Annotated in this window: 217 protein-coding genes, 1 tRNA gene, 1 rRNA gene, 1 pseudogene and 1 CRISPR repeat array (1 of these 221 cut by a window edge); of the genes and pseudogenes, 129 read left to right on the top strand and 91 right to left on the bottom strand. The window is 30.6% G+C overall.

The annotated features are described in order from the left end of the window. The 18 genes from cas3 to GCL60_RS11615 all read left to right on the top strand — a co-directional run. A protein-coding gene (cas3, locus tag GCL60_RS11700; RefSeq protein WP_153420844.1) for a CRISPR-associated helicase Cas3' crosses the window boundary here: on the top strand, positions 1-2,937 show its 3' portion. The gene continues 39 nt to the left of window position 1, outside the view; only the last 2,937 of its 2,976 coding nucleotides appear in the window; its start codon lies beyond the left edge, outside the window; its stop codon occupies positions 2,935-2,937. Position 2,938: 1 nt separating this feature from the next. After that, positions 2,939-4,456 carry a type I-E CRISPR-associated protein Cse1/CasA gene (locus GCL60_RS11695; RefSeq protein ID WP_153420843.1) on the top strand — a complete coding sequence of 506 codons (1,518 nt, stop codon included), beginning with the start codon at positions 2,939-2,941 and terminating at the stop codon, positions 4,454-4,456. Then, complete coding sequence (locus GCL60_RS11690) at positions 4,446-5,060, top strand: type I-E CRISPR-associated protein Cse2/CasB (protein WP_161998182.1); 615 nt, start codon at positions 4,446-4,448, stop codon at positions 5,058-5,060. Before GCL60_RS11695 ends, GCL60_RS11690 begins: the two co-directional genes overlap by 11 nt. A gap of 14 nt (positions 5,061-5,074) precedes the next feature. Beyond that, positions 5,075-6,250, top strand: coding sequence for a type I-E CRISPR-associated protein Cas7/Cse4/CasC (gene cas7e, locus GCL60_RS11685; RefSeq protein ID WP_153420841.1), 1,176 nt, complete (start codon positions 5,075-5,077; stop codon positions 6,248-6,250). After that, positions 6,247-6,924: a type I-E CRISPR-associated protein Cas5/CasD gene (gene cas5e, locus GCL60_RS11680; protein WP_153420840.1), complete on the top strand. Its 678-nt coding sequence runs from the start codon at positions 6,247-6,249 to the stop codon at positions 6,922-6,924. Before cas7e ends, cas5e begins: the two co-directional genes overlap by 4 nt. Then, positions 6,925-7,578, top strand: coding sequence for a type I-E CRISPR-associated protein Cas6/Cse3/CasE (cas6e, locus tag GCL60_RS11675; protein WP_153420839.1), 654 nt, complete (start codon positions 6,925-6,927; stop codon positions 7,576-7,578). A gap of 2 nt (positions 7,579-7,580) precedes the next feature. Continuing rightward, positions 7,581-8,507 (top strand): type I-E CRISPR-associated endonuclease Cas1e, encoded by a 927-nt coding sequence (gene cas1e / locus GCL60_RS11670; RefSeq protein ID WP_153420838.1) that lies wholly within the window; start codon positions 7,581-7,583, stop codon positions 8,505-8,507. Next, positions 8,488-8,766 carry a type I-E CRISPR-associated endoribonuclease Cas2e gene (gene cas2e, locus GCL60_RS11665; protein WP_153420837.1) on the top strand — a complete coding sequence of 93 codons (279 nt, stop codon included), beginning with the start codon at positions 8,488-8,490 and terminating at the stop codon, positions 8,764-8,766. Before cas1e ends, cas2e begins: the two co-directional genes overlap by 20 nt. Before the next feature lie 95 nt (positions 8,767-8,861). Beyond that, positions 8,862-13,774: a CRISPR direct-repeat array (repeat unit 29 nt; unit sequence AGTTTCCCTACGCACGTAGGGATGATCCG). 207 nt (positions 13,775-13,981) lie between these two features. Beyond that, positions 13,982-14,173: a hypothetical protein gene (locus GCL60_RS11660; RefSeq protein ID WP_153420836.1), complete on the top strand. Its 192-nt coding sequence runs from the start codon at positions 13,982-13,984 to the stop codon at positions 14,171-14,173. Between the two features lie 1,303 nt (positions 14,174-15,476). Next, positions 15,477-15,731, top strand: coding sequence for a hypothetical protein (locus GCL60_RS11655; protein ID WP_153420835.1), 255 nt, complete (start codon positions 15,477-15,479; stop codon positions 15,729-15,731). Between the two features lie 63 nt (positions 15,732-15,794). Beyond that, on the top strand, positions 15,795-16,847 hold the full coding sequence (locus tag GCL60_RS11650) for a cysteine synthase family protein (protein ID WP_153420834.1): 1,053 nt from the start codon (positions 15,795-15,797) through the stop codon (positions 16,845-16,847). Beyond that, positions 16,844-18,169: a hypothetical protein gene (locus GCL60_RS11645; RefSeq protein ID WP_153420833.1), complete on the top strand. Its 1,326-nt coding sequence runs from the start codon at positions 16,844-16,846 to the stop codon at positions 18,167-18,169. Before GCL60_RS11650 ends, GCL60_RS11645 begins: the two co-directional genes overlap by 4 nt. A gap of 4 nt (positions 18,170-18,173) precedes the next feature. Then, positions 18,174-19,055, top strand: coding sequence for a GHMP family kinase ATP-binding protein (locus tag GCL60_RS11640; RefSeq protein WP_153420832.1), 882 nt, complete (start codon positions 18,174-18,176; stop codon positions 19,053-19,055). A gap of 281 nt (positions 19,056-19,336) precedes the next feature. Beyond that, the gene (locus GCL60_RS11635) at positions 19,337-20,317 is read left to right on the top strand and encodes a hypothetical protein (protein WP_153420831.1); all 981 of its coding nucleotides are present in this window, start codon (positions 19,337-19,339) and stop codon (positions 20,315-20,317) included. A gap of 48 nt (positions 20,318-20,365) precedes the next feature. After that, positions 20,366-20,809, top strand: a complete 444-nt coding sequence (locus GCL60_RS11630) for a hypothetical protein (RefSeq protein WP_153420830.1) — start codon at positions 20,366-20,368, stop codon at positions 20,807-20,809. Between the two features lie 54 nt (positions 20,810-20,863). After that, complete coding sequence (locus GCL60_RS11625) at positions 20,864-21,427, top strand: ZrgA family zinc uptake protein (RefSeq protein WP_153420829.1); 564 nt, start codon at positions 20,864-20,866, stop codon at positions 21,425-21,427. A gap of 179 nt (positions 21,428-21,606) precedes the next feature. Then, positions 21,607-22,014 (top strand): hypothetical protein, encoded by a 408-nt coding sequence (locus tag GCL60_RS11620; RefSeq protein WP_153420828.1) that lies wholly within the window; start codon positions 21,607-21,609, stop codon positions 22,012-22,014. A gap of 141 nt (positions 22,015-22,155) precedes the next feature. Continuing rightward, on the top strand, positions 22,156-22,914 hold the full coding sequence (locus GCL60_RS11615; protein WP_153420827.1) for a substrate-binding periplasmic protein: 759 nt from the start codon (positions 22,156-22,158) through the stop codon (positions 22,912-22,914). 10 nt (positions 22,915-22,924) lie between these two features. On the opposite strand, the gene GCL60_RS11610 is transcribed toward GCL60_RS11615, so the two are convergent. The 6 genes from GCL60_RS11610 to GCL60_RS11585 all read right to left on the bottom strand — a co-directional run bounded on the left by GCL60_RS11610 (position 22,925) and on the right by GCL60_RS11585 (position 26,565). Beyond that, positions 22,925-23,347, bottom strand: a complete 423-nt coding sequence (locus GCL60_RS11610) for a thiol-disulfide oxidoreductase DCC family protein (protein ID WP_153420826.1) — start codon at positions 23,345-23,347, stop codon at positions 22,925-22,927. A gap of 76 nt (positions 23,348-23,423) precedes the next feature. After that, a complete protein-coding gene (locus GCL60_RS11605; protein WP_153420825.1) occupies positions 23,424-24,248 on the bottom strand; it encodes a DinB/UmuC family translesion DNA polymerase in 825 nt (274 codons plus the stop codon). After that, positions 24,249-24,677: a Y-family DNA polymerase gene (locus tag GCL60_RS11600; RefSeq protein WP_153420824.1), complete on the bottom strand. Its 429-nt coding sequence runs from the start codon at positions 24,675-24,677 to the stop codon at positions 24,249-24,251. It abuts the gene before it with no gap. Positions 24,678-24,684: 7 nt separating this feature from the next. Beyond that, positions 24,685-25,299 carry a glutathione binding-like protein gene (locus GCL60_RS11595; RefSeq protein ID WP_153420823.1) on the bottom strand — a complete coding sequence of 205 codons (615 nt, stop codon included), beginning with the start codon at positions 25,297-25,299 and terminating at the stop codon, positions 24,685-24,687. A gap of 151 nt (positions 25,300-25,450) precedes the next feature. Continuing rightward, positions 25,451-25,864: a LexA family protein gene (locus tag GCL60_RS11590; protein ID WP_153420822.1), complete on the bottom strand. Its 414-nt coding sequence runs from the start codon at positions 25,862-25,864 to the stop codon at positions 25,451-25,453. 50 nt (positions 25,865-25,914) lie between these two features. Beyond that, positions 25,915-26,565 carry an SOS response-associated peptidase family protein gene (locus GCL60_RS11585; protein WP_153420821.1) on the bottom strand — a complete coding sequence of 217 codons (651 nt, stop codon included), beginning with the start codon at positions 26,563-26,565 and terminating at the stop codon, positions 25,915-25,917. Positions 26,566-26,752: 187 nt separating this feature from the next. On the opposite strand from GCL60_RS11585, the gene GCL60_RS11580 reads away from it, so the two are divergent. The 3 genes from GCL60_RS11580 (at position 26,753) to GCL60_RS11570 (ending at position 28,125) form a co-directional block, all read left to right on the top strand. Further along, on the top strand, positions 26,753-27,199 hold the full coding sequence (locus GCL60_RS11580) for a GyrI-like domain-containing protein (RefSeq protein ID WP_153420820.1): 447 nt from the start codon (positions 26,753-26,755) through the stop codon (positions 27,197-27,199). A 95-nt stretch (positions 27,200-27,294) separates the two neighbouring features. After that, positions 27,295-27,732 (top strand): hypothetical protein, encoded by a 438-nt coding sequence (locus tag GCL60_RS11575; protein ID WP_153420819.1) that lies wholly within the window; start codon positions 27,295-27,297, stop codon positions 27,730-27,732. A 195-nt stretch (positions 27,733-27,927) separates the two neighbouring features. Continuing rightward, positions 27,928-28,125, top strand: a complete 198-nt coding sequence (locus tag GCL60_RS11570; protein WP_153420818.1) for a hypothetical protein — start codon at positions 27,928-27,930, stop codon at positions 28,123-28,125. A gap of 27 nt (positions 28,126-28,152) precedes the next feature. Here GCL60_RS11570 and GCL60_RS11565 read toward each other — a convergent pair whose 3' ends face one another. From GCL60_RS11565 to GCL60_RS11510, 12 genes are all read right to left on the bottom strand, one after another. Beyond that, positions 28,153-28,548, bottom strand: coding sequence for a hypothetical protein (locus GCL60_RS11565; protein WP_153420817.1), 396 nt, complete (start codon positions 28,546-28,548; stop codon positions 28,153-28,155). Further along, positions 28,541-29,500, bottom strand: a complete 960-nt coding sequence (locus tag GCL60_RS11560; RefSeq protein ID WP_153420816.1) for a hypothetical protein — start codon at positions 29,498-29,500, stop codon at positions 28,541-28,543. Before GCL60_RS11560 ends, GCL60_RS11565 begins: the two co-directional genes overlap by 8 nt. Before the next feature lie 63 nt (positions 29,501-29,563). Next, on the bottom strand, positions 29,564-31,273 hold the full coding sequence (locus GCL60_RS11555; protein ID WP_153420815.1) for a hypothetical protein: 1,710 nt from the start codon (positions 31,271-31,273) through the stop codon (positions 29,564-29,566). A 349-nt stretch (positions 31,274-31,622) separates the two neighbouring features. Continuing rightward, positions 31,623-31,868, bottom strand: coding sequence for a hypothetical protein (locus GCL60_RS11550; RefSeq protein WP_153420814.1), 246 nt, complete (start codon positions 31,866-31,868; stop codon positions 31,623-31,625). Between the two features lie 143 nt (positions 31,869-32,011). After that, complete coding sequence (locus tag GCL60_RS11545) at positions 32,012-34,156, bottom strand: COG1361 family protein (protein ID WP_153420813.1); 2,145 nt, start codon at positions 34,154-34,156, stop codon at positions 32,012-32,014. 27 nt (positions 34,157-34,183) lie between these two features. Beyond that, positions 34,184-34,366, bottom strand: a complete 183-nt coding sequence (locus GCL60_RS11540; RefSeq protein WP_153420812.1) for a hypothetical protein — start codon at positions 34,364-34,366, stop codon at positions 34,184-34,186. Positions 34,367-34,688: 322 nt separating this feature from the next. After that, entirely contained in the window at positions 34,689-35,615 is a 927-nt protein-coding gene (locus tag GCL60_RS11535) for an NHL repeat-containing protein (protein ID WP_153420811.1), read from the bottom strand. After that, positions 35,612-36,238 (bottom strand): hypothetical protein, encoded by a 627-nt coding sequence (locus GCL60_RS11530; RefSeq protein WP_153420810.1) that lies wholly within the window; start codon positions 36,236-36,238, stop codon positions 35,612-35,614. The genes GCL60_RS11535 and GCL60_RS11530 overlap by 4 nt, the downstream gene beginning before the upstream one ends. A gap of 265 nt (positions 36,239-36,503) precedes the next feature. Continuing rightward, positions 36,504-37,556, bottom strand: coding sequence for a pyridine nucleotide-disulfide oxidoreductase (locus tag GCL60_RS11525; RefSeq protein WP_153420809.1), 1,053 nt, complete (start codon positions 37,554-37,556; stop codon positions 36,504-36,506). Between the two features lie 240 nt (positions 37,557-37,796). Then, on the bottom strand, positions 37,797-39,218 hold the full coding sequence (locus GCL60_RS11520; protein WP_153420808.1) for an amidohydrolase family protein: 1,422 nt from the start codon (positions 39,216-39,218) through the stop codon (positions 37,797-37,799). Between the two features lie 221 nt (positions 39,219-39,439). Further along, positions 39,440-40,864, bottom strand: a complete 1,425-nt coding sequence (locus tag GCL60_RS11515) for an amidohydrolase family protein (RefSeq protein ID WP_153420807.1) — start codon at positions 40,862-40,864, stop codon at positions 39,440-39,442. A 407-nt stretch (positions 40,865-41,271) separates the two neighbouring features. Then, complete coding sequence (locus GCL60_RS11510; RefSeq protein WP_161998181.1) at positions 41,272-42,447, bottom strand: pyridoxal phosphate-dependent aminotransferase; 1,176 nt, start codon at positions 42,445-42,447, stop codon at positions 41,272-41,274. 407 nt (positions 42,448-42,854) lie between these two features. Here GCL60_RS11510 and GCL60_RS11505 point away from each other — a divergent pair, with 407 nt between their 5' ends. From GCL60_RS11505 to GCL60_RS11470, 8 genes are all read left to right on the top strand, one after another. Further along, on the top strand, positions 42,855-43,703 hold the full coding sequence (locus GCL60_RS11505) for a flagellin N-terminal helical domain-containing protein (RefSeq protein ID WP_153420805.1): 849 nt from the start codon (positions 42,855-42,857) through the stop codon (positions 43,701-43,703). Between the two features lie 22 nt (positions 43,704-43,725). Next, positions 43,726-44,607, top strand: coding sequence for a flagellin N-terminal helical domain-containing protein (locus GCL60_RS11500; protein ID WP_153420804.1), 882 nt, complete (start codon positions 43,726-43,728; stop codon positions 44,605-44,607). A gap of 16 nt (positions 44,608-44,623) precedes the next feature. Further along, the gene (gene rpoN / locus GCL60_RS11495) at positions 44,624-46,036 is read left to right on the top strand and encodes an RNA polymerase factor sigma-54 (RefSeq protein ID WP_153420803.1); all 1,413 of its coding nucleotides are present in this window, start codon (positions 44,624-44,626) and stop codon (positions 46,034-46,036) included. A gap of 155 nt (positions 46,037-46,191) precedes the next feature. Beyond that, positions 46,192-46,635, top strand: a complete 444-nt coding sequence (locus tag GCL60_RS11490; RefSeq protein WP_153420802.1) for an HPF/RaiA family ribosome-associated protein — start codon at positions 46,192-46,194, stop codon at positions 46,633-46,635. A gap of 186 nt (positions 46,636-46,821) precedes the next feature. Further along, complete coding sequence (locus tag GCL60_RS11485; protein ID WP_153420801.1) at positions 46,822-47,289, top strand: PTS sugar transporter subunit IIA; 468 nt, start codon at positions 46,822-46,824, stop codon at positions 47,287-47,289. Further along, positions 47,286-48,185, top strand: coding sequence for an RNase adapter RapZ (gene rapZ, locus GCL60_RS11480; protein ID WP_153420800.1), 900 nt, complete (start codon positions 47,286-47,288; stop codon positions 48,183-48,185). Before GCL60_RS11485 ends, rapZ begins: the two co-directional genes overlap by 4 nt. A gap of 106 nt (positions 48,186-48,291) precedes the next feature. Next, the gene (trxA, locus tag GCL60_RS11475) at positions 48,292-48,618 is read left to right on the top strand and encodes a thioredoxin (protein WP_153420799.1); all 327 of its coding nucleotides are present in this window, start codon (positions 48,292-48,294) and stop codon (positions 48,616-48,618) included. Between the two features lie 12 nt (positions 48,619-48,630). Further along, positions 48,631-49,506 (top strand): ribonuclease HII, encoded by an 876-nt coding sequence (locus tag GCL60_RS11470; RefSeq protein ID WP_153420798.1) that lies wholly within the window; start codon positions 48,631-48,633, stop codon positions 49,504-49,506. On the opposite strand, the gene GCL60_RS11465 is transcribed toward GCL60_RS11470, so the two are convergent. Then, positions 49,503-50,183, bottom strand: coding sequence for a response regulator transcription factor (locus tag GCL60_RS11465; RefSeq protein WP_153420797.1), 681 nt, complete (start codon positions 50,181-50,183; stop codon positions 49,503-49,505). The genes GCL60_RS11470 and GCL60_RS11465 overlap by 4 nt on opposite strands. Positions 50,184-50,520: 337 nt before the next feature. Between GCL60_RS11465 and GCL60_RS11460 the strand changes: the two genes are divergently transcribed. The 5 genes from GCL60_RS11460 to greA all read left to right on the top strand — a co-directional run bounded on the left by GCL60_RS11460 (position 50,521) and on the right by greA (position 53,334). Continuing rightward, complete coding sequence (locus GCL60_RS11460; RefSeq protein ID WP_153420796.1) at positions 50,521-50,880, top strand: hypothetical protein; 360 nt, start codon at positions 50,521-50,523, stop codon at positions 50,878-50,880. Next, positions 50,852-51,337 (top strand): hypothetical protein, encoded by a 486-nt coding sequence (locus tag GCL60_RS11455; RefSeq protein ID WP_153420795.1) that lies wholly within the window; start codon positions 50,852-50,854, stop codon positions 51,335-51,337. Before GCL60_RS11460 ends, GCL60_RS11455 begins: the two co-directional genes overlap by 29 nt. An 8-nt stretch (positions 51,338-51,345) precedes the next feature. Beyond that, positions 51,346-52,230 (top strand): N-acetylmuramic acid 6-phosphate etherase, encoded by an 885-nt coding sequence (locus GCL60_RS11450; protein WP_153420794.1) that lies wholly within the window; start codon positions 51,346-51,348, stop codon positions 52,228-52,230. 75 nt (positions 52,231-52,305) lie between these two features. Continuing rightward, on the top strand, positions 52,306-52,560 hold the full coding sequence (locus tag GCL60_RS11445) for a DUF1844 domain-containing protein (protein ID WP_153420793.1): 255 nt from the start codon (positions 52,306-52,308) through the stop codon (positions 52,558-52,560). A 273-nt stretch (positions 52,561-52,833) separates the two neighbouring features. Continuing rightward, positions 52,834-53,334 carry a transcription elongation factor GreA gene (gene greA, locus GCL60_RS11440; protein WP_153420792.1) on the top strand — a complete coding sequence of 167 codons (501 nt, stop codon included), beginning with the start codon at positions 52,834-52,836 and terminating at the stop codon, positions 53,332-53,334. On the opposite strand, the gene GCL60_RS11435 is transcribed toward greA, so the two are convergent. After that, positions 53,335-54,000 (bottom strand): hypothetical protein, encoded by a 666-nt coding sequence (locus GCL60_RS11435; RefSeq protein WP_153420791.1) that lies wholly within the window; start codon positions 53,998-54,000, stop codon positions 53,335-53,337. Positions 54,001-54,093: 93 nt separating this feature from the next. Here GCL60_RS11435 and GCL60_RS11430 point away from each other — a divergent pair, with 93 nt between their 5' ends. From GCL60_RS11430 to GCL60_RS11395, 8 genes are all read left to right on the top strand, one after another. Further along, entirely contained in the window at positions 54,094-54,627 is a 534-nt protein-coding gene (locus GCL60_RS11430) for a hypothetical protein (protein ID WP_153420790.1), read from the top strand. A 9-nt stretch (positions 54,628-54,636) separates the two neighbouring features. Continuing rightward, complete coding sequence (locus tag GCL60_RS11425) at positions 54,637-54,948, top strand: hypothetical protein (RefSeq protein WP_153420789.1); 312 nt, start codon at positions 54,637-54,639, stop codon at positions 54,946-54,948. Between the two features lies 1 nt (position 54,949). Then, positions 54,950-56,014, top strand: a complete 1,065-nt coding sequence (locus tag GCL60_RS11420) for an AI-2E family transporter (RefSeq protein ID WP_153420788.1) — start codon at positions 54,950-54,952, stop codon at positions 56,012-56,014. After that, entirely contained in the window at positions 56,007-56,645 is a 639-nt protein-coding gene (locus GCL60_RS11415) for an RNA polymerase sigma factor (protein ID WP_161998180.1), read from the top strand. Before GCL60_RS11420 ends, GCL60_RS11415 begins: the two co-directional genes overlap by 8 nt. Before the next feature lie 76 nt (positions 56,646-56,721). After that, positions 56,722-57,504 carry a hypothetical protein gene (locus GCL60_RS11410; protein WP_153420786.1) on the top strand — a complete coding sequence of 261 codons (783 nt, stop codon included), beginning with the start codon at positions 56,722-56,724 and terminating at the stop codon, positions 57,502-57,504. A gap of 133 nt (positions 57,505-57,637) precedes the next feature. Continuing rightward, positions 57,638-58,900: a tetratricopeptide repeat protein gene (locus tag GCL60_RS11405; RefSeq protein WP_153420785.1), complete on the top strand. Its 1,263-nt coding sequence runs from the start codon at positions 57,638-57,640 to the stop codon at positions 58,898-58,900. Between the two features lie 86 nt (positions 58,901-58,986). Continuing rightward, positions 58,987-60,255 carry a tetratricopeptide repeat protein gene (locus GCL60_RS11400; RefSeq protein ID WP_153420784.1) on the top strand — a complete coding sequence of 423 codons (1,269 nt, stop codon included), beginning with the start codon at positions 58,987-58,989 and terminating at the stop codon, positions 60,253-60,255. 40 nt (positions 60,256-60,295) lie between these two features. Continuing rightward, entirely contained in the window at positions 60,296-61,624 is a 1,329-nt protein-coding gene (locus tag GCL60_RS11395; RefSeq protein WP_153420783.1) for a tetratricopeptide repeat protein, read from the top strand. Here the strand turns inward: GCL60_RS11395 and GCL60_RS11390 are convergent. Then, positions 61,591-62,577 (bottom strand): sensor domain-containing diguanylate cyclase, encoded by a 987-nt coding sequence (locus GCL60_RS11390; RefSeq protein ID WP_153420782.1) that lies wholly within the window; start codon positions 62,575-62,577, stop codon positions 61,591-61,593. The two genes, GCL60_RS11395 and GCL60_RS11390, sit on opposite strands and share 34 nt — an antisense overlap. 9 nt (positions 62,578-62,586) lie before the next feature. Continuing rightward, a complete protein-coding gene (locus GCL60_RS11385; RefSeq protein WP_153420781.1) occupies positions 62,587-63,054 on the bottom strand; it encodes an STAS domain-containing protein in 468 nt (155 codons plus the stop codon). 124 nt (positions 63,055-63,178) lie between these two features. Here GCL60_RS11385 and GCL60_RS11380 point away from each other — a divergent pair. The 7 genes from GCL60_RS11380 (at position 63,179) to GCL60_RS11350 (ending at position 70,973) form a co-directional block, all read left to right on the top strand. Then, positions 63,179-63,264, top strand: a tRNA-Leu gene (locus GCL60_RS11380). Between the two features lie 222 nt (positions 63,265-63,486). Beyond that, entirely contained in the window at positions 63,487-65,067 is a 1,581-nt protein-coding gene (locus GCL60_RS11375; RefSeq protein WP_161998179.1) for a S10 family peptidase, read from the top strand. A gap of 217 nt (positions 65,068-65,284) precedes the next feature. Beyond that, complete coding sequence (locus GCL60_RS11370) at positions 65,285-65,434, top strand: hypothetical protein (protein ID WP_153420779.1); 150 nt, start codon at positions 65,285-65,287, stop codon at positions 65,432-65,434. Positions 65,435-65,633: 199 nt separating this feature from the next. Next, positions 65,634-66,188 carry a translation initiation factor IF-3 gene (gene infC, locus GCL60_RS11365; RefSeq protein WP_202614024.1) on the top strand — a complete coding sequence of 185 codons (555 nt, stop codon included), beginning with the start codon at positions 65,634-65,636 and terminating at the stop codon, positions 66,186-66,188. Next, the gene (locus tag GCL60_RS11360; protein WP_153420778.1) at positions 66,185-68,011 is read left to right on the top strand and encodes a bifunctional 2',3'-cyclic-nucleotide 2'-phosphodiesterase/3'-nucleotidase; all 1,827 of its coding nucleotides are present in this window, start codon (positions 66,185-66,187) and stop codon (positions 68,009-68,011) included. Before infC ends, GCL60_RS11360 begins: the two co-directional genes overlap by 4 nt. An 81-nt stretch (positions 68,012-68,092) precedes the next feature. Further along, entirely contained in the window at positions 68,093-69,577 is a 1,485-nt protein-coding gene (locus tag GCL60_RS11355) for a methyl-accepting chemotaxis protein (RefSeq protein WP_153420777.1), read from the top strand. Continuing rightward, positions 69,570-70,973, top strand: coding sequence for a FecR family protein (locus GCL60_RS11350; protein ID WP_161998178.1), 1,404 nt, complete (start codon positions 69,570-69,572; stop codon positions 70,971-70,973). The genes GCL60_RS11355 and GCL60_RS11350 overlap by 8 nt, the downstream gene beginning before the upstream one ends. Here GCL60_RS11350 and tatC read toward each other — a convergent pair. Further along, positions 70,970-71,824 (bottom strand): twin-arginine translocase subunit TatC, encoded by an 855-nt coding sequence (gene tatC / locus GCL60_RS11345; protein ID WP_153420775.1) that lies wholly within the window; start codon positions 71,822-71,824, stop codon positions 70,970-70,972. The genes GCL60_RS11350 and tatC overlap by 4 nt on opposite strands. 497 nt (positions 71,825-72,321) lie before the next feature. On the opposite strand from tatC, the gene GCL60_RS11340 reads away from it, so the two are divergent. From GCL60_RS11340 to GCL60_RS11325, 3 genes are all read left to right on the top strand, one after another. Beyond that, on the top strand, positions 72,322-72,516 hold the full coding sequence (locus GCL60_RS11340; protein ID WP_153420774.1) for a Sec-independent protein translocase subunit TatA/TatB: 195 nt from the start codon (positions 72,322-72,324) through the stop codon (positions 72,514-72,516). Between the two features lie 54 nt (positions 72,517-72,570). Next, complete coding sequence (locus GCL60_RS11335; protein WP_153420773.1) at positions 72,571-74,232, top strand: insecticidal delta-endotoxin Cry8Ea1 family protein; 1,662 nt, start codon at positions 72,571-72,573, stop codon at positions 74,230-74,232. 317 nt (positions 74,233-74,549) lie between these two features. Beyond that, positions 74,550-74,960: a hypothetical protein gene (locus GCL60_RS11325; RefSeq protein ID WP_153420771.1), complete on the top strand. Its 411-nt coding sequence runs from the start codon at positions 74,550-74,552 to the stop codon at positions 74,958-74,960. 10 nt (positions 74,961-74,970) lie between these two features. Here GCL60_RS11325 and GCL60_RS11320 read toward each other — a convergent pair whose 3' ends face one another. The 7 genes from GCL60_RS11320 to GCL60_RS11290 form a co-directional block, all read right to left on the bottom strand. After that, entirely contained in the window at positions 74,971-75,753 is a 783-nt protein-coding gene (locus GCL60_RS11320) for an MnmC family methyltransferase (protein WP_153420770.1), read from the bottom strand. Between the two features lie 9 nt (positions 75,754-75,762). Then, positions 75,763-76,758, bottom strand: a complete 996-nt coding sequence (locus tag GCL60_RS11315) for a Bug family tripartite tricarboxylate transporter substrate binding protein (RefSeq protein ID WP_153420769.1) — start codon at positions 76,756-76,758, stop codon at positions 75,763-75,765. A gap of 15 nt (positions 76,759-76,773) precedes the next feature. Next, the gene (locus GCL60_RS11310; RefSeq protein WP_153420768.1) at positions 76,774-77,826 is read right to left on the bottom strand and encodes an ABC transporter permease subunit; all 1,053 of its coding nucleotides are present in this window, start codon (positions 77,824-77,826) and stop codon (positions 76,774-76,776) included. 12 nt (positions 77,827-77,838) lie between these two features. After that, positions 77,839-78,873, bottom strand: coding sequence for an ABC transporter permease (locus GCL60_RS11305; RefSeq protein WP_153420767.1), 1,035 nt, complete (start codon positions 78,871-78,873; stop codon positions 77,839-77,841). Between the two features lie 10 nt (positions 78,874-78,883). After that, positions 78,884-80,596 (bottom strand): ABC transporter substrate-binding protein, encoded by a 1,713-nt coding sequence (locus tag GCL60_RS11300; RefSeq protein ID WP_153420766.1) that lies wholly within the window; start codon positions 80,594-80,596, stop codon positions 78,884-78,886. Positions 80,597-80,742: 146 nt separating this feature from the next. Beyond that, the gene (locus GCL60_RS11295) at positions 80,743-81,621 is read right to left on the bottom strand and encodes a M23 family metallopeptidase (RefSeq protein ID WP_153420765.1); all 879 of its coding nucleotides are present in this window, start codon (positions 81,619-81,621) and stop codon (positions 80,743-80,745) included. Positions 81,622-81,739: 118 nt separating this feature from the next. Continuing rightward, positions 81,740-82,348 (bottom strand): hypothetical protein, encoded by a 609-nt coding sequence (locus GCL60_RS11290; protein ID WP_153420764.1) that lies wholly within the window; start codon positions 82,346-82,348, stop codon positions 81,740-81,742. Between the two features lie 104 nt (positions 82,349-82,452). Here GCL60_RS11290 and GCL60_RS11285 point away from each other — a divergent pair, with 104 nt between their 5' ends. The 3 genes from GCL60_RS11285 to GCL60_RS11275 all read left to right on the top strand — a co-directional run bounded on the left by GCL60_RS11285 (position 82,453) and on the right by GCL60_RS11275 (position 88,098). Then, entirely contained in the window at positions 82,453-83,724 is a 1,272-nt protein-coding gene (locus tag GCL60_RS11285; protein WP_153420763.1) for a TIGR04552 family protein, read from the top strand. Positions 83,725-83,740: 16 nt separating this feature from the next. Then, positions 83,741-87,349 (top strand): FAD-binding and (Fe-S)-binding domain-containing protein, encoded by a 3,609-nt coding sequence (locus GCL60_RS11280; protein WP_153420762.1) that lies wholly within the window; start codon positions 83,741-83,743, stop codon positions 87,347-87,349. A 134-nt stretch (positions 87,350-87,483) separates the two neighbouring features. Beyond that, complete coding sequence (locus GCL60_RS11275; protein ID WP_153420761.1) at positions 87,484-88,098, top strand: lytic polysaccharide monooxygenase auxiliary activity family 9 protein; 615 nt, start codon at positions 87,484-87,486, stop codon at positions 88,096-88,098. A gap of 5 nt (positions 88,099-88,103) precedes the next feature. On the opposite strand, the gene GCL60_RS11270 is transcribed toward GCL60_RS11275, so the two are convergent. Next, positions 88,104-88,949, bottom strand: coding sequence for a c-type cytochrome (locus GCL60_RS11270; protein ID WP_153420760.1), 846 nt, complete (start codon positions 88,947-88,949; stop codon positions 88,104-88,106). 171 nt (positions 88,950-89,120) lie between these two features. Here GCL60_RS11270 and GCL60_RS11265 point away from each other — a divergent pair, with 171 nt between their 5' ends. Next, positions 89,121-89,534, top strand: a complete 414-nt coding sequence (locus GCL60_RS11265; RefSeq protein WP_153420759.1) for a GFA family protein — start codon at positions 89,121-89,123, stop codon at positions 89,532-89,534. A gap of 586 nt (positions 89,535-90,120) precedes the next feature. Here GCL60_RS11265 and GCL60_RS11260 read toward each other — a convergent pair. The 13 genes from GCL60_RS11260 to GCL60_RS11200 all read right to left on the bottom strand — a co-directional run bounded on the left by GCL60_RS11260 (position 90,121) and on the right by GCL60_RS11200 (position 102,799). Next, the gene (locus tag GCL60_RS11260; protein ID WP_153420758.1) at positions 90,121-90,822 is read right to left on the bottom strand and encodes a substrate-binding periplasmic protein; all 702 of its coding nucleotides are present in this window, start codon (positions 90,820-90,822) and stop codon (positions 90,121-90,123) included. Positions 90,823-90,939: 117 nt separating this feature from the next. Beyond that, positions 90,940-91,743 carry a hypothetical protein gene (locus tag GCL60_RS11255; RefSeq protein WP_153420757.1) on the bottom strand — a complete coding sequence of 268 codons (804 nt, stop codon included), beginning with the start codon at positions 91,741-91,743 and terminating at the stop codon, positions 90,940-90,942. After that, positions 91,724-92,515: a hypothetical protein gene (locus tag GCL60_RS11250; protein ID WP_153420756.1), complete on the bottom strand. Its 792-nt coding sequence runs from the start codon at positions 92,513-92,515 to the stop codon at positions 91,724-91,726. Before GCL60_RS11250 ends, GCL60_RS11255 begins: the two co-directional genes overlap by 20 nt. Beyond that, positions 92,496-93,227: an ATP-binding cassette domain-containing protein gene (locus tag GCL60_RS11245; protein ID WP_161998177.1), complete on the bottom strand. Its 732-nt coding sequence runs from the start codon at positions 93,225-93,227 to the stop codon at positions 92,496-92,498. The genes GCL60_RS11250 and GCL60_RS11245 overlap by 20 nt, the downstream gene beginning before the upstream one ends. A gap of 1 nt (position 93,228) precedes the next feature. Next, entirely contained in the window at positions 93,229-94,221 is a 993-nt protein-coding gene (locus GCL60_RS11240) for a formylglycine-generating enzyme family protein (protein WP_161998176.1), read from the bottom strand. After that, positions 94,205-95,881: a WD40 repeat domain-containing protein gene (locus GCL60_RS11235; RefSeq protein ID WP_153420753.1), complete on the bottom strand. Its 1,677-nt coding sequence runs from the start codon at positions 95,879-95,881 to the stop codon at positions 94,205-94,207. Before GCL60_RS11235 ends, GCL60_RS11240 begins: the two co-directional genes overlap by 17 nt. A gap of 29 nt (positions 95,882-95,910) precedes the next feature. After that, positions 95,911-96,531, bottom strand: coding sequence for a class I SAM-dependent methyltransferase (locus GCL60_RS11230; protein ID WP_153420752.1), 621 nt, complete (start codon positions 96,529-96,531; stop codon positions 95,911-95,913). After that, the gene (locus GCL60_RS11225) at positions 96,524-97,759 is read right to left on the bottom strand and encodes a hypothetical protein (protein WP_153420751.1); all 1,236 of its coding nucleotides are present in this window, start codon (positions 97,757-97,759) and stop codon (positions 96,524-96,526) included. The genes GCL60_RS11230 and GCL60_RS11225 overlap by 8 nt, the downstream gene beginning before the upstream one ends. Before the next feature lie 14 nt (positions 97,760-97,773). Further along, on the bottom strand, positions 97,774-99,594 hold the full coding sequence (locus GCL60_RS11220) for a PQQ-binding-like beta-propeller repeat protein (RefSeq protein WP_153420750.1): 1,821 nt from the start codon (positions 99,592-99,594) through the stop codon (positions 97,774-97,776). Between the two features lie 200 nt (positions 99,595-99,794). Further along, complete coding sequence (locus tag GCL60_RS11215; protein ID WP_153420749.1) at positions 99,795-100,391, bottom strand: GTP cyclohydrolase II; 597 nt, start codon at positions 100,389-100,391, stop codon at positions 99,795-99,797. A 343-nt stretch (positions 100,392-100,734) separates the two neighbouring features. Then, complete coding sequence (ribA, locus tag GCL60_RS11210; RefSeq protein ID WP_153420748.1) at positions 100,735-101,331, bottom strand: GTP cyclohydrolase II RibA; 597 nt, start codon at positions 101,329-101,331, stop codon at positions 100,735-100,737. 167 nt (positions 101,332-101,498) lie between these two features. Next, a complete protein-coding gene (locus tag GCL60_RS11205) occupies positions 101,499-101,807 on the bottom strand; it encodes a Dabb family protein (RefSeq protein WP_153420747.1) in 309 nt (102 codons plus the stop codon). 92 nt (positions 101,808-101,899) lie between these two features. Beyond that, a complete protein-coding gene (locus GCL60_RS11200; protein WP_153421174.1) occupies positions 101,900-102,799 on the bottom strand; it encodes a hypothetical protein in 900 nt (299 codons plus the stop codon). Positions 102,800-103,198: 399 nt separating this feature from the next. On the opposite strand from GCL60_RS11200, the gene GCL60_RS11195 reads away from it, so the two are divergent. After that, the gene (locus tag GCL60_RS11195; protein ID WP_153420746.1) at positions 103,199-103,867 is read left to right on the top strand and encodes a M15 family metallopeptidase; all 669 of its coding nucleotides are present in this window, start codon (positions 103,199-103,201) and stop codon (positions 103,865-103,867) included. An 86-nt stretch (positions 103,868-103,953) separates the two neighbouring features. Here GCL60_RS11195 and GCL60_RS11190 read toward each other — a convergent pair whose 3' ends face one another. Then, complete coding sequence (locus GCL60_RS11190; protein WP_153420745.1) at positions 103,954-104,385, bottom strand: hypothetical protein; 432 nt, start codon at positions 104,383-104,385, stop codon at positions 103,954-103,956. A gap of 629 nt (positions 104,386-105,014) precedes the next feature. Here GCL60_RS11190 and GCL60_RS11185 point away from each other — a divergent pair. After that, complete coding sequence (locus tag GCL60_RS11185) at positions 105,015-105,530, top strand: hypothetical protein (RefSeq protein ID WP_153420744.1); 516 nt, start codon at positions 105,015-105,017, stop codon at positions 105,528-105,530. A 31-nt stretch (positions 105,531-105,561) separates the two neighbouring features. Here the strand turns inward: GCL60_RS11185 and GCL60_RS11180 are convergent, their stop codons facing one another. From GCL60_RS11180 to GCL60_RS11170, 3 genes are all read right to left on the bottom strand, one after another. After that, entirely contained in the window at positions 105,562-106,950 is a 1,389-nt protein-coding gene (locus tag GCL60_RS11180; protein WP_153420743.1) for a hypothetical protein, read from the bottom strand. Between the two features lie 214 nt (positions 106,951-107,164). Continuing rightward, positions 107,165-107,581: a hypothetical protein gene (locus GCL60_RS11175; protein WP_153420742.1), complete on the bottom strand. Its 417-nt coding sequence runs from the start codon at positions 107,579-107,581 to the stop codon at positions 107,165-107,167. 141 nt (positions 107,582-107,722) lie between these two features. Further along, positions 107,723-109,408 carry a serine hydrolase domain-containing protein gene (locus tag GCL60_RS11170; protein ID WP_161998175.1) on the bottom strand — a complete coding sequence of 562 codons (1,686 nt, stop codon included), beginning with the start codon at positions 109,406-109,408 and terminating at the stop codon, positions 107,723-107,725. Positions 109,409-109,895: 487 nt separating this feature from the next. Between GCL60_RS11170 and GCL60_RS11165 the strand changes: the two genes are divergently transcribed. Continuing rightward, positions 109,896-110,474 carry a hypothetical protein gene (locus GCL60_RS11165; protein ID WP_153420740.1) on the top strand — a complete coding sequence of 193 codons (579 nt, stop codon included), beginning with the start codon at positions 109,896-109,898 and terminating at the stop codon, positions 110,472-110,474. A 156-nt stretch (positions 110,475-110,630) separates the two neighbouring features. Beyond that, positions 110,631-111,404 (top strand): hypothetical protein, encoded by a 774-nt coding sequence (locus tag GCL60_RS11160; RefSeq protein WP_153420739.1) that lies wholly within the window; start codon positions 110,631-110,633, stop codon positions 111,402-111,404. Positions 111,405-111,464: 60 nt separating this feature from the next. Here the strand turns inward: GCL60_RS11160 and GCL60_RS11155 are convergent, their stop codons facing one another. Together GCL60_RS11155 and GCL60_RS11150 are read right to left on the bottom strand one after the other, a co-directional pair. Beyond that, the gene (locus GCL60_RS11155; protein WP_153420738.1) at positions 111,465-112,055 is read right to left on the bottom strand and encodes a ribonuclease domain-containing protein; all 591 of its coding nucleotides are present in this window, start codon (positions 112,053-112,055) and stop codon (positions 111,465-111,467) included. A 54-nt stretch (positions 112,056-112,109) separates the two neighbouring features. Beyond that, positions 112,110-112,595 carry a hypothetical protein gene (locus tag GCL60_RS11150; protein WP_153420737.1) on the bottom strand — a complete coding sequence of 162 codons (486 nt, stop codon included), beginning with the start codon at positions 112,593-112,595 and terminating at the stop codon, positions 112,110-112,112. A gap of 379 nt (positions 112,596-112,974) precedes the next feature. Between GCL60_RS11150 and GCL60_RS11145 the strand changes: the two genes are divergently transcribed. The 3 genes from GCL60_RS11145 (at position 112,975) to GCL60_RS11135 (ending at position 116,386) form a co-directional block, all read left to right on the top strand. Then, entirely contained in the window at positions 112,975-114,213 is a 1,239-nt protein-coding gene (locus GCL60_RS11145) for a multidrug effflux MFS transporter (RefSeq protein WP_153420736.1), read from the top strand. Positions 114,214-114,288: 75 nt separating this feature from the next. Beyond that, entirely contained in the window at positions 114,289-115,464 is a 1,176-nt protein-coding gene (locus tag GCL60_RS11140; RefSeq protein WP_153420735.1) for a 3-dehydroquinate synthase family protein, read from the top strand. 34 nt (positions 115,465-115,498) lie between these two features. Beyond that, entirely contained in the window at positions 115,499-116,386 is an 888-nt protein-coding gene (locus GCL60_RS11135) for a sugar phosphate isomerase/epimerase family protein (protein WP_153420734.1), read from the top strand. 52 nt (positions 116,387-116,438) lie between these two features. Here the strand turns inward: GCL60_RS11135 and GCL60_RS11130 are convergent, their stop codons facing one another. The 6 genes from GCL60_RS11130 to GCL60_RS11105 form a co-directional block, all read right to left on the bottom strand. Then, a complete protein-coding gene (locus GCL60_RS11130) occupies positions 116,439-116,879 on the bottom strand; it encodes a hypothetical protein (RefSeq protein ID WP_153420733.1) in 441 nt (146 codons plus the stop codon). A 61-nt stretch (positions 116,880-116,940) separates the two neighbouring features. Beyond that, positions 116,941-117,876, bottom strand: a complete 936-nt coding sequence (locus tag GCL60_RS11125) for an SPFH domain-containing protein (protein ID WP_153420732.1) — start codon at positions 117,874-117,876, stop codon at positions 116,941-116,943. Continuing rightward, entirely contained in the window at positions 117,873-118,763 is an 891-nt protein-coding gene (locus GCL60_RS11120) for an SPFH domain-containing protein (protein WP_153420731.1), read from the bottom strand. Before GCL60_RS11120 ends, GCL60_RS11125 begins: the two co-directional genes overlap by 4 nt. A gap of 14 nt (positions 118,764-118,777) precedes the next feature. Next, positions 118,778-120,832, bottom strand: a complete 2,055-nt coding sequence (locus GCL60_RS11115) for a SulP family inorganic anion transporter (protein ID WP_161998174.1) — start codon at positions 120,830-120,832, stop codon at positions 118,778-118,780. A 57-nt stretch (positions 120,833-120,889) separates the two neighbouring features. After that, a complete protein-coding gene (locus GCL60_RS11110; RefSeq protein WP_153420729.1) occupies positions 120,890-121,318 on the bottom strand; it encodes a hypothetical protein in 429 nt (142 codons plus the stop codon). Positions 121,319-121,607: 289 nt separating this feature from the next. Beyond that, on the bottom strand, positions 121,608-121,994 hold the full coding sequence (locus tag GCL60_RS11105) for a hypothetical protein (protein WP_153420728.1): 387 nt from the start codon (positions 121,992-121,994) through the stop codon (positions 121,608-121,610). Between the two features lie 482 nt (positions 121,995-122,476). On the opposite strand from GCL60_RS11105, the gene GCL60_RS11100 reads away from it, so the two are divergent. Then, positions 122,477-123,244 carry a substrate-binding periplasmic protein gene (locus GCL60_RS11100; protein ID WP_153420727.1) on the top strand — a complete coding sequence of 256 codons (768 nt, stop codon included), beginning with the start codon at positions 122,477-122,479 and terminating at the stop codon, positions 123,242-123,244. Position 123,245: 1 nt separating this feature from the next. On the opposite strand, the gene GCL60_RS11095 is transcribed toward GCL60_RS11100, so the two are convergent. Further along, positions 123,246-123,746 carry a hypothetical protein gene (locus GCL60_RS11095; protein WP_153420726.1) on the bottom strand — a complete coding sequence of 167 codons (501 nt, stop codon included), beginning with the start codon at positions 123,744-123,746 and terminating at the stop codon, positions 123,246-123,248. A gap of 24 nt (positions 123,747-123,770) precedes the next feature. After that, positions 123,771-124,271 carry a hypothetical protein gene (locus GCL60_RS11090; RefSeq protein ID WP_153420725.1) on the bottom strand — a complete coding sequence of 167 codons (501 nt, stop codon included), beginning with the start codon at positions 124,269-124,271 and terminating at the stop codon, positions 123,771-123,773. 352 nt (positions 124,272-124,623) lie between these two features. Between GCL60_RS11090 and bla the strand changes: the two genes are divergently transcribed. Further along, complete coding sequence (gene bla / locus GCL60_RS11085; protein ID WP_153420724.1) at positions 124,624-125,388, top strand: subclass B2 metallo-beta-lactamase; 765 nt, start codon at positions 124,624-124,626, stop codon at positions 125,386-125,388. Between the two features lie 35 nt (positions 125,389-125,423). On the opposite strand, the gene pckA is transcribed toward bla, so the two are convergent. From pckA to fusA, 3 genes are all read right to left on the bottom strand, one after another. Next, positions 125,424-126,992, bottom strand: coding sequence for a phosphoenolpyruvate carboxykinase (ATP) (gene pckA / locus GCL60_RS11080; protein WP_153420723.1), 1,569 nt, complete (start codon positions 126,990-126,992; stop codon positions 125,424-125,426). A gap of 310 nt (positions 126,993-127,302) precedes the next feature. After that, positions 127,303-127,629, bottom strand: a complete 327-nt coding sequence (locus GCL60_RS11075; protein WP_153420722.1) for a c-type cytochrome — start codon at positions 127,627-127,629, stop codon at positions 127,303-127,305. A 29-nt stretch (positions 127,630-127,658) separates the two neighbouring features. After that, positions 127,659-129,728 (bottom strand): elongation factor G, encoded by a 2,070-nt coding sequence (fusA, locus tag GCL60_RS11070; protein WP_153420721.1) that lies wholly within the window; start codon positions 129,726-129,728, stop codon positions 127,659-127,661. Between the two features lie 329 nt (positions 129,729-130,057). On the opposite strand from fusA, the gene GCL60_RS11065 reads away from it, so the two are divergent. Both GCL60_RS11065 and GCL60_RS11060 read left to right on the top strand, forming a co-directional pair. Next, the gene (locus GCL60_RS11065) at positions 130,058-130,408 is read left to right on the top strand and encodes a hypothetical protein (protein WP_153420720.1); all 351 of its coding nucleotides are present in this window, start codon (positions 130,058-130,060) and stop codon (positions 130,406-130,408) included. Positions 130,409-130,449: 41 nt separating this feature from the next. Continuing rightward, the gene (locus tag GCL60_RS11060; RefSeq protein WP_153420719.1) at positions 130,450-131,955 is read left to right on the top strand and encodes a methyl-accepting chemotaxis protein; all 1,506 of its coding nucleotides are present in this window, start codon (positions 130,450-130,452) and stop codon (positions 131,953-131,955) included. Here GCL60_RS11060 and GCL60_RS11055 read toward each other — a convergent pair. Continuing rightward, positions 131,952-132,689, bottom strand: a complete 738-nt coding sequence (locus GCL60_RS11055; RefSeq protein ID WP_153420718.1) for an SCO family protein — start codon at positions 132,687-132,689, stop codon at positions 131,952-131,954. The two genes, GCL60_RS11060 and GCL60_RS11055, sit on opposite strands and share 4 nt — an antisense overlap. 198 nt (positions 132,690-132,887) lie before the next feature. Here GCL60_RS11055 and proC point away from each other — a divergent pair, with 198 nt between their 5' ends. Continuing rightward, positions 132,888-133,772 carry a pyrroline-5-carboxylate reductase gene (proC, locus tag GCL60_RS11050; RefSeq protein ID WP_161998173.1) on the top strand — a complete coding sequence of 295 codons (885 nt, stop codon included), beginning with the start codon at positions 132,888-132,890 and terminating at the stop codon, positions 133,770-133,772. 200 nt (positions 133,773-133,972) lie between these two features. Beyond that, positions 133,973-135,217, top strand: a complete 1,245-nt coding sequence (locus tag GCL60_RS11045) for an acetate/propionate family kinase (protein ID WP_153420716.1) — start codon at positions 133,973-133,975, stop codon at positions 135,215-135,217. 30 nt (positions 135,218-135,247) lie between these two features. Here the strand turns inward: GCL60_RS11045 and GCL60_RS11040 are convergent, their stop codons facing one another. Together GCL60_RS11040 and GCL60_RS11035 are read right to left on the bottom strand one after the other, a co-directional pair. Next, positions 135,248-135,952 (bottom strand): hypothetical protein, encoded by a 705-nt coding sequence (locus GCL60_RS11040; RefSeq protein WP_153420715.1) that lies wholly within the window; start codon positions 135,950-135,952, stop codon positions 135,248-135,250. Positions 135,953-136,095: 143 nt separating this feature from the next. Beyond that, the gene (locus tag GCL60_RS11035; RefSeq protein ID WP_153420714.1) at positions 136,096-137,037 is read right to left on the bottom strand and encodes a phosphate acyltransferase; all 942 of its coding nucleotides are present in this window, start codon (positions 137,035-137,037) and stop codon (positions 136,096-136,098) included. Between the two features lie 198 nt (positions 137,038-137,235). On the opposite strand from GCL60_RS11035, the gene GCL60_RS11030 reads away from it, so the two are divergent. Then, positions 137,236-137,934, top strand: a complete 699-nt coding sequence (locus GCL60_RS11030; RefSeq protein ID WP_153420713.1) for a substrate-binding periplasmic protein — start codon at positions 137,236-137,238, stop codon at positions 137,932-137,934. Here GCL60_RS11030 and GCL60_RS11025 read toward each other — a convergent pair whose 3' ends face one another. The 3 genes from GCL60_RS11025 to GCL60_RS11015 all read right to left on the bottom strand — a co-directional run bounded on the left by GCL60_RS11025 (position 137,935) and on the right by GCL60_RS11015 (position 141,710). Further along, a complete protein-coding gene (locus tag GCL60_RS11025) occupies positions 137,935-138,885 on the bottom strand; it encodes a hypothetical protein (RefSeq protein ID WP_153420712.1) in 951 nt (316 codons plus the stop codon). Positions 138,886-138,991: 106 nt separating this feature from the next. After that, positions 138,992-140,362, bottom strand: a complete 1,371-nt coding sequence (gene rsmB / locus GCL60_RS11020) for a 16S rRNA (cytosine(967)-C(5))-methyltransferase RsmB (protein ID WP_153420711.1) — start codon at positions 140,360-140,362, stop codon at positions 138,992-138,994. A 43-nt stretch (positions 140,363-140,405) separates the two neighbouring features. Then, positions 140,406-141,710: a tetratricopeptide repeat protein gene (locus GCL60_RS11015; RefSeq protein WP_153420710.1), complete on the bottom strand. Its 1,305-nt coding sequence runs from the start codon at positions 141,708-141,710 to the stop codon at positions 140,406-140,408. A gap of 164 nt (positions 141,711-141,874) precedes the next feature. Between GCL60_RS11015 and kdsB the strand changes: the two genes are divergently transcribed. The 3 genes from kdsB to GCL60_RS11000 all read left to right on the top strand — a co-directional run bounded on the left by kdsB (position 141,875) and on the right by GCL60_RS11000 (position 147,330). Then, positions 141,875-142,741 (top strand): 3-deoxy-manno-octulosonate cytidylyltransferase, encoded by an 867-nt coding sequence (gene kdsB / locus GCL60_RS11010; protein ID WP_153420709.1) that lies wholly within the window; start codon positions 141,875-141,877, stop codon positions 142,739-142,741. Further along, positions 142,738-145,905, top strand: coding sequence for a hypothetical protein (locus GCL60_RS11005; protein ID WP_153420708.1), 3,168 nt, complete (start codon positions 142,738-142,740; stop codon positions 145,903-145,905). The genes kdsB and GCL60_RS11005 overlap by 4 nt, the downstream gene beginning before the upstream one ends. Positions 145,906-146,103: 198 nt before the next feature. Next, complete coding sequence (locus GCL60_RS11000; RefSeq protein ID WP_153420707.1) at positions 146,104-147,330, top strand: Ppx/GppA phosphatase family protein; 1,227 nt, start codon at positions 146,104-146,106, stop codon at positions 147,328-147,330. A gap of 32 nt (positions 147,331-147,362) precedes the next feature. On the opposite strand, the gene GCL60_RS10995 is transcribed toward GCL60_RS11000, so the two are convergent. The 4 genes from GCL60_RS10995 to rpsO form a co-directional block, all read right to left on the bottom strand. Beyond that, complete coding sequence (locus GCL60_RS10995) at positions 147,363-148,892, bottom strand: phospholipase D-like domain-containing protein (protein ID WP_161998172.1); 1,530 nt, start codon at positions 148,890-148,892, stop codon at positions 147,363-147,365. A gap of 276 nt (positions 148,893-149,168) precedes the next feature. Next, complete coding sequence (locus GCL60_RS10990; RefSeq protein ID WP_153420705.1) at positions 149,169-151,031, bottom strand: NHL repeat-containing protein; 1,863 nt, start codon at positions 151,029-151,031, stop codon at positions 149,169-149,171. 210 nt (positions 151,032-151,241) lie between these two features. Beyond that, positions 151,242-153,137: a Vir family protein gene (locus GCL60_RS10985; protein WP_153420704.1), complete on the bottom strand. Its 1,896-nt coding sequence runs from the start codon at positions 153,135-153,137 to the stop codon at positions 151,242-151,244. Positions 153,138-153,349: 212 nt separating this feature from the next. After that, entirely contained in the window at positions 153,350-153,619 is a 270-nt protein-coding gene (gene rpsO / locus GCL60_RS10980; RefSeq protein WP_153420703.1) for a 30S ribosomal protein S15, read from the bottom strand. A gap of 157 nt (positions 153,620-153,776) precedes the next feature. Between rpsO and ribD the strand changes: the two genes are divergently transcribed. Further along, on the top strand, positions 153,777-155,078 hold the full coding sequence (gene ribD, locus GCL60_RS10975) for a bifunctional diaminohydroxyphosphoribosylaminopyrimidine deaminase/5-amino-6-(5-phosphoribosylamino)uracil reductase RibD (protein ID WP_161998171.1): 1,302 nt from the start codon (positions 153,777-153,779) through the stop codon (positions 155,076-155,078). A gap of 8 nt (positions 155,079-155,086) precedes the next feature. Here the strand turns inward: ribD and GCL60_RS10970 are convergent, their stop codons facing one another. Together GCL60_RS10970 and GCL60_RS10965 are read right to left on the bottom strand one after the other, a co-directional pair. Beyond that, positions 155,087-155,737, bottom strand: coding sequence for a hypothetical protein (locus GCL60_RS10970; RefSeq protein ID WP_153420701.1), 651 nt, complete (start codon positions 155,735-155,737; stop codon positions 155,087-155,089). After that, positions 155,713-156,297 carry a hypothetical protein gene (locus GCL60_RS10965; RefSeq protein WP_153420700.1) on the bottom strand — a complete coding sequence of 195 codons (585 nt, stop codon included), beginning with the start codon at positions 156,295-156,297 and terminating at the stop codon, positions 155,713-155,715. The genes GCL60_RS10970 and GCL60_RS10965 overlap by 25 nt, the downstream gene beginning before the upstream one ends. Positions 156,298-157,067: 770 nt before the next feature. Here GCL60_RS10965 and GCL60_RS10960 point away from each other — a divergent pair. The 5 genes from GCL60_RS10960 (at position 157,068) to GCL60_RS10940 (ending at position 161,370) form a co-directional block, all read left to right on the top strand. After that, a complete protein-coding gene (locus GCL60_RS10960) occupies positions 157,068-158,093 on the top strand; it encodes a tyrosine-type recombinase/integrase (protein WP_161998170.1) in 1,026 nt (341 codons plus the stop codon). 100 nt (positions 158,094-158,193) lie between these two features. Continuing rightward, positions 158,194-158,985, top strand: coding sequence for a helical backbone metal receptor (locus tag GCL60_RS10955; RefSeq protein WP_153420698.1), 792 nt, complete (start codon positions 158,194-158,196; stop codon positions 158,983-158,985). Between the two features lie 17 nt (positions 158,986-159,002). Then, positions 159,003-159,533, top strand: coding sequence for a thermonuclease family protein (locus GCL60_RS10950; RefSeq protein ID WP_153420697.1), 531 nt, complete (start codon positions 159,003-159,005; stop codon positions 159,531-159,533). A 22-nt stretch (positions 159,534-159,555) separates the two neighbouring features. Further along, positions 159,556-160,659, top strand: coding sequence for a serine hydrolase domain-containing protein (locus tag GCL60_RS10945; RefSeq protein ID WP_153420696.1), 1,104 nt, complete (start codon positions 159,556-159,558; stop codon positions 160,657-160,659). Between the two features lie 168 nt (positions 160,660-160,827). Then, entirely contained in the window at positions 160,828-161,370 is a 543-nt protein-coding gene (locus GCL60_RS10940) for a globin family protein (RefSeq protein WP_153420695.1), read from the top strand. A 475-nt stretch (positions 161,371-161,845) separates the two neighbouring features. On the opposite strand, the gene uvrC is transcribed toward GCL60_RS10940, so the two are convergent. Further along, positions 161,846-163,870, bottom strand: coding sequence for an excinuclease ABC subunit UvrC (gene uvrC, locus GCL60_RS10935; RefSeq protein WP_153420694.1), 2,025 nt, complete (start codon positions 163,868-163,870; stop codon positions 161,846-161,848). A 132-nt stretch (positions 163,871-164,002) separates the two neighbouring features. Here uvrC and GCL60_RS10930 point away from each other — a divergent pair, with 132 nt between their 5' ends. From GCL60_RS10930 to GCL60_RS10745, 38 genes and pseudogenes are all read left to right on the top strand, one after another. Beyond that, on the top strand, positions 164,003-165,181 hold the full coding sequence (locus GCL60_RS10930) for a R3H domain-containing nucleic acid-binding protein (protein WP_153420693.1): 1,179 nt from the start codon (positions 164,003-164,005) through the stop codon (positions 165,179-165,181). 141 nt (positions 165,182-165,322) lie between these two features. Next, complete coding sequence (locus tag GCL60_RS10925) at positions 165,323-166,102, top strand: electron transfer flavoprotein subunit beta/FixA family protein (protein ID WP_153420692.1); 780 nt, start codon at positions 165,323-165,325, stop codon at positions 166,100-166,102. Positions 166,103-166,122: 20 nt separating this feature from the next. After that, positions 166,123-167,106 (top strand): electron transfer flavoprotein subunit alpha/FixB family protein, encoded by a 984-nt coding sequence (locus tag GCL60_RS17425; protein ID WP_153420691.1) that lies wholly within the window; start codon positions 166,123-166,125, stop codon positions 167,104-167,106. Between the two features lie 124 nt (positions 167,107-167,230). Continuing rightward, positions 167,231-167,656 (top strand): 50S ribosomal protein L11, encoded by a 426-nt coding sequence (gene rplK, locus GCL60_RS10915; RefSeq protein WP_153420690.1) that lies wholly within the window; start codon positions 167,231-167,233, stop codon positions 167,654-167,656. A gap of 52 nt (positions 167,657-167,708) precedes the next feature. Next, positions 167,709-168,407, top strand: coding sequence for a 50S ribosomal protein L1 (gene rplA, locus GCL60_RS10910; RefSeq protein ID WP_153420689.1), 699 nt, complete (start codon positions 167,709-167,711; stop codon positions 168,405-168,407). A gap of 147 nt (positions 168,408-168,554) precedes the next feature. Continuing rightward, a complete protein-coding gene (rplJ, locus tag GCL60_RS10905; RefSeq protein ID WP_153420688.1) occupies positions 168,555-169,073 on the top strand; it encodes a 50S ribosomal protein L10 in 519 nt (172 codons plus the stop codon). Positions 169,074-169,154: 81 nt separating this feature from the next. Beyond that, a complete protein-coding gene (rplL, locus tag GCL60_RS10900; protein WP_153420687.1) occupies positions 169,155-169,526 on the top strand; it encodes a 50S ribosomal protein L7/L12 in 372 nt (123 codons plus the stop codon). Between the two features lie 192 nt (positions 169,527-169,718). Beyond that, the gene (gene rpoB / locus GCL60_RS10895) at positions 169,719-173,891 is read left to right on the top strand and encodes a DNA-directed RNA polymerase subunit beta (protein WP_153420686.1); all 4,173 of its coding nucleotides are present in this window, start codon (positions 169,719-169,721) and stop codon (positions 173,889-173,891) included. 24 nt (positions 173,892-173,915) lie between these two features. Next, positions 173,916-178,010: pseudogene (gene rpoC / locus GCL60_RS10890) on the top strand (DNA-directed RNA polymerase subunit beta'); the annotation flags it as partial. A 206-nt stretch (positions 178,011-178,216) separates the two neighbouring features. Beyond that, positions 178,217-178,528, top strand: a complete 312-nt coding sequence (gene rpsJ / locus GCL60_RS10885; protein ID WP_130610705.1) for a 30S ribosomal protein S10 — start codon at positions 178,217-178,219, stop codon at positions 178,526-178,528. 104 nt (positions 178,529-178,632) lie between these two features. Further along, the gene (gene rplC / locus GCL60_RS10880; RefSeq protein WP_148698244.1) at positions 178,633-179,184 is read left to right on the top strand and encodes a 50S ribosomal protein L3; all 552 of its coding nucleotides are present in this window, start codon (positions 178,633-178,635) and stop codon (positions 179,182-179,184) included. A gap of 59 nt (positions 179,185-179,243) precedes the next feature. Then, positions 179,244-179,807 carry a 50S ribosomal protein L4 gene (rplD, locus tag GCL60_RS10875; protein WP_161998169.1) on the top strand — a complete coding sequence of 188 codons (564 nt, stop codon included), beginning with the start codon at positions 179,244-179,246 and terminating at the stop codon, positions 179,805-179,807. A gap of 16 nt (positions 179,808-179,823) precedes the next feature. Further along, on the top strand, positions 179,824-180,156 hold the full coding sequence (locus tag GCL60_RS10870; protein ID WP_153420684.1) for a 50S ribosomal protein L23: 333 nt from the start codon (positions 179,824-179,826) through the stop codon (positions 180,154-180,156). Between the two features lie 65 nt (positions 180,157-180,221). Continuing rightward, positions 180,222-181,058, top strand: a complete 837-nt coding sequence (gene rplB / locus GCL60_RS10865) for a 50S ribosomal protein L2 (RefSeq protein WP_337189403.1) — start codon at positions 180,222-180,224, stop codon at positions 181,056-181,058. A 25-nt stretch (positions 181,059-181,083) separates the two neighbouring features. Further along, positions 181,084-181,359 carry a 30S ribosomal protein S19 gene (gene rpsS / locus GCL60_RS10860; protein ID WP_148698248.1) on the top strand — a complete coding sequence of 92 codons (276 nt, stop codon included), beginning with the start codon at positions 181,084-181,086 and terminating at the stop codon, positions 181,357-181,359. A gap of 10 nt (positions 181,360-181,369) precedes the next feature. After that, a complete protein-coding gene (locus GCL60_RS10855; RefSeq protein WP_153420682.1) occupies positions 181,370-181,693 on the top strand; it encodes a large ribosomal subunit protein uL22 in 324 nt (107 codons plus the stop codon). 14 nt (positions 181,694-181,707) lie between these two features. Further along, entirely contained in the window at positions 181,708-182,394 is a 687-nt protein-coding gene (gene rpsC / locus GCL60_RS10850) for a 30S ribosomal protein S3 (protein ID WP_153420681.1), read from the top strand. 7 nt (positions 182,395-182,401) lie between these two features. Continuing rightward, the gene (rplP, locus tag GCL60_RS10845; protein ID WP_153420680.1) at positions 182,402-182,830 is read left to right on the top strand and encodes a 50S ribosomal protein L16; all 429 of its coding nucleotides are present in this window, start codon (positions 182,402-182,404) and stop codon (positions 182,828-182,830) included. Further along, a complete protein-coding gene (locus tag GCL60_RS10840; RefSeq protein WP_153420679.1) occupies positions 182,815-183,018 on the top strand; it encodes a hypothetical protein in 204 nt (67 codons plus the stop codon). The genes rplP and GCL60_RS10840 overlap by 16 nt, the downstream gene beginning before the upstream one ends. Positions 183,019-183,034: 16 nt before the next feature. Further along, positions 183,035-183,295, top strand: coding sequence for a 30S ribosomal protein S17 (rpsQ, locus tag GCL60_RS10835; protein ID WP_153420678.1), 261 nt, complete (start codon positions 183,035-183,037; stop codon positions 183,293-183,295). A gap of 55 nt (positions 183,296-183,350) precedes the next feature. After that, positions 183,351-183,728: a 50S ribosomal protein L14 gene (gene rplN, locus GCL60_RS10830; RefSeq protein WP_153420677.1), complete on the top strand. Its 378-nt coding sequence runs from the start codon at positions 183,351-183,353 to the stop codon at positions 183,726-183,728. Positions 183,729-183,842: 114 nt separating this feature from the next. Continuing rightward, on the top strand, positions 183,843-184,370 hold the full coding sequence (rplE, locus tag GCL60_RS10825) for a 50S ribosomal protein L5 (protein ID WP_153421172.1): 528 nt from the start codon (positions 183,843-183,845) through the stop codon (positions 184,368-184,370). Positions 184,371-184,381: 11 nt separating this feature from the next. Continuing rightward, positions 184,382-184,567, top strand: a complete 186-nt coding sequence (locus GCL60_RS10820; protein ID WP_130610668.1) for a type Z 30S ribosomal protein S14 — start codon at positions 184,382-184,384, stop codon at positions 184,565-184,567. A gap of 11 nt (positions 184,568-184,578) precedes the next feature. After that, entirely contained in the window at positions 184,579-184,977 is a 399-nt protein-coding gene (rpsH, locus tag GCL60_RS10815) for a 30S ribosomal protein S8 (RefSeq protein ID WP_153420676.1), read from the top strand. 25 nt (positions 184,978-185,002) lie between these two features. Further along, positions 185,003-185,542 carry a 50S ribosomal protein L6 gene (gene rplF, locus GCL60_RS10810; RefSeq protein WP_153420675.1) on the top strand — a complete coding sequence of 180 codons (540 nt, stop codon included), beginning with the start codon at positions 185,003-185,005 and terminating at the stop codon, positions 185,540-185,542. 60 nt (positions 185,543-185,602) lie between these two features. Further along, positions 185,603-185,965, top strand: coding sequence for a 50S ribosomal protein L18 (gene rplR, locus GCL60_RS10805; RefSeq protein WP_153420674.1), 363 nt, complete (start codon positions 185,603-185,605; stop codon positions 185,963-185,965). A 36-nt stretch (positions 185,966-186,001) separates the two neighbouring features. After that, positions 186,002-186,478: a 30S ribosomal protein S5 gene (gene rpsE / locus GCL60_RS10800; RefSeq protein ID WP_153421171.1), complete on the top strand. Its 477-nt coding sequence runs from the start codon at positions 186,002-186,004 to the stop codon at positions 186,476-186,478. Between the two features lie 17 nt (positions 186,479-186,495). Continuing rightward, on the top strand, positions 186,496-186,693 hold the full coding sequence (rpmD, locus tag GCL60_RS10795) for a 50S ribosomal protein L30 (protein ID WP_153420673.1): 198 nt from the start codon (positions 186,496-186,498) through the stop codon (positions 186,691-186,693). Between the two features lie 12 nt (positions 186,694-186,705). After that, a complete protein-coding gene (rplO, locus tag GCL60_RS10790) occupies positions 186,706-187,125 on the top strand; it encodes a 50S ribosomal protein L15 (RefSeq protein ID WP_153420672.1) in 420 nt (139 codons plus the stop codon). A 7-nt stretch (positions 187,126-187,132) separates the two neighbouring features. Beyond that, the gene (gene secY / locus GCL60_RS10785; RefSeq protein ID WP_153420671.1) at positions 187,133-188,455 is read left to right on the top strand and encodes a preprotein translocase subunit SecY; all 1,323 of its coding nucleotides are present in this window, start codon (positions 187,133-187,135) and stop codon (positions 188,453-188,455) included. A gap of 13 nt (positions 188,456-188,468) precedes the next feature. Then, on the top strand, positions 188,469-189,131 hold the full coding sequence (locus GCL60_RS10780) for an adenylate kinase family protein (RefSeq protein ID WP_153420670.1): 663 nt from the start codon (positions 188,469-188,471) through the stop codon (positions 189,129-189,131). A gap of 104 nt (positions 189,132-189,235) precedes the next feature. Then, on the top strand, positions 189,236-189,517 hold the full coding sequence (gene infA, locus GCL60_RS10775) for a translation initiation factor IF-1 (protein ID WP_397602260.1): 282 nt from the start codon (positions 189,236-189,238) through the stop codon (positions 189,515-189,517). 37 nt (positions 189,518-189,554) lie between these two features. Further along, positions 189,555-189,668 carry a 50S ribosomal protein L36 gene (rpmJ, locus tag GCL60_RS10770; RefSeq protein WP_130610638.1) on the top strand — a complete coding sequence of 38 codons (114 nt, stop codon included), beginning with the start codon at positions 189,555-189,557 and terminating at the stop codon, positions 189,666-189,668. Positions 189,669-189,691: 23 nt separating this feature from the next. Further along, positions 189,692-190,060, top strand: coding sequence for a 30S ribosomal protein S13 (rpsM, locus tag GCL60_RS10765; protein ID WP_153420668.1), 369 nt, complete (start codon positions 189,692-189,694; stop codon positions 190,058-190,060). A gap of 26 nt (positions 190,061-190,086) precedes the next feature. Then, complete coding sequence (gene rpsK / locus GCL60_RS10760) at positions 190,087-190,473, top strand: 30S ribosomal protein S11 (RefSeq protein WP_148698264.1); 387 nt, start codon at positions 190,087-190,089, stop codon at positions 190,471-190,473. Between the two features lie 439 nt (positions 190,474-190,912). Then, positions 190,913-191,902 (top strand): DNA-directed RNA polymerase subunit alpha, encoded by a 990-nt coding sequence (locus GCL60_RS10755; RefSeq protein ID WP_202614021.1) that lies wholly within the window; start codon positions 190,913-190,915, stop codon positions 191,900-191,902. Positions 191,903-191,923: 21 nt separating this feature from the next. Continuing rightward, positions 191,924-192,316, top strand: a complete 393-nt coding sequence (rplQ, locus tag GCL60_RS10750; protein ID WP_153420666.1) for a 50S ribosomal protein L17 — start codon at positions 191,924-191,926, stop codon at positions 192,314-192,316. 118 nt (positions 192,317-192,434) lie between these two features. Beyond that, the gene (locus GCL60_RS10745) at positions 192,435-192,785 is read left to right on the top strand and encodes a zinc ribbon domain-containing protein YjdM (protein ID WP_153420665.1); all 351 of its coding nucleotides are present in this window, start codon (positions 192,435-192,437) and stop codon (positions 192,783-192,785) included. Positions 192,786-192,828: 43 nt separating this feature from the next. Here GCL60_RS10745 and GCL60_RS10740 read toward each other — a convergent pair whose 3' ends face one another. From GCL60_RS10740 to GCL60_RS10730, 3 genes are read right to left on the bottom strand one after another with little or no spacing between them, the layout of a single operon-like run. Continuing rightward, positions 192,829-193,989, bottom strand: a complete 1,161-nt coding sequence (locus GCL60_RS10740) for a sensor histidine kinase (protein WP_153420664.1) — start codon at positions 193,987-193,989, stop codon at positions 192,829-192,831. Continuing rightward, on the bottom strand, positions 193,986-194,591 hold the full coding sequence (locus GCL60_RS10735; RefSeq protein ID WP_153420663.1) for a hypothetical protein: 606 nt from the start codon (positions 194,589-194,591) through the stop codon (positions 193,986-193,988). The genes GCL60_RS10740 and GCL60_RS10735 overlap by 4 nt, the downstream gene beginning before the upstream one ends. Beyond that, the gene (locus GCL60_RS10730; RefSeq protein ID WP_153420662.1) at positions 194,588-194,962 is read right to left on the bottom strand and encodes a response regulator; all 375 of its coding nucleotides are present in this window, start codon (positions 194,960-194,962) and stop codon (positions 194,588-194,590) included. The genes GCL60_RS10735 and GCL60_RS10730 overlap by 4 nt, the downstream gene beginning before the upstream one ends. Positions 194,963-195,225: 263 nt before the next feature. Between GCL60_RS10730 and GCL60_RS10725 the strand changes: the two genes are divergently transcribed. From GCL60_RS10725 to GCL60_RS10715, 3 genes are all read left to right on the top strand, one after another. Beyond that, on the top strand, positions 195,226-195,657 hold the full coding sequence (locus tag GCL60_RS10725) for a MarR family winged helix-turn-helix transcriptional regulator (RefSeq protein ID WP_153420661.1): 432 nt from the start codon (positions 195,226-195,228) through the stop codon (positions 195,655-195,657). Positions 195,658-195,716: 59 nt separating this feature from the next. Next, positions 195,717-196,139 (top strand): organic hydroperoxide resistance protein, encoded by a 423-nt coding sequence (locus GCL60_RS10720; RefSeq protein ID WP_153420660.1) that lies wholly within the window; start codon positions 195,717-195,719, stop codon positions 196,137-196,139. Positions 196,140-196,369: 230 nt separating this feature from the next. Then, positions 196,370-196,783 carry a DOPA 4,5-dioxygenase family protein gene (locus GCL60_RS10715; protein WP_153420659.1) on the top strand — a complete coding sequence of 138 codons (414 nt, stop codon included), beginning with the start codon at positions 196,370-196,372 and terminating at the stop codon, positions 196,781-196,783. Between the two features lie 195 nt (positions 196,784-196,978). Here GCL60_RS10715 and katG read toward each other — a convergent pair whose 3' ends face one another. Continuing rightward, complete coding sequence (katG, locus tag GCL60_RS10710; RefSeq protein WP_153420658.1) at positions 196,979-199,222, bottom strand: catalase/peroxidase HPI; 2,244 nt, start codon at positions 199,220-199,222, stop codon at positions 196,979-196,981. A gap of 598 nt (positions 199,223-199,820) precedes the next feature. Between katG and GCL60_RS10705 the strand changes: the two genes are divergently transcribed. Together GCL60_RS10705 and GCL60_RS10700 are read left to right on the top strand one after the other, a co-directional pair. Continuing rightward, entirely contained in the window at positions 199,821-200,759 is a 939-nt protein-coding gene (locus tag GCL60_RS10705) for a hypothetical protein (protein WP_153420657.1), read from the top strand. 37 nt (positions 200,760-200,796) lie between these two features. Further along, positions 200,797-201,729, top strand: coding sequence for a hypothetical protein (locus GCL60_RS10700; protein WP_153420656.1), 933 nt, complete (start codon positions 200,797-200,799; stop codon positions 201,727-201,729). A 299-nt stretch (positions 201,730-202,028) separates the two neighbouring features. Here the strand turns inward: GCL60_RS10700 and rho are convergent, their stop codons facing one another. Together rho and rocD are read right to left on the bottom strand one after the other, a co-directional pair. After that, positions 202,029-203,480 carry a transcription termination factor Rho gene (rho, locus tag GCL60_RS10695; RefSeq protein ID WP_419964831.1) on the bottom strand — a complete coding sequence of 484 codons (1,452 nt, stop codon included), beginning with the start codon at positions 203,478-203,480 and terminating at the stop codon, positions 202,029-202,031. Positions 203,481-204,036: 556 nt separating this feature from the next. Further along, positions 204,037-205,284, bottom strand: coding sequence for an ornithine--oxo-acid transaminase (gene rocD, locus GCL60_RS10690; RefSeq protein WP_153420655.1), 1,248 nt, complete (start codon positions 205,282-205,284; stop codon positions 204,037-204,039). A gap of 104 nt (positions 205,285-205,388) precedes the next feature. Here rocD and GCL60_RS10685 point away from each other — a divergent pair, with 104 nt between their 5' ends. Next, complete coding sequence (locus tag GCL60_RS10685) at positions 205,389-205,793, top strand: dihydroneopterin aldolase (RefSeq protein ID WP_153420654.1); 405 nt, start codon at positions 205,389-205,391, stop codon at positions 205,791-205,793. Positions 205,794-206,014: 221 nt separating this feature from the next. Further along, positions 206,015-206,812: a cobalamin B12-binding domain-containing protein gene (locus GCL60_RS10680; protein ID WP_153420653.1), complete on the top strand. Its 798-nt coding sequence runs from the start codon at positions 206,015-206,017 to the stop codon at positions 206,810-206,812. Positions 206,813-206,937: 125 nt separating this feature from the next. On the opposite strand, the gene rpoD is transcribed toward GCL60_RS10680, so the two are convergent. The 3 genes from rpoD to rpsU all read right to left on the bottom strand — a co-directional run bounded on the left by rpoD (position 206,938) and on the right by rpsU (position 213,071). Next, positions 206,938-209,088: an RNA polymerase sigma factor RpoD gene (gene rpoD / locus GCL60_RS10675; protein ID WP_237639063.1), complete on the bottom strand. Its 2,151-nt coding sequence runs from the start codon at positions 209,086-209,088 to the stop codon at positions 206,938-206,940. 563 nt (positions 209,089-209,651) lie between these two features. Beyond that, complete coding sequence (locus tag GCL60_RS10670; RefSeq protein WP_161998168.1) at positions 209,652-212,735, bottom strand: toprim domain-containing protein; 3,084 nt, start codon at positions 212,733-212,735, stop codon at positions 209,652-209,654. Positions 212,736-212,873: 138 nt separating this feature from the next. Beyond that, positions 212,874-213,071, bottom strand: coding sequence for a 30S ribosomal protein S21 (gene rpsU, locus GCL60_RS10665; protein ID WP_148698276.1), 198 nt, complete (start codon positions 213,069-213,071; stop codon positions 212,874-212,876). A 377-nt stretch (positions 213,072-213,448) separates the two neighbouring features. Here rpsU and GCL60_RS10660 point away from each other — a divergent pair, with 377 nt between their 5' ends. From GCL60_RS10660 to GCL60_RS10645, 4 genes are read left to right on the top strand one after another with little or no spacing between them, the layout of a single operon-like run. After that, complete coding sequence (locus GCL60_RS10660; protein ID WP_153420650.1) at positions 213,449-215,443, top strand: FAD-binding and (Fe-S)-binding domain-containing protein; 1,995 nt, start codon at positions 213,449-213,451, stop codon at positions 215,441-215,443. Further along, complete coding sequence (locus GCL60_RS10655; protein ID WP_153420649.1) at positions 215,436-216,134, top strand: heterodisulfide reductase-related iron-sulfur binding cluster; 699 nt, start codon at positions 215,436-215,438, stop codon at positions 216,132-216,134. Before GCL60_RS10660 ends, GCL60_RS10655 begins: the two co-directional genes overlap by 8 nt. 43 nt (positions 216,135-216,177) lie before the next feature. Next, a complete protein-coding gene (locus GCL60_RS10650; RefSeq protein WP_153420648.1) occupies positions 216,178-216,654 on the top strand; it encodes a DMT family transporter in 477 nt (158 codons plus the stop codon). Between the two features lie 7 nt (positions 216,655-216,661). Beyond that, complete coding sequence (locus GCL60_RS10645; RefSeq protein WP_153420647.1) at positions 216,662-217,129, top strand: DMT family transporter; 468 nt, start codon at positions 216,662-216,664, stop codon at positions 217,127-217,129. A gap of 41 nt (positions 217,130-217,170) precedes the next feature. On the opposite strand, the gene GCL60_RS10640 is transcribed toward GCL60_RS10645, so the two are convergent. The 7 genes from GCL60_RS10640 to GCL60_RS10610 all read right to left on the bottom strand — a co-directional run bounded on the left by GCL60_RS10640 (position 217,171) and on the right by GCL60_RS10610 (position 229,590). Then, positions 217,171-217,872: a M48 family metallopeptidase gene (locus tag GCL60_RS10640; RefSeq protein ID WP_153420646.1), complete on the bottom strand. Its 702-nt coding sequence runs from the start codon at positions 217,870-217,872 to the stop codon at positions 217,171-217,173. Then, positions 217,866-220,931 (bottom strand): type I restriction endonuclease subunit R, encoded by a 3,066-nt coding sequence (locus GCL60_RS10635; RefSeq protein ID WP_153420645.1) that lies wholly within the window; start codon positions 220,929-220,931, stop codon positions 217,866-217,868. The genes GCL60_RS10640 and GCL60_RS10635 overlap by 7 nt, the downstream gene beginning before the upstream one ends. Further along, positions 220,928-222,133 carry a restriction endonuclease subunit S gene (locus tag GCL60_RS10630; protein ID WP_153420644.1) on the bottom strand — a complete coding sequence of 402 codons (1,206 nt, stop codon included), beginning with the start codon at positions 222,131-222,133 and terminating at the stop codon, positions 220,928-220,930. The genes GCL60_RS10635 and GCL60_RS10630 overlap by 4 nt, the downstream gene beginning before the upstream one ends. Further along, positions 222,124-224,529 (bottom strand): type I restriction-modification system subunit M, encoded by a 2,406-nt coding sequence (locus GCL60_RS10625; protein ID WP_153420643.1) that lies wholly within the window; start codon positions 224,527-224,529, stop codon positions 222,124-222,126. The genes GCL60_RS10630 and GCL60_RS10625 overlap by 10 nt, the downstream gene beginning before the upstream one ends. Before the next feature lie 220 nt (positions 224,530-224,749). Next, positions 224,750-227,107, bottom strand: coding sequence for an ATP-binding response regulator (locus GCL60_RS10620; protein ID WP_153420642.1), 2,358 nt, complete (start codon positions 227,105-227,107; stop codon positions 224,750-224,752). A 33-nt stretch (positions 227,108-227,140) separates the two neighbouring features. Continuing rightward, positions 227,141-228,661 (bottom strand): ABC transporter substrate-binding protein, encoded by a 1,521-nt coding sequence (locus tag GCL60_RS10615; RefSeq protein WP_161998167.1) that lies wholly within the window; start codon positions 228,659-228,661, stop codon positions 227,141-227,143. Positions 228,662-228,918: 257 nt separating this feature from the next. Beyond that, positions 228,919-229,590 (bottom strand): hypothetical protein, encoded by a 672-nt coding sequence (locus GCL60_RS10610; protein ID WP_153420640.1) that lies wholly within the window; start codon positions 229,588-229,590, stop codon positions 228,919-228,921. A 271-nt stretch (positions 229,591-229,861) separates the two neighbouring features. Between GCL60_RS10610 and GCL60_RS10605 the strand changes: the two genes are divergently transcribed. Then, a complete protein-coding gene (locus GCL60_RS10605) occupies positions 229,862-230,338 on the top strand; it encodes a GNAT family N-acetyltransferase (protein WP_153420639.1) in 477 nt (158 codons plus the stop codon). A 200-nt stretch (positions 230,339-230,538) separates the two neighbouring features. On the opposite strand, the gene rrf is transcribed toward GCL60_RS10605, so the two are convergent. Further along, a 5S ribosomal RNA gene (gene rrf / locus GCL60_RS10600) occupies positions 230,539-230,653 on the bottom strand. Between the last annotated feature and the right edge of the window lie 33 nt (positions 230,654-230,686).

Below are 230,686 nucleotides of genomic sequence, written 5' to 3'. Positions count from 1 at the left end.
TTTTTAGGCTGGGCCAAAGTAAATAATAACAGCATTCATAGTACATTTCATTCCATTATTTATCATTTACTTGATTCCGCTGCATGTGCAAATGAAATTATCCAAAGAGAACCTATTTTAAGAAAAATAATTGCTCCTTTTTTAAATGAAATTTATTCAGATTCCATCATAAATAAAATATTTTCATTTTTTGTAGCTATGCATGACCTTGGAAAAATGTCTCCAGGGTTTCAATCCTCTCTAGGATTAAAGAATAGCCATCTGACTCCCATGCAACAATGGAAATCACATGAAAAATATTGGAAGGGAATAAATAGAGCCTTTCATGAAAAATTTAATATCAATCATGGCTTTGTGAGCGCCGATTCGTTGATAAAATATTTTTATAGCAAAAATCAAAATTTAAATAAAAATTCTTTCTTAGTTCATTTTGCAATTGCTGTTGGTCATCATCATGATAAAAATCAAAAGTTAAGCCCTGAAGAACTTTTTAATAAAATTGAATATTATTATATCCAAAATAGCTATAATGGCGACTCCTCTTGGCAAGAGCTAAGAGAAGTATTGATCGAATCTATATGGGAAATTATTTTTGAAAATGAACTCAAAATAGAAAATTTTATAAATCAATTTTCATTTCAAGAAATGGAATTGAGTCCCCATTACGAAGTTTTATTTGCTGGATTAGCCTGTGCCGCGGATTGGATTGCTTCAAATGAAAAGTTTTTTAAGTACGAATTTTCTGTTAAAAATAATTTAGAATTAATCAATTATTATCAAGAAAAAAGACAACAGGCAAAAAGAATTTTAGAGGGCAATATTTTTTGGGGAAATCAAAATTCTCAATATTTTGTAGATCAAAATTTTAAAAATATCTTTAAATTTTTTCCAAGATCTTTTCAAAATGATGTTTTAAGTATTGTTACCCAAAACGATTCCGCAAGTTTGACTATTTTAGAAGCTCCAATGGGTATGGGAAAAACGGAGGCTGCTCTTTCCTTTTTAATGTCGCCTTTTGCAAAAAAAAGCAGAGGGCTCTATTTTGCATTACCAACCCAAGCAACAAGCAATCAAATGTTTGAAAGAGTGAATCACGTTTTAAATTCCTTTTTTCAAGAAAGAGGTTCCACGGTTCAATTACAAATTTTACATGGAAATAAAAAATGGAATGAGCTGAACCTTGAACTCCTCATAAATTCAGAAGCATCACCTTATTTGTCTTCCTTAAATGATGATGTTGAAGAGGTCTACGATGAAGAAATACAAAGCTATTTATTTAATGGAACAAACAAAGGAACATTAGCGAGCTCATGGCATGAAACATCACGTACAGGGTTACTAGCTGAGTTTGGAGTTGGGACAATTGATCAAGTTCTTCGTTCTGTTTTATTAAATGAAAAACATTACTTTGTAAAACTGTTTGGTCTCGCTGGTAAAACTATTATATTAGACGAAATTCATGCTTATGACGCTTACATGGATGAAATGATATCTAGATTACTAGAATGGCTTGGTCACAATGGATGCCAAGTGATACTCATGTCCGCTACCTTACCTAAAAATAAACGTGAAAATTTTTTAAGCGCCTTTGCGCAAACCAATATAGAAACAGCAAAGGAAGGTTTTCCAAGAATTTCATCTGTTGCTTTTCAACAACCAAATTCATTTCATGAAAAAATATCAGAAACAAAAGACCTTCAGTCTAAAAAAACCCCCCTTAAATTTATTGAAATTGAAGATTATTCCTATTTAGTTTCAAGCATTTTAAATGATATCGAAACTACAAATTTTGATGGCCAATCACGAGTCATTGGCATTGTTTGCAATACGGTAAAAACGTCTCAAGAAGTATATAAAGCATTTGAAAATCATGGCATTCATAAAGAGTTTTTAATTCTTTTTAATGCGCGTTTTTCTATGGAAATAAGACAAGAAAAAGAAAATGATATTAAAAATAATTTAGGCAAATCTGAATTTAAAAAATTTTTAAATAACGAAGAACATCTAAGGCCAAAATTCAAAATTATTATTGCTACACAAGTGATTGAACAGAGTTTAGATATCGACTTTGATTTTATGTATTCCTTTTTATGCCCTGTAGATCTTTTACTTCAAAGAATGGGAAGACATTTTAGAAGATGTCGCTGGGAATTAAATACGAATATGGAATTTAAACCAACGCACTTTGGGGTCATACATGAAAAATGCGATGAAAATGATTTACCTACTTTCAATCTTTGTAAGGGAACAAAAAAAGTATACTTTGAGTCGCTTTTATTAAAGACATATAAAGTATTAAAAGAATTTTTATCTAAAAATAATAATCTTATTGATGATATTTTTGATTTAGAAGCCCTCATTCAAAATGTTTATAATGAAAACAGCGAATATAATGAGATTCAAAGAATTGCAAAGCTCGAATCTGAAATGGAAAGAAATAATTCTCATAATATCAAAAAAGCAGAAGCAGGGCTTCATTATTCTCCAAAACAATATAATAAAATAAGTAACTTATTAAAATCAAATTGGTTTTTAGACACAAATAAAGAAAGAAATAGACCCTATTCAATAAATGCCAATACCCGTTTATTTGACAATAGCAAACAAATTTTAATCTTTATTTATTTAGAAAATAAAAAATACCTATTAAACAATAAAAACGAATTAGAACTGTTACCTCATTTATTGAGCACCGAACATTCTGATCTAAAAAAAATAGTGGGTATGCTAGTTACTTTTCCAGGTTATTTAATAAATAATGACATTATAAATTCTTTTAAAGAAAACCAAAAAGATCTTCAAAACTCAAAGTTTCTTAAATATTATGATTCGCTAAACTTCAAATGGAATGGTCAATACGCTTCTATTAAATATGATAAAATTGAAATTCGTTATTGTGCACATTATGGTTTACAAGTCTTAAAAAAAGAGGAATAAAATGAATATTAATTTTAATAGTAATATTTATGATCATATAAAATGGATCCCTGTGACAGATTTTAATGACAACAAAGTTTTTTTAACTTTAAAAGAGTTATTTTTACAAAGTCATTTATATAAAGATTATTGTTTAGACAGTATACCTGAAAAAATATCTATCCAGCATTTTATTAATTTTATTGGAAAAGCTTTTTTTAGGAAAAATCCGGATTATGAATTGCTAGATAATATCAAAAATACGAATGAATATAGTTTAAAATTAAGAAAAGATATCACAGTATATTTAGATAATTATGCGGAACATTTTCAACTTACTGGGCCAAAATTCTTTTTTGCACAAAGACCATTTTATGCAAAATTAACAGACAAAGACTCCGTTACACCAATTGCAAAGCTCATACCTGAAATTGAGTCAGGAAACAATGGTAGTTTTTTTACAAGAGCATCTGAAAATCCTCCCCCTAAAAAATCAATTAATGAAACTATTTTCGCATTACTTCAAGGTCATTTACTAAATTATGGAGGAACTGGAGGCGGTTTTAAAAATGAGAAAACAAGTTTTACTGATACAGTAACTGCAAGATCAATTTCTACATTCATAAAAGAAGAAACATTGTCCGATACTATATTTAAAAATATTTATTTATATCACTTATACAATTTAAAATTTAATAATTCAAAAACAAATGAAATAAATCAAATTCCTACTATTTGGGAATGCTCTGATCATGGAGATTCTATTTTCCAAAGTTTAAAGAGTCTTTCTGGCTGTGAAGCTTTTGAGAAGTTTGGTTATGAAAGAATGTATAAAATTGATTGGCAATATGACGATGAGACAAATAAACCCTATGCACAATATGTAAAAATGGCTCAAGGTATAGAAAAATCTGAAGAAATTGAACTATTTTATCCCGCATTAATTACTTCGAAAGATAAAAAAGAAGAGGAAAATATTTATATCAAAGCTAAAAAAGAAAAAGTAATTTGGCGTGATATTGACTCCATTGCTCAAAAATTTTCACCTCTTTTTTCTGATTTTAAAAACTTTTTAGGAACAAACTTTAATATAGAAATTCTTGCTTTATATACGGATAAAGCAAAAATTGAAGGTTCTATTCGTTCCTATTTTTCTTTACCTTTAAATATTCTTTCACCTGAAAAATTAATCACTTTGAAAGATTGTCTTAAAATCATTGAAAACAATTCCATCTATTTAAAAATATTATTTAAAAAAGCAATTCAATTTTCTCTAAATGACGATAAATCTTCAATTGATGAATCCAACTCTTTGGAAAGTTATTGGAACCACATTGGTTTGTATTTTACTAAAAATGCAACGCTAAAAAGAATAGCAGATAATGAAGATGATTTAGAGTTAAAAAAAGATCTCTCTAAACAAATTTATTTTGCAAAAGAAAAAGCGATTGAAAAATTTATTCAAAATTTTCCAGATAAAAAAGCTAAATTTAAAATGATGGGATATTTGTATAAGGAGTTAAAATATGATGGAAAATAAACGAGATCTGTCAGACTCAATTCAAAGTTATTTTTATGGTGTTTCATCCTCAATACACAAATTGCTCGAAGAAAGGGAGCTTAAAAATACTTCAATATCTAAAGAGCTTGTATCAAAATTAAAATCAGCAAGAAAAAAACCAGAGCGTGAATATTTAATTTATTATGTTCTTTCAAAGTATCCTGTCTCTTCCTATTTATCCTCTAAGCATTTTCCGACCTACATAGAAAATGATATAGATGAAACTATTCGACTTATTGCACCCATGCAAGCAGAACTTGGATATTCAAAAGAAGAGAAATCCGACACCTTAACTTATAAAAATTTTGGATGCTCATTGGCTCATTTTTTATCAAATAATGATAATAAGTCATACGAAAATATTGAAAAAAAGTTTTTAGATATATTAGCCTCTCCAAAATCACAGTTATCGACGCGTCTCTATTCATTGATATCAATCCTGCAAGGCTCTTCCATAAATTTAAATATCAATTGGCCTCATTTATATTATGATATTTTTAATTGGGAAAATAATAGAAATGTTCAAAATAAGTGGGCAATCGAGTTTTATAAAAATTTGCGTAAAGATAGTGACCATATTTAATTAAGGAGAATTTTATGTTTTTTGAAATTAGTATTCTTCAACCATTTTGCTCTGTTAATTTAAATCGAGATGACACCAACTCTATTAAAACGATAGATTTTGGTGGATACAAAAGACAACGCGTTTCCTCGCAATGCTGGAAAAATGCGGTAAGAAAAAACGAATATTTTTTTACGGAAATAAATAAAGATCAAGGTATTCGTACTAAAAAAATTGCTTCTGAAATTTTTCAACAAGCTGGTATTCAAAATATAGATGAAAAAATTTCAAAAAATATGGGAGAGTTTTTAAAATCCATTGGCATGGGCGAACTTGAAGCACAGAAAAAATCAAAGAAAAAAGGGAATGATCTTTCTAGCGATGAAGAAATGAGTGTAGAAAAACTAAAAACACTTTTTTTTACAAGTAAAAATGAAATTAAAATAGCTGCAGAAATATTAAAGAAACATCAGTTCGATCCCAAAATTTCTGCTGATGAATTCAATAAGGAACGTAAAAAACTTCCTTTATCTGCAGATATTAGCCTCTTTGGTAGAATGGCTGCATCCGATCCAAAATTAAATGTAGATGCTGCGGTTCAATTTGCTCATGCAATTTCAACAAATGAAATTTATATTGAAGACGATTTTTTTACCGCTCTAGATGATCTTGCTAACAAAGAAGAAAACTCCGATGCGGGAGCGAGCATGATGGGTTCAACCCAACTTGCAAGCCCATGTTTTTATCGTTACGCATGTATTTCATGGGAAATATTAATGCAAAATTTAAATCAAAATAAAGAACTTGCCATTCAAACAATGGAAGCCTTTTTTAAATCCTTTATTTATTCGGTACCGAGTGGAAAAAATAATTCAACAGCACCCGCAACAGTACCTGAATTTATATTATTAAGTTCATCTAAAAAACAACCTTTAAGTTTAGTAAATGCATTTATCAAACCAATTCATATGGGTAAAAATTCTAAAAAATCATTAATAGAAGAATCCGCAGAAAGTTTAGTAAACTATTTACAAAGACACAATGAAATGTATCACTGGAAAAAAGAAAGAGAAGCTCTTTGCATTCATCAACTTAACAAAGAACTTGAAATTTCAGATAAATTAAAATCAATAGGTATTGCAACAACAAATTCAGACTTAAATCATAGCATTAATTTATTTTTAAAAGATACAGCTTGGAGTCATAAATGAAAAAATGGAGTCTTTGTATTAATTTACAAGGCGCTATGCAATCGTGGGGCACAGAAAGCAAGCTGTCCTTCCGCAGTACTTCATTAAATCCAAGCCGTTCTGGAGTAACAGGTATTATTGCAAGTGCCCTCGGTATAGAAAGAGATGATGAAATCGCATTAAATGAATTAAATAAATTACGTTTTGCTTCTCTGCAATTAAATAAACAAATAAAATCGGTTGAAAAAGATTATCACACCATTCTTAATGTTCCTAAATTGAGTGGTGGGATTAAAGAAACAGAACTTTCAACAAGAATTTATTTAGCAGATTGGCACTTTTTAGCTTTGTTTGAAGGCGAAAAAGAATGCTTAGAAAAAATCAAGCATGCCCTTGAATACCCACGCTGGCATATTTATTTAGGGAGAAAATCTTTTCCGCCAGCTTCTCCTTTCATTTATGGCAACGCTTTAAAAGAAGGATGTTTTGAAGATATTTTATCGCAAAACGGAGAATATCAATTATATAAAGAAATGATTGATACAGAAAAAACGGAAAATTTATGTAAAAAAATAGAATATGATATTCCCTTTTCTTTTGCCGACAGGAAGTTCAACCAACGATCTTATTATGAAGATTGGGTCGATATTGCAAATATTCAAGACTCCATTTTTCCTGTAAAAGGAGAAATATAAATGATTTATTATACTAAAATTGAATTTAAACCCAATATGGATGGATTTAAATTTTTAGGCAAAAAAAACCTAAATTATGAAATTCATCAACTTGTTGAAAATCTTCAACCAAATATGACTGCAAACGACCGCATTTTATGGCGCTTCGAAGAATTAAAAGATCGTATGCCTTTTGTTTTAGTACAAACTAATTTTTTGCCTAATATTGAAAGAATGAAAAGTCATTTAAATTATAATAAATTTTTAAAAGATGAAATATTATTTAAATCTTTAAATTTAAACTCAATAAAAGGTGAAAAATTCTTTTTTAAGCTAAGAGCAAACCCAACTAAGACAAAAAATAAAAAAAGAATTCCTATTGGAATACCATCTAAAGAAAAGCTATTTGAAACACAAAATAACGAAATTTCAACTTGGTTAAAAAACAAAGAAACGCTGCATGGTTTTTCAATCTTAAATTATGATTTTTATAATGAAAATATTATAGAAATGAATATTTCTAAAAATAAAGAAATTTCTGCCGTTTTCAATTCCATTCTATTTTCTGGTACTTTAATGGTTCATGATCCCGAAAAATTTAAAAAAACAATTGAAAATGGGATAGGTTCGGCAAAAGGATTTGGATTTGGTCTTCTCTCTATTAAGAAATTATAAATATGAAAGACCTCCGAATCCTACCTAAAATAAGAGATAGTTTAAGCTATTTATATATCGAACAAGGTATTATTGAACAAGATGACAAAAGTATTTCTGTTTTTGATGAAACAGGAAAAGTACAAATACCTGTTGCCTCTCTCACTTTGTTACTTTTAGGACCTGGTACAAAAATATCTCACGCTGCTGTTAAAACAACTGCGGATGCAGGTTGTTTAATTGCTTGGTCAGGAGAAGAAAGTGTTCGGTTTTATGCTTGTGGCATGGGTGAAACAAGATCTTCTGCCGCAATAATAAGACAGGCTTTATTATTTGCAAACAAAGAAACAAGAATTGATATTGCTAAAAAAATGTATCGAAAAAGATTTACCGATCCTCTACCTGAAAATTTATCTATTGAACAACTCAGAGGTAAGGAAGGAGTTCGAGTTCGTTCCATTTATGATCAGTCCTCAATAAAATATGGAGCAAGCTGGAAAGGGAGATCCTACGACAGAAAAGACTGGAAAAACTCAGACGATTTTAATCGAGCATTAAGCGCAGCAAACTCTTGCTTATATGGCGTATGTCATTCCGCAATTGTTGCTTTAGGATATTCTCCTGCTTTGGGTTTTATTCATGTCGGAAAACAGCTTTCATTTGTCTACGATATTGCAGACCTTTACAAAGCTTCATTAACAATTCCTTTAGCATTTGAAGTGGCTTCTCAAAAACCAACTGAATTAGAAAGAACCGTTCGTCTCAAATTACGTGATGAATTTAAAAGCCAAAAAATTCTTTCTCGGATTGCTGATGATATTCAAGATATTATAGGTGAAGAGAATGATAACAAATTTCAATTTGATTCAGATCCTGCTGCACCAGGGTATTTAGCTGGCGAAGATTCCCTAATGCCCGGAGGAAAAAACCATGGTGGTAATCATTCTTGAATCTGTACCTCAAAGCCTTAGAGGTGAACTTAGTAGGTGGTTAATTGAGCCCCAAGCTGGAGTATTTGTTGGTAACGTGTCAGCTATGGTAAGAGAAAAAATTTGGGCTAAATGCCAAGAAGATTCTCAAGGTGGAAAAGGAACGTTAATTTATAACTACAATAATGAACAAGGATTTGAAATGGTTTCATTTGGGGATTCACGAAGGCAAATAACCCTATTTGACGGCCTTTTTTTAATAAGGATGAACAAAAACTGACTCAAACATGTAATTTGATAACCAAATATCTTATTTTTAGATGTTTAGTTGACATAACTAACATCTTTTGGAACATTCTTGAATAATGTTCTGCTAGTTTCCCTACGCACGTAGGGATGATCCGGTGTTATTTTTAAAAAAAATATTTCTCTTACAAGTTTCCCTACGCACGTAGGGATGATCCGCTAAATGCTGAGGAACTTCTATTATTTCTGGCAGTTTCCCTACGCACGTAGGGATGATCCGAACATCAAAAACAGCGTCAATGATATCTGTTTCAGTTTCCCTACGCACGTAGGGATGATCCGTATTTACAGTAAAAAAGATAATATTTTCCAATAGTTTCCCTACGCACGTAGGGATGATCCGTAGAAATGAAACGAATAATATTAATTACAGTATAGTTTCCCTACGCACGTAGGGATGATCCGATGTTTAGTTAAAAAAAATATATTTAATTCAAAGTTTCCCTACGCACGTAGGGATGATCCGAAATATTGGAGTAAATAAATGAGATCAAACCTAGTTTCCCTACGCACGTAGGGATGATCCGTAATGCTTAAACGTATTGCTTTGGGAAAAATTAGTTTCCCTACGCACGTAGGGATGATCCGTATTTAAAAGCCGACAATGAATTGATGGACTCAGTTTCCCTACGCACGTAGGGATGATCCGGCTTCTATCTTATTGTCTAGTGCTTCAATGAGAGTTTCCCTACGCACGTAGGGATGATCCGCTTTGGCCTCTGGAATTTGTTCGCCTCTGTAAAGTTTCCCTACGCACGTAGGGATGATCCGAACATTCGTCAAGTAGTAGTCGGACAAGAGAAAGTTTCCCTACGCACGTAGGGATGATCCGCTACTTCGATAGGGCATTTTACAAATGGCATTAGTTTCCCTACGCACGTAGGGATGATCCGTTGAAAAAGATGTAAAGGTTTATTTTGAGTCTAGTTTCCCTACGCACGTAGGGATGATCCGTTAAGTTAATCCGTTACCATTCGGGTAAAGAGAGTTTCCCTACGCACGTAGGGATGATCCGTATCTCCAGTGTGGTAAATGTTCTCATAAACAAGTTTCCCTACGCACGTAGGGATGATCCGAACCCATCTAATGAAAAAACAACTAATTGCCCAGTTTCCCTACGCACGTAGGGATGATCCGAGTCTGATAGTATTTAAATATGGAAGGGCAAGAGTTTCCCTACGCACGTAGGGATGATCCGTTGAAAATCTAACTTCAAACGTTGATAATATTAGTTTCCCTACGCACGTAGGGATGATCCGTTATATAGGCGTGGCAATGGTTTGTCATGCTAAGTTTCCCTACGCACGTAGGGATGATCCGAAAGTTGACACGGCTCTTGACAATGAGTTAGGAGTTTCCCTACGCACGTAGGGATGATCCGTAGATAATTGTATTAATTTTACAGCTAAAATAAGTTTCCCTACGCACGTAGGGATGATCCGCTAGTACGCTACCATTCGGGTAAAGAGCTAACAGTTTCCCTACGCACGTAGGGATGATCCGTCTATGCAGAATGGGCACCGTTTGCAAAATTGAGTTTCCCTACGCACGTAGGGATGATCCTTGCCCAGGGGTAAATATTTTAGTTGATGAAGGAGTTTCCCTACGCACGTAGGGATGATCCGGTGCTTAATTCCTATAGAAATGGAACATTAGAAGTTTCCCTACGCACGTAGGGATGATCCGTAGGTGAAACTAAGGTACAGGTTAAAACACTGAGTTTCCCTACGCACGTAGGGATGATCCGATTGGGTCAATGAAAACTTCGGTATCTGGGTTAGTTTCCCTACGCACGTAGGGATGATCCGCTTGCAAGTCAAAAAGTTTCAACCAAGAGTTTAGTTTCCCTACGCACGTAGGGATGATCCGCTCTCTGTTAAGTGATACGTCGGTAGAATCTCAGTTTCCCTACGCACGTAGGGATGATCCGAAACAGGTAGAGGGATAATCGAAGTAAGATTAAGTTTCCCTACGCACGTAGGGATGATCCGTCACTAAACGCAACACTAAAAGAAGACTTGTAAGTTTCCCTACGCACGTAGGGATGATCCGATAGTTGACGGTAACAAAATACCAACTTTTGAAGTTTCCCTACGCACGTAGGGATGATCCGCTGTTGTTGCTGCATTAAATGATGTAAGAGATAGTTTCCCTACGCACGTAGGGATGATCCGGAATCATTTTTTAACTCTTGCCTTATGCCTGCAGTTTCCCTACGCACGTAGGGATGATCCGCTCCAGTATTTGACGATCTTTGAAATCGACTGAGTTTCCCTACGCACGTAGGGATGATCCGTTAAGGAGGCAGAAACAGCAGAGAATGGTAAAAGTTTCCCTACGCACGTAGGGATGATCCGATATTGTTATTAAGCCTTTTACTAATAATATCAGTTTCCCTACGCACGTAGGGATGATCCGATTTGATGCTTGGAAGAATTAAAGATGAAAATTAGTTTCCCTACGCACGTAGGGATGATCCGACAAGCAATAGAGAATTTAACAAAAAAAGGAAAGTTTCCCTACGCACGTAGGGATGATCCGAATTAGCGGCTAGTCCTGATAACGCATATGTGAGTTTCCCTACGCACGTAGGGATGATCCGACGGGTGTTTCTCTTGTGTCCGAGTTTCAAGAAGTTTCCCTACGCACGTAGGGATGATCCGTTATTTGATAAACATCCCAGGACGATAGCTGAAGTTTCCCTACGCACGTAGGGATGATCCGTCAACTTGACGATCGGTAGCGGAGCGTCTGTCAGTTTCCCTACGCACGTAGGGATGATCCGTACGAGAGCAGTAAATTCTATTTCTAAAAATTAGTTTCCCTACGCACGTAGGGATGATCCGATAATATTAATAATGAAACTTCATTAGACAGTAGTTTCCCTACGCACGTAGGGATGATCCGATAGAAGCAAGAGAGGGACAACCAACATGATCAGTTTCCCTACGCACGTAGGGATGATCCGTATGTAAAAACAATAATGCTCATGAAAGATCAAGTTTCCCTACGCACGTAGGGATGATCCGGTTCGTTTCAAAACCCGTATTTTGTTAGTTCCAGTTTCCCTACGCACGTAGGGATGATCCGTTATTATTACTGGTGGCGGTATAAATCATCCTAGTTTCCCTACGCACGTAGGGATGATCCGTATCAAAAAGTGTTTCTTTAAGTAAGAAAAAGAGTTTCCCTACGCACGTAGGGATGATCCGAACAAATCCATTCCAAAGGCAGATTATTTTTGAGTTTCCCTACGCACGTAGGGATGATCCGGTTTCCTCTATCTCTATATTCAACAATTATACAGTTTCCCTACGCACGTAGGGATGATCCGTATTTCCAATGGTCAACAGTCTCGATGTAACCAGTTTCCCTACGCACGTAGGGATGATCCGAAGGTTAAAAAGGAAAAAGAAGAAAAGCCTAAAGTTTCCCTACGCACGTAGGGATGATCCGGTAACGTCAGATTCTTTCAGTTGATTGCCATTAGTTTCCCTACGCACGTAGGGATGATCCGTTTAATGTTATTGTACCACGACAATTCCTGAAAGTTTCCCTACGCACGTAGGGATGATCCGATGATCCTAGAAACCGCTCAAATTCTATCCACAGTTTCCCTACGCACGTAGGGATGATCCGTTTAAAGCATGAGAGTATATAAATAAGGAAGGAGTTTCCCTACGCACGTAGGGATGATCCGTGCTATTCAAGTGGCAGAATTTTTTCAAAGCCAGTTTCCCTACGCACGTAGGGATGATCCGTTGGAGTTGCCTTTAAATCATCAAATGAGGCAAGTTTCCCTACGCACGTAGGGATGATCCAGCTGATAATTAATTTGTGCTTTAACTGCATGGAAGTTTCCCTACGCACGTAGGGATGATCCGTAGCTATTGATCTTGAAACATGAGATTTTTGCAGTTTCCCTACGCACGTAGGGATGATCCGTGATCGCTATCAACTTCTACTTCTATGGTGGCAGTTTCCCTACGCACGTAGGGATGATCCGTGATTAAGCTCTTGGATTCTCTCTTGTGTTTCAGTTTCCCTACGCACGTAGGTATGATCCGGAGGCTGTAGAGGGAGGACAATTCTTTAACCTAGTTTCCCTACGCACGTAGGGATGATCCGATGTTGTGAATTGCTAACACCGCCGACAGCATAGTTTCCCTACGCACGTAGGGATGATCCGTGAGTGAGCTTGTTAGTCCTAAAGATCAGCTAAGTTTCCCTACGCACGTAGGGATGATCCGAAACTTAAAAAGGGAGCAAAACAAAATGAAGAAGTTTCCCTACGCACGTAGGGATGATCCGATTGTAACGACTATCAAATCATTTTCTTGTAGAGTTTCCCTACGCACGTAGGGATGATCCGCTGTCAGGATTAAAATCATTAATAAAGATTCTAGTTTCCCTACGCACGTAGGGATGATCCGTCATCATCTGCTTTTTCACCGAGCAACGATTCAGTTTCCCTACGCACGTAGGGATGATCCGACTGCTTTCTAACCAATATTCTTTAGGGTGAAAGTTTCCCTACGCACGTAGGGATGATCCGAGGGAACTTAGAGAAATAGAAGACATAAATTCAGTTTCCCTACGCACGTAGGGATGATCCGTATTTGTCCCACCCAAGCCACCAGAGCCAGACAGTTTCCCTACGCACGTAGGGATGATCCGTTCTCCGTTTAGTGATATATCGGTAGAATCTCAGTTTCCCTACGCACGTAGGGATGATCCGTGGTAAACGATGCCGTAGTTGAATATTACAGCAGTTTCCCTACGCACGTAGGGATGATCCGAGATTTTCTTAAAAGAAATTATGGAACTTCACAGTTTCCCTACGCACGTAGGGATGATCCGTGCAATTGAAGTGGCAGAATTTTTTCAAAGGTAGTTTCCCTACGCACGTAGGGATGATCCGATTTAGGCACACAGAATCTAAACGTCAATTAGAGTTTCCCTACGCACGTAGGGATGATCCGGAATTCTTGGACGAAAACTACCGGATTATGCAGTTGTAATTAATGAAACTTTTTTATTCTTGAATTTTAAAAATTTGTTGCAAATAAAATTTTTTGCAGATATTATTAATCAATACTATTCCTTATTTATCGTTGACAAATAAGGATTAAAATTAAGGAAAATAAATTTTTTATTCCTATTTGTAAAAATAAAAAAGCGAGATTACGATGTTTGTTTCTGACATTGATTTACAAAATAAAGAAATATCTCGATTAAAAACTTTGAATACTTCGAATTTTATTCAATTAAATCAAGATAGTATTATTGATAGTGCCGTTTGTACAACATTATGTGTATTACTAGATGTTTATTTAAGAAAAAACGTACCATATTTTAATTGTGTACCTGTTTTTTTTTAATAATATTAAAAAAAACTTAGCCTTTATTAAAAATGCTCTTAAAAATCAAAAAATGTTATTATGGAAATACATAAAAAACAACAATCATCAACTTATTCGATTGACATCTCAGATATTGCAAATAATGAGGATTATTTTTGTAGAAAAACCTCTAATCTAATATCATTGTTTATAAAAAATATATACAATGATATCACAAAAAAACAAATAGAATTACTGGACTCTTATTACATTATATATCCACATAATAAATCTTTGAAAAATGTTTTTAATTATTTAAAAACTAACTCTAAAAAACCTAGATTTTTGTTTTTTCATTTACAAATAATATATCTGTTACTTCTAGAAGAACAAAAGATTATTTCATTCATGATGGAAAAACATGTTATATTGGAAATAAAAATTTATCGATAGATACTATATTTTCTTATTCTGAAATTAAGAATTCATGCTATTTAATCATTGATGAATTTGATTATCTTTTTTATGATCCAAACTATGGTATATTACAAGACAAAAAAAATAATATAGAAGATCTTTTCAGGTATTTAATATTAAGATATGACATGAATTTCTCTGATAACATTGCATTTATTTTTAATGAAATTAAATTATAAAATAGAGTGCAAAATGAGAGCATGCCCAATTTATCTTGATAGCAATCCCAACCCTCGGGTATACACAAGACTCTATACCCACCCCCCCCTTTTTTTCATTCATAATCAAAAAAATCGAATCATAAATACTTTAAAATAATTTAAGATAACCCAAAATCCTACCCAAATTATAATTTGCTATAATTTTAATCATTATAACAAAAATATCTTTTTGCAAATTTTTTGCTTTAAATCCATGTGAAGGTATCAAAATTATTTATAAATACTTTTAACCTTTCTTTTTCTATACCTAACCAAAAAATACACGATGTAATTCTTAATATCATTTTATATTCAATATTTTAAAGTGTTTTCGTTTTATATTAAGGACACTAAAAATATAATTAGAAAAATAATAGCTGAAAAAAAAAGTTAAAATAAAAGTCTTCCAACAGTTGTCCCATCAAAATTTTTTATGTAGTATTTTTGAAAGAGCCACTGAAGAGGGCTATGCGATTTTTTTAACATGCAGTTTAGTGAATGCTAGACATAGAAAGACTTAAGTTTACATGAACATTTTGCGACGTTTCGCTAAAAAAAGCATACTCTTCTTATTCCATAAAATAAAACAAATTAAAATTTTTTTATTTTCATTTGTTTTTCTAATTTTAAGCACGAATCATCCTTGTTTTAATTTAAATGAACAAATGTATTACATTGAATCTAATGAAACAGAAAAATCGAGTTCAAGCAAAACAACAAAAATAGAAAGAGCAAGTTCAAATTATTTTCCCATTTGCGGAACGAGCATAGATAACGAGCAATGCTGCAAAAATTTTATGAATGAATCGGCTCAATTTACTGTTCGAAATAGAAAAGAGCTGCAAAAAAATCAATATGTTCGACGAATAAATATCACCGCTCAATTTCATAATGATTTATTAAGACCGCCCATTACTTAATCCCATTATTTAAAATCAAATAACAATTCAATATCTAATATTCATCTTTAATAGGATTAAGACATGAAAAAACTTTATCAAAATGTAATGCATGCTGTTGGAAATGTACCTACTGTTCGCTTAAATAATATGAATGAAATATGTAAATTTCATAAATTATATTTAAAATTAGAGTCCTGTAATCCTGGTGGAAGCATTAAAGAAAAAAATGCTGTTTATTTAATTGAACAAGCAGAAAAAAAAGGTTTGCTTTCTAAAGACGGGATCATTGTTGAATCGAGCTCCGGAAATTTTGGAATTGGCCTTGCTATTGTTGGAGCTGCTAAAAATTACAAAGTATTTATCGTTGTAGATGCAAAAACGCCTTCAGCAACAAGAAGAATGCTTGAAGCCTATGGAGCAACTTTAATTGATGTTCCTTTATCCGAAGCAGATGCAAATGGATCTATGCAAGTTGCTCGAATGAAAAAAGCGGAAGAAATTGCAAATTCAACTTTAGGTGCATGGTATCCATGCCAACACAAAAACTCAGAAAATCCTACAGCACACAGCATTTATACAGCTCAAGAAATTTCAAATGATTTTGAAGGAGCTCCCGATGCGATTGTTATAGGGCTAAGTACTTCTGGACAACTAACAGGAATTGGATCTTTTTTTAAAAAGTTTTATCCAAATACAAAAATCATTGGAGTCGATGTTGCTGGTTCCTGTATTTTAGGAACACCTCCGCATCCTTATAAAATGACGGGACTAGGACTTTCTTTTATCCCACCACAATTTAATGAAAATTTGATAGATATTGCTTACAGTGTAAATGATAATTTAGCCTTTTCTGTTTGTCGTACTTTAGCTAAAAAAGAAGGTTTATTATTAGGAGGATCAACGGGTGCTATTGTTGCCGCTGGTCTTTCATACGCGCTCGATACAAAAAAAGAACAATCCATTTTAATGATAAATCCTGACAGAGGAGATCGTTACTTAGATACGATTTACAATAATGAATGGATTGAAAAACAAAATATAAAATTAAAATCAGATGAACTTCTTCATACTGAAATTACTAATTTAAAACCTGTTGAAAATTTTTATTATAGAAAACAAAGTAAAATATCATGAAAAATTTATTTATAAAAAAAATGTATACCTTATGGAAAGAGTTTTTACCGCTTTCTATTAGCGATGTTACCATGGCGATGGGTGATCCCATGGTTAATACGGCATTAGCGCATATGCCTAGGACTCAAGAAAATTTTGCGGCATTAGGTTTTATTAAATCAATTGTTGTTTTATTTGAAAGTCCTATTATTTCCATGCTTCATGCTTCTAATGCTTTATCTGGCAAAAAAGAATCACGTGAAGCTTTATGGCGTTTTTTATTCATTTCATGCGGTATTTTAACAACATGTTTATTGATTCTTGCAATACCAACTGTTTTTTATTGGTTATCTGTTAATTTATTTGGAATTTCAAATGAAATTTCTTCTATCGCCCATAAAATGTTTTTATGCCTTTTATTATGGCCATCCTCAATTGCAATTCGAAGATATTTCCAAGGCATTTTAATTATCAATGGAAAACAGAAGACATTAGCACACGCGGGTTTTTTTCGTTTTTTTGTCTTACTTATATCTCTATTTATTGGATTTTTATTAAATATCAATAGCGGTATTTTAGCTGGCGGATCTATGATGATTGGGGTTTTAGCAGAAACCATCTTTGTCATTTTTGCGGCTCAAAAATATAGAAATACATTTAAAGAAACAAAATCACAAAAAGAAGACATTCATCATTTAAACCCGAAAAGTGTAAAAGAGATTTGGATCTATTATTGGCCATTAGCTCATTCTATGGTTCTTGTTTGGGGTGGTAGAGCTCTCTTAATTTTATTTTTGGCACGCGCAGCAGATAGCTCAATCTCTCTAGCTATTTGGCCCGTTACTTGGGCTCTCGTTCTTGTTTTTGCAAATACAACAAGAATGATTCAACAAGTTATTATTCGCAACAAAGAAAAATATCATCCTTATGATTTTATTATTTTTGCTCTAAGTGTTGGATCCATTCTATCTTTCTTTATTTTATTTTTGGTTACAAGCACCTTAGGAAAAAATACTCTCATTTTATTTATTGGACAAAATGAAAATTTATTAAATGGGGTTCAAAAAATATTAACTATTTGTTTTTGTATTCCCATATTTGTAGCGATGCAAAATGTATTGCAAGGACTTTTAATGGGAGTGGGAAAAACAAAAGAAATTAATTTTGCGACCTTATCAGGAACCGCAATTCTTTTAATGATTTCTTTTTTGGGAATTTATTTAAATTTTTCAGGAGCTGTTGTTGCCGCTTATTCTATGATTATTTCATTTATTATAGAAATTTTAATTTTAAGCATAAAAGTTCCTTGGAATTATTACATTAATAAATATTTAAAAAGGTAAAAATATGAAATATACTGCTGTAGCGCCTGGTACATGTGGCGAACTTCTTCAAGGTTTTATCGACGACCAAGATTTTTTAATAAATAGTCCTATCCCATTTTTTGCAAAAGCAATTGTTACCATTAATAATAACTCTAATTTAATGGAACCATTAGAAGAATCAAAATATTCTAAAATTAATAATATTATTAAAAAAATTTTTTCTCACTTTAACATAGATGAAAAGGTATCATTAAATCTTGAGATTGATTCTAACATCCCTAGAGGAAAAGGACTTGCATCTAGCACTGCGGAACTCACTGCCGTATTATTAGCATTAAGCAAGGCTTTAAATAAAAATTTAAGCGATAATGAAATCACAAATTTATTGATTTCTGTAGATCACTCCTCTGATGGTGTTTTTTTACCAGGAATATCTTATATTAATCATTTAAAAGGAAATATTTATAAAAAATTTAAATATATTCCATCATTATCTTTTATTATTATAGACTCTGGTGGTGAAGTATCTACTCAAAAATTTGATAGAAATCTTGCAAGATATATTTCCATAAAAAATGAAAATTCTTTAAGAAGCGCTCTAAAAATGATAATAGATGGATTCAAAACAAAAAATCTCCATCTCATAGCTAAAGCAGCAACATTAAGTGCTAAAATAAACCAGAATGTATTATATAAAGATCCATTAGATACCTTAATTAATGGAACAAAAGATTTTGGTGGGCTTGGTGTCAATTGTGCACATACCGGAACCGTTTTGGGAGTCATGTTTGATCATAATACAACAGATCAAAATCGTTTACTTGATCGTGTACACTCTCTTATTCACCCCCTTCCTATCCTTGGTGTTTATCCATTAATTTCGGGTTCAAGAGTAATAAATTAATATACTATTTATATATTATATATTTTATTTTTTATTATTTTTTTAATTTATTTAAATACTTTTTCATTAAATTTAATATTGTTTCAACACATTTAATAAAAATATACTTATCAATTTCTTGTTTTTAAAACAAAAAAAGATATATTAAAAATAGGATTGAAAGATCTCAACTCCTACTGAGGATAGCTAGTTGATAGAGCAAGCTTTACTCTATAAAATTTAAATTTATTTGCCGTAATAAATAATCCAAAAAAAATTAAATAAAAAGATGGAGTTCAAAAATGGGAACGAAATTAATTAAAATTGGTACATTATTTTGTTTTGTTACTTTTCCAATATCAATATATGCATCAGAAGAATTCAATTGTATAATTGAATTTGAAAACAATTCATCTGTAAATTTTATCAATAAAAACAATTTAGATGAATGTTTTGATAAGTTAAATAACAAAGACATAAAAGCAGCAACTATCATTAGCTCTGCTAGTTTAACTGGAACAAAAAATCATAATTTCATTTTATCTAAAGAAAGATCAATAACCCTTGAAAGAATAGTTAAATTAAAGTATCCAGATATTTTAATTAAAAAAATTTCTATGGGAGAAAACAAAGATTTAGGAAGAAAAAATGAAATCGTTTTTATTATAAATGATGAATCTGATAAAAAAAGAATTTCAGAACTCAGTCAATCTTTGGAAGATTTAAAATTAAAAAATCAGCAATATGAAATAAATAAAGAAATTAATGAAAAACAAAGACTAGCATCTATTGATAATGAAATAGAGCAAAATAAAAAAAATGAGAAAAAAAATGCCTTTTTCAATGAAAATCCAAATTTTCGTGTCGCTATAAGAACTGGAATGGATACAGTCGTTGATGGAAGATATTTAAATTATTTATCTGGAGGTGCTGAATTTGCATGGATAAATAGAAATACATTTATTCGACCAGAAGTTGGTGTTAAATTTATGTCTTCCATAAGTGGCGTTAAAATAAATGAACAAGAAGTAACAAATATTATGAATGCTTATGGATTTTTAGGCGGCGGCATAGGCTTAAAAGGATTTGTAACTGGAGCTCGACTTCTCTTAGGTAATGAATGGATTGATATTAATAATAAAACAGAAAAAATAAATGAATTTGCTATTGGCGGTGAAGGCCGTGTTGGATATGAATGGGAAAAAGGAATATCCTTATTTGCAAGTTATGCCTTAACAAAAAGAATCCAAATGATCGGTGCTGATATTGGATATAGTTTTTAAACACATTCATTCTTTATATAAATATATTACAATTAAAGGAAAATTTTTATGACAAATTTATCTTCAACATTTATTGAAAAATTAAAAAATTCTACTAATGATCTTATTTCAATTCAAAAAGATATTGAAATTAAAATAATAGAAAAAAGAGAAATTGAAACAGAAAACTTAAATGACTTAAAAAAATCATTAGATAATATTCAAATTCAATTGCAAGAAAGTATAAAAAAACATGAAGCTTTTAGTGAAAACATACACTCAGAGAATTTTTTAGATTCTCTATTAAAAAAACTAGATGAAATTAAACCATTTTTTGAAGATGTACTTAATAAAATTAAAATGTATTCACATAATTTAAGTAGCGCTATAGATATTACAGCGTTAGAGCTTAAGTTATCTTATATCTATAAAGTAATTTTTCTCCGTGAAAAAAAAGAGCAAATCATAAATAAAGCGGAAGAAATAAAAGAAAAAATATTACCAAAAAATTGATTTGTTTTTAAATTTAAAAATATTTATAATTAAAAAATAAGGAATAAATTTATTATGAAGTGTAAAATTTTCATGTCTTTTATATTAATTTCATCAATATTTCATTTACAAGCCAAAGCAAAAATAGAAAATAATATGGAAGAATTACATAATAAAACCGCCGAAATAGATATTGGCCTCTCTTTTTTTAATAAGAAAAAAGCGAATATACATCTTCGTATTCCATCTCAACAGGCTTATGGTTTTGAAGGCAAATCCACAACCCCTGAACAAGAAGAGATAGTAAATCGTGTAATTGATCAATTTAAATCAGATATTTCAAATATTATTTTATTGGGTGAAAATTGCACTTACGAAGTTGGTGGTATAGAAAAATTTGCGAATGCAAGTGAAAGCTCTTATCAGTATAAAAAAGGAGAAACTAAAAAAATGAAAACGGATTATTTTGTTTTTGAATCCGATATACATATTACATGTAACAGAGATCTAAAAAATGAAAAAATTGGACTCAATTTTGAAAAATCATTTAAAGGCATAAGTAGAATATCGATAAGACTAAATGCAACTCATAAGAGAAATTTTGTAATTAATAATTCAAATGGCAATTTTAATTTTTGATAATTCATGTTCATTCTATTTCATAAAAAATAATTTTATATAAATTTTATGAAATTCTTATTCATTTCTTTTTAATACCTTTCTAAATAAAATAGTGCTTTCCTTAATTTGACATTTATTTTTTTTAAAATTATTATTTTAATCTTAAGTCCCATAACAATTTAATAGAAAGGTATTTTATGCTGCGTAGTTTAGCTTTATCCTTGGTATTTGCTATTCCTGTTTTAGCAAATGCAAAATCTATTTTAGAACCAGGTGAAACTCTTACTTCCGAAAGAGTTTTACAATCTCCTAACCTATGCTTTACTCTAAGTTTTAAAGACAAAGGAAATTTAGTTCTTTCCAATAGATCAGGTAAAATGATTTGGAGCACTGGCACATATAATACGAATGCAACACAACTTTATATTGATTATGGCAGCAATTTAAGGTTACAAACCTCACCAAATACTCCCATTGGTTGGCAGACAAATTCAAAAGGAGCTTTTGGATTTCTAAGGTTACAAAATGATGGAAATCTAGTTATTTACAGTGATTCTTTTGTTCCGCTATGGCACATAGGTACCGCTGGCGCTCCATGCGGCTAATCAAGCATTTTTATCTTGGGTAACAATATTTTAATTTATTGTTGTTACCCAAATTTTTTAAATATTTTAATTCCTTTTTCTTAAATACGATAGAATTCCGCCGATAAGCGCATGTATTCCTAAATTTATAAGGAGCATGAAATGACTAAAAGACTTTTAAGACCGTTTATTATACTAGCTTGTTTCTTTAATTTATCCTCTTATGCTGAAGACATTACTTTATTTTCTGATGATTTCCCTGGCGAAATAGAAAAAAGAGGTGAAAATGATCTTGGAGGCATTGGTGGTGATATTGTTATTCAAGCTCTTAAAGCAAAAAAGATCTCCTATAAATTAGAGATAAAACCTTGGAAAAGAGCGTTTACAGAAGCTTTAACAAATGAAGATAAAAAGTCTTTTATTATCCCTTTGACAAGAAATAAAGAAAGAGAAGAAAAATTTGTATGGGCTTCCAAAATTTATGAAGCAAAAACCATTTTTCTTACTATGTCAGGAGGCAAAAATATAGACAGTATGGCTGATGCGAAAGGCTCCAAAATTGGGGTCTTGGCTGGGTCATCTTACGAAAATATTTTATCAAACTCCGATAGTAAAATAGAAAAAAGCAGCATTGACGCCGTACCAAACGATATAACAAATTTTAAAAAACTAATCGGTAAAAAAATTGATGCTTGGTTTACAATAAATATAGTTGCTCTTACTATGATTAAGGCAAATTTAAAGGCCGAAAATTTAAATGAAAGTAACTTTCGCATAGGAAAAGCGATTGCCGTTCAAGAAAAATATATTGCAACGACATCAGCAACTTCTCCAGAGTTAATAAAAAAAGTAACAGACGCAATAGAAGCTTTTAAGAAAACTCCTGATTATAAAAAACTAACAGATAAAATTGGTAAATAAAATCTTTATTTTATTCAAGTTTATTTAGTTCTATCCTTTTTTTAATTTCTTGAACCTCATTTGAGGATTCCACTAATATCCTTTTTTTTAAAGTAGAATCAATTAATAAACAAGATTCTACTTTATTAAAAAATTGATAGCGGTATTTTGCAAATAAATTATAGAAAAAGTTTAAAATAAATTTAGGAATAATATTCAATATATAAAATAAATTCCAAGGAAACTTTAATAATTGAAAAATTTTTAAAACAGCGACAGAACGTGTGTATACTTTATTTTGAAAAATTAAAATTACTGTATTTGGCGTATCATTAAAAAAATAACGAAATGCCGAAAATAAAAAAACTTCTTTTTTGTCTTGTCTGATAACAAATTGTATAAATTTATTACAAATGAGACATTGATCATCAATAATTATTACAGGTTTATCCATGACTTAACCTCACCAATGAGGTAGGATACCATTATTTTAGAATTTATTAAAGACAAATTTCAGATATAGAATAGGCTTATTTAACCTCAATCAACTCATTTAAATTTGTTGAAAATTTTTTAGACACAAACCCTCTTTTTGCAATCCATGCTTTTTTATCAAAAGAATCTGCAAAATTAATTGTAAACATTCCATTTAAGTCATTGATTTTATCTACAACACTCGTTATCGAATTTTCTTTTTGTATTTCTCTAAAATCAAATAAATTGGAAGGCAATATACTTCTTTTTTTTAAATCAAAAAGAACAATACCACATTTTTTGTAATCTTTATTTTCTTTAAATATTTTTATTAATGCTAATTTGGCATATTTTAAATAGTCTGGTGTGTAGCAAGAATAATAAGGCAAACGAATATTTATAGATTCACTATAAAAATCACCTTTATGATAACTTGTACTTAAGTAAACAGTAAAGTACTGCGCTTCTAATTGCTCTTGCCTTAATTTTTTACAGGCAATCACAATATGGTTGGCAAGGGCTCCAAAAATATCTTCTCTATTTCTTACTGAATTACCAAAACTTCTAGAGACTGTAATGCTTTTTTTAGGTTCACTAAACAGTTGCAACTCAATACAAGGCACTCCTTTTAACTCTCTAGCAATGTTTAAACCTTGAATTGTAAAATGCTTTCTTAAAAATAATTCATCAAGCTCAATAAATTGATTTGCAAAAGAAACACCAAATTCATTTAATTTTTTAGAATACTGATAGCCAATTCCCCAAATATCTTTTACTTCCGTTCTTTTTAAGGCTTCTTCAATATGTTTTTGCTCATATAAAGCCAATACTCCATTTGCTTTTAAAGATTTTTTAGCTATTTTATTTGCAACTTTTGCCAATTATTTTGTAAATGAAATGCCTACTCCACATTGAATTCCAGTATTTTGATATACAGTATTTTTTATTTTCCAACCTATTTCATTTAATTTTTGCTTAGGGATATGAGATAAATCAATAAAAGCTTCATCAATAGAATAAACTTCAACCTCTGGAGAAAAGGTTTCTAAACATTTCATAAGCCTTGCAGACATATCTCCATAAAGTTCGTAGTTAGAAGAAAAGTATTGAATATCATACTTTTTAATGAGATCTTTTATTTCAAAAAAAGCTTGCCCCATTTTAATTCCAAGAGCTTTTGCTTCATTACTACGACTAACGATAGCACCATCATTATTGGAAAGAACAACAACAGGCTTGTTACGTAATTTTGGATTAAATACACGTTCACAAGATACATAAAAATTATTTCCATCAATGAGGGCTATCATATTTCAACTAATTTAAATTATTTTCTTCTGCCAAACTTTTTGCAATAGCAGGGCGGTTTTTAAGATTTTCAAAATAAGCATTTATTTTAGGCCAAGCTTTACGTTCAACACCAATATGATCAAACCAAGTTAAAATAACAAACAAATAAGAATCTGCAAAAGTGTAATGATCCCCTACAAAAAAAGAATGTTGTGTTAGTTCTTTCTCAATATAATTGGTTAATTTATCAAGCCTTGGTCTTAATACAGAGTTTTTAATTTCTTTTGAAATTTCCGGGCTAAAAAAAATACCTACTGTTTTATGAAAATCAGAAGAAATAAAATTTAGCTTTTCGAGTACACGATAACGTGGCAAAGCCATTTCTCTTGGTATAAAATTTCCACCTTGTGAGTGGTTATCTGCTAAATATTGTAAAATAACAGATCCCTCTGTAAGAATTTCACCACTAGAAAGTTGCAATACAGGCACAGATCCCTTTGCATTTATTTTTGTGAAATCCATTCCACTTTCTGTAAGAGATGTTTTAAAATCTACTTTTTCATACTGGCAATCCAGACCAAGTTCATTAATAGCAATACGTGAAGCTAGAGAACAGGAACCTTTTGAAAAATAAAGTTTCATACATTACTCCTTTAAAAAAATATAAACAGCAGCATTGAGAGCAAAAAGAAATTAAACTGAATTGAGTTTACGATCAACACGATCTGTTTTATTATTTTTTTAAATAAAATATAGCTCACCAAATTTAATATAAATAAATATGATATTATTTTTATACGGAATGAATTACAGTTGTCACAACGCCCCAAATTTCAAAGTCCATTCCTTCTTTTATAAAAATATTTTCATAGGAATCATTCTCAGCTGCTAAAATAATTTTATGATGACGAATTAAAAATCGTTTTACCGTAAACTCACCATCAAGTATAGCAACTACAATATTTCCACTAATTACTTTTAATGATCTATCAACAACAAGAATATCTCCACTATGAATACCAGCACCGATCATAGAGTCTCCTTGACTTCGTACATAAAATGTTGATTCAGGATGTTTTACAATATAATCGTTTAAATCTATTTTTTTATCTATGTAGTCTGTTGCAGGAGAGGGAAATCCAGCACAAACAGTACTAAAAGCAAAAGGAATATAAATTTTTGTTTCAAAAGATGGTTTAAAATACATCACAACCTCCTTACCATATATTTGTATGGTGTTATGACATTTGTCAAAGGCTATTTTCGTTTTTCCCAACCTTTTTTTAATGGTCTATCAATTTCAATTGACATTTTAGGCTCCTGCCTATTACTGAGTAACTGAATAAAATTCTTTCCATCATTATTTTCACAATCAAACCAATTTTCAAAAGTTTTTAATTTTTGTTTTAAAAATATTGGGGATCTTTCATGCCCTATTTTCCTGACAAACTCACCAGGCTCTGATGTTAAAATAGAAAACGACGAAATCACTTCACCCGTCTCCTTATTCATCCAATAGTCAAAAATAGCAGGAACAAAAATACATTCCTCTAAGTTAAATTTAACCATATTTCCTGCAAATTTTCCTTCATAGATAGGCTCAATAAACGTAGTTATGGGAACAAGACAATGATTTTTTAAAAAAGGTTTTTTCCATGTTGGCTTTTCCAATACCGTTTCGAGGCGGGCATTATGTGTGGCAAACTTTGGTTTACGATCATGAGACCAAGAGGGAACTAAAGAAAAATAAAATAACTCAATAAAATATTCATTATTCTTATACTCAATAATAGGAGATTGTGAATGTGGTAAAATTCTATCTTTCCATTCTATCGTGTTTAAATGCAAACTAAATATAGACAATGATTTTTGAAAAAGAATTTTATCTACAAGAAATTGTGCACACATAAAAGAATCTCCGTTAGTTTAAAAATATAAAATAAGTTATTTCCTGAAAGGTATTATTTGTATAATAATTTAAAATTTAAAAAATAAATCTTTGATAAAAAACTCCTACTAAAATGATACAAAATATCAAGATACTCTTTTTTAGTTATCATATCATTCCTTAACCATTTTATATAAAGGAGAAAAAATGGAAAATAAGCAAATCTCTAATGAAATATTAATTGCAGGCATTGAAATAAGAACAACTTTTATAAATGGAAAACATTTTAAAGACATTGGAAAACTATGGCAAAAAGTCATGAGCCATAATGAGTTACAAAAAATACCCTGTACAAAAGACAAATCCTTATACTGTATTTATTATGACTATGAAAATGAAGATAAAGGAGAATACTCTGTCATGATTGGAATGGAGGTATCTAATATACAAGAAATGCCTCAAAATTTTAAAATTATGAGAATTATACCTGGAAAATACAGGACTTATCAGACAAAAACCCAAGACCCTACAGAAGTCCAAAAGATATGGCAAAATGTATGGAATACCCCAAAGACAGAATTACATAGAACCTTTAAAACCGATTTTGATCACTACACAGATAAACAAGTATTCGTTTTTATTGGTAATTTATAGGGATATTAAGGTTACAATAATTTAATTTTACACGTCATTAAAAATAAACTATATTAAAAATTATTTTATAATCCTTTTTTATTTGGGGATTTTTTATGGGTGCAAAAAATTTCTTACTAACCGCTGACATAGCGAAGGGAACCACAATACAAGGTGGAACCCTCATCCCTTTTGCCATGGGAATCATTAATGGTTCCTCTAATTGCTCAGATACGATGAGAACCGTTTGTGTTGAGGGAGATGAAAAAAATATTATATTTGCCCCTTGTGGCTATATGACCCCAGCATACCCCATCCCTGGAATGGTATTATGCAAAATCACAAAATTGCACTCAAGCCATATTTCCGAAATTGCTACAGATGATGGTAAAAAAATATTATATGTAGGTTCTGGATCCTTTGAAACAGAATATCAGGTTATAGCTCCAGCTCAGCAGCCTACCCCAACAGGACCTATTCCAGACACTAAACCTAAATACACAGGAACAGGCTCATTTACGGAAACAGGCCCTCATACATGTGAAGAAAAATAAATATTAAACCAGTAAATACATACAATTACATAAAAAATAACTAAAATAAAAATAAAATAAATAAATATTATTTTTACTTAACCGAATAAAAATAAATGTTCGTATTTATTAAGTTAAATCATAATTATAAAAGTAACTATTTTTTAATTTAAAAATAAATGCATCAATAAAAGATCATAAAGAATGAGGTTTTTTATGCAAAATTTTAATTATGATGAAGAAAATGATATATGGATCATTAAACACCCCATTAATGAAGGTGATATAATAGAAAAATATAATGATAAAACAGAACTCTGGGAAAGATATAAAGTCCAAAGAGATTCTAATGGCAACTGGCATTTACCCAATGGGGAAACATTTAGTAAAAGCTGGATTGTAAGACATCCTTAACTAAAACAAATTTTAAATCCCATAAAATTAAAATTCATCTGGCAAATATATTTCTTCCCCATTAGGCATAACGGTAATAGTTACGTTACCTTTTCTAAATACAGTTGTTCCTTCAGGCTTTATCTCAAGAAGAACCCTGTCTTGAGGGTCTTTTAACCACGCTACATACTCTTGTGGAGACATTTCTTTTATTTTTTTATTTGCTTCATTTTTTTCTTCATTTTCATTTACATTTTTGTCTGATTTAGTTGACTCTGTTTTTTCAGGAATTGATTTAGAATTTGGAATCTCATTTTTATTTTCTTCAGGATTTGATATTTTTGAAGCGTTTAAATCTGTGTCGTTTTTTCTTGTAATATAAAAAGAGATAAAAACTAAAACAAAAATAATTGAAAATATATAAAAAATTTGTTTTCTACTCATATCCCACCCACACCAAATGATTTAAAGTTTTATTTTTTCTTTTTAATTTTACTACCACAAAATTATTTGCAATATTATCTTGACTACATTTTTCATCTAAAAACAATAAATTATGAAAACATTTTTCATAAATTAATCTAGTAGATTTCATATAAGGAATCATTTTATAATGATCACTTAAACTTTCTTTAAAAGTATCAACATTACTATTTATAGACTCAATTAATAAATAAGATGTCTCTGTCTCATTAAAATATTTTTGTTTTGTCTTTGATAAGTTCATAAGGAAGGTATTTATAATTTCACTTGTTAAATAAGGATATCTAATTTGAGTCGAATCAAACCAATTCAAAAATTCATTAATGGACTCATTGCCCAATTTTTTTGACAGAGATTCAAACGATTTATCTAAAATATCACTATATTTAGGGTAGGAAATTCTATTATTTGCTTTATCAATTAAATACTGCTCTAAGTCATTTATAATAAAAGCGGTTGTAATATCTCCTAAAAAATTATCATTTTTACATGTCTCTATGTTACTATATGTAAAATTAGATAAATCATTAGATAAAAAATTAATTTCATCTTGAGTTAAATTATAAATACCATTTGGTTTTAAATGTTCAATTAAGTTTAGTCTTGTATTTGAATCTATTTTTTTAAACCAACTAAAAAAACATCCTTTAACAATTTTTGTTACCTCAGGCATAACATTAAAACTAATTGATAAATTATTATAATTATATTTAGAACCTTTTAATCTTTGTTTTAACCAAATATCAGCATAAGTCATTTCTTGTGGAGTTAAAATTTGCTCTTCAGAAGATACAAAAAATATTTTATCCATTTGTTTTGAAGCTCTTAAACTTCCTTTAATATTAATGATTGGTAAAGAATAAGAGCTAAAACTAAAAAATAATGTGAAAATAAAAACAAAATTTTTAAACATAAAAAACGCCTCAAAATAAAATCAGAAAGAACTTCTTAAAAAGAAGCTCTTTCTTTTTTTTTATTAAAGATCTTCAGGAAGAATGTTTCCTTCTTGAGAAACAGGAGCTCCTGTATTGCGATTTATTCCGCATTGAAGAGCGTCTTGAGTTACTTGGCAAGATTGGGATTGTTTAGCTGATTGAGTTGCATCTGCTAAAGGAACAGATTTTTCTTGCTCTCCTTCATTACATGCTCTATAGGCTCTTGATTTTACGTTCCAAACAAAACAAATTGCAGTAGGAACAGAAATTTCAATTTTACTTGAAACAGTTCCTGTTAATTCTTTATGAATTTTTAAACCAGTTAATGTTGTTAAATCTGTAGCACTTGTTTGCCAAAATGGGTTTGGACGTTTTGCTAAAGATTGTGCTGCCGTATTAGTCCAACCAGATTGCTGATATGCTTGGAATACATTTTGATAACCGTTATTTTGAGCTGTTCTATCTACAGTTTGATTTTGCTGCACTTGTTGCCAATATTGTCCTTTATTTATAGTAGACAAATTAGATTTTTGAACCTGAAGAGCCGCAATTTCTTTTTCAATTGCTTGGACTCCAGCCATTTGAGCCGCATTTGAGTCACCAGATAATACAGTTATGCGACAAGGACTTTGTTGTGCACCTTGTTGCTGAGCAATTAAATTACTAATTGAGTTATCATTAAATACAGCTACCTGTTTGTTAATAATTGAACGATCTTTAATAACTAATCCTGGGCCAAAATCACAATCTAAAGTAGCTCTGTATGCTGGTACTTGTTGTGTGATAACACCTTTTACAGCAATTGGTGGAATAAAGGGTGCTAAGTTTCTTGCAAAAGAAACTGCCCCATTTGTTGTTAAATCGAAGTTAAATGTTGCGCCTGTAAGAGTACCACCGCCTTTAAGAGAGGAGAAAATAGGAATGCCTGCTCTTTGGCTTTTTACTCCATTTGCATCATATTGAAGTTCAGTTAATGACTCAAAAGAAAGACTTGATAAAGGAATTACAGAAATTTTAACATTTTGTGCATAGTTTCCTTTATATGTTTTTATTTTAACTAATTCTTCTGCAGTAAATCCTGCATAAATATTTCCAGTAATTAATCCACCATTAGATGAATTCAAATCCACTAACTTTTGATTCAAACGGTTTTGTCTATCAGAAATGCTTTCATTGTTATAAATTGGAAAAACAACACCAGCACTAGAAAAAAATGTGGCTATATTATTATATAAAGAAGTTAAAACACCACCAGGAATACTTTTTTCAAAACTAGATGCATTTGTCTCAGCTAATTTTTTTCTTTCAAGAGCTTTATTTAAATAACTTTGATAAACTGGGATATTTGGATCATTTGGATTCCATTTTATAGCATTATCAATAATTGCTTGAAGATCTGTTACTACTTTTCTAATATTAAAATATTCTTCGGCTGTTAAGTTAGAAAGTTTTAAACTTAAATCTGCAATTTGAGAAGAACTTGAAACAGCGACTTCATTTTTTGTAAAAGTTGCAGAAACTCCATCAGCATTTACGGCTGCCTTTAATTTTGGAACATAATAATATTGCGTAGAATCAACATGATCCTGATAAACAGGCATACTTACAACAAAATCAATAGCAGATTTGTCACCTTGTTGCATTGATTGATTAACAGGTAAAGGTAGAGTTGTTGTTTGTGTTTTTGGGTAAGCAAACACAACAGCTGGCATCATACCAGCAACAATTGTTAACAAAGATTTGCATTGCATAAATAAACTCCTTAATTATAAAATTTTATAACAATGGGACCAGGGACAGAACGCTATTAAATTTAGATCATTAAAATATTAAAATTTGAATTTGTTTTTTAGATAACAAAATACCCAAACAAAATCAATAGTTATATTGAGAATTTTTGTTTGAATTTTAAATAAAGTTTATTTTATAATTCGTCATATATAAAAATTTAGAAAATGAATTCATTAAAAATTTAAATAAATTTTAAAGTTCAATACCAATTTTTACTTTTGTTAAAGCTTCCATATAAAAATCATAGTATTCATCAAATGTAAGTGATTTATCAAAAATTTCCATAAATTTATTATATAAGGGATCTGACTATTGAAGACCAGAACTTTTAATATGTTTCGCTTGGTCTATTTTAGAAGCTTTAAAAAATGCGACTGCACTATATTCTCCTACTTCCTCATCAGTACCTATAGTATAAGCCCTCATGTAATATAAAATTCTTTGTGCATCAAAAGTTTTTCCTCTAAAAGGAGTGTCAGCTATATCTTGTAATTTGCTTACTTTATCGTAAAAAACTTTTCCATATCTATCGGAAGCTTCACCAAAAGGAATCACTTTAGTTTGTGCCTAAGCATAACTATTTTCTAGATTCAAATTTATTTTATCTGATTTTAAAGAATTGTAATTTTATATAAAAAAATCTTTTTATTCATTCCCATTCCAATCAAATTTTAAATAAAGAATAAATATATATTTGTCTAAAACTCTGAATTATTTATTGACTTAAATGGATTTCCAAATGAATCTAGTCCAAATATTTCAAAAGTGAATGGAGTAGACCATTGATAATTTCCAACCCAACCAGGCAGACAGCTATCTGTTATAGAAGCAAATGCAAAATCATTTTTACCAATGGCTGCAAGGGATAAATTAGCATCACTTGCGTAAGAACCTATCTTTTTAACATTAATAATATCAATATTATTTGACTTAAGTTTACCTGAAACAAAGTAACCAGTATAATATCTTCTCATACAATCACCTTTTATAGCTCCAATAAAACCATGAATGGGCATCATATAATTTGTTGCATTTGGAACTTGTGATTCTGTATATTCTACTTTTAATAGACCAGATGATTTATTATAAGTTAATGAAGTTACACGAACTTGAGTTAAGTCAGATAAACCATCTAAAGTAGGAAAGTTTTTTGTATCAGGAGAAATTTTAAATAAACGGTAATTATCTCTTGTTATTAAAGAACCAATATATTTATCAGAAACAATTCCCATACTGAAATAAGAGTCTCCAGATGCTTTTGTTAATGGATTATCTAATGAATTAATATTCACACGTCCTGCTTGATAATTATCAGTACTAACAGATATTGTTTTGCCAGATTTATCTATGTAAGTAATGTTGGCTCCAATATCTAATTTTTGTCCTGATAAACTTGTTGTGAAAAAGAGTGCTTTTAATTCAGAATTTACGCTTGTACCATCCATACATTTTGAATATTTATCTGCTGTATATTTAACGGTATTAATATCTGTACTAATACCACCGTTAACAACTTGAACTTGTGTAGCAGCTATAATTTCATCCAATGATAAAGAAATAGTTCTTCCATTTTCATCCGTCGCACTAAATGTAGGAACCAAGGGAATATTATGAACACCATTACCGTAAATTTCTTTTTTATTGCATGGCGTATCTATTTGTATACTTGCAGAACTTACATTATATTGTGTTAAATTTAAAATATTATTAGAAATAGATTTAAAGCTTATTTTGGAAACTACTTTTTTGATATCAATTCCATCCATAAAAGAGATTTCAAAAAAATAATCTTTTTGATCTATTTTATTATCGCCCATTGGGTTAAAAATAACTTTAAATGTGCAAGAGTCCCCCGAGTCTAAGTCTTTAGTACAAGTGGTTCCTCCATTTGATAATGGTTTTATAAATGTTGGTAAAATAATATTCGTTGCTTTTGCTGAACCACTATTTTTAATTGTATAAATACGCTCAGACGTTTTATTTGCACTTGATAATAAAGCATCAGGTATGTTACTTATACTAATATCTGATTTTCCTATTGTAACATAAGATATTGGAACAATAACTGTTATTGGTGATACGTTGCTATTTTGATCTAAATCGTCATAGGTAATCATCAAATTTTTTACACCATTTATGACTGCAGTAGATGCAAAATTTATATCAATATTACAAGTACTACCTGGTTGTAATGAAGTTGAGCATTTTGAATCTGAAACTAAGGGAGCTTCTAGCTTTGAAATCTTTAACCCTGTAATTTCTTCTTCCCCTAAATTTTTAATTGTTAACGTTTTTGAGACTGGCTCTGTTAAAGATGTTTTCAACTGATCTACAGATGGAATAAAAAGATTTACTGAACCCTTTGATAAATAGTTAATATCAAATAGAATTGAAACATTTTTATTATCATTATCATTTGTGTAACTTAACGAAATACTTTTTTTTCCATTCATTATTTTTTTTGGTGAAAAAACAATTTTAAGTTCACATGATTCGTTATTATTTAAAACTTTATTTTCACAGCTATTGGTGTCATTTGAATTTGATAAGGAAATAGGTTCTTCAAATCCGCTAAAAACAATATGGCTTGCCGATTTAAAACCCTCGTTTTTAACTAATATCGTATATTCTTTATTTGTACCTGATAAAGCTAAAATTTGAGGAACAGGAATGATTACTTTCAAATTTGCTTGATTTTCATTTGGATTTTGTGCATTGGCATTTGAATTAGCAGAATCTGAGGAAGATGATGAAGAACCGCTTTTGCTACAAGAGTTAATTAACATTATTGAAAATAAAAAGAAAAACATAGATATAATTATTATATTTTTTTTAACTGCCATTTCTGTTACCTCTTAATTTTTCATAACTTATTCACACTCAGTAGGTAAATCAATACCTATTTCGTTTAATACATTGCTTGAATTTGTATTATTTTCAGACAAATTTGATGAGCCTTTATTATCACAAGATATTAAAAATATTGGAATAATTACTAGTGAAAAGTATCTTAATATTTTAAATAACCATAATTTATTTATAAATAGTAACATATACATCCCTTATTCATTTTAAAAACTTAATATAAATCGGATTTTATTATAAAAAATAAACGAAATTATTATATATAATGAATTCGTTTATTTTTTTATAGTGTGTTTATTTAAAATAAACCAACAATATCAAATGTATATAAAAATAAATTTTGAACTTTTCTGAAATAATTTGCAAAATGGACTAGTTAAGTAACATTAAAATAAGCTTTTTTATTTAAAACCAATAGAAAATCTTTTTATATTTAAAAATAATTGATAAAAAAACCAAGAAAAACAAACATATTATACAAATAAATGATTAAATTTGATAAAATTTAATCTACATTCCTAAAAAAGATGGACCATTTAAGTTTGAAAGACCTAGATCAGTACATCCAGATATATTTACTCCATTCAAAGAACAAGTATAAAGAGTATTTGTTCCAAAATTTGATATATAAATCTTTTGATTATAAATGAATGTAGAATATGGATTATTAAGATTTGATGCACCTGAACTTACACAGCCACTTAGAGAAGCTCCTGAAACAGAACAAACCGATACAGAGTTTCCAGAGTAATTCGTTATATAAGCATAGCCATTACTTATAATTATTCCTTTTGGAGCACTTAGACCCAAAGCACCAGAATTTACACAACCACTAAAGGTCGTTCCAGAAACCGTACAAGTGCTCACAGAATTTCCAGTTGCGTTTGTAATATAAGCTATATTATTAATTATTTTAATATCTAAAGGCCCGCTTAAACCTGACGCCCCCGTATTCACACATCCTGTCAAACTTTGTCCGCTTATACTGCATGAGTAAATTAAACCAGTATAGTTACTTGTTATATAAGCTAAATTATTTTGAATAATAATTTGAGCAGGCCCCGTATAGCCCGTTCCACCTGTATCAACACATCCTTGTAAATTTGGACCATTAATTTTGCATGAAATAATTTGGCTTGTTCCAAAATTAGTTATGAAAGCGATTCCATTATAAATAGCTATACCATTTGGATTATTTAATCCTGTTGCACCTGAATTTATACATTGATTTTTATTAATTTCGCTTGAAACATAACAACTTAAAATTGAATTATTATTTGTATTAACAATATAAATTAAAGAAGTAGAATTACCATTACTACTACTAAGTGAACCATCATTTAAATCCAATAATTTTGAACAAGATATTATTTGAAATGTTATAAAAAAAGCTAATAATTTATTTACAATTTCTATAAAAATTTTTCTTTTTCTCACAAAAACATTCCTATTGTAATATTGTAATTTAATATTTCATAAACTCCAGAATTAAATGAAGAACTATATTGAAATGAATCTGTATAATTTTGAGCTTCGATATATCCTCTTGAATAATAAAAAGATGGGCCAAAATAAAATGAATCATAATTAAATAAAGCTGAACAACCAATTCCATAAATAATATTTGTATTTATAGAAGCTGTTCCTGTAATACTAATACTACTATTAGAAAATGAAGTTGTTCTTTGCCAATTGTCGTAAATACTATAGTAACTATAAGGATTTATTTGAAAATCAACAAACTCTATTGAAAACTTATAGGCTAAGTCAATTCCTATAAAAATACTGGTTAAATTTTCTGAAATAGTACCTGCTGAACTTATATTTGATTGTTTTGAATTTGAAACAGATTCAAACTTACTTCCTAATCCAAAATATAAATCAGAGATAATAGGAAGAAAAAGTTTAATTGAAGCATTGTATCCCTTATAGTAATTATCATCGATTATTACATTTGAATAACCACCACTTGCTAAAATATTTACCTTCATATCTGAATCATTTGCATAAGAAAATGTACTAAAAAAAAATAAAAAAAGAATGCTAAAAAGTCTTTCCATGCTTAATACCTGATAAAGTTCCAATTTATTAACGTAAATCTAATTTCAATCGGGTTTTATTCAATTCGTTAAAGGCAAAAAAATGCTTATGTCATTAAAATTACAAAATCCAACCTACATTTTAAACATTTGTTATTTTTTTTGTTACTTCATAGGATTTATTCAAGTAAGAACAAAATATTATTGATCCACCGATAGATTAGAAACATTGGCATATGCTTTGTAAGAAGTATTTTTATATTTAAATAGAGATTAGTAAACAAAATTATATGGAGTATCTAAGCCAAATGGGAAGAACATTATTAATATAATTCATAAATTTCCATAATCCAACTCTGTGTTCTTCATTTCCAAAACTATCACATTTAAGCTCTGGAAAAGCTATTCCAAAACCAAATAAACCTGGCGCAATAATTCCCGTTTTTGGATTGTATTCAAAATCAGAAACACCTTCTAATATGATTTTTCTTCTTTGAAAACCTATTGCATAAACAACATGAGTACATTTATACAATTCATTTTTTAAATTTTCTTCATTTGCAAGAAAACGATTTAAATTTTCTGGTAAGTTTCCATGTAAATTTTCTTTAGCCCAATGTGCAGTTGTTCCTTTTAATCCTGTATTGTCATTTAAAATCGTATTACCACAATTTAAAGCGTAACAAAGAGGGGATTTATAAAAATTCAATATTTTTGTTTTAGGGCAATTTTCAAGTATATTTCGTATTACTAAAATTGCCGAATGAGATGAACCAAAAACAGATATAATATCATCAGAATGACAATACTCTTTTAATTTATGTTTATTTAACGCAATTTCTAAAGGAATTGTTTTTAAATCTGGGTAGGAAAGTATTTTTTCTTCAGCACCAATAGCCATGATTACATTTTTTGAAATAATGGCATTCTGATTATTAAATTCAAGCAACCAATAGCGATTTTTCATTTTCAAACTGCTAACAATATCTATATTAGAAACAACTTTTGACTTTAAAGTATTTGTAATACATTGCAAAGGCTGCACCATAAGATCAAGCTCACAGGTTTCATCTGCTGAAATTTTTTGAATATCAAATAATACATTTGATTTCAAAAATTCAAATGAATTGCAAGAATTTAAAAAATTTATAAATAAACTTACTTTTGTATTGCTTGGTACTTTACTCCATTTTTTACCAAAATCTCCGACTTTAAATTCAGGATCAATCCAAAGAATTTTTTTAGGATCAATATGATTGTCTATAAGTTTACCAACAGCTGCAATTCCAGCAGGTCCAGCTCCAATCACGGTCCACTCATATTCATTTTCAAAAGTCATTCCGCACTCCTTTTTGATATCCTCATAAAATACTGATTTTAACAAAATAGGCAAACATTTATATTTATTCATAAAATATTTTATAAATGAAGAAGGTGTTCGAGACAGAATTCTAAATTTAAGTGGATCAGAAGTATTGTTAAGCTTTACTATAAAAGTAAAAATAATTTTGCTTTAATGATTTGCATAGAGGGTAACAACATTTAGAAAAAAATATTGTTACCCTAACAAATATAAACTTTATTGATCTTGAAGTTGTTTTAATGTTTTTTCTATATCATTTTTATTAAATAGAATCCCATTAATCATAACAGAATCTATTTTTTTAGTATTTTCAATATGAATCAACGGATTTTCTGTTAATAAAACAAGATCAGCAGTTTTACCAATTTCAATACTACCATAATCTTTATCTATTCCTAAAAACTTGGCAGGATTTATTGTTGCCGTTTGTAATGCTTCTATTGGATTAAGTCCTGCTTTTACAAATAATTCCATTTCATCATGAATACTAAAACCATAAAAAACATTTGGAAGTGCTTCTAAAGTTGAGATATTAGCGTCTGTACCTGCTAAAAAGGGAACTTTTGCTTTATTCATTTTATTTGTAAGAATAAGGAATTTATCAAATACTTCACTACTCATTTTTTGCAATCTTTCAGAAGATTTTCTTTCAGCAATAGTATCTTCCCAGAACTTTTTAATATTTTTTGGAATATATTTGGATCTTTCATCTGTTGATGTTGCAAAATAACCACGCTGGACGGATAATGTTGGAGTCTGCCAGGTTTTATTTTTTGCAAAAGCATTTATAATATTATTTTCTTTATCATAATCAATACTATTTGCTGCTTTTAAATCTAAATAAAAAAGTTCCTCAATATTATTAGTTTTAGCTATATTGTTCCATACTTCATCTGCTAATTTTGAAGCTGCAACAAAGAATTCTGCAAAATGCTCAATGCTACTTTGGCCTAAATTGGATGCTTCCATTGGACTCATTTCGAATGGAACATGACCCGCAAATGGGATTTTTCTTATTTTGCACTCATCAACTAATGCATAATATATATTTTTTTCTAACCATGTGTATGGTTTTATAAAATCAACGCCTTTTTCTTGAAATAATCTTACTGCCTTTCTGGCTTCTTCTTCTGTTTTAATATTAAAGTGTGATTTTATTTTATTATCGAGAGCTGGTCCTGAATAAAATATTCTAGGAGTATAAATACTTTTTGAAGCTTCTTCTTTCCACATTTCAATTTGTTCGAATGAAGCTGACATGTCACGAACACCAACAACCCCATTGGCTATGAAACTTGGAAATGCTATTTTTTGACTATCTAAAATATGCACATGCATATCCCATAAACCAGGAATTAAATATTTTCCTTTCGTGTTTATTATTTTAGATTTTTTAGGAATTACAAGATTATTTTTTGAGCCTATATTAATTATTTTATTATCTTTAATTAAAACCCATGAGTTCGGTTTTAACTTTCCAGATTCTACATCAACTATAGTAACATCCAAAAAAATAGTAAAATGATCATTTGACTTTAATTTTGGCATGATTGCTGAATAAGAGGAAGTGTAAAAAGATAAGTTTAAAATAAAAACTAATAAATATAATATTATAAAAATGGGATTCTTATTTTGCATAAATACTCCAATTAATTGCAAAATTACTTAAAATTATTATTATTATTTATTTATTTTAAAGTCAATAAAATATTTCTTTATCTTACTTCATAGAAAACAATAATTAAAATAGTTTTAATTAACATTATAATATTATTTAAATTAAGAAAAATCATGATAAAATTAATAAAAAAATTAACCTAAAATTATTGCTACTAATTGAAATAAAATTAAAAAATAACTTATTGATCTTGAAGCTGTTTTAATATTTTTTCTATATCATTTTTATTAAAAAGGATTCCATTTATCATCACAGAATCTATTTTTTTTGTATTTTCAATATGAATTAATGGATTTTCATTTAATAAAACAAGGTCAGCTGTTTTACCAATTGCAATACTACCATAATCTTTTTCTATTCCTAAAAACTTGGCAGGATTTATTGTTGCCGATTGTAATGCTTCTATTGGCTTAAGCCCTGCTTTTACAAATAATTCCATTTCATCATGAATACTAAAACCAAAAAAAATATTAGGAAGTGCTATAGTAGCTTCTAAATTAGCGTCTGTTCCAGCTAAAAATGGAACTTTTGCTTTATTCATTTTATCTATAATATCAAGATTTTTTTCAAATAATTGACTTAATGTTTTTTGAAATATTTTAGAAGAATTCATTTCAATAATAAAATTTTCCCAGAACTTTTTTATATCTTTAGGAATATATTTGGATCTTTCATCTATTGATGTTGCAAATAATCCTCGCTGAACAGCCAATGTCGGTGTCTGCCAAGTTTTATTTTTTGAATATGTATTTATTATTTTATTTTCTTTATCATAGTCAATATTGTTTGCTGCTTTTAAATCTAAGAGAAAAAGTTCCTCAAGATTATTAGTTTTAGATTGATCGCTCCTAATTTCATCTTCTAATTTTGATGCTGCAACAAAGAATTCAAGATGCTCAACGCTACTTTGACCTAAATTAGATGCTTCTATTGGACTTAATTCTACAGGAAGATGACCTGCAAAAGGAATTTTTCTTATTTTACATTCATCAACTAATGCATTAAAAATATTCTTTTCAAGATCTGAGTATGTTTTTATAAAATCAACCCCTTTTTCTTGAAATAATCTTACTGCCTGCCTAGCTTCTTCTTCTGTTTTAACACTAAAGCTATAGTTTAATTTTAATTTATTATCAAAATATGGTCCTGAATAAAATATTCTAGGAGTATAAATACTTTTTGAAGCTTCTTCTTTCCACTTTTCAATTTGTTCAAATGAAGCTCCCATGTCACGAACACCAACAACTCCATTGGCAATTAAACTTGGAAATGCTATTTTTTGACTATCAAAAATATGCACATGCATATCCCATAAACCAGGAATTAAATATTTTCCTTTTGTGTTGATTATCTTAGCTTTTTTAGGAATTACAAGATTATTCTTTGAGCCTATATTAATTATTTTATTATCTTTAATTAAAACCCATGAGTTCGGTTTTAACTTTCCAGATTCTACATCAACTATAGTAACATCCAAAAAAATAGTAATATGATCATTTGAATTTAATTTTGGCATGATTGCTGAATAAGAAGAAGTGTAAAAAGATAAGTTTAAAATAAAAACTAATAAATATAATATTATAAAAATGGGATTCTTATTTTGCATAAATACTCCTTAATTAATTGCAAAAATTATATAGACTTATTTAATTTTATAAAATACAAACAAATTATATATAAAGTTTGTATAATTTAAAAAATTATTATTTATTTTTTTTAAAGTCAATAAATTAAATTTTTTTAATTTATTTAATAATTATAAAAATTTATTACCTATGGTAAAAAATAAGATAAAAATTAACTATTTTTCTCAAAAAAAAAATCTATTTATTAAATAAATATTTTTTAATGAATTCAAATAAAATGAGATCGTTTAATAGAAATTTTGTTTATAAAATTAAAATTATTTGAAAGCACTGCTAAAATTACAATAAATATAAAAATAACATTGCTTCAATGATTTAATAGGTAGGATCTAACTTTATTAAAGAAAAGTGTTAATAAAAATTTTAATTATTTATCTTGCATTAAAATTTCTTTTAAAGCTTTGGAACCTTCAGTTACTTGTTGAGTGCTGCAACTAAAAGCAAAACGAATCGCATTTGCACAGCTTATTCCAAAACTATCACCAGGAGCACTACCAATACCACGTTCTGCTAAAAAGTCAGAAAGTTGAGAAACAGATTTAATTTGCAATTTTTGCAATAATTGAGGTTCTACTTCACACCATAAGTAAAACGCACCCTGTGGTTTAAAAGGGATAATGCCAGGAATTTCTGAAGCAGCATTAAAAATAATTTCACGGCGAATTCTGTATTCAGATAACATATAATTTAAATGATCGCGAGGTCCTGTTACTGCGGCTAATGCACCCCATTGCGCGATACTATTAATTCCATTTACTGTACAACGTAACAACTTTGGAATTCTTTCTTTTAAAGATTTATTTGTTGTTACAATATAACCTACTCTTAATCCACTCATCGCATGTGATTTTGAAAATGAATATAAAGAAATTGCTTTATCATATCCTTCTAAACCACTTGCTGGTGAATAATGCTCTCCTTCATATACTAGATCTTCATAGGCTTCATCACAAACAAGCCATAATCCACGCTCTGCTGCTAAATTTGCAATACGTTGTAATTCTTCTTTTGGAACAATTGCACCTGATGGATTTTGAGGTGAATTTACAAAGATTGCCTTGGTACGAGAGGTGATTTTTTTAACTATATCTTCATATGAATATTGATAATTATTTTGTCTTGTTAAAGGAACAGATACAGTAACACCACCTGCTAAACGAATGTTTTCTCCAATTTCAGTCCATAGCGGTTCGGGAACTATAACTTCATCGCCTTGCTCTAGCATACATTGGAAAACAACATATAAAGCATGCATTGCACCATTAGTTACAAAAATATCATTTTCTGTTACTTTAATTTTATTTTGATTATAAAGTTTTTGGGAAAGAGCTTTTAAAAGTTCTGGTATTCCATTATTTGGAATATAATGAGTTTTTCCATCATGAAGTGCTTTTTCTATTGCTGCAGTAATGTGCGGTGCAATTGAAAAACTTGGATCACCTGACTCTAGGCGATAAACCTTTTTTCCTGTAGCTTGCAGCTTCAATAACTGCTCTCTAATTTGCACAATTTTGCCAAAACTAATCGAGTCAAGACGATTCATTACGATACCCCTAGTTTTTATGTAAAAAAACATTTTATAACCTATGAAAGAGAACCAGAAGTCGCCCTAAAAGTCAAGAAAATTGTGAGATATTTGTAAGTTATTGTAAAAATGGTTCTTTCTAAACCTCAATAATTTCGTATTAAAAGTAACAAATAGCCTAAAAAACAGATAAAATAACACTTTTATACAACATTATGATTTTATTAATTTAATTAATTATTTTTATATTTTCTATAATTTTTTCTAATTTACCAATTTATTTCCTCGATAAGAAAACATGGGTCACGGAAACACCATGGAACACAGGTGAATGACTCATAAGTTCGCAAAGTATCAAGGTTGGTACTGCGAACAGCCCCGCATTCCACTTATGCGGTTATCAGGCAATCAAGGAGGAAAAAGTTATGGGTCTTCGCATAAAAACCAACGTAGAATCTCTTACAGCCCAAAGGTTTTTATCAAATAATAATTCAGATTTAACCTCAAGCATGGAAAAATTATCTTCTGGACTTAGAATAAATAAATCTGCAGATGACGCTGCAGGACTTGCTATTTCTGAAGGTTTAAGAGCAAAAACAAGAAGCTTAATGCAAGCAAAACGAAATGCAAATGATGGTGTTTCTTTAGTCCAAGTAGCAGAAGGTGGGCTTAACGAAACAACAAATATTCTAATAAGAATGCGTGAATTAACTATGCAATCTGCTAGTGATACAGTTGGATCTCAAGAACGCCAATATATTGATAAAGAGTATCAACAATTAACACAAGAAATTGATCGTATTTCTGAAACAACAGAATTTAATGGTAGAAAATTATTATCAGGACAGACTTCTGAAAACCCAATAACGTTACAAGTTGGTTATAACGGAACAGAAAATGATATTTTAACGTTACAATTTGGAGAAGAGTCAACAGGAATTAACTCTGAATCTTTAGGATTAAAGGACACTTCTCTCGCTGGAGAAGACAGAGAACAAATTGCATCAAATTTAAATACGATTGATGAAAGTTTAAATATGATTGCATCAACAAGAGCAACTTTAGGTGCAACTCAATCCAGATTAAATTCAGCGATAAGTAATATTTCCATAAACACAGAAAATATGATGGCAGCAAATAGCCGTATTCGTGACACAGATTTTGCAGAAGAAACTGCAAAGTTATCACAAAGCAGAATTTTATCTCAAGGTGGACTTGCCATTCTATCACAAGCAAATCAACGACCAGAAATGGCTTTATCTTTGTTACGTTAAAAAAATTTAAGGAATATTTTTTATGGGAATTAGAATTAAATCTAATATTGATAGTTTAATGGCTCAAAGACAGTTAAGTGAAAGCCAAACAGAATTAACAGATAGTTTGCAAAGATTATCTTCTGGACTAAGAATTAATAAATCTTCAGATGATGCCGCTGGTCTTGCTATTTCAGAAACAATGAGAGCAAAAATTAGAAGCTTTGCTCAAGCAAAACGAAATGCTTCGGATGGTATTTCATTTTTACAAACCGGTGAAGGTGGTTTAAGTGAATTAAATAATATAGTAATTAGAATGAGAGAACTGACAACACAAGCGGCTAGCGATACGGTTGGTGAAACAGAAAGATCATTTTTGAATAAAGAATTTCAAGAACTTGGAAAAGAAGTGAATCGCATAAAAGACCAAACAGAATTTAATGGAAGAAAACTTCTATCTCCTGAAGAACAAACTGATATTAATATTCAAGTTGGAGTAAATTTTAGAAAATCAGATGGTGAAACAAATGAAGATAATGAAATAATTACTCTTAAATTTGATGATTTAACTGAGTTAAATGATTCTCTTACAAAACTTTCTGAATTGAGTATCGAAGGAGAAAATGGAAGAGAGCTTGGAGGAGGTCAAACAGAAGATATTTTTTCGGCACTTGATGACTCTATGCTTAAAGTGACTAAAACAAGAGCAGCACTTGGAGCATTGCAAAGCAGATTGAACTCAACTATCACCTCCATTGATATCGGAAGTGAGAATTTGAGTGCTGCTCAGTCTAGAATTCGGGACGCAGACTACGGAGCTGAATCTGCTAAATTTGCACAAAGTAAAATACTTGTTACCGCAGGGACATCTGTTTTAGCACAAGCAAATCAAATCCCAGAAACCGTTTTACATTTAATAAGATAGCTTGGAGAAACTTTGAATGGCTTTGGAAATAAAGCAAGGACTGAAAACTACCCAAAAAATTTCGCTTTCAGCTGAGCTAAAACATTCCATTACTATATTAACCCTAGGTCGTTTTGAACTAGAAAAGTTAATCATAGATGAGCTTGAAAAAAATCCTTGCCTTGTTGGTGTTGCAAAACAAGAAGAAAATAATCAGTTACATTATGAAGAATTAAAAAGAGCTCTTCAAAATTCTTATAATCAAAATGATTATACGGAAAGATACAATGACATAAAAAGCAATGAAGAAATATCTTCAAATGATCAAAAAAGAGAATTTGCAGATACTTCTTCAACCAACTCTATACATTCTCATATTGAAAATCAAATTGCTGTAATGAGACTTAGCTCCTATGAAAAAGAATGTATCTATACTATTTTGCAATACATAGATGATACTGGATTTTTAAATACAGATATAAAAACCATTTCAGAAAATCATGACATTCATTATGATGATGTAAAATTTGCAATTGAAACCATTCAAAAATGTGAACCAACAGGAATTGGTGCATGCAGCTTGCAAGAGTGTTTATTATTGCAATTTCATAAATTAAAGAAAAAGCCTAAATATATTGAAAAACTATTAACTGAATATTGGACAGAATTTCAAAAACAGAACTTTATTAAGGTAGCAAAATTAGAAAAAACCTCAGTAGAAGAAATAAAAAATGCTTTTCGTTTTATTAAATCAAATTTCGACCCAAGACCAGCAAGACAATTTGGACAGCAATCAAATCAAGTTATAATTCCTGATGTTTATGTTTTTAAAAGAGATGGTAAATGGATATGTAGTACAAATGATAATGGCTTACCTCGGTTAAAATTATCAAAAAAATATTCAAATTTAATTAAAAGCATTAAAAGCGATTTGAATGAAATTCATTCTAAAGAAACTTTTAAATATATTAATGAAAATATTAAATCTGCAAAATGGCTTGTAAAATCATTAAAAGATAGAGATAAAACAATTATTAAAGTTGTTGAATCAATTATTAAACATCAAGAAAATTTTTTTGAAAATGGTGTGGAACACTTAAATCCTTTAACATTAAAAATTGTTGCACAAGAACTCGATTTACATGAAAGCACAATTTCACGAGCAACAGCAGACAAGTATCTTTATTCACCAAGAGGAATATTTGAATTAAGGTATTTCTTTAATACTGCTGTAGAAAGTAACTCAGGAAAAGAACTTGCAAATGAGTCCATAAAACAATTTGTAGCTGAAATCATAAAATCAGAAAACAAAGAAAATCCATTATCGGATCAAGAAATATCAGAAAAAATCGAATCAAATAAAGGGATTAAAATAGCTCGAAGAACTGTTGCTAAATATAGAGAATCACTAGGCATAATGTCCTCATCAAAAAGAATACAACGCTTCTAATCATTTACCTAATTCAAGTTGACTCTTTAGCCAATTGGTGGTATTTTGAACTAAATATTGTATATTATTATACAATATTTAGTTTCATTTGTCCCCTTAATACAAATGAAAATCTTTGATTTGCTTTAGTTCTGTTACCTTTCTCAGGAGGCTACATGCAAGTAGAAGTACAATTCATTAATTTCCCAAAATCCAAACAAGTACGTGAACTTATTGAAAATAAAATAAGTGATTGTGTAGAGAAATTTTCAACTAATTCATCTGTTGTTAAGGCTTTTTTTAGTTTAGATGGTATTGAGCATCATGTTAAACTTGCGGTTAACTCTGGTAAAATAAACATTTGTGTAAATGCAAGTGCTAATGATGTAGCTCATTCTGTTGACAAAGCTGTAAATAAACTTGAGTCAGCACTTAGAAAAAATGTGAAACGCCGTATTCATAAAAGAATAGAGTTTTCATCTGTAAACAATGATTCCGATTATAACGTTATTAATTTAAGAAGAAACAAACGTTTTGCTAAGAATGATGAAAACATTTTTGATAAATATGAATCACACTACATTTCAAACTTTGAAGACCGTACTCGTAAAGTAAGTTAAAGTAACTTCTTATTTGCAAAGAGAGAGGTAGATATGAATTATCTACCTCTTTTTTTGATCTTCTTTTTCTCCTGGAATGAGAATGGTATAGTAATGATTGACAGAAAGTTTTTTTTTACCTATTAGAATACAGGTAAATAAACTTTTTACCATATAACGTTACTATTATAAAAGCGGCCAAATATAATGACAATTCAAATCATCCGCAATTTAATTAAAAACCAGTCAGCTAGCTTATTTCTAGAATCAGATTCAAAAGAAAACATTTTAAAAGAAATTGCTGAAAAAATTTCAGTTTCAAAAAAAAATCATGATAAAGTTGAAATCTTTACTGGTTTAAAAGAACGTGAGACAAAAGCGAGCACTGGTGTTGAATTTGGCATTGCGATACCGCATACATTTATTTCAAAAATTAATGAAACGGAGCTCTTTTTGTTTCTTTCCAAAAAGGGGGTAGAATTTGACTCTTTTGACCATGAACCAACAAAGTTATTTTTTGTTATCTTATCTCCAAAATATCCTAAAACCCCTAAAATTTCAAAATTAAATATTATGGCAAATATTTGCAGATCAATGCGAATAGAAACGTTACGTAAAAGAATTTTATCTGCAAATAATTTAGAAGAAATATTATTATATTTGGAGAATTCATGAAAAAATCCACTGAAAATAGTATCACTAATAAAAAAAATGTAATTATCGTATCTGGACTTGCGGGATCAGGAAAAACAATTGCAATACATGCCCTAGAGGACTTAGGTTACTATTGCATTGATAATTTGCCAGCTGTTTTATTAAAATCTTTTGCTGAGTCTGTAGAATCTAATAATTTAAAAGCAACTCATATTGCGCTTGCCCTAGATTCAAGAGATCCAGACAATCCTGTTACTTTTGAAAGCATCTATCCTGGATTAATGAAGTCATGTAATTTACAAATAATTTATATTAAAGCATCTAATGACGTTATTTTAAGGCGTTTTAGAGAAACAAGGAGGCAACATCCTTTAAGCGTTTTGCACCCATTATCAAGCTTACAGGATATCATCAAAATTGATGAAAGCACTTTAGAACCTATTAAAAATTTAGCACACCGCTCATTAGATACGTCACATATGCCAACTCAATATTTGAAAAGATTTATTCATAAACATTTTTCTATATCCGATTCAAACAGCCATTTTTTATTAAATATCACTTCCTTTGGATTTAAACATGGAACACCATCCGATCTTGACACCCTTTTTGACGTACGCTGCTTTAAAAACCCCCACTATGAGCCGCATTTAAAAGATTTGACGGGTCTTACTCAACATGTCAAAGATTATGTATTTAGCGATCCAAATGTCCCTATTTTTATCAAAAAAGTTAAGGATTTAATTGAGTTTTTCTACCCCCTATATCTTGAAGAAGGAAAACATTATTTTTCAATAGGGATTGGCTGCACGGGAGGAAAACACAGAAGTGTTGCCATTGCAGAAGAGCTCGCTAAAATCTTTAGAGAGAGTTTTCCATTAGTTACGGTTGAGCATAGGAACATTGAGGTAGATTAATCAAGAAGAACCTCTTGACCGATGCACATACCCGATACATCTTATAGCTTGGTTGAGATTCTCTTATGCATGAGAACTCACATTTTTATTTATGAAAGGGTAACTCATGTCAGATTTAGTATTTAAAATTACAGATCATAACTTTCAAACTGAAGTTTTAGAAAGTAAAATTCCTGTTTTAGTTGATTTTTGGGCAGATTGGTGCGGACCATGTAAATCTTTAGAACCTGTTCTTGAACAAATTGCAAAAGAACAAACAGGTAAAATCAAAGTTTGTAAAGTTAATGTGGAAGACAATCCTCAACTTGCAGCAAGCTTTAACATTCGTAATATTCCATTTTTAGCTTTTGTTAAAGATGGACAAAAAGTAGCTGAACTTGTTGGTAACCAACCAAAACAAGTGATATTAAATCAAATTAACGCTCTTCAATAAAGTTCATTTTAAATGAACTTAAAAAAAAATGCCTTTCAGAATGAGCAATTTCTTTTAGATACCATTACAAAGGAACAAAAGTTAAAAACCGATGTTCCTTTGATTATTTCTATTGATGAAGTTGGCAGAGGATGTGTTGCTGGTCCTGTGCTAAGTTGTGTTAGCCTTTGGACGCTCAAAGGTTATGATCCAAACTTTAAAACCAAAAATCAAAATTGGGTTTCTTTTATTGATGATAGTAAAAAACTTTCAGAAAAAAAAAGGGCTCAATGTTTCGATCTTATACTTAGCGATTATAATTTTAATTTATCAAGTATCCCATTTTCAAACATAAATCCAAATAACTTAAATCAGCTCGTCTCTTCTAAAACTAAATTACATTATAAATCTGATTTATTTATTAATAAAAAGCATTCAGATTATTCAAATGAATATGAGTGTATTTATTTTTCATTGGGTGAAGCATCTTCGCAAGAAGTAGATGAATTTAACATTTGGAATGCGGTTCAACTTGCTATTGCCAGAGCATTAAATAATCTCTATTATACATTTCAGTCTTCATCAAATTCGAATATTTATCCTAATTTAAATCAGGCTATTATTTTAATGGATGGCAAACATTTTATTAAAGTACCAATAGAATTTGAAAAAAATATTCAAGCAACAGTTACCCAAGCAGATGGATTATTTATTAGTGTAGGTTTTTCAAGTATTATTGCAAAAGTCTACCGTGATACTTTCATGATTAACCAAGACACTTTATACCCCTCTTTTGGTTTTTCAGGGCATAAGGGCTATGGCACTCCAAAACATTTAAATATCATTCAAAATATTGGAATTTGCCCATTACATCGTAAAAGTTTTTTAACAAATTATTATTCTAATTAATCTATTCCATCATCAAACATATAGCCACCGCCTCTTACCGTTTTAATAAATTTTTTATCAAATCCTTCGTCTAATTTTGATCTCAAACGATTAATTTGTACTTCAATAATATTTTTATCTGTAAGTTCAGTCATATTCCATATGCTTTCTAATAACTCATTTCTGGATACAGTAATTTTATTATTTCTTGCTAATAATTCTAATATTTGAAATTCTTTTTTTGATAAAAACAATTCTTTTCCTTCTCTAATTACTAATTGCTTATTTAGATCAATTTCAAGATCATCAAAAATTAAACTTTCTTTAACATTTACAGGTGATCTTCTTAACAATGCCTTAATTCTGGCAACTAATTCTGGAAATGTTATTGGTTTAACTAAATAATCATCTGCACCTAATTGAAGGCAATGAACAATTTCTGAAGTACTATCTTTTGCAGTTACCATAATTATAAAAGTATTATAATCTTTAATTTTTTTCAATTTTTCTAAAATTTCATGACCATCCATAGATGGAAGCATTACATCTAAAATAATGAGATCATAAATATTTGTTTGAGCTGTTATATATCCTTTCATTCCATCATTTTCAACATCAACAATATATCCTTTTTCTTTCAAACCTTTTTTTAAAAAGGAAGCGGTTTTTTCTGAATCTTCTATAATTAATATTCTCATTAAATTCTCCAAATTATAAAATATTTATATTCTTAAAAACAAAAAAGAAATATTTTTGTTACTTAATAGTTATTATTTAACGAATAATATTTAATTTAAAAGTTAATATTAAATTACAAAAAAGATATAATTAATAATTTATGAAATTAAATAACAGAAATTATTTTTAATTTTAATTATTTTGATATTTTATTTTTTATCAAATCTGTCATTTTTATACCCAAAAACAACTCTAAAGAAATTTATAGGAACTCCGATGATGTTTTCAGTGAATGGTTATGTTTCATACCCATTCCAGGTTCTGTCACAACATACTGATATAATTAAAGGATATTAGATGGTGCAGAGAAATCAAGCAAATCCATTGAAAGTAGATGTCTCTTACGAGCTTTATAAAGAGCTTGCTGGAGAAATTTGCTCTCCTCTTGATGATGCTGATTTAAATATAGATTTGAGATATGAGTTATATACTAGTAAACTAATTTATCTGTATAATATCCAAGAACAATGTTTTAAATGTATTAATACTGAAGTAACAGAAAATTCTTATACGCCTGAAGACCTCGTTGTCATTCAAAACGCCATTGAAGTAACAAAGGAGTTCATTCGTCAGACAATTCGTGAAGCACTCTTAAAAGGCTTAACAATAGCAGAAAAGAAGGCTCTAGATGCTTCCCGAAATCAATACAATACTTGAATTATTTGAACGTATGACACTTGATGAAAAGGTATATTTTAGCTTCAATAATGAAGAAGATATACAAATCTGCATTATGTTTACAAAAAAACCAGACAAAAGAAATTGGAGTATTTGGCTTGCTTTAAATGAACAAGCTTCAAAACAAACAGTAACAATTAATCATTTGCGTCAAGTATTAAAAGCATTTAAAATTAGTGAAAAGGTATTTATAAAAGAAATTGCCGATGTATTATTACTTCAAACAGCCTATGCAGATGAGTTTATTAGACAAATCACCGAAGTATTAGGAAAAGAAGCTGTGCAAAAATCAATTTTACAAACTCAAAATTTTATGGATGAACTCGCTTCAAAAATTAAAAATCTGATTCATGAAAATGAGATGCAAGATCAAGAAAAGATCAAGGCAACAAAAGAAAAAGCAAAAAATAAACAAAAATTTAAAATTATAAAGTAAAAAAAATTATGGATACAGAAAACAAGTCTGATAAATATAATAAAATTGATCTATGGGAAACCAAAGATATTTTGGAATCTATTTTAGAATCACAATTAAATGCCGTTGCTTCTATAAAAAAATTAATAGAAGAATTAAATACGGCTGTTAGCAAATGTCTGCCTTTACTAGAAAACGGAGGAAGAATTATTTTTGCTGGAGCAGGAACTTCCGGAAGAATGGCTGCTCAAGAAAGCTCGGAACTTTACCCAACCTTTTCATGGCCCAAAAATAAATCTCTTTTTTTAATTGCGGGTGGTCACAAGACTTTAACGGAAGCTGTAGAAAATGCGGAAGATAATTTATCGCAAGGTGAATTAGACGCTAAAAAATTAAAACCAACACAAAAGGACATTTTTATTTGTATTGCTGCTAGCGGAAGAACTCCTTATACTTTAGGGGTCTTAAGAACTGCTAATTTAGCCGGATCACTTACTATTGGAATTTCATCCTCTTCAAATTCCCCTTTATTAAATGAATCTAAAATCAAGTTATTTTCTAATACAGGTGCCGAAGTTATTGCGGGTTCCACAAGAATGAAAGCGGGAACAGCTCAAAAAGTGATTTTGAATATGCTAACGACCACCTTGATGATTCGTTTAAATAGAACATATGACTCTTATATGGTTGACTTAGTTGCAACAAATGAAAAATTGAATAAAAGAGCAGCATATATTGTCTCGGGTATTAGCAATGTTAATTTAGAAACAGCGCATGAAGCCTTAAATTTTTGTCAAGGCAAAGTGAAATTGGCTTGTGTTTATTTAAAATACCAAGATTTAAAAAAAGCTGAAGAAATATTAATCGAAAATAATGGAAATTTAAGACTTTGTCTGGATTCTAATAAATCATAAAAAGCCTAACCCCAAAAAATGTATCCAAAGCCTTCAATAATATGATAAGCCTATATTGGGCGTTTTTAGGAGAAAATGACAATGCAAGAACATTCTTTATTTGATCTTTTAGTGCTTTCTTTAGGGAACGCAGCTCTAGTTGGTCTTGGAATTGTTCCAGAACCAGGGAGCAATGCACATCACAAAGATATTGAATCTGCTAAGTACAATATTGAACTGCTCGAAACCCTTCAAAAGAAAACAAAGGGAAATCTTTCTCAATCTGAAGAAGAAATGCTTTCAAGTTTGCTTTACGACCTAAGATTAAAGTATGTTGAAGCGAGAAAGTAACCATGCTATCCTATTGATGTGTCATTGAACACATGTAATGATACGGGCATGTAATAAGAGAATGCGGGCTGAAGGTTCAACTTTCAGCCCGCAGGCTAATTTTACAAGCTTCTTCCTTTGAAGGAAAAGGGAGGTTCACAACACAGTGAACTAAAACTAGTTTGTAGGCATTTTGCCTAAAAAACTTCTGGCGAATCGATCTTTGTTATCAAGATAATTGGTGAAAAGTTCGGTTTGTTTCTTTTTTTATCCAAATTATAAAAGGTAATTTTTATGTCAATTGAATCTAATTCTCCAATTCCAATAACCTCGGTTGGACATGAAAAACTGAAAGAAGAGCTAAAAAGACTAAAAACAATTGATAGACCTAAAGTGATTTCTGAAATAGCAGAAGCCCGCGCTCTTGGTGATTTATCTGAAAATGCAGAATATCACGCAGCACGTGAAAAACAGGGATTTATTGAAGGTCGTATTATGGAACTCGAAGACAAATTGGGTCGAGTTCAAATTATTAATGTAGGCAAAGGCAAAACAGATAGAGTTGTATTTGGAGCTATGGTTTCCTTGGTTGACGTTAGCGACGATACAAAAGGCGAAGAAAAGTCTTATAGAATTGTTGGTGATCTTGAAGCAGATATTAAAAATAATGCTATTTCTATTTCAAGCCCCCTTGCAAAATCATTAATTAATAAAGCAGTTGGTGATATCGTAACAGTTAACTTACCTCGCGGCGAAAAATACTACGAAGTAAAAGATATTCAATTTACTGAATAATTAAAAACTTGTATTTGGTAATACTGAATTAATTGCTTGATTAATATCACCAATTTGAAATACAACACCAATTTGTGCAAAGTAACTATTATTTTCAATAGATAAAGTATTTAAATATGTATTAGATGAACCATTATTTAAGTTCATCACATTTTGCCTTCTCCATCCCATTTGAAATAATAGCGATTTATCTCTAGCAATAAAATAATCAAATCCACCGTAAACGGAATACATATCTGGAACGGGTGCAATCACTTTTGCAACTCCCATATCCGTAGTAATTGACATTTCTGGATACCAAATTGCTCCGTATTCAGCCCCAGAAAAAATACGAAATTTCTGTCCTATATTTAATGCTAAACCTGCCATAATTGTAGGAAAAGCCACTCCATATCCTTGCCTTAATTGCCCATACGAGGTCATATCAATTAACAAGCCAGCAGTTGTTCCTACAAAAAAACCAAAGTTTGAAATAATATTTATATGATAAGAGTATCTTATAAATAATCCTGAATTCACTGCTGTTTGGGATAATGCTTTTATTTTTTCCGTTTCAACTGAAGTTGAGTTTTGATTCAAAGTCCAATTAGAATATTCCGCAGAATAGAATAAAGCTAAATTATGCCCAGCTCGAAAGTCAGGAACATATGTATTTTCAGAGACCACATCTTCTTGAGCAAGAAGAACATTAGTAAAAAAAATAGATTGTGTTATAATAGAAAAGTATATGATTATTTTTAAAAAAGGACTTCGTAAAAAATGTCTCTCTTTAGCCAGAAAAATATGATTTCTATTTTTATTTTTTTGTTTCTTATTATAATTATAAACTGTGCGTCGCATCCTTTATATGTTTCCTTAATTGGCTGCTTTGTTTCTTTAGGATTTTTAATTCTTACTTACATAATTCAAAAATACCATATTCAAAAACTATATTTTGTAGCATTTCATCTTATTTCAATTATATTTGCGCTCATTTTTCAAACTCCAGAAGTTTTTGCACTTGCCTTACTTACCCTTCTTTTAAGAGAATCTATTTTACTTGCTAAAAATAGAGCTGAAAAAGGCTCTCGCATACGCCTATTAATGGATCTTGGAATGATAAAACCAAAAAGGCAACTTTCTTTGGTTTTCAAATACACCATGCCATTTGTTATAGCTTCTTTTGCCTGTTCCTTCCTTTCAAATTTATTTACCTTTCCTCCAATAGCTCTTGCTTACTTCGCTCTTTTCCTATTTGCTATAGGTTTTGGAAGCCTTATTGTAGAAGAGCTTTCCTTTGCCGCAACAGAATAGGAGCAAAACATGAGTAATCATAATTTTTCTTTTGATTGGAAAAAAATTCAAGAAACATTATCTGATGCTGCAAAAATTAGTACTAGAGAGATAAAACGCGGTGTCGATGAAGCTAAAAAACAAATTGGAAAAGTACAATTAGTTCAAAAAAGAAAAGAGCTTTTCGCAGAATTAGGAAGAAATTTATACGAAGCATATGAAGATGGACTTCCTGAAGAACTTGAAAAATTATTGAAAGACACAGAGTTATACGAAATCATTCAAGACATTCAGAATACAGATAAAGAACTTATAAAACTTAGAGGCGTAGATAAGGGATAAAATGAAAAGTTACAGAGGAAAAATATTTTTTTTATGTTTCTTTTTAATCACACTCTGTCTTTTTTTATTTTTAAATATTGTCATTGGACCATTAATTATATCATTTGTGGCTGCCTATCTTATTAATCCATTGTTTGAATTTTTAGAAAATAAAGGGATTAAAAGGTCTTTCATTTCCTTTGCAACACTTATTATTCTTACTGTTTTATCCTTACTTGCCATCTGGATATTTTTACCTATTTTATTTGAACAGCTTCAAGGTTTAATTAAACTTCTACCTGGATTTAAAACTTACTTAGAAGGTTCTCTTTTCCCAAAAATTCAAGGATTAATTGCAGAATTAACAGGACAAAAATCGTACAACGTAATTCATTTATATGATTTGTTACCTATTAATGTTGAAAAAGTAAGTGAAACATTAATATCTCGCATAGGAGCGAGTACAAGATTTATTGCATCAATTTTAATTATGGTTATTTTCACACCGTTTTTTTCTTATTTTTTAATGCGTGATTTCAATAAAATTCATAATAAAATATTTGAATTAGTTCCCATTGATATCAAACCTGTTTTTATAGAGTTTATTGAAGAAGTAGATAAAAAATTAAGATCTGTTTTACGTGGTCAGTCTATTGTCATTCTAACATTATGTGTCCTTTATCCAAGTGCATTACTTATAGCTGGTTTACCAACAGCAATTGCCGTTGGCGTTTTAACCGGCTGCGCCCGATTAGTACCCTATATGGATATTCTTGTTGGAAGTTTTCTATGTTTTTTTGTATTAGTTACAAACTCAGCGGATGGACATCTTATTTTAACTGTATCTCTGGCTTTTTTAACGGTACAATGTTTAGATGGATTATTCATCACTCCAAGGATCATGGGAAGATTCTCAGGATTACACCCTTCTCTGGTAATTCTGTCTGTGCTTTGTTTTGGTGATTGGTTTGGGTTTTATGGTATTTTATTAGCTGTGCCTTTAGCAGCAGTTGGAAAAGTATCATTTACTATGATTATAAAGTCATACAAGGAGTCCCAGTTTTACAAAAATGGCAACAATGGATAATACTAAATACGTTGAATCAGTTGTAGAAATTGAATTAAACTGGAACACACAATTTGTATCCCAATCAAAGAAATATTGGGATGCTATGTTTCGTTTTAGTTTCAGTCTTTGTAACAATAAAACCAAAGCGGAAGACATACATCAGACATCATTGCTTAAGTCTTTAAAAGCATTTCAAAAGTTTGTATTAAATTACAATGCTCAAGCAAACTCGAATGAAGAAGTCGATTCCCTGTTTCAAAGTCCTGATATTCAGTATCATTTTAAAAATTGGCTTTTTAGAATTGTCAAAAACACATATATTGATGATAGAGAAGTAAATAAAAAATGGAAGTTTGACTCTTCGGAAGATACTTTAAATACAATTTCTATTGAGTATGCCGAGCCTCTCCAAAATGATTTGTATAATAATACAGATGACTTAAAAAAATCTGAAAAAGAATTTTATCGCCTTGCCCTAGATGACAATTGGAAAAAACGGCTTGATCAGCTCAATGATAGGCAAAGAAGTATCTTATTTCTTGCGGCTGAAGACTATTCCTATAAAGATATCTCAGCTATTCTTGGCATCCCAATAGGTACCGTCATGAGTACGCTATCTCGCACTCTCCAAAAACTAAAGTCAAACTGACAAGATTTGGAATAAAAAAACCTTTTTAATCGTATATACTAAAGAAGGAAGAATTATACTTTGAGGTGTTTTTAAAATGTTACCAAATGATCCAAAATTTGAAAATTTAAAAGAAAATTGGAAGGATCAGGTTAAAAACCATTACAATCAAGTTTCTTTATCTTCAGATCAAAAGCGTATGCTAGAACATTTGCTTTCAAATAAAGCTCAAAAAGAAAAAAATCAGTATTTCAGTAATTTAATTCAAAAATTTAAGAATGTATATCATAAAAACGAAAAAAAAGTATTTTCGCATTTTATCACAGCAGCCGTAGCAGCATCTGTTACATTTGGCCTTTTACATGTTTTTGAAAATTCAAATTATGACTTTATTTCTGAAATGGTTTCTTCCATGCAAGACGCAAATGCAATGCCACCTGACTTTGATCTTGTTGGAGACTCTAATGCTCTCCCACAACTTTCTATGGACTCATTACCAGATCAATCTTTTGAGCCTGTTATTCCAAAACAACTCGCTCAAAGTTATTCGGCTTATGAAGGACGTTTCTTTTTATACAAAGGCCAACAAGGCGTTAGTATTACAATGGAACCCAACCAAAATATACAAAAAACAAAGTTACAACAGTCTAAACCAAGCGTACTTTATATTGTAAAATTAACCAAAAAAAATGAAAACTCATTTCCTAAACAAAAAATACTGAAAAAAATTCAAGCTGCTTCTAGTAAAATTAAGCGCGTTTATGCTTGGCGAGATGGAGCCTACGGCTATGCTATGGTCCAACCACAAGGCATTCAAGAAAATAATTTAGAAGAAAACGTCTTATCCAATGAAGAACAACCTAACGTTACAGCAAATTAAAATTATCATTTATTTATAAAAATCAAATTTAAAAACTTATCTTAAAAATGTCGCTTATCTTTTAAATCTAACTTAAATTATAATATAATTTTAAAAAGTTTAATTTTATTTGCTGATTTCAAGGATTCAGAAAATGGAGCCTATCAAAGAAACCATTTCAGAAAAGAAAACAGTTATATTACTTGTGGAAAGTGAACCCAATGCCCGAAATTATTTAAGTACTGCTATAAAATCTAGTGAAAACTTTGAAGTATTAAACAGTGGATCTATTAGAGATACCATGGAAATACTAAAAGAAAACTATGAAAAAATAGATTTCATATTATTTAATTGGAATTCAATTGAAATACCAGGAAGTACGTTTTCACAAAACATAAGAAAAATATTTAACTATGATCATATTGAACTGATTGCAATTTCACATAATTTAACTCCTGATGATACTTTTTTAATTGCTGAACTTGATATTCATTACACTCTTCCTAAAGTAATAAATAGAGCAGATTTAATTAAAAAACTTGAAGAAGTCAGAAAAGACTATCATTTCACAAAACCTGAATTACAAAAAATAAATGAATTAAAGCATTTTATAAATATAGAAAACCTAGAAAAATGTGAAGAAATTGTTAAAGATGAAAAAGTACTTTATAAGATAAAAAATAATCATAAATTTTTATATTTAAAAGGCGAGCTTCTTATTTTACGCAGACATTACGAAGAAGCAATTCAGTTTTTTAATTCAATGCTAAAAGACAAATCTAAATTGAACACATTTGAAACTCTAAAAACCATGAATACTCTAGGAAAAGCATACTGTTTAGCTGGAAAAAATAAAGAAGCATTAATGATTTTTGAAAAGTTAGAGGCAAAAAGTCCAAAAAATTTAAATCATAAAGTGATGGTTGGAGAAGCTCTTTTAGGATTAGATAAAACATACGAAGCAGAAACTAAATTTCATGAAGTGCTTGAAAAAAATAAAAAAGATAAATCTGCATTAACAGGTCTCATAAAATCAAAATCAATTTCGGGAAATTACGAAGAGGCAAAGTTATTCTATCATCAAATTGAAGGAGATTTTGAAAGTAAATCACTTGCAAGTTATTTTAATAACAGAGGTGTTGTCCTTGTTAAAAGTGATAAGTTTGATGAAGCAATTTCATTTTATAAAAATGCTTTATATTTTTTCAAAAAATATAAAGATCACATTAATTTTAACTTAGGAATGGCATATTATAGATCAAATAGAATTGAAGAAGCAGTAGATTATTTTCAAGAAGTATTAAAGTCTGATGAATTTGAGTCTTTCTCAGATAAAACTTTATTAAAGCTTTTAAAAGAAGAAGGAGCTGATAAATTTATTGAAAAATTCAAAAAATCGACTACACAAATCCCATAATGAATATTTCTTTGAAATTGGTTTTTAATAAATAATTATTTTAAATTTTTAAATAATTATTCTTTTTATGAATTGAAGGAATAAAAATGAAGCCTCACAAAGAGCCCATTTTAGAAAAAAAACTTGTAATATTACTAATAGAAAATTCAGTAGAATTAAGGGCATTTTTTTCTGGGGCTATTAAAAAAAGTCTCAATTTTAATGTTTTAACAGCGGGCACAGCAAACGATGCAAGACAAATATTAATGGATAATTATGAAAGCATAAATTTTATTCTATTTAATTGGATTTCACCTAATATTGCAGGCTCTATTTTTGCTCAAAATATTAGAAAAAATTTTAAATATGATCACATTGAATTAATTACATTTTCCCAGAACTTAAGCGATGAAGATTCTTTTTTATTTTCTGAGCTTGACATTCATTATACAATACCAAAAATTATTAATGGCGCCCAGTTAATAAAAAAACTTGAAGAAATTCGTTCAGACTATCATTTACTAAATCCGGTTTTAAAAAAAATAAATGAACTAAAGCATTATGTAAACGTTGAGGATCTTGAAAATTGTGAAGAAATAATAAAAGATGAAAAAATTCTTCACAAGATACAAAACAATCATAAATACCTATATATATATGGAGAAATATTAATACTAAGAAAAGATTATGATAATGCTATTAAATATTTTGAAGATCTTCTAAAAGATAGATCAAAACTAAACGGAATAGAAACTCTTAAAACGATGAGTACTTTAGGCAAAGCTTACTGCCTAGCTGGACGAAATAAAGAAGCATTAATGATATTTGAAAAACTTGAGTCAAAAAGCCCTAAAAATTTAAATCATAAATTAATGGCTGGAGAAGCACTATTAGGGCTTAATGAACATTATAAAGCCGAATCAAAATTTCATGAAATCCTAGAAAAAAATCCAAAAGATAAGGGAGCTTTGACTGGAATGGTAAAATCAAATTCTATTTCAGGTAAATACGATGTTGCTAAATCTTTTTTTCACCAGATTGAGGGTGAGTTTGAAAGCAAGTCTCTTGCTAGTTACTTTAATAATAGAGGGGTAATGCTAGTAAAGGAAACTAAATTATCTGAAGCAATTTCATTTTACAAAAATGCTCTTTATTTTTTTAAAAAATATAAGGGACATATTAGTTTTAACTTAGGTATGGCTTATTATAGATCTAATAAAATTGAAGAAGCGGCTGAATATTTTAACGAAACATTAAACTCCTCTGATTATGAACTATTATCCGATAAAACTTTGCTTAAAATATTTAAAACAGAAGGCATGCAAAAATTTATTGAAAAATTTAAAAAATCCAATACAGATAAAATTGATGAATAGCATTTAAAATATTAATATTTTTCTTAATTGAAGGATATAAATGAAGCTCCAAAAAGAAACGAAATTAGAAAAAAAACTTGCTGTCTTACTAATAGAAAGTACTGTAGAGCAAAGAACTTTTTTTGCTGCCGCAATAAGATCTAGCGAAAATTTTAGTGTCATAACATGCGGTAATTTTAAAGATGCATTTGAAATTCTTATAAATGATCATGAAAATATAAATTTTATATTATTTAATTGGTCATCATCAGGTATTTCAGGGAATATCTTTGCACAAAAAATAAGAAGTAATTATAAATATGATCATATAGAACTTATTACTTTTGCTCAGAACATGAGCGATGAAGATGCTTATTTATTATCAGAGTTAGATATTCATTATAAAATCCCAAAAATTATCAATGGCAATCAACTCATTAAAAAACTAGAAGAAATTCGTTCTGATTATCATTTAATCAACCCTATTTTAAAAAAAATAAATGAACTTAAACATTATATTCATATGGAAAATCTTGAAAAATGTGAAGAAATTCTAAAAGATGAAAAAATATTACATAAAATAAAAACAAATCACAAGTATCTTTATTTAAAGGGTGAAATTTTAATTTTAAGAGAAAAATATAATGAAGCTATAAATTATTTTCATGAACTTTTAAAAGAAAATCACAAAATGAATAATATAGAGACATTAAAGACTCTAAGTACTATGGGAAAAGCTTACTGTTTAGCAGGAAGGCATAAAGAAGCATTAATGATTTTTCAAAAATTAGAAGCAAAAAGTCCTAAAAATCTCAATCATAAGTTAATGACAGGTGATGCTTATTTAGGGCTTGAAGAAAGTTATGAAGCAGAAACAAAGTATCATGAAGTTTTGGATAAAAGTCCAAAACACAAAGGTGCTCTAACAGGAATGGTTAAAGCTAATGCAATTGCTGGTAAATTTGATGTTGCAAAATCATTTTTTGATCAAATAGAAGGTGAGTTTGAAAGTAGATCTTTAGCAAGTTACTTTAATAATAGAGGTGTTATTCTAATAAAAGAAAACAAAGTAACTGAAGCGATTGCTTTTTATAAAAATGCATTACCTTTTTTTAAAAAATATAGAGGCCAAATACATTTTAATATTGGAATGGCTTTTGCTAGATGTAATAAAATGAATGAAGCGGCAAAATACTTCAATGAAGCTCTAAATTCAGACGGAAGTGAGTTCATTGAAGATAAAACGTTAATTAAGATTTTTAAAGAATATGGGGTTGAGAAGTTTATTGAAAATTTTAAAATATTAAATCCTATCGCTATGGAAAATTTAAATAGGGATGAATGCGAAAATGGATTTCAAACTTCTGGATTCGATGCTAAAAAAGATTGAACTGGAATTTGTCCCGAACCAAAATCAACATAAACTATATTTCTTCCATTTTCTTTGGCATGATACAAACATTCATCCGCTCTCTTTACAGCACTCTCTTTAGAATCTTCAACGGATTTTATCAAAGTAACACCAACGCTTGTCGTAACAGGAATTCGTGTTCCATTAAATACATATTCATTATTTTGTATCGCAAGTCTAAACTTTTCTGCTGCAACAGCAGCCCCTCTTTCAGAGGTTTCAAAAATTAAAACGAGCAACTCTTCACCACCGTAACGCCCTAAAACATCAGAACGCCGACTGTGTGTCTTAAGAATACGTGCCGTCTCAGCAAGAACAAAGTCACCAGCTTGGTGACCATAAGTATCATTCACCGTTTTAAATTTATCTAAGTCAAACATAATAACGGAAAGCCTAGGCGGTACATTTCCTGTCTTACAACGCTCAAATTCTTTATCAATTTGCTCTTCAAAGTAACGGCGCGTATATAAACCCGTTAACGGATCTGTAATAGACTGAATAGATTTGTCTTTATACTTAGACTGTAAGTTTGTTTCTGCAGTAACATCTCTTAATAACAAACAAGCACCAAGCATTTTTCCATCCGATTCATAATACGGATAACTGCTAATAATTAGAGTCAGATTTTTTCTATTTGTTACATTAACTGCTGGCACTTCGTCGATACGAGTAGGTGAGTTCGATTCAAGCAATTGATCTATGGCGCTTTTATCACTACCCGGTAACGAGGTTAAAAGCATTTCTTTTAAATTATCAATTCTTCTTATATCTATCGATCTCAATTCAACAATTTGACAAAAAGCCGCATTAAATTTTAAAACTTTATGCTCTTTGTTAATTAAAACAAACGCATCTAGAAATACACGTGTAAAATCACGATGTATTTCAAATTTTTCAATTAATCTTGAGTCGAGTACGTTTTGATTCTCCAAAATGGCACCTCAACGCATTAAAAATACAAAATATTCATCCTCAAGTTCTTCAGTCTGCATAGCACAATCATCGTTATCGCATTTCGGTGCTGGAGGATATGTCTTTGGAGGAAGACTTGCTGTTTCAAATAATTTTTTGTCTTCTTTATTACAGACTTCACAAATATAATTTACATAAAAACTAGAAACAGACGCTTTTCCTAAAAAACTAGGAATCATGTTAATTTGCATAATTATATCTGTTGTACATTCACTAAATAATATTTTTTTGCCTTCCTCTAATGACCTCAAAAAACTTACCCAAGCCCTCACTCCAAGAGAGTTAATGCTTTTTACCTGTGAAAAGTTAAAAACGATCTTTTTCGTATCTTTTAATTCCGAAAACAGATTTTTAAATGAGATCTCAGAATCCTCATTAATAACCCCTACCAGGCTTACGTTTTTTCCATCATCTTGTTGTACGATGGAGTATTCCACTGTTTCCCCTCCGCTAAAAGTCTATATGTAAGTTCTCGTATTATCTTACCAAGATTTTAACACAATAAGATTTTATAGAGAAATTCTTGACATTCGAGGCAACGATTACTAAGCAAGTAGGGTTGCTCTTGTGGCGGAACTGGTAGACGCGCGCGACTCAAAATCGCGTTTCCTCCGGAAGTGGGAGTTCGATTCTCCCCGGGAGCACCATAATAATAAGACCTGTATCCACTTATTTAATATCTTTAAATTTCCAGTTTCTTATTTTTTCCAAACTAAACAAATAAAAGTTTAAGCTTTTTAATAAAAATTTTCTATCCTAAATCTTATTTTACATATCGTAAAATAAATACAACAAATTGATTATTTTTTATATAGTCTCTCATGAAAACTGTTACCATAAATATACTAAAAATAATTCAAGGAGAAATAATGTTTCTTTTTTATAATCTAAAAAAAATACTCCTATTTATAACAATTTTTCTAAATTTTTTCTTTTTAACAACTGCATGTAGTAAGAACAAAGATAAAAAAAATTCAGATAATATTTTAAATACAAAAATAGAATCTGGATATATTGAAGTATCAAAAGGAAATAATTTATTTTATTATTTAGTAAAATCAAAAAAAGAAAAAGCACCATTAATTATTCACTTTTCTGGCGGCCCGGGCGCATCTTCCATGGCCCCTGCTTTTAACTCTTATGGGCCATTTCTTATAAATGAACCATTTAGTCATGATTTAGATTATAAACTAAAAATAAATCCTTATTCTTGGAATCAGTTTTCAAATGTTGTTTTTTTAGAACAAACTCGTTATGTGGGTTATTCCTATGGAACGGGTAGTTATGTTACTTCATTAAATACTTCTGGAAAAGAATTTATTTCTTGGATAATAGAGTTTTATAAAAAATATCCTGAATTTCAAAGTCGCCCTCTTTATTTATCAGGAGAATCTGCAGGTGGTGAGTTTATTGCGCAATTTTCTCATCAAATAATAGAATATAATAAATTAAATAAAGATAATAAAATTCCTCTAACAGGTCTTTTTGCACAATCAGCTGTCATTGGAAACGCGGATGAAACTCCAGCAACATCTAAATTGTTTTTTCTTTGTAATGAAGGCTTTTTATCAAAAGAATCGTGCACGATAGACAAAGCTGGAAGTGTAAAAAATATTATGAATGATTGTATTCAAAAAATTTCAAAAAAACAGGGAATCCCAATTGAAAAAGTTAAAATTAAAGATATTTCCAATGAAGTTGATTCAGAAAAAGGAGATCTTAAAAAGGTTTGTTCACAATATGAAAATGAAATAAAATTTCATGCATTAAAAACCAAAAAGTTTATAGTTCCAAATGATCCTATTTACCCTATTGAATTAAGAAATCAATTAATCCATATGCCCATTTTATCTTTTATATTTACTGCAAATTCACAGATAAGTAAACATTTTAATTATTCTCCAAATCCTTATAATATGAAAAAAAATTGCCAACAAAGCAATTTCTTTCCTCCGTGGTGTTACGATGGTTATAAATTATCTCACTTTTTTAATGACCCAGAAATTAAAAATTGGATAGGAAATGGAAAGATTCCAAAAAACTTAGAGTGGAAATTTGCTAGTTTTCCAATAAATCTTGTCCTATCTTCCTTTGATGAAGAGTATAGAAATACCGATTTATATTATTCAGAAGCTTTAAAAAATAATATTAAAGTATTTATAGTAAATGCCAAAAATGATTATGATGTGAATTACGTTTCTGCTCAGGCAATTGTAAGCAAAATTTCTTTAAATGCCTTCGGAAAAGATATTTTTAACTCATTTCCTGCAAGTTCTAATGAATTCGAAAAACAATATGTGATATCAAATGACAAGAAACAAGAAGTGGCTGAATTTAAAACTTTTAAAAATTTGATGTTTATTCAAATAAACAATTCGGGTCATATGGTTGGATTTGACCAACCTGAATCCGTATTTCAAATTACTAAAAATATTTTAGGTGTAAAATGAATAAAGTACAGCGAATCATTAAACTAGTTCAATATTTATGTCTACTTCTTTCACTTTATCGAACATCAAAACCCTTTTTTTAGTTTTAAGCTGTAGACAAGGTCTCTAAATTTCCTTGTCAAACGGAAAAAAATGAGGCATGGTTGCAATTTCTATGGATGATCTTTAATTTAGTTTCATTCGTTTTTAATTTAATCAATATTATTAAGAGGTTAAAATGACTTCACCTACGGACAAAACAAATCGCTGCCGCGATGCGAAAAAAGTAAAAATGGGTAAAAAAGCGAAGAACAAGCTTCGTAAAACAGGAACAACTCCAAAGTTGTTTACTCTTAACAAACCAACTCAAAATGAGCTTAAAAATTAATTTTCCTACAAATGCTTATTTTATAAGAGAAGAAAATCCATACCCATTCGTGCATATGAAGTTAAATTTTGCACGCTACAGTTGAGAATTTTCTTCTCTTTTTTTATTTTTTATAGAAGACATGGTAAATTCTGAATGTTCATCAAAAGAAGACTATTCTTCACTGTTTATACCACTTTCAAAGGAGATTGCACACAATATGCGTCCAATGGGAAACCAACAAACTCGTAACCCCGCACAAGATGGTCCAAGAATTAATGATCGCATCAAAGCAACTGAGGTTCGTCTTATTTCCGATACTGGCGAACAAGTAGGAGTATTACCCATCCGTGAAGCTCTTTCTAGAGCAGAAGAGTTAGGGCTCGACTTAGTTGAAGTTTCACCTGACGCAAAACCTCCTGTGTGTCGTCTTATTGACTACGGCAAGTTCAAATATCAGCAAAGCAAAAAAGCTCAAGAAGCTAAGAAAAAACAAGTTGTTATTGAAGTTAAAGAAATCAATTTAACCCCAAATACAGACAAACATGACATTGAGACAAAACAAAATCATATTAAAAGATGGATTGCCGAAAAAGCTCGTGTTCGTGTTGGAGTTAAATTTAGAGGGCGTGAAATGTCGCACATTGATTTAGGGTACAAAGCACTTCAAGAACTTATGACTGGTTTAGAAGAAATTGTTATTCAGGAGTCATCACCACGCATGGAAGGACGTAGATTGGTCGTCACCCTTCTTCCAAAAAGCGAAAAAGTATGACATCTCCCCCCAATTGTTATCAATTGGCGATTTTGGAAACTTCTGACTTGCATTGTTATATCGTTCCTTACGATTACTACAATGACAAAAAGTCAGAGGTTTTTGGGTTAGCTAAAACAGCTACCTTAATAAAAAAATTTCAAAAAATTTATAAAAATAATATTTTGGTTGATAATGGGGATTTAATCCAAGGCAATGCCTTATCAGATTATGTTAGCAGATATAAGCCGCTCGAAAAAGATAAAAATCATCCCATATTTAAAGTTATGAATTATTTAAATTATGATATCGCAACGGTTGGAAATCATGATTTTAATTATGGGCTCGAATTTTTAAAAAGAGTAACAAATCAAGCAAAGTTTCCATATATTTGTTCAAATATTTATTTATTTGATGAAAACAAAGAAAATAATATGGGAGAGTCATTATATCCTGAAAGTTATATCATTGAAAAAAAATTTGAGGATAATGCATCCATTAAAATTGGATTTATTGGAGTTGCACCACCTCAAATTTTAATTTGGGATAAACATATTCTCGATAATAAAATCATTATAAAAGATATTGTTGAATCTTCAAAAAAACAAGCTATTCAATTAAAAAAAAATGGCGCCGATCTTGTTATAGCTCTTGCACATAGTGGAATTTTGCCGCTTAAATATATAAAAAACACTGAGAATGCCGTTTATGAATTAACAAAAATCAAACAAATTGATGCTGTTTTTTCTGGTCATGCTCATAATATTTTCCCAGGCGGAAAAGTTTTTCAAAATCTTGATAAATATAAAATAGATAATACTATTGGAAAAATAAATAATATTCCTGTCGTTATGCCTGGCGCTCTTGGAAGCCATTTAGGAATAATACGTTTTAATTTAGAAAAGAAAAAAAATGTTTGGAAAATCAATCAAAGTTTTTCTGAAATACATAGCGTCAAAGATGTTGAACCCGATTCAAAAGTAATTTCACTAGTTGAAGAAGAAAATAAAAATGTTTTAAATTACATACGCTCTTACGTTGGCAAAAGTAATATTCATTTTTATTCTTGGTTTTCTTCATTAGGAAACTCTTATACTTCGCAATTTATTCAAAAGACAGCCATAGAATTTGCCTCAAATAAATTTAAGAATACTAAATGGGAAAACCTCCCATTTTTATGCTCCTTTGCACCTTTAAATACCGGAACACATGGAAGTTCTTTTATTAATATTCCTAAAGGCCCATTAGCAATTAAAGATATCTCAAATTTATACCCCTATGATAATGAAATAAAAGTTTTACTTGTTAATGGTGAACAAATAAAAGACTGGCTTGAATTTTCTGCTCAAACTTTTAACCAAATTAATGTTACCTCTAGCGAAGAAATTTTTTTATTAAATCCTTTATTTCCAACATTTAACTTTGACTGTATTTTTGGAATTACTTATGAGATAGATTTAACAAAACCATTGGGTAATCGTATTTTAAATATTCAATTTAATAAAAGAAAAATCAAACCAAAACAATTATTTGGTGTTGTAACAAATAACTATCGTGCAGCTGGTGGTGGCAACTTTCCCAATATAAATAAATTTAAAACAATTTTAGATAGCACTGAATTATATAGAAATATTTTAATTGAAAAAGTAAAAAATACAAAAGTAATCGATTTCACACTCGAAGAAAATTGGAAAATTTTACCAATAATTACTCCAAATAAACAAACCGTTTATTTTGAAAGTTCTTTAGATTCAATTCCATATCATCCTCCCTTTTTAGTTTTACACTCCAAAGATGAATCTCTTAAAAAAGCAAAATACCGTATCGATGTGACAAAATTTTGATAGTACTCTCAAAATCCCAATAATATAATATTAATAAATAGATTCTATTCTAGATTTCGATCTCAGCTGAAAGAAAACATTATGATTTCAAGACTTAGTATTAAACAAAAAATGATTTTTTGGAATATATTATTAGTCATTATATTTACGTTAACATTGATCTATCTTGGAAATGAATCTATGGATAGATTAATGGAAGAAAAAAAAACACAAATAAGAAATTTAACAGACTCTGCTGCTGGCATTGTTTATAGATATATAAATCTTGAAAAAGATGGAAAAATATCACACGAAGAAGCTGTCGATGGAATTAAGATAGCAATAAACGCTGCTCGTTATGATGGTGATAATTACTTTTTTATTGGTGACCATGAAAGAAAACAAATTGTAAACCCTAAGCGCCCTAAAGATGACAATGTCATTCAAAATTCAACACAATATAAAAAGTTTGTTGAAATATTAGAAAGAAACAAAGGGCCAGATTATTTAACCTATTTTACAACAAAACCAGGAACTACAGATGAATTTCCTAAGTTAACTTATTTAAAACCTATACCTGAATGGAAATGGTATATAGGCACTGGAATTTATATTGATGACCTTGATAGGCAAAAACGAAAAAATATTTATGTAGAAGGTAGTATTTGTATTTTTTTAAGTATTTTTCTAATTTCTGGCGGCCTTATTTTAGCAAATTACATTGCAGTTCCTTTATCAAAATTAACAAATCTTCTAAAAACATCTTCAAAAAATATGGAAGAAAAATGCGATTATTTGACTAAAATGAGTGAAAATGTAGGAAGCTCTTCAAAAAGCCAAGCAAACTCAATTCAAGAAACCGCTGCTGCCATTGAAGAAGTAACAAGTATGATTGCAAGGACATCTACTTTGACAAATAATTCAGAGAATTTATCTAAAACAATTAGCGAACAAACTGTTGCAGGAAATGAAGCCGTTAAAGAAATGGTTGCTTCAATGGCAGCTATCCAGGAAGCAAGTCAAAAGCTATCCGAAATTGAAGAAATTATCATTCAAATTGAAAATAAAGCTATGGTAATTAATGATATTGTTTCAAAAACCGAATTGCTTTCATTAAATGCCTCCATTGAATCCGCAAGGGCGGGTGAATATGGAAAAGGGTTTGCAGTGGTAGCAGAAGAAGTTGGAAACCTAGCAAAAACGAGTGGAAAATCTTCAAATGAAATAAGAGAATTATTGGATAAAAGTAGAGTAAATGTAAAAAACATTTTGGAATTAACTGTTTCACGAGTTTCTGAAGGACAAAATAAAACACATGAAGTTTCAAATATATTTAGTAAAATTATTACAGATGTAAATGAAATTCAAACTCAAATGACACAAATTACAGAAGCTACAAAAGAACAAGAAATCGGTGTAAAACATATTTCAAATGCTATGTCTAAAATAGATGTTTCAGCAATAAAAAACTTAGAAAGCGCAGAAAAATCAATTGAAGCTTCAAAAGATATTCTTGATATTAGCAAAGATTTAAAAGAAATCACATTTAAAACAGAAAATATCGTTTATGGAGTTAAAATTGCTTAAAAATAAAAGCATAATTAAAATAATTTTAATTTTTATTTTAACGTCTTTTAATATATTAAAGGCTTTTTCCCAAGAGGAAGAAGTTGGAAAAATTGACAATATTATTGGAAAAGCAGAAGTTTTTAAAGGTAAAGAAACAGTAGAATTAAAAAAAGGAGATCTTGTTCATCCTTCTGATACAATAAGAACAAAAGAAAATGCCCTTGTCAAAATTATATTTTTTGATGGAGCAGATATCATTTTATATGAAAATTCAGAATTAAATATAAAAGAATATAAAGTTGATTTAGAATCGGATCAAAAAAGTTTAAAAAGTATTTTTGAAAATATAAAAGGAAAAATTAGATTTTTTGTAAAACCAGATAAAAATATCAATAATGATGTTAAATATAAAACTTCAAATGCCGTAATGGGTGTTCGAGGTACAGGCGGATTTATTGTAGCCCCAGAAAATGCAACAGAAACTCAATTGGTAGTAACTACTGGAAAAGTAGAACTGAGCAATCCTTCAACCCCCGAAGTTGTGCAAGAAGTAAAAGAGAATCAATGGGGAAAAATAGAAGGTGACAAACCGCCTCCACCACCTGAACCTGTTACTCCTGAATTAATAGCAGCCTTAAAAGTTACTTTACCAGAAGGTTTTGATAATCCTCAACCAGCAGTTGATGAGGAAAAAGAAGAAGAAAATGAATCTAAATCATCTACTCCAGATCCTATTGTTCCTGTTGAAGGAAAAAATGAAGAAAGCGAATATTTTCGAATAGGCCCCATGGCTAGTTTTGGATTTTTTCAGTTTTTTTCAATTGGAGCAGAAGCACGTCTCTTTCATTTTTTAGGAATAAGTGCAAGTTATGGTGGAATTAGCAATTTTAATTTAAAAAATTATCCCAGTTTAGAGGATAGAATAAATCACAATAATAATAACACTCCAATTCAAGACACTTCTGGAAATATCCAACATTTAGAAGGGAGAGTCGTTATTTATCCCTTTTTCGGTTCACTATTTATAGGCACAGCATTTGGCTTTAGACATTTACAAGCAACTGTTGATGGATGTGAATATATTAGCCAGTTTGGTAATGACAACTCTTGTGTTCCTTTAAGAGCACATTTAACAGTAGATACTGTTTATTTTGCGCCTCAAATTGGTTGGATGGCTGTTTTTGACAACGGCTTTACACTAGGAACGGAACTTGGAGTTCAAATCCCTGTGACTTCAGGAAATGAAAATTTTTGGAGTGAAATTTTAACGACAGACCAAAAACAATATTCTCTTGTAGCAAACTCTTATGCTTACCAAGACTTTCAAAGACAAATAAGAGATAATTTTGGTGATTATTTTAGATCTAAAACACTTCCATTTTGGAATATTATAAAAATTGGCTGGATGTTTTAAGACTTACTAATTTCAATTAGCATTCTTTTTTCTTCTATTTTTTTAATAAAATATATAGATATTTCAGTCATAAAATACATCGGTAAAGCAATTAAACATAAACTTAAAACTTCAGGAGGGGATAGAATAGCACCAATGATAAAACATAATATAAAAGTTATTTTTCTATTCTTTTTTAATAAGTCAGATGAAATAAGTCCTGCCATTCCTAATAAAGACAAAATGACTGGAATTTCAAAAACAATTCCAAATATAAATATTAATATTATTAATGAATTGAAGTAATTCTCATAAGTAATCATAACATGAGCATATTGACTTGACCAAGTAAGAGCATTAGAAAAGAAATAGGGAATTACCAAATAAAAACCAAATGCAATACCCGTGTAAAATAAAATGACACTTGCTACAATAAATACTTGTGCGATCTTTTTTTCATTTTCATAAAGAGCCGGAACTATAAATTTCCAAAGTTCTCTTAAAATAAAAGGTAAACTGATGGAAAGTCCGATTAAAAAACAAATTTTAAAGTTAACCGTAATTACTTCGAAAATACTTATAGAAGATAAATTTTGTGTTAACAGATTATTTTTATATAATTTAATAGAATTATTGTATGGTTTTTCTAAGAAATTTATAATAGGATTCATAAAAACAAAAGAAATTGAAGAAAAAAAAGCAAGCCAAATTATAGAGTAAATGCAATGTTTTCTGAGCTCTTGAATATGCCAAAACAAAGATAATTCATCTTCATTATTATTAACTTCAGACTTTCTTTTAGAAAATTTTTTTATATTATTATGAAAAATAGTTGAAATATATAATACTGGATTAAATTTTAAGCGTTTCATTTTAAAAATCCCTAATAAAAAATAACTTTTATGTTACTCTTTAAGTTTTGAATTAATTTCTTTAACATTTCTATTAATAATAGAAAAATCATCATTTAAAGAGATTTTATGAATATCTTTTTGAACTTCTTTCCATGAAATTTCAATATCTGAAATAACTTTTTTTGACTTATTTATTCCACGAGCTGCTTTTTTTAAATTTTCAGGAGTTTTTCATTACCAAATAAAATAAGCATTAAAAATGAAATAAATATAATTTCACCGATACTTAAACCAAACATGAAAGCACTCCTAAATTTTAAAATTAATAATAAAGATATAAAAATCCAATTAATACCTCTTCAAACATAAAGATATTAATTTTTATTTAAAATGTCCACTTTTATTACATATAAATTCGCGTTGACTTATTTTATTAACTAACTTACCAATTATTTTGTAAGCATATTTTATTTAAGATGTTATCATTGTAAAAACTGAATATATTGAGGTTAATTATGCATTCTTTTAGCTTTGGAGAACTTGCTCTAATTTTTGGAATTGTAATTGTTCTTTTTGGAGGAAATCGCCTTTCTTCCATTGGAAAATCATTAGGAGAAGGAATTTCTAATTTTAAAAAAGGCTTAAATAGCCATAATGAAAATGAAGAAAATTCAATAATTTCAGCTAAATTAACAGATAATAAAAAATAATTTTTTTGTTTAAATTTTTATATTTAATTAATTTCTAATATAAGAGATAAAAAAATGACAAATTTTCCTGAAACAAACAAATTGTTACCTAATGATTTTAACAAGACATCAAACTCATCAAAAAAACGCCGATTATTATTAAAAAGCTCTGCAATTGCTATAGCTAGTTGTATGATAATTCATAAAAGAACATTCGCTAACTCATTTATAAATTCTAATCAAATTTCAAAAAATACATATCTAGATATAGATCAAAATGATCTTTTAAATGATCTTAGAGCAACAATTCTTTTTGGTATTGGCGAGATTCCTGAAATTGGTGGTTTTATATCACTTTTAATAGGTTTCTTTTGGCCAGAATCATCAAAAGATGTTTGGGATGAAATAAAGGAAAAAGTTGAAAAATTAGTGGATCAAAAAATTGATGAAGAGGTATATCAGCTTGTAAAAGAGGATCTAACAGGTCTTGGAAATATATTAAAGGCATATAACAATGCTATTAAAATTAGTGATGACCCTGCATTTATTTCTGAAAATTTTGTATCTTGTGATATCCAATTTAGAGCTCAACTTCCTCATTTTTCAAGTAAGGGTCACGAAGAATCACTCCTCCCTCTTTATTCAATTTATGCTATATTACACTTAACATTATTAAGAGATGGCATTCTAAACTCAGATAAAATGGCCTGGAAACCTAATACAAAACAATTATACATTGATGACATATCAAATTTTATAAAAGAATATTGTGATTATATTGATTCAACTTATAAAGCAATTCAAGCCAAAGCGAATGCTCAAGCTGAAACCGAAGCTCAAAATGACTTTTATGGTGTTAAATATTTTCGCATCAAGAATGATTGTTATCGTAAATATCAGCTAGCAGCTCTCGATTTCCGAGAAATTTATCCCTATTTTGATCCTATAAAATACCCAAGTAAAGTTACTGTTAACTTAACTCGAGTTCTTTATTGTGGTCCTTTTGGAGGGAATGATAATGGATTTAAAATTGAAGAAATTCCTCAAGGCAGAAGTGATCATTTGGTACCACCTTCAAGTTTTAGTCTTTATTCAGGTGGAAACAAATGGAGTGATGATGATGGTTATGACGGCGGTGTAACTGGTTATACAAGACGTACTCCTGGTTTTGACGACGATTATTTCGGTACTTATAATCCAGCTGGTGGAAATATTTACATTGATTGCTCAATAGAAAATGGAGGCCCTATTACAGAGTTTTGGGCACGTAATGACACATCTATTTATTCTTTGCGTTTAGTTCATAAGAGTGGCAAAAAAGAGCCTTTAGCTGGCGGCTGCAGTGCAACAAGACCAATTAATGCGATGTGTAGTATTCCCGGACATTTGCTTGTCGATATGTATGGCACTTCAATGAGTAATGATAATCGTGGAATGGTAGGATGCATCGTACCAGGTTTTCAATTAGAAAATATGGGACATTCAAATGACCCTTCCTTTCTTTTGCCTAAAATTTATTTAAGTTCAATTAAAGAACCCTCTGTAGATGATTTAATACAAGCAGTGAGCCATATTCCTTTGAAAGAACAACAATATTCATTAGCTCTTAAAAATCATTCCACAGATATTTATAATTTTATTTCTTCAAATATTTCTATTTGGCAACAAAATAGATCTCAATTTTGGAAAAGCTGTGAGCAAGCTTATATAAGAAAAAATTTAAATAATTCGCAATAAAATAAATCAATCTATTTAAGGCATTCACTATTTCATTGACATTTTTATAATTTCGTATTAGAAAAAAGAGTCAATTAAAAATAATGAATTAAAAATAAATAGAGGTTAATATGAAAAAAACAATTTGCTTTATTCTATTAGCATTAAATTTAGTAGGCTTTACTAGTTATGCATCTAATGTATATACTAAATGCAAAAATAAAAATATTAAAGTCTGCAGCATTTATCAACCACCTCCTTATCTTTCCATTCATAATTATTATCATTTTTTTTGATATTGGAAAAATAAATATATTTATATATTGAGGTATTAAAATATGAATATACTAAAAATATTTTCATTAGTATCTTTAATTTCTTATACAAATATTTCTTATTCGCAAACAAAAACAAATGTTGCCTGTACAAGTTCACAAAATTATAAAATATGGCGCTGGGCAAAAGATCCTTCTGGAAAAAGAGTTGAAGTAACTGGTTATTGGAAATTACATAAAGAAAAAAAAATTGATTACGCTCCAAAGTATTTTTTTATAACAACAGAAGAAGAAATTGAAAGAATAAAACAGTTTTGTGGACCTAATGATTATATTCAAGCAGCAGATTCTTGGTATTCTAATTGGTATCGTTTCGCATATGTCATAAACGATAAACCGTTTGAAATTGAGATTGAGCCAGGATTTTGGGGTTGGCATGATAAAGGGATATTACAAGAAAAATATTTTGATTAATTTAAATTTTTTATATTAAATTTCTTTCTGCATAAATACACTCTCTTTTTCCAGAAAATCCCTTTTTTTTATGAATAAGAAACTTATTTAATTTTAGGATTTTTTTTAATATATTTTTAGATGCATAAGTTGCAAATATACATTTATTTTCTGCGTTTTTTGTACTCAAAATATTCTGAATTAAATTTTCTTCCCAAAGTTCAGGAGATGAATTTGAACTAAAGGCATCAAAAAAAATTCCATAGACTGGTATTTTAAGAATTGTTGAATTTAAAAACTTTTGATTGAAATTAATTTTGTTTGCCATAATAAGATTTTTAATTTCCAACTTTAATATATTTTTATCAAGCTCAAAATAATTACTGCTCAATTCAAGAATATTTTCATAACAATTTTTGAATGGTAAAGGAATTTCTTTTTCTAAAAAATAAGACCTAAAAAAATGAATTAATCTGGCTTCACCCTCAAAAGATTCTATGCAAAATTCATTTATATTATTTTTTAAATATAAATTTTTCATTAAATAAGCAACAATCATAATTTCTATATAACCAGCACCAAGTCCTATAGATAAAAAAATGGGCTTTAAGTTATTTTTTACTATGCTTTCAAGAACTGGTAGGTAAATATATATGGTCTCTGAAAAAGCCCCACTTTCACTGTGCATCAACTCAGATTGATTTTCATTTTTACCTATTTTAATACTTATAGAATTATCTAAGGTTTTTATAAAATCTGCAGAAAAATCTTTACCCTCATTATAATGAGAAATTAAATTAATTACTTTTTTCAATACAACAACTCACTTTTCATTTAAAGAAAATATTATTTTTTGAATATTATCTCTTTTTTGTTCTATAAAATTTTGGATATCTTTACTCTTAACATTTATATTTATAATATGATTATCTTTTGAAAAATATAACCAATTTAAATTGGTAAATAATTTATCTATAATATTATTATAAAACTTTATTTTTTCGGGAGATGATTTTGAATTAATATAAATAATTCGATAATTCATTAAACAATTAGAAATACCTAATTCTTTAAATGTAGGAGCATTAGGACATTCTTTTAAGCGTTTATCAGAACAAATTGCTAAAATTTTAATTTTTTTATCTACAATATTTTTTATATTTTCAGAAAAACTTGTACTTAATATCCCGTTTTCATCTTGCAAAAATTTATCGAACGCCTTTCCCCCTCCATTAGATTCAACATATTGAACTTCAGAAGATTTCAAATCATACTTTTTTGCCGTTAACAAAAAATTTATATGATCGATTCCTTTTTCTTTAGACCCCCCGTAGACTTTAAACTTGTCTTTATTTTTTTTAAATTCTTGCATTAATTCTTCTTCATTTTTAAATGAACTACTTCTATTTACTGCTATAATGGGATAATCTTCAGATATGATTGCAAGTGGAGTCAATTTTTTTAACAAATCTTTATCCTGAGACAAATTTCCTTGAAGATCATTTACATGAGCACCCAAAGAAGCAATTAAAAAACCATTTTCATTCGCATTCATTTTTAAAAATTCTTCAATACCTTTACTAGCTCCTATGCCTGAAATATTTTCATACTGAATTTTTTTTATTATTTTTTCATCGTTTAAAAACTCTCCTATCTTTCTTGCTATATAGTCATTTCCTCCATTTTTTTCAGCAGGAATTATTATTTTTAAGTTATTTTCAATAGCAAAAGAATTTAAAGAATAAACTCCAAAAACAGGATATCCAATATAGCAAATAAATAATTTATAAAAATTTTTTATCTTAAATTTTTTTATCATTTTATTATCCCCTTTTTATCCATTTACTTTTGGATCAAATGTTTTTCTCAAAGCCTGACCAATTAAACTAACTGAAATTAAAATAAGAAGAATTGTAACTACAGGTGAAATTAAAAGCCATGGAGCATTTTGAATATTATCCCTTCCTTGAGACATAAGCTCCCCTAAACTTGGTGTTGGAGGCGGTAATCCAAAACCTAAATAATCTAAGGCAGCGAGTAAAGAAACGCCTCCCTCAATTGCAAATGGGCTTAATGTTATTAAAGGAGTTAATGAATTGGGCAAAATATGTTTTAATAAAACTCGAAAGTGTGAACCGCCTAAAGCAATTGATGCCTCACAAAATTCACGTTTACGAATAGATAAAACATTTGCTCTAATTTGACTTGCAATTCCCATCCATCCAAATATCAAAACTAAAAAAAGAATAATCCAAAAAGATTGGCTTTTTGTAATTGCTGTTACCAGAATTACTAATGTTAACATAGGAATAATTGCTGTTAACTCTTTAAATCGCTCTAAAACAAAATCAAAAATTCCCAAAAAATATCCTTGTAAAGCGCCAATACATGTTCCTAAAAAATAAGAAATAATCCATAAAACAATAGAAAATCCTAATGAAATTCGAACTCCATAAATTAGTCTTGCAAAAATATCCCTACCCAAATTATCTGTGCCAAGCCAATGAATAGCTGATGGAGGACTTAAACTTGAATCGGATTGTTCTTCTGCATCCCATTTATTCAAAGGATAAATAGAAAATGTTTTTATATTATTTTTTTTATCATTATCCTCTAAAATTTTGTAATCAACAATAAAGGAATCTAAAATATGAAAGTCCTGAGGCTGATAATTTATGAAAACAGGAAAATATAATTTGCTTCTAAAAATATTTATTTTATGATTTTCATTATTTATTTCAGACCGAATTAATAATATAGGTTTATTATTTGATATAAAATTTGCAAAAATAGCTGCAAATAATATAATTATAAAGACAATCAATCCAAGAATTGCTTTTTTTTGAGAGAAAAATGTTTTCCATTTTCTTTTCATAATTGATGTCATAAAATTCCATTTTTATTTATATTCAATACGTGGATCAACTATTACATATACAATATCATTTAATATTTGACCAAATAAAATAGCCAAAGATTGCAATACAACTATAGCCATAACAACATTAAAATCTCGTGAAGCGAGAGATTGCAGACTTAAAACTCCAATGCCGGGAAGTCCAAATATAGGTTCTATAATAATAGAACCACCTAAAAAAGTACCCAAAACAGCGCCAAAACCAACCATAAGAGGCAATAAAGCATTACGTAATGCGTGTTTAAATACAATCACATTATCGCTTAAACCTTTTGCTTTTGCAGTTCGAATATAATCCGATCGAATAACTTCAAGCATACTATCTTTTTGCAACATCGCAAAAATTGTAAAATTACCAATGACAGATGCCAGAACAGGAAGAAACATATGTTTTATTAAATCAACAAATTTTAATATAAAAGATAAATCTTCATAATTATCTGATCTCCATCCCCCCAGAGGAAACAGAGCTCCAAATGGTAAAAATCGGTCTGTACAAAATATAAGTAAAAAAATTACAGCAAAAACAAGAGCTGGAATACTATAAGTAATAAATAAAATAAAAGATGAAATGGTGTCAAATTTAGAGCCTTCTTTTAAGGCCATAACGACGCCCAATGGAATTGCAATTAAATAAGTTAAAAAAAATCCCGGTATTCCAAATGACAAAGAAATAGGAAGTCGTTCGATAATTTGATCTATTGCGGGAGCTCTTGTAGTAAGTGAATCACCAAAATTTAAAGATAAAATATTTTTAACCCAAATAAAGTAACGTGTTAATGCTGGTTTATCTAACCCATATTGTACTTCTAATTCATGAGTGAGTTTTTTAATATCTTCTGGTCCCATACTTGTACTTTTTGTAGAACCTCCTTCACCACCCATTCCTCGAATACGTGCTATTGCCTCTTGAACAGGACCCCCAGGTAAATAATTTTGAATACAAAAATACGATGCTGTCATTAAAAAAAACATAGGAATAATTGCAAGAAATCTTCGAATAAAGTATTTTCTCATATTTCCCAACTTATTTAACTAAATAAAACAAATCACTAGCAGCACCTGATTCATAGGTAGATATCCATCTTGGAGAATTAATTTTACTATTTAATCCTTCTAAAATAAAGTTTACTTCTGACAAAAAAGTATAAGGTTGATCTTGATAAATTATTCTATTTATTTCTTGCATAATTTTATTTCTTTTACTTTGATTAAATTCAATATTTGATTTTTTAATTAATTCATCAACTTTTGGATTATTGTAACTAATAAAGTTTGAACCCTCATTTTTTTCTGAACTAGAATCCCAAATTTGTTTTGCGTTTGGAAATAAGGTTCCAGACCATCCTAGAATAAGGGATTCAAAATTACGTTTATTTAAATTATCTAAAAAAGAATTCCATTCAGTTGTTCGAATATTGACTTTAATTCCTGCTGTTTTATAAGTTTCTTTTACAATTTGTGCAATTTTAAGCCGCGCAGGATTATTTGCATTGGTATCTAAAGTAAATTCAAAATTCACTTTTTTACCGTTTATTTCTTTAAATAAAACCCCTGATCCATCATTCATCCAGCCATCTTCTTTTAATAATGATAAAGCTTTAGTTTTATCAAAAGTTATAATTTTATCTTTTTTTCTTAATTCAGGATCTGAATTGTCAGTAAAGGAACCAAATGGAGAAGTACTTTGAGTATATAAATTATAATAAACTGTATCATTTATTTTTTTGTAATCAACTAAGTAAGACAAAGCAGTTCTTGTTTTTACATTTTGAAACAAAGGGTTTTTTAAATTCCAAGCTATAAACGTGTAAGGTTTAGGAAACTTATTTTTTTCTTTTAACGACCACACTTTCTTTTGTTGAGGAGTGGTGCCGAATTTTTCTTTATCTATTCCAGTTACTTTATTGTTCCATTGTTCCGCATTGAATGAAATTTGATCAATATCACCTTTTAAAAATTTCTCATATGCTAAATTTGGATCAGGAATAATGTCTAAAATAATTTCATCTATATTAAATCTGTTTTTATAGTCTGGCAAATCCTTTGCCCACCAATTTTTATTTCTCTTAAAAATAATCTTTTGACTTCTTAAGTATTTTTCCATTACATAAGCAGAATTTCCAATTGGATTCATAATTCCTTTATCATTATTAAAATCTTTTGAAAGCTCGAATTGTTTTTTTTGTATTGGGATAAAAGCGGTAAGAAAATTCAATGTATCAAACTTTGGTTCCTCAACGTGAAAGGTAAAATGAAGATTATCTATCACCTTTAAAGAAACACCCTCAAAAAAACTCCTCAGCGCTGCCGCATGAGTTTTAGGATTCATAAGGGTATCAAAGGTAAATTTTATATCCTCCGATGTCACAGGAGTACCATCTTGCCATTTTGCAAGTTCATTTAATTTAAAAGTGTAACTTTTTTTATCGCCAGATATCACGTACTCTGTTGCTAATGCAGGTATAAAATTTAGTGTTTCGGGATCTAAATTAAATAATGACATCCATAAATAGCCTTCAACTGAATTAGATTCTGAATCTTCACTTAATAAAGGATTCATTACTTTAGGATCATTTGATAATTGAAAATGTAATACTCCTCCCTTATTTAATTTTGGCATTCTTTCGTAGTATGTCTGCTTTTTTTCAAATTTAACCTGATCTGTGCTAGATGCAAAACTGAATGAACAAAAGAAAATATTAAAAATGCTTAAAATAATATTCTTTTTGATGAACATAGATTTTCCGCCTTTTAAGAGAGATTATAATGAATATATTATAACCCCCTTAAATGGCTGTTCTCAACTAATTTTAATATTTTTTAATTATAAAAAAAGGTACCTGTATTTAAACAAGTACCTCATTCGGTAAAAATATACGTTTTCTAGTTGGAAACACTTTTTGATTTATCTGAAACAAATGCCATTTTAGATAGATTTTGATAAAAAGCGATTTGACTAGCTAAAGATGGCGTTTGCATTCCCACCTTCATTTTATTATTGCCACTTGCAGGCAAATACGCAAGAGGATTATAAGCTACACCTGAAATACGTGTCTCATAATGTAAATTAGCTCCTGTGACCCTACCTGATTTACCAACAAAGCCTATAAGCTGGCCACTTCGCACAAATTGACCATCATTAACTACAATTTTACTCATGTGTGCATAAAGTGTTTCGTGCTCTGCATTGTGACCAATAATAACAGATTCTCCGTAGCCATTTTTATTTCCAGAAAACAAGACAACACCATCATAAGAAGAGTGAATTGGCGTTCCTACGGGAGCGCTAATATCAATTCCTGAGTGCATTCGAGTTTTTGAAACTAACTTACTGCTACTCTTTCGAGTTTTTTTAGAGCGAAATCCTAAGGTGCGCATTCCAAAAAGACTGGATAATTTACCATTTACAGGCCAAAGGATCTCAAGTCCTCCAAACTTACCCACTTTTGAGTCTAATGAAACCTTAGTATCTTCGCTAATATATTCATCAATTTCATCTTCATTCATTACTATATGATCATTATTAAGATGATTGTGTTGTGCTCCGGAAAAACCAAAAAAACTCCGCTCAGCCAATTCTTGGCGGTGAATAAAAGCGGGGTCAAGCACGACAGTTTCCTTTAATTCAGCAACGGAACCTTTTAAAACTAAGTTTTGATTTGCACTGTTGTTATTTGAATTAAGGCATCCTGTTAAAGCAATAGTAAGTGGAATGATGATAGAAAAAGATAATTTGTTCTTTAATCTTTCCATATTCAGCATTCAACTCTCTCCTAGGTTTAAAAGAAGCGGTCTAAACAGTATATTAAATATGTAACTATGACAAGCTCTCAGAAATTTTGTGCTAATTTCTATGTTATCGCTTATTCCATTTTATTTTTTAGAAAGCCGTCAAAATCATGACCTTTTCTACACTTTTTTGCATTTCTTCCTTTGTAGGAAGCTCTAAACGCTGTAAAACTTCGCCAAGATTTCCTATTACCCAAACTGTTGGAATTTTAGGATTTTTTAAAGCATCTAAAAAATTTCGGGAAGCAAATTCATTCATAAACAAGGGATTATTTTTTTTTCTCCAATTGGCAACAGACTCCTTTGTGTCATTGGAGTACAAAGCAATAACTCCAACATTTCTTTGGGTAAAAACTTTATAATTTTTATTAAGAATATCTGCGATTTCATTCGACTTTACATTCCATGAAGCCAGGATAGCAACATACCAAAATCTCATTTTTGTAATATTCAATTCGGTTTCACCTTCAATGGAAGCCTCTTTCCCATAGGTGATAGGTGGAAATTCTACATGACGTGGCAAGGGGGGAATATAAATAGGAACAGGAGGACCTGCTGGGGTTGCGGCGGGTTTATCATCTTTTTTTTTGTCATCCGCCGCAAGTACATGATTAAAAATGAATAAACTAATTAAAAGACCAAATAAGGCAAAAAGAAAATGGTGCGTCTTTTCTCTTTTCATATTTTTTTTACGAATCAAATGCGCCTCCTTTCCTTTTTCTTAAATAACTGACAAATATAGAATAGCCATTCTAGACCAAGAGTTGTAAACGTCTGGATTTTGTCGGTTTTGGGGGTTTATAATTGAAAGAAATCCAAAGGCATCATGAAAATAAGAACCATTCTGAGCCATTTATGTCGTCATTTCATTCCCCATGGAATATTCCTTGGCAAGAATTTGAAGTTATCCTTGGCATTAAAAATTCATTTTCTCAAAGAAATTTAAATTTTAAAACAGAAGCTCAAGCAGAGATTTTTTTAAAAAACTGCGGCTTCGATTTAACAAACCAAATGCACATTAAACAATTTGAGCAATTTTTTGGTGAAGCTCTATTTTTTATCAGACACATATTATTTACACATACAGAAAGAGATAAATTCATTGTTCCTTCCCAATTACTTCATATGACAAATCCATGTGATTTATTAATTCACGCAAGTTCTTTTCACCCCCGTAAACGTTACCTTAGATTATGGTGTTGTTCTATTTTAAAGGTAATGTATGCTATTTCAAATTTACAATATAGTGGAAGACTTCATATCATTGATGATGCTCGCGAGCAGATATTTTCACGCATTCGAAATATTTTACATCAAAATAATAACGAAACTCTAGATTGCCGATTTAAAGATCTTATTATTAGACTTAATAAAGTGGAATGGAAAGAAGCAAAAACAAGGACTAGTATTGTTTTAAAACTTTTGCATAAACCAGATAGTATTGTTGATGAAGTATTTGATTATTTAGGTGTGCGTTTTGTAGTTCAAAATCCAAATGAAATTCCGTTACTTTTAAAATTATTAATAGAAGCGGACATTATTATACCTCATCAAGTAGTTTCTATAAGAACCCGTAATTCATTATTAAATATAAAACATCCCAAAAAAGTTTATAATTTTCTTAAAGAGCTAAACTCTTGTGGTACTTTAACAGATAAAGAATTTGAAGAAATGTGTAAAAACATGAGCTGGTCAGGTGCAAACCTAGATGAAATACCTAAAAGAGCAAATTCATTTACAAGTCAGCACTATAAATCCCTTCAATTTACCGTCAGGCATTTAGTTCGTACACCAAATCCGGCTTTTCTTGTGCTAGAATCTATGACAAATCAACTTCGAAGATATACAGGAATTTTAAGACAAGAACCTTGGATGGAAAGTGTGATACCACAATATTTTGCCCATTATTTTCCAATTGAAATACAAATGATGGATCAAGAAAGTTATGAAATGGCTAAATTTGGACCTGCTTCTCATGAACAATACAAAGCAAATCAATTAAAGGCTGTTAGAGAAAGAGTTCTCGGTAACCTTATGACGTTTCATGAAGAAAAATTAACTACACAAGAACTATAAGATAAAGGATCTCAAAATGAATACGGCGGAACTTGATAATTGGCTAGACCTTGCTGGACTGATGCCTCCTATGCCGAGTGATGCTGCAAAAAAAGTTTATGATAAATTAGGAATTGATACTTCAGGAAAACATACATTTCTTCCCAGCATTATTACAAGAGATGAATTTGATAATCATATATTTCCTATCTTAAATAAAGAACTCGAACCTGACTTATGTCAATTTATAACAAAACGTGTACAAAAAACGTTTGAAATTCGAAATAAATTAAAAAATTTAAAAAATAGAATAATAGACATTGTAGGTGAAGGAAACTTTTCAGCTCTTTGGCTAGATCGTGAAGCTTTTTCTGCAGACAGCATGGAACACCGTGCTTTAATAACAGAAGCTGTAATTCATGTTTATTCTTGTAAAGCACTTCAATCAATTGTTACTTTATTATATAAAAATGATATTCCTATGATCCCATACGGCGAAGGTGGCGGCTACAATATGGGTGTAACTCCCATGGCACCTGCTGTTACGATAAGTGTTCGAGGAATTGATCATATTTCAGAAATAAAACCAAGTAGAAGATCTCAAGATAAATTTGAAATTTCTGTTGGCTCTGGTGTTCCCTTTAAAGATCTTGTTTCCTATTTAGCAAAAAGAGGCTTTGTCTTAAGGTGTGACCCAAATACCCCTAGAGCTGCGACAGGTGGAATTGCTGCGACAGGAAGTAATGGAGGCCGAAAAGCTTTTGAAGTTATATTACATGGCAGAGCCGTTACCTTAGATGGTACCGCATTGTGCTTTTCTGCAGATAAAGAAGAATCCGATTGTATTAATAATGAACCCTTTTTATTGGCAAGAAAATTTTTTAGCATTGAAAATACAAATAAATTTAAATCAAATTTAGATGAAATAAAAAATAAAAGATTATTAGCTTGTATAACACCTAACTCGCAAGGCATTGTTGTTCCCTTACAAGGAATGAAAGCGGCAGCAAACATGATTGCGCAACGCGCTGAACAATTGCAAAAAGGCGAATTAAATATTGATACCATGAAAAACGCTCCCACTTTACCAATATCTGCATTTGTTGGAGCTGAAGGATCAACTGGTTTTATTTATGAAGTCACTTTTGAAATTGAAAAACCTTTGGAGTGGCTTCAAGCTTCGCGTTGGCACTTTAATAATGTCGACGCTGCTATGGCCGCAACACGCGCTATAAAAAAATTATCTAAAACAGTACAACCTGAATATTTTGAATTTATTTCAGGCCAAAGTATTCGCCGTTACTTAATGCAAGATTTTCCAAGTGTTTTTTCAAAAGATGATGAAGCTGTTATTATTTTAGCAGTAGAAGGAAACAGCAAAGAAAACTGCCTTGAAAAGCATTTATTAAATGAACAAACAGCTCATAAAGCAATTCAAGAATTAAATTTAAAAATTGAAGATGTCGTTTTAAAAGTAGATAAAACAAATCCTTTACTACAAAGTAACAATATTGAAGAATTTGAGATCCTTAGAAAACCAAGAGAAGAACTTCCTAAAAAACTTCGCACAAAATGTAAAACAGATATGGAAATTCGTACTGAATATTTAGGTGAAGTTTTAAAAATTGTTGCAAATACAAAGCCCAGAGAGAATTCAGAACAAAAACAAGACGTACTATTTGGACATTTAACCCCAAATCATACAGCAATTATCCATTGGAATATTGGTGGTTTTGATTTATATGACGAAGAACAAGCCGATATCGCATGGGATTATCTTGAAAATGTAATTGGAAAAGCGCAAAATTTAGCGCCATCTTCAGATAAAAATGGGAGCGCTCGTTTTACAGGAGAACATGGTGTTGCTGGAAAAGCACCTTTTTTATGGTTAAATTATATTCCTCAAGATGATTTTAAGCGTATGTGCGCAATTAAAGATATTTTAGACCCAAAAGATTTATTTAATCCAGATACTTTATTTTTAAGAACAAGTCACGCACGCTCTTTAAGAGCTCGTTTACTAAATACAAGTGCTAAATGTATAAAAGATTCCTTAATAAAATCAAAGTTAATTGCCAAACGACCAGATGAAATATTAAGCGCTGAAACTCAAATTACAATAGCTGAAAATTTTGCAATACAAGAAGGACAGCGTTGTACACGTTGCAATAGTTGTAAAATTTGTCCAGTCATAGATGCAGAACACGAACTTGAAAGAGAAAAAAAACGTAACAGCAAAACTTCAGTGTTACCTAGCAAAAGAAATGTTCTTATGTTTATGGAACGTATTTCACATTTAAGAAGAGGCGCAGAACAAACAGGGGATACTCATTTAGTAGAAAAAATATTAACAACGACATCACTCATGATGAAAGAAAGCGCAGCTCTTCTTTCAAAATGTTTTTACTGCCGTAAGTGCGATAAAGCCTGCCCTGTTGATATTGAAATTCACCCATTAATGAGAGCTTATCACAAAATGGGGAAACTCCCTTCTATGGGATCTAAAATATGGGGATTTATTTATGAACGCCTTATGGGTGAAGATTTTTTTAAATCTTTAACATATAAATTAGTCGCTTTTTTTATTTTATTAGGTGCACCTTTTTTAACTTTTTTTCGTAAACTAAAATCAGTTCCAGATTGGATTAAATCTTATACTGTTCCACCAACACTTTCATTAACTCATTATCAAGCAATTCAAAACGGAACAAAAATAGTTCCAAATGATAATTTTGTTCTTATTAAAAAAGAAGATAGTAACGAAAAATTCGTTGCTCATGATAAACTTGAAAATAATACCGTATTTATTCGATATCGCGGTTGCATGGATACTTATGGCAATCCAAATGCAACTACAAGTGTAGATGAATATTTTAAAAATATTTTAAATGCTCGTATTGTTGATCTAGAAAAAAAAATGTGTTGCGGTTTTCCTTTTGAAGCAGATGGTCTTCATGAACGTGCAAAACAAAGTCAAATTTTAAGTTTAATCGAAATTACAAAATGTATTTATCGCTTAGTAGAAGAGTGCCATTCTAGTTTGATTGAAATTCCAAAATTTATTGTATTTTCAAATTGTCCAACTTGTTGTGAAGCAATTAAAGAAATGCGATTATTAATGAAAGATGATGTTATTCGAGAGCAAGTTCGTTTGAAAGCAAAACTTCCCGAAGATTTTGATATTTTAAAAATAGATTTTGAAGTAAAAGATACTGCTGAATTAGCAATGAATTTATTAAAAAAATCACAACAAAATAAGGAATTAAGTAACACACAGTCTTATTCTCTTAAAAAATCAAATAAAACTGTGGGCCTTAAAGTACCATGCCATAATACAAAGTTGGCAACTCAAGCTCAAATTGAACTTTTAAAAATGTATTTTACTGGAGTTGCAGCCTACGATAAATGTTGTGGCCTTTCAGGTACAGGAAGATTAAAACACCCTAAAATAGGCACAAAAATTTCAGAAAAATTATTCGAACAAATTCGTGAAGAACCACCGCAAGCTGTTGTAAGCGGTTGTCCAAGCTGTCGTGATGGCGTAAAAATGCAACGAGATATTTTAGCTGCAAAAAAAGATTCCATTGCTGAATTTGAAATTTCTGGCATATTTGAACAAATTCTTAAAGACTGTAAAGTTAATTAATTTATTTTAAATACCCCTCTATTACAGCACTAAACTATTACAAATTCGTCAAAAATTGAACGTTTGCTCAAATAAAATATTAAGCATATATAAAAAAAAGTTTATATGCCTAATATTTTATTTGGGAGAATCTCATGAATAAATTAACTGTTATTTTATTTTCAAACCTTATATCTTACAGTTGTTTTGCACATGGAACAATGGAATATCCAAAAAGCCGAGTCTACAATTGTTTTTTAGAAAATCCTGAACATCCAAAATCAGATGCTTGCAAAAACCTAGTAAATACTTATGGCAGTGAAGCATTATACAATTGGAATGGAATCAATCAGGCAAATGCAAATGATAATCATAGAATTGTAATACCTGATGGAAAATTATGTAGTGGCAATAATTTAAAATTTATTGGCTTAGATATACCAAGAAATGATTGGATAGCGACAGACTTAAAAAATACAAATAATGAAATAAATTTTATATTTTTTGCCTCTGCAAAACATTCTACAAAATACTTTGAATTTTATATCACAAATAAAAATTATGATTCTTTAAATTTATTAAAATGGTCAGATTTAGAATTAAAACCATTTTGTAAGATTACGAAGCCAAATACAAATGGAAACAGATATCAAATGAATTGCCCTTTTCCTAAGGTAAATCCTGGTAAATATGTAATTTATAATATTTGGCAAAGAGATGATAGTCCAGAGGCTTTTTACACTTGTATTGATGTAAATATTCTAAAATAAAAAATTTATTTTTTTAATGTTATTTTTTGGCAACTATCATCTGTATTGCAAATTTTATTAAACTTCATTGCCTCTAAATAAGATATTACTAAATTAATTTCATTTACGGTTAAAAAATGCTGTGGAGGCATTTTTGCATTTGCTCTATATGATGATGGTGATTTTGAGTAACTTATAATAAATTTTTTTGATAAATATTCAGTAAAGTTTTTAGGAACATTCATTTCAAGACCTAATGTTCCTCCCACTAAATTAACAGAATGGCACCCTGAACAACTTGATTGATATATTTGAAAACCTTGCATTATTTTTTTATTACTTGTATTTTCAGGAATACTTTCTCCATATGTTTCTTTAAATGATTGAAATAATATTTTAACAACACCAAAAGCCCAATAATTCTCAGGAACTTTATATTTTTTTAAATCCCACATTAAATAATAAGGTCCCCCATCTATGATACGGCCTCCATCTTTGACTTCTTCCCAATTTTTACCATTTGCTAATGAAGTATCTCGAATAGATAAAAAAGGATTATTTTCATTTATAAAAGAAGCGGGTATAGATATTTTAAAGCCATCTTTTGCTTCAAAAGTGACAACATCTAATTTTAAAATATCAATATTTTTAAATTTAAAAATATCTTTTAAATAATAACCATCATAATTTTTCTTTATTTTATAAAGAGGTGAAATGGCTTCAAATCGCTCTATTTTTAACTTTTTACTATTTTCGGTAAAGTAAGAATCTTCTAATATAATACTGTCTCTTGTGAGAGCTGAAATGTGGCTTGTAAAAAATAAAAAAATAATAATACATAGAAGTTTATTAAAATTTTTAAGTAATAACATTTTTTCCCCCTAAATTTCCATTTTAAAATGTCTATAAATTAAATTTTAGCGAAATTAGAAAAATTCTCAATTTTTATTTAGTTTATTACAATAAATAATTTGCAAAAATAAGAATTTAAGCTACCAATAACTATGTTCGTTTTCTTGATTTTAATTTCTAAGGAAGACAAAATGCAAATAGAGATTCAGAGAGAAGGTAAATGCCACTGCGGCGCGATTTCTTACATAACAGAAGGAAAAGAAGTCTATCATTCACTCTGCCACTGCACAGATTGTAGGCGCTGGTCAGGTGCTCCAATGGTCGGTTGGATTGCGTTTAAAAAAAATCAAATCAAAATTTCGGGAAAACCTCTATCTTATGCTTCTTCCAAAAATGGAACAAGAGAGTTTTGTGGTAACTGCGGAACAGGGTTATTTTATAGAAATGAAGTTCTTTTACCAGGTCTTATCGATGTGCATTCTGGAACCTTAAATGATCTTTCTTCAAATCCACCCGATTCCCAAGTTATGGTCAAAGAACGAGTTTCTTGGCTTGACCATTTTGAAAAACTCCCAAAATTTAATTCCTATCCAGGAAAAGATTAATTTTTTAAAATATTATTATATATTTCTTAGATTCTTTTATTTATTTTTCAATTGAATTTAATTTACCTAAACTTCTTAATTTTCGAATAGCAATATCCATTTTATTTAAAAAATCTTTCTTTTTTAAAAACTTCGAATAAGCAAAATAATTTGGGTCATAACTGAAAGGTTTTTTTTAAATTCTGAAGTTATTTTTATTTTTTATAAGATTTTGATTTTTACTATTTTATATCACATTTTCTAAAGCTGCTTTAGTAGAAATATTTTCACCAGAACTATAAATAATAGCATCAATTTTTTTTGCTAAAAGCATTTCTAATTCGATTTCAAGATTATAATTTTCAATTCGGGTAAAATGATTTTCTTTTTCATTTCATTTGCCACCAAATTCATTGCATCAATAAGAGGTCCTTTTGGTTGTTTACTTGTATCTAGATAAATTTTTGGATATCGAGATTCATTTCCTGTAATGGGTATAACATTATCATTTGAAAATGCTAAGCGGAAAGGAATGACAAGAATACAAAAAAAATGAAGTGTTTTTTAAGCATTTTTATTACAACCATTTGAAACAGTTTGAAAATCATTATTTTAGTGAATCACCAGCTAATTTAATTTTATCTTTTATTTCTTTTGAAGTATTTTTATTAATTGCCGCATATAAAGCACTATCTAAGTTTTTTAATGAAAAAACATTTTCAATTAAATTGAACTCATATTTAAGATTTTTCAATTTATTTTGAATTCCAATTTCGGTAGAAATAATCAAATCACAACGACCTTCAATAAATTTTTTAACATTTAGTGTCGAGTTAGTTGCTAATTCAATATATTCAAATTTATTTAATTTTAAGTAATCAGCACGATAGTCATCACGAACAGCGCAAACTCGATACTTTTTAGCCTCATTTAAATTTTTTACTTTTATATCAGCTCTACTTTTTAATTTATATAAAAAAACAGTTGAATCGAGCAATTTAATTATAAAATCAAGATTTTCTTGTCTCTCCTTTGTCTTGACAATTGGATAAATAATCACATTTGGTTTTGTCGTCGCATTAAAATAGGCTCGTGCCCAAGGTACACTTTCAATTGTTGATTTTGGAAGATTGAGTTTATTTAAAATTTTATAAATGACTTCTGTTGCTATTCCACCATCTATAATACCCTCTTTGTTTATTGTGACGTATGGGATATCTTCATCTGAATAAATAACTATATTTTTTAAATCATCAGAATAAGCTTTGAAGCAAAGAAATAATATTAAGCACACTATTATTGATTTCATAATTAGGTTCTCTTATAAAATATCTTTAAAATTTAATAAATACAAAATTCATATGAATTATATTATAAAAATTCAAAGAAGAAAAGAATATCAATTGACAGTTTTAAAAATTTGATATCAATATTTAGCGATTGATTTTTTTACAATAGTATTTATTATTAAAAACCAAATTAATACAGATAAAATTCCTGAAAGTGAAAATGTAATTAAATTTTTTATAAAAATATGGTTTTCATTTAAAAAAAATGAATTACTAGCAGCTGTGACAAAATAAACAGGATATATACATGTAAAAACGATTATTCCATAGATATTATTAATAATTATTTGAAGAGGTTTTATATAAAGTCTTGCAGCTATATTACCATATGAAATTGGTGTTGCTGAATTAAAATAAGCTTGAATAATAAAAAAAGCGCTGCTTAATATACAGTGGCAAATAATACCAAAAATTGTAAATATACTATAATAAATAATTAGAATTGGATTATAAAATGTATTTATCATATTAATTGCAATAAAAAAACTAGTTAATCCAAAAATAACCATAGGAAAATCAAATCTAAATAACAAAACTTTTAAAGCAGATATTCCTGGTAAGGAATATAAATGTATACAGTTTCCTTTTCTCAAATGAAATAAATACTCTCCTAATCCTTTGAAGATAATTGCATCTCCTATTGCATCAGCAGTAATCATACTAAGAGTAAATAGAATTAAGTCTGTATTTGAAATTTTGTGTCCATTTATATCTTTAAATAATGTAATAATAATAAAATAATTTCCCAAATAAAATATCGTTTGAGGTATAAGCTCTAATAAGCTTAATTTAAATCTTTTTCTTGAGCCATAAAAACTTACTATAATAAAAGCTTTAAATTGTCTTCTTGCAATTATAAAATTATCTATAAAATGACTCACGTCTTTTTCCCTCAATAATAATAGCAAAAATAAATAGTATCAATGACCAGCATAACGAATAAATAATATTTACAATAAAATTATTTAATAATTTATCTTGAATATTATCTTGAAAAATTAAATTTACTAAGTTTTCAACTGGTAATGATACTGCAATATAAGTTGGATTAAATAAAGATAAATTATTAATATCAAAAAAGAATCCAAGAGGAAAAAAAGCTCCTGATAAAAAAGATAATAAACTATATAATATTGAGCTAAAAATAAATATATATGCTTTTGGAGAAAGGTATTTTCCTAATATTTGAATTAAATTAATGTTTACACAACCTATAAAAAAGCATGAAAGCCCTAAAAATGAAATTATAATATTTTTTGAAAAATAATAAATTGTTATAAAATATATACATAGACAAATTTTTAATGAAAAACTTTTAAAAGTAATTCCTAGTGAATTAAATAAAATGAATACTGTAGTATTTATAGGTAGAGTATTTATAACAAACCATCTTCCGCTTGTAATTAAATCGCCTTGCTCTACTGATAACCCTTTAATACCTATTTGCATCCAAATTGGATAAGAAAATATTGAATAAACAATTAACTTTTTCCAGCTTATACCTGCAAGATGATTTGAAGAATACCAAATTAAACAATCTGTAAGAATAATATAAACAATCATATAAATAAGTATAAAAAGGCCAAAATTAAATTTGGGTGATTGATTATATATTTTTAAATATTTTTTTACATCATGAATATAATTCAACATATTTTTTCTCAATTTCTGACAGACTCATTTCATTTTTATTGAAGAAATTTATAATGTTTCCGTTTTTTAAATAACCAAAAAAATTAGTCATTTCATTTATATCTTTTAAATTATGAGAAGTTAATATCCCACAAGCCTTATACTGCTGAACATAATTAGTTAATATTTCTCGAACCTGCTGAATTGCGATTGTATCTAAGCCAACTGTAGGTTCATCTAGTATTAAAATTTTTGGAAAATAGGATAATGTTAATGCAATTTCATATTTTATTCTTTCACCAAAAGAAATACTGGCAGCTCTCTTATTTAGGATGTGCCTAATATTGAAAAAATCTATATAATTATTAAAAGAATCAATACAAAATTTTGCATAAAGTATTTCAAAATATTTTACTTGCTCAAATAAGAACATTGAGTTAAAAATTTTAGAGGTGGCTCCTGATATAATTCCGATAGATTCTTTCCAATTATTTTTACCATTATATGGATCGCCGAAGTAATCTATAGTAACACTTCCTTGTTCAGGTTTGAAAACGCCCATTAATATTTTTGTTAATGTTGTTTTTCCGCTTCCATTTTCTCCAATGAGGCCAAATAAACAAGATTCAGGAATTTCTAAAGAAAAATTATTTAGAATATTTTTCCGAGTCGGTTTTGAAAAAAGACCTCTCTTTTCAAAATATGAAAAATGTAAATCTTTTATCCTAATCAATTTAAACTCCATCTTTAGCTAAACGAAACCCAATGACATATATTTCACCTGGAAAATAGCCGTGTCTTCTTTTACTGCGGGCTAAATCACAACTCCTCGTAAAACTTCCACCTCGTGTCATTGGGTAAGGCGAATTTGTTATTTTATAGAGATCATCAAGAATTAGTTTTCCATTTGGATAGACAAAATAAGAATTAGAGACATATTCCTCAACATTACCAGCTAAATCACATATTCCAAATTCATTATTTCCTTCGGTAAAAACACCTACAGGTGTGGTAGAATAATATTTAGCTTCTAAAGTGTTACAGTAATTTTTATTAAATTGATTACCCCATGGAAATTCAAACATTTTTCCATTTGACGCTAAATATTCCCATTCATATTCCGATAGAAGTCTATACTTTTCATTTGTTTTTGTGTTAAGCCATTTTATATATTCATATGCGCTATTTAATGAAATTGTATACACAGGATGGTTGCTTTTATGTATAGGATATAATCCTAAATCCCATGATGTGGGTAATTCAGCTAATGGATTTTCTTTTAAAAAACAAAGATACTCAAAGTTTGTTACTAAGTATTTCCCGGCAAAAAATGTATCTATTTCAATACTATGTTTAGGACACTCCTTTTCAATCCATTCTTTTTCAACTCCCAAATATTTATAATTTTCATATACATCATTTAAACTCTCATAATTTAATCCAATGTTGATTGTTGCACTTGGTATTTTTTCCATTTTTGGATTCATTGTTTGAATTCTTGGATCTCCAAGCAAAGATAAAATGGAAGCAAATTTTATTCTTTCATTTAAAGAAATTTCTATATTCTCTGAATATTCTAAAAATATTTGAATTTTATTTGGAAAAAATTCTTTATAGTTTTCATAGCATTCTAAATATTTATCACTGACAAATATATTTTCAATATCCATATTTTTTCTAGCAGAATTTAAATTAATTTTTGATAATTCATTATTGTTTAATTTCATATAAATTTCCATCATACGAACTTGCTATAAAAGTATTTGATGAGTCTCTAAAAGTCAGGGAAGAAATTCCATATTTAGTAGGATTATATTTCCTAATTAATTCATTATTAATTATATTATAAATTTGAATTTCTCCAGAATAACTCCCTATTGCAATAGTCTCATTATTTGAACTTTTTGCAATACACTTAAGTGAATTTTTTTGCTGTGTTAAATGACTAGAAAGAAGATTAATACCATCCCATATTTTATATTTTAAGTCTCTTCCAATCGTAATAAATAAATTATCTTTTAAATGGATACATGCATTTATAATTTTATCATGCGCATTTGATATTTTTTGAATCGTTTTAAATTGTGTGTAATCAGATAAGGCTATTTCTTTATTTGCTGAAGCAGAGAAAAGGTAATTTCCATTATTACATATTCCTTTTATTGCATTGCTATGAATTTTTAAAATTTCTAAAATTGAAATATGATTGTCTTTTTCTTTCAATAAAATAGCTTCACCAGTATAAGCTCCAACTGCAATTAAATTATATTCATTGCCTTTAATAAAGGTAGCACAGTTTAATGGTGAGTGATGTTTATAAATGATATCACCACTAATTGCATTGTAAACTTCTCCTAATTGCCCACCTGTAAGAATAAAAAATTCTGTTTTTACAATAAAATTACACAAACTATGCATAGACTTTATAAATTGACCATCCTGGTAAAATTCACCAGCATCACCAATATGAAATAATTGATTATTACTCTCTATTACAGAATTAATTCCAAATGTTTTCACAATGTTTGAAGTATTCCATTCATTTGTTTCAATTTTAAAAGTTGCATATGAGGAACCAAAAGTTGAAAAAACAATTACATTTTTATTGGACATGGAAATACTTCTTGGCCAAATAATGGAAGGAAATTCAGATTCTCTATATAGCTCTAATATATTTTCTTCATTTAGTTTCCAAACCTTTAATTTGCGATCATAACTAGTACTAATTAATATATTTCCATCTTTATTATAATACAATCTTTTTATTCCTGACTGATGTGCTCTTGTATAAGTAATATTATTATTTATTGTTATTATGTCCCCATTATCATTTCCAGCAAAAAACAAATTCTCATTCACTAGAGCAATGGTGTCAGTTTCAATAGATTCAAAATTATAAATAGAGTGGCTACCGTTGCTTATATTCCATACCCTTACTGTTCCATCATCACTACTAGAAATCAAGGATTCATCATTTAACCAAGATATAGAAATAACATCCGCATTGTGACCGCTGAGTTTAGAGAGATAATTCCCATCCATATCATATAAATTTATGCTGTGGTCACGAGATGCTGTCGCAATGCATGTATTACTGTTATTAATTGCCGCCATTTCTATATCATCTGTATGCCCTAATAGAGTTGCTATTTTTTCCATGGAAGGAATTTTCCATACCATAGCACTATAATCACTGCTTGCAGAAACAAGAAAATTTCCGCATTCACTAAATTTACACGCATTTGCTAAGTGATTATGCTCCCCACTTGCGATCGCTTTTTTATTTTTTGAGTCCCAAAGAATTACTTTATTATCGTAACCTGCTGTAGCTATATATTTATCTTTAAAACAATCAACTCCGCTAATAGGACTTGTATGAAGGTTCATCTTTTCTTCCTGACTTTAATTAAAAATGTTTACTCCATTATCTGACTCATTATGTGTAATTGCATAATATCATTTTTTGCTTTTATATTTTTTATATCAATTACTTTTAGAAAATTTTCGAATAATAAAGATGATATTTCTTGAGATGAAAAAAAATGATGATATCTACCTTCATGATCAATATTATATTCACAAAATTGCTCATTCCAAACAACAAGACTATAAATAGAATGTTTGTCATTCATTAAATTTCTAACTTTTTTTAGATAATTATTAAAATACAATGGTGACTGGTGATGTAAGCAACCATTATCTAAAATAAGATCATATTTATAATTATCTTTAGCATTGAACTCTAAAAAAGATGTCATTATAAAATTAATTTTTTTATTTTTACTAAGTATACTCCAGTTATCATTATATACTAAGTCTATTCCTGTGTAATTTAAATTATTAAAATATTTAGCATGTCTTCCATTACCACAACCAATATCTAGAATGTTAATATTTTTATTTTTTAAATTATTTGTCAATTTATTAAAGGCAAATACAGTTGTATAGTCTAATGACTCATCATGAGTCCATGGAGTATGCTGACTATTGTACCTATTTGTAAATATTTCTTTGAGCTTTTCTGTATAATTATTCATTTTTTTCTACTAAATTTTTAAAGTTTTTAAACCACAAATTTTTTTGTTCCCTTGGATCTTCTTTTAATATTGAATTAATTTTTATTATAATATCTTTATTTCCATTTATCAAGTACTCAATAGCACAAATAGAAGACCAAAATGCTCCTATTAAATAAGAATTGAATAAGTTATCTTCTAAAAAAATAGTTTTTTCTAAATACCAAAATGATTTTTTGTTATTTAATTTCCTCCATAATTTATTTGCCTGTTTTAGAGAATTACATTTTTTTACCTTATTTTTAAAAAGAAAAAACTTCAAATAGACCTTTAATTGTTTATGAATAAAAGTGAAAAAATATTCTTTATCTAAATGAAAAATAAAAACAAGTTCCATAAACATGGGAAAAACTTCTACACTGGTATAATTTGGAATCTCTATTGCATTGTTTTTGTCTTTATAAGAATAAAAATGTATACAATGAGATATTTCATGAATACAACCTCTTAATGAATTAAAATTTTTAACAGAATGAATGAAACATAGAGGAGTATGATTTTTACCCATAGGAATGGCATAGGCAGCTTGTAGTCTAAATTCAGAGCTGTCAGTGTTTATGTCCATAAAGTTTTTTTCTTTTAATTGCAAATATATTAAATGCCATTCTTCATACATTTTCTTTAATATATTTTCATAAATATTTATATAAATATATATATTTTTATTAATATTTGGTGGGTTTTTTAACAATTTTTTAGGAATTATTTTGTTTAAATTATTATAAATAAAATCAATTTCAATATCTTTAAAAATAATATTATCTTTTAATTCATTGAAAATTATTTTTTTGTCATACCTAAATACTTTTTTAGCCTCATTAATTACTAGCTTTTTTAATTTTAAACTTTTTGAATTCATAGCATTAAATAATGTCTGATTCTTAAACTTTTTACTTACCAATAAATCATAGCAATGATTCCACGTTGGATTTGCATCATTCTCTATTTCATCTGTAAAAGTATTCATATCTTGGTGATCATTCAGCAAGTCATCAACTTTTTCTAATACTTCAGACCAAATTGATTTTGTATTTAATGAATAAATAGCATAGCTATAATTCCATATAAATTTTAGCAAATTATAACTAAATAAGCTTTTATTTTTTTCTATTCTATAAAGAATTGATTTAAAATCACTCTGATATAAGTTTAGAATTTTTTTTTCTAACTGATCGTTAACTTTCCACATGAATATATCCAATATTATAAATAAAATTCATTAATTTTGACTAGCTCATTATTACTAAATATTCTAAAAAAAGTAACATAATTTCCACGCCCAGCAACAATTAAATAGGATGATTGCTTCCCTTTAAATATTTGTAATGATTTTGGAAAATCGATTAGTAAGTTGTCTAAGGTTTCATGATCACAGAATTGATGACTATAATTCTTAATATCCATATTATATGTAACTATATTAAGACGATCATTTTCTTCATCAAGAATAACGTCTTCACAAGTCGTATTTAATCCTTCTTTCCATTTTCTTACTTCTTTGAGACGATCTTGATTGATTTCAAATTCTTTAATATATCCATTGCCATTTAGCAGAATATTATTATTGTGAAGAACTTTTAGGCCTTTTTGATTGCCAAAATGTTCAAGACAATCTAAATAATCATTCTTTAAATCTTTAAATAAATAAAGATAATTTCTTCTTGTTCCTGCTATTAAATAACCAGCAGGATGATATGCAAGCGCCCAAACAGGATGATCAAATTTTCTTTGATGAATAATTTCTCCTGATTGTGAAGATATTTCATAAATAAAATTTGCTTCAGTAGCTACGTATATACTTCCATTCTCTGTATTAATAGATACGTCTCGACAAATTCCCTCTAGTTTGGATTTCCAAACGATTTCATTTGTTTCCTTCTGAAGAGCTATTAAATATCCTTCTGTTGTAATTCCATAATATTGATATTTATCTGTAGAAACTCTTCTTACTCTTCCACTCTTTAAATTAATTTTATTTTCCAATGAAAGATGGATAGAATTAAATTCAGATTCATGAATATTATAAATAGCAAGATCGCCGCTTTCATGACCACAGTATAGTTTTTTATTTTCTTCTAAAAAGGTGTCCCAAATACAGTCGCCTTCAAAATTTAGTTTATTTAGTATGTAACCTTGTTCATCTAGTCTGTAAATTTCGCCAGACTCTAACACAACATATATTTTGTCATCTATGACTTTTACAAAGTTAAGCTGGAATTTAAATGGGCCGAATTTATTAATAAACTCTGGAATTATTTCATTATTAAAACAATATAAATAGTGATCAAAACATGCTACGTAAGATTTATTAAAATCTTGTGAGAAATCAATCCATTCAATGTCATCGTTGGTAAATGCGTTAGTTTCTAAAATTTCTTTATTGTCATTAAATATCTTTATCTTAAAAGAATCATCCGTAGTCGCCCAGTAGCGATTATATTTTTTATCATAAATTGTACAATGAACTGTGCCTGTATCTAATTTTAAAAAATGTTGAAAATTCTTTTGTTCTAGGTTTCCTTGCCAAATATTCCCGCTGAAGTCTGAAAGATAATGTAAGTTTCCTTTTGTATTTATACATTCAACATAAGAATTTTCAACATAATTATTTATACTTTCTACATTCATTGATGTAGGATCAATAGTAATAAAATTGCCCGTACCTGAAACTAAATAAATTTTATTATTAAATACTTCTATTCCATGAGAAGAGGATTTTACATTTTCTTCTATCCCTTCTTCTAAGTCACTACATATCTCAGATGAATTTAAATATGAAATTAATTTTAAACTTGCAATGTCATATTTTAAAAGATCTCCATTTATATTTCTTGCAAATATATCATTTTTATAGCATAATAAATTTATAATTGGTGAATTATAAAATTGGCTTTCAGAATAGTCTAAGACATCAAGTTCTTTAGAAATCTTATAAATACCGCCTGTAACTCCACCTGCAAATAAACAATCAAACTTATCGCTATAAGTTATACACTTAATTCTTTCATTTATTTTTTTATGCATGTTTTGCCCTTTTAAATGAAGCTAGCTATTTTTTAAATAGCTAGCCATTATAACGTATTGTTATTGAGGTCCACTTTTACCAGAAATACGAGTATTCTTTCTTTTTACTCTTTTCATAATTTCCTCCTTTCTCATGTTACAATTATGTAGTTTCTGGTTCACAAAATTAAGTACTTACTTTTTTTTAATTCTGTAAACAATTAATCCAAATTTAAACGATGTTTAGTTATATTCTTTTTTGCTGTTAAGTATTTTACATTGAGCGGATTTACATAAGTTTGGGTTTGAATTGTTTCTTTAATTTCAATTTCATTGTTTTTTAATTGTTTTATTTTTTCAGGATTGTTAGTAATAAGTTTTATATTTTTTACGTTTATTTGTTTTAAAATATCTGCAGCGATTTTGAAATCTCTATTTTCTTCAGGGAAACCTAAATGAGCATTTGCCTTGTAGGTATCGTACCCTTGTTCTTTTTGTAAATGATAGGCGTCTAGCTTATTATAGAGCCCAATTCCTCTTCCTTCTTGACGCAAATAGAGCAAAATACCACCATTTTTATCAAGTAAATGGATAGTCTCATTAAGTTGTTCTCCACAATCGCATAATAAAGAATAAAATAAATCTCCAGTTAAGCATTCAGAATGAATTCTAACCAAAGGAATTTCAATTTGTCTCCAATTACCAAAGCATAAAGCAATATGCTCTTTTTTATCTGGTAAATTGTTAAATGTTAAAAATTCTATCGATTTAATACAATTTTTTAAAGGAATATTTACCTTTTTTCTTATGCTGATCATAAAATTCCATTTTATTTAATATGTTTTATATTCCATAACGATAGTGTGGTTATTTTTAAATGTCAACCTTGTGTGAGTAATTCATCCAAAACCGACTACTCATATCAGATGAATTCGACGGTTCTTTTGCAAAAAAAAATGCTTGTTTAACTCTTTTAAATGAAGCTAGCTATTTTTAAAATAACTAGCCATCATACCAAAATTTATCCTGGTATATCTTTACCTGAAATACGAGTATTCTTTCTTTTTACTCTTTTCATGATTTCCTCCTTTCTCATTTTACAATTATGTAGTTTTTGGTTTACAAAATTAAGTAATTAATTTTTTTTAATTCTGCAAACAATTAATCCAAATTTAAACGATGTTTAGTTATATTTTTTTTTGCTGTTAAGTATTTTATATTGTGTTGATTTACATAAGTTTGGGTTTGAATTGTTTCTTTAATTTCAATATCATTATCTTTTAATTGTTTTACTTTTTCAGGATTATTTGTAATTAGTTTTATATTTGTTACGTTTATTTGTTTTAAAATATCTGCAGCGATTTTGAAATTTCTGTTTTCTTCAGGGAAACCTAAATGAGCATTAGCCTTATAAGTATCGTATCCTTGTTCTTTTTGTAAATGATAGGCGTCTAACTTATTATAGAGCCCAATTCCTCTGCCTTCTTGACGCATGTAGAGCAAAATACCACCATTTTTATCAAGTAAATTAATACTCTCATGAAGTTGTTCTCCGCAATCGCATAATAAAGAATAAAATAAATCCCCAGTTAAACATTCAGAATGAATTCTAACTAAAGGAATTTCAATTTGTCTCCAATTACCAAAGCATAAAGCAATATGCTCTTTTTTATCTGGTAAATTGTTAAATGTTAAAAATTCTATCGAATTAATACAATTTTTTAAAGGAATATATACCTTGTTTCTTATGCTGATCATAAAATTCCATTTTATTTAATATGTTTTATATTTCATAACGATAGTGTTACTATTTTTAATTGTCAATCTGGTTTTTAAATTTTTAAATTGGATTGCAAAAAAATTTTTGTTTTGAAGGAGGGCTACATTTGCTAATCTTATTTTTTTAATTTTGTATAAAAAATTCTTTAAAAATCAAATACAATAACCGATTCTATTCCATTTTTTAATATAGGTAGGATATACTCTGCCGATACTTTTTTATGATCTTCATGATTAATATATATATCTCTTTCAGAGACATTTTCAAATTCCATTACAAAAGCATAATTAAATCCACGTTCCAGTCCTTCTATGCTACAGCTTTTACCATAGGATATTTTTTTAATTTCTGGAATACTGGTATTTTTTAATTCAATAAGTTTATTTACCATCTTTTCAATTTCGTTTGGTTTTATATGGTCTGCAATTTCTAGAAGGACAAAATGTTTTATCATAATAATTTATCTTTCAAAAATAGATTATAGTTTTTAGCAAAATTTTATTATATGACGCAAATTAAAGTTTCTATAGAAAATATTTTTATTCTCTATTTTGAAAGCCATGGTGTTTCTGTTGCCCAAAATATTATATTTGTTCCCAAATACTCTTCTGCAAATTTAATAAACTCTTCTTTTGCAAATGGCTTTTTCGTATTTGGATTTATATAAGTCAAAGTGGGTTCTTGGACAGCCATAGCGACTAATGGAAGCTTACCTTTATATTTATTAAAAAATGGATATGAGTTTTTCATTTGTGCTTTTTTATAAGGAACAATATCGGGCCCACCAAGACCGATTCTTTCTTTTTGAGCAATTGCAAATAATCTCGACATATATTTATGATCATTGTTCCATTCGCATGGCCAAAAGTTAATATATTGAACAACAAATGATTTTTTGAAAGCTTTTTTTGCAAAAATCATATTATTTACTGTAGAAGAAAAATATTTATCACATGAAAATCCTTTTTTTTCAGCATTTTTCTTATTGATATCAATTGAAGTTTCAGGAAGATTTATACCAGCAACTCTCCCATCAAATTTTTTAGCCAATTCTTGTATAAGATTCTGATATCTTTTTTGTAAAGAAACATTCCATTGCATAGCAACCCATCCCTGAGCAGGCGCTTTCCCTTCCCCTGGATTATCAGTTTGAGCAATAAGACCACCTTTATACTCAGGTTCTTCTTGCAAATATAGGGGTATATTTTTTTGATTTGGTTCAAAAAATCTATCTTGAATTTGAATAAATAATTTTTTGTTCTTTTTTTGAAGTTTTGCAAGGTCACTTTCTATTTCCGAGAAATCATAAACTCCTTTTGATTTTTCAAGTTGTTTCCACGAATAAACAATTTGAACACCTTCGATATCCTCTCGATTAAGTATAGAATTTAATTTTTCAAGATCAGAAGAAGATGTATAAAGATAATGAACTGGCGGAGCTGCCATTGCCTCATAAAAAGTGAGTGATGAAAAAACCGTAACAACGCTTAATAATTTTGCTTTTAAGAATTTTATTTTATTTTGTGTTTTCAAATTTATATATTTCCTAATATTGATAATTATTAATAAAAATCCTTATAACAAAGGAAGAATAACTTAAAAATATTCTTAAATCAATAAAATAAATATATTTATAATGAATTAAATATTTAATTACATGAGGAAAAAAGATATAAATAATTTAATTAAATTTTACATTTAGAAAATACTTTTCATAAGCAAATTATAATGCTAATAAGATTTTGCTGAATCTTTTTGATTTATTGCGTAAAGAAAAAATAGGACAAATCATATAAAAATGATTCATTTTAATTTTTATAACATCTAATTAAAGGAATAAAAACTGTGAAATTTTTAAATTTTATATTGTTTGGTTCATTCTTAGCTAATTTTTACAATAGTGCTTATTCACAAGTACGACCTACCCTTAATTTTGAATCAAAAATTAATGACATTCCTGAAGATATTCAAAAAATAATGCAAAAATACACTTGGAAACCAGAATGTCCTGTTCCGTTAAACGATTTAAAATATTTAAGCCTATCTTTTTATGGTTTTGATAATAATATTCATACAGGACATTTAATTGTTCACAAAGATGTAGCCACTGAAGTTGTTAACATATTTGAAGAACTATTTGAAAAAAAATTCTTAATCGAAAAAATGCAGTTAATAGATGATTTTAAAGGTGATGATGATTTGTCTATGACAGAAAACAATACTTCTGCCTTTAATTGCCGTTCTGTTACAGGAAAGCCAGGTATTTTTTCTGTTCATAGTTATGGAAGAGCGATAGACATTAACCCCAAAATAAATCCCTATATAAAAGGAAATTTAGTTTTACCTGAAAATGGAAGACCATATACTGATCGTACTTTGACTTCACCTGGAATAATAAAATTAAATGATTTTACTTATAATTCATTTATCAAAAAGGGCTGGAAGTGGGGAGGCTCTTGGGTATCTTTAAAGGATTATCAACACTTTGAAAAACCAATCCCTAAAAATAATTAAAATGAATAAAAAACTTTCTGTTTATATAAATTAAGTATCTAATATTTTACTCATCTATTTAAATTTTTAAAATAAATAAAAGATTTCTAATTCAACTTGCCAAAATTATAAGAGTCCAATATCAAATTTGATCTATTTTCACGAAAATAGCAGGAATAATGATTCAAACAATATTTAAAAAATCCAGAATATAAAATACCTCCCTTTACACCAAAAACATACCATTGATCTGCAAAACTATTTGCTGGTTGAGCATAAATATAAGAATCTCCAAATCGATCTTTACATTTTTCCTGTAATATTTCGGCTGAAGCAACATTATCTAATTCAAAGTATTGATATACAAAACCTTTTAAGGCCATAATTTTCCACTCACCACTTACAGATACATATTCAGAATCACTATTTAACCAACGCCACTGCTTATTTCGATTGGCACAAAAAACATATGTGGTAGCTCCATAAGTACTGTTAATAATAAATCCGCTTAAAAAGATATAAATTAATTTTTTAAACATTCCTATATTTTAACCTCAATAATAATTTGAATACTTTTAATTGCCTAAAGGAACTTCCGATTTATCAGAATCTTTGATAACTAAATCTAAAAAATTTCTTGCCTTGAAATTATCTAAATCAAAAATCAATTTCAATTAAAACTTACTACTATCCATTTTATTTGTAAAATGGACTTACTAGGATGGCACGAAAGCAAAATTGAATCTTTGATTTCTTAAAATACTTTGCATTTAAATTAATTATAAAAATCAATAAAATATCTATTTAATATAACTAAAATAGATATTTGCTTTATTGAAATATTTACGTATTATATAAAAGTGTTTTATGTTAATTAAGATGTTTTGAATTTATAATTATTTATTAAAAATATAATTAAAGGGAATCAAATTATGTATAAATATAATTATTTAACTTTTGGTATTTATTTTACATTTTTATCATTACAAGCTCATGCACAGAAAGGAGAACTTAATTATTTAGAACAAGTTGAATTTGTCTCGAAAAAGAAACTGGATTTGAATTTAAAGTTATTGCTTCTTATTCAAGCGACTCTCTATCATATGAAATACAAGATAAAATATATCCAATAAACCGCAATGAATTCATAAATTATAAATTATTTTATATGACTCGCTCACCAGATCCAAAAAAAGGGATAATAAAATTTGCTAATGAACACTTAAATAAATGCAGACAAGCTAAATACCATTATCTTCAAGTAAACGTGAAAAGTTCATTAAATAAACAAGACAACTATGAGTTTCTTCTTTTAAATGCAGCGCAAGAAATACAAGGTATTGCCACATCAGAGAAAGAATATGGAATTAATATAGTAAAGAATAAACCTACTTTTTATTTTGAAAGTAGTAAGTATCTAAAGTATTCAAAATATTTTAATAGTGGTATGGTTACTCAAATTAAAACAGATAATACAACACAAATTGATTTTCTTTATAATAAAGCACCGCATGATTCCGTTTATCAATATGAAATTACAACTGGAAAACCTTTACTCCTAAATTACAGAATTAATGGAATGGATTACAAATTTTATAATATAGGTTTTGTAAATTTCGAGAAAGATGAATTTGGCAATGATAGAGTATATAGACAATTCTACCATTACATTGAAGAGTTTTAAGATTAATAATTATTCATAAAAAAATATATTTTTAAAAATATACCTCTAAATGATTGCTTCTTTGAGAGTCCAACCTACTAAGGAGTAAGAATATATTTTGAGATGTAGTCAAAAGTTCTGCGCGATTTAGACTTATTTTTTTTGTGATATTTATATATATATTTTCAATTGTCTGATAATTAAAAGAAAGATTATATTTATTTGCTATAAAAATAAGATCATTTAATAAATTTTTGTCTGCAAGAAATCCATTTGAATTGATTTGACTGGACTGAACTAAAGCTTGTTGAATAATTGAAAGGTTTTTAATCATTAAATTTTCAGATTTTATTATTATCTCTCTACAAAATTCAGGAAAAAATAATTTTTTACTTCTTGTAACCTGAGCCGATTTTATAAATGCAGCTTTAATCTGTTCATCCCTAAGTTTTGCATGATGTATTATGTATATTTTAAATGCTGTTTCTTTATCTATTTTTTGTTCTTCATGAATATTTCTTACTAAATTGTGACTAGATAATTGATAGTTTGAATTTAGTCCAAATGAAATATCAAATATTTCTTGTATTTCTTTAGATGATAAATTATCAAATAGATTTTCATCCAATATTTTTTTAATATTAATTGAATTTAATAAATTTAAATTTCTTTTATTTGATTCAGCAATTAATAAATTTTTAAGGGTTTCAAATAAATTTCTTTTATGCAATACTTTAGCTAGAGGTATTTCAGTTGGTAATTTTTCATTTTCAGTTTTTAGCATAATAACAGAATAATCTACTCTTTCATCAAAAGGTGATTCTGAAAAAGCAGAAGATATAAAAGTTTTTTCAATTTGATCTTTACTAAGTTTATTTAATAATATTTTGTCTTTAAGAATACTATAAACTATTAAATTATCTATTGGAGAACTTTTTATTAAGTTGTGTACATTAGAAAAAGGAACAATATAATTATAACCTTCTTGTATTTGTTGAGCAGGAATAACAGTACCTTTTTTTTGTAAAACAGCGCTTGCTGCCCCAGGATCAAAAGAATTTGATTCTATATCAAAAGCATCATTTTCGTATTGAATAGAATTAATATATTCACTTGGTCTTATAAGAGCAAGAAATAAATATCCAGCTTTTTCATTTGGAATTTGATCGACGCCTTTTGATATTTTATCATCTAGATCAATAATTTGACTTCTTATTTTACGCTTTTGCTTAGGGTTATTATCTAATGTCTTTAATTTTTCATTTAACATTTGAACATATACAATTGAGTTCAAGTATATAGTAATTATATCATTTTTATTATTAGGATCATATCCTAATTTTTTTATAATTTCATTGCGATTACTTCCATAAGGATTGGAATAAAAAATGCTCTTATTTTTATTTTCAATATAATTTGTTTTAATATTTGACTTAATCATTTTTGTCTTTTTCTTTCTTGAATTTTAATAATAAAAAGTTAAAAAATAAATCTATCTTTTTATAAGAGACCACGATAATGATTTCATCATCATAAACATATTCAGCATAAAAATATAATTTTTAAAAGAAAAGTATAATATAAAATCAGAACTGTAATGAATTTTTATTTTTATGACAATTTTTCAAAATAATTAATATATTTATATAAATAATTTATCTATAAAGACTATAAAAACAGTATGCTCTTGAAAAAATCAAGGATTGGGAAGTACTTGTCGAACAATACCTTATGACACCTGAAGATAAATTTATCTCATCGGATCCAAACAAATTCCAATCTGTCGATGTATCATCTGCTGGTTGTGCAAAGATATAAGACTCACCAAATTGTTTCACACATTTTTTTTGTAAGTTGCTAATATTTGTATTATCTGTAATTTTAAAATAATTAAATCGATAAGATCCTATTTGCCCACTTTTCCACTCACCACTTACAAAAACATAATCTCCCATCTCTTTTAACCAATTCCAATTCATATTTGGAGTTGCACAATATATATAAGCTATATCTGCATGTGTATTAGTCGCAATAAATATACTGCCAATAATAAAAAATAATTTTTTAAACATTTAATTATCCTCCTTAAAATTTCATTTATTTTGTAATTTAATTCATTAGAAGAAGCAATTTATTTTTAATATTATTCAAAATTAAGATTTTATTGCTTATTGAAAAAACATGAATGTTGAATAATTCCATTATTTAAAAATTTAGTCTTCTTTCTCCATCATTAAATTTGCAAAATATAATTTTTTATCTTGAATTTCTACTATTTTTCCATTTGGTGAGATAAATGTATTTAAATTTATTTTTCTTAATGAATAATCTTCAAAAAAAGGGCATCCTTCTTTAATATAAAATCGATAATTTCTATTTTGACCATAACCTTTTAAAACATAAACGCCTTCATAAGAATTTGAATTTATAGAGTCCTTTGAATTGCATGTTTTTATAGACGAATTTAAAAACCAAATAAAACCATCAGTTTCTCTTTGTAACGAAGGAACACCTGTAGGACCTTTTGCTTCAAATATAAAATAATCTCTTAGTTCATTAGAATAAAATTTATTTTTACCTATATAATTTAAAATTAAATCTACTTTTTTAATACTATTTCCAAAAGAACCATAGTTTATATCCCCAATTAAATGAATTGAATTTTTTTCTACCGATTTTTGAATTTTTAAATTTGACATAGAAGAAATATAATCACCATAAACCATTTTTTGGATCTCTTGAAATTCATTATTTTTTCTTTTCTCTAAAATTTTATCTATTATTTTATGTGAAATTTCAAAATCAATATTTTTTTGATCATATTTATTAGTAAAAACAATAATTCCTATATTACTTTCAGGATACCATTCTAAATTATTAACAAAGCCAAATCCTCTTCCAGTATGAGAAAAATAGAGATCATGATTCCGAATACCTCTCCATAATCCAAGAGCATAACCTTCTTTTTGATTTTGAATAGGAAATGGAATTGTTTCCATTTCATTTAATATGTTTTCATTTAATATCTTTTTATTTTTAAAAACCCCTTTATTCAGTACAAATTGTAAAAAATGCGCCATGTCATGAACACTTGAATACATTCCTCCCGATGGAATAAAAGAATAATTTATGATTGGTTCTTTTATTCCATCAATAAGTCCTTCAGCATGATTTTTGTTTTGCAAATATTGTTTAACACTAAATGTTGAATTTGTCATTTCTAATGGAATAAAGAGTTTTTGTTTTACAGCATCATCAAAATTCATTTTACTTTTTAACTGTAAAATATATCCTGCTAAATCGATACCTACGTTAGAATAACTTACAGAACTTTCTGGTTTAAACTGAAGCCATGTTCCCTTTAAAATACTTTCCATATGTTCGCTAAAAGAAAAATTGCTATTATTATTGTTTCCAACAGGAGCATCATGTGCAAAACCGGAGGTGTGGCTTAATAAATGTTTTAAAGTAATTATTTTTAAAGGCTCTCCTCCATTGGGATCTGAAATTTTCATATCTGGTAAATAGCTTATGATAGGAAGATTTAGCGACAACTTTTCTTCTTGAACTAAACTTAAAACAGCCAAAGTTGTAAATATTTTAGATTGAGACTGGTTGCTAAATAGGGTTTGTATGTTTACTTTTTTTCTTGAATGTTGAGAAGTAAACCCAAATCCCTGTGCCCAAATTGTTCCATTTTTATCTACTAAAGCAACAGCGGCTCCTGGAATTTTATTTTCTTTTAAAATTTTATTTATTTCATTTTGAAAGGAAGTAATATCTTCAGAGAAATTTTTCTTATAATCTTCTCTTAAAATAAAATTCTCATTTGAGTATGATTTATCAAAGGAATATAGGATCAGAGTTAGAATGCCCAATTTTAAAAGTAATATTTTCAAAATAATTTACCTTATGATAGATGATTCATGAAAGTTGAAAATCTTGATAAACAGTCAATTTTTTAAATGAATGAAAATATAAAATCAATAAATATATTTTAATTTTTTATTAAAAATAGGGTGGTTTATATCTATAAAAAATGTTTTTGAATTTAAAATTTAATAAATAGAATATTTTTCTTAACTAATGCAGTTACTATGAAATTCAGAATAAATGGTTCAATCAGAAAAATCTCTTGAATTCCTATAATTAGGATCTAATTATAAGAATATAAAAGCAAAATTATTAATTATTTGAAAAAGAAAAATTCTAAAGTAATACAAAAATGTCTGAGCAATAACTAAGATTCATAAACAATGGCTACAACTCCTCTAAATAACTTACCAATAAACATTTTTTGTATAATTTTATGACATCCCTGCTGATTTTAATCCTCGGAAAGCCGAAAAAGAAAAATGAATGCAATTTATTTAAAAAGGAGATGAAATGATTCGAATGAATCTAAAAACAATTTTAATATTTATAATATTTAATTTTAACAGTACAGCAAATGCATTTACATCAACTGGCATAGTATTTAGCCCTATGATTGGATACTATAACTATAACGATGATTATAAAGAAACAAATGTTAGTCCAGCACAAGACCAAAGATCTCATTTTCTTTATGATATAAGATTAGGCTATCTTTTTAACACTAAAGTAAAATTTTACTTAGGATTAATTTATTCCGCAATGAAAAGAGACTACACTCCTGGAACGATTCAAAGAGTATCAGCAGGAGCATCAGCAGGTTTTGCAGCAAATAATTTTGCAATTTTGCTACACTTCTTCCCATGGTCACAATATAATCATCCAAATTTTAGAGCCTCAGATGGTGTAGGTTTTCAACTTGATGCGGGATATTATGCTCCATTATCTAAAACATTCTCTTTAGGAATGCAATTTACTTATCGCAATATTACTTACAATAGTTTTACTCCAGTAGGAACAACAACAGGACAATCTAAAATAATTACTGAAGAAGAGTACCTTCCAATGATTGGATGCGCAGTTGTTTTTTAAGAAGGCTTTTTAAATACGCTTGCATCATATAAATTAAATATAGTAAATAGAATCAAAGAAGGATGACCTATCGAGTCAAATAAGAAGATATATTGCTTAAAATTATTGCTTTAATGATTAACCCTTAATTATAATTATTTTTAAAAGGTAACAAAAATGCTTAAAATTAAATATATGTCTGCGTTATCTTCATTTTTTATATTGACAGCAAATTCACAAGAAAAATCTTATGTCGTATGTTCTCGTAAGAATGATTCTCTTATTTGGAAGTGGGCAACTCATAAAAGTGGAAAATATATTGAAGTAACAGGTTACCATCTTTATGGACGATGCGATGACCCTAATTATAGTTTAAAAAGCATGAAAATAAACGATCAGATTATGTTTTTTGTACTAGATACACAAAGTGTTTCTTTAGCCAAAAATGCTTGCCCTTCTGGTTATCATTTTCAACCAGCTCAATCCATAAGAGATGGATGGTATCGTTTTGCGGAAGGTTATCAAAATAAAATTGAAAAAGTATATGATGGACATATGAAATGCCTCACAAAAACAGGAGAATATGAAAAAGAAGTAAACATTTATTGTACTAACAGTGCAAATCGATCTGATTGGCATTGGGCTATTAGAAAAGATAAATTTGGATTTTTTAACGTACGTGTTTTAGGTGAATGGCTCAATACCAAAGATGAATTAAATATTTTTCCTTCAACAGCAAATTGTAAGAATGAAAATATTTTTGTCATTCATGAAAAAGATTATGTAAAAATACTTGAAGCCTGTCCCGATAATTTTTATCCGCAGCCTGCAAGTTATACAAATAGCCCCCGCTGGTACAGGTTTGGATTAAAAAACAATATGGGAATTTCAATTTTACCTGGTTATTCAGATACTACTTGTAAGGCAACACCTGTACTCAGAATAGGATGAGTGATAAATAAACGATTTTATTTAAAGGTAATAAATAACTTCTTTTTCTAAATTAAAATATTAAGGAACAATTTCCATTTTTACAAAACTATTATAATGATCTTTTGTATACCACCAATTTTTAGTATATTTTTGTATTACTATTCTCTTTCTATCACGAACTTCTTGCCCTGGAAATGGAACGTCATATTCTAAAAGATCCCCGTAGATTATGTTTCCATTTGTATCTTTTATAAGTCCTTCTCTATTTTGAAATACACGAGGAGAAGGATAGTATTTATTTCTCTGATAAAAATCTTGAATTTCATTATATCTTGTTTTAACTCTATCTGGAATTCCAGTTCTTTTTGTTACAGTGATCCATTCATTACTACTTTCTAATTCCGATTGACTATTTTCAATTTCTGTAATGACAGGAGTTTCTGTAGTTTGTGGATGAAGATTATGATTTACATTATTATTTTGAGTTTGAATTAAATTATTATTGATTTCATTTGTACTGTTAGAGATTTTTTTAGGAAGTTCGTTACTAGAAATTGAAATATGAGAATTATTGAAAGGCTTTGTAGATGAAATAGATATTTTATCCAAAGCATTTATTTTTTCTTCTGGACCACCTGCCACAATATCAACAGCTATTTGTCCAATCATTCCTTGAAGGGAATAACCGGATTCGGAGTGTAATACTAAACCCTTTGGAATATTCTAATTTGGGCATACTTGATTATCTGCAACAATATATCCCCAATCAGTCCTTGCAAGTGCGTGGCCTGCTGCTCCTACATGTGTATAATTTTCTCCAAATTCTTTAACACAAGTCTGAACTAATGTCTGACAAACAGAATTGAGCACAAATGGTGTTTGGATTTTATTATCTTCACTTATGGCATGTCTTTTTACACGATTTGAATTTGAATGAAGAGGCATTCCTTCTAAGTTAACAGAAAGCGTACTATGTTCATTAAATTCTGAGGTATTTAATACCCATACAGATCCTTTAATCCAAAAACCTTCATTATCAGCAGGTGCCCATAAAATATTTTGAAGTTTATTAGAATTAGCCCATTTCCAATCCCAAGAATTATTTTGATTGACACAAAATAAATAGGATCCTAATGCTTGTGCATCTAATTTAACAAAAATTAAGGTTACATAGAAAGTTAGTAAAAAGACACGGAAAAATAATTTCATTATAAACATCCTTATTAAATAATGAATAGGTTAAAGATTGTCTAATTTATATTTAATAAATATAACTATAATTAAACAAGAAAATTTTTTTATTGATTATATTTTATATCAATTTTAAATTATTTAAAAATTTAACAACTGATAAATTTCATTCTTTTGATAATATGCACTTTAAATTTAAGCAAGGATCTAATTTTCATAGTTATAAGACAAATTAAAATATTATTTTTAAAATTATTACATATTATAATATTTATATAGTCTTTTTGTTTATTATAAAATATTGAGAGTCAAAAAAATTTTTTAGAGATCCCCTTGAATTTTTTTATTGAATTTGAGAAACATTATCAATAGAAAAATTAAACAAGAAAGAATCAAAATGTACCAAACAAATGGAAATCAGAATTCTGTTTTGATGCCTAAAAGTAAAACTCTATGGCTAGTTATTCTTTTAGGAGTATTAACAGCATTTGATCCCTTAACAATTGATATGTATTTACCTGCATTTAATTCTATTCAAAAAGATATGAATACTCATATTTCATTTGTTGAGTTGTCTGTTTCTACATTTTTCATAGGTATGGCATTAGGACAACTTATTTATGGTCCTTTGTCAGATAGATTTGGAAGAAAAAAACCATTACTCGGAGGAATGTTACTTTATTTCTTAGCTTCTATTGGATGTGCATTTTCACAGAACATATTTTTATTTATACTTTTTAGAGTTTTACAAGCATTTGGTGGCTCTGCAAGTATGGTAATTAGTAGAGCTATCGTCCGTGATCTTTTTGATAAAAAACATGTTGCACTATTTTTATCTAATATTGCTCTAGTATTAGGAATAGCACCTATTATTGCGCCTTCTATTGGAGCTTTTTTAAATGCCCTATTAGGCTGGAGATATATATTTCTTACTTTAGCATTATCATGTTTAATTTGTATATTTATTGTCTCAATATTTCTTCCTGAAACAAATACAAAAAAACATGAGTCTATAAAAATAAAATCAGTCCTTCATTCTTATCAAGATTTACTTAAAGATAAGCATTTTATAGGATATCTAATACCAGACATTGCTATTCGAGCAGGAATGTTTGCTTATATTGCTGGTTCCCCATTTGTTTTTATAGAACTTTTTAAAATGACACCGCAACAGTATGGACTTGTTTTTGGCATGAATGGTCTTGGAATTTTAATTGCTTCTCAAATTAATAAAAAACTTCTGCAAAAATGGAAGCCCGAAACAATTTGCTCAACTTCTGTCATAGTTTCATTTTTGGCTGCTGTATTTATTTTCGCATTTTCATTTTATTCAAACTTGGTTTTCCCATTTCTAATTTCAATTTTCTTTTTTCTAGGAATGTTGAACTTAATTAGTCCAAACTCAATCGCTATTGCTTTATCACCTTATGGAGAAAAAGCGGGAACAGCTTCTGCTTTATATGGCTCTTTACAGTGGAGTATGGCTTTTTTCTCATCTCTATTTGTAAGCTTTTTCCATAATGGCTCTGCACTGCCAATGGCAGGTTCTATGTTTATCTGTGGGATTATCTCATTATTAGGATATATTTTATTAATAAGACCACAATTAAATTTAAGAAAAACAAACACAAGTTAATAAAACTCTAAACTCAATAAATTTAATATTTCATTTACAATAATTGAATAACTTTTCATAAAGGTGGATTTTGATATGAAAAATTTTGGACAGTCTGAATTAAATATGTATTTAAATAATGAATTATTCCCAGGAAAAACAATTCAATTTTCAACCGAATTAGAAAAACCAACACCTTATTATTTTGGGTACAAAATTGAAGATACTATTATAAAAGAGCTAGAAAATATTGAATTTGACAAATTATTCTTTTTAACTGAAAATTCCATATTTAAAATTTATGGGGAATCTTTATATAATAAAATAAAAGAAATTTTTCCAAATACATATTTAAATATCCTACAATCTGGTGAACAAAATAAATATTTTAAAAACCTTGAAGAATTATGCGAACAATTAATTGAACAAAATATTTCAAAAAAATCAATATTAATTGCATTTGGAGGAGGTGGAGTTGGAAACTTAGTTGGTTTAACTGCAGGACTCATATATAGAGGCGTTCGCTTCATTGAAATTCCAACTACATTTACGGGTCAAACAGATAGCACGCTAAGTAATAAACAAGCTGTAAATGGAAAAAAAGGGAAAAATCATTTTGGCCTTTATCATGCTCCCATATTTATATTTGGAGATACACACTATCTTCATACAGAACCCAAAAATGCAAGAAGAGCAGGAATTATTGAAGGAATAAAAAATGGATTTATTTCAAATAAAAACTTTTTTGAATATTTATATGAAAATTTACCATACGATAATCCTGAAAATTCATATAAAACAAACGAGCTTGCATTAAAAATAATTCAATCAAAACTTGATATATTAAGAGAAGATCCCTCTGAAAAACATTATGGAATTATATTAGAATATGGACATACTTTTGGCCATGGCATTGAATGGCTCATGAAAGGAAAAATCTTACATGGTGATGCTGTTTCTTTTGGAATGAGGATTGCAGCAGAATTATCAAAAGAAATAGGGCTACTATCACATGAAGAAGTTAAATTACATTATGATATAATAGAAAACAAATTAGGCTATAAAGAACCTTTTCCTCATGAAATTACATCGGATATCTTAATTGATGCTATGATTAATGACAATAAAAAAACAGGAAGAGAATTACGATTTGTTTTATTAGAAAAAATTGGAAAATGCTATAATCCAGAAGGTGATTATCTTGTTACAGTAGAGTTAAATATTGTTAAAAAAGTGTTAGATAATTATATTATAAGAAACAAAACCATTTAAATCAAATATACTTATTAAATAAAAGAGAAAAAACATGTATTCCGTACTTAATATTACAAAAGATTATGATGCTAATAACAGTAAAATGAGTTCCACAATAGGACATGAGGAAGAAGATTTTTTAGAGTCCTGTAAACTTGCTTATAAATATAAATATAAAGGAATTAATTTAGATTTAGAAAAGCCTAAATATTCAATTTTAGAAATAAAAGATATTTTAAATGATTATGGTCTAATTGCAACTTCATTTCATTTTACAGTCAAACTTTCAGGAAACGATGATGAATTTAAGAATAGTTTAAAAATATTTTCAAAACAAGCTGAAGATGCATCCAAAATTGGTTGTAAAATTGCTTTAAATTATCTACCACCATTTTCAAATAACTTAAATTTTGATTCCTTATTTAAATTATATGTAAAAAGATTAAATTTAACAAAAAATATTTTAATAGAGAATAATATAAAAATTGCGTTTGAATTTATTGGTCCAACTGAAACAAGAGTTCACTCAAAATATGATTTTATTCATACAATTGATGGAGTAAGATGCTTAATTAGCGCTGCTGATTTATATCAAAATGCTGGATTTAAATTGGATATACATCATTGGCAACATAGCGGAGCATCGATTCTAGACCTTAAACATTTGGATTTAGAAAATATTATTTATTTAGAATTAAACGATGGTCTTATTGGTTATAATCAATTTACGATGCCAGAATTTAAAAGAACCTTGCCATTAAAAACAGGTGTGAATCAAGTAAAAGAATTTTTAACAACTCTTTATGATAAAGGTTTTAGAGGCCCAGTAGCAGTAGAACCCTGGAATGAAGAACTGGCCTCAATGCCTTTGGAAGAAGCAATAAGAGAGTCAAAACAATCTTTAGATGACTGCTTTAAATTAATAAATTTGATTTCATAAATTTAAAATTATTTTTGTAGAAATAAGAAAGAAACATAGAATATTCTAAGATTTATTCAATACTATTTTCTTTATTATTTTCTTTTTTCACAGCTATAGAAGCGTCTTTTTTCTCAACCTTAGTTAACTTAAGTTTTCCGTCAATTGCATTAACAACCAAGGAAACAGATTCGCCCCATTCTGTTGAAAAATTTTCAAATTCTGCTGGAAGCTTTGTTGTATTTTTTGTAGTACAATTCCAGTTTCCTGCATTTAACCACAAACCATCATTATAATAATTATCACCCCAATCAAAAACCTCAGTTTTACTTGGTTTAATTGATCTTGATACCATTGCTATATTTGAATCTTTTTCAGATATATTTTTACAACTTAGAATTAATGATTCTTTTGAATTATTTTTAATTGTCCATTTTGTTGATAGATCAGAAGCAAATGCTATCATGCTAGTACTAAATAACCCAACTGCAAAAACTTTAACTGAAAATTTCATAAAATCTCCTAAATTAAAAAGATATTCAATAAAGTTCAAAATGATATTACTAACACTATTATCAAGAATGACTATGAGATTGATTCACATATTCTGGAGTTTTAGTTAAATTCCCTAAATATGGCTCATCAATAGCTGGTAACATTGTCATTGCAGCTTCTATTGAAGTCAATTCATCTGTGCCAAATCCTTGAAAAACAACAGTTCGATGAGGCTTTACTAAGGAAAGCTCATAAAGTTTTTTGTATGAATTAAAAAGTTCAGGATTATGTGATAAATTTTCATATGCTCTGCTAATACATAAACTATATTGTCCTTTAGCCTCAGCTATTAATGAAGCTACTTTAGAAGAGGTTTCCGCTTCTAATAATTGTGCATCAAGTCTGCCTTTTTCCTCAATATCTGCTTTTGTCTTTTCTAATTTTGCTGCTACCGTTTCAAAAAGTTGTTTAGAAACTTCAGGCAAAAGACTTAATCTGCTAATGAAAATAAGTTCAATATGAATACCCCAGCGTTCTAATTCTTTAGCTATATCAGTCTTTAATACTTCATTTAATTCATGGCGATTGGCTAAAATATAATTAAACTCATATGTCCCTAATACGGATGTAGCTGAACTTGAAAGAATGCTTTCTAAAAATTTTTCTAAATTTTCAACCTGAAAAACAGCTTTGATAGGGTCATGAATATGAAACTCAAACCATATATCTATAATTAAAGTGGTACCTCTACAATCATTAATATGTATTTCTTCAAAACATCTAAAATCTTTTTTTAAAGAAACAATAATTACTTGTGTCCATGGCATTACTTTATCTAGCCAAAAATGAAATCCAGGTTTTTTAATTATTTTTTTTAATTTACCAAATCTACAAATTAAAGCATTATTTTCATTTTCCAATTGAATAACTATAGATTTAAAAATTAAATAAATCGTTGGAATTAAAAGAACTCCAGCAATAATTCCTAAAAAATAATTTAATATATATGTATTCATAATGGCCTCTTAATATATGAAAATTTTGAATCTGAAAATACTTCACAGCTTCTTCTTTCTAAATATAAACCTAAAGTCCCATTCATCTGTAGTGTTTCTAAAATCTCTGTAATTTTCTTAATATCTTCTTCAGTTGCTTTTGCTTTAGCTTTGGCAATTGATATTCCTTTTTGTGCAGAAAGAATTTTTTGTTCGCACTCTGCTTCTGTTAAAGCAAATAATCTTTGCGCTTCACTTTGAGCATTAATCACTGCATTTAAGGCGTCAGCTAGTTCATCAGGAGGAAGAATATCTGTGATATCTACTCCATTAAATTGAATTCCATAATTATCTGTTATTTTATTTTTACAATAATCAAGAATTTGTTTGTTAAGAACTCCTCTATCACTTCTAATTGAAGCGTATGAACTTATTTGATTATTTAATTTTATAGTATTGATTTCAGTTTTTGGCTTACTGCTTTCAAAAGAACCAATTTCTTTATGTAATAAGCATACAAATAAGCCTTTAATATGTTCTAATGGTTTTTCCAATGAAAATAAAAACGAATAAATATTTGATTTAAGTGGTGTAAATCTTAATTTTGAATCAATTCTAAGTAAAGTACCATCTGAAGCCATAGTCATGGTACCACCTTCTTCACCAGATAATTCAATCATTTGTTCCATTGTTGAAATCATCTTAATTTTGTGCCAAGGAAATTTTAAATGTAAACCTGGTTCATAGATTTTTATATTTTCAGAAGCATTTTTATATAATAATGCTTTTCCAAAACTAGTTAATATCGCAATAGATCCTTCATTCACTTGAAAAAAGCTATTTTTAATCATAAATATAAAATAAATAATTAGACCTATAGAAAAACCAATAAAAATTTGTAAAATCATAAGTATTCTCCATTTTAAAATTTATCATTGACCGTGATTAATTTTCTTAATCCACCATAAGTGAATTTTTTTGAATTTATATTTTGTCCATTATGAGTTTTATAGGCAGCAACAAGACCTTTATTGACATCAACAACGTCTTCATTAAAATTTAAATGAGCATCTGTTACTAAAGGAAGTTTTTCAACTTTATCTAAACTATCGACAACAATTCCATGAGGAACATAACGTCCATCGGGAATTTCTACTCCTACAACTATAGCTCCAATACCAATGTAACAATGAGAACCTATAACGGAATCATGTACAATTGCTTGAAATCCAATAAATGATTTATTTCCAATAAAACAGGGGCCATGAACCAATGCCTGATGTGCTACAGAAACATTTTCTCCGATGTACACAGCCCAGTCATTGCCACCGACAGAAACCCATTTTTCCTTTAAGGCATGAATAACAACACCATCTTGAATATTAGAATTTGAGCCAATATAAAAAGGAGAGCCTTCATCTGCCCTAATTGAACTTTCTGCCGCAATATGCACATGGTCACCTAAAACAACTTTTCCAATAATAGAAGCTTTATGATGAACAAATGAAGAAGCTGCTATAGAAGCTTTATCGCGAATTTGACTGAGCCAACTTGTTTTTTCGCTTTCTAATTCAAAATGGGTTGGTCTTTTTAATTTACTTTCTTTATAAATATTAGGTAAAATCGCTCTTCGATTTATTTTGTTTGGAACCTTAATTTCTGGTACTTTTTCTTTTTTATTTATCCATTTTTCAATGAAATAAATAATACAACCTATAGTAAGTCCAGACAATAAATGTCCTGTTACAGTTCCAATTCCAGCAGATAAAAATGCAAGTGTTTCAAATTTACTTGTTTTTAAGAAGTGAATAAAAACTTTTACTTCAATTAATCTTAATCCTACAACACACAATAAACCAGCTAAAGCCGCTAAGGGAACAGAAGACATGATTTCACTAAAATATAGAATTGATAATATAAGTAAAACAGCATGTAATAAGGCTGATAATCTTGTTTTTGCACCACTTTGTACATTGACTGTGGAACGCACAATCACTCCTGAAACAGGCATCCCACCAACAAAACCAGCTCCTATATTTCCTAATCCTTGTCCAAAAAGCTCTAAATTTGAATTGTGAGGTTTTTTTGCATTTGAAATTTTATCGACAGCTTGTGCAGATAATAATGATTCAATGGATGCTAAAAATGCTAATGGTAAAGTAGCAATAAATAAGCTTAATATTTTATCAGAAGAAATCATTGGAAAACTAGGATAAGGTAACACTGATGGCACTGATCCTACTCTTTCAATATTCCAATTTAAATGAATGGAAAGAGCAGTAACAATTACAATTCCTATAAAAGATGCAGGAAATCTTTTAAATTGTTTACATGAAGTAACTAATAAAGCAACAAAGAGACCACAAACAACTGCGAGCCATGAAACTTCAGTTAGCCATGTTGGATGATTTAGCATTTTAATAAGCTGCAAAACAGTATAATCAAATCCAAACATTTCTGGGATTTGGTTATCCAATAATTTAATTCCAACGCCTGTAGTAAAACCAGCTAATACTGCTTCAGGTACATATTTTATAAACTTACCTGCTGAAATAAAAGATAATAAAAGCTGAATTAAACCTATTATTATACAGGCAAAACATATTCCTACGGGTCCATAATCTTTTGTTATGACAAGAACCATTACATTTAATGCCGCAGCTGGTCCTGTTACTTGTAAAGAAGATCCGCCAAAAATAGCGGCCAAACCTCCTCCAATTGCTCCGGCAAGGAGTCCTGCACTTGCTGGCAATCCACAAGCTACAGCTAAAGCAATATTTAATGGTAAAGCAACAGATGCAACTGTTATAGCTGACAATGTATCTTGTAATATATTTTTACTTTTTATAACTCCAAACCAATTTTCTTTTAATTCAGTAGCAAACCCTTTTAATTGATTTTCTGAAGTTTTTTTATCTAATTTTTTTTGGGAAAATAAAACCTGGCTATTTTTCTTATATATATTTAATTTATTCATAGAAATTTTTTTTCTTTCTTGATTTAATATATTTAAATAAACCATTTATTTATAAAATTAATTTAATATTTTGACATAATTTGAACATCTTGAAGAATCCCAGCATAAAATCATATTATTTTGTTTGACTTTTATTTTGAAAAATAACAAATAATTTAAGTGATTTAATTTTACCTCGAGATCATAAATAACCCAGTCATTTTGGAAAGAAGTATTTTTTAATTTGTAGCTACCTTGTGTTTGAATATCATTATAACCTGTCCTTGTTTTGCAAGATAAATCTGTATAATACTCAATATAAGATTCTAATTTGCCATTTCCCTTAAATCGGTAATTATATGTTCCCTGAAATAATCCATCGCCATAACTGCTGCAATAGGTTCCACGCCAATCATTATTCTCAAATAAATTTACACTACTATCTAAAGCTTGAACTGGTAATGTTAATGACAGGAATGCAATCATTCCCATAAATTTAAATTTCATATGTTCCCTCATTTTTTTTTAAATAAACGCTTGAAAAAAAATAATCACATTTTTTAAATATGTCAATACATTAATTATATTTAATATTTAACAATTTATTTTAATTTTTTCATTATTTTTAAAAAATAGTATAATATAATTTTTTTTGAAAAAATAATATTTAATATATTTATGGGAAGAATACTAAATATGATAAAAAAAATCGAAGACAAAAATGACTTCGATTTATAAAAAATAAATATTTAAAAGGGCTTTAAATGCTCAAATATTTTAAAATTTTTACTATGTACTATTTCGCTAATTTAATTAACTTTAGTTTGCCAGAAGCTTCATTTACATCTAAGGAAAGAGACTCACCCCATTCTGTTGAAAAGTTTTCAAATTCAGAAGGAAGTTTTGTTTTATTTTTAATGGTACAATTCCAAATACCGCTATTTAGCTCTAAGCCATCATTATAATAATTATCACCCCAATCAAAAACTTCAGACTGATTTGGCTTAATTGTTGCCGTTTTCATAACAATATTCATATCTTTATAAGTTATGTTTTTGCATAAAAGAGCCAATTCTTCAGAAGTATTATTTTTTATAGTCCATTTTGTTGATGACTCAGAAGCTAAAACGATCAAGTGAGTACTAAATAAACCTAACACAAATGATTTCAATAAAAATCTCATAAAATCTCCTAAAATTTAAATTATCTAATTAAAATATTAACTTAAATAGCAATATCATAGAGATTGATAATGGTATTAAATTAGATATTTGAAAATTTTATTGACATTAACCAAATATGGCCGATCAATAACTGTCAATATAGTTATTACATATTCTATATAAGTCAATTCATTTTTATCGATATATTGAAAAATTTTGCTCTAATTGAGTTTTTAAAGGAATAAATTAACGTATTTATAAAAGTGAAGTAAAAAATTGCTTTGTAACCATTTTTACCAAAATCTTTTATAACATATGATAAATTAAAGAAATTAATCTTAAATTTAAGAAGATTATAAAATTTAATAAAATATTATATAATAAAATCAGTCTATCCCTTTTAAGCTACTTGCTTATCCCTGTTTTATGTGAAAAAATAAAATATATCACTTTTAAATAATTTTAAGAAAACAATGAATAATTCATTTTTTAAAGGGTATTTATGTCAATTTTTAATAAAATTTATATATTATTTATTCTATTATTTATTAATATTAATAATTCAGCATATGCTATAGAAGACAAACTTATTGTCGTAACAAGACTTTATCCTCCTTATATTTATCCAGAAGGGGATGATGTAAAAGGAATTTCAGCTGAATTAGTAAAATACGTGTTTAATAAAATGAATCAAAAATATCAAATTATCATTCAACCATGGAATCGTTCACATGGCGAAATTGAATCAGGAAAAGCAGATATTATTTTTACAGTAAATAGATCTCCCGAAAGAGATAAAATTATGACTTATAATAATGAACCTCTTGTTCATCAAAATATGTCCTTTTATAAAAAAAAGACAAATGATGCTATATTTAATGGTGACTATAAAAACTTAAAAAATAAAACAATTGGATATGTAAGAGCTGCTTACTATGGTGATACGTTTATGAAAGGAATTAAAGACAACAATATTGTAACAGAAGAAAGCTGGGATTATGAAAAATGCATATTAAAACTTCAATCAGACAGGTATGATGTAATTGTAGGAAGTGAAAAGGTAGTTGAATATTTAATGAAAAATTTAAATATAGACCGAAAGGAATATGTAAAGTTACAACCAAAAGTGGAAACAATTACAAGTTTTCTAGGATTTAGTAAAAAGAAAGACTATACAAAAATAAAGGCAAAATTTGATGAAATTTTATTAAAAATAAAAAATTCTGGTGAATATGAAAAAATCGTAAAAAGAAGTGTTAATTTAGAATAAATTAATCTAATTTTAAATTGATAAAAGTAGGATATATATTACTATCTTCACCCCAACCAACATTTGAGAATTTAATATATACTTGGTTTTTTGAATCTTTGAAATATTCTAATTGAGCATGTAGAGCTGGATCAAGCATGGTTTTTTTAAATGCACAAATAGTTCCCATTTCTTTTCCATTTACTTTTATTGTTAAACCAGATCCTTTTATAAAAATTGTTCCTAAAATATTCATTTCAGAACAAGATTTAAAATTTTCAATAAAAGAAAATTTTTTATTATCAATTAAAATCTCTTCATTATCGCAAATATCCATTTTCTTTTTATTGTCTAAGTTATATTTGTTTCCTAAAGAATAATCAGAATTTTGAGAAGTAAAAAGGGAATATGAAATTGTTTGACCTGTTGCGTTAATAACATCAACTTGAAAGTAGGCATATGTTTGAAAACTATAAAATAATAGTGGGACAGAAATTATTAATTTTTTAAAAAAGAAGCTCATAAGCACCTCAGAATATAATAGACTTTAATAGTCAAGTTTAAAGTCTATTGAATTTGGTAATAATTCACTATTTTGCCACCATCCTATATTATAAAATTTACCTTCTATTTTATTATCATCTCCTCTATAAAACTCAATTTTAGAATTTGTACTTTTATCAATTAAAAATTTTTTATTTGCGCAAATGGTACCAATTTCAATATCATTGATAATCAAAGACAAGCCCCATCCATGAGGATACTTTCCTCCAAAAATTTGTACCCAAGAACAGGGAGTGTTCGTATCTATAAAATTTATTTTATGCTTAAATTGAAGCAATAAATAATCATAGTCACTAAAACTATTTACTTCACCTTGATTCAATATAAATGCAGAAGTTTTATTTTTATCTGCTAAATTTACTTTCTGAATTACAACGATATTATTATCATAATTATTTAAAAATTGAACATAATATGATGAAAAGCAATTTAACGGATAGAAAAAAAACGAAGAATAAATTAATTTTTTTAATACTAATTTCATAAAATCTCCAAAATTATTAAATTTTAAAAACTATTATTAAACTTTAATTTGAATTCAAACACTTTTTTTTTTAAATATTTATCCTTAGCAAGAGTATAAAAATATTTATAATATTATACTTTAATTCCTGATTTATCAAGAGTTTTTATATTTATTTAAATAAAATTAAAGCACTAAAAAAAAGCAAACAAATCTTATTAAATTTTATATTTATTTTTCTATTTATGTCAAATTTTAATTCATTCAATTTCTTCAAAATATTTAAGAAATTTGATATTTAAAAATAAATATCATAAGAACAATGCGCGGATGAAAAAGGTTCGCTTTTCACTTCTAAAAAAAGGATATTATTATGATTTATAAAAATATTAAAGTTTATTTCTCTTCTTTATGCTGTATTTTTTTTACATCTGAGTCATTTTCTGCTGAACTTTCCCTCAAACATTTAAAGGGCCCTTTATATGTTGTTGAGGATGATTATTTTTATAAAGAAAACTCAATGGTCTATGTTGGAGAAAAATATATAACTATCATAGGTGCTACATGGACATCGGATACAGCCTTACTTTTGGACAAAGAATTAAAAAAAATAAGTAAAAAACCTATTAAAGAAGTGATTAATACAAATTATCATCCAGACCGCGCTGGTGGTAATGATTATTGGAAAAAAATAGGTGCTAAAATTATTTCAACCCAAATGACATATGATTTAATGAAATCAGATTGGGATAATTCGGTTGAATTTACCAAAAAATCGATCCCAGATTATCCAAGAATGCCTTTAAGTTTACCCGATAAAGTCTATAAAAATGATATTGTTTTGCAAAATGGTGCTATAAAATCAATTTACACGGGACCATCTCATACACATGATGGTATTTTTGTTTATTTTCCTAAAGAAGAGGTACTTTATGGAAATTGCATCATAAAAGAAAAACTTGGGAACTTATCTTTTGCTGATGTAAAAGAGTATCCTAAAACTATTGAGAAATTGAAAAATTTAAATCTTAAAATAACCCAAGTTATTGGTGGTCATGATGGAGCAATTCATGGACCTGAATTGATTGATAGTTATAAAAAACTAATTGACGATCATAATAAAAATAACAAAGAGTAGCGCAAAACTCATTTGCGCTACTCTTTAAATAATTTCTAAACTTGAGGTCCTGCCTGAGAAATAGAAGAGTTATTTTGTATTTTTTTAAAGTTATCAATAAACATTTGAGCAATTTTTTTACGCGAAATATCAAATTGTTCTTTGTTACTCCAGCAATTTCTTGGATCTAAAATTTCACTAGGTACCTGATTTATTTTCAAAGGTATCATTAAATTAAAAATATCAAAGTTTTTAAATGTTTCATCTTTTAAAGAACCATCATGAATCGCATCAATAATAGATCTTGTATGTTTTAACGAAATTCTTTGGCCAACTCCATAAGAACCTCCAGTCCATCCTGTATTGACAAGCCAAGTTTTTATTTTGGGATTCTTTTTAAGTTTTTCATGAAGTAATTCAGCATATTTTAAAGGTGGAAAAACCATAAAAGGGGCTCCAAAACAAGCTGAAAAAGTAGCCACAGGTTCTTTAATACCAACTTCCGTTCCAGAAACTTTTGCAGTATAACCACTCATAAAATAATACAAAGCTTGTTCCGAGGTTAATAAACTCACAGGCGGAAAAACACCAAAGGCATCACAAGTTAAAAATATAATGTTAGATGCATGAGATGTAACACAAGGAACTTTTGCATTTTTAATATAATTTATTTTATATGAAGCTCTCGTATTTTCTGTAATAGTTAAATCATTATAATCAGGTTCTCTAGTTAATGGATCTAAAACAACGTTTTCTAACAAACTTCCAAAACGAATTGCTTCAAATATTTCTGGTTCTTTTTCAGCGGATAAATGATCACATTTAGCGTAGCAACCACCTTCAATATTAAAAATACCATCATCATGCCAACAATGTTCATCATCACCAATTAGCTTGCGATTTGGATCTGCAGATAGCGTTGTTTTACCAGTACCAGATAACCCTAATAAAACAGTTACATCTCCTTTAGCGCCTTCATTAACGGAACAATGCATGGAAAGAACATTCTTCTTAGGCATTAAATAATTCATTATCGTAAAAATACCTTTTTTCATTTCACCAGCATATTCAGTACCTAAAATAACTATTTCTTTTGCTTCTAAATTTAAACAGACACTCGCTTTTGAGGTGACTCCAAATACAGAATCATCTGCAGATTGCGCACCTGCATTAAAAATAATGCAATCGGGTTCACCAAAATTTTCAAGTTCCATTTTAGTTGGTAAAATAAACATATTTGAAACAAATAACGCGTGATAAGGTCTTGAACAAATGACTCTAACTTTAAGTTGACAGGATTTTTCCCATCCAGCAAATACATCTAAAACATAAAGTTGTTTTTGTTTTTTAAAATATTCAAGAGCAATTTTTTTATTTTCCTGAAATGCTTCATCTGTCAGAGGAATGTTTACATCACCCCAATTTACATCTTTTTCGCTTTCAGGATGCTTAACAATACGTTTATCTTTAGGGCTTCTTCCGGTTTTTTCACCAGAACTAGCAGAAAGAGCGCCCGTTGAAGTAATTACAGAACCTTTTTCAAATTTAATCGCATGTTCATACAAAACAGCAGGCAACGCATTGTGAAATATTTCTGCATTATTAATTCCAAACTCATTAAGCATTTAATCACCATCCTTATAAAATTATTATATTTTGGTATTTAAAATAAACTCGAAATTATTAAAAAAACACCATTAAATTTTAATAATCTAATGTAAAAAACATGTTTTAGTTTTTTATATTTTAATTATTATCAAAATTTATATAATGCATATAAATTTTAATAATAAGTTCCTCTAAAATAAAATGAAGAAAACCAAAACAATAGTCAAAATTACAATACGAATAAATTAGAGCTAACACTTCGAGATGTCAAGTTAGAATAATGATTGATAAATTAACAGGAGAGTTACTTTAATATCTATATTATATTTATTTTTTATCGAGAGCTTCCATAATATATTTTGCTACTGCCTGTTTTTGTTCAGAAGAAAGACTCGATCTATAATCAGGCATCATATCCTTTTTACCTGCATTTAATACATCAATAATTTGCTTTTCAGAAGATTTTTTTAAAGGCTGTAGTTTTTTTGATAAATTTTCCCCAACAGGCCCATCTCCTTTTCCAGTACTACCATGACATGATAAACATTTATCATTATAAACTGTTTTTCCTTGAGAAAGGATTTGATCATTTTTATCTGCATTTGCATTTAAATTCATAAAAAAGGAAAAGATGATTATAATTCCAACTCTCATTTTATTTCCTTTCTAAATTCATTAAAATTTTAAAAACCCAGTATCTTATCCTGTAAGTTTTTAGGTAACACTTCATAATGCGAAAAGTGCATAGAGCTACTCGCGCGCCCTTGAGATAAAGAGCGTATATCCGTTTCATAACCAAATAAACCAGATAATGGAATATTTGCGTGGACAACTTGCAAATGCCCTCTTGTGTCTAATCCTAAAACTTGTCCACGACGGCTATTAATATCTGAAACGATAGTTCCACTATAGTCCGATGGAACAACAACTTCAACCTTCATAACAGGTTCCATCATGACAGGTTTTGCTAATGTCAAAGCATTTCGAAGGGCATTACTTGCAGCTACTTTATAAACAACATCATCAATAGCCTGAGCATCAAAAGAATAATCCGTTACAGTAACTTTTAAGTTCACTAAGGGGTAACCACATAATGTACCGCTTCCTACAGAGCCTACCAAAGCTTCTTTTATTGCTGCAACAATATTTGCAGGAACCATAGATTTATTTGGTACATTCACTTCAACATTTGTTTTATCATTTGGTTCTATGGATAAAGATACTTTTGCGGTAAATGTTTTATTTTGAACTGTTCTTGAAAAACTATCACTTGCTTTAGCAGGAACAGATATGCATTCACGATAAGACACTTGAGGATTTCCAACATTCGCATTTACTTTAAATTCCCGAAGAAGTCTGTCTGCTATAATTTGAAGATGTAATTCACCCATACCTGAAATAAGGACCTGACCTGTTTCTTCACTTGTAGATACTTTTAAAGAAGGATCTTCTTGTGCCAATTTATTTAAACTCTGTTGAAGTTTATCTAAATCACCACTACTTTTAGGTTCTATAGCTAAAGAAATAACAGGATCTGGAAATTTCATAGATTCATAAGCGATAGGATCTTTAATATCACAAAGAGTATCTCCTGTGGTTGCAAATTTTAAACCGACCACAGCAACTATTTCACCTGCAGATGCAAACTGTAATTCTTCTCTATCATTTGCATGCATACGAAGAATTTTTGTAATTCTCTCTTTTTTATTTTTAAGCGTATTTAAAACCGCATCACCTGTTTTAATTGTCCCTGAATAGATACGCATAAAGAAAAGTGCTCCAACAAAAGGATCACTCATAATTTTAAATACAATTCCTGAAAAAGACTCTTCTGGTGTTGGTGAACGTTTTCCAGCGGCAACAATTCCTTCAACCTCAGTTCCTTCCACTGGAGGAATATCTAGGGGAGAAGGTAAAAAATGGATAACAGCATCAAGTAAAGGCTGAATACCTTTATTTCGAAAAGACGAACCTAAAAATATAGGAATAATTTTAATTTCTATGACCGATTTACGAAGAGCATTTTTAATTTGATCTGCAGTTACTTTAGAATCTGATAATACGGCTTCTGCTAAAGTATCATCAAAATCGGCTAAATTTTCGATAAGTTCTTGCCTATAAATATGAGCATCATCGAGATATTGTTTTGGAATTTCTGTAACCTTTGGAGCAGCGTCTTTGTCTTCAGTTAACCAGACGTAAGCCTGCATTTCGATCAGATCAATAACTCCTGTAAAAGCACTTTCCACACCCATGGGTATTTGTGCAAAAGCAACATTTGCATTTAATTTTTCACGCATTGAATTGATGCACATTTCGGGATCGGCACCAACTTTATCCATTTTATTTAAAAAAGCGATTCTTGGGACATGGTATCTGTCTGCTTGTCGCCAAACAGTTTCAGACTGAGGCTCTACTCCATTTGCAGCATCAAAAACAGCAATAGCTCCATCAAGAACACGAAGAGACCTTTCAACTTCAACTGTAAAATCCACATGGCCAGGAGTATCAATTAAATTTATCCGATAATCCTTCCAAAAAGTTGTTGTTGCTGCTGAAGTTATTGTGATCCCACGCTCTTGTTCTTGAACCATCCAGTCCATTGTGGCTGTTCCTTCGTGAACTTCGCCAAGCTTATGACTTCGTCCTGTGTAATATAGGATTCTTTCTGAAGTTGTTGTTTTACCTGCATCAATATGAGCCATAATCCCAATATTACGATATTTACTAAGATCTTGTGGAGCTGATGACATAGCTTATGGTCTTTCAAATAAAATTTTAAACTTAGATTTAATGAATATAGAAAGCAATTTCAATATTCTTGCATGGGATTAGGTATACAATTTATCAATAAAAATCAATAACTCTGTTTTAAGGGTATGTATTTCAAAATGTGAAATTATGTTAAATTTTAATATATAATATAGCCATAAAAAATAATGAATTTAAATTTTATTAATTTATAAAAATAAGGTTTAAATTCTTAAAAAACATATATTGAAATCTAAATTTTTGACATTGTAGTCACAAGACAACAAAAAATGGATACAATTAGTTTAGTTAATAAAACAGGAGTCAAAATATGCTATATAAATCTAAACGCCATTATTCTATGCTTTTTCTTGTTCCGTATTTTTTTATAAGCTTAAATTCATATGCTGGCACATGCACGTTGCATATAACAAGGACAGCATGTCCAGGCATGGAAAAAGATAGTTATGCAAAATGTGGTGGCAATGCAAGCTGTGATGAAAATAAAAAAACAGGAAGTGCGGATTCCTGTGCAAAAGCGGCTCTTGAAGCATGTGATAATGTGGCTGCAAGGCAAAAACAAACAAAATCAAAAGAAATTAAAGCCGATTTTGATGGCAAACCGCTAGAAGGTGGCAAAAATTTTTGTGATCCAAATCGCCCCGATTTTAACAAATGCTAAACTAATAAAATAAAATTTGTTTATTTTAAATTGGAAAAAAAATGAAATTATTTAACAAGCTTTCCCTTAAAGCAAAGCTCTTCTTTTTTAATGGAATATTAGTCTTTTTTCTAATAACAGTAAGTATTGTTGCTCAAGTTGGAATACATTCTAGTAATATCACTATTGAAGAATTGGCATCAAATGAATCATCACATTGGTTAAATCAATCATTAATTGTGAAATCGGATATTCAAGCTTTATTAAGACTTGCGTTTGAACCCTATGCTATTTCAAAAGGAGTAACAGGTGCACCAATTAAAGATGTTACAGATTCCTTAAACACTTTTAATCAAAATTTAAATAAATTTGCAGCAGAAAGTAAATTCACACCTGAAGAACAAGAAAAATATAAAAAGTTAGTAACAAGCTGGCAAGCACTGCGTGAAGAAGCAAATAAAACTTTAGAAAATATGCAAAAAGGAATTTTAAAAAGAGAAGAAATAAATGCCCAAATTATTAAAATTGAAGATGCTTTTTTAAATATAAATGATATTTTGAGCGATATTTTGGCAGGATTACGAAAAAAAACATTAACATTACATACTTCAGCTCAAATTAAAGAAAAAATATATCTTGTTGGGCTTATTTTATTATTTGTTTTGACATTATTAATTTCTGCATTTAGTTTTATTTTTTCAATAAGACTAAATAAAAAATTTAAAAATATAAGCAAAGAACTGTTTGAGAGATCAAATGAAATTACAACAGTAGTTACTTCTTTAAAAAAAAGCTCTGATTCCCTTGGTCATGCAATCACTGAGCAATCTCATTCTATTCACGACACAACAGCAGCAATTAATCAAATGACCTCTACAGTTAATAACACCACAGGAAATACGAAAGAACTATATGAGGTTTCAAAATCATCTTCTGAAAAAGCAGAAAATGGAAAAATGATCATGACTCATCTTGTTACTTCTGTGGAAACAATTCAAAAATCAAACGAACAATTACAAGATATAAGTGAAATTATTGTACAGATAAACTCAAAAACAACTGTAATAAATGATATAGTTGCAAAAACAGAATTACTCTCTTTAAATGCTTCAATTGAATCGGCACGGGCAGGAGAGCAAGGAAAAGGTTTCGCCGTAGTTGCTGAAGAAGTAGGTAATTTAGCAAAGATTAGTGGTAAATCGGCTAAAGACATTCAAGATCTAATAACTAAAAGTGAAGAACAAGTAAATAAAATATTAGAAATTACAAAAACAAGAGTAATTGAAGTTAAAGGTGTGACAAATAATGCTCAAAAATCTTTTGATGACATATCACAAAATGTAGATTCTTTATCCTCTTTTATTGAAAAAATTACCATGGCAACACAAGAACAAGAAATTGGAATTAAACAAATTTCTTCAGCAATGGAACAAATTGAAAAATCAACTCAAAATATTCAGTCTTCGATTCAAGTTACTTCAGAATGCACAGAAAGTTTAGTTAAACAAGGAATTAAATTAGATTCTTCTTCAAAAGAAATTGAAATTTTAATTAATGGAACTCATTAAAATAACGATGCATATTTTCCAGTTTGTATTTGAAATTTTTTGAATTTTGTATAAATTCTTTCAAAAAAAGAACCTAATTTCCCATTTGAAGATTCTACTAAAGCATTTTTTATATCTTGTGGTTCATAAACAATACCATATAAATATCTATAAAAAGTTCCATCATTTTTTATAAAAAATAAAGCGGCACCGTGAGAATACTCACCTGTATGAGGATCTAATTCATAGTAAAAATTAAGATCTTTTAAAAACACATTAATGTTTTTACTATCGCCAACAAGAAAGTCCCATTTTGCATCTTTTTGACCTGTTTTAGGAACCCAAACTTTTTGTTTTTCTTTTGCTATTTCATAAGTATCGTAAGGATCAAAACTTATTGTTGCAATCCTAAAACCACTACCAATAGGCCAATCCATTTTTTTTAATGTAGTTGCTAAGTTTACAAATTGAAATGCGCACATTGTTGTGCATTTAAAATAATTCAAAGTAAAAATAACAACCTCTTCGTTTACAAATAAATCTTTTAATTTTATTTTTTTGCCATCTTGATTTGTAAAAGTAAGATTTAAATCAATCTTTTGGTTTAATTTTTCAAAAATTTCACCATTAGGTATATTTTTATTTATCGTAACTTCTTTAGAAAAAGCAGAAACACCTAAAATCAATTGAAAAAACGAAATTAATATAACCTTTAAAAATTTATATTTAAAATCATCCTTTTTAATTATATTCATTTACTTTGTTTCCTTTTATGATTTATAGAATCAATATGCAAACCAATTAAGCATTGCCAGAAAAATACAATTTATCGAATCCTTAATTTATTACAAGGGAATATATATAATTCATTCTTATTTATATGCAACAATATGTTGCTCTAAGCTGTTTCAAAAGATAGAATCTTCAAGTATTTGAATAGGGGGATAATATTTGTGAATAAAATACTTTCTGGAAAAATTGTGGTTATTGGGTTTGGTAATATTGGCAAAGCACTTGTGCGTGGTTTACAACTAACTGCTCAAGATGTCGAAATATTTGTATGCGATAGAGGAGAGCTCAACCCCAATGAAGGATACCCAGAAGGTTTAGATTTCAATAAACTGAATTATTTAAACTATGAAAGTATTCCTAACTTAAAAAATGATTTATTTCTTACTGAGAAAGACACCATTATTTTTTGTGTTAAACCTCAAAATTTTATGGAAGCTGTAGACCGCTGGAAACCTGTATTTCTTAATAATCAAGATTTCCCTTTAATTATTTCTATATTAGCAGGAACACCAACAGAACTCATTCATAAATATTTTTCTGAAGACTGCCCTGTAGTACGCTGTATGCCAAATATTGCGGCTACTATTGATTATTCAGCAAGTGTTTTATGCGCCAGTAAAAAAACTCCAAAGCATTATTTAAATAGAGCTAAAATTATTTTTGATGCTGTTGGAAAAACATGGATCGCTCAAGAAGAACAACTCGATGCCGTAACAGGTTTAAGCGGAAGTGGTCCAGCCTACATTTATATGGTGATTGAAGCCATGGCAGATGGAGGAGTAAAAATGGGATTACCTAGACAACTCTCTATTGAACTTGCCACTCAAACTGTATTAGGTGCAGCAAAACTTGTCCAAGACACACGAATCCACCCTGCCGTCTTAAGAGATCAGGTAACAACTCCAGGTGGAACTACTATTAGTGCAATTCATGAGCTTGAAAAATTTGGTTTAAGACCCATGCTCATTTCTGCAGTAGTAACTGCTTCTGAAAGAAGCGCAGAGTTAGCAAAAATTGTAGAAGAAAAAATAAAAGATCAAAAATAAACTTATATTAGAGCATAATTTATTTTATTTGATTAAAACAAAAATTTGACTAGAAAAAAATTTATCAATAAAAAAATAGATTAATACTTCTCTTTCCTTTAAACCATATAAATAAGATGAAAAAGGTTTGCTTGCATTCCTTAAAAAAATCATTTTATTTTTAATACATAAAAATATGGACTTGGGGGTAAACAAATCAAATGAATATACTCGTTATCAATAGTGGAAGTTCTTCCCTTAAATTTCAAATTATTGAAACTGATCAAAATAATATTGATTCGTCTACCGATAAAATAAAAGTAAAAGGCTTAATTGATCGTATTGGAACACAAGCACTTGCTAAGATAACAGTTCCAAATGGAGTTGAGATTAAAGAATCCATTGCCATTCGCGATCATTCAGCAGCACTTGATTATATTTTTCGCAAAATCACTTCTGGAACATTAAATATTGATGGCATTTTTTCTTTGTCTGATATTAATGCCGTTGGTCACCGTGTTGTTCATGGTGGAGAAAAATTTTCTAAATCTGTTCTTGTTGATAAATCTGTTTTAAAAGAAATTGAAGATTGCATAGATCTCGCACCTCTTCATAATCCTGCAAATTTAAAAGGAATTCAAGCAACACTCGCTTTATTTGGCGAAAAAATGCCTCACGCCGTTGTATTTGATACGGCATTTCATTCAACCATACCAGAAACTAATTATTTATATGCGTTACCTTATCAATATTATAGACGTTATCGTATTCGTAAATATGGGTTTCATGGACTTTCTCACCGTTACGTTAGCTATCGTTACAGAAAACTTGTTAACTTAGAAAGAAATCAACTCAACTTAATAACAATTCATCTAGGCAATGGCTGTTCTATTTGTGCCATCAAAGAAGGAAAATCTTATAATACATCTATGGGCTTTACACCACTTGCAGGCTTAATTATGGGAACGCGCGCTGGAGACATTGATGCCTCCATACCAGAGTTTTTAGCTCATAAAGAAGGTATTACTTTATCAGACATAGATATTTTATTAAATAAAGCTTCTGGCCTTCTAGGTATTTCAGGATTAACAAATGATATGCGTGAACTTTTAGATGAAGAAAGAGAACATCACGATAGAAGAGCAACTCTTGCCATTGATATGTTTACCATGAGAATTAAGCATTACATTGGTGCTTATCTTGCCGAAATGGGCGGTGCCGATGCCATTCTTTTCACTGGTGGTATTGGTGAAAACTCAGCAGAAATTAGAAAAAGAATTTGTGAAGGATTGCAATTTTTAGGTATTGAACTAAATGAAAATTTAAATAAAGAAAAATGCTTTGGCGCTGAAGGAAATATATCATCAGACACAAGTAAAATTAAAACATGGGTAATCCCAACCAACGAAGAACTTATGATTGCTCGTGATACTTTTCGTTGCGTAACAGGATTACCCGCATTTTAATAAATTTAAAATGTTATTTTATATTTATTATTAAATACTAAATATAAAGTTTAAACTTGAGTTTACATCAACATAATTTACAGTTTGGTCTAGACCTAAATCTTTTTTGTTAGAGATATTCATAGAGTGAACTGTTGCACCCAATCCTAAGCCCATGCTAAAAGTTTCATTAAATTTATAGGCAGCAATACCATTTACACCATATGAAATATGATTATCAATTGTAAGTGTATTTTTTTGCTCATTAGATGAGTTTAGAGTTACAGAAGTAAGATCAGCTTTATTAAATACACCATATCCAACATTTGCTAAAGCATAAACGTCTAAACGTTTTGCAGGAGTAAATTTGTAACCACCGGAAGCTTTCACAGATAAGGAATACATATTTATTTTTGCATTGGATTCGTAATTATTTAACTTTACAATATTTTTATATTGCATCATATAATTATCTATTCCGCCACCAATTACAAAAGATCCGAAATCCGATTTATTTAAAGAATAAAGTGCAACTCCTTGAAGAGCTGCTGTTCTTAATTGATCTTTGTATTTTACCTTTAAATCTGACATTTCAAAACTCGTATATGCTGAGTTTTCTAAATTGATTAAAAAGTCAACTCCTACTTTTTGCTCTTCTTTTTTATTATTATCAGCATGTTCATGTCCTTCATGAGCCATTGCATTTGAAACTAAAAAAAACGAAGCCATTGAAATTAAAGAATTTTTTAACAACATATCATTCTCTCCCTTTAATAATACTCTTTATGAGCAAATAAATAAATAGCAAAAAATCTGAATTTATGAAAATAAAAGGGAGATATTAATTTTTAAAATAATAATTTATTAATGTTTTTATAGGATTATATTTATTTAAAATTTCAACTTAATGCTAAAGTTAAAGCCACCGCGTGAGCAATATCTTCTGCCGATGCTCCTCTTGATAAATCAGAAAAAGGTTTTGCAGCACCTAACAAAATAGGCCCCCAGGCTTCAGCTCCACCAATTCGTTGTGTGATTTTATAACCAATATTACCTGAATCTAAGTCGGGAAAAATAAAAACATTCGTTTTACCTTGGACTTTACCGTCTGGATTTTTTCTTTTTGCTACAGAAGGAACACAAGCCGTATCAAATTGAACTTCACCTTCAGCAATAATAGAAGGATATTTTTCAGAAAAAACCTTGTAGGCATTTCGCACTTTTTCTACATCGGGGTGTTCTGCACTTCCCACAGTTGAAAAACTTAAAAAAGAAACACATGGTGTTTTCCCACTCCAAAAGGCAAAAGCTTCTTGTGATAAATAAGCTATGTCAACAAGCTCAGCACTACTTGGCTGCGGAATAACACCACAATCAGCAAATAAAACCAAACTTTCACCACCTGGAGTCGCTTTAGGAAGGGCAAGCAAAAACCCGCTTGTAATTACTTTTGTTTGAGGTTTTAAACCTACTGTGCTTAAAGCCGCCCTTATTACATGAGCTGTAGAATTAACACAACCTGAAACAACGGCGTCGACTTCCCCTAAAAACAATTTTGCTCCGCCTTCAAAAGTAGGATCCGAAGCCAATGGCTCTATTTTTGAGGACAAGGGCTTTCCTTTTTTTTCAGCAATTTTTTGCATAACATCTAATGTCTTTTGCTTATTATTTTCAGCTTCATTTTTATTTCCTAAAAAACATTTTATATTTAATTCATTTTTAAGTATTTCTGCTGCTTTTATAACTCTTTCATCCTCTCCTTCGGGAAGCGAAATTCTTTTATTTTTAGCACGTGTAAAAATATTTTCTTTAGCTGAATCAGACAATGTTTGAAACAACATAATATTCTCCTTAATTTTCTATTAAATATAAAAATAGGAAAGACTTGATATTGTTTTGAGCCATATCTAGTCTAAACTTTAAATACTATATCACTAAATTTAAATATTTATATACATTAAAATTTCTTTGCGAATGAATTGAATTATGTTACTTTTAGTCTTTGAATCCTTTATTTATTTTAAAACACAGGAAAGATTATGAATTTTATAAAATTAATTATATTTATTTTAGTTAATTTCATACATTTTCAAATTTTCGCAGAAAAATTTATTATAAATACTCAAGATTGGCCACCATATCAAACAATAGCAAATAACATTGTAGGAGGTTCTGCCACAAAAACCTTAGAGTGTGTTTTAAAGCAAATGAAATTAGATTATCAAATAAATGTTTTGCCATGGAAAAGAGCACAAGAAGATGTAAAGTTAGGCAAAGCCCAAGCTTTTTACGCTGCGGGAATTACAAATGAAAGAAATGACTTTGCCGTACCTACAGAAAAAATAGCAAACTATAAATGGATTTGGATATTCAATAAAGGCGAAAACTTAGACCCAACAAAAAAAGAATTTAAAAAAAAGGCTCTTCTTGCTGCAAAATTTGGAACAGGCCCTGAAACATTTTTAGCTGAAAATAATTATAAACTTGTCGCCTCTCCTAAAGAAATTCATAATCTTTTTGAAATGCTTCAAGGAAAACGGTTTGATGCTTTTCTTTCACCAGAAGAACCTGCTTTAGAATTCATGAAAAAAAATCAAATGAACAAAAATAATTTTAAATTTATTTTTCATTCAAATAATCCTTTGGTTTTTTATTTTTCAAAAAAATACGTTGAGAAAAATCAAAATTCTGTAAAAATTTTTAATTCTTATTTAAAAAATTGCAATATTGCTGATTAATTATTCTTTATCTATATGAATAATATCTAATGCTTTTGGTGATTGGTTTTTTGCTCTTTTTTTCTTAGAAATACAAATAACAACACCAACATCTGTTACTTTACCTTGTGATATAAAGACAGAAAGAATATTTGCTCTTTGTAAGATCATATACATACCTAATCCAGCACTAACATCTCTTTCACCTAATTGATGAGATTCTTGCGTCCCTGTTTTAAATATAAATTTAACATATTTAGACATTATTTTAGGGTTTAGTCTACCAAAATTATCTCTTACGGAAATAGCAAGATCTTTTCCATTAAATCCCCATTCTAATCTCACTTTTTCACTATCATCTAATTCAATAGGGATTGTTCTAGAACTTTTTTCGTGTTTTGGATTTGCATCCCAAATTGCATTCATTAAAAGCTCTTCTTGAATTTCAACAGCGTACTGAGCGAATGTAGGATTTTGTTGCCCAATAAAAGGCTCTAACTGCTCAAAGAATTTTTCCATTTCTTCTGCTAGTTTATTTCTCTCCCGTGAACTTTTTACATCAAATGTTTTAAAAATAGGTAATTTAACACCAGAACTGTGTTCGGATTCTTCCATATTAATTAAGGCACGAACTCCTGTTAATTCTTTAGTAGAATTAACAGCTCCTTTTTTTAAAATCCATTGGCGTTGTATGGCTTGATGGACTCTATCCACTAAAAAATCATTTTCATTATAAACAACATAGTGATTAAAACCATCAATATCAGCTTGCCCTTTAAACTCGGGTATTTTTACAACACTTGAAATTAATATATTTATTGCTGATTTTGACTTTTTAGAATGCTCATCTGTTAAATATAAATCACAATCATCTTCTTTTTCAGATAATTTGAAATTTTTATCGATCATATCCTTAAGAGGGCTCTTAATATTTTCATCTGTTACGTTTAGATAAACTTTAAAGTTCTCCAAGGGGATCTCCTCATAAAACACACATCATGCTATGTTTCGATTTTATATAAAAAATCTTAACTTTGTTGGTGTCAAAATGATGTGCTAAAGGGAGATATCTTTTACTTTATGAATTTCTTTTTAAAACGACGCCAAAAAAACCGTCTATGTCGTCTGGGTTACCAGAATAGATAAGAAGTTCATTTTCGCGTGTAACATACTTTTTGTAAAAATCGTGAATGCGATCAAGTGGGCACACTTTTTCATATTCAGGATGTTTTTCTAAGAAACTGTTTATTTGATGAATTGTTTCCTCTAACTCAAAACTACAAACAATATAAATAAGTTCCCCGCCAATCGCTACATTTTTCGAAAGGCCATCTAAAAGACGAGCCTGTTCAATCGCACAGTTTTGAATATCACTTGGAGTTCTTAACCATTTTATTTCAGGATGTCTTCGAATCACTCCCATGGCTGAACAAGGGGCATCCAATAAAATCTTTTGAAAAACTTTGCCTTGGCACTGCTCAACAACGTCACCATGTAAAATGGTTGTTCCTTGTAGGCCAACACGTTCAAAGTTTTCGCGTAATATTTTTAATCTTTTTTGAGCAAAATCACAGACGGTTAAATTTTCAGAGGCAACACCACTTTCCCAAAGATAAATGGATTTGCCTCCTGGCGCTGCACAGGCGTCAAGAACAGTGTCTGATTGAGAAGCTTGAACTAAACTAGCCGAAAGTTGAGCGGCTTCATCTTGGACAATGTAACAACCTTTTTTAAAAGCTTCACATTCATTAAATTTAGGCAAAGATTCTATCCGCAATGCTCCTGGTAAAGGTTGCCAAGAACTTTCTACAGATTGTGTTTTTAATAAATAGGTAGCAAGATCGTACTCATTATCAGGTAATGGATTTTTTGTTATTAATTTTAAAGTATTTTTGGGAATACGATTATTATTAGATAAAAGATATTCAAATCTTTCTAAGGATAATTGTTTATGCCAACGTTCTACCATCCATTGAGAAAAAGAATGATGCATAGAATAATATTCTACAGGCTGTGTTACTTTGTCTGGCTTAGGGAAATATTCTGATTTTTTAGCGACTCTTCTTAAAATAGCATTTACTAAAGAAGCAGCATTAGGAACACCAACTTGTTTAACTGCTTCAACAGTTTCTGAAACAGCAGCGCGCTCGGGAACTCGATCCATATAATATATTTGATATGTTCCAATTCTTAATGCATTTGCAACTCTAGGATCCAAACTAGAAAAAGATCTATCCAACATATGGGACATAATCCAATCCATTTTAGCAAGCCATCTTAAAGAACCAAAAACCATCTCATAAATAAACGCTTTATCTAGAGTGCGAAGATTGGGGTGACTTGCAAATAGTTTTTCAAGAGCAACATCAGAATGGATATTACGGGTCAAAACGTGTGTTAAGGCATCAATGGCAATTGCCCGAGTGAGCGAGCCAGTGCGTGTTGACATAGTTTAAACTCCAAAAAATTAGTCTTTGACTTCACATTCTTGCCTAGGAATGCTCAAAGTTTGGCATTATTATTAGTTTGAGAGTCTCTTCAGCGTTGCAGTGCAAACACTTCCAGGCAAATGAAGAAAAAAATGAGCCACATTTCCCACATTTATGAGAAGAATATCCAATTCTAGCTGCTTCATCTTGTCTAAAAACAAAATCAAAATAGCTTTGGCTTTCTCCTAATATAGCAAGTACATCTCCTAAAAACCTGCTCTTTTTCAACTCAGGTGAGTTCTGTATCAGAAGAGCGGCATGAAAGATAGATGCCCAAAGGTATTTTTGTGTATTTAGATCAATTTTATCCTTATTTAGAACTCTTTTAAATTCGTTTTGTACTATTGCATAACTTTCTATAGCTTCTTTTTCATTACTCATTTTTGAAATGATAATGGATAAATAATTTGCTCCTGCTGCTGGTGATATATTTGTGTTCTTATAAATTTCAATTAATGCTTCTAAATCTGAAGCTAATGCAGTCCACATCATTTTAGGATCGTGTGAAATTTTTTGCCAAAGTTCATAGCTTGTTACCTGCCATAATAACATCATTGCTCTTGCCGAATTACGTTCCCAGCGTAAGGCCATGCGTGCTAATTCAATTGCTTTTTCTAACTTTTCGTTTTCACGAAATTGCATTTCACCTATTTTACATAATGAATGTGCTATATTTAATTTTAATTTTGTATCAAGAAACCCCTTATAAATTGACAAAGCTGTATACAATTTTTCTGGAAAATACCCAGTGGAACAAACTTTTAAAATATGCTCTAATACTTCACTATTTTTAGGAACTCTTCTAAACAATTCAATTGCAGTATCAAAAGCTCTTACTTGTAAACCAATGGAAGCATAAACTTGAGATAATTCAAAAAGAGCCCGATGCGTTTCTTGTTTTGAAACATTTTCATTTGTTAATATATCTATATAAATTCGAATGGATTCTCGAGCATTGCCAATTTGAAAATAGTTTCTTGCTAAAACAAAGGCTTCTGCCAAAATGATAAAACTATTTTTATCATGTTTAAAGGTTCCTAATTCATGTTCTTCATTATTTAATAAAATGGACTCTTGATTTTCTGTTAATATTTGTAGATTTACAGATAAATTATTTTCTAATTTTTTATCATTAGGGGCATAATGAGAACTTTTACGAAATCTTCTGCGAAAGGTTCTCCATAAAGAAGGAAATAAAATACCAAGAACAATCCCAACAGAAAGGCCTGCTCCTACAAAGAAGCTTGCTTCAAAAGTGTCCCACATTGGCAGCCCATCATTGCCTGTAGAGGTAATTTGTCTTGCCACTCATGATCTCCTTAGTTGAGCTTTAAAAAACGATAGCATATGTTTAAACCTTTGTCGTCTCATCATTAGCCTTAAAGATTAATATTATGTAGTTTATTTTTTGCAATGATCGAATCAAATCAGGTTGAGATAGCTTGATTTATCTCAAACCAAAGGAGACATCGATGAATTCTAAAGTTTCAAATCAAGAGAACAATTCCATATATATCGTAATACCTGCAAGATTCGCATCAAGCCGCTTGCCTGGAAAACCTCTGCTTAAAATTTCTTCTAAATGTATTATTTCACACGTTGCATCAAGAGCAAAAATACTTGCAGAGAAACTAAAAAAAAATAATCATGTAGATAAAATACATCTTATTGTTGCAACTGATCATCAAGGTATTTTTGATGAAGTAACCTCTCAAAATATAAATTGTATTATGACATCTCCAGATTTAATCAATGGCACAGAACGCGTTTATGCTGCGGTTGAAAATTTAAATCAAAAAAACAAATTAAATGAAAATGATATTATCATCAATATACAAGGTGATGAACCTTTTTTTTCAATTGAAGACGTTGAAAATCTTGCAATTACAATGCTAAAAAACAAGGATGTCCCATTAGGAACTCTCGCTTTTAAAAGAAATGAAGCTGAATTATTTTTTAGCAGCTCTGTAGTTAAAGTAACAAAAGATGCAAATCAACTTGCTCTTTATTTTTCAAGAGCACCTATTCCATATCCAAAAGAGCTCCTTGGAGCAACAGGGTTAGATTGGGTAAATGAAATTAATAATTTAAAAGAAGTATCCTTTTTACATCATGTAGGAGTTTATGCATTTCGTTACCACTCCTTATGTAAATTTGCTAAAATAATGACGAGTAGTAATTTAGAAATATGTGAAAGTCTTGAACAATTAAGAGCTCTTGAAGCAGGATGGAAAATATTAGTTACTGAAGCTACAAAAGAACCTTTTGGCATAGACACACCTGAAGATTTAAAAAAAGCTGAAATTCATTTTCAAAAAATCAAAGACACCCTATTATGAAAAAATTAACATTATTAAAATATTTTCAATATATTATTATAAGTTTTTTTTTAGCTTTTATTTCTAATAATTCCTATTCTGTTCCGACTAGTTTTTTAAAAACAAATACAGGAAATATGAGAGATACTGAGTGGGAAAGATTAGAATCATCTCATTTTTCTATTTATTATCCCAAAGAAGCTAAAAATATTGGTAAATATTCACTTTATTCGGCCGAAATAAGTTATCCTTATCTTTCTTTATTACTTGGTGTAAAATTAAACAATCATTCTTATAAAATATTAGATAGCCAAAAAGATCGGACCTTAACTTCAAAATTTGAAAGAGTCCCTTATATTTTAGGAAATATTTCCGATGGAGCTGGATTTGCAAACCCTGTTTCTTTAAATATCGAAGCACAAATATTACATTCAAGAACAGCATCGTTCTTTCAACATGAGCTTGTTCATAGATTGATGTATGAACATAATGATTTTCATATTGGACCTGCTGGAAGAATATTTAGTTTAGCTATGTTTCCTTCTTGGTGGATTGAAGGATTGGCAGAACATTTAACAGAAAGCATTGGCAAAGATCTTACAGATAACGTAACAAGATACATGGCTATTCAAAATTATTGGCCCTCTTGGGATCGAATTCATGCTCTTTATAATGCAGATGGAGACACTAATACCAGAGGATATGTAGCTTCTGGAAGATTTTTAGGCTGGATATTTCAAAAAGCAAAAGAAAAAGATCTCTATAAAATTCATGAACAAATATCAAAAGACACTATCATTCCTCCCTTTTATAATGCGAGTGATGCATGGCTTCAAGAAAACATAGGAAAAAGCGGTGACGATCTTTATGAAGATTTTAAAAAAGATCAGAAATTATTTTGGGAAGACTATTTAAAGGGAATGCCTTCTTTAGTTAATCAAAAAATAATAGAAAATAATGAAAATAAATTTTATTATCCAAATTATAATTTTGAAAATTATTCTATTTATTCAAAATTAGTTTCAGACTCATCTCCTTATGAAAGTTCACTATATTTTAAATATTTTAATATTAAAAAAGAAATAAGAATACCTCTTAGTATAAATGGGTCCCCAGTTTTTGATATCAGTAATCAAAATAACGGGACTTTTTTAACAACAAATTTAAAGAAATTTTCAAATGGAAAAATGGGACATGAACTTTTCCTATTTTCATTTAAAGAAGAATTAGCTAAAATATCAAATGAAAATATATTTAATAAAAAACATGTTGCTTTTTCTAAAGATCAAAATCCTATTTATATTGATCAAATTCAATATTTAGGAATGAATTATTTTGCAATATCTGCAAGTAAAAATGGAGATCCTAATATATATTTATTTAATTTATTAACTAATGAATTAAAATACATAACACAATATAATTTTCCAGCTACCATTAAATTTATAAAAAATTATCAATCAGAAAAAACAAACTGTATTTATGTATTAATAGACAATGATTTAAAAGGAACATCTATAGATAAAGTTTGTGAAAATGGTGAAAAAAAAGAATTCATATCAAAAAACATTCTACATATGAAAGATGCCTTTATTTTAAAAGATGGTACTTTAAGAGCTTTGGTCTCCTGGGACAGAGTCATGTCATTTGTGGATTATTCTCCAAATAAACAAATTAAACCAATTGCTGCCTTTCCTGACTTGATCGAATCTATTGGAACCTTCTCTCAAAACACTGAAAAATATATAACGGCCTGGGTTTATAAAGAAGGAAAATATGATTTACAAAAAATAGATTTAGATATAGCAAAAGAAAATTTCAAAAATTGGCAATTAAAACAAGATAAAAATTCGAATTTTTTAAATTTTCCGAAATTTGAAAATTATCTGCCACCCTATTTAACTATTTTTAACAAACAAAAAGAAAAATTATTGGCAAATGACCTTAATTTATTTGAAAATCATATTAACGAAGAATTACCTAAAATAGAAAAAATAATAAGTGAACAAAATAATAATATCACTTCATCTGAATTCACCGAAACTCCTGCAACTTACCGTTCTCAGTTTTTATTTGCATATCCTTATGCCTTACCCGATTTTTTAGGAGGGCCAAGTATTGGCTTATTTGCTTTTCCCTTATCCGATGAAATGGAAAGATACCGAGTACAAATTTTTGGAGGTTATAATTTTTTCTTAAATGCGCCCAGTGGAGCAATTACATATATAAATAATAGATTTTTAGATAGTTTTTCTTTATCCTTATTTGCAACCCCATTTTTTAATGGATACTATGAAACATTCTCAAATAATATAAAAACAAGATACTATAATTATCTTCAGCAAACAGGATTAAGTACATCGGGAAACTGGATTTTTAGACCTTTTCAATCATCTTTTCAAAGCACAATTTCTATATATAATCTTTCAACCTATTCAAATTTGACAACTGCACCCAAAAGTATTGGGGCACAAAATACTTACATGACAAGTGCAACAGGTCTGTTTACTTTTAATTTATTTAATACTGGATTTTATTTAGCAAGAAAAACAAGCACGAATGCAGAATGGCTAAATTGGTTTACCGATATCTCTTTTGGCGGAGGAAAATACAATGGTTTAGGAGATGGCACAGATTCAGCTGGAAATAATACAGGAACGTTAGATTATTATAATTTAAATTCTTCCATAAATAGTACGTTTAAATTTTACAAACAAAATTTATCTTTACTAGGAAAAATATCAACAACACAAGGTGAGAATCTTTTAAATATCAAAGAAATATATTCTCCCTATCAAACCTATATTTTAGGAAGCACAACCTCTCTTAACTATGTAAGTTATCCTATAATTGGATCGGGTTCTTTATTTGAATTAAAATCAGGATATTGGAGTTATTCAGGAACAATTAGTTATGATTTTCCAATATACCCGTCTTTTGAAAAAAAGTTTTTAATTACTTTTTTAGACAATTTACGTGGTTTTGTTTCTTTAACAAGAGGTGGTGTTTCTAGTAATAAAGATTTTTCAACTTATGATTCCTTAACAAGCGCAAGTATTGGAAGCTCTATGGATATTGATATAAAAGGATTTCAATTATATCCCGCTTTATCATATGGATGGATTGTTGGACAAGAAAACAATTGGTATATGCTTTTACAAATCAAATTTATGGATTTATTATAAAATAAAATTTTATTTATTTTTTTGTTTTCTTGTATCTAATTCAATAATATAATAACTCATATTTAAATTATATAATTCATCTTGACAACAAATAAATATATCAATAAGCAAAACTTATTCCACAAATTATTGCGGAATAAAAAAAATATAAATTATTATTTATTATTTATTACCAAAAATAAAATCATTGTGAGTATTATGAAAAAAACAAAAAAAGTTGTGATAGTTTTAATTAATCTTCTTTTAACATCATGTATAACTAATTTTCAAGATAAAATAATTACTTGTCATAGTGAAATAAGAGGAGGGTTTGATATTGGTTCAGGATCTACAAAACTTCAAATTTCAAAAGTTAGAATTTGCAATAATGATAAAATTAATATTGAAAAAGTTTATTATAAATCAAGCATAGCAGTGAAATATTCACAAGATCTAAACGATTCAAATTCAAAAGTATTTTCACAAAAAATAATAAATAAAGGCTTAGATGCCATGAAGCTTATGACAATAGAAGCCCTTCAAAAATTAGAAGAAGAATGTGGCATAAATTGTAAAGTAACCGCATGGCGAGGAATCATGACAGAAGCTTTTCGAAAAGCAAAAAATTGGGATGAAGCAAAAGCACAACTTACAACAGCAGTAGACGGATTAATCATTAAAAGACTAAACCAAAAAGAAGAAGCCTTATATGGCTTTTATCCAATTATTAAATTAAACGGATTCGATCAAAAAAATGCTGTTGTTTGGGACATAGGTGGAGGCTCAACACAACTTACAGCATTTGATACAAATTTTAAAAGTAATCAATTTTCATCTGAAGGTGTTTATGTAATAGGAACATCATTAGGATCAGCAACATTTGCTAATTTTTTGAAATCAAAAATCAATTCAATTAATAATCCTAATTCATTTAACCCAATTCAAGATTATGATTTTTTAGAAAATGATAGTGAATTACATATAAATAAAAAAATATTAAATTCTCTTTCTGACAATAATTATATTAAAGAAAATTTTAACTCTTTATTTATTCAAAACAAGAATTTTTATGTTATTGGTGGATTATTATCTATTTCAATACCAGAGACTCTTTCAAAAGATAATCAAAATTTCAAAGTTTACAACTATTCTGATGTGAAAAATACAAACGAAATTCGTTCTATTTCAAAAAAAGAACTAGATGATAAATACCATTATATAAAAAAACTAAACGATAGTGAACTATTATCTTATGCAATTGAAACAAAATCTAATATAAACTTTTCTCAAACTATCGCATCAAATATATTAATGGTCAGAAAATACATGGAAAGCCCTTTAAATATAAAAGAAATATACCCTATACAAATTGACGGAACCGATACGATCATGATCAATCCAGAATTTAAAAATCTATCCTACTGGAAAAAAGATAGCGTAAGTTAAAATTAAATAAATCCTAAGAAAAATTTTTTAATCTAATTAGAATCACTTTGATAATTGGAATAAGATTTTCCATATGTTGGAGTCCAATACTCTCTTTTTAATTTCATCATAAGCAATCTAGAATTAATGATGACTCCAAATTCGGAATGATTATTATAGTATAAATTTTCAGAACCTATATACGCCATTTGATCATCTACCATAATAAGTTTAACATGATTCTTAGCTGTACCATATTTATATCCTGTGTAGTTAAACCAGCGAGCCACTCTTAATATATTTAAATTTCCTAAAGCGCCTCTTACATCTAAATTATAAAAATCCTTCGCATTTCGAATAATACATTTTTCTGTACTAGAATCACTTAAAGAAGACTCAGCATATCCTAAAAAAGGGACTCCCTGACCGCTGTAAGATGAAAGAATAATATTTACTTTAACCCCCTTCATTAAAGCCCTTCCTAATGCAGCACAAGTAGCATGCTGAATATCTGTACTTGCTGGTGCTATATTACGAATACTTTGTTGTGAAATATTAATTTCATACCTTGCACTGTCCATTAGAGAAATAATAGAATCCGTAGAGACTTCTGCATCACCATATTCTTTCGCATTCATCATTTTACCAGCGCCTAAAATATAATCTGTATTATAACTTTGAAGAATAGAATTTATATTAAAAATATTAAAAGCCGGGTTACTTAATTCATACCAACGGTCTGAGACATTACAATTTATTTTTTCTGTGTTTGTACAAGCAATGCTATTTATACTGAACTCATCTCCAATTTTAGTTTCGAGAGCTAGTTTACTTAAATAAATTCTTCCAAGATCTGCAATGTAAGGAAGATTAAATTCAATCGACAAATCATTCACAGGATTCTCTAAATCATCATAGTCTTTATCAGGAAAATTCATGCCACCTGTTATCAATTGATTAGAATCTACTGCAATTATTTTAGAATGATTAAATGCAATTGGGTTACGGTAACAGATAACACTAAGATCAAGATAAGGAGAAATTTCGTCAGGTATTAAATAATCAATCACTTTTTGAGTTGCATTTTTAGTTGGTATAGGAGAAGCATTAAACATACTAAAAATAATACGTACTCTAATAGGCTGCTGCTTTTGATAAGATTTTTGATTTAAATAGGAAATCGCCCTTTTTAAAGCCTCTTCCATTGAATTTCCTGGTGTAAACCATAATGTAGAAATATAGACAACAGATTCAGCACGGGCAATAGAGTTTTCAACATAATCTACAAAACTTCTTGTAGGATAATTTTTATCTAATGGAGTTCGCCAAATATTAATAGAATTGTCATTGATATTTCTACTCCAATTATTTAGAGGTATCATACCAATTAATCCTGGCCAATTAGGACTATCATTATAAAACTTATATTTTAAGTTATTAATAAAGTCATAAGATAAAATGTGTTCACCGCCACTTGTTTCAGGATTTATTCTTCCTACATTTGGGCTTACTCTTCGTGTTTGTGAAAAAAGAAAGGTATTAAATAATAAGCATATTAAAATAAAGATAAGTTTTAGTTTCATTATTTTTTTCCTTATCATAATGGATTAGGATAATTTTGTTTTTTAATTTTATTAAGAAATTTATTTAATTTTTATGTAGGATTCCTGCACAATAAATTGTTTATTACATAACGCAAAAAAAATAAAGTAAATAATAAATTAATTTAAGTTATAAGACTCTATTTTGCTATTTAAAATAGCAAAAAATTAATTTTATCATTAATTCCTAATATTCAGTATATAAAAAAAGAGCTCACATTTATTTAAAATGTGAGCTCCATTATTGATATTAGTCCTTTATTTATTTGGAAAAACGCTAACTGCAAATCCATGAAGTTTAGAGCCATTTCCAGCAGGAGGAGTATCTTGCAAGGATCTTACACAATTAGATAAAGTACCAGTTTGAATATTAACTTCACAACTTGATAAAGTACCTAAATTTCTACTCATAACATACAATTTACCATTAAAATATTTTACTTGGTAAGGGTTAGATATGCCCGCTTCGGAGTCTTTGCAATCTGATAAGTCACCATTTGCAGCAATTACACAGCGAGAAAGATATTTATCTTCATTTGGAATATAAATGTAAGAAGGGCCATTTGTGATATTAATAATATCAATTAAAGTTGGAGACCATCCAGAGCCAAAAGCTGTAGATCTAACACAACCGCTAATGTTACCTGTAGTAGGATCTACATTACATACAGAAGCACCATGACGCCCATCTCCCATTGAAATGTAAGCTTTGGAGCCTTTAAATTCAATTGAATCTGGGTGTACAATATCATCACCAGTTGTCACACAACCAGAAATAGAACCATCAACATCGTTGAATACACACTTTCCAATTTTATTATTAAAGTAACTTGTTAAGTATAAATATTTACCAACAATTTTTATATCATGGCTATCACTGTATCCAGCATTTGTTGAAAGAACATTACATCCTGATAAATTGTAATCAGCACCAATTAAACATTTTGTAATATTACCATTATTTTTATTTCCAATGTAAAGATTATTTCCATTAATAAGTAATGCAGAAGGAGAATTAAAACCGCTTCCTGCTTCTTTACAACCACTTAGAGCATTTGTAGCTAAATTAACGTTGCAATAAAATATTTTATTTAAGCTATTAGCAGAAACATATGCATATGCTGCTTTTACTGTACTAGAAGTAGCTATTACATAAGAAGCAGAGCCTTCTTGAAAATTACCAAAGCTTTCATCTCTAAATTGATTACAATCATTTAAATTGTTATCAGAACTTTTTACTTTACAAATTGTAACTTTACCAGATGAAATACTTGTAATATAAGCAAATCCATTAATTAAATTAATTGATCTTGGTGAAAAATAATTATCTGCACCAGTTGCACTACAATTGTCAAATTCTCCATCTGGCGTAACATTACATTTATAAACTTTGCTATCACCTTCTGAAGCAACATAAACAATGTTATTACTAAAATAAATACCATTTGGTTTTAAAAAAGAAAATTTGTTTGCAGAACATGTTCCAATAGAACCATCTGCATCATTGATAATGCATTTATTTACAATATTATTATCATAATTTGTAACATAAGCTAATTTATTTGCAATTGCTATACCAATTGATTTAACACCTGTATTAACAACTTTACAAGAATTATAACTACCATTACTACTTAATGCACATTTAGTTATAGCACCATTGTAATTAGTAACATACAAATAATTGTTATAATTTGTAACTCCAGCTACATTATTAAATGTTGTTTTATCTGGATTATCTTCTGTACAGTTGTTTAAAGTAGCATCTGTTTTGTCAATTTGGCATACACTAATTGTACCACCAGTACTCCATTTTTTATTATTTGCAATATAAGCAAAATCATTATTTACAGAAATACCTATAGGATCATTTAATCCATTTCCAGTAGTAATACATTGGTTTAATCCACCATTACTTGGATCCATAACACATCTACTTACTGTACTTTTATCTCTATTAACTAAATAAACATAAGTTCTTTTTTGAATATCTAAAGGAGTAGGTTGTTGATTACTAGAAATAACATCCCCACTTGAATTTGATCCCCCCCCAGAACCGCCACTTTTACTACAACCAACAACAAATCCTAAAAGTAGAATTGTTGCTAAACGAGCATTCATCACGATCTTCTCCTTTTCTAAAAAAGATATAACAAAACGAACTCCTTATTATTCGGAAAATTTAAATATAAATTTATAAATAAATAAAAATATTATTATTAATCAATTATTACAAAATATTATAGTTTAATACACTAGAATAGAAATTTAATAAACATAAAAAAGCCTTGCAAAATAAGCTTGCAAGGCGCATTAAACAACTATTATAAGTTATTTATTAAACAATCCAACAGTTATACCATGTAGAATTGGATTTGAACTAGAACCTGTTACGTTTTTAGCTGAAACATTACATTCTGTAATCAATCCATTTGAAGAATCAATATTACAAGCATAAACAGTATCGTTTTGTCTTGTCAAAACGAATAATTTATTATTAAAATATCTTGTAATAAAAGGATTTTTTATTCCCGCTTGAGCATCTCTACAGTCTACAAGTTGTCCATTATTTCCAATCGCACAACGTACTACATAGTCTTGTTCATTAGGTATATAAATATAAGAATTATTTGGTGTAGTAATAATATCAATCATTGAAGGACGTTTTCCACCTGGTTGGAAATCTTCTGATTTCACACATTTATTAATAATTCCTTGTTGTGAATTATCAACATCACAAATTGATACTCTGTTTGGATAAACACCATTATCACCAGTCATTGTGATATATACTTTTGCATCTTTAAATTCAATTGCCGCTGGGTAACTAATATTGTCACCTGTTTCTACGCATTTTGAAATGTTACCATTTGTAGAATCATAATCACATTTACCTATTTTACTTTGACCATAGCTTGCAAAGTATAAACGATTTTTATAAATTTTAAGGTCGTGAACAGCATTAAATTTTGAATCTGTTGCCATTTTTACGCAACCAGATAATAATCCATCTTTATTTACGTTACATTTAGTAATATTACCACTACCATCACCGCTACCTACAAAAATAAAATTATCTTTAATAATTGCTGTTGTTGGTTTTGCAAAATTACTACCTGACTCTCTGCAATTGCTTAATGCACTTGTTCCTAAATCAATATTACAGAGAAAAACTTTATTTAAATCTCTTGCTGTAATATATGTTGCTGCCAATAAATTTTCTGATGAAGTTATTGTATAAGAAGAAGTACCATCTAAATTAGCAAAAAGAGGATCTGTTACTTGATTACAAGATTCAAAATTTGAATTGTTAACTTGACAAATTGTTAATTTATTAGAACTAACACTAGTTATATATGCATTATTATTAATAATATTAATTGATATTGGAGACATTGAATAAAGAGCTTGATTTTTATCATAAGCCGTTACACCGCAACCATCAAAATCACCATCTGATTTAATATTACATTTATATATTTTATTATCACCAGCTGAGGCAATATATGCATTGGATCCTGAAATAAAAATACCATTAGGTTTATTAAAATTAATAGAAACTAATGAACATTTAGACATGGAACCATCATCCATGTTTACTTCACATTTATTAATAGTGTTATTATTGAAATTTGTGGTATATGAATATTTATTAGAAAATTTAATTACTATCGATCCTGATTTATCAGCAACCTTAGCACATCCGCTTAAAGTACCACTTGTACTATTAATTGCACATTTTGTAACACCACCTGGACCATAATGAGCTATATAAAGATAGCCATTTTTTGCAGTTGGACCATGAGCATCGGCAAATGTAGTTCCCACTGGAGTTTCAAGACAATCAGTTAAAACACCATTTAATTTATTAATTTGACATACTGTAACCGTACCAGAATTACTTGCAGATTTATTATTCACAACATAAGCAAAATTATTGTAAACGCTTATCCCAATTGGATCTTGAAACTTTGAACCTGTATCTACACAGTCCGATATAGATCCATCATTTTGATCAACTAAGCATTTAGTTACTTTACTTGTATTTCTGTTTACTAAATACATATAAGTAGTTTGTTTTACTTTGATTGCATCAGGTTGTTGATTACTGACTATCACATCACCAGAAGAGTTCGCACCCGAACCACTTCCTCCTCCACCCTTACTACAACCGACAACTAAAATAGCTGAAATAGCTAAATAAAATAAAAAATTACGATACATCATGGCACCCTCCCGAATCACAAAGTGAAATAAGATGACCAATTTTGTATCGGATTGGGTAAGAATAAATTAAGAATTCACAAATTTTCAAAAATTAATACTTAAATTTTAATGAGATAGTGTATTTTATGATAAAAATAATGTAAAATGGCTAAATATCCATAAAAAAAAACTTGAAAATATAAAATTTTCAAGCTTTTTTTATACAGTAAAAATTAGCGGCGGATGCTTAACTCAGCGATGAGTTTTTGGTATCCAGATTCGTTTTTACGTTTTAAGTAATCAAGAAGACTACGGCGTTGGCTAACTAATGCTAACAAGCCACGACGACCTGCATAATCTTTAGCATGTACGCGAAAGTGTTCTGTTAACTGATTGATGCGAGCTGTTAGAAGAGCTATTTGAACTTCTGTAGAGCCTGTATCTGATTCATGTGTACGAAATTTTGCTATGATTTCTGCGCGTTGTTCAACAGTAATTTGCATGGTAAATCCTTTCTGGGCATTATCCCAAGTATTTAATTATACAGGAAGAACCAGTATTAGCACCCATGCGAAGTATGCTTAAAACCGATTGTTTCCTAAAAAAGCAATTAAGCTCAGCATGCTCACTAACATTTCAACAAAAGGAAGGCAATTAAAAATGTCTTTTAGCCTAAAAAAAGGATTTACATTTGGGGGATGGCTTCCTCATTTATTCCCAAATATGGAAAATATTTATCCCCCTTTGGACACAACTATTTCTCATAGTGATGAATATTGGCTATTTCGTACTTTTCTTGAAAGCATGAAAAATGCAAGTATTTCAAATCCAAATCCTTCTGTAGGCTGCCTCATCGTTAAAAATAACAATATAATTTCATCTGGTTGCACAGAATCTTGGGGTAATAGACATGCAGAACGTGTGGCTTTCCAAAATATATCTGCTGAAGACCTAAAAAATAGCAGTGTTTATATCACTTTAGAACCCTGCACTCACCAGGGAAGACAACCACCCTGCAGCGAACTTTTTAAAAATAAAGATATTGGAAAAGTAGTCGTGGGCTGCATAGACCCCAATCCCGTTGTTTCCAATCAAGGAATTCAATCCTTAATAAATTTAGGGATTGGACAAACTAATTTTTTTCTTTCAAATGAAATAAAAGCTTGGAATTATCCTTTTTTTATTCAGCAGCAAAAAAATAAATTATTTATTGCTTTAAAATGGGCTCAATCACTTGATGGTTGCCTAGCCGATGACAATGACGGCTGGCAGTGGATTTCAGGTGAGCAGTCTCGCACCTATGCTCATTGGCTTAGACAAAAATATGATGCCATTATGGTTGGAATTGGTACAGTTTTAAATGATTTTCCTTCATTAGATATAAGAAATCTAAATCATATAAATCAAAGAAATCCTCTTAAAATGATTTATGATCCTGAAGGAAAAATATTTTCATGCAATGAAGAGCAACAAAAAAAGCTCCTCCAAAAAACATTACAGAAAGGATCTCACAAAATTTTTATTGTGGATAAAAATATTTTTGAAAAATTTCGAAATTCAAAACAGATTTCTATTTGGCAAAAAAATCTTTTAGAGAATAATGAAATTGAATTTATTAACTATCAAGGAGAAAATAAACTTAATACAGCAGAGTATATTATAGAATGTTTAAACGAAAATAACTCTAAAATACTAAATTTTCTAGGAAGACCTTTACAAAGTATCATGATAGAAGGTGGCCATAGATTATTAAGTTCGTTTATCCAAGAAAATCATTTTGATATCATGCATATTTTTACTGCGCCCTTTTTTTTGGGTGGAGAAAAACATAAACTTTTTTCAAAAGTAAAACGATCTTATCAAGACTATTCCATAAAAGAAGTTAAAAATGAAACTAGGTATCATATTGCAGCACAGGCTCTTTTAGGTGAAGATAATTTATTAGAGATCATAAAAAAATAATTTACTAATTAAAAAAGTGAATAACTTGTATTTATAAGTCTGTAACATTTTGCTGGCCTGTGAAAAATTATAGGAGCAATTAAATCGGTTGCTATTACTTTATTTAATAATTTATTTCCTTCAATACGAACTTTATTATTCGATATTTTAGAACAAACTCTAACACAAATTCCTTCGCTAAGCTCTATGGCACAGACCACTTTATTTAGACTATCAATTTGCGACAATTTACGCCAAATAAAACCAACATAATCTCCATAATTATAAAAAGGACTATTCATATTATCTTCAATAGTAATTATTTCAGAATCTTTATATCTTGCTTTAAATAATAAAACATCGGAACAAGCTTTAGACTCTTGATCATCAAATTCATAAAATATTTTAGAACAAATTTCCTCACTAATTGGAAAATCACCGATACCATCAAAAAACCAAGTCTCTGGAACATTCACCCCTTCAGAAATAAAAGCTTCATATATTTTTTGACCTGTTACTTTTGATTTGATAACAGGACTTTCTTCATATTGTTTAATTGAATTCGATAAAATATTATATTTAGTTGAAAAGTATTTTTTTGTTTTATTTAAAATACCTACTCTAATAGAATAAGCACGTAGACCAGCGGATTGTGTTAATAACCTTTTAATATCGGACATTTTATATTCCCTTTGTTATTAGCAATATCAATTAGATATTTCTTTACAACATCAAGAAGAGCAAATTCAAATAATTGAAACCATTGCCCCTGTTTTGTATGAGGATTAAAATCAACATCAAAAATAAAATCTCTTTTTTCTACCCCATAAACGCAAACAAAACAATAATTTCTGTTAATTTGGATTGTTCGATACATCCCATTATGGACATTAAAATTTTTACTTCTTTCTTCGTTAAGCAACACACCAACTCTTACGTTACTATTAAACATTTTTATTTGGCTTAACTCAATTTCTTTAAAGTGAAATGTTTGTTTTCTTGTGTACTTAAATTGATTGATAAAAGGATCTATTTTAAAAATATCTAACAAAAGATAGTGATCTGTTAAACCTGTTAAGTCGCTACCCAAGTTTATGCACTGAGTGGTAAAAAGGTCTATTATATTTGCATCAATGTAATTAAAAAACCTATTTGCTTTATATATTCGAATTACTTTTTTTAATTCAGACTTTAGATATTCATTTCTAAGGTGAATATATATTCTATTTGAATTTTCCATGGATAAGCCTCAGGAGAAAATCTAAACTAATTTATTCTAGCGTTCAAAGAACAATGATACTGGTAATTTATGTAAATACCTTTTTATACTCTTATAGCAAACCAAATAGTAACAGCATAGAGTACTATAATGATTTTGATGTTCTCCAATACATTTCGAATTATTATGGCAATTTGTTACGTCTCTAGAAAAAACACCAAAGTGATTAAAAATGCTCAAAAATAGAGAATTTAATTTTTCTTTAATAAGAAAAAAAACTTTAAAAATTACATGATCTAGAAAAAATACTTTCAACTGGTGCTCTTCAAAGAAACAAATTTTTTTTATTCGATCTATTGAAAACAATTTATCGTTCAAAAAATGATTACCATAATTTATTTTAAAAAACAGATTAAATTTTAAACAACCATTTTTTAAATTTTCATAAAATCTATTTTTTTCTTTACCCATATGAATATCTTTTAATATCCTTTCATTACCAAAAAAATAAAAAGAAAGGTCTTTATAATACAAGTTGATACAAATTTACAATCAATCACATCTAAAAAACATGAAAGTGCAGAGGATATCTTACATTTATATAAGCACATGTAAATAAAGTAATTTTTAATTTAAATTATTTTAATATACTGTAATTATTTTATTATTTTTTTTGATGCCATACTCATTGAGTGTATTGATAAAAGGGATTAGGTTTATAGCAACGAATTTAAAGCTCTTGCATATAGATGCTTTCATTCAATAAAAATGGTTTTTTTGAGGAGATTTTCATGGACGGAAATTTTGTCAACCATCAGTCTGTTGTGTCTGAGATTATTAACAAAGATTTTTTTTATCCGGAAACTTTTGCATTTTCTAAGTTATCACCACTACTGATTAGATTTTTAAATCAATTAAAAAAATCTGGCAAATCGATAAACACAATTAGCGCATATAGAAATGACTTATCATTATTTTGTGAGTTTTTAATAGAGAAACAAATTAGTCCTGATAATTATTCTTATCCTGCTCAAGAAAATTGGCTTCATTTTTTAAAAGAAAATGGAAGACATTCTCAATCTAGCATGCGCCGCGCACAAATGAGTGTGCGCACTTTTATTCACTTTTTAGTTTCTGAAAAAATAATAACCAATTCACCTTTTTTAGATATTAAATCACCAAAACAACCAGCTCCTGCATTATTAACAGTGACTCATGAAAAATATTTAAGCCTTTGTCGAACACTAAAGCAACTTGCCATAAACAAAGATGAAAAAGCAATTCGTGATTGGACACTGATCTTAATTTTAGGTGAGTGTGGCTTAAAGGCATCGGAAGCTTCTAACTTAACATGGGGAGACGTTTGGCCTGAATTAGAAGAACCAACATCAGAAAATTCTATTGCAGGATGTTTAAAAGTTACTGGAAATAATGAAAGACTTGTTCCTTATAACCTTGAAGTTTCAAGAGCACTAAATATGCTTAAAGAAACTAGAGAACAAATGTCCTTATCCACATCTCTCGATTCAAAATTATTTTTTGGTTACTTAAATGTAAGTAGAAAAACAAGAACTAATTTTCTTCACAGACATGGAATTAAATTTGTTATTTATGAAGTGTGCACAGAAATTCTAGGAATTCCTTACAACTCAGAAAGTTTAAGAAATCATGCCATTCTTAGATGGTTATCAAAAGGAATGGATAATGAAAAAGTAGCAAATTTAGCAGGCTACTCTTCTTTAAACTCACTTGAACGTTTTTTAAATAGTAAAGAAAGAAAAAAAGTAAGTACAAGAAAAACAAAATCCACTAAATAATTTCTTAGTAGATTTTCATTCTAAAAAAGATTAAAGTTTTTCGCAAGAATAAGGATATAAAATTGCGGTTAACTTTAATTTTTTTATTTGAAGGTCTCAAATGACAAAATCATTGCGCATTGTTTCTTTAGTGCCAAGTTTAACAGAAAGCCTTTGCGATCTTGGTCTTCAAAAATATATTGTAGGATGCACAAATTATTGTATTTCTCCAAAAAGTTTGCGAAAAACATCAACCGCAATAGGGGGAACAAAAGATCCCAATATTCAAAAAATTATTTCTTTAAAACCAACTCACATTGTCATAAATGAAGAAGAAAATACTTCTCAAATAAGAAAAGAAATTTATGAAAATGAGCATTTTAAAAACTGCCAAATCATAGACTCTTTTCCTAAAACTGGTGCTGACTCCATTGCGCTTGTAAAAGAACTTGGAAACATCTTTGAATGCCAATCTATAGTAGAACCATGGGCAAAAGAAACAGAAGAATTATTATTAAAATGTAAGTCTGAAGAAAACAATATTATAGAATGTATTTATTTTATCTGGCGGAACCCATGGATGGTTGCTGGGGATAAAACATATATCTCTGAAATGTTAAAACTTGTAGGTTTTCAAAATTTAATTTTAACCTCAAACGAGTTAAATAAACGCTACCCAATATTAAATGAAACCGATCCCATTTTAAAAACCTGTAAAATTTTATTTTTCAGTACCGAACCTTATCCCTTTAAAAAAAGACATATTGACGATTTTCTCCAAAAAGCTAATTTAGTAAATGTCCATTATTTAATAGCAGATGGTCAAAATTTAAGTTGGTATGGTACAAGAACTTTAAATGCGTTAAGTTACTTAATTAGCTTAAAACAACAAGCTTCTCGTTTATTATTATAGTTTTAAAGGTGAAAAGAATGATAACTCCACAAATCAAAAATATATTTCGTAACATGTTAGTATTAAATACAATTCTATTTTCACAAGCAGCCTTTGCCGATACGGAATTGAAATACAAAGTTTTAAAATGCCATGATGGGGATACCTGCCAAGTATTAAGTACAGACAATATGAAACTGAAAATTCGACTCATAGGAATTGATGCCCCAGAAGTATCCAATAGAAAAAATAAAGTAAATCAGCCTTACGGTGTAGAGAGTAAAGATTTTATAAATAATTTAATCAAAGGAAAATCAGTTACGTTAAAAAACTATGCTACCGATCCTTTTGGACGCTCCCTCTCTGAAATTTTTCTAGAAAAATTAAATGTCAATTTAAAAATGGTAGATTCCGGTATGGCAGAAGTTTATAAAGGAAAAATGGATAAAAATTTCGATGTCACTCCTTATCTTGAAGCCGAAAAAAAAGCAAAAAAAGAAAAAATAGGAATATGGTCTTTGCCTAATTACCAAAGCCCAAAAGACTTTAGAGTTACTCATAAAAACTGAAATAAAATTAAAGTTAATTAAAATGAATATCCAAAAAAAATTAGAAAATATCATTTACAAAGAAGGAAAATTATTTGGTGCTACTGGATTGTCCTTTACAATTCAATCGCCACTTCTTAATAAAGGAAAACCACAAACTTATAATGTAGGTTTACAAAGTTTAGAAGGCTCTCCTGTTACTAATGACAGTTTATTTCAAATAGGAAGTGCTTCAAAAACTTTTTTATCTGTAGTCATGCTACAACTTGAATCCGAAGAAAAAATATCTTTAGAAGACCCCGTTTCAAAATTTTTTCCTAACAATTATCCTTTATGGCATGAAATTAAAATTAAACATTTATTAAATATGACCTCTGGTATTCCCAATTTTACGAATGACGGAACAGAAATTTCAATTAAAAATATTCATAATTTAGACCTAGAAATCTCAGCAGATGAAATATTAAATTCCATTCAAAATAACTCTCTTTTATTTACAACAGGATCTTATTTTTATTATTCTAATACAAATTATGTTTTAGCAAAAAAAATTATTGAACATGTCACTCAAAACACCTTATCCCATGAAATTAGTAAACGAATTATTGAAAAATTAAATTTAAAGAATACTTTCTACATAAATCACTTGCCAAAAAATGAAATCCATATAAATAAACATAACCATATTATGAATGGATATAATTATTACGATAAAGAGTTTTTAGGAAAAGAAACCATAAATAACTCCTTATCTGTCGCAAGTGGACCAGGATCCTTAGTTTCGAATTCATCTAATTTAAATACTTTTATAAGAAGTTTATTTTCTGAAGACAATCATTTGCTATTATCACCTTTTCAAATAAAACAAATGTTAAATTTTAATTTTTATGAAAAGGAAATAGACTCATCAATTACAATGCCTCAAAAAATAACCGATCATTTTATTGAAGATGGTTATGGTTTGGGTATATATACAAATTCTTTAAACGAATTCAGCCATTCTGGTATGACCGATGGTTTTTTATCCGAAATGAAATATTTAAAAGAGACGAATACTTCGTATGTTTATTTAATGAATGCCTCTAATGAAAAACAAGAAAAAGAATTAATTTCTGTAATTGAGGAATTATTAGCCCTGCTGCACTAAGAATAAAACATTTCTGATTTGAATACTTGCCTTTCATCAAACAATTCTCTAAAGTTTGATACTACTTAGGTTCTAATCCAGCAAACTTGTTAAATAAATTAAATAAGATTCTACATCAAAAGTTATGGTTTCATTAAATAAAATATTTTTAAAATATATGGAGGTTTTATGAAAAAATGCATTATAACTTTATTATCCACTTCTGTATTAGCGACTTCTTTAAATTCTTTTGCTTTTCCAAATAACTATTCTCAAAGTTTAGTTAATAAAGAAGACATCAAAATACCAGGAGAGAATGATCTTGCTTATGTAAGGTGGGGAAAACAGTTTTACATGAATTTTATTCTTCAAAATGAAGCTGGCGTAAAAAAAATACTAGGTAATCTTTATGACTTGCTCGCTGAAAAATCCGTTATTATGAAAAATGAAGGTTTTTTTCCTGAAAATAATTCTGCTTATAGAGAATCCATTATTAGAAGACAAGCACCTTTTTTTATAGATTACTTCAATGGTAATTTAACTCAAGAAACTGTAAATGATATTGCAGCGCTACATTTTAAATTTAATATTACAGCAGAAATGTTTGATGAAATGAAATACATTATTGTTGAATCTTTTAGAGAAAGTTTTGGTGATTTTATTACTTACTATATTGTAGATCCTGGAAGTACAATGGAAGAATTTCGTTCGATGGTTGTTAATGCGAACTGAAAATGTAATATTAGTTAATCATTTTTCATAAATTTAATCATATTAAACGCTGAACGAAATAATACAACATTAAAAATAATTATTTCCAGTTCTGACTTTATAAATCAAAATAATCTATGATGTCTAATTTACTATAAAAAACAAATAATATTATAAAAATGACTCACAAAATAAAAATTAATTTTTTTTAAAAATAATTGACAATTATTTTATATTAAAATAATTTACCTTTGTCTACCATAAAAAATAATATTTAAAATACGGTGAGGTTTTTATGCTTCCTAAAATCAAAATTATCAGTTTTCTTTTTCTTATTTCAATTTATTCAAATGCCGCTTTAGCAAATAAATATTTTTGTCAATGCAAGGCAAAACCAACCACTATATGCACAAAGACAAAATAGAAAAATTTATTCTTAATTTCATAAAATAGAAAACATTAAAAATTTCTATATTGGATTATTTTATTTCTTAAATTAAGAATTTTGATCTTTTATCTTTTTAACAATTTCTTGAATTATATTTAAAGGAATATTCGTTTTTTCAGAAACTTCAATTAATGGATATTGCAGAATATCTTTTAAGTTAGGATAGATATCTATTAATTTTTTTCTTCTTTTTAGTCCCAACCCTTTTATTTCTAATAATACGGATTTCATAGAAGATTTATCTCTTCTTTGTCTATGAAACGTAATGGCAAAACGATGCGCTTCATCTCTCAATTGAGTCACAAGTTTAAATTCAAAAGACCCTTGTTTTAATATTTTTGTTTCGGGCTCTTCTTCAGGTAAGACATCTCCATCCGAATTTCTCTTTGGAACAACTAAACGTTCAAAAGAATTTACAATTTGTGAAGATGTAAAGTTAGACTCTCCCCTTGATTTAGCAATCCCAATAAACGGCAAATGCCCTAAACCTAACGATTTTAAGACCCAACCAACTTCACGAACTTGAGGAGTGCCTCCATCTAAAATTAAAAGATCTGGGTAAATCACTTTTTCCTTATCTTTAAAACGACGGCGTATCACTTCTCTAAGACTGGCGAAATCATCTGCTTTTCCAACTGTTTCTTTAATAATATATTTTTTATAACCGCTTTTAAAAGGTTTAGCATTTTTAAATACAACTTGAGAAGCAACGGTTTCTGCACCTTGAAAGGTTGAAATATCGTAACACTCAATTAATGAAGGAATGGAATCTAACTTTAAAAAATTTTGTAAAGCCATTGTCATTTGGTTACTATTTTCATCCATTTTATTTTGTTCAATAAATTTATTCTCTGCATTTTGATTTGAATGATAAATAAGATCTTTAATTTTATTTGTTAAGTTTTTATTTTCATGCTTGATTGATTTAACATAAACATCTCTTTTTAAATAAAATAAAGTTTTTTTAATATTTAAATTTTCTTGCTTTTTGTTTATTAAAAAAGAATTTATCATTTCATAAGTTGAATTTGAAATAATATTTATTGCATTTTCAAATAAAACACTTTCTGGGACAGATTTATTTTCATAAAATTGACAAATAAATGAAGTAAAAATTCTTTCTTGTTCTACTTTTTTATTATCTAAAATCCCCTCTTCTGAAGGCTCCTCAGTTAAATGTCGTATTAAATAGGAATTTCCTCCAACCACTTTTCCATCTCGAATATTCGTCACGTAAAAAGTAACAATCTCTTCATTCCAATATGAACCAAAAATATCTAATTCAATATCAGCATCTAACGTTACTGATTGATTCGAAGTTAAAGATTCAAGTGCTTTAATTTGATCCCTTAATAAGGCCGCTTTTTCAAATTTCATATCTTCAGCAGCTTTTAGCATTTCTTCTTTTATTTTTTTTGAAATATCTTTGTATTTTGAATTTAAAATGGCGATTACACTATTTAAATGCTCATGATATTCTTCTTTCTTAACGTCTAGCTTACAAGGAGCAAGACATCTTTTAATATCATAATAATTGCAAGGCCTGCTCACCGTTTTAAAAACAGTCGAACTGCATTTTACCAATGGAAAAAACCGATTTATTACATTCATAAGCTGCTGAACTTGGCCACTAATCGTAAATGGACCAAAATAAAGTGCTCCATCTTTTTTTCTTCTTCTTACTATTGTAACTCTCGGCCACTTTTCATTTATATCTATTTTTATATAGGGATATGTTTTATCATCACGCAATAAAATATTATAATTTGGTTGATTGTATTTTATTAAATTATTCTCAAGTAATAACGATTCATACTCATTTTCTGTAACAATCACTTCAAAGTCATATATCTTAGCTACCAATGCTCTCGTTTTCGGGGTATGATTTTCAAGACCCGTAAAATAACTTTTTAAGCGTGAAATCAAATTCTTCGCTTTTCCAACATAAAGAATTTCGCCATCATATCCTTTATGTAAATAGACCCCTGGCTTTTGAGGGACTTGAGATAGTTTTTCGCGAAGAAACTTCAAACGAGCCGCAGTGTTCCTTTTTTGATGGGTATCCAAATTCATTAGTGACTTTTCTTTCGTTAAGGTTTATCCCTTTCGATAAGGATGTAGTCCTACTTTCGCAAGACCGCTATACTATTCCAATTGGAAGGCGATTACTTGCCTTTCACTTAACTCTATATAGGACTTTTTACTGTGACTGAACTTACTAAACTATCTATTAACCCTGATGCTTTTATCTATGCAGTGAATCAAGCATTTGAAGCGCGTTCGAAAGCCAATGGCGAGTTCAATTCTCATTTAAGATTTGAACCATTCTTAACAAAAACCTGGACTACTCCAAAAAACCTTGATTTTTCATCATTTAAAACACTTCTTAGCGAAATTATAGTGCATCATTTCCATATTTTGCCTAACTTTCAACGCAATGAAAATGTAGATATCGAAAATATTTCATGGTTTTCACATTCCATTGCTGCCCTTTTTGCTGATCTTGACTATTTATTACTTGAATTCACTGGTCATAAGCTTCCTAATTTATCTGGAAATACTCTTCCAAAAGCAGTGAGTAGCAAAAATATATTGACAGCTATACAAAAGTACGAAGCTTATTTAAATAATAATGACGAAAATAAAGAGCCTTATTCTTTGTTTCCATTATTGTCTGAAGCTAATGAAACAATAGACGCACAATATATCCAAGAAATTTGGAGTTTAATTTCATCGTTCACAAAAAAAACATTTGGTTCTTATTTTAATTTAATTCAATCTTACGTTTTGTGGAAGTACACAACTAAAGAAACAACTCAAGAAGCCATTGACTGGAATGTCAGACCTCCTTGTGGCGCCGCTTATCACAAACAATTTAAAGAACTATTTGATCGTGAGCGTGAAGAGCGTTTTGCAAAACGTAACGAAAGAAATAATAAATCAAAAAATGATAAAGATAAAAAACCATCTCATTCAACATCAAATATAAAATTTTCTCACAAAGAAAAAAATCACAAAGAAGAATCTCATTCCAAACCAGTGCATAAAGAAAAAGTGGCAACAGAAGATGCTGCTCCTAAAATGATACATAAAGAAAAAAGTCATAAAGAAAATACAGCGCCTTCTTTTAATGGAAATTCATTTCAATTAAATTCATCTGCCGCTGATCAAAAACAGCAGCAACATCTTGAAGAAGCTCTTGAAGAAGCACGTACAGCTATTCAAAAAATGATTAAAAATAAGAATATTCCTGAGCTAAGTTTAGCTCCCCAAAACTCCTTTATAAGACGTCATCAACATTCACTTATTACTGAATCTGGTTTTGAAACAGAAAGCCTTGGAGAATCACGTAGTCGCCATGTTTGCATAAAACGGAAACATTAAATAAACAGAAATAAATCGTCTGAATTGCATACCAAGAATCTTTCACCTAATTGACACCCTATCTAGAATTAGTAATCTCATTCTGACTTAGTGGTGTTTTTTTTATTTGATTAACAATCAATCCTTCTCCGGAGGACTAAAATGAAAATTCTTGTGCTTGCAAAACACGTTCCAGATACCGAAACAGTGGTTAAAATTGCTGCTGGTGGAAAATCGATCGATGAATCTGATTTTAAATATATGGTAAACCCTTGTGATGAATACGCCATGGAAGAAGCCATTCGCACGCAAGAAAAATTTAAAGGTGAAAGTATTGTTGTCAGCGTTGGCCCAGCGCGCGCTCAAGAAACCATCCGTAAAGCACTCGCTATGGGAATCGATCGTGGTGTTTGGATAAACACAGAGGGATATACTGGAGTTCTTGACTCCTATTCCGTTGCTCTAGCAATTTCAAAAGTTGTTGCCGAAGAAAAACCTGATCTCGTTTTTGCTGGGTTAAATACAACGGATGAAGGCGCAGGAAATGTAGGACCTATGGTTGCAGAATTTTCAGGCATGCCAAGTTTAGTAAATATTTCCAAAATAGAATGGCAAAATGAAGGCAAATCCTTTCGTGGCGCACGCGATGTTGAAGGCGGCGTTGTCGAAGTATATGAAGCACAACTTCCTATCCTAATTGCACCACACCAAAATTTAAATGACCCTCGTTTTCCTTCTTTACCTGGAATTATGAAAGCGAAGAAAAAACCAATTGCAGAAAAAAAAGCTTCTGAACTTATAACTGAAAAAGCAAAAGTAGAAGTTCGTAATTATAAGCTCCCTCCTGAAAAAGCACCTGGAAAAATCTTTAAAGGTAAACCTGTTGAAGAAATGGTTGTTGAAGTGGCAAAGTTATTACGTTCTGAAGCAAAAGTTTTATAAAAATATAAGAGGTTAATAATATGTCTCATAAAGTTCTTGTGTATGCAGAAGTTAGAAATGGGAAATTAAAATCTACTTCTGGCGAAACTCTCGCAGAAGCGAGAAAAATGATGGGTGGCAAAACAGAAAACATTCACGCTGTTTTGTTGGGCGAAGGGTGTGAACAACACGCTAAAACTCTTGCTACTTTTGGAGCATCTAAAATTTATGTCGTAGACGCTCCAGAAACAAACACATATCAAGGTGAGCCTACTATTCAAGCTATTGATCAAATTATAAAAAAGAACGGCTATACAGTTGTTATTGGCCCTGGTTCTCCAACAGGAAGAGACTTTTTCCCACGTCTCGCCATCCGCAATAATGGAGCTATGTTAACAGACGTTGTCGGTTTTCAACTAGAAGGGGAAACAATTGTTGCTGATATTCCAATGTATCTTGGCAAATGTTCGAAACAAGCTGTTTCTAATGCACCCACAACTTTTATCACCCTACGTCCTAATGTACGGCCATCTGAAGTTGCCGATGCCAACGCACAACCTTCAGTAGAAAAATTCTCTTGTAGTTTTGATGCTTCAAAAATTACAGCTAAAGTGGTAGAAGTTCGTAAAGGATCCAGTGAACGTCCCGATCTCACAGAAGCAAGTATTATTGTTTCTGGCGGAAGAGCGATTGCTAATAAAGACAACTTTAAAATTCTTTTTGAATGTGCTGATGTTGTTCATGGTTCTGTAGGAGCTTCTCGCGCCGCAGTCGATTCTGGGTACGCGCCTTACGACATGCAAGTGGGTCAAACAGGTAAAACGGTAAATCCTAATTTATATGTTGCTTGTGGAATTTCTGGATCCATTCAACACTTATCTGGTATGCGTACATCAAAATGTATCGTAGCGATAAACACCGATGCCGATGCTCCTATTTTTCAAAAAGCAGATTACGGCATTGTGGCCGATCTTTTTCAAGCGGTTCCTATCTTGACAAGGGAATTTAAGAAGATGACTGAATAAGGCAAAAGCGCCTATTTCCTTCCTTTTTCCTTGCAAGTCCTAAAATTATGTATTATCGGTTTGCATTCACGCCCAAAGCGCACCTTTTTTTGGGCTGATTGCTATATTATATGAGGAAAGTACAATGGCTAAAAAAATCACAGGGCTTATTAAGCTCCAGATCAAAGGCGCTCAAGCGACTGCTGCGCCTCCCGTTGGTCCAGCTCTTGGACAACGTGGTGTAAACATTGCGATGTTTGTAAAAGAATTCAACGCTCGTACACAAAAACAAGCTGGTGAAGTTCTTCCTACAGTAATCACTGTTTACTCTGATAAATCATTTACATTTATCACAAAAACTTCCCCTGCAAGTAACTTACTTAAAAAGGCTGCAAAAATTGAGTCAGCAAGTAAAACTCCAGGTAAAGCAATTGCTGGTTCTGTAACAGAAAAACAAGTTGAAGAAATTGCGAAAATCAAACTTCCAGACTTGAACTGCTACGATATTGAAGCTGCTAAGAAACTTATCAAAGGTTCTGCACGCTCCATGGGTCTAGAAATCAAAGGTTAAATTTTTTAGAGGGAGGCCTTTATAAGCCGATTTACCTCAAAGGAAAATCATTATGGCAAGAAAAATTAGTAAGAAATTAAAGGCTGCTAGCGCTAAAGTAAATCCTAGCAAGTCTTATAATCTGAACGAAGCAAGCCAGCTTCTTAAAGATATTTCATATGCAAAATTCGACGAAACAGTTGAAGTTGCTATGAATCTCGGCGTTGACCCACGTCACGCTGACCAAAACGTTCGTGGCGCTGTCGTTCTTCCTCATGGCCTTGGCAAAAAGGTGCGCGTTTTAGTATTTGCTAAGGGCGAAAAAATCCGCGAAGCAGAAGAAGCTGGTGCTGATTTTGTTGGTGGTGACGATCTTGCTCAAAAAATTCAAGGTGGCTGGCTCGATTTCGAAGCAGCTATTGCAACTCCAGACATGATGGGTGTTGTGGGACGTCTTGGACGTATCCTTGCTCCTCGTGGACTTATGCCAAACCCAAAAGTTGGTACAGTTACACAAGATCTTAAAAATGCAGTTAAAGAAGCAAAAGCAGGCCGCGTAGAATTCAAGGTAAATAAAGCCGGAATTATTCAAGCACCTGTTGGAAAAGTTTCTTTTGACTCTAAAAAAATCGAAGAAAATACAAAAGCATTTATTGATGCTATTGTTAAAGCAAAACCTGCTGCAGCAAAAGGAACATACATTAAATCTGTGTATGTAAGCTCCACAATGAGCCCTTCTGTTTGCGTAGATCCAGCTGAATATAAAGTTTAATTTCGTTTCGTAAGGGTCTAAGACTGCTGGTAATATTGCGATTGTGCAATCATATAAATCCCGCATAGACTTTGACCCCTGCGGTTTATCAACCTCGTAATTCCATTTTGCCTGTGGGAATACGAATAACTTAGGGGAGGCACTCTCTTGGATCGTAACGCTAAACTCCAGTGGCGCGAAAGTGTTGTTCAAGCACTCGACAAATCTGGTGCTGTGTTCCTAGCTAATTACTCAGGGATGACAGTTGAAGAGCTTACGGCAATGCGTCGTGAACTCAAAGCAGTCCAAGCAGATTTTCACGTAGTAAAAAATACAATTGCTCAAAAAGCTGTTGAAGGTAGAGACGAAAATGTAATCTCTGAACTTTTCAAAGGCCAAACAGGCGTTGTTTTTGCTTATGGTGATGCTGCTGCCGCTGCTAAAGTATTTTCTGAATCCGCAAAGAAATTTGAGAAACTCAAAATCGTTGGCGGTTATATGGAGAAATCCTTATTAACTCCAGCTTCTGTTGAAAAACTCGCTTCTTTACCTTCACGCGAAGTACTTCTTGGCCAACTTATCGGTACTATGGTTGCTCCACACCGTGGACTTCTCAACGTACTCAATGGTGTTCCTAGAAACTTGGTTCAAGTTCTTAACGCCATTAAAGAGAAAAAAGCCGGTTAATAACGATTGCCCGATTGCGTATTTATTTTGTGTTTAATCTAATAGTTTCGCTATGAAACTTAATTTTTTAAAGGACTGACAATGTCTACTATTACTAAAGAACAATTTATTTCTTACATCGAAAACCTTACTCTTATTCAAGCTGCTGAGCTTGTTAAAGAATTAGAAGACAAATTTGGCGTATCCGCTGCTGCTCCAGTTGCTATGATGGCAGCTGCTCCTGCTGCTGCTGCTGCTGAACAAACAGAATTCGAAGTAATTCTTAAAGCTTCTGGCGACAAAAAACTTGACGTAATTAAGGAAGTTCGTGCTATTACTGGTCTTGGTCTTAAAGAAGCTAAAGATCTAGTTGAAGGCGCTCCTAAATCCCTTAAAGCTGGCGTTACTAAAGCTGAATCTGAAGAAATCAAGAAAAAGCTTACAGCTGTTGGCGCAACAATCGAAGTTAAGTAATTTTAACTTTGCTGTTTTCCCAGTCTTATTAGCTTAAGAGTCAAGCTATTGAACAGTACGTTCTATGGCTTGACTTTTGCTGTTGTGCAAATATTGTGTGCTGTGCTCACGTATGGTATGCCATTTGATGCACACCACACAATTTAGCAATCTTATATTTGTATCCTTTCTTTCTTACGCAGAGGACTCAATATGGCCAATCTGGCATCAAGCTTCGTCCGTCACCGTCGTACTTTTGCTAAAGTTAAACCAATCATTGGAATGCCAAATCTAATTGACATTCAAAAGAAGTCGTACGCTGAATTCTTGCAAGGAACAGATTCCGCAGATGCTCGTATAGAAGCGGGCTTACAGGGCGTTTTTAAGAGCGTATTTCCTGTACAAGATTTTGATGCAACAGCTTCTGTTGAATTCGTCAGTTATTCCCTAGATGAACCAAAATATACTGTTGAAGAATGCCGCTCAAAAGGCATGACTTATGCAGCGCCTGTAAAGGTTTTGATTCGTCTCATTATTTGGGATGTCGATCATGATACAGGTGTAAAATCTATTCGTGGGTTCAAGGAGCAGGAAGTTTACTTTGGTGAAATTCCTCTTATGACTCAAAATGGTACATTTATCATAAATGGTACAGAGCGCGTTGTGGTTTCACAGCTTCACCGTTCTCCTGGCGTCTTTTTTGATCACGACAAAGGCAAAACACTATCCTCAGGTAAATTTCTATACAATGCACGCGTAATTCCTTACCGTGGTTCTTGGTTAGATTTTGAATTTGACACAAAAGATATCCTTTATTGCCGTATTGACCGTCGCAGAAAAATGCCTGCTACCGTTTTACTAAAGGCTCTTGGTTATACAACAGAAGAATTGCTTGGCACTTTTTATGAGTGCGAAACCATCCTCAATCGTGATGGACAATTTTTCCGTAAAGTAGACCTCGATCGTTTACGCGGACAACGTGCTTCTACAGATATTATGGATCCAAAAAATCCAAGCAATACTCTTGTAAAACGCAACCGTAAAATTTCTGCTTTACATATTAAACAATTAAAAGCTGCTGGGGTTGTAGAACTTCACTTCCCACAAGAAGAACTTATTGGAAAAGTGATTGGCCAAGACATTATCGATGACGATACTGGCGAAGTTTTATTTCCAATAAACACAGACATCTCTGAAAAAATCTTGGAAGCAATTATGCTAAGAGGCATAACATCATTCCAAATTTTATTTATTGATGATCTTAACGTGGACTCTTCTTTCCGTGACACACTTATGGTTGATAAAACCCTAAACACAGAAGAAGCTCTTCTTGAAATTTACCGCAGAATGCGTCCGGGAGATCCACCCACACTCGAAAACGCAAGTAACCTCTTTCAAAATTTATTTTTTGAAAAAGACAGATATGACTTATCAAGAGTGGGTCGTTTAAAATTAAATGAAAAACTCGATCTTACTATCGACATTGATTATCGCACATTAACTCGCGAAGATATCATTGGGACAGTTAAACGTCTTCTCGATGTCCGTAGCGGAAAAATCAAAGTGGATGACATTGACCACCTTGGCAACCGTCGTGTACGTGCCGTTGGTGAGTTACTTGAAAATCAATATCGTATTGGTTTAACTCGTATTGAAAGAGCAATTAAAGAGCGCTTACAACTTCAAGATCTCGACAGTTTAATGCCTCACGATCTCGTGAATGCAAAACCTGTTACTGCAGTTGTTAAAGAATTTTTTGGTTCTTCTCAGTTGAGTCAGTTTATGGATCAAACAAACCCATTAGCGGAAGTTTATCATAAACGTCGTCTTTCAGCCCTCGGGCCTGGTGGTCTTTCCCGTGAAAGAGCTGGCTTCGAAGTCCGTGACGTTCACCCAACACATTACGGTCGTATTTGTCCAATTGAAACGCCGGAAGGTCCAAACATTGGTCTTATCGTTTCTCTTGCTTCTTTTGCACAAGTTAACAAATATGGATTTATCGAAACTCCATACCGTACCGTTACCGATCGTCTTCCTATGGATGAAGTTCGTTATTACTCATCTACAGACGAATGGCGTGACCATGTTATTGCGCAAGCGCGTATATATCCTGACCACGAAAATAAAATTAATTCAAACGACCTATTAAACGCGCGTAGTTCTGGCGAAACCAACATCTACACAGCGGAAGAAGTAGACTTAATGGACGTGGCAACCAACCAAGCGGTTTCTGTTGCAGCTTCCTTAATTCCATTCCTTCAAAATGACGATGCCCACCGTGCCCTCATGGGTGCCAATATGCAACGCCAAGGCCTGCCTTTGCTTCGCACAAAAGCGCCGCTTATTGGTACAGGCATGGAACGTACGGTTGCTGCCGATTCTGGCGTAACTGTGGTTTCTCGTCGTGCTGGTACTGTTATTTCTGTGGATGCAGAACGCGTTGTGATTAAAGCAAACGAAGTTTCTTCGGATGTAACTGAAGTGGCATCGGAAGTGGATATCTACACTCTTGTTAAATTTACAAGATCAAACGTGGATACCTGCGTTAACCAAAAACCAATTGTAAAAGTTGGCGATAAGGTTGAAAAAGGCGACATCATTGCAGACGGTTTTGCTACAGAAATGGGCGAACTAGCTCTTGGCCAAAACGTGGTCGTGGCATTCCTTCCTTGGAATGGTTACAACTACGAAGATGGTATCGTTGTTTCAGAACGTATTGTTCGTGAAGATCTCTACACATCTGTTTACATCCAAGAATTTGAATGTATTAGCCGTGATACAAAACTAGGAAAAGAAGAAATTACTTCTGATATTCCAAACGTCAGCGATGAATCCTTAAAAGATCTCGACGACGCTGGTGTTGTTCGCATTGGAGCCGAAGTAAAACCGGGAGACATCCTCGTTGGTAAACTAACTCCAAAAGCAGAAACACAACTTACACCTGAAGAAAAACTTCTCCGCGCAATTTTCGGTGAAAAAGCGGCCGATGTTCGTGATACCTCCCTTCGTGTTCCACCAGGAGTTCAAGGAACGGTTATTGGAGCTAAAGTATTCTCTCGTGAAGGTGCAGAACTTGATAGCCGTATGATCCAAGTTCAAGAACAAGAAATTTCTAAACTCAAAAAAGATGAGCGCGATCGTATTCAAATCATCCGCAAATCTACTGTTGAAAAATTAGAAACACTTTTTGTAGATGAAACTGCTGCTGTTAGTTTTGAAACAAAACATGAAGGACATGTTTATAAAGTTTCCTCTGGTGAAAAAATTCACAAAGAAGCTTTTGCTGGCATGACAATTGAGCAAATTAAATCACTTGAAGTAATTAGCTCAGATAAAAGTGCGCTATTAGCTAAAATCAAAAAATCCATGAACGAAAAAATCGCTCTCGTTCGTGAAATGACAGAATCCCAAATAGCTCGTGCAAAACGTGGTGATGAACTTCCACCAGGCGTTATCAAAATGGTGAAAGTATATGTTGCGATTAAACGTCGTCTTCAAGTTGGTGATAAACTAGCGGGTCGTCACGGTAACAAAGGGGTTATTTCTAAAATTGTTCCAATCGAAGATATGCCTTACCTCGAAAATGGTCAGCCTGTTGATATCGTATTGAGCCCTCTTGGGGTTCCTTCACGTATGAACATCGGCCAAATTATGGAAACGCACTTTGGCTGGGCAGCACGCGGAATTGGTCTTAAAATCAATGAAATGTTGGACAAAGCAGCTCCTCGTAAAGAACTTGAAGAATATATTTGCAAAGTATGGGATGATCCTTCTGTACACGAATTTGTAAAATCTTGTTCAAACGAAGAACTACGTCAGTTTGTTCGTAAGTATAAAGAAGGTGTTACGTTATCAAACCCCGTGTTTGATGGCGCCGAAGAAGAAGAAATCTTCAAATACCTTGAACTTGCCGATCTCGATCGTTCTGGACAAGTTACTTTATACGACGGCCGTACAGGTGAAAAATTCAACCGCCAAGTAACAGTTGGTGTCATGTATGTCCTTCGTCTACATCACTTAGTTGATGAAAAAATCCATGCTCGTTCTATTGGGCCTTACAGTCTCGTTACGCAACAACCTCTTGGTGGTAAAGCACAATTTGGTGGTCAGCGTCTTGGAGAAATGGAAGTGTGGGCGATGGAAGCCTATGGAGCAGCTTATACGCTTCAAGAGTTCTTAACTGTGAAATCAGATGACATCGCAGGTCGTACAAAAATGTACGAAGCAGTTGTAAAAGGCGAAAACATGATGCTCCCTGGATTACCAGAGTCCTTCAACGTTCTTGTCAAAGAAATGCAATCGCTTGCTTTGGATGTCAGCCTTATTCGTGATGAAAGTGAAATCAGTCTTGATGATCTTCAACGCGATGTGCGTGAAATCCAATAATAACGAAGGAGTTTAAGCATGAATATGAATGAAGGTTCCAAAGATGTTTACAGTTTCTTCGAAAAACCTGTAGATCCTTTGAGTTTTAGTGCAGTTAAAATTGGTCTAGCTTCTCCTGAACGCATCAGAAGCTGGTCCTATGGTGAAGTTAAAAAACCAGAAACAATCAACTACAGAACGTTTAAACCAGAACGTGATGGCCTTTTCTGCGGAAAAATCTTTGGCCCCGTTCGTGATTTCGAATGTATTTGTGGAAAATATAAACGTAAAAAACACCGTGGAACGGTTTGTGAAAAATGCGGTGTTGAAGTTATTGAAAGCAAAGTGCGTCGTGAACGCCTTGGTCACATTAACTTAGCAAGCCCAGTGGCACACATCTGGTTCTTAAAAAGTTTACCTTCCCGTATTGGTTGCGTTGTAGACATTTCGCTTAAAGATCTTGAAAAAGTTCTTTATTGCGAATCCTACATCGTTCTTGATCCAGGTACTTCTGATCTTAAAAAGCATGAGCTTATTTCAGAAGATCGCTTTGCGGCAAAAGTACGTGAGCTTGGAAACAACGCATTCCGCGTAGGAATCGGTGCCGATGCCATGCTCGAAATGTTGCAATCTGTTGACGTATTTGAACTCTCTGAACAACTCAAAGAATCTTTGTTAAATACGACTTCCGATGCTCAAAGCAAAAAGTTAATCAAAAGACTTAAAGTCGTTGGTGCCTTTACAATGAGTGACAACCGTCCTGAGTGGATGATGTTGTCCGTTATTCCTGTATTGCCACCAGACCTTCGTCCGCTTGTTCCTTTGGACGGTGGCCGTTTTGCTACGTCTGACTTAAACGACCTTTACCGTCGTGTGATCAACCGTAACAATCGTTTACTTAGACTTATCGAATTAAATGCGCCTGAAATCATTGTGCGTAATGAAAAACGAATGCTCCAAGAAGCGATCGATGCGTTATTTGATAACGGACGTCGTGGAAAAGTATTTACAGGTCCAAATAAACGCCCTCTTCGCTCTCTTTCCGACATGTTAAAAGGGAAAAGTGGTCGTTTCCGTCAAAACTTGCTTGGTAAACGTGTGGACTATTCTGGTCGTTCCGTAATTGTTGCGGGTCCAGAACTCCGTCTTCACCAATGCGGTTTGCCAAAATTAATGGCTCTCGAAATGTTTAAACCATTTCTCTTCAATAAACTTGAAGAAAGAGGCTATGTTTCTACAATTAAAAGTGCGAAAAAAATGGTGGAAAAAGAACGTCCTGAAGTTTGGGACCTTCTTGAAGAATGCACAAAAGAACACCCTGTTCTTTTAAACCGTGCGCCAACATTGCACCGTTTAGGTATTCAAGCGTTTGAACCTGTATTAATCGAAGGCAAAGCAATTCAGCTTCACCCATTGGTTTGTCAGGCATTTAACGCGGACTTTGACGGCGATACCATGTGTGTTCACGTTCCATTAAGCCTTGAAGCACAAATAGAAGCTCGTGTTCTTATGATGTCGACAAATAACATTTTGTCACCTCAGCACGGTACGCCTATTATTGAGCCTCGTAAGGATATCGTTCTTGGACTTTACTATTTAACACGTGAAAATATTACTTTACGTGGCGACAGCATGAAATTCTCAAGCCTTGATGAAGTTCGTGTTGCTTATGACCATGATTTTGTAGAATTGCACACACGCGTTTTTGTTCGTTTGAATCCAGGTGATAAAGAACTTGTTCAAACCACAGTAGGTCGTTGTATTTTAAAAGAAGTGATTCCAGATAACGTTCCGTTCTTCAAAAAATACAATAAAGCTCTCGATCAAAAAGCACTTGCCGTTCTTGTAAACGATACCTACCGTCTTTGCGGTGCAAAAGAGACAGTTCTTTTAGCAGATGCTTTACGTGAATTAGGTTATCGTTATGCTACAGAATCTGGTATTTCTATTGCAATTAAAGACATGATGATTCCAAAAGAAAAAACAAAACTCTTGGAAGAAGCATATAACGAAGTAAAAGAAGTTCGTGAACAATACGCGGAAGGTCTTATTACAGAAGGCGAACGCCACAATAAAGTAATTGATATTTGGTCCCGTGTTCAGGACGAAATTACTGTAAAAATGTTGAAACAACTTGAAACTCAAAAAGCAGTTAACCAAAAAGGGGAAGCTGTTCAAATTCAATCATTCAACTCTCTTTACATGATGGCTGACTCCGGAGCCCGTGGTTCAAAACAACAGATGCGTCAGCTTGCAGGAATGAAAGGCCTCGTGGCAAAAGCTACAGGTGAAATTATTGAAACTCCTGTGACTTCAAACTTACGCGAAGGTTTCACAATTCTTCAATACTTTATTAACACTCACGGTGCTCGTAAAGGTCTTGCCGATACTGCTCTTAAAACAGCATCTTCTGGTTACCTTACACGTCAGTTAGTGGACGTTGCGCAAGATACCATCATTTCTGAAACAGATTGCGGTACTCTTGATGGTGTGGAAATCACATCTGTAGTTGAAGGCGGCGAAGTCATTCAACGCGTTGGAAACCGAACTCTAGGAAGAACATCTCTTTACGATATTAAAAACCGTGCAACTGGTGAGGTTATTGTAAAAGCAAACGAAGAAATCAACGAGGAAGCTGTTCTCCGGATGGATACAGCAAAAATTGACCGCGTTTATGTTCGCTCTGTATTAACATGCCGTACTCGACGTGGTGTTTGTGCAAAATGCTACGGTCGTGACCTTGCAACTGGTAACCTTGTTAACGTTGGGGAAGCCGTAGGCGTTATTGCTGCTCAATCCATCGGGGAACCAGGAACACAGTTAACAATGCGTACATTCCACTCTGGTGGTACAGCGACAACTCAATCTCAAGCGTCTTCTCACGAAGCAAAAGCGGAAGGTACAGTTCAACTTTCCAATGTAAGCTTAGTAAAAGGCCGTAGTGATTGGGACACAGCAATGGGTAGAAACGGGGAAGTGATCGTTTATGACCTTGATGGTATTGAACGTGACCGCCACTCTATTCCATACGGATCGAAAGTATTTGTTAAAGATGGAGCCAGCGTAAAAGTAGGAACCATGTTAATTGAATGGGATCCGCACTCTGTTGTAATTGTATCCGAGGTTTCTGGTAAAATTAAATTCCAAGACCTTTTTGAAGGTGTTTCCGTTGAAGAACGTACTGACGAAGTAACAGGTTTAACTCGTCGTGTTGTGATCGAAAACAAAGATACAAAAATTAAACCCGCAATTGTTGTTACAGACTCTTCTGGAACGGCAATTCGAATTACAGAAACTCGTGATGCCCGTTACCCACTTCCTAGTGGTGCGACAATCATGTTTGCAGACAATGACAATGTTTATCCTGGTGATGTTCTTGCTAAAATTCCAAGAGAACAAGCAAAAACAAAGGATATTACAGGTGGTCTACCACGTGTTGCTGAGCTATTCCTTGCTCAAAAACGCAGAACATTTGCAATCATTTCTGAAATTGACGGTTTTGTTTCTTTCGGAGCAGATATCAAAGGTAAAAGACGCGTGGTTGTTACTCCAGAAATGGGTGGTGGCGACAGTCGTGAATATCTTATTCCAAAAGGACGCCACGTGGTTGTTACCGAAGGAGACTTTATCCGTGCCGGCGAACCACTCGTGGATGGACCATTAAACCCACATGATATTTTAAAAGTTTTAGGTGAAAAAGCTCTAGCTAGTTACCTTGTTTCTGAAATTCAGGCGGTTTACAAACTTCAAGGTGTGAATATCGATGATAAGCACATTGAGATTATTGTAAAACAAATGCTTCGCCGTGTAAGAATTAAAGATCCAGGAGACACCGAGTTTCTACCTGCGGCTCAGGTTGAAAAATGGACATTTGAAGAGCAAAACGAATTTGCTATGCAAAGAGGAGCTCGTCCAGCTACGGCTGAGCCTTTGCTTCTAGGTATAGCAAGAGCAGCGTCATCTACAGAGTCCTTTATTTCGGCGGCATCTTTCCAAGAAACAACCCGCGTTCTTACAGAAGCTGCCCTTGCTGGTCGTAAAGATCTATTACGTGGACTTAAAGAAAACGTTATTATGGGTCGCTTAATTCCGGCTGGTACTGGCGTAAACTTCTATAATAACTTAGAAATGTTTGTTGAAGGCCAAAGCCTCGATGCAGAAGCAATAATCGAAGCCTCAATTCCACAAGTGGTTGCCCGCTTAGGAACAGGTTCTCATCATCAAATGAGATAAGCACATTGCTTATCTCTTATGCTTACTTATTGCTCTAATTTTACAATTTTTGCTTGACAATGGGCGTCATTCTACGTTACGAATCGACGCCCAACGGTTTGGAGTGTAATTCAATGGAAAGCCAAAAAATCCGTATTCGTCTCAAGGGCTATGATGTTTCTCTGGTTGACCAGAGCGTAGCTCAGATTATTAACAAGGCAAAAGGAACGGGAGCAAAAATTGCTGGCCCAGTACCAATGCCAACGATCATTAACCGTTATACAGTGTTGAGATCACCTCACGTTGACAAAAAGTCACGCGAGCAATTTGAAATCCGCACTCACCGCCGTTTAATCGATCTTCTTGAGCCAAAACAACAAACTGTTGATGGACTCATGAAACTCGACTTAGCAGCTGGTGTTGATGTAGAAATCAATCTCTACTAAAAAACTGGTTATTATTTTTTAATCACACTTCTTAAATTATTTTAAGAAGTTTTAACAAAAAGCTGGCGCTGTAATCTATTGCATCCAGCAGGAGTTAAAGTCATATGGTACGTTATGCTTTTAGCAAAGTTGGCATGACTAGTGCTTTTACGCAAAGTGGCACAGCCCAAGGCGTAACTGTTCTAAAAATGCAGCCAGCTAAAGTTCTTAGACACGAAACTTTGGAAAATGGCAAAGTTGTTGTTGTTGTTGAATACGATACAGGTCATAAAAATAAACTTGTACGTGGATGGGTTGTCGAAAATCCTGCTGAATACGAAGTAGGCTCACCTCTTAAAGCTCCTTCTCTCTCTGTCGGACAAAAATTAAAAATTACTGGCTTTTCTAAAGGTCGCGGTTTTCAAGACGCTATGACTCGTCACGGTTTTGGTGGCGGTCCTGCAAGCCATGGTAGCCGTTTTCATAGATCCCCTGGATCTGTAGGTATGCGTGCTGAACCTGGTCGCGTTATGAAAGGCAAAAAAATGCCTGGTCAAGACGGTAATGTACAAGTAACTCTCCGCAATGTTCAGGTTGCTTACTGGTCTCATGAAGAGTCAATTATGGCTATCGTAGGCGGTGTACCTGGTGCACGCGGCGGTATGGTATTTGTTTAAATTTAAGTTTTGGGAAGGGATAGCATATGTTGTCTAAAATTGAAACCCTTCCAGAGAGTTTGGTAAGCTATGCTGACCGTAACAAAGGCACTCTCTGGCAGGTTATTAAGGCTTACAGAGCCAACCAAAGACAAGGAACTGTTGGCGTAAAAACACGCGCAATGGTTAGATCTACTGGTAAAAAGCCTTACAAACAAAAGAAAACAGGAAGCGCTCGTCGTGGTTCTTTCGTAGCTCCTCTCCATGTTGGTGGTGGTGTTGCTCACGGACCTAAAGCGCGCGATTACCGTCAAGCGATTCCCGTAAAAATGAGTCGTGTTGCTCTCGGTATTGCAATTTCTGAGCGTATTAAGTCTGGCAAAATTTTTGTTGGTTCACTTGATTTTCCAAGTGGAAAAACAAAAGATGCGGCGTCTGCACTAAAGAATGTTGCTGATTTGTCTGGAAACACTTTGGTTTGCTTAAGCAATCCAAACGAAAGCACAATTCGTGCACTTCGCAATATCCGCGGAGTTCACCTTGTGAGTCCAGAACAAGTAAATGCATTTACTATTCTTCAAGCACGCAGTCTTATTGCAAGTCCAGAAGCGTTCAAAGTTCTTGAATCTAGGATAGCAGACTGATTTTTGAAGAAAGGAAATGAACATGCGTTCGGATTATGTTATCAAAGGCTCAGTTTTAAGTGAAAAATCTTTTAGTCTTTTAGAGAATAAAGTTTACACACTTAAAGTTGATCTCAAAGCTACAAAAACAGACATCAAAGCAGCTGTTAAAGATGTTTTTGGTGTTGATGTTATCAATGTAAATACTTCTATTCTACGTGGAAGAATTGTACGTAAAGCGCGTTCTAAAAAAGGTGGCGCTGTTGAAGTTAAACTTCCTAACATCAAAAAAGCGTTTATTCGCTTAAAAGATGGGCAAGAGCTTCCTGCACCAGTTATGAACACGCAAGCAGAAACTGTAACGGAATAATTTTTCTGTTTTTTTGTATTTTATAGTTTTAATGCGCGGAAAAATCCTCGAATTATCGCGCAAGGATGAGGAAAATGGGAATCAGACAATTAAGGCCTTATACGGCTACAACAAGAACACAAAGTTACATCAACTACAGAGAAGTTCTTACTACTGATACTCCTTACAAGCCGCTCTTGGCTCCAAACCCAAGAAAAGCGGGTCGTAATAATACTGGTCGCATTACTGTTCGCCATCAAGGCGGCGGAAATAAGATCAAATATCGTATTATTGATTGGAAGAGAAGTCGTAAAGACGTTGAAGGTGTTGTTACTTCTGTTGAATATGATCCAAATCGTACAGCTTTTATCTCTCTCGTGAAATTTATCGATGGAGATCGTCGTTATGTACTTGCTACAAACGGTGTTAAGGTTGGTACAAAAATTATCGCTTCTCACGAAGCTGATATCAAGGCTGGCAATAGCCTCCCACTCAAGAAGATCCCTGCTGGTACAATTATCCACAGTGTTGAAATGCGTCCGGGAGCTGGTGCAAAGTTAGTTCGTAGTGCTGGTGCATCTGCAACGTTAGTTGGTCGTATTGAAAAATACGCTCAAATTCGTATGCCATCAGGTGAACTTCGTCTTATCCCTGAAGATTGCTATGCAACCATCGGTACTGTATCCAATGCGGACCATATGAATGTTTCTATTGGTAAAGCTGGCCGTAATCGTTGGAAGGGCGTTCGCCCAACTGTTCGTGGTGTTGCTATGAACCCTGTTGACCATCCAATGGGTGGTGGTGAAGGTCGTACAAGTGGTGGCCGTCATCCATGCTCACCATGGGGTCAATTGTCTAAAGGTTACAAAACTCGCAAGGTAAAACCTAGCGATAAGTTTATCGTAAGCCGTCGTAAAAAATAATTTCGAATTGCTTAAGGGGTAAAGCATGTCACGTTCGTTGAAAAAGGGTCCTTTTGTTGACACCCATTTGCTCAAAGCAGCAGATAAAAACAAGGGTGCCGCTAAAGTAATTAAAACCTGGAGCCGCCGTTCCACAATTATTCCAGATTTCGTTGGACTCACATTTGCAGTTCACAATGGAAAAAAGTTCGTTCCCGTTTATGTGAACGAAAATATGGTTGGACACAAGCTTGGTGAATTTTCGCCAACTCGTACTTTCCATGGTCATGGTGCGGATAAAAAAGCCGCTAAGAAAAAGTAAGAGGTAATTTATGGACGCAAAAGCAACACACTATGCTGCAAAGTGTACCGCACGTAAGGCAAGATTGTTAAGACCGCTAATCATTGGCAAAACTGTTTCTCAAGCAATTGCTGTGCTTTCTGTCGAAAGACGCTCTGGTTCTGTAGCGACAGTAAAGCTTATCCGCTCTGCGCTTGCACAGCTTCCTGAGAATAGTGCTGTAAACACTGTAATTAGTGACTTTGTAGTGAATGAAGGTCCCCGCCGTCGCATGTTTATGCCACGCGCACAAGGACGTGCTACGCCTATATTAAAAAAGACGTCGCACTTAACTATTCGTCTTAAACTTAATTAACAGAGGGTACAACAGTGGGTCAGAAAGTACATCCAATTGGTTTGAGACTTGGGATTAACAAGACTTGGGATTCTCGTTGGTTTAGTAAACGTGAATTTGCAAAAAATCTTAATGAAGACTTGAATGTTCGCAAGTTCATATCAAAAAAATACGCAGAAGCTGGCGTTGCACGCGTTGAAATCGAACGCGCTGCAAAACAAGTTGTAGTTAAAGTTTACACAGCTAAGCCTGGTAAACTTATTGGTAAACAAGGTAAAGGGATTGAATTACTTCGTGATGAAGTTAAAACAGTTCTTAAATCTAATGACAAATCCATCAAAGTTGATGTTTTTGAAGTTAAGAATCCTGATACAAATGCTCAATTAGCGGCATTCAACGTTGCACAACAACTTGAAAAACGTATTTCCTTCAGAAGAGCTATGAAGAAGGTTATGCAACAAGCTATGAAAGCAGGCGGAAAAGGAATCAAAATCCGTGTTGCTGGCCGTTTAAACGGTGCAGAAATGGCTCGTACAGAATGGTATATGGAAGGACGCGTTCCTCTTCATACTCTTCGTGCAGACATTGACTATGGAACTTCCGAAGCTTTAACAACTTACGGACTCATTGGTGTTAAGGTTTGGTTATTTAAGGGTGAAGTTTTTGGGAAAACAGCTGGTAGCGTTGCTCCTAGTTCCAAAAATGCACGCAATGAGGAGTAATTAGAAAATGCTAGCTCCAAAAAAAGTTAAATTCCGTAAATCTCACAAAGGCCGCATTAAAGGCGTTGCAGATCGTTGCAACAGTGTTGACTTTGGAGATTTCGCTCTTCAGGCTCTTGAACCTGGAAAACTAGAAGCTCGTCAAATTGAAGCAAGTCGAATTGCCTTGACCCGCCATATAAAACGTGGTGGAAAGGTTTGGATTCGTGTGTTTCCAGACAAACCTATTACAAAGAAACCAGCTGAAACACGTATGGGTTCCGGTAAAGGTGGTTTGGATCGTTGGGTTTGTCCAATTCGCTCAGGTCGCGTAATTTTTGAAATTCAAGGTGTACCAGCAAATCTTGCTAAAGAAGCATTTGATCTTGCTGCTGCTAAACTTCCTTTCAAAACTCGCATGATGAGCAGAAGTGATAAGGTTTGGGAAAATCAATGAAAAAACAAAAAAAGTTTTCTGATTTAAGCTCTAGTGATGCATCTACTAAACAAGACACTCTTATTAAAGAGCTTGTAAAGTTTAGGGTTTCCATGGATCCAGCTCTCATCAGTAATGCGGGCGGTGTGGCAGGTCTGAGAAGAGATTTAAAAATCGTTTCTCGCAGAAAAGCACAATCTGCTAAATAATTGAGGGTAAATAGACATGGAAAACAATAAAATCACTAAGAATCCTATTAGAGGCCGTGTAGTAGCGATCTCAAAAGATACAAAGACTGTAAAAGTAGAAGTTCCTCGTGTTGTTCCTAATAAGACATACGGCAAACGTCTTCACCTTCATACTTCTTTGTTAGCTGACACTTTTGGTGTTCAAAATATCGTGGTTGGTAAAGATGTTGATATCTTGCCTTGCCGCCGTATTTCCAAAAACAAGTCATGGAAAGTTGTTTCTGTTGTTGCTCACTAATGTAGGCAACACTTTAAAATAGTTTCTTTTTTCTTCTCATTTAATGGGGTGTATCGTGATTCAGCCAGAATCAATCCTGGTAGCAGCCGACAATAGCGGTGCGAGAAGTCTCAACGTCATTCGTGTTATGGGCGGTTCTTTCCGTCGTTATGCACGTGTTGGCGATTTGATCGTCGTATCCGTAAGAGATGCTGTGCCTGGTGGGCGTGTTAAAAAAGGCGAAGTACACAAAGCAATTGTAGTTCGTTGTAAGAAAGAAGTTTCGAGAACAGATGGTTCTCGTATTCGTTTTGATGAAAATGCTGCTGTTCTTGTAAAAATTGTCAAAAATGAAAAAGAGCCAGTTGGAACCCGTATTTTTGGACCAATTGCTCGTGAATTAAGACAACGTAATTGTGGCAAGATTATCAGCTTGGCTCCGGAGGTTCTATAATCCATGGCAAGCGAAAAAAATCAGTCCGGTAAAAAACCTACTGGCAAAAAAGGCGCAGATTATGGCGCAGTAGTCGTTCGTGGTGAGCACACTAAAGGTGTTAAACCAAGATACATGGCAAAGTTCAGCGACAAAGTTTTACCTGAACTTAAAAAGCTTCATACAGAAAAAAATGTGATGGAGCTTCCTAAGATCGTAAAAATCGTTGTTAATACTTGCCAAGGCGAAGCTACTCAAAACATTAAGGCACTTGAAGCAGCTGCAGCTGAGCTTGAGTTGATTACTGGTCAAAAAGCAGTTATTACTCGTGCAAAGAAATCAATTGCAACCTTTAAGTTACGCGCAGGAATGCCAATTGGCGCTTCTGTAACTCTTCGTAAAGAACGCATGTTTGAATTTTACGATAAACTCGTTTCGGTAGCACTACCTCGCGTACGTGACTTCCGTGGAGTTTCATCTAATAGTTTCGACGGTCGTGGCAATTATTCTCTTGGAATCCGTGAACAGATCATATTTCCTGAAATCGAAGCGGATAAAGTAGATAAAACACGTGGCTTGAGTATCACTATCGTGACATCTGCAAAAACAGATGAGGAAGCTCGTGAGCTTCTTACTCTCCTCGATATGCCGTTTAGAAAGTAAAGGGGATAGATGTGGCTCGTTTAGCAATGATTAATAAGGCAAATAAAAAAGCCAAGTTTTCTACGCGTCAGCACAACCGCTGTAACCAATGCGGTCGTCCTCGCGCTTACTATAGAGACTTTGGTCTATGTCGTATTTGCTTACGTAAAAATGCCCTTTCAGGACAAATTCCTGGAATGGTCAAGGCAAGTTGGTGAGGTGAATAAATATGTACGCTACTGATCCAATCGCTGATATGTTAACACGTATCCGTAATGCTTCTAGTGCAGGTCTTAAATATACAACAATTCCTGCAAGCATTATTAAAATTGAAATTACAAAAATCTTAGAAACAGAAGGCCTCATTCGTGGGTTCCGTCTAATCAAAGATAATGGTCAAGGCAAAATTAAAATTGCCATGAAATATAGTGAAGTTGGTCAACCGGTGATCCGTGGAATTACACGTGTATCTAAACCTGGTTGCCGCGTTTACAAAGGTGTTGAGGATCTTCCAAAGATCCGTGGTGGTCTTGGTTTCGCAATACTTACTACGCCAAAAGGTGTTCTTACAAGCAAAACAGCTCGTAAAGAACGCGTTGGTGGAGAAGTTTTAGCTTATATTTGGTAACTTTCGAGGTTTTTAGGAGGCTTCTATGTCAAGAGTTGGTAAGCAGCCAATTAAAATTCCTTCGGGAGTAACCGTAAAATTAAGCGGAACTATTCTCGAAGTGAATGGATCAAAAGGCACGATGAAACGTGATACCTTTGGTCGTATTGCTATTGCACAAGAAAATAACGAAGTTGTTGTATCTGCGAATAACGGAGAAAACAGCTCTGCGTATTGGGGTCTTTACAGAACCCTTCTTTCTAACATGGTTCAAGGTGTATCTGCTGGTTTCAGCAAATCTCTTGAAATCCAAGGTACAGGATACCGTGCAGCTATGGCAGGCAAGGTTTTAAACCTTACTGTTGGTTTTTCACATCCTGTAAATATTGAGCCACCAACAGGCATCACTTTTGAAGTTGATAAAGCTGGTAAAGTAAATATTTCTGGTGTTGATAAAGAGCTCGTGGGCCAAATGGCTGCTAAAGTTCGTTCCGTACGTCCTGCTGAACCTTACCAAGGTAAAGGCATTCGTTACGCTGGCGAAGTTATTGTAACTAAAGTTGGTAAATCTGCAGGTAAGAAATAATTTCTTCCTGCTTATTATAAATCGTGTTTTCTGTATGTTAGCAGGAAACCAGGAGATGTTATGTATCGTATAATCAATCGTAAAAAGATCAGGCAATTGCGTAAAATGCGTTTTTGGCGCCGCCGTTCTTCTGATTTAACAAAACCACGTCTTTGCGTATTCAAGAGCAGCCGCCATATTCAGGCTCAAGTTATTGATGATGCAAAAGGCATAGTTATTGCATGCGCTAGTTCTATTGAAGCAGATGTTAAAGCAACTGGTCTTCGTGGCAAGACAATGGCTGTAAAAGTCGGAAATCTTGTTGCTGAAAGAGCAAAAAACGCTGGAATCAGCGCTGTTGTTTTTGACAGAAACGGTTTCACATACCATGGGCGTATTCAGGTTCTCGCTGATTCCGCTCGTGAAGCTGGTCTTCAGTTCTAAGAACTTAACTTTTTTAAGGAAGAGCAGAAAATGCAAATGAATAAAGAAGAACAGAAAAAAGATCGTTTTGAAGATCGTGTTGTTAGCGTTTCACGCGTATCCAAAACAGTTAAAGGCGGTAGACGCATGAGCTTCTCCGCACTTGTTGTTGTTGGAGATCGCCAAGGTACAGTTGGTTATGGACTAGGCAAAGCTGCTGAAGTTCCAGAAGCCGTTAGAAAAGCTGTAGCACAAGCAAAAAAATCACTCATTACAGTACCAATGGAAAAACAAACAATTCCATTCGTAGTTAATGCAAAATTTGGTGCAAGCCACCTTCTTTTAAGCCCTGCAACTGAGGGTAGTGGTATTGTTGCTGGAAGTTCTGTACGTGCTGTTGCTGAACTTGCAGGCATTCCTAACATTATGGCTAAAATTCAAGGTAGTCGGAATCCTCATAATGTTGTAAAAGCAGCATTTAAAGGTCTTAAACAGCTTTCTACTACTGAAGAATACTTAAAAGCACGTAAGTAAGAAGGGGACTCTCTAAAATGCAAAATATTAATACCCCAAAAATAAAAGTGACTTTGCTTCGCAGCTTTGCGGGACGTAGCGAATCACAGCGTAGAACCCTAGTTTCACTTGGTCTTTCTAAAATTGGTTCCTCACGTGTATTACCAAACGTGAACCCAATACTTGGCCAGGTCAACAAGGTAATTCAATTTATCAGGGTTGAGCCAGCTGAGTAAGGAGTAATTAAAGTGAGAATAGAAGAACTTCGTCCTAATCCGGGCGCAAGAAAAGATAAACGCCGTTTAGGTAGAGGCCCAGGTAGTGGTCTTGGTAAAACGGGTGGACGTGGTGGTAAAGGCCAAACAGCTCGTTCTGGCTCTAGCATTCGTCCTGGTTTTGAAGGTGGTCAAACTCCTCTTTACCGTAGAATTCCTAAACGCGGATTTAAAAATGCTTGTGCAATTAACGTTGAGTCTTTAAATTTAAAAGATTCTTCACAATACATTGAAAACGGCATTTTAGATGGTCAAGGCTTTGTAGCTAAAGGCATCGCAAAATTACTTTCAATGGGTGATGTACCTGCAGATCTTAAAACTGTGAAAAACTTTGTTATGTCTTCTGGAGCACGTGAAAAACTGCTCGCAAAAGGCGTAACCATCGAGGAGTAACCAGAGGATGCCTCAGGGAAGTGGCTGGACAGAAAATGTCCTTGTAAAGCGTTTGTTGTTTACATTGTTAGCACTTCTCGTTTTCCGCTTTGGAGTGCATATCCCTGTGCCAGGTATTGATGCAAAAGAGCTTGCTCTTTTTGCAAGTCAGCAGGGTGCTGGTTTATTAAAAATATTTAATATGTTTTCAGGCGGTGCGTTAAGTCACTTCTCCATTTTTAGCCTTGCAGTAATGCCTTATATTTCTGCAAGTATTATTATTCAACTCATGACTGTAGTTGTTCCTTCACTGGAACAAATGCAAAAAGAGGGTGGCGTAGGCAGACAAAAGATTACCCGCATTACAAGGAGTCTTTCTGTCCTTTTAGCCCTTGTCCAAGCTTATTTATTATCTGCTGGATTAGAGGCATCAAGAGGACCTAATGGTGGGATGATCGTTCTCGATCCTGGCTTATCTTTTAGACTCATGTCTTGTGTTCTAATGGCTGCTGGAAGTTGTTTTGTGATGTGGTTAGGTGAGCAAATAACAGACAAGGGTATTGGAAACGGAATTAGTTTACTTATCTTTGCTGGTATCGTTGCTTATTTACCATCTTCAGCCAATACAATAATTGAAATGGTAAAACAAAATAGCGGGGCTTTATTAGGAGCTCTTGGTATTGTTGCCTTTGCTTTACTTCTTGTATTTGCTGTTACTTTTTTTGAGCAAAGTTATAGAAAAGTTCCAATTCATTATGCAAAAAGATTAGTTGGAAAAAGAGTAATGTCTGCGCAAGCAACACACTTACCTTTAAAGGTAAATATGGCTGGTATTATGGCTGCCATTTTTGCTTCGACTATTCTTGCTGTTCCGGCAACTTTCCTAAGTTTCGGAAGTGCGGCTGGTAATGTTTGGTTAGCTGATTTTTTACCAGGTCATTGGTTATATAATGCGGTCTTTGTTGTATTAGGCATGTTCTTTTCCTTTTTCTATGCATCTATTGTCTTTAAATCAGATGATGTTGCTGAAAATTTAAAAAAACAAAATGCTTATATACCAGGGGTACGTCCAGGTAGTGAAACTGCAGAAGCTTTAGATACCGTTGTAACTCGCCTTACCTTTGCTGGTGCGATTTACATGAATCTTATCGTTGTAGTTCCTTCATTAATTGGTTCTGCATTCTCTCAACAAATGACTTTTGGCGGGACATCTCTTTTGATTGTTGTTGGTGTGGGTCTTGAAGCAATTCGCCAAGTAAGAGCACAACTCGCAACTCAAAAGTATGATTTTCTAATTTTCCCATCTCAATCAAGAGATACAACGACAGCTAATAATGATACAAGGCTATGAAGCAGGGTTATAAATGAAGGTAATCATTTTTTTAGGCCCTCCAGGCGTAGGTAAAGGGACTCAATGTTCTCTTTTAAGCGCGCGCCTAGGAGTAAAGCATATCTCAACTGGCGCCATCATCCGTCAGGAAATTGCTTCCGAATCGGCTCTTGGATTAAAAGTTAAAAGTATTGTTGAGTCTGGACATTTAGTTGATGACAAATCAATTTTTGAATGCCTTGAAAGTACTTTAAATGTAATGAAGCCCAAACAGAATGACATCATTTTGTTAGATGGCATTCCAAGAAATCTTTCTCAAGCAAAAGAATTTGATGTTCTTATCAGCAAATTTTCTAGCAAAGTGGATTTAGTTCTCTCGCTATCTGCGGACCTAGACAAGTTGCTAGAGAGATTTGAAAAAAGATGGACTTGTTCTTCTTGCGGTAAGATTGATTCCATTCCAACTGGAACAGACGTAGCGAATTATGTTTGTAGTAGTTGTGAAAAAATGGGAACAATGTTTCGCCGTAAAGACGATGAACCTGAAACAGTAAAAAGACGTTTTACTGTTTACCAAAAGGAAACTGAACCTTTGGTTTCGTACTATGCTGATAGAAATAACTTAAGCATTATTGATGGGTTACGTCAACCTGAGATTGTTTATGCTGAAATTGTATCAATTTTGTTAAGAAAATAAAGATTGAACTTGATTTAAGCAGCAGATTGGGATACCCAATAACGCTCTTTGTTCTCATTGGAGTATGAATGTAAATGGCTGAATATGAAAATAAACCTAAAAAGGTGAAGTTTGACGAAGACGATAAAGCCAAAAAGGTTGAGCTAGAAGAAGATGACAAACCTAAAAAGGTTGAATTGGAAGGTATCGTTGCTGAAAAATTACCTAACAATTTGTTTATAGTAGAACTCGACAACAGTCTCAAGGTTTTAGCTCATGTATCTGGTCGAATGAAAATGAATTGCATCAATATTTTACCTAGCGATAGAGTGAAAGTTGAATTGAATCCAAATGATAAGACTAAAGATGGCAGGTTTAGAGCTAAAATTGTTTTTAGGTCTAAATAATAATATTTTTGTGAGTTTTTACTAGGAGTTTTTGCTAATGAAGGTTAGAGCTAGTGTAAAGCCAATTTGCGATAAATGCAAAGTAATTCGTCGCGTTGGTGTAGTAAGAGTTATTTGTGAAAATAAAAAGCACAAGCAGCGTCAAGGTTAATAGAAAAATATCGGAGGTTAGTTGTGGCAAGAATTGCGGGCGTTGACATTCCGCGTAACAAGCGTATCGAAATTTCGCTTACGTATATACATGGTCTTGGTCGTAAATCCTCTCAAAAGATATTGGATCAATTGTCTATAAATAGAGACATGCGTACCCAAGATCTTAACGACGATCAGATTAACGCCATAAGAAAGCTTATTGATACAAACCACACTGTAGAAGGTGATTTGCGTCGTCTTGTTCAGTCCAACATCAAACGTTTGATGGACTTGGGTTGTTATCGTGGTCTTCGTCACCGTAAAGGTTTACCTGCTCGTGGACAAAGAACGAAAACAAATGCGCGTACGCGTAAAGGTCCAAAGAAGACGGTAGCGAATAAGAAGAAGTAACTTCTAAAGTGTGAGGTATTTTGATAATGAATAAGGTAGTATCAAAGAAAAAGCGTGTTAAACGCAATGTTCCAACTGGAATAGCTACTATTTCTGCAAGTTTTAACAATACAATTGTTACATTTGCAGATGCGAATGGTGACGTTATTACTTGGTCAAGTGCTGGTAGCAAAGGTTTCAAAGGATCTCGCCGTAGTACTCCATTTGCAGCACAAGTTGCTGCAGAAGATGCTGCACGTAAAGCGATTGACTGTGGAATGAAAAGTTGCTCAGTTATAGTTACAGGCCCAGGTTCAGGCAGAGAATCCGCAGTACGCGCTATTTCTGCAACTGGAATTAAAGTAACACTTATTAAAGACGCAACACCTGTTCCACACAATGGATGCAGACCGCCTAAGCGTCGTAGGGTTTAATAGCAAAATATGAGGCATAATTTCTTTAAAACGAAATTATGCTTTGTTTTGGATTATAATTTATAGTCCATTTGTTTTAAACACCTAAAAAACTATGATCTTTTTTGATTATAGAGTGTTCATTAAATCTTACTGAACTTGCATAAAGTTCAGATTTGTTTTGACAGTACTTTTAAGCTAATTGATAAGGCAGTCAAACTTTTAACACGATGGATTAATTGGTGTTATTAGTTTAATGCTTTATCGTTTTCTCTTGGTAAATGTTAAAAATAGTGCTACAAGGCAACTTGTATCGCTTAGTCGTGCTTTTTGCAAAATAAGTTCTTGATATTTTAAGGACTATAATGCACGAGCAATGACAAGTGAGCCTTTATATTTATAAAAGCTCAAAAGGTACTTTGGGGCAAAATACGAAACGGAAAAGTTGACGGAGTCAATAATGCAGAGCAACTGGAAGGCGCTGTTAAAGCCGCAGTTTATTGAAAAAGAAGATATTTCTTCTGCTTTTGGGAGATTTATAGCTAAGCCTCTGGAGCGTGGTTTTGGTACTACGTTAGGTAACGCATTGCGTCGTGTTTTGCTTTCTTCTCTTCAAGGTGCTGCTGTTGTAGGTTTGCGCATTGAAGGAGTAGAGCATGAGTTTTCGACAGTTCCTGACGTTTCAGAAGATGTAACAGAGGTTGTTTTAAACTTGAAAGCTTTGGATGTATGGCTCGACACAGAAGGTGAAAAAACCGCTATGATCGATGTTGTAGGTCCGAAGGTAGTAAGGGGATCTGATGTCATTTCAGACGGATCGCTTCGCATTTTAAACCCTGATCACGTCATTTGTACGGTTGGAGCAGGTGGAAAATTTAAAGCAGAAATTACCGTAAGAACTGGTAAAGGATACTTAACAAGCGATGCCGTTAAAGATGGTTTGCCATTAGGTGTTATTCCAATAGATGCTGTATTCTCTCCTGTTAAAAGGGTTAGTTTCAGCGTTTCTGATACACGTATTGGACAACGCTCTGATTTTAACAAACTTATTTTAGAAATCAGTACCAATGGTGCTGTTACTTCTGAAGATGCTTTGGCTTATGCAGCTAAAATCCTTAAAGATCAGCTTTCTATCTTCATAAATTTCCAAGAGGCTGATGATGAAGTTCAAGTGATTGATTCTATTCAAGTGGATGCTCGTTTGAATGAGAATCTATATAAATCAGTTGATGAACTCGAACTTTCTGTGAGAGCTGCTAACTGCCTTGAAAATGCAGGTATTCGTTATATCGGAGAACTTGTTATTAGAACTGAAGCCGAAATGCTTAAAACAAAGAATTTTGGTCGTAAAACTTTGAACGAAATTAAAGACCTCCTTGCTGAAATGGGACTCCATCTTGGCATGAAGATAGAGGGATTTGACCCTACTAAACTAAGGGATAGAATTTAGTCTGATTAAGGATGGAAGAACATGAGACATCGTTTAGCGCATAGAAAATTAAACAGAGATTCTGCTGGTCGTAAAGCGCTTCTCCGCGGTTTAGCAACTCAATTAATTGAGCACGGTACATTAGTAACAACTATTGAACGCGCAAAAGAATTAAGAAAAATTGTTGAACCTCTTGTTGCTTTAGCACGTGTTGATAGCGTTAACAACCGCAGAAGCGCTGCTTCAACTCTATATAGCAAAAAAACAGTAGGTGACCTATTTTCAAGAGTAGCTCCACCAAACGCTCAAAGACAAGGTGGTTACACTAGAATCTTAAAACTTGGATTTCGCCCTGGCGACCATGCAAGAAGAGCGATCATTGAATTTGTAGAACCAACTGCAATCAATAAAGTAGAAGCTCCTGCTGCAAACTAATTTTCAAATTAGTTTTAGTAATTAGCTATAAAAAAGATCGGTGGAGAAATTCAGTCTCTACCGACTTTTTTTATGTCTTAAATAGATTCAACCAATCACGAATTAAGGAAATAAAATTATGAGTGATTTACCACAATGCCCAAAATGTGATTCTGCGTATACTTACGAAGATGGCGAACTATTAATATGCCCAGAATGTGCTCATGAATGGTCAAAAAACTCCAATAAAAATGATGAACAAGCTGAACAGTACATTGTTCGTGATTCCAATGGAAATGTTCTTGCTGACGGGGATATGATTACTGTTATAAAAGATCTTAAAGTAAAAGGATCATCATCAGTTATTAAAGTAGGAACCAAAGTAAAAATTATTCGTCTTGTAGAAGGCGATCATGATATTGATTGCAAAATAGAAGGGATTGGCCCAATGCAATTAAAATCTGAGTTTGTTAAGAAAATTATGAACTAATTTGTATCATGTATTTTAAAATATAATTATATTTTTCTAGTGATTATTTCTTTTTAGTGATTTGTATTTTAGGTAACACAACTACAAAAACTGTATTTTTCTCTTTCCTATCTAAAAACAAATCTCCTCCATGATCCTTAATAATTCCTCTTGATATACTCAAACCGAGCCCTGTTCCTACACCTATTTCTTTAGTGGTAAAAAATGGTTGAAAAATTTTATTAGCAATATTTTCAGATATTCCTACTCCATTATCAATTATTTTTATTTGTATAAACTCTTCTTCAACTGTCAAAGATATTTTTATCCATTTATTTTCAGTTAAATTGCTTAAAGCATGCTGAGCATTACTAAGAAGATTAAGTAACACTTGAGAAATTTGAGATGGCCTACAATCTATTTCCAAATCATTAAAATTTCCTTCTATCATTATTTCAACATTATTTTCCTGCATCCTAGCTGAACATAAAGCTATTGTATCATTAATAATGTCAATTATTTTATTTTTTGTAAAAGGATCTTTCTCAGAAGATCTTGCAAAATGCCTTAATCCTTTAATAATAGATTCTATTTTTTGACAAATTGAAATGATAACATCAGAAAACTCAATAACCTTTTCTAAACTCTCTGGTGATTTTTCAAGCATTCTTTTTATTTGACTTGCTCTTAAAAGAATAGCTCCTAAGGGGGTATTTATTTCATGAGCAATACCACCAGCCATTTCTCCTAAAGCAGCAAGTTTTGAAGTTTCAACAAGAGTTGTTTGTGTATCTTTAAGCATACGTGTTTGGCCACGTGCAAAATTTTCTTTAGCTAAATATGAACTACTGTCATAAATTTCGATGCAGCAGAAAAATTTATTTTCAAATTGAATAGGACTAAGAATTATTCTTGGATTAATACGTTTTTCATTTTCGGAATACAAGGGAAGCGGAGACAACCCAAATCGCTCGGAGATAATTGTATATTTTCCCGATTCCAAACACCATTCTATTCCTGTTTTAAGTCTTAAATTTAAATTAATTTCTGGAAATATGTCTGTAATAAATTTTCCGACAGCATTTTCCGAATCTATTTTTGAATGCTGAAATAACCAATTATTCCATATAAATATTTTTTGAGTAGAATCAATTAAGATGACTCCATGACTAATTTCTGAAAGTACTTTTGCATATAAAAGCTCAATACTCTTATCCATAATCATGAAGAAATTATCCTTTCAAAATACTTATCAAGCTTAGGTGCAATATCTTTTATGTCATCTCGATTTATAAATAGGCTTATTCTTCCTAATGAAAGTGAATTAGAAAGTGAAAATATCATATTTAGAAGCATAAATTCTTCATTATTATTTTTTGAAAAAATAAAATCATCTGGAAAATTACCACTAATTACTTTAGGAGCAGAAGTAAGAAATTTACATTCTAATGCTTTTTCAAACTCACAAAGACAAGAAGAAAGAATAATATTTCCAAATTCACTTAATGTTTCTCTTTCAAAATTTCCAAATTCTTGAGGTAATTCATCATATCCTAAAAGAGAAGAAATGACTTCAAGGCAAGAACCATGATCATAAAGAATCATAGCATCTCCTTGATACTCACCTTCAAACTTTTGTTTTATTCCTATTGTTTTCTTATCAATAAGTTCTGTTGCTAACTCATTTAATGAGCCTTGGTTAAGTTTAGGAACAGAGAGGACAATTTGTGAGGATAACATTTCAGAAATAATTTTCGCAGCTTTTCCAACTCCTCTATTAAATAGTTCTTTAATAATATCTTCTTGGATCTCAGTTAATAAGCTCATTTTGAATCCTTTAAAGCAATATTATTAAAGATCGTTAAAAGTTGTTCTTTTAATCCTTCTTTGCTTAAAAAGTGGATTCCACGTTTTTGAACTTCTTCTTTAATTGAACTTTGTGTATTTGCTGTTAAGAGGCCAATTTGATTTGCTTTATAAAGTGAAATAATTTCATCTATAACTTCAATGCCATTCATAGTATCCATATTATAATCAACAAGAATAAATTTAATTTCAGAAAATTGTTTTTTTGCTATTTCTATTCCTGCTTTTGGATCTTGAAATTTTAGCATTTCCACATTTGGAATAATATCTTTAATCAATCTCTCTACTTGGCTCAAAGCTAATTTGCTATCATCAATGGCAAGAACTTTCATACCTTAAGCTTACCTCAATATACTTAAATAGATTATGATAAAGACTTTCCGTAGGTTGTTTATCGACTTTTATTAGTTTTAAGTAAACGTCAAAAGTAATTATTAGATAAATATTTACATTTAATTTCATTGGATTGATGGAGGATTCTTATTTAACACAATCAAGGTTCCCCAAATTCAAGTTCAAAAAAAAATAAAAACCTCTAAAAAATTGCTTGCAATATAATCGTAAACGATGTATTATTCTTTTAAGGGAGAGTGATGTGTCCTTGATTCTTGACCAACAGCTATGTTTTTTAGTGTATTCAACTTCATTAAGCTTTAATAAAGCTTATCAGAAGCTCTTGAAAGAATTAGGCATTACCTATCCGCAGTACCTTGTTTTGCTTGTACTGTGGGAAAGAGAACCTCAAACTGTTTCGAAAATTTGTAATAGTCTTTATCTTGAAACAAGCACAATCACACCGCTGTTAAAAAGGTTAGAGTCTTTACATTTAATCGAGAGAAAGCGTGAAGTTACGGACGAAAGACAAGTAAACATTACCCTAACAGAAAAGGGTAAAAAACTTAAGGATAAAGTCCGCCACATTCCAGTGGAGCTAGGGAATAGCAGTAATCTTACGAAAGAGGAAATGAATCACTTGATGATAGGTTTGGCAAAGTTAAGAACAGCGTTGCTAAAAAAGAAGGTTTGATTTTTTTAACATTTTATATCGTTTAAGATATAATATAACGCGATACAATTGGGGGTTTTATGTTAGAGAAGGTTTTATATTCAACAAGCGCGAAAGCAACGGGCGGTCGTGATGGCAAAACAGAAACTGTAGATGGAAAAGTTAAGTTCAATCTATCTGTTCCAAAAGAATTGGGTGGTCCAGGCGGAGAAGGAACGAATCCAGAACAACTATTTGCCATGGGCTACAGTGCATGCTTTTTGGGCGCAATGAGACACGTTTCTGGTCTTGAAAAAATTCAATTATCACCAGAAACAACCATTGAAGGAGTCGTGGGCATAGGGCCTATTCCAAATGGATTTGGAATTGAAGTTGAATTAAAAATTCATGTTCCAAATATGGAAGTAGCAAAAGTAAAAGACATAGTTGAAAAAGCTCATATTGTTTGTCCTTATTCAAATGCAACAAGAAACAATGTTAATGTTAAATTAACGGTTATCTAAAATGAATTAAAATTTTTTAGATTGCTTTTTCAGAAGAGAGAATAAATTTTAATTTATTCTCTCTCTATTTTTTTAATCATAAAAGTTTATTAAATTTAAAAATTACAATAAATAAAATTTAAAAGATTCTTATATGTTGAATTGACTAATTTATCTTTAAAAATTACATTTAGCATTATTCAATTTTATCCTAAAGTTGGTTTCATTAAACCACAGAAAATAGGGAATTTATGACAATAATTAAAGAAGTGTCTATAGAAGAAATTGATAGTTACCATGCTCATGTTTACTATGAAATGCATAATGGATTTGAGGCTGCTAAAGCGCTTGCCCAATTAATTTCAAATCGTTTTCAAAATATTATTGTTTCAAACTTATTTGACAAGCCTGTTGGGCCACACCCTGTGCCCATGTTTGAGGCCGATTTTAGTATAGAGACATTTCATACTTTTGTACCATGGTTAATGCTAAATCGACAAAATTTAAATATATTAATTCATCCAAATACAAAAGATATGTATGCAGATCATCTTATTTTTCCAATTTGGCTTGGAAATAAGTTAGAGCTAAATGAAGAATTTTTAAGAATTTCTTCAAATGTTTTAAAAAACACAACACCTAAAGAAAGATTAGAATTAATGTAATTATAAATATTTTTAATTAACATTATTTCTATCTTTGAATTAATTCTTCGAAATATTTTATATCCTGATTTGTAAATTTTCTTTTAACCGATTTTTCATAGTCTACTTCTCTAAAATAATCGAGCTCAATTTGTTTTTTGTCATCTTATAAAAAGGGAATATTTAAATTCTGCAAGTAGACTAAAAAATAAATTTTTATTTTTTAGTCTTTATCATATCTAAATTCATTACCTTATTCCAAGCAGCAACAAAATCTAGCACAAACTTTTTCTTGGAATCACTACTAGCATATACTTCCGCTAAGGCTCTAAGTTGAGAATTTGATCCAAAAATAAGATCGGCAATGGTGGCCGTCCATTTTAAATTTCCTTTGGCGCGATCTCGCCCTTCAAATATCCCCTTAGAACCAGTTAACTTTTGCCACTTGATATTCATATCAAGTAAGTTAACAAAAAAATCGTTTGTTAATGCACCCGGTTTATTCGTAAAAATACCATGCTTGGTATTCCCATAATTCGTATTTAAAACACGCATGCCACCAATTAAAACAGTCATTTCTGGAGCAGTAAGAGTTAAAAGATTCGCTCGATCTACTAAAAGCTCAGCAGCTGCTTGCTCATGTCCTTTACGAATATAATTACGGAAAGCATCTGATGTAGGCTCAAGAACTGAAAAAGATTCTTTATCTGTTTGACTTTGCAAAGCATCCATTCGTCCTGGGGTAAATGGAACTTTAACAACATGACCTGCTTTTTTTGCCGCAGCTTCAACAGCGGCACACCCACCTAAAACAATTAAGTCAGCAAGAGAAACTCTTGTTTTACCTCTTTGTTTACTATTAAAATCATTTTGAATTTTTTCCAGTTTTGCTAGAACTTTTGAAAGTTCTTCGGGTTGATTTACATCCCAATCTTTTTGTGGAGCCAAACGAATGCGTGCCCCATTTGCACCTCCGCGTTTATCGCTTCCACGAAATGTAGAAGCAGATGCCCATGCAGTTGAAATTAATTGAAATATAGTAAGACCTGATTTTAATATTTTTGCTTTAAAAGCTTTAATGTCTTTTTCTGCAATTAATTTGTGATTTAATTTTGGAATAGGATCTTGCCAAATAAGTTCTTCTTTTGGAACCAATGGTCCTAGATATCTAGCAATAGGACCCATATCTCGATGTGTTAACTTAAACCATGCACGCGCAAACACATTTGCAAACTCTTTTGGATTTGCCATAAATCGACGAGATATTTTTTCATAAGCAGGATCTATTCGCATAGCCATATCGGCCGTGCTCATCATCGGTTTGTGAAATTTTCCTGGAATATGCGCATCTGGAACTGTATTTGCTCCCGATTGCCCTTTAGGAATCCATTGATGTGCTCCTGCTGGGCTTTTTGTTAATTCCCACTCGTAACCAAATAAGGTTTCAAAATATGAATTATCCCATTTTATAGGAGTCGCTGTCCAAGCCCCTTCAAGACCACTTGTGATGGCATGAGCACCTTTTCCTGTACCAAAAGTATTTTTCCATCCGAGTCCTTGTTCTTCAATTTCTGCGCCTTCGGGCTCAGGTCCAACATATTTACTTGGATCAGCGGCTCCATGTGTTTTTCCAAACGTATGTCCACCTGCAACAAGTGCAACGGTTTCTTCATCATTCATTGCCATGCGTGCAAACGTTTCTCGAATGTCACGGGCAGAACCCATTGGATCAGGCTTGCCGTTTGGTCCTTCAGGATTTACATAAATAAGACCCATTTGAACTGCGGCCAATGGATTGTCTAATTGGCGATTGCCTTTATAACGTTCATCACCAAGCCATTTTCCTTCCGGTCCCCAAAAAATATCTTCACCAGGTTCCCAGACATCTTCACGACCACCTGCAAAACCAAACGTTTTAAATCCCATGGATTCAAGAGCAACATTTCCTGCAAGAATCATTAAATCTGCCCAAGAAATTTTACAGCCATATTTTTGCTTGATAGGCCAAAGCAAACGACGCGCTTTATCGAGATTTCCATTATCAGGCCAGCTATTTAAAGGAGCAAAACGTTGTGTTCCAGAACCTGCACCACCACGACCATCTGCTATTCGATACGTTCCTGCACTATGCCAAGCCATTCGTATAAAAAAGGGACCATAATGACCATAATCTGCTGGCCACCAATCTTGAGAATCTTTCATTAGAGCATGAAGATCTTTAATTACAGCATTTAATTTTAAGCTTTTAAATTCTTGCGCATAATTAAATTGCGGATCCATAGGATTAGATAATTTTGAATGTTGATGCAATATATTGATGTTTAATTGATTTGGCCACCAATCTGCATTGGTTTGTGTACCTAAAATTGTGTTTTTACGAAAACCACTTGAATAAGGACATTTATCATTGTTTTGCAAAGTGTTCTCCTCTACATGATTTGTAACTTTATACGCAATCATATTACTGCCGTTTAAATAATTATGCAATTTAGAGGATTAGAGGTGTGACATGTTGATTTTTAATTTATTTTTATTCTTCGCAAAAGGTAACAACAAAATTTGTTACAAAAAAAGAAATATTGTAATTTGTAAAAAAATATTCATGAATTAAAATCTTATCAATGATTAAAAAAAACTATAAAAAATTTGTGAATATATAATCTATTTTATCTCTTAAAATAAGATAAAAAGACTATTTTAAATATTAAAAAAATCGGAACAAAATTAAAATAAATTTGCCTATATTTAAGACAAATAAACTATTAAACGAATATTTACATTTAATTAATCTTTCTAAGACATCTCTTTAAAGTTTTAGCTACTTGTATGGTTTCTTAAGAAATAAACATTTTTATTCAATAAAAACACATAATATCTTAATTTATATCGAATTTTTCAATAACGAGAAAGATCTGATTGCTCTTTTATAAAATAAATTGGTTGACGTATTTCATAAAACTCACTAACCAAAAGAATGAAGTTGTGGTTTTTATACAAAAACAAATATTTAAATATATTTTAAATTTTTTTTTTGTATTTTTATTATTTAGGAGTCTTAATGTTTTATAAAAATAATATATTAATTGGAATATGTCTTGCTGGAACTATGCTTAATAGCTGCTCTCGCGGTGGAGGACAAAGCACTCCAAAAGCAAAAAAGCAAGTTACAACAAATCTTACCTTAAATCATAACGCAACTGCTATTAATACATATGAAGTAGAAGCTGAAGTAGTTTGTCCCAGTGATACAAGTATATTTTATATTACTAATGCTAGTCCAAAATTTGAAGTTGTTGACGGTGAAAAATGCACTATTAAAATTAAAAATTTTAATTATACAGAGACAGGATCTAGTAGCCAAAGTTATAATAGTTCATCCGCTTTAACATTAACTTATAATGCTGATAATACTGTTACAAGCGCCGCAACTCACGGTGAATATACTAAAGCATCTGATTCTAGCATAAAAAAATACTTAAATGGAGTAAAAGCATTAGAAGGCGATCCATTAAGTTTAATTTTACTAGACTTTGCAACTGAAACTTTATCAACTTGGGAATCATTAAAAACCGTTGAAAAAACATTTCAATTCCAAGAAGTAAAATTGCCAAATCCACTTTCTTTAAGACTAATTAAAAATAGCTTTAAGGCTTCAAATGCGAGAAGTTTTACTATAAATCATACCCTTTCAAATACGATAAGAGGGATCACAAACTGGCCAAATTCCGCTGAAAATACTACAGGATGTAAAATTATTTCAAGTGCTACTGAGCTTACTCCATTTGGTGGTGGTACTAATTTTACACCTAATATGACCTTAATTAATGACGTGGATAAAGCTTATAAAGCTACTGGTTCAAAAAATTGTTCGGATATTCGTCTTGGCGAACGTGATAACTGGAAAGATCTTAAATTTGCGAATCAATATATTGTTCTAGCAAATGAATCTCCTTTGGGTAACTCATATCGTGTAATTACTATTACTAGTTCTAATTGAAATAAGAAGAATAAAATGGGAAGGAATGAAAATTTTAATGTTGAAAAAATTTGTAAAAATTTTATCTTCACTACTTATTATATTAATTCTTTCCCTTTCATTATCAGGATGCAAAAATCAACAAAGATCACCTAATTTAAATTCAGACATTGTTTTCACTAAATTCTCATTTAATGCAAGAAAATTAGGAAATATCAATTCTGCGATTGAAAGCTGGGAAGTAAACTCTCAGTTACACTGCTCTGGTCTTATTTTTAGTGATGGTAATACTTATTTAATAGATCAAAAATTCACAAAAAGTGGGAATGAGACAATTGATTTTCCTATTGGTCCTAGATACAATTGTGAACTTAGTATAAAAAGTTTTAATATAAATAAAATTGATTACTTTCCACAAAATAAGAATTCTCTTTTTAAAATTAAAAGAAATAATTCTAACAAAATATTCAGAAAGTATGTAAATCAAAAAAATTATAATGATCATAAATTTATTACTGGTAAAATGAATCCTGATATATTTTCACTTTATATATTTGAAAAGGCTAATGATACCGCTCTTTTTACCTCCATTTATACTGCTGTTTTTAATGATATTGAAATATCATTTACATCTTTAGATGATCCTCAATATGCAAGGATTCAAATCAAAAATAATTCACGATCAGAAAATTCGATTAAAATTAATGAAATTAATTTGATTGCTTTAAGTGATTTAAGTCTTCAACAACGATCTAAAAATAATAACGATATAAATTATGAAGGTAATTACCAATGCGTTGATAATGATGCTGAAGATAATTATATTATATCAAGGATAAAAACTCTCAATTCGGGTAGTCGATGTGCATTGGTTTTCAAAGCGAATAATTCTACCTCTACATCAAGAATAAGTATCCGTATTGATAACATTTTATATAATTTAAATATTAATTTTAAAGATAATATATGGACTGCTGAAATAAATCAATAACAAATTATTTAATAGTATAAAAACATATTCCAAAAATTTAATTATAGATTATTCTGAAAAAATAAAATTAAAATTTATTACATTAAAAAAATATTCTCACCAAATAATTCTATACAATATCTTATAAAATTTAATGCTAATTACAAAAAATACAAATTGCATTAATTATGATTTTAAAATATATACATCTCTCATTTTAAATTTAACCCAAAAATTTTTCTTCAAATCACATAAAAAAAAATCCCCAAACTTTCGAAAGGGGATTTTTAATTTCTTAATGAAATAGAATAAATTAGAAATTAACCATTCATACTATTTAAAAAGTCATCATTGGTTTCGCAGCGTTCAAAACGTTGCAATAAAAATTCCATGGACTCGATTGGAGACATTGGATGCAATACTTTACGGAGTACCCAAAGACGATTGAGAGTTTCGCGTGCAAGAAGGAGATCTTCACGACGAGTTGCACTCTTATTAATGTCAATTGCCGGGAACACACGGCGTTCTGCTAAGCGGCGATCGAGAACAAGTTCCATGTTACCTGTACCTTTGAATTCTTCAAAGATAACTTCGTCCATACGGCTTCCTGTGTCGATAAGCGCAGTTGCAATGATAGTAAGACTTCCGCCTTCTTCCACGTTACGCGCCGCACCGAAAAATCTTTTTGGTTTGTGAAGTGCGTTCGCGTCGACACCACCAGTTAATATTTTTCCGCTTGGTGGCACAACACTGTTGTACGCACGCGCAAGACGAGTGATGGAGTCTAATAAGATAACAACATCTTTTTTATGCTCAACCAACCTTTTTGCTTTTTCAATTACCATTTCGGCAACTTGAACGTGACGTTGTGCAGGTTCATCAAAGGTACTGCTCACAACTTCACCGCGTACAGAGCGTTCCATGTCTGTTACTTCTTCCGGACGTTCGTCAATAAGAAGAACAATTAACACGGCTTCAGGGTGGTTTATTGCAATGGAATTCGCAATATTTTGAAGTAAAATAGTTTTACCTGTTTTTGGAGGCGCCACAATAAGAGCACGTTGACCTTTTCCAATAGGAGCAAAAAGATCGATTAAACGTGTACTGTAAATTTGTGGATCGTTTTCCAATTTAAAGCGGAAATCGGGGTGAATGGTTGTTAAGTTATCAAACAAAATTTTCTCACCAGTAAAGTCTGGTGTTTCGCCATTTACGGATTCTACTTTTAATAAAGCAAAGTAACGCTCATTGTCTTTTGGTGGACGAATTTGTCCAGAAACAGTGTCTCCTGTACGTAAATTAAATCTACGAATTTGTGATGGAGATACATAGATGTCATCTGGCCCAGGCAAATAATTATAATCAGGGGCTCTTAAAAAACCGAAACCGTCAGGCAACGTTTCAAGCACACCTTCAGAGTAAACAACACCATTGCGAACAGCTTGAGCCTCTAACAAAGAAAAAACAAGATCTTGTTTTCTTAAGTTTGCTGCGCCGTCAATGCCCATGTCTTTCGCCATATGAACTAAATCGCTAATGTGTTTTTCTTTTAGCTCTTTTAAATTCATAACAGGAACTTCTGAATTAAACTCAGGCTCTTTTTCGTCAGCTCCCGTTGGAACAGGGCGAGATTGATCTGGTCTTCTAGAAGAAGGATGGTTGTTACGTTGTTGGTTATTGTGACCTTGGTAAGAGGTACGATACTGCTGAGGCTGATTCGGAGTATTGTTATTACTAGTTGAACTTGCCGTAGTATGAGATTGCTGTTGCATTGCTGGTGATGCGGGATGCACGGTAGATCCTCCTCCTGCGTTCATGGAAGCCTGTGGGGAACCCATTCTGTTTGGAGGGGGAGCATTCATTCCAAATGGAGACGGGCGTGGAGTAAACGTCGAATTCGAAGAAGATGAATGATTATTTTGAGATGAAGAAGGAGACGAAGACATGTTTGATGGGTCTTTTGACCTGGTAAAAACGCGTCTAGACGGTGTGTAAGTAGAAATACCTTCGCTGTCAGAGTCATTCTGAGATGAAGAAGAAGTCGCATTTTCATTAAAAAGCGTACTTTCTTCAGGTGTTCTACGAATGTAACGTCTGGTTGTTGAATTCGTTGTGCGTTTACGCGGGGACGGAGACTCATTATCGAAGTCATCATTATTTTTGTCATCTACCATGCTAAATGATTCCAAAAGAAAAAAGTTGAAGGAATAAATAAAAAGAAGGGATTTTTGGCTGGTTGCGCCATATAAATAAAAACGGACGCTTGTGAAAGCAATTTCATTTTTAACAGGTGTTCTTTTCTTTGTCAACTCTTTCCAAAAATAAGGATTATGATTTTTGCAGCCATTCTGCTTGAGTTTTTGCAAAAACTTCAGAAATGGTATCAATCGCAAAACGCATACTTTCATCTTTCATAACTAAAGGTGGTGCAAAACGTATGGTATAATCATGGGTTTCTTTTGCAAGAATTCCTCTTTCTTGAAGAAGTTCACTATAAAAACGACCTTTACCAGCTTCTGGATGAATTTCAATCCCATTTAATAGACCTTTTCCACGAATTTCTTTCACTACTTTTTTGGGCAAATGAGCTAAACCTTCTCTAAATTGATTGCCTAATTTAAATGCTCTATCTGCAAGTTTTTCGTCTTCAATAATACTCAAAGCGGTCTGTGACAAAGCACAAGCCATTGAATTTCCGCCAAAAGTAGAACCATGATCGCCTGGTTTTAAAAGCCCTAAAATATCGTCGTTTCCAACGACTGCAGAAATAGGATAATAAGCACCACCTAATGCTTTTCCAAGGATAATTAAATCGGGTTCACAATTTTCATATAAGTGAGCAAAAAGTTTACCAGTACGACCTAAGCCTGTTTGAATTTCATCTGCTATACAAAGCACATTATGTTTTTTACAAATTTGACTTACTTTCTCAAGATACCCTTGTGCAGGAATGATAATTCCTGCTTCTCCTTGAATAGGCTCAAATAAAAACCCAACGGTATTTGGAGTTATTGCTTTTTCTAGAGCGGCCGCATCTCCATAAGGAACAGAGCGAAAACCACCACAGTATGGACCAAAATCATCTTTATATTGAGGTTCACTAGAAAAACTTACAATTGTTGTTGTACGGCCATGAAAATTATGGTCACAAACAATAATTTCTGCTTGGTGTCTAGGTACTTTTTTAACTAAATAACCCCATTTACGTGCAACTTTTATTGCTGTCTCAACGGCTTCTGCACCGGTATTCATTGGAAGTGCTTTGTCTTTTTTACACAAAAGAGTTAATTGTTTTAACCAAGGACCCATTTGATCATTATGAAAAGCTCTTGAAGTTAAAGTTACTTTTTGGGCTTGTTCCATAAGTGTCTGTTGCATTCTTGGGTGACAATGCCCCTGATTTACAGCACTATATGCACTCAACATATCAAGATATTTTTTACCATCAATATCCCAAACCCATTCGCCAGAACCTTTTGTTATAACTACTTTTAAGGGGTGGTAATTATGGGCACCAAACTTATCAGCCATATCAATATATTTTTTTGAAATTTCAGAAACATTTTGGTTTGTCATTTTTTTACCTTTATTCTATGTATGAGTTTCATAATGGAAAAAACAATACTCTTTTCCACATATAACTTTGTTTTTAAGGATAGCCAACCATTAGGAAACAAAAAATGAAATTTTCATCGACACCATATTTGTCAACTGATGATCAATTTTGCTGGATACACATTTCAGAAATGAAAACATTTCTCTATCTAGGTGCAAATGAATACGAAGAAAAAATAGGACAAAATATCACAATAAATTTGTCTATTAAAATCAAATACAACAACACCCTAGATAAACTGAGTAATACAGTTGATTATGGCGCTGTCTGTGAACATATCATTCATAAAATAAAAACGCTAGAAAAAGTAAAGTTACTCGAATTTTTAGCAGAACAAGTTTTAAATTCTATTGGTGAAAATTTTAAAGATATTTATGCTGCAAAAATTTCTATTGAAAAAGGTTATGTTCCTTTAAAAAACTTTACTGGAAAAGTAAAAATTGACGCTGAAAAAGAATTTATACTTTAAATTTTAAATTAACTATGTTCTACAAAATCTAAAAATAATTTTTAACTAATCCCTAATTTTACCCTCCCCACAGGTTTACTTACTCCTCATTTTTCCGTTTCAGCCTCTTAGTACCTCTTTATCCTTAATTTAATTATTTACTTAAAAAATTAATAAATATTCCGATACATTTTAGTTGTAAGATTTTTCTAGAAAATTCAAAATTAATAATTGGAAATATTATGATAAGATGGTGTTCATATTGTGCTAAATTTATTGGCGAAAAAGAACCTTATCATGATTATACAATTACTCATGGCCTTTGTTTAAAATGTAAATCAAAATTTTCAAATAAAAATACATTTGACATTATTAAATTGACCGAAATTCAGGAATTTTTTTCTGAAATAGAAAACCAAGGTAGAAATGGAATTATCATAGCTCCTGAAGATGTATTGAAAAAAGGTTTAAGTTTAGGATTACAATATTCAGACGTGATTATGGGAATTATTCAACCGATTATGAGAAAAATTGGTAATTTATTTGAAAAAAAACAATTGAGTATTGAACAAGAGCACTTATTTTCACATTTTAGTAATAGTATTATAAATTTAATTTTAAGCAAAATAAGCATAGATGAGTTTGGAAAAATAGAAAATAAAATTGATGTAATTCTTATATGCATAGAAGGAAATTCACATACAATAGGCATTCGATTTCTTGATATTGTTCTTAAAGATGCAGGAGTTACAAGTTATGTTATACTTTATCCATTATCTGAAGATGAATTAGTAAATTTAATAATAAAAATTTGTCCAAAAGCAATTGCTATTTCTATTGCGCTTGAAGAGCATTTAATAAAACTAGAAAATTTTGTATACTTTTTAAAAAATAATCCTAAAATAAATTTTTCTTTAAAATATATGGTTGGTGGCAATTGTTTGAAAAATATGAAAAAAAACATTGAATATATTGACTATATTGATAATTCTTATGATATCAATAATTTTATTAATTATTTAAAATCAATTAAAAGTTAAGCATGCAAAAGTTTTTAATTTTTATGAGATTCAATCCAATCTTAATAAAAAATAAGCCCTAATTATGGAATATTGAAAACCAAAAATTAGGGCTTATGTTAGCTAAATTAATTAAATTATTAAAATTAACTTTCAATGAAAGCTTTTAATTTTTTAGAACGGCTTGGATGACGAAGTTTACGTAACGCTTTTGCTTCAATCTGACGAATACGTTCCCTAGTTACATCAAAACTTTGCCCTACTTCTTCCAAAGTATGGTCCGTCTTTTCACCAATACCAAAACGCATACGTAACACTTTTTCTTCGCGAGAAGTTAAAGTAGCAAGAACTTTTTTAGTTTGCTCAGATAAGCTTTGGTTTGCCACAATGTCTATAGGCGCACCATGTGCTTTATCTTCTAAAAAGTCTCCATAATGATTATCTTCTTCTTCCCCAATAGGAGCTTCCAAAGAAATTGGCTCACGCGCAATTTTCATAACCTTACGTACTTTTTCAATACTCATATCCATACGCTGTGCAATTTCTTCAGGAGTAGGTTCTCTACCCATCTCTTGAACCAATTGACGACTTGTACGAACCATTTTATTGATCGTTTCAATCATATGAACAGGAATACGAATGGTACGAGCTTGATCCGCAATAGCACGTGTGATCGCTTGGCGAATCCACCAAGTAGCATAAGTACTAAATTTGTAACCACGACGGTATTCAAATTTTTCTACTGCTTTCATAAGACCAATGTTACCTTCTTGGATAAGATCCAAAAATTGAAGACCACGGTTCATGTATTTTTTAGCAATGGAAACAACTAAACGAAGGTTTGCTTCTATTAATTCACGTTTTGCTTCTTCTGCGAAACGATTAGCATTACTAATAACTTGGTACTTTATCGCAATTTCACTTCTACTAAGGAAACAAGCTTGCTCACTCATTAAAATTGCATTTTGTGCAGAGATATAAGTGTTTTTAAAGTTTTCCCAATCTTTTTCTGTTAAAAAGTTTACTTCTATAGGCCTTGGCGCATTGGCATTGCAATAAGCAGATAAACGAGCTTCATCTAAACGCGTTCTCACCTTCACTTTATTTGTTTCTTTCATACAGTCGGAAACACTTTTTGCGTGGGTGTCTAACTCAGCAACGATTTGTTGAATAATACGACGATTGATGTTGATCTCTTTTACAATTTCAAACATTTGATCGCGTGATTCTTTTAAAATTTCTCTTTCATGAGCAGAGAGTTTATCAAGACCTTGTAAGCCAAATTTATCTTCAATTTCGATGACTGTTTTCGCAAGCTTCATAAAGCTTTCAACAAGTACACGAACTCTTTGGGATTGGCCTTCATCATTTGCTTGATCTTGTTCGTCGTCAAAACCTTTTACAAGGTTTTTCGCTTTAATCACACCATCAATAAATTTTTGTCCTACATCACACATATGGTTGATACCAATGCGTAAAGAAACAAGGTGCTCTAACAGCTTGTTCTCTTCATTTTCAATTTTTTTGGCAATTTCAACTTCGCCGTCGCGAGATAAAAGAGCAACTTGTCCCATTTTTCTTAAATAAACACGAACGGGATCGTTACTTCTTGCTGAAGCATCGAGTTCTTCTTCTTCACCACCAAGATCAGCACCAAATTCTTCAGCTGCAAGAAAATCGTCTTCTGGAAGAGATGCAGATTCATCAGCTTCGAGATCGACATCACCTAGGAGATCTTCTTCTTCTTCAGCACCAAAGTCATCCGGTTCTTCGTCTAAAGAAACTTCTTCAAATGATTCGTCGTCATCTGAATCTGCTCCTTTACCTTGTTTCCCTTGTTTACTTGATTTTTTAGTTGGGTCTGCTTTAGCAGAATCTTTCTTTTTAGAGCCAGGAACAGCTGATTTTAAACTTACTTTTTCTTCTGATGAATCACCATCCAAAGCCTTAGAGGATTCTTTTTTAGAACCTGATGACTTTTCAGAAACCGCATTCTTTACTACTTTTTTATCTTTGTCTTTTGCAGAAGAAGAAACAGCGGCATCTTTTGATTTTGTCGCAAGAGACTTTGTCCCATCTGCTTGAGCGCCTGTTACTGCTGATTTTGACTTTTGTTTAGAAGGATCTGTTACGTTTAACAAAGATTTTTTATCTTGTTCTAAAGAGGAGGAGTCTTTATCTGACTTCTTTTTTATAACGATATTGGGTTTGCCACCTGAGGTTTTTGCTAAAACAGTATCTGATTTTAAAGGAGAAAGTTTCCCACCTTTAGCAGGAATAGACTCTTTTTTAACCATATTAGGATTTATATTCATAGACTCTTCATCAGCTGGTTTTGTAACTTTTTTATTCGCCATAGTATCTTTATTGTTTTTTTCTAATTTAGAAGGCACTAATTTTTCTTTATCAGTACCTTTATCTGTTAATTTAACGTCACGATTCGACTTTATTTGTGGACTTTTAGGATCTTTTTCAGAGCGAAAAACCACCGTTTTTTTCGTATCTTTTTCCAAAGAATGATTTTCATCCGCATCAGGGCTCTGAGTTGATTTAGAGCTAGGTTGTTTTTTAATCGTTTGATGATTCTCTTTTTTAACCGTTTTTAAATCCACAGGCTTAGAAGAGTTCTGTGACTTTACCGGATTCTTTTCCACTTTTTTTGATGGCTGTGAAGCTGGCTTTGAGCTTGCGGATTTTTCTTTTTGGGTTGGCTCAGAAGCACGTTTCTGACCACCTACAGTTGCAGACTTTGACTTGGAATTCGTCATATTTTAAAAACCCCCAAGAATCACAAAACAAAAAAACCCTATTCAGGGACAATTGAATAGCGCAAATCGGTTACATTGAAATAATTTTACGTTTATTGCAAATTAAAAGATTCAAAAGAACCAAATTCCTTGCTACGCCTTGTACGCTCTCTGACAAGGTCATGAAACTGTTTATCTATCTCATTATCAAAATGGAAACTCGAAAAAGCTTTTAGAGCGTTGTCAATATATTCGAGTTCCAATTGAAGTAAAGCCTCAGCCGTAAATGCCGATAAAACACCTCTTTGCGAGGAAAGTTTAATATTTCGCAACTGAAACCTCAAAAAACCAGAATTTTTTAAATCCCAAATGTTCTTAAATGATATCATGGACACGCCCACTGGCAAGCTTTCTTTCAGCAATTCCTCCATCTTATATTGAAATAAAATGTGAACATTTGAATTTGCATAAGCCAGAACCACTTTTGTCTGATGCGAAAAGTTAAATTTATCCAAGTCTTCAAGCTCAATTAAAGAAACGTGCTGGTTTTCAACCATAGCTGTCAGCAATTCAAGATAAACAGAAAAACTTATCTTACTCATTTGATTGCTTATTGCTAATGCACAAATACGCTCGTTAGCCTCTTCTGAGCTTGATAATCCTTGAGCTACATTACGCAAGCGTATTGGTAACTCATAAAACCTTGAATGGACAAGTGATAAAATTAATTTAACTTCAGTAACGGAAAAGACAGGCCACTCTTCAAGAGAAAAGGCTTCAGGCTTAGCGACGTCTTTAACAAAATGAGGCTTTATATGCAATGAAGATAAGCCTTCCATTTCTTGTCGAAGGTCTTCAGGATATACATTTTCAAAGTATTTGTCACATAAAAATAGTAAGGATTCGTCTTGAACTTGTTTATCAGGGTGCTGCAAAATAATAGGAAGAATATGTTCTTTTGCCTGCCTTAAAAAAACTTCTGGCTTAAAATTAGATTCTTCAAAAAACCATTTGCATACCCTATTTAACAAAGGCTCTGTCTTAGGTATTAAAGCATGAAATTCATTCACCCCATATTTTTTAATAAAATCGTCTGGATCTTTTCCATCAGGAATTTCTAAATACTCCAAATCAATTCCTTTAAAAGGAAAAGCAATAAAGAAAGTTCTTCTTGCTGCATTTTGACCTGCTTTATCCGAGTCAAAGCATATAATTATTCTTTTAGTTACTTTTGAAAGAGCTTCCATATGTGAGTGGGTAAGACTTGTTCCCATAACAGCGACCGTATTTGTTACCCCAGCATTCACTAAAGAAATACAATCCATATAACCTTCAACTACTAATACAAAACCATAACTAACTATGGATTGAAGAGCAGCGTAAAAATGATATAAAACATTCGATTTTGCAAAAATTGCGGACTCAGGTGAATTTATATATTTTGGCAATTCTTTTGTTTTTGATTGCAAATGAGGTTGAAATAAACGACCAGAAAGTGCAATAATAGAGCCTTCATGTCCATAAATAGGTATTATTATTCTATCATGAAAAAAGTCGTAAAAGCCATCATTTATTTTACTTTTTTTAATTAATCCAAGCTCAAGTAAAGGTTCAGAAGGGACTAATTTTTTTTCAACCTTTCTAGATAATTCATTTGAATAAGGGCAAAATCCAAATCCCCATTTAACAATATGTTCTAATTCAATTCCTCTTTGCTCTAAATACAAACGTGCCTCTTTTGCTAAAGGCAAATCCGATAATAGAATTTTGTGATAAAAATATACAGATTTTGCAATATATTCTTTCTCAATTTCAAAATTTTTATCCAATTTAAGAGTTTCTTTTTGGGGCAATTTTTTTTCTATTTTTATTTCATTTTTTTGAACTACTGGAGGAATATTTACTTTATTATTATCCGAACTTTTTAGTTTATACTTATTATAATTAGCAGATCCAAATATTTTTTTTGAGGAACCAAAATATTTAGCTGCTATGTTATCTAATATCAATTCTTTTCGAGACTGATCCTCAATTTTATTAAAAATAGGTAACAGTTTTTTTTGAAATTCTCCTAATTTAATAGAAGATGGAATATTATCAAAAAATTTATTTACAATTTCTTCCCAAAGAGGTTTTGTATTTAAAAAGACTTTATTTAAATCTTCTGAAGATATATTTTCATTTTGTAATGAGAAAAAAACGGTATCAAAAGATAAATCACTTAAAATTATCGTTTCTAAAAATGTTTTCCATAAAAACATATTTTGATTTGCTAGAGAAGAAACAGCAATCGTGATTCTTGGTACTTTTTTAGCTAAAACTTTTGCTAATGACGTATCTATTTTATTTTGCAAACAAGCAATTGTATTTAATTTACCTAATGAAAGTAAGTAATATAAATCATAAAAATTTGCAGTAACAATTATATTTTTTTGATTATTTAATTGATTTCTTGCTTGGTGCCAATTTAACCAATGTAATGTCGATTTCGGAAAAGGAGTAAAAATTTCTAAATCATTTAAAAAACTTAAAAAGTTATTTTCAGAAAAAGGTTCTTCATTATTAAATTGGGTTATTTTATTAGAAAAAGCAAATCCACCTAATTTTCCATTTTCTTTATATATAGGAAAGGCAAATCTATCCGATAAATCTAATTTAAAAATCTCTTTTAAAGAAATATTTTCCATAAAGGAATCACAAGTAGATTGCTCCCCTGTATAAACAAATTCAATATATTTTTTTAATTTATTTATTAAAAAATCTTTAAAATCAAGCTTTATAGAATGTGAATTACTATCTATCAAGCTATTTAAATTTTCTTTAAAAAATAAATGTATTTTTTCGAGTTCTTTATTTTGTGCCTCAAAAAAATCATTTTTGGCACTATTCTGCTTTTCTTCAGAGCTTGATTCGTATTCTAAAGGAATTTGATACGTTTGAGATAAACTTTCCACCGCCTCACGAAACGAACAACCCGTACGGTGCATTTCATAATCAATCACAGTTCCATGAGCCTTGCAGGCAAAACAATGATAATTATTTTGATAAATATACATACTTGGCGAAGAATCTTGATGAAATGGGCATTTTGCAACCGCATTCCCTCCAGAACGCTTCACATCCATAAAACGTCGTAGGTGGTCTTGAAGAGGAATGGTTTGAATTATATTTTGGATAGAATGTTTGCGAAGTCTCAAAAAGAACCTCACTGTTTAAGCAGTAAAACTCTTACCAATTATAGGTAGAGAGTATGATACCATATCAGTCAAAATTGAAAAAGGAGAGCTGTAAACACAACCCTCCTTTTAAAGCTATTGATGAGCTAAAAAACGAAATTAAGCCATAAGCTTCTTTTGTTTTTTAAGGGCGCGTTTACGAGCCGCCATACGTTTTCTCTTAATTTTAACAGAGGGTTTTTCGTAATGCTCACGTTTGCGAATTTCAGAAAGGATACCTGCTTTTTCGCATTGTTTCTTAAAACGACGCATTGCGCTTTCAAAGGTTTCACCTTCTTTAATCTTAACTACTGGCATATCATTCACCCCCCTTCATTTTTAATATAGGCCGATCATCTATCAAATCGGAACCTGCTTACTATCGCAAAAAATTTAGAAATACAAGCTTCTTTAGGGATAATTATCTTAATAGTTGCAGAAATCGGGGTATTAGAAGCTCCAGAAAATTATTCTTATTTTTTCTAAATAACATTTTCCAAAAAAACGAGTTCATAATGCAAAAATGGAGTTCTTATAACCACCTTAAATTACTGTTATTTTTCATTAAAGATAGAATATAATTCAATGTTTACCAATATTTACATTAAATTCAAATTCATATATACCATATTTATCTTCAATAGAGTGAAGCTTGCATTTCAAATTAATCAACTTAAAAAGTCAAAGGTTTTTGAATGATAGCTGCAGAACAAGACAAAAATTTCAATAATTTTCTAAAGCTCATAAAACAAGCTCTCCCCAAAAAAAATATCCTTTTTGACCCTCTTAGTCTTTATTCCTATGCAAATGATGCGAGTCACTACTATTTAGTCCCCAAATTAGTTCTTATTGTAGATGAAGAAGTTGAGATACAATCTATTTTTAAATCAGCAAAAAAATACAAAATTCCCTTAACAATTAGAGCGGCAGGCTCCTCTCTATCGGGACAATCTATTACGGACTCCGTCCTTCTTGTTATAAGCTGGAAATGGCGAAAATATAAAATACTTAATGATGGAAATGAAATAGAACTTCAAGCAGGTGTCATTGGGAAAGATGCGAATTATTATTTAGCAAAGTACCAAAAAAAAATAGGGCCCGACCCCTCTTCGCTCGATTTTGCTAAAATTGGCGGGATAGCCGCAAATAACGCAAGCGGAATGTGCTGTGGAGTTAAAAATAACAGTTATCACACCCTAAAAAATATACGTGTGATATTCAATAACGGAACAATATTAGATACGAGTGATGAAGTATCTATTCAGGATTTTAAAAAAACAAATAAATTTATTTGTGAAAAAATAATTGAAATAAGAAAAAAAATATTAATAAATAACAATATAAAAGAAAAAATTCAAAATAAATATAAAATAAAAAATACAGTTGGCTATTCCTTAAATTCATTTTTAGATTTTGAAGATCCTATAGATATTATTTCCCACTTAATGATTGGATCGGAAGGAACTCTTGGTTTTATTTCAAGTATTACTTATAAAACAATTTATGAAGACCCATATAAAAAAGCGGCTCTCTGTTTTTTTTCTGATTTAAGATCGGCAATGGAAGCCGTCCTAATTTTAAATGATGAGAATATTTCATCACTTGAGTTTCTTGATGCAACATCAATTAAATGCGCTAAAAAAGAGTTAAGCGAATTTCTTTCACAGGAAATAAATACCTATGAGCACTGTTTACTTATAATAGATTTAAGAGATTCATCAGAAATGAATTTAAATCAAAAAATATTAGAGATAAACAAAAAAATAAACCGTTGCCAAAATGTAATTACATATAGTCAATTCTATGAAAACGATAAATATCAAAAAATCATGAAAATTAGAAAATCTATATTACCTATTGTCCAATCACAAAGAAAACCAAATTTCTTAGCTTTACTTGAAGATGTTGCTTTTCCTTTAGAAAGTTTACCGCAAGGAAGCTTTGACTTAAAAGAACTTTTTAAACAGCATGGCTTTGAAAATAGTTGTTTATTTGGACATGCCAAAGATGGCAATTTACATTTTATATTAGAAATGAAATTTGAAAACGAAAATGACAAAATAAAATATGAAATATTTATGAAAAATTTAGCTACTCTTGTGATTGATAAACACAATGGTTCCTTAAAAGCTGAACATGGCACAGGGCGAAATATCGCTCCTTTTATTGAAGTTGAATGGGGAAAAGAGATAAATGATATTATGCATGAAATTAAACAAATATTAGATCCTGAAATTATATTAAATCCTGATGTCATTCTTTCTTCGGATAAATTCATTCATACCAAAAACTTAAAACAAATAACAGAAATAGATATACATTTAGACAAATGTAACGAATGTGGTGCCTGTGAAAGAATTTGTCCTTCTTATGGACTTAGTTTAACTCCTAGACAAAGAATTGTTTCTTTAAGAGCCATGAATTTTATTCAAAAAAATAATAAAACAAAAATATACAAAAATATGTTTAAACATTTTAAATATTATGGCTCTGACACCTGTGCTGCCAGCGGAATGTGTGCTACTGTTTGTCCTGTGGGAGTGGATACAGGTAAGGTTATTAAAAATTGGCGGATAAAACATAAATCTGTATTTTTATCCTATATTTGGAATTTTTTATCACAGTTTCATTTTATGATTCACTTTTTTGGTAAACTATATCTTAAAATAAAGACTTCATATCATGATTGAAAAAATAGTTTATTTATTTCCTTCCTGTGCATCAAAAGTAATGAGTTTCAATGATCATTCCATGACTTCTAAAATTATCAAAATTCTTCAGAAACTTTCATATAAAGTAGAAGTCATAAATTTAAATAACGACTGTTGTGGTTTAATGTACTGTAGTATGGGTTACGATAAAACAGCTAATAAAAAACGAAATCATTTATTAACTTATTTCTCTAAAGTAATAAAACAAAATCATAGTGCTGTTATTTTAATTGAAAATTCAAGTTGTATTTTCGAAATATATTCAAAAGAATCTGAAAATCCTATTATAAAAAGAATTTTCGATCCCATCTCTTTTTTATATGAAGAATTAAAAGATTATCATTTTAAAAAATCAGATAAAAAAATATTATTACATATCAATTGTTCTATAACAAATTTAAATAAAAATAAAGAAATGCTTTATTTAGCTCATAAATGTACAAACAACGTAATTATACCTAACGATATTCTTTGCTGCGGTTTTGCAGGAAGCAAAGGATTTAGCAATCCAGAACTCAATCAAAATGCCTTAAAAACAATTAAAGAATTTATTCCTGAAGATTGTAAAGAGGGGTACACTTGCCTCGAAACCTGCGCATTAGGACTTGAAAAATATAGTGGAATCAAATTTTATTCACTTTTTCACTTAATTTACGAATGCATGATTTAAATTTTATGTTTATTTAATATTTAAGATTATGAAAGAGATAATAATGAAGTTACTTTCCTTTGACTGGATTCTTGCACTTGGTAGCGGTTGTATACTTGCTATTATGATATTATTTAATAGCACTTTAGCTAAATATACCACTCCACTCTATTCTTCTTGGATAGCCCATGGAATTGGTAGCATAGCGGCTCTTATTTTAATATACTTGTTTACTAAAGTATTTCACTCAAGAATGAATAATCCTAAAAAAACAAAAAGTATTTCAAAAAAAAGTTCCTTTTGGCTTTATTCAGGTGGCATTCCTGGAGCATTTACCGTTATTTTAGCTTCTGTTTCTATCAATAGTAAACTCGGCCTATCTGGAACGCTTGCTCTTATGCTATTGGGTCAAATTATTTTTGGCATTATTTGTGATTCTTTTGGTTTATTTGGAACCTTAAAAAAACGATTCAAATTTAAAGATTTTATGGTGGTATTTTTTGTTTTAACTGGTAGCTGGATTATCATATTTTTTAGGTAATAAAACAATGACTGAATTTATTTTTATCGCTCTTTTAAATGGATTTATTGTCGGATTGAGTCGTGCTATTAACGGAAGATTAAGCGAAGATATAGGCGCTTTTAAAGCTTCTTTTTGGAATCATATTGTTGGCTTTGTATTTTTATCTATCTTGCTTATTGCTATGGGAAGTTTTCATTTTGAGACAAATGCAAATATTCCTATTTATGCTTATGTCGGAGGATTTTTAGGAGCCATTTTAGTTGCAATTAATAGCTACACTTTTACAAAAATTGGTGCCACAAAGAGTTTGCTTTTGCTAATAAGTGGACAAATGATCACAAGTGTTATTTTAGACAATAAAAATTCTGAAATCACCTCAACGATTGCAAAATTGATAGGCATTTGTTTTATTATTTTTGGTGTTTATTTATCTAAAAAAGATACAGAAAACGATGAAAATAAAAATGATCTTGAAATAAGAAAAGTAGGGTGATTTTTTAAGGAGTTTAATATGGGTATTAAATAAAAATATATTCAGCACTTCAAAGGTAACTTATTTAACTCATCTCGATATTGTTTCCAATTTGGCATATGCAAATCCATTAATGCACTAAAACGCGCATTATGTGTCGGTTCAATAAAATGAACCATTTCATGCAAAACAACATAGTCAAGATATATAGAAGGCTTTCGCGCCAGATCCGTATTTAATCGAATACTTTTCCTAGCAGGATTTGCTCCACCCCAACGGGTTTTCATTCCTTGAACATAGAGACGTTCGACATTAACTTGTAAACGAGAAGAATACTTTTTTATAATTTCGGGAGCAGCTATTTTAATTTGCATACGATACCAAGTTTCTAGCATTTCTTTACATTTTTCTTTTGTGGTATTTGGTCTTATATGCAAAACAAGTTTAGAGTGTTTTAATTCAACTGCTGGTGTATTATCAACTTCAACAATTTCCATCATGTAACGTTGTCCCCAAACATAATGACTTTCTCTATCTAAATACTCTCGGAGGGACTCACGCTCTTGGGTTAAAAATTTTTTTTGCTCAAATTTAATCCAGGGAATTTTAGATATCGCAAAGGCACGAATCGCATCAATATTCATACTAAAAGGGGCGGAAATTCGAACGTCACCTTTAGGTGGATTTACACTCAGATGGACATTTTTAATCTCTTTTTGAGTTAAATCTATTAAAACGTCACCTAAAACAATCTTCATCAATATTCCTTGTGGATAAATACAATATTAAAAATTCTTTCTACTTCTTTTTCACTCTTAAGAATTTCATATAAGGCTTGCTTAATGACATTCTCTCGAGTTTGCACCCCTCTCCAATCGGCAGGGCGCACTTGTTTTAATGTCATATCTATTGTTAATGCAAGCTCTTCCTGTTCTCCTAAGTTATTATAAAGCGCTTTTTGCCCAAGTGTTTGTAAAGATGATGGCATTTGTGACGCTGAGCCAGACTGAATTCTTTTAGCTAAATTCACGACTTTAAGCAGATACTCTTCATATTTGTTTGCGTTCTCTTTTCTGAATTTAACAACCTCGTCTAAAAGCTTTGACATTCTTTCAAAAAAAGCGGGATCATGAAGATGCTCCTTCATAATTTTACTTCTTATATTGTTTTCTACGACTTCAGCCACAGACTTATCATCTTTGGGTTGCTTGTTACCAAACTTTTGCGTAAAGGCTTCTGCAATTCCAGATTTAACAATCAATTCAAGAAGTGGCACATCGTCAAAAGGTGAAATTTTTCTTGGATCTGAAGCTTCAATATAGGAATCAAGTAAATGTCTCATGTCTGCTTCGTAGGCTTTTAAATCCAATTCTTCACCACTTGCTCTACGAATTAGAGCGCGTAGGTCAATCGCTTGGTTTAGCTGTTTTTTTATGCGCGTTATATCTTCTTGCGAATAATCTGCTGCTTCTAAATCATCTGATACGTTTGCATAGGCGCGAAGAAATGTTGCCACTGTTTTATATAAAGAAATTCGAAGAGATTCTTTGTCTTTTAAATCTGTTGCAATCTCTGTATTCCCACAAAAATAACGAATACTTTCCCATTCCCCTTTCGGTTGTGGAATAGGCTCTAAAATAAGAAACATCATTTCTAATGCTTGATCTAATTTTTCACGGGCTTTATTTAGTCTATTGTTCATTAATACATCGGAATCTGCCCCATCTATTTTGTCCGTACTATGATCTATTTCCGAACTATAAACAGAGATGACTTTTTCTACACTTTTAAATAAATCCTTATAATCAACAATGTAACCAAAAACTTTATCCTCTCCATCTAGACGATTTGTCCGACAAATTGCCTGAAAAAGACCGTGATTTTGCATACTTTTATCTATATAAATATAAGTACAGGAGGGGGCATCAAATCCCGTTAATAATTTATCAACAACCACCAATAGTTTCATATTAGCTGGTTCTTTTTTAAATTTATCCTTTGCCTTTGCTTCATACGTTTCCGTTTTTGATAAATTAGGTAACGCTTGAACATTTTTTAACAACTCAAAATAAGTGTTATAAATAACTTGGCGATCGGTCTCTGTATTTGCCCCTGTTTCTTCTTTGGTCGTATCTCTTTTATCTAAATTATATGAGGTAACAATAGCGCAATTGCCTTTAAATACCGTTTTTTGAAACAGCTCATAATATTTACAAGCTTCAAAAATACTAGCAGCGACTAATATAGCATTGCCTCTATTGTTATTTAATCTTGGCTTAACACCAAAATCAAAGACTATATCTGCAACCACTTTTTCCATTCGTGAGCGTGAACTCAATACTCTCTGCATTGTGGACCATTGTTTTTTAAGTTCGTCTTTTTGCCAACTATTTAATCCACGAGTTTTAGCGTCAAACCAAGCATCTATTTTCTCTACTGAACTAAGACGTTGATCAATATCTCTAGCTTCATATAAAAGATCTAAAATAACTTTATCTGCAACCGCTTCACTAAATTTATAGGTGTGTATATATTTGCCAAAAGCATCTAGTGTTTTATTTTTATCATTTTTTAAAAGCGGAGTACCCGTAAATCCAACAAATACGGCATTTGCCATAATGGCCTTCATTAAATCATGAAGATCCCCGCTTTGTGTGCGATGGCACTCATCAACAAATACAAATAATTCACCCACAACAATACTAGGTCTTGACTTAATTTCTTCTATAAATTTATCTATATTACCAACATCACGCTGACCAAATTTATGAACAAGCGAGCAAAAAAGCCGAGGGGTAGGAAGGGCAAGTTTTGACATGAGATCAATCCCACTGCTCGTTTGATAAATACTTTCCCCAGAGGATTCAAACACACTTTTTATTTGTGCATCTAGCTCCTGCCGATCGGTAATAATCAATACTCTTGCTTTAGAAATGTTTTCTAAAATCCACCTAGCTAGTAAAACCATTACAATACTTTTACCACTTCCCTGCGTGTGCCAAATAATCCCACCTTCACGGCGTTTCATAAATTCTTGCGCAGCTTTTACTCCAAAATATTGATGCACCCTCGGCAGTTTTTTTTCTCCGCCATCGAACAGAATGAAGTCATGCAAAAGTTCGATGAAACGTTTTTTTTCACATATTTTTAATATGTATTTATCCAGTTTAAACCGTTCATTTTCCTGCTCATCTTCTTTCCAAGTTAAATAGTATTTTTCTGGCGTACGAATGGTTCCGTATTTTAAACCTTCTGCATCACTTCCCGCAAAAAGAATTTGAGTTGTTGTAAAAAACCATTCATTAAATTCCGGCAGCTGATTGGAAATTAACTGACTGATACCATCACCAATACTTACTCGACTGTTTTTTAATTCAATAACAGATATTGCAATTCCGTTAATATAAAGAACTAGGTCAGGTCGACGTTCGTTGTTACCTTGTAATGTGACCTCTTCGGCAATTGCAAAATCATTTTTTTGCGGATCATCCCAATTGATATATTTTATAGTTTCATTTGATTTTGTTACGTCAATTTTAACTGACGCTCCATAACGTAACAGAGAATAAACTTCTTTGTTGTTTTGGTAGAGTGTACGATTGTAGTTATTGGCTTCAGTCTTTAGTTTATTTATTGCTACATTTATTTTTTCTTTCGAATACCCATTTTTATTAAGATATTTCGTTAAAAATTCTTCTTCAATATTGCTGTTCCCTTTTCGTTCAGACCAATTGCCTAAATAATGAAAGCCCAGCTCATTTATAAAAAGATCAATAATGCGATTTTGTGTTACTTTTTCTGACTTTCCAATAACATCACTCATACTAAACGGATCCTTCCTGTCAGTAATTGTTGCATCATGCCTTGTTTAATTTGGCGGGCTTTGGTGAGGGCTTTTTCTGTTCCTCTTATATCTTCATCTATATTAATAATTACTTGTGATATTAAATTGCGTTCAATTTCATCATTAGGATAATGAATTAGAAAATTCTTTAACTCCAATGAAGTTACTGAATCAAAAGTTGATCCTTTTGATAAAGATGACCAATGAGATTCTTTTGCTTCAAGAGCATAATATAAAAAATCACCTGCATTTCTTAGTGCACAAATACCTCGTCCAAGACAACAATCAAACGAAGCTTTAGCTACTGTTCCAACAGGCGCTCGAACACTAATTAGTATATCTCCTGGTTCCCCTTTTTTAGTCACGTTTGTTGTAAAAACACGTTGAATAGGTTTTCTATTAATAATGTCAGAATTCCCCTGAATTAGTGGTAAACCATTACCAAAAGTATTATAAAATGAAGATAGAGGAGATTGACCCATTATTATTTCAGAAATTTCTCCTAAAGTCTTTTTAGACCAGCTGTGATAACAGCCATCCAATCGCCTCTTGCCTGTTAATAACTCTTGCATCACACCTTTTTTAATAAGTTGTTTTTTAGCGATGAGTTTTTCGAGTGATTCAATGTAGGAATCTGCATCGGAAAGAGCGTTGGCAATGACTTTTTGTTCTTTTATTGATGGAGGTAATGGAATTTGTAATTCAGAATATTGTTTTCCATTTACACCTGGTTGACCGCTTCGCATAGAGTGTTCACGAATCCATTTCCAATACTGAGCACTTTTTGAAAATTGGAACAAATATGGAGCATATAATTTATGATGATCTGTTTGAACTCGTATCAAGAAACCAGCATAAACAAACTCACCATCTTTTTTTTGATACAAATAGCTTTTTCCAACACTAGCTCCTGTTCTAGCAAAAACAACATCATATTCTTCTAATCTATACTCATTTGCGGCCCGATGATTAACCGATGCGAGAGAGTCAGGGTTAATTCTCCCTTCATCAGTTATGTCTGTTATTCTCAAATAAGTTGGTAGTCTTGAATCAAAAGTAACAGCAGAAGCATTAATACCATACTTGGGAATTCCCAACAGATTTTCTCTTAGATTTTCAGTTTTCCAATCAACTGGAATAAAACCAATCTCTGTCTTCTTAAATCCTTCCTTTAATTCCATAAAAACCCCATTTTTTCGAGATGTTTATTTACTTTTAATTCAAATAACGAAACATCTTTAAGAAGATCAGGAAGTGCTGAATCGTAGCGTTCGGCAAGTTCTTTAATGCGTGAAGTTAAGGTTTGACTCACGCGATCTAATTCACCATGAATATCTTTATCAAGGGTTGCCATCCATTTATCATCAACCACTAAATTTTTAATGTCTGTTTCTTTTAGCTTTGGATATTGATTTAAAGTTTTTTCATCGAGCGCAGTTTCTAATTCTTTTACTTGTTTCTTTAATTCACTTTCTTCTTCACAAAGTGCAATATATTTTTTAAGAATTTCTGCTTCCTCTTTCGCACTTTTATCTTTGGCAATTTCTTTGAGCCTTGCTGTCGCATTGGCTTTATTTACTTTTTCAAGCTCACTAAAAGCGCCCTCTTCACCACCATGTTCTTCTTCCATTTCAGTAATTTGTGAAGTAAGTAATTCTAAATTTGCATTTACTTTATCCATATTTGCTTGTTCATTAGAAAAATATTTTGCAATTATTAAATTTTTAGGAATAAGGTCACACGTCCAGCCTTTGTCTTTTTCTTTTCCTTTTTTATCTTTTTCCATAATGCGATAGGTATTCGCTTTCCATCCATCGGCAGAAATTAAATAAAAATCATCCGACAAAGTTGTTGCCCAATAATTCATTAAATGTTGGTAAATGTCGTATGCATCAATAAGAGGTTTATTTTCATAATGGAGCAATAAATCTTCAGACAGTTTTTTAATTTCGTCTTTGGGATGAAAATGAACTTCTAATTTTTTGAGTGCTTTTGCTGTTTTTATTTTCCATTCTTCAAAATGAGAATTCATTGAAGCAATAAAATTTTTAAATTCATGATGGCCAAAAATCGCTGATTTAATTTCAGATTTATCAACCGTCAACTTAAAGTAGCCGGGACGAATTTCTTTAAAAAGTGACGTTTTTATTTTTGGACAAATATCCCAATATTTTGCAAGCGCATCGATATCCGCTTTTGGAATTCCACCTTTAAGGTGTGCCTCGATGTCTTGTTGATCTTCGGTAACTTGACTATCAATGTAACGTGGAAGATTTAAGTTATAATCATTTTTTTCAATTTCTGAAAGAGGAACAAATCGTGAGTATTTAGGAAACTCAATTTGATTATTAAATATATCAACTATTTTATGAATATCTTGATCTCTTAAGCGATTTTTTGGACCATCCTTCATATACCCTTGACTGGCATCGATCATAAAAATGCCCTTGCGCGCAAAAGCTTCTTTTTTATCAATAACAATGATACAAGCAGGAATCCCTGTTCCATAAAACAAGTTTGCAGGAAGACCAATAATTCCTTTAATGTAACAACCGTTTTTTGTAATTAAGTTTTTGCGAATATCCCCTTCTGCATTTCCTCTAAAAAGAACCCCATGAGGTAAAATGCAAGCACCAATACCTGTGCTTTTTAAGGAGCGCACGATGTGAAGCAAATAAGCATAGTCACCTTGTTTGGCTGGAGGAATCCCAAAAGTAGCAAAACGACCAAAAGGATCACTAGAAGGATCAATGCCTGTACTCCAGCGTTTATCTGAAAAGGGAGGATTAGCGACAATATAATCAAATTGTTTTAAATTATTTCCATTTAAAAATTTAGGGTCCGCAATGGTGTTACCTTGAGTAATTAAAGCTGTTGGGTTGTTATGAAGAAACATATTCATTCGAGCCAAGCTGCTTGTGGCCGAATCTTTTTCTTGTCCATAGAGTGTTGGTTTTATTTTTGCTGCTTCTCCAACTTTCAAAAGCAAGGAACCAGAACCACAAGTAGGGTCATACACCGTAGTATCTGTTGTCACTTTAGCATTTGCGATATTTAAAATTTGAGCCATAATGCGGCTTACTTCAGCGGGAGTATAAAACTGCCCCTTACTTTTACCACTCTCCGTAGCAAAATGTCGCATTAAATATTCGTATGCATCACCAAGTATGTCATCGCCATCTGCTCTGTTTTTTGAAAAATCTAGGGCAGGGTTCTCAAAAATGGCAATTAAATTTGTGAGGCGATCTACTTTTTCTTTTCCGCTACCAAGTTTTGCTGAGTCATCAAAATCGGGCATGTCGGATAACTTGTTCTCTTTTGCCAGTGGCCCAATCACTTTTTTATTAATTTGATCACCAATATCTGGTTTTCCCTTTAGGGCAACCATATCTGCAAAACTTGCGCCCTTTGGAATTGTAATTGGTGCGTATTTTTGATCTGCATATTTATCGCTAATATATTTTATAAAAAGAAATACCAGAACGTAGTCTTTGTATTGACTCGCGTCCATTCCACCACGAAGCTCGTCGCAACTCGCCCATAATGATGAATAGAGTTCAGATTTTTTAAGTGCCATATTTCACAGTTCCTTTTTAATCATTAGCATTTACATATAATTTGAGTCAGCTTAATTTCTAATAACCCAATGTTAGAGCTGACATGCAAACATGCCAATGTACGTAAGAATTTAAATATGACCTCAAAAAACAGAATTTGACAAGTAAAGACACTTATCTTTAGCTAACCATTTTCATCTTTCCATTTTTTGCATATATTTGAGAATATTTAAAATTATTTTAATTAAATTTATCTTTAAAAAGACTTTTAATTTTTGAAAATTCACATGGATTTTTATCCAAAATCCCATCAAAAAATGTGGTTTCAGATTCCTTAATTTTTGAATTTGAGCATAAAATAAATGGACAATTTAAACCTAAATTCTTCAAATTTTCTATTATTTTCGTTTCAATAATATTTACTTTATCCTCAATATAATAATCAAATATTACGCATTCAATATTATGAATATAATCTTTATTTTGTAATATAAAATCATAAAAAAAATCTGGATGATTATATAAATTAACTTTAATATCTATCATTGTTTTTTGCCAAAGCATTAAATAAAAGTCATCATCATCAATAATAATTACAGTTCTTTCATTATCATTTTTAACAATTAAGGATTCTTCAGGATTTTCAAAAATATTTTCAGTAGAAGTCAAAAATAAAGAACTTATAAATTTAATAAATTGATAATTATTCATTGGTTTAACAATAAAATAATCCGAATTAATCTCTGTTGAAAGTTGAAAATCATCTTTAATAAAACGATTTGTATGAATACAGATTTTAACATTTTTATTAAATTCTCTAACATATTTTACAAAATCAAAACCATTATGTTCGGGACAATTTAAATCAATATCACAAATCAAATAATCTGGATTAAAATGACTAAAAATATTTGCAGCTTTTTCAAAATTTTTTGAAATATGGATTTTAAAAAATGGTTTTATTAACTTAAATTCATCCAAAAGAGATAATATTCCATTAGCATAATCAACATCATCATCGAGCACTAAAATATTATAAACCTTTTTATTTATTAAACTAATTTCATCAAAAATCTGTTTTTCTATTTTTAATGATTCAGAATTATAGTAATTGTATAAAGTATTCGATTGAATATTATATTGAAACTCAAAGTATTTACTATGTCTAGGAAATATATATAAATCTTTATTATCTTCAAATAATTTACTTTTAGATGGTAAAGTAAATATAAATTCAACACCCTTTTGCTTGCATGAATTACAAGTTATTTTTCCTCCATGATTTTTAATAATTTGCAATGAAATAGCAAGCCCTAAACCAGTTCCTTTTTTCTTACCTTTAGTAAAAAAAAGATTAAATATTTTATCAATATCTTCTTTTTCAATATAAGAGTTACTATTTCCTATACAAATTTCAATATATTTTTCATTATTCTCAATATATTCTTTAGTTAATATCCATATTTTACCGGTTTTTAGCTTCATAGCTTGAATAGCATTTAATATAATATTTGAAAAAACTCTTTCAATTTTTTTTATATCAACCATTACTTTATAATTATGAGAAAATTTATATTCTAATTCAATGTTTAAGTCATTTTGCATTTCAAAACATAATTTCAAAACAGCACTCAATATCTTAAGTAAACTCTCTTCTTCAATTTTCAAATTATTATCACTTTTAGTATGCAAAATATCATTTAAAAAATATTCTACTTGCAAAATATCTCTATTTGTATTAATTGAAATTGTTTGAATTAACTTTATCATTTCATCATATGATTTAGATTTTTTTAAAATATCTAATGACATTTTTAAACGTGAAAATGGTTGCCTTACATCGTGAGCAAGCATTTGCAATGTTGAACTGATTGCTTTTAATTCAGTAATTAATAATTGATCTTTTTTTAATAATTCAATTTCTTGTTTATATGAAAAAATTTTATTATATAAACTTTTATATTCTTCAAATTCAAAATTTCCTTTATTTATATTAATTTTTCCAGAAACATATTTTTCTATATCAAAAATCGGATTTGAAATTTTTTTATATATTAAATTAATTTTGTATTTTAAATAAAAATAACAAAATATTAATAATAAAAAGAATATTAAATAAGCACTAAAAATAAGGGAAATATCAATTTTTTTAACAAAATAAATTCTACCTATATCCCTTTTATTTACCGTAATAATATTCACATAATTATAATAATATAAATTATTTTCGCTTAAAATAAGACTAAATATTCTTTCTGAATTTTCATTTTCAATAATATTTAATCCAATATTTAAAATATCATATTCTCCAATTTGGGAGAATTTAGGATTTGTTCTTATGATTATCTGCTCAAATGCCTCAATTTCAATCAATGATGAAAATTCTTTTTGAATCGCAAAAAAATCACCTAATAAAATTGAATTAGCAATCCCATAAGATAATGAATTAATTATATTATAAGAGCTTTTAATATATAAACTATAAAATGAGATAATAGAAAATGCTGCAAGAATAAAAAATATAATACATGTGTAATATCTAATTTGTTTATTAGATTGATTTAAAATATATTCTTTTAATGAATGATTTTCTATCATATTTTTTAAATATCTTTTATTTTAATCTACTATTCACTCTTTCATTTCAACTCTTGAAGCAGAAAATACATTTAAATCATCCCCTTTTTTTCCAATTTTATCGATCGTATTTGGATCATAATAATAAACTGTTTTAGCATCTAATAATGGAATCCAATATGCTTTTTCATGAACATATTCTGAAAGAGTTTCAATATTTTTTAATTTAGACTCTTTTGTTGTGGCATTAAATGCATTTTTATACAAAGCCTCAAGCTTTTCGTCATAAAGTGGCTTAACAAATTGATCAGGACCATTATTTAAAAGTCTTGCAAATTTAAAAAGAGTATCAAAATGATCTATTTGAAAAAATGAAATGTCAAAAGGTGTTTCTTCTGCATATTTTTTAGGAAGAAATTTCTCTGTAATTGGAAAATAAGTCATTTTAAATCCATATAAACCTAATTGTCTTTTTATTTCGTCAATGAATAATTTTTTATTTCCTTTAATTTCACTTCCACTATTATAAACAGAAACGTTCCATTCCTTATCTCTTAAATTTTTAGGCAAAGATTGAAATAAATTTTGAGCTAATTCTGGGTTATAAGGATTTGATAATTTTTTTATTCCCCAATTGGTATTTGGATAATTTTCAAACGCCGCTGAAAAACCAGAAGCTAATTTTTGCAATGCTTCACGATCAAGCGCTGCTTGAACAAATTTCCTAAACTCAAGAGAGTTTCCTAAAGGATTTACATTCGTAAATGTCAATCCAAAAACAGAATCAGGTAATTCGGAATAATATTTTTGATAACGATTTTGTTTTGTATTTTCCAATTTCATAAAACTAAGATCGTAATGAATATCTTTTATCTTCTTTGTATAAAATTTAACGCTATCTGGTGCTTTAATTAATGATTTATCATATTTTTTTAACTCAACAACACCATTTTTAAATCCTGGAGAAACAATGGAATAGGGGCCTGCACCAATAGGATAACTTTTCCAATCCATATAATTATCTTGAAACTCTTCCATGGGAGCTATAGAAAATGCGGTATCTGTTAATATATATAAAAAATCAGGATCAGGAGTCATTAATTTTATGGTTAGGGTATAGTCATCTTTAATTCTAACCCCACTAACAATACCGCTTTTAAACTTTGTGAACCCTTGTTTTTGAATTTCATCTAATCCTTCAATATTCATGAGTGCTGCTTTTCCAAACGATTTTTCGTTCGTAAAAAAAAGACGCAATAAACTGAATTCTAAATCTTCAATTGTAACTTGCCTTTTATTTTGAAAATAAATATTTTTTTTAATTGTTAATACATATTCATTAGATTTAGAATCATAATAAGCATCTTCTAATAAGCTAGGAACAATCATATTATTTTGTAAAGATAATAATTGTCCAAAAACAGCCGATTCAATTGCACTTCGAACACTACTTGGTGCCGAATCGGAATAAGGATTGTTTCCACTATCATTTAATAAAACATTTAATTTTGTAGCAGCCAAAATAGGACTAAAAATGAAGCATTGAGAAATTAAAATGAACCCTATTTTTTTCATAAAAAACCCCATAATTTTATTATATAAATTATAATTTGATGTTTTTTTTATATCAACGATTTATAAAAACCAAACACACATCATTTTATATATAGGATTTCATTTATGCTGGAAACAAAAAGTATAGTAATTTTAAAATAGATTACCAATAAATAATAATTTTTATTTTTTAATAAAGGATCTTTTATTTTAAAATTTAAATTTGATAGAAAAATAATAATTATTTTTATTAGTATATAAATTTATCATTTGTAGATTTAGTTAATTTTATTATTATTTTCTTTTTTAAGTGCTTCAAATGAATTTGAAATAACATCATTCACAGCAACTGCATAAGGTACCGGCATAAATTTAGAAGCTTCATAGTGATCTTTTGTAATCCACTTCCATGATAGTGATTTTGGATCAAATAAACCCATATTTTTATATACTTTATTTGAAGATTTATATGCATCTTCATTTTCAAAAACTACTGAAAAAGCAAATGTTGTATATTTTCCATATTTTTCAGTAATAGAATTAATAAAACTTTCAACAACGGTGCCTTTAATACTATCTTTAGCCTTCTCTGCGTTATCCATTTGACTTACTAAAATATTTAAAACTTCCCATGATTTTGGAATTTCGTTTAATACAACTCTTGGAACAGGAATAACATTTTCTTTTCCTACATTTGCAACCCAAGATGCAGCAAATTTAGCATCCAATAAATTACCATTAAAATTTTTATTGCTATTTTCAAAATCACTTTTCGACATATATAATACAGGAAAAACAATTACCTTTGATTCTTCTACGTTAATATCTTTTTTAAGATAAACCTGTGCATTATTAGGATTTGAAGTAGATGTGCATGAAGCTGTTACAATTGATAATGAAGCTGCAAATAAACAAGTTATCTTAATTGTATTTTTTTTGAGAAAATTCATTTTTAACCCCCAGAATAAAAGCTTTATAAATAAACATCAACGCAAAACAAGAAAATACTCTTTAATTCTAATATCTTAAAAATTTTTTATTTTCAACTTATTAATCTTATTTTTACATAAAAAATACTACACATTTATCTATAAAAAATAAAAACTTTGCGCGAATATCTAAAAAATAGATAAATACTTTTATTGATCAAAAATATATACCTGAATAAATACTATAAAGGTAAAGTTCCATTATAAACATAATTATGGAGTGAAATAAAAAATGCAAATGAATTATAAAACAACCAATAATCTAGATTATGAAATAAATTTCCTAGAAAAAAAAGATTTGTTTTTAATAACTTCACTATGTAAACAACTAGGTTTTGAAGGATCTTTGCAAGATTTAGAAAATAGATTTCATGACTTATCTTGCTTTTCTAATCATCAAGTTCGAGTCGCAAAACAAAAGAGTAATGAGAATATTATTGGATTTATTCATTTTTTTGAAGCCCCATATCTTCTAACATGCAAAACATTAGAAATTGGAGGTCTTGTCGTTGAAAATAAGTTTAGACGATTTGGAATAGGCAAAATTCTAATGCAAGAAGCAGAGAAATGGGCAATGTTAAAAGGATGCAAGTCCGTTTTGTTAGCAACTCAAATAATGAGAACAGATGCCCAAGCATTTTATGAGCAAATTGGTTATCAAAAAGAATTTCAAACATTTTTTTTAAGAAAATATTTTGATCACATCTAATGTGAAAATTTATTAAAAATTTAGAATCTCAAATTACTACGTTCAAGCAATCTTATCTTGAATCTAAATACAATAATAAGAAAGAAAAACGGTAATACGATATAAATGCATTTATTTTTTATTTAGAACTTATATTGAAATATCAGAAAAATAGACGAAAAAAAAATCCCACTTCAATAGAAGTGGGATTTAAGAATAAAAGGCTGCGCAGAGCTACTCTTCCACACCTAAGGGTGCAGTACCATTGCCGCAGGCGGGCTTGACTTCGGAGTTCGGAATGGGATCCGGTATTTCCCCGCCGCAATCAGCACAGCCAAAACTAGGCTTTAAAGACTTAGAGCTTGTACC

Source organism: Silvanigrella paludirubra (assembly GCF_009208775.1).
Classification (GTDB): Bacteria; Bdellovibrionota_B; Oligoflexia; order Silvanigrellales; family Silvanigrellaceae; genus Silvanigrella; species Silvanigrella paludirubra.
This window is presented reverse-complemented; position numbering and strand designations above follow the sequence as displayed.

Excerpts from the sequence above, each read along its gene's own strand:
- GCL60_RS11695 (WP_153420843.1), top strand. The coding sequence starts at position 2,939 with ATGAATATTAATTTTAATAGTAATATTTATGATCATATAAAATGGATC.
- GCL60_RS11690 (WP_161998182.1), top strand. The coding sequence starts at position 4,446 with ATGGAAAATAAACGAGATCTGTCAGACTCAATTCAAAGTTATTTTTAT.
- cas7e (WP_153420841.1), top strand. The coding sequence starts at position 5,075 with ATGTTTTTTGAAATTAGTATTCTTCAACCATTTTGCTCTGTTAATTTA.
- cas5e (WP_153420840.1), top strand. The coding sequence starts at position 6,247 with ATGAAAAAATGGAGTCTTTGTATTAATTTACAAGGCGCTATGCAATCG.
- cas6e (WP_153420839.1), top strand. The coding sequence starts at position 6,925 with ATGATTTATTATACTAAAATTGAATTTAAACCCAATATGGATGGATTT.
- cas1e (WP_153420838.1), top strand. The coding sequence starts at position 7,581 with ATGAAAGACCTCCGAATCCTACCTAAAATAAGAGATAGTTTAAGCTAT.
- cas2e (WP_153420837.1), top strand. The coding sequence starts at position 8,488 with ATGGTGGTAATCATTCTTGAATCTGTACCTCAAAGCCTTAGAGGTGAA.
- GCL60_RS11660 (WP_153420836.1), top strand. The coding sequence starts at position 13,982 with ATGTTTGTTTCTGACATTGATTTACAAAATAAAGAAATATCTCGATTA.
- GCL60_RS11655 (WP_153420835.1), top strand. The coding sequence starts at position 15,477 with ATGTATTACATTGAATCTAATGAAACAGAAAAATCGAGTTCAAGCAAA.
- GCL60_RS11650 (WP_153420834.1), top strand. The coding sequence starts at position 15,795 with ATGAAAAAACTTTATCAAAATGTAATGCATGCTGTTGGAAATGTACCT.
- GCL60_RS11645 (WP_153420833.1), top strand. The coding sequence starts at position 16,844 with ATGAAAAATTTATTTATAAAAAAAATGTATACCTTATGGAAAGAGTTT.
- GCL60_RS11640 (WP_153420832.1), top strand. The coding sequence starts at position 18,174 with ATGAAATATACTGCTGTAGCGCCTGGTACATGTGGCGAACTTCTTCAA.
- GCL60_RS11635 (WP_153420831.1), top strand. The coding sequence starts at position 19,337 with ATGGGAACGAAATTAATTAAAATTGGTACATTATTTTGTTTTGTTACT.
- GCL60_RS11630 (WP_153420830.1), top strand. The coding sequence starts at position 20,366 with ATGACAAATTTATCTTCAACATTTATTGAAAAATTAAAAAATTCTACT.
- GCL60_RS11625 (WP_153420829.1), top strand. The coding sequence starts at position 20,864 with ATGAAGTGTAAAATTTTCATGTCTTTTATATTAATTTCATCAATATTT.
- GCL60_RS11620 (WP_153420828.1), top strand. The coding sequence starts at position 21,607 with ATGCTGCGTAGTTTAGCTTTATCCTTGGTATTTGCTATTCCTGTTTTA.
- GCL60_RS11615 (WP_153420827.1), top strand. The coding sequence starts at position 22,156 with ATGACTAAAAGACTTTTAAGACCGTTTATTATACTAGCTTGTTTCTTT.
- GCL60_RS11610 (WP_153420826.1), bottom strand. The coding sequence starts at position 23,347 with ATGGATAAACCTGTAATAATTATTGATGATCAATGTCTCATTTGTAAT.
- GCL60_RS11600 (WP_153420824.1), bottom strand. The coding sequence starts at position 24,677 with ATGATAGCCCTCATTGATGGAAATAATTTTTATGTATCTTGTGAACGT.
- GCL60_RS11595 (WP_153420823.1), bottom strand. The coding sequence starts at position 25,299 with ATGAAACTTTATTTTTCAAAAGGTTCCTGTTCTCTAGCTTCACGTATT.
- GCL60_RS11590 (WP_153420822.1), bottom strand. The coding sequence starts at position 25,864 with ATGTATTTTAAACCATCTTTTGAAACAAAAATTTATATTCCTTTTGCT.
- GCL60_RS11585 (WP_153420821.1), bottom strand. The coding sequence starts at position 26,565 with ATGTGTGCACAATTTCTTGTAGATAAAATTCTTTTTCAAAAATCATTG.
- GCL60_RS11580 (WP_153420820.1), top strand. The coding sequence starts at position 26,753 with ATGGAAAATAAGCAAATCTCTAATGAAATATTAATTGCAGGCATTGAA.
- GCL60_RS11575 (WP_153420819.1), top strand. The coding sequence starts at position 27,295 with ATGGGTGCAAAAAATTTCTTACTAACCGCTGACATAGCGAAGGGAACC.
- GCL60_RS11570 (WP_153420818.1), top strand. The coding sequence starts at position 27,928 with ATGCAAAATTTTAATTATGATGAAGAAAATGATATATGGATCATTAAA.
- GCL60_RS11565 (WP_153420817.1), bottom strand. The coding sequence starts at position 28,548 with ATGAGTAGAAAACAAATTTTTTATATATTTTCAATTATTTTTGTTTTA.
- GCL60_RS11560 (WP_153420816.1), bottom strand. The coding sequence starts at position 29,500 with ATGTTTAAAAATTTTGTTTTTATTTTCACATTATTTTTTAGTTTTAGC.
- GCL60_RS11555 (WP_153420815.1), bottom strand. The coding sequence starts at position 31,273 with ATGCAATGCAAATCTTTGTTAACAATTGTTGCTGGTATGATGCCAGCT.
- GCL60_RS11545 (WP_153420813.1), bottom strand. The coding sequence starts at position 34,156 with ATGGCAGTTAAAAAAAATATAATAATTATATCTATGTTTTTCTTTTTA.
- GCL60_RS11540 (WP_153420812.1), bottom strand. The coding sequence starts at position 34,366 with ATGTTACTATTTATAAATAAATTATGGTTATTTAAAATATTAAGATAC.
- GCL60_RS11530 (WP_153420810.1), bottom strand. The coding sequence starts at position 36,238 with ATGGAAAGACTTTTTAGCATTCTTTTTTTATTTTTTTTTAGTACATTT.
- GCL60_RS11525 (WP_153420809.1), bottom strand. The coding sequence starts at position 37,556 with ATGACTTTTGAAAATGAATATGAGTGGACCGTGATTGGAGCTGGACCT.
- GCL60_RS11520 (WP_153420808.1), bottom strand. The coding sequence starts at position 39,218 with ATGCAAAATAAGAATCCCATTTTTATAATATTATATTTATTAGTTTTT.
- GCL60_RS11515 (WP_153420807.1), bottom strand. The coding sequence starts at position 40,864 with ATGCAAAATAAGAATCCCATTTTTATAATATTATATTTATTAGTTTTT.
- GCL60_RS11510 (WP_161998181.1), bottom strand. The coding sequence starts at position 42,447 with ATGAATCGTCTTGACTCGATTAGTTTTGGCAAAATTGTGCAAATTAGA.
- GCL60_RS11505 (WP_153420805.1), top strand. The coding sequence starts at position 42,855 with ATGGGTCTTCGCATAAAAACCAACGTAGAATCTCTTACAGCCCAAAGG.
- GCL60_RS11500 (WP_153420804.1), top strand. The coding sequence starts at position 43,726 with ATGGGAATTAGAATTAAATCTAATATTGATAGTTTAATGGCTCAAAGA.
- rpoN (WP_153420803.1), top strand. The coding sequence starts at position 44,624 with ATGGCTTTGGAAATAAAGCAAGGACTGAAAACTACCCAAAAAATTTCG.
- GCL60_RS11490 (WP_153420802.1), top strand. The coding sequence starts at position 46,192 with ATGCAAGTAGAAGTACAATTCATTAATTTCCCAAAATCCAAACAAGTA.
- GCL60_RS11485 (WP_153420801.1), top strand. The coding sequence starts at position 46,822 with ATGACAATTCAAATCATCCGCAATTTAATTAAAAACCAGTCAGCTAGC.
- rapZ (WP_153420800.1), top strand. The coding sequence starts at position 47,286 with ATGAAAAAATCCACTGAAAATAGTATCACTAATAAAAAAAATGTAATT.
- trxA (WP_153420799.1), top strand. The coding sequence starts at position 48,292 with ATGTCAGATTTAGTATTTAAAATTACAGATCATAACTTTCAAACTGAA.
- GCL60_RS11470 (WP_153420798.1), top strand. The coding sequence starts at position 48,631 with ATGAACTTAAAAAAAAATGCCTTTCAGAATGAGCAATTTCTTTTAGAT.
- GCL60_RS11465 (WP_153420797.1), bottom strand. The coding sequence starts at position 50,183 with ATGAGAATATTAATTATAGAAGATTCAGAAAAAACCGCTTCCTTTTTA.
- GCL60_RS11460 (WP_153420796.1), top strand. The coding sequence starts at position 50,521 with ATGGTGCAGAGAAATCAAGCAAATCCATTGAAAGTAGATGTCTCTTAC.
- GCL60_RS11455 (WP_153420795.1), top strand. The coding sequence starts at position 50,852 with ATGCTTCCCGAAATCAATACAATACTTGAATTATTTGAACGTATGACA.
- GCL60_RS11450 (WP_153420794.1), top strand. The coding sequence starts at position 51,346 with ATGGATACAGAAAACAAGTCTGATAAATATAATAAAATTGATCTATGG.
- GCL60_RS11445 (WP_153420793.1), top strand. The coding sequence starts at position 52,306 with ATGACAATGCAAGAACATTCTTTATTTGATCTTTTAGTGCTTTCTTTA.
- greA (WP_153420792.1), top strand. The coding sequence starts at position 52,834 with ATGTCAATTGAATCTAATTCTCCAATTCCAATAACCTCGGTTGGACAT.
- GCL60_RS11430 (WP_153420790.1), top strand. The coding sequence starts at position 54,094 with ATGTCTCTCTTTAGCCAGAAAAATATGATTTCTATTTTTATTTTTTTG.
- GCL60_RS11425 (WP_153420789.1), top strand. The coding sequence starts at position 54,637 with ATGAGTAATCATAATTTTTCTTTTGATTGGAAAAAAATTCAAGAAACA.
- GCL60_RS11420 (WP_153420788.1), top strand. The coding sequence starts at position 54,950 with ATGAAAAGTTACAGAGGAAAAATATTTTTTTTATGTTTCTTTTTAATC.
- GCL60_RS11415 (WP_161998180.1), top strand. The coding sequence starts at position 56,007 with ATGGATAATACTAAATACGTTGAATCAGTTGTAGAAATTGAATTAAAC.
- GCL60_RS11410 (WP_153420786.1), top strand. The coding sequence starts at position 56,722 with ATGTTACCAAATGATCCAAAATTTGAAAATTTAAAAGAAAATTGGAAG.
- GCL60_RS11405 (WP_153420785.1), top strand. The coding sequence starts at position 57,638 with ATGGAGCCTATCAAAGAAACCATTTCAGAAAAGAAAACAGTTATATTA.
- GCL60_RS11400 (WP_153420784.1), top strand. The coding sequence starts at position 58,987 with ATGAAGCCTCACAAAGAGCCCATTTTAGAAAAAAAACTTGTAATATTA.
- GCL60_RS11395 (WP_153420783.1), top strand. The coding sequence starts at position 60,296 with ATGAAGCTCCAAAAAGAAACGAAATTAGAAAAAAAACTTGCTGTCTTA.
- GCL60_RS11375 (WP_161998179.1), top strand. The coding sequence starts at position 63,487 with ATGTTTCTTTTTTATAATCTAAAAAAAATACTCCTATTTATAACAATT.
- GCL60_RS11370 (WP_153420779.1), top strand. The coding sequence starts at position 65,285 with ATGACTTCACCTACGGACAAAACAAATCGCTGCCGCGATGCGAAAAAA.
- infC (WP_202614024.1), top strand. The coding sequence starts at position 65,634 with ATGCGTCCAATGGGAAACCAACAAACTCGTAACCCCGCACAAGATGGT.
- GCL60_RS11360 (WP_153420778.1), top strand. The coding sequence starts at position 66,185 with ATGACATCTCCCCCCAATTGTTATCAATTGGCGATTTTGGAAACTTCT.
- GCL60_RS11355 (WP_153420777.1), top strand. The coding sequence starts at position 68,093 with ATGATTTCAAGACTTAGTATTAAACAAAAAATGATTTTTTGGAATATA.
- tatC (WP_153420775.1), bottom strand. The coding sequence starts at position 71,824 with ATGAAACGCTTAAAATTTAATCCAGTATTATATATTTCAACTATTTTT.
- GCL60_RS11340 (WP_153420774.1), top strand. The coding sequence starts at position 72,322 with ATGCATTCTTTTAGCTTTGGAGAACTTGCTCTAATTTTTGGAATTGTA.
- GCL60_RS11335 (WP_153420773.1), top strand. The coding sequence starts at position 72,571 with ATGACAAATTTTCCTGAAACAAACAAATTGTTACCTAATGATTTTAAC.
- GCL60_RS11325 (WP_153420771.1), top strand. The coding sequence starts at position 74,550 with ATGAATATACTAAAAATATTTTCATTAGTATCTTTAATTTCTTATACA.
- GCL60_RS11315 (WP_153420769.1), bottom strand. The coding sequence starts at position 76,758 with ATGATAAAAAAATTTAAGATAAAAAATTTTTATAAATTATTTATTTGC.
- GCL60_RS11310 (WP_153420768.1), bottom strand. The coding sequence starts at position 77,826 with ATGACATCAATTATGAAAAGAAAATGGAAAACATTTTTCTCTCAAAAA.
- GCL60_RS11305 (WP_153420767.1), bottom strand. The coding sequence starts at position 78,873 with ATGAGAAAATACTTTATTCGAAGATTTCTTGCAATTATTCCTATGTTT.
- GCL60_RS11300 (WP_153420766.1), bottom strand. The coding sequence starts at position 80,596 with ATGTTCATCAAAAAGAATATTATTTTAAGCATTTTTAATATTTTCTTT.
- GCL60_RS11295 (WP_153420765.1), bottom strand. The coding sequence starts at position 81,621 with ATGCTGAATATGGAAAGATTAAAGAACAAATTATCTTTTTCTATCATC.
- GCL60_RS11280 (WP_153420762.1), top strand. The coding sequence starts at position 83,741 with ATGAATACGGCGGAACTTGATAATTGGCTAGACCTTGCTGGACTGATG.
- GCL60_RS11275 (WP_153420761.1), top strand. The coding sequence starts at position 87,484 with ATGAATAAATTAACTGTTATTTTATTTTCAAACCTTATATCTTACAGT.
- GCL60_RS11270 (WP_153420760.1), bottom strand. The coding sequence starts at position 88,949 with ATGTTATTACTTAAAAATTTTAATAAACTTCTATGTATTATTATTTTT.
- GCL60_RS11265 (WP_153420759.1), top strand. The coding sequence starts at position 89,121 with ATGCAAATAGAGATTCAGAGAGAAGGTAAATGCCACTGCGGCGCGATT.
- GCL60_RS11260 (WP_153420758.1), bottom strand. The coding sequence starts at position 90,822 with ATGAAATCAATAATAGTGTGCTTAATATTATTTCTTTGCTTCAAAGCT.
- GCL60_RS11250 (WP_153420756.1), bottom strand. The coding sequence starts at position 92,515 with ATGTTGAATTATATTCATGATGTAAAAAAATATTTAAAAATATATAAT.
- GCL60_RS11240 (WP_161998176.1), bottom strand. The coding sequence starts at position 94,221 with ATGAAATTAAACAATAATGAATTATCAAAAATTAATTTAAATTCTGCT.
- GCL60_RS11235 (WP_153420753.1), bottom strand. The coding sequence starts at position 95,881 with ATGAACCTTCATACAAGTCCTATTAGCGGAGTTGATTGTTTTAAAGAT.
- GCL60_RS11230 (WP_153420752.1), bottom strand. The coding sequence starts at position 96,531 with ATGAATAATTATACAGAAAAGCTCAAAGAAATATTTACAAATAGGTAC.
- GCL60_RS11225 (WP_153420751.1), bottom strand. The coding sequence starts at position 97,759 with ATGTGGAAAGTTAACGATCAGTTAGAAAAAAAAATTCTAAACTTATAT.
- GCL60_RS11220 (WP_153420750.1), bottom strand. The coding sequence starts at position 99,594 with ATGCATAAAAAAATAAATGAAAGAATTAAGTGTATAACTTATAGCGAT.
- GCL60_RS11215 (WP_153420749.1), bottom strand. The coding sequence starts at position 100,391 with ATGATCAGCATAAGAAAAAAGGTAAATATTCCTTTAAAAAATTGTATT.
- ribA (WP_153420748.1), bottom strand. The coding sequence starts at position 101,331 with ATGATCAGCATAAGAAACAAGGTATATATTCCTTTAAAAAATTGTATT.
- GCL60_RS11205 (WP_153420747.1), bottom strand. The coding sequence starts at position 101,807 with ATGATAAAACATTTTGTCCTTCTAGAAATTGCAGACCATATAAAACCA.
- GCL60_RS11200 (WP_153421174.1), bottom strand. The coding sequence starts at position 102,799 with ATGGCAGCTCCGCCAGTTCATTATCTTTATACATCTTCTTCTGATCTT.
- GCL60_RS11190 (WP_153420745.1), bottom strand. The coding sequence starts at position 104,385 with ATGTTTAAAAAATTAATTTATATCTTTTTAAGCGGATTTATTATTAAC.
- GCL60_RS11185 (WP_153420744.1), top strand. The coding sequence starts at position 105,015 with ATGACTCGCTCACCAGATCCAAAAAAAGGGATAATAAAATTTGCTAAT.
- GCL60_RS11180 (WP_153420743.1), bottom strand. The coding sequence starts at position 106,950 with ATGATTAAGTCAAATATTAAAACAAATTATATTGAAAATAAAAATAAG.
- GCL60_RS11175 (WP_153420742.1), bottom strand. The coding sequence starts at position 107,581 with ATGTTTAAAAAATTATTTTTTATTATTGGCAGTATATTTATTGCGACT.
- GCL60_RS11165 (WP_153420740.1), top strand. The coding sequence starts at position 109,896 with ATGATTCGAATGAATCTAAAAACAATTTTAATATTTATAATATTTAAT.
- GCL60_RS11160 (WP_153420739.1), top strand. The coding sequence starts at position 110,631 with ATGCTTAAAATTAAATATATGTCTGCGTTATCTTCATTTTTTATATTG.
- GCL60_RS11155 (WP_153420738.1), bottom strand. The coding sequence starts at position 112,055 with ATGATTGGACAAATAGCTGTTGATATTGTGGCAGGTGGTCCAGAAGAA.
- GCL60_RS11150 (WP_153420737.1), bottom strand. The coding sequence starts at position 112,595 with ATGAAATTATTTTTCCGTGTCTTTTTACTAACTTTCTATGTAACCTTA.
- GCL60_RS11145 (WP_153420736.1), top strand. The coding sequence starts at position 112,975 with ATGTACCAAACAAATGGAAATCAGAATTCTGTTTTGATGCCTAAAAGT.
- GCL60_RS11140 (WP_153420735.1), top strand. The coding sequence starts at position 114,289 with ATGAAAAATTTTGGACAGTCTGAATTAAATATGTATTTAAATAATGAA.
- GCL60_RS11135 (WP_153420734.1), top strand. The coding sequence starts at position 115,499 with ATGTATTCCGTACTTAATATTACAAAAGATTATGATGCTAATAACAGT.
- GCL60_RS11130 (WP_153420733.1), bottom strand. The coding sequence starts at position 116,879 with ATGAAATTTTCAGTTAAAGTTTTTGCAGTTGGGTTATTTAGTACTAGC.
- GCL60_RS11125 (WP_153420732.1), bottom strand. The coding sequence starts at position 117,876 with ATGAATACATATATATTAAATTATTTTTTAGGAATTATTGCTGGAGTT.
- GCL60_RS11120 (WP_153420731.1), bottom strand. The coding sequence starts at position 118,763 with ATGATTTTACAAATTTTTATTGGTTTTTCTATAGGTCTAATTATTTAT.
- GCL60_RS11115 (WP_161998174.1), bottom strand. The coding sequence starts at position 120,832 with ATGAATAAATTAAATATATATAAGAAAAATAGCCAGGTTTTATTTTCC.
- GCL60_RS11110 (WP_153420729.1), bottom strand. The coding sequence starts at position 121,318 with ATGAAATTTAAATTTATGGGAATGATTGCATTCCTGTCATTAACATTA.
- GCL60_RS11105 (WP_153420728.1), bottom strand. The coding sequence starts at position 121,994 with ATGAGATTTTTATTGAAATCATTTGTGTTAGGTTTATTTAGTACTCAC.
- GCL60_RS11100 (WP_153420727.1), top strand. The coding sequence starts at position 122,477 with ATGTCAATTTTTAATAAAATTTATATATTATTTATTCTATTATTTATT.
- GCL60_RS11095 (WP_153420726.1), bottom strand. The coding sequence starts at position 123,746 with ATGAGCTTCTTTTTTAAAAAATTAATAATTTCTGTCCCACTATTATTT.
- GCL60_RS11090 (WP_153420725.1), bottom strand. The coding sequence starts at position 124,271 with ATGAAATTAGTATTAAAAAAATTAATTTATTCTTCGTTTTTTTTCTAT.
- bla (WP_153420724.1), top strand. The coding sequence starts at position 124,624 with ATGATTTATAAAAATATTAAAGTTTATTTCTCTTCTTTATGCTGTATT.
- pckA (WP_153420723.1), bottom strand. The coding sequence starts at position 126,992 with ATGCTTAATGAGTTTGGAATTAATAATGCAGAAATATTTCACAATGCG.
- GCL60_RS11075 (WP_153420722.1), bottom strand. The coding sequence starts at position 127,629 with ATGAGAGTTGGAATTATAATCATCTTTTCCTTTTTTATGAATTTAAAT.
- fusA (WP_153420721.1), bottom strand. The coding sequence starts at position 129,728 with ATGTCATCAGCTCCACAAGATCTTAGTAAATATCGTAATATTGGGATT.
- GCL60_RS11065 (WP_153420720.1), top strand. The coding sequence starts at position 130,058 with ATGCTATATAAATCTAAACGCCATTATTCTATGCTTTTTCTTGTTCCG.
- GCL60_RS11060 (WP_153420719.1), top strand. The coding sequence starts at position 130,450 with ATGAAATTATTTAACAAGCTTTCCCTTAAAGCAAAGCTCTTCTTTTTT.
- GCL60_RS11055 (WP_153420718.1), bottom strand. The coding sequence starts at position 132,689 with ATGAATATAATTAAAAAGGATGATTTTAAATATAAATTTTTAAAGGTT.
- GCL60_RS11045 (WP_153420716.1), top strand. The coding sequence starts at position 133,973 with ATGAATATACTCGTTATCAATAGTGGAAGTTCTTCCCTTAAATTTCAA.
- GCL60_RS11040 (WP_153420715.1), bottom strand. The coding sequence starts at position 135,952 with ATGTTGTTAAAAAATTCTTTAATTTCAATGGCTTCGTTTTTTTTAGTT.
- GCL60_RS11035 (WP_153420714.1), bottom strand. The coding sequence starts at position 137,037 with ATGTTGTTTCAAACATTGTCTGATTCAGCTAAAGAAAATATTTTTACA.
- GCL60_RS11030 (WP_153420713.1), top strand. The coding sequence starts at position 137,236 with ATGAATTTTATAAAATTAATTATATTTATTTTAGTTAATTTCATACAT.
- rsmB (WP_153420711.1), bottom strand. The coding sequence starts at position 140,362 with ATGTCAACACGCACTGGCTCGCTCACTCGGGCAATTGCCATTGATGCC.
- kdsB (WP_153420709.1), top strand. The coding sequence starts at position 141,875 with ATGAATTCTAAAGTTTCAAATCAAGAGAACAATTCCATATATATCGTA.
- GCL60_RS11005 (WP_153420708.1), top strand. The coding sequence starts at position 142,738 with ATGAAAAAATTAACATTATTAAAATATTTTCAATATATTATTATAAGT.
- GCL60_RS11000 (WP_153420707.1), top strand. The coding sequence starts at position 146,104 with ATGAAAAAAACAAAAAAAGTTGTGATAGTTTTAATTAATCTTCTTTTA.
- GCL60_RS10995 (WP_161998172.1), bottom strand. The coding sequence starts at position 148,892 with ATGAAACTAAAACTTATCTTTATTTTAATATGCTTATTATTTAATACC.
- GCL60_RS10990 (WP_153420705.1), bottom strand. The coding sequence starts at position 151,031 with ATGAATGCTCGTTTAGCAACAATTCTACTTTTAGGATTTGTTGTTGGT.
- GCL60_RS10985 (WP_153420704.1), bottom strand. The coding sequence starts at position 153,137 with ATGATGTATCGTAATTTTTTATTTTATTTAGCTATTTCAGCTATTTTA.
- rpsO (WP_153420703.1), bottom strand. The coding sequence starts at position 153,619 with ATGCAAATTACTGTTGAACAACGCGCAGAAATCATAGCAAAATTTCGT.
- ribD (WP_161998171.1), top strand. The coding sequence starts at position 153,777 with ATGTCTTTTAGCCTAAAAAAAGGATTTACATTTGGGGGATGGCTTCCT.
- GCL60_RS10970 (WP_153420701.1), bottom strand. The coding sequence starts at position 155,737 with ATGTCCGATATTAAAAGGTTATTAACACAATCCGCTGGTCTACGTGCT.
- GCL60_RS10965 (WP_153420700.1), bottom strand. The coding sequence starts at position 156,297 with ATGGAAAATTCAAATAGAATATATATTCACCTTAGAAATGAATATCTA.
- GCL60_RS10960 (WP_161998170.1), top strand. The coding sequence starts at position 157,068 with ATGGACGGAAATTTTGTCAACCATCAGTCTGTTGTGTCTGAGATTATT.
- GCL60_RS10955 (WP_153420698.1), top strand. The coding sequence starts at position 158,194 with ATGACAAAATCATTGCGCATTGTTTCTTTAGTGCCAAGTTTAACAGAA.
- GCL60_RS10950 (WP_153420697.1), top strand. The coding sequence starts at position 159,003 with ATGATAACTCCACAAATCAAAAATATATTTCGTAACATGTTAGTATTA.
- GCL60_RS10945 (WP_153420696.1), top strand. The coding sequence starts at position 159,556 with ATGAATATCCAAAAAAAATTAGAAAATATCATTTACAAAGAAGGAAAA.
- GCL60_RS10940 (WP_153420695.1), top strand. The coding sequence starts at position 160,828 with ATGAAAAAATGCATTATAACTTTATTATCCACTTCTGTATTAGCGACT.
- uvrC (WP_153420694.1), bottom strand. The coding sequence starts at position 163,870 with ATGAATTTGGATACCCATCAAAAAAGGAACACTGCGGCTCGTTTGAAG.
- GCL60_RS10925 (WP_153420692.1), top strand. The coding sequence starts at position 165,323 with ATGAAAATTCTTGTGCTTGCAAAACACGTTCCAGATACCGAAACAGTG.
- GCL60_RS17425 (WP_153420691.1), top strand. The coding sequence starts at position 166,123 with ATGTCTCATAAAGTTCTTGTGTATGCAGAAGTTAGAAATGGGAAATTA.
- rplK (WP_153420690.1), top strand. The coding sequence starts at position 167,231 with ATGGCTAAAAAAATCACAGGGCTTATTAAGCTCCAGATCAAAGGCGCT.
- rplA (WP_153420689.1), top strand. The coding sequence starts at position 167,709 with ATGGCAAGAAAAATTAGTAAGAAATTAAAGGCTGCTAGCGCTAAAGTA.
- rplL (WP_153420687.1), top strand. The coding sequence starts at position 169,155 with ATGTCTACTATTACTAAAGAACAATTTATTTCTTACATCGAAAACCTT.
- rpoB (WP_153420686.1), top strand. The coding sequence starts at position 169,719 with ATGGCCAATCTGGCATCAAGCTTCGTCCGTCACCGTCGTACTTTTGCT.
- rpsJ (WP_130610705.1), top strand. The coding sequence starts at position 178,217 with ATGGAAAGCCAAAAAATCCGTATTCGTCTCAAGGGCTATGATGTTTCT.
- rplC (WP_148698244.1), top strand. The coding sequence starts at position 178,633 with ATGGTACGTTATGCTTTTAGCAAAGTTGGCATGACTAGTGCTTTTACG.
- GCL60_RS10870 (WP_153420684.1), top strand. The coding sequence starts at position 179,824 with ATGAACATGCGTTCGGATTATGTTATCAAAGGCTCAGTTTTAAGTGAA.
- rplB (WP_337189403.1), top strand. The coding sequence starts at position 180,222 with ATGAGGAAAATGGGAATCAGACAATTAAGGCCTTATACGGCTACAACA.
- rpsS (WP_148698248.1), top strand. The coding sequence starts at position 181,084 with ATGTCACGTTCGTTGAAAAAGGGTCCTTTTGTTGACACCCATTTGCTC.
- GCL60_RS10855 (WP_153420682.1), top strand. The coding sequence starts at position 181,370 with ATGGACGCAAAAGCAACACACTATGCTGCAAAGTGTACCGCACGTAAG.
- rplP (WP_153420680.1), top strand. The coding sequence starts at position 182,402 with ATGCTAGCTCCAAAAAAAGTTAAATTCCGTAAATCTCACAAAGGCCGC.
- rpsQ (WP_153420678.1), top strand. The coding sequence starts at position 183,035 with ATGGAAAACAATAAAATCACTAAGAATCCTATTAGAGGCCGTGTAGTA.
- rplE (WP_153421172.1), top strand. The coding sequence starts at position 183,843 with ATGGCAAAGTTCAGCGACAAAGTTTTACCTGAACTTAAAAAGCTTCAT.
- rpsH (WP_153420676.1), top strand. The coding sequence starts at position 184,579 with ATGTACGCTACTGATCCAATCGCTGATATGTTAACACGTATCCGTAAT.
- rplF (WP_153420675.1), top strand. The coding sequence starts at position 185,003 with ATGTCAAGAGTTGGTAAGCAGCCAATTAAAATTCCTTCGGGAGTAACC.
- rplR (WP_153420674.1), top strand. The coding sequence starts at position 185,603 with ATGTATCGTATAATCAATCGTAAAAAGATCAGGCAATTGCGTAAAATG.
- rpsE (WP_153421171.1), top strand. The coding sequence starts at position 186,002 with ATGAATAAAGAAGAACAGAAAAAAGATCGTTTTGAAGATCGTGTTGTT.
- rpmD (WP_153420673.1), top strand. The coding sequence starts at position 186,496 with ATGCAAAATATTAATACCCCAAAAATAAAAGTGACTTTGCTTCGCAGC.
- secY (WP_153420671.1), top strand. The coding sequence starts at position 187,133 with ATGCCTCAGGGAAGTGGCTGGACAGAAAATGTCCTTGTAAAGCGTTTG.
- GCL60_RS10780 (WP_153420670.1), top strand. The coding sequence starts at position 188,469 with ATGAAGGTAATCATTTTTTTAGGCCCTCCAGGCGTAGGTAAAGGGACT.
- rpmJ (WP_130610638.1), top strand. The coding sequence starts at position 189,555 with ATGAAGGTTAGAGCTAGTGTAAAGCCAATTTGCGATAAATGCAAAGTA.
- rpsK (WP_148698264.1), top strand. The coding sequence starts at position 190,087 with ATGAATAAGGTAGTATCAAAGAAAAAGCGTGTTAAACGCAATGTTCCA.
- GCL60_RS10755 (WP_202614021.1), top strand. The coding sequence starts at position 190,913 with ATGCAGAGCAACTGGAAGGCGCTGTTAAAGCCGCAGTTTATTGAAAAA.
- rplQ (WP_153420666.1), top strand. The coding sequence starts at position 191,924 with ATGAGACATCGTTTAGCGCATAGAAAATTAAACAGAGATTCTGCTGGT.
- GCL60_RS10745 (WP_153420665.1), top strand. The coding sequence starts at position 192,435 with ATGAGTGATTTACCACAATGCCCAAAATGTGATTCTGCGTATACTTAC.
- GCL60_RS10740 (WP_153420664.1), bottom strand. The coding sequence starts at position 193,989 with ATGATTATGGATAAGAGTATTGAGCTTTTATATGCAAAAGTACTTTCA.
- GCL60_RS10735 (WP_153420663.1), bottom strand. The coding sequence starts at position 194,591 with ATGAGCTTATTAACTGAGATCCAAGAAGATATTATTAAAGAACTATTT.
- GCL60_RS10730 (WP_153420662.1), bottom strand. The coding sequence starts at position 194,962 with ATGAAAGTTCTTGCCATTGATGATAGCAAATTAGCTTTGAGCCAAGTA.
- GCL60_RS10720 (WP_153420660.1), top strand. The coding sequence starts at position 195,717 with ATGTTAGAGAAGGTTTTATATTCAACAAGCGCGAAAGCAACGGGCGGT.
- GCL60_RS10715 (WP_153420659.1), top strand. The coding sequence starts at position 196,370 with ATGACAATAATTAAAGAAGTGTCTATAGAAGAAATTGATAGTTACCAT.
- katG (WP_153420658.1), bottom strand. The coding sequence starts at position 199,222 with ATGATTGCGTATAAAGTTACAAATCATGTAGAGGAGAACACTTTGCAA.
- GCL60_RS10705 (WP_153420657.1), top strand. The coding sequence starts at position 199,821 with ATGTTTTATAAAAATAATATATTAATTGGAATATGTCTTGCTGGAACT.
- GCL60_RS10700 (WP_153420656.1), top strand. The coding sequence starts at position 200,797 with ATGTTGAAAAAATTTGTAAAAATTTTATCTTCACTACTTATTATATTA.
- rho (WP_419964831.1), bottom strand. The coding sequence starts at position 203,480 with ATGCAACAGCAATCTCATACTACGGCAAGTTCAACTAGTAATAACAAT.
- rocD (WP_153420655.1), bottom strand. The coding sequence starts at position 205,284 with ATGACAAACCAAAATGTTTCTGAAATTTCAAAAAAATATATTGATATG.
- GCL60_RS10685 (WP_153420654.1), top strand. The coding sequence starts at position 205,389 with ATGAAATTTTCATCGACACCATATTTGTCAACTGATGATCAATTTTGC.
- GCL60_RS10680 (WP_153420653.1), top strand. The coding sequence starts at position 206,015 with ATGATAAGATGGTGTTCATATTGTGCTAAATTTATTGGCGAAAAAGAA.
- rpoD (WP_237639063.1), bottom strand. The coding sequence starts at position 209,088 with ATGGTTAAAAAAGAGTCTATTCCTGCTAAAGGTGGGAAACTTTCTCCT.
- rpsU (WP_148698276.1), bottom strand. The coding sequence starts at position 213,071 with ATGCCAGTAGTTAAGATTAAAGAAGGTGAAACCTTTGAAAGCGCAATG.
- GCL60_RS10660 (WP_153420650.1), top strand. The coding sequence starts at position 213,449 with ATGATAGCTGCAGAACAAGACAAAAATTTCAATAATTTTCTAAAGCTC.
- GCL60_RS10655 (WP_153420649.1), top strand. The coding sequence starts at position 215,436 with ATGATTGAAAAAATAGTTTATTTATTTCCTTCCTGTGCATCAAAAGTA.
- GCL60_RS10650 (WP_153420648.1), top strand. The coding sequence starts at position 216,178 with ATGAAGTTACTTTCCTTTGACTGGATTCTTGCACTTGGTAGCGGTTGT.
- GCL60_RS10645 (WP_153420647.1), top strand. The coding sequence starts at position 216,662 with ATGACTGAATTTATTTTTATCGCTCTTTTAAATGGATTTATTGTCGGA.
- GCL60_RS10635 (WP_153420645.1), bottom strand. The coding sequence starts at position 220,931 with ATGAGTGATGTTATTGGAAAGTCAGAAAAAGTAACACAAAATCGCATT.
- GCL60_RS10630 (WP_153420644.1), bottom strand. The coding sequence starts at position 222,133 with ATGGAATTAAAGGAAGGATTTAAGAAGACAGAGATTGGTTTTATTCCA.
- GCL60_RS10625 (WP_153420643.1), bottom strand. The coding sequence starts at position 224,529 with ATGGCACTTAAAAAATCTGAACTCTATTCATCATTATGGGCGAGTTGC.
- GCL60_RS10620 (WP_153420642.1), bottom strand. The coding sequence starts at position 227,107 with ATGATAGAAAATCATTCATTAAAAGAATATATTTTAAATCAATCTAAT.
- GCL60_RS10615 (WP_161998167.1), bottom strand. The coding sequence starts at position 228,661 with ATGAAAAAAATAGGGTTCATTTTAATTTCTCAATGCTTCATTTTTAGT.
- GCL60_RS10610 (WP_153420640.1), bottom strand. The coding sequence starts at position 229,590 with ATGAATTTTCTCAAAAAAAATACAATTAAGATAACTTGTTTATTTGCA.
- GCL60_RS10605 (WP_153420639.1), top strand. The coding sequence starts at position 229,862 with ATGCAAATGAATTATAAAACAACCAATAATCTAGATTATGAAATAAAT.